Below are 184,055 nucleotides of genomic sequence, written 5' to 3' on the forward strand. Positions count from 1 at the left end.
TGCTGACCCGCGCAAACATCCAGATAGCCCGCTCCACCGGCGAATTCGCGATCAACGCCTCGAACCGGCGGTTCTGGGAACCGGCGGTGCAGCGTTACATCGACGAGTGCCTGGCAGGCCGAACGGGGCCGCGCGGCAGGGATTTCAATATGCGCTGGGTCGCGTCGCTGGTTGCGGAGACACATCGGATCCTCACCCGTGGCGGGGTGTTTCTCTACCCCCGGGATGCCAAGGACCCGGCCAAACCGGGCCGCCTGCGGTTACTGTACGAGGCCGGCCCGGTCGCCTTCCTCGTCGAGCAGGCCGGCGGCCGGGCCAGCACCGGCCGAAGCCGGCTGATGGATGTCGTCCCGGCCGACCTGCACCAGCGGGTGCCGCTGATCTTCGGGGCGGCCGACGAAGTCGAGCTGATCGAGGAGTACCACCGCCAGGACTACGTCCGGCCGTCCAGTTCGCCGCTGTACGGAGTCCGGGGGCTCTACCGGGTCGTGGCCGGCTGAGCGAAATCGAAAGAGGAACCATGTCACGCCTGCACCCGATCATCTCCGTCACCGGATCATCCGGGGCGGGAACCACTTCCGTGATGCGGACCTTCGACCAGATCTTCCGCAGGGAAGACGTCAGAGTGGCGTTCGTCGAGGGCGACAGCTTCCACCGGTATGATCGCGTGGCGATGAAGGCGGCGATCGCCGATGCCCACGCCCGCGGCGACCACTCGTTCAGCCACTTCGGACCGGAGGCCAACCTTTTCGAGGAGCTACAGGATCTCTTCGCCACGTACGGTGAAATCGGAACCGGCAAGGTCCGCCGATATCTCCACGACGAGAAGGAAGCCGAACCGTATGGACAACAACCCGGCACCTTCACGCCGTGGGAGGAAATCCCCCCAGACACCGACATGCTGTTCTACGAAGGCCTGCACGGCGCGATCGTCGCCGGTGCGGTCAATGTGGCCGCCCACGCGGACCTGCGGATCGGTGTGGTTCCGGTGATCAACCTGGAGTGGATTCAGAAGCTGCACCGCGACAAAGTGTCCCGCGGATACACCTCCGAGGCGGTGACCGACACCATCCTGCGACGGATGCCCGACTACGTGAATTACATGTGCACGCAGTTCTCACACACCGACGTCAACTTCCAGCGGGTGCCGGTGGTGGACACCTCCAACCCGTTCATCGCGAGGTCCATACCGACCGCCGACGAGTCGATGCTGATCATTCGCTTCCGCGACCCGCACGGCATCGACTTCCCCTATCTACTTGCCATGCTTCATGATTCGTTCATGTCACGGCCCAACACCATCGTGTGTCCCGGTGGCAAGATGGATTTGGCCATGCAATTGATCTTCACGCCGATGGTGCTGCGCCTGCTGGAGCGACGCAGGGCGAAATTGGCGGTTTGAGGAAATTCGGCGATGCCTTGCGGCACGGGTCGCATCTTCTGACTCGGCTTGGCTCAGTGTCGGGGGTTCGGCGGAGCTTGGCCACGACCCGTAGCGAGCCACTCGAGCGTTGCTTCATCGAGCTTCAGCGATAGTGCGGCCACATTTTCCGCGAACTTCTCGTACGTCCTGCAACCGACAACCGCAAACGGATGAAGCGGGTGGGACAGCACGTAAGCGAGAGCAATCTGCGCCACCTCGACCCGGTGCTCACGTGCCAACACCCTTGCTCGATCCAGCTTCCGGATGTTCTGTTCGCTCCCGAAGTATTTCGAACACCACCGGCTGATACGGTCGCCGCCCGGATTCTGCGGCTCGTAGTGATCCGAAAAGAAGCCGCGCGCCAGACTGGACCACGCGAAAACCGGCAGCCCGTGCGTCGAATACCATTCCCTGGCGGCACGCTGGCCGGAACCCCCAAGTGTGACTGCACCGGGCCACGGAGCGCGCGTCCAGTCGGCAAGACTGAATTGAACGCTGGACGCGCTGAACGGTTTCATGCTCCTGGCAGCAGCTATCGTGTTGGCGTCAGATATCCGCTCGTGCGCCCAGTTCGACGCGCCTATCGCACAGATCTTGCCTTCGTCGATGTGACGGTTGAGCCGTTCGATCAGAGGCTCGATGCGGGCGGTGGGGTGGTCGTAGTGCAGAAGATACAAGTCAATGAAATCGGTGCCGAGCGCGTTCAGGGAAGCGTGCAGGTCGCGAGTGACGTCAGAAGGTGAAAGCCGCGGGCGTCCCGACAGTAGTTCTGGATGACATCCCTTGCTGATCACCACGATCTTGTCTCGGTTCCGGCGTGCCCGGATCCATGCGCCCAGAGTCCGTTCACTGTCCCAATACAACCGCGCCGTGTCAAAAGAGTTGCATCCGATGTCAAAGCTACGATCCAAAAGCGAGAAAATCTGGTGTCCGCGGGCGCGATTTCGCGGAAGCGGCAGCAGCCGAGCCCGCAATCGATCGGCGCCAAAGACGACTCGGGAGACAGGTTTATCGATCCCGACAACCCTGCCGTACTCCATTTAGGCCACACGCTTCGCGTAGTCATCGAGAATGAATCGACACGCCCGAACGGTAAGAGCCATTATCGTGAGGGTGGGATTTTGGAATCCGGAGTGCACGAAGCAGGCGCCGTCGGTGACGAATACATTATCAGCATCCCAGCACTGACAGTAAGAGTTCACTACCGAGTTGTCCGGCTTGTCCCCCATGCGCGCGCCGCCGGTTTCGTGAATCGCCACTCCCGGACGGTAGGCCAAACCAGAGTGCAGAAAACGATTGAGAATCCTGTCAGTATGCAACCCGCCGGCCGCTGCAATCTCAGAAAGCGTCTGCCTCATGTGGGCAATCATATTCAGGTCGGCCTGAGAATAGCTGCACCCAATTCTGACCACGGGTATTCCCCACGCGTCTTTGACAGTAGAGTCAAGCGAAATATGATTTTCGTATCGGGGCCGCATTTCACCAAAGGCAGTCATCGACCACCTCGACCTGCCGCGACCGATCGATATCTGGATCCCGTAACCACCCGGAAAATTTCTCGATTCATTTTCGCAGAAGCTCGGAATGTAGACTCCGACATTTCCGAAGTCAAACCCATCCTCATTCAGACCTACTTCAATTTCTCCAGCAGGCACGTTGCCGACAAGCGTGGACACGACGTGGTCAGACAGATAGTGGCCGAGAACACCCGACGAGCCGCCGACACCTGCCGGATGCCTCGAGCACGCCGAGTTCTGGAGGATACGCACACTTTCGATCGTCGACGCGCAGAGCACGACAACCTTTCCATGAACGGCGTAGGTACGCCCCGATTGGCGCTCGACATATTCGACACCGGTCGCCCTACCCGACCGGTCGTCGATCAGTAAGCGGCTGACGATGGCGTCGGTGTGCACCTTCAGGCGGCCCGTTGCCAGCGCGAGCCTGACGGGCAGCGGAACCCTCTCTTTGTCATATCTGACTTTTCTGGCGTATGTCACACGAAGATCCGGCAGTTGTCTCTGGACTCTGGTCATGAAAATCTCTTCGACCGTCGTCGTCGGCGCGGGCCCGATGAATTTTCCGTCGGGACAATTTGGAATACCTGCAGGTTCTCCGTAGATGCCGAGCGCCTGTTCGACAATGTCATAGTAAGGCGCCACGTCTTCGTACGATAACGGCCAGTCGATGCCGTCTCCCCGGACGGTAGCTGCCTTGAACTCATAATTCGACATGCGCGGCGCGTGCCGGTACCAGGTGTGGAGGCGGCCACCAAGTTGTCGCCCCCTGAACCAGAGGAACGTATTGCCCGGCGTCGTCGTATAGGGGTTCTCCCGGTCGTTTACGTAAAACTGACTGGTCGTCTCGGAAAATGCTGCGGACCGCGCCTGAACGTGTTGACCCTGAATCGCCGATTTGAGGCGACACCCGATGCCCGCAAACTCCGGCTCTGCGCCGGCAGGAAAGTCACGCTCGATGTCCAGGGTTCTGCCGGCCTCGAGCAGGACCACCTGCAGGCCGCCTTCCGTCAACTCCTTGGCAGCCCACGAGCCAGCGGCGCCGGAGCCTACGACAATGGCGTCATACGTTGATTCACTTTGTCGCATGCGGGTGCCTCGCTCCGCCGCTGAGAGCGGCCGTTGCGCCAGTGACGATGAGACGCAGATTCCACCCGTTGGCGGCCCGAACTATGCGATGCCGGCGAGCAAAATTGAAACCTCCGAAACAACGATCGCTGATCCGGCCGCTGCCCGCCCCGCCGATCTGGTGGGGCGGCAGTTCGGCCCGGCAGCGCCAAGTCAGCTGTGGTTCGCCGATCGATCTGACGCATCTTCCGACCTGGTCGGGTTCGCCGACCCCCGGCGGATTCCGGGTTGGCGATTGGCCTCGTCGATGGCGACCACCATGGTGCCCGACGCCATCGAGCAAGGTGGAAGCCTCCGGGCTCACCGGGGCGATTCTTTCATTGCACGCGACTTTCTGTTGCGCAGAATGCACATAATGGACGCTCGACATTTCCGGCGACTTCGCCGATTCCAAGTTACACTGAGCGACCGCAGCTACCGGCGCGCTTACAACTTGCCATCCCGAGAAAGACGGAGCGAAGATGCTGATCGCACATGAAGCGTCTTTGACAGCGCTACTGCAGGACCGTGCGCACCGCCATCCCGACCGTGCCGCGTACACATTCATCGACTACGATGCCGACCCGAACGGCATCGCCGAAACTCTCACCTGGCGGAAAATTCATCAGTGTGCGCAGGTTATTGCCCAAGAACTGCTGGTGTGCGGCTCCCGCGGTGACCGGGCCGCGGTATTGGCGCCTCAAGGACTTGAATACATGATGGCTTTTCTGGGCGCACTTTATGCCGGGTTCATCGCCGTTCCACTGCCGTTTCCACAGTTCGGTGTGCACGAGGAAAGGGTGGATTCAGCGGTGCGCGATTGCGCTCCCTCGGTGATCCTCACGACCAGCTGGGGCGCTGCCGAAGCCGAAAGGTATGCGGCCACCTGCAACGACGGTTCTGCCGCTGCCGTTGTCGAGATTGATTCCCTGAACCTCGAAGCTCCGTGTGAACTGGAACCCGTACGGTGCGCTCCTTCTCAGCCCGCGTACCTGCAATACACGTCCGGATCGACCCGCCGGCCCGCTGGCGTCATGATCTCGCACCGCAATGTGGTCGCCAATTTTCAACAGTGGACTCGCGACTTGTTCGCCGGTCCTGCTGAGATGACCCTCGTCTCGTGGTTGCCGTTCTACCACGACTTGGGGTTGATGATGGGAATCTGCCAAGCGGTGCTGACCGGAGCCCACGCCAAGGTCATGAGTCCAGTGTCGTTCGTGCAACGACCGGCTCGGTGGATGCAACTGCTCGCCACGAATGGGACCACCTTCTCGTCGGCGCCCAACTTCGCGTTCGAATTGGCGGCGCGAAAGACTACAGACGAAGACATGGCCGGGCTTGATCTCGGCGGCGTGTTGTCCATCTGCAGCGGCGGCGAGCGAGTGCAGCCCGCGACCCTGGAGCGCTTCACCCGCCGGTTCGCGCCATTCAACCTGTCCGACACCGTGATCCGGCCCACGTATGGGCTCGCCGAGACAGTGGTTTACGTATCGACCAGCAGACGGGCTCAGCCGCCCAGAACAGTCTATTTCGATTCGAAGGAACTGTCGGCGGGGCGAGCCGAGCGCTGCCTCGGTGGCGGTACCGCGCTATTGAATTACACCTTGTCAGAATCACCGATTGTTCGGATCGTCGATCCTGCGACCCAGACCGAATGCCCTGCAGGCAGGACCGGCGAGATCTGGGTGTGCGGCGACAACGTGGCCATGGGGTATTGGCGCAAACAGAACGAGACCGAGCAGACTTTCCAGGCCTGGCTTCTCAATCCGTCGGTAGGCACGCCAGCGGGACCGTGGTTGAGAACGGGCGATCTGGGGGTCATTTCCGAGGACGAGTTGTTCGTCATCGGCCGCATCAAGGATCTGCTGATCGTGGACGGTTCCAATCACTATCCGGAGGACATCGAGGCAACCGTTCAGGAAATTACCGGCGGTCGAGTTGCCGCGGTGTCTGTTGCCAATGACGGGACCGAGCGGTTAGTAGCCATCGCCGAGGTGAAGAACCCGAGCGACTCCGATGAGCAACACAGGGAACGGCTTAGCTCGTTGAAGAGTCAAGTCAGCTCAGCGATTTCACGCTCGCACGGACTGCGCGTCGCAGATCTCGTGTTCGTGGCGCGCGGTTCGCTTCCGACCACAACCAGCGGCAAGATTCAGCGTTCAGCGTGTGCCGAGACGTACCGTCGGGGTGAGTTACAGAGCATCAAGGTCGGACGGTGACCCCGAGCTCCCCTGACGAGGCTGAACTTCGAAAGTGGCTAGTTGACTACCTAGTAACCAACATTGAGTGTGACCCCCACCAGATAGACCCAGACCTGTCGTTCAAAGACCTGGGTTTGGGCTCCCGGGATGCGATGGGGATGTCGGGAGAATTAGCCAAGCTGGTCGGTCGGCCCATCTCACCGGTGGATTTCTGGCAGCATCCGACGATAAATGCTCTGGTGGGATTTCTGAGCGTGCCGGAGCAGCAGTCGGAAACCGCAGCGGACACGAGGAACTCGAGCGATCGTTCGGTCCACGAACCAATCGCAGTGGTCGGCCTGGGATGCCGGTTCCCCGGTGGGATATCTGGCCCGGAAGCACTGTGGCGGTTTCTCATGGAAGGTCACTGCTCAGTCGGAGAAGTCCCCGCCGATCGCTGGGGGCTATTCGATGACGGTTCCCCTGAGGTAGCGGCGACGCTCGCCCAGACCACTCGATGGGGCTCGTTCCTGAGTGAAATCGATACCTTCGATGCCGAGTTCTTCGAGATCTCCCCTAGCGAAGCCGCCAAGATGGATCCCCAGCAGCGCCTGTTGCTGGAGGTTGCCTGGGAGGCCCTGGAACATGCTGGGATTCCGGCGACTTCATTGCGCCGCTCGCAGACCGGAGTGTTTGCCGGTGCTTGCGGCAGCGAGTATGGGTACTTGGGGTCCACCCACCTGCCAACGGTCGATGCGTGGAGCAACACCGGCGGCGCATTGAGCATCATCGCCAACCGGCTCTCGTATGTCCTCGACTTGCGCGGACCTTCGGTATCCGTCGATACGGCCTGTTCATCTTCATTGGTAGCGGTACACCTGGCCTGTCAAAGCCTGCGCAACGGCGACTCCGACCTGGCCATTGCCGCAGGGGTCAACCTGTTGTTATCGCCCGCGGTTTTTCGCGGCTTCGATCAAGCCGGTGTGTTGTCCCAGACCGGCCTGTGCCATGCCTTTGATGCCGCCGCCGACGGGTTTGTGCGCGGCGAGGGCTGTGGCGTGGTGGTGCTCAAGCGGCTGACCGACGCGCTGCATGACGGCGATCGGGTGCTGGCGGTAGTGCAGGGTTCGGCGGTCAATCAAGATGGCCGGTCCAACGGTTTGATGGCCCCCAATCCGGCTGCTCAGATGGCGGTGCTGCGAGCGGCCTATGCCAACGCCAACGTGCAGCAGCGCGAGGTGCAGTATATCGAGGCACATGGGACCGGAACTTTATTGGGCGACCCGATCGAGGCACGCGCGCTGGGCACGGTGTTGGGTCGCGGGCGCCCGAACGGCTCGCCGCTGTTGATCGGCTCCATCAAGACGAATCTCGGTCATTTGGAGGCAGCGGCAGGAATCGCGGGTTTTATCAAGACGGTGTTGGCGCTGGAGCGTGGCTGCATCCCGGCAACCCTGCACTTCCAGACCCCGAATCCCCATATTCCATTTGATCAGCTGCGGTTGAAAGTCGTCGCGGACCGACAACAGTGGCCGTCAGTGGGACGGACACGGCGCGCCGGGGTCTCGTCGTTCGGCTTCGGTGGCACGAATGCGCACGTGGTTTTGGAGCAGGCTCCCGAACCGGTTGTCAGTGCGCCGCAGCCGCATCCGGTGGTCAACACGTTGGTGGTCTCGGGGAAGACGTCGCAGCGGATCTCGTCGACGGCAGGAGTGTTGGCCGAGTGGATGGCCGGTGCCGGTGCCAGGGTTGGTGTGGCGGAGGTCGCCCATACGCTTGCTTTTCACCGGACGCGTTATCCGCAGTTTGCCTCGGTGTGTGCGCGTGATCGGGCCGCGGCAGTGGCCGGCCTGCAGGCGGTGGCCCACGGACGTCCAGCGCCCGGCGTGGTGCTCCCGCATGAGGGAACTTGCGGGCCCGGAACGGTATTCGTGTATTCCGGTCAGGGATCGCAGTGGCCGGGCATGGGTCGACAGCTGTTGGCCGATGAACCGGCATTCGCCGCCGCGGTGGCCGAACTGGAACCGCTATTCGTCGACCATGTTGGATTTTCGTTGCACCAAGTGCTGGCCGAGGGGCAGCCGGTGCTCGGTGATGCTCGGGTTCAACCGGTGCTGGTAGGCCTGCAGCTGGCGTTGACGGCGCTTTGGCGATCCTATGGGGTCGATCCTGATGCGGTGATCGGCCATTCGGTGGGCGAGGTATCCGCCGCGATGGTGGCTGGGGCGCTGACACCCGCCGAGGGATTGCGGCTGGTCGCGGTCCGATCCCGGTTGATGGCTCGACTGGCCGGCCAGGGCGCGGTGGCCCTGCTGGAACTCGACGCAGAGGCCACGACCGAGCTGCTGCACGCCTTTCCCGGGGTCAGCGTGGCGGGTTTGCTGTCGCCGCGCCAAACCGTGGTCGCCGGACGTCCCGGCCAGGTGGCCGGGGTGATCACCGCCGTACAGCAGCAAGACCGATTTGCCCGGCAGGTCAAAATGGAGGTGGCTTCGCACACCACTCTGATGGATCCGATTCTGCCCGAGTTGCGTTTGGCACTAGCGGATTTGACGCCCAGGACGCCGCGGATACCGTTGCTCTCTACCATCACCGAAACCGGCACACCACGGTTGGACGCCGACTATTGGGCGGACAGCCTGCGTCAGCCAGTGCTGCTGAGCCAGGCCATCACCACCGCCGCGCGAGCCCACACCACCTTTATCGAAATCAGCCCACACCCGGTGCTGACGTACGCCATCACCGAAACCCTGGGACCGGCGATCCACCATCACAGCATCGGCACGCTGTGGCGTGACGGTGATGACACGATCAGCTTCCACACCAGCCTTAACGCGGCCACCACAAGTCACCCGCCGCGCGTACCGCACCCGCCCGGACCGCATCCGGTATTGCCGACTACTCCTTGGCAGCATGGTCGACACTGGATTGCCACCAAGCCGTCGGCCGCGGGTGCCATGGATGGCCATCCGCTACTGGGGGCCGGTGTCACTGATCCCACGAACGGGATTCGGGTGTGGGAACGTACCTTGAGTCCCGACTTGTTGTGGCTTGCCGATCACCGCATTGATGGCGCGTGTGTGTTGCCGGGAACGGCGTACGTCGAGTTGGCATTGGCAGCGGCCGCGGAGGCATTCGGCGCCGATGGCGACAGGCCTTGGGCTGTTGCCGAGTTGCTCCTGCACCAATTGATGCCGATTCGCGAAGGCACCGTTGTCGTCACGAGACTGAGCGGAGCCGCATCTCGACCGAGCGTGGAAATCCGTTCGGGTAGTGCTGATTCGGGTTGGACGCTGCATGCCAGCGCGGTGTTGGAGCGCGCCACGGCCACGGTTGCTGTGCCGATCGACGTCGACGAGTCGTCGGTGCGGAAGCTGGAGGTCGCGGATCTGTATCGACGCTTGCGCAGTGCCGGTCAGCAGCACGGCCCTGCCTTCCAAGGGGTTGTTGGGCTCAACGTGTTCGGCTGCGGCGCGGCACGCGCCGAGGTTCGGTTGCCGGCGCCGGCCGGTCAGGGGGCGCGACGGTTCCATGCTCATCCAGTGATGGTGGATATTGCCTTACAGGCACTTGGTGCGACTCGGCTCGCCACAGAGTTGGCCGGAGCAGGAAACGCGGAAGCGGTGGTGGTTCCGGCGCGGTTCTCCGGTATCCGCGTCTACCGGGATGTGACCGAGGGTGCCGCAGCACTGGCGGTGTTACGACCCACGTCGAATCCGGATCGGTTCTTGGGCCAGGTGGTGCTGCGCGACGCCCAGGGACAGACCCTGATGGTCATTGACGAGATCGACATGGCGGTGGTTCGGCCGGGAACCGTTGCCGCGCTGGCCCGTCACGCGTTCGCCCTGCATTGGGAACCGGTCGATTCGGCTAACCCGGTCGCAGAAATGGGCCCGGTTTTGATCGTCGATGGACATGGTGGCGGCGACCACAGCTCGGACGGATTCTGGGATGCGTTATGCGCCGGGCTTGGGCGGCGGGCGTTGCGGTGTCAGGTGGTAATGGCCGGGGATCAAGCCGGGCTGCGCAAAGCGCTGGCTGATGAGGACGTGTGCTGGCAGGCAGTCGTTCTGGTGTGTCCACCGCGTTCGGCCGATGAGGCTCTGCCCGACGGCGAGCAGTTGGAGCTGGCCCGGTCGCGTACGTTGTTTGTCGCTGACATTGTGAAGGCATTGCCGCAGAACAGGTTGGATCGCAGGCCCCGGTTGTGGATCGTGACCCGCGGGGCTGCGCAGGTAACCGCCGATGAGTCGGTGACGCTGGCGCAGAGCACGCTTCGGGGAATCGCTCGGGTGTTGACGTTTGAGCATCCGGAGCTGGCGAGCACCATTGTTGATGTCGAGGCCGAGGGCGGCCGATCGGCCGACGCGCTTGTTGACGAGCTGTGTGCCGATCGCGGCCACGACGAGATGACTTTACGCGATCGACAAGCGTATGTCAATCGCCTTGTTGCGGTTCCTGTTTCGGCTAGTGGTGAATTCTCTGCCGAGCACCGTGAGGTGCTGGTCGATCTCGATGGTGGCGCCGCGCTGAGGTTGCAGGTCGACGAACCAGGCCGGCTTGACACTTTGGCGGTACATGCGATGAGCCGCGTGCCGCCGGCAGCGGATCAGGTCGAGGTTCGAGTGGTGGCCGCGGGGCTCAATGCCGGCGATGTGCTCAAGGCGAGGGGCTTGGCTTCGACGGGGCACGACGGCGCGCCGGCCCTGGGTGGCGAATGTGTGGGATACGTGACCAGGCTGGGCACGGCAGTCAACTCGGTGCGTATCGGGCAACGCGTCATAGCGTTCGGAACCGGCTCGTGCGCATCGCATCTGACTACGTCGGCCGATCTCGTCGTGCCGGCGCCGGAGGAGATCTCACACCTCGAAGCGGCCGCGGTGGGACGTGCCTACCTGACGGCATGGCATGGCGTGGCCGAGGTGGGGCGGCTGTCGGCTGGCGATCGGATACTGATTCATTCGGCCGCCGGTGACGTCGGGTTGGCCGCGGTTTCGATAGCCAGGGCGATCGGGGCTCACATCTACGCCACCGCAGGTTCGGCGACCCAGCGGGAGATGTTGGCGCAGCTGGGTGTTGAGTATGTCGGCGACTCTGGCACCCGGGAGTTCGCCGGCGAGATTGCTGCGGCCACCCACGGTCACGGTGTCGATGTCATTCTCAATTCTGTCGGCGGCGAGGCCATACGGTGCGGTCTGGAGATACTGGCTCCGGGTGGGCGGTTCGTGGACCTGGGCAGCAGCGACGTCTACGCCGATGCTCAGTTGGGGCCGGCGTTGCGAGCCAAGGGCGCGGCTTTTGCGGTAGTCGACCTTGATCTGAACCTGCAGCTGCAGCCACGACGTTACCGTGAGCTACTGCAAGACATTCTGCGACAACTAGTGGTGGGCCAGCTGCGGATGCTCCCGGTCACCGAGTTCAGCCTCGACCAGGCGATCGACGCCTTCCAGATGATGGCCACGGAGCGCCAACTCGGCAAAGTCGTCATCTCGATGCCGGACCAGGGCCGCATCGCAGCGCTCGCGCAGCCCCCGGCGCAACCGCTGATCCGGCGTGAAGCCGGCTACATCGTGGTGGGTGGCATGGGCGGGTTGGGCCTTGTCGTGGCACGCTGGTTGCTGGAGCAGGGCGCGGATCTTGTTGTCCTCAACGGGCGTTCAGATCCCGGCGGCGAGGTTGCCGCGGCAATCGCAGCACTGAACGCCTCGGGTGACCGGGTGCAGGTCATCACCGGCGATATCTCGCAACCGGAGACCGCGGTGCGGTTGGTGGCGGCTGTCGAGCAGGCCGGACTGCGACTGGCCGGTGTGGTGCACAGTGCGATGGTGTTGGCCGACGAGATTGTGTCGAACATGTCGGAGCCGGCGGCAGAGCGCGTGTTCGCCCCTAAGGTGGCCGGCCACTGGTGGTTGCACAAGGCGACCGCGCACCTCGATCTCGATTGGTGGCTGAGCTTTTCGTCGGCCGCTTCGATGCTGGGTTCCCCCGGACAAGGGGCCTACGCGGCCGCCAACTCCTGGGTCGACGGGCTGGTGGCCTACCGGCGCGCCCACGGCCTGCCCGCGATTGGCATCAACTGGGGCCCGTGGGCCGAGGTGGGTCGTGCACAGTTCCTGGCTGACCGGGGCTTCTCGATGCTGCACCCGGCACTGGGACTGGCCGCCATACAGCAGCTGCTCCTCGCCGATCGAGCCCGCACCGGAGTGTTCAACCTCGACGCCCACCAATGGTTCCGGTCCTTTCCCAGCGCGCAGAATTCTTCGCTGTTCGCCGGGCTGGCCGACACGAGCGTCCGTGAGATGAGCCTCATCGACACACTGCGCCGCGCGGATCGGCAGGAGCGCCAGCGGCTGCTCGAGTCTTACCTGTGCGAGTTGGCGGCCAGCAGACTGGGCGTGATGCCCTCGCAGCTGGACAGTCAGTCGGCCCTCGACCGCCTCGGGATCGACTCACTCACCGCGCTGACGCTGCGCAACCAAATTCAACACGACCTGGGCATCGCCGTCCCGGCCGTTCGGTTGCTCGATGGGGGCAGCATCGCGGGCCTCAGCGACTGGCTTGCCGACCAGCTGTCGGGCGCAGGACCCGATCAGCACGATCCGTCGGTTGACAGCGGCGCGACCCCACCTGACGTGACGCAGCCTGACGAGGCGGCCGACGCGGCCGGCTCACTCTGGATCGACCTGTTGAACCAGGTACCGCAGGTTCCCGACGACGACGTCGATGAACTACTCCGCCAGCTCATGACCGGCAAGGCAGATCAGGATGAAAGATAGTTCCAGGGACCCGTCGATTGACATCGGCGGGCTCTCCGCGCAGGAGAAGCGTGCGCTGTTGGCTAGATTGTTGATGGAGCGGGCGGCGGCTTCGGCGTCGGCGCATCCACTGTCCTACGGCCAGCGGTCCCTGTGGTTTCTCCATCAACTTGCGCCCGACAACCCTGCCTACACCCTCACCTATGCCGGTCGGGTCAGCGGTGACCTCGACGTGCCGGCCCTGGAACGCGCCGCCCAGGCACTTGTCGAACGGCATGCCATTCTGCGCACCACCTTCGCCGAGCGCGACGGGCAACCTGTCCAACTGGTGCACCCGCATTGGCCGGTGCACATAGCCCGACAGGACGTGGGCACGCACGATGTCGACGAATGGATTCGCCGGGAATCCGACCGCGCGTTCGACCTGCGAACTGGACCGGTTTTCCGCTTGACGCTGCTGCGCCAATCACCCCACGAACACGTCCTGGTGCTGGCGGTCCATCACATCGCCGCCGATTTCTGGTCCGTTGACGTCATCCTGGATGAACTCTGCAAACTGTATGCCGCACAGCATGGTTCGGACGAGCCACCGCTCTGCCCGGAGCGTTATGTCGGCTATGCGGATCAACAAATGCAGCTGATGTCGGGCGCGGAAGGGGACCGCCTTTGGCATTACTGGCGTGAACAGCTGGGCGGCGAGCTGCCCAAGCTTGGCCTGGCGACCGACCGGCCGCGATCGGCGTCGCCGACGTATCGCAGTGCGCTGCAACGGTTCACCCTCGACGGCCGACTGGCGTCGGGCCTTAGGGCGGTGGCCCGCAACGCGGGTGCGACACCGTACATGACCTTTCTCGCTGCATACGCCACGCTGCTGCACCGTTACACCGGCCAAGACGACCTTCTCATCGGCTCGCCGTTCGCATGCCGCGATCGGGTCGGGATGGAGGGCTTGGTCGGCTACGTCGCCAATACCGTAGTCCTGCGCACCGACCTGCACGGTGATCCGACGTTCTCGTCTCTGCTGGACAGGGTCAAGAAGACGGTTCTGGGTGCGCTCGCGCATCAGGATTACCCCTTTGCGTTGCTCGTCGAGCGGCTTCGTCCGATCCGCGACTTGAGCTACACACCGCTCGTTCAGGTTTCGTTTGCGTGGGAACAGGCGCGCCGATTCCAGGACGGTACCGCGGATCCGGAAGCGCTTGAGCTGCGGACGATTCACGTCGGCCAGGGCGGTGCGGCCTTCGACATGATGATTCAGGTTGCCGATGTGGACGGGAAGTTCAGCTGCGATCTGCACTACAACGCCGACCTCTTCGATGCCGCAACGATAGAGCGGATGGTCGGGAACTTCATCATGCTGCTCGACGGAATCGTCACCGATCCGGCCAGCCGCTTGTCGAAGCTGCCACTGCGCACCGAGGCTGAGCGCAGTCAAGAGGTTGAGTGGAACGACACCAGCGTCTGTTACGACGCTCCCGACACTATCCACGACATGGTGGCCGACGCCGCCCGGCGCACCCCCGACGTTGTCGCCCTCGCTTTCGGCAACCGCGAGATGACCTACGCCGAGCTCGATGGGCAAGCCGATGTGCTGGCCGCTCAGCTGCGGCAACTCGGGGTGGGCCCCGAGTGCATCATTCCGGTCCTCCTGGACCGTTCGCCAGACTTGGTTGTGGCACTGCTGGGCGCACTCAAGGCAGGCGGTGCCTTCATGCCGCTCGATCCCGCGCAACCCGCCAGCCGCATCGCGGCGATGATCGATAACGTGCCCGACGCTGTCGTGTGCGTCACGCACCAGCGGCATCTGGACAGACTGCAGGGGTTCACCGGCCACCGCCTCTGTCTCGACCTGCCGCCGACGCCCGCACCATCGGGCGGGTTTGCCCCGCCCTTTGCCACCAACAGCCGCAATCGGTCGGCCGAGCTTGCCTACGTGGTCCACACCTCCGGTTCCACCGGGACACCGAAGGGTGCGCTCAACACCCATGCCGGGATCCGCAACCGCCTGTTGTGGATGCAGGCGGCTTACCAGCTCACGGCAGCTGACCGGGTGCTGCACAAGACTCCGATAACGTTCGACCCGTCGATCTGGGAGATCTTCTGGCCGCTGATCGTCGGCGCGCGGCTTGTGATCGCCGAACCCGAGGCGCACAAGGACCCCGCCGGCCTGGTTCGCACCATCGCGGATCAGGCCGTAACGACCGTCCATTTCGTGCCGTCGATGTTGCGCGCCTTCCTCGCCGAGCCACGGGTGACCGACTGCGTCGGCTTACGCAGGGTGTTCTGCAGCGGCGAGGTGCTGCCGTACGACGTGCAGGAGCGCTTCCTGGCGACATTGGACGCCGAACTGTACAACCTGTACGGCCCCACCGAAGCGGCGATCGACGTCACCCATTTTCACTGCAGGCGTGGCGAGTTGCGCTCTCCGGTCCCGATCGGGCGACCCATCGCCAACATTCGCATTCACCTGCTCGATGCTCATCTCCAACCGGTGCCGGTCGGAGTGCCGGGCGAGCTGTTCATCGGCGGGGTGGGTGTGGCGCGCGGCTACCTCAACCAGCCCGAGGCGACATCGGCTGCCTTCCTTCCCGATCCGTTCGCCGCGGATCCGGATCAGCGCATGTATCGCACCGGTGACCTGGCGCGCTACTTGCCCGACGGCAACATCGAATACCTGGGACGCCGCGATGACCAGGTAAAGATCCGCGGCGTGCGGATCGAACCGGCCGAAGTGGAGGTCGCGCTGCAAAGACACCCCGGAATCGTGGAGAACGCGGTGGTGGCCGACCAGGATGACCGCGGCGCCACCCGGCTGGTCGCGCACATCGTGGCAGCGCGCGGAGCTGAGCCCAGTGTTGCCGAGCTGCGCCGCTTCCTGCTCCAACAACTTCCCGCTGCCATGGTGCCCGCTGTCTTCTCGGTTACCGAGTCGCTGCCGCACACGTCGAGCGGAAAAGTAGACCGCCGCGCGCTCCGGGCGCGTGGCGAGTCGGTGGTCAGCGGACCGGAGTTCGTCGCTCCGCGCACACCCGCCGAGCAGATCCTTGCCGAGATCTGGTGTGCAGTGCTCGAACTGGAAACCGTTGGGGTGCATGACGATTTCTTCGCCCTGGGCGGCTCCTCGAGCCACAGCCTGGAGGTGGCGGCGAAAGCCAATGCGGCCAAGCTGCCGCTGCGGCCGGAATCGGTGTTCGCGTTCGGCACGATCGCCGAGCTGGCCGCCGAGTACGGACAGGCCGCGCAGGCTGAACCGGAAACCGCAGATATTGCCGCACCAGCGAACGTTGAGACAGTCATCGACTCGGGCGAGTCCGCTAAGCGGCTCACCGCTTCGGCTACCGCGGCGCCGATTGGCGCGACGGGCGAGCGACGGCGAAACACGGTGATGGAAAGCATCGGTGTGTATTTGCCGCCGGGAGTGCTGACGACCGAGACCGTGCTCGCCGGGTGCGCCAACGAGGTCGGCATCCCGTTGGAGCGCCTGACCGGCATCAGCAGCAGGCGGGTGGTCGGACCCGACGAGTTCTCGATAGACCTGGCCCGAAACGCGGTGGTCGACTGCCTGGCCCGATCGAGCCATGCGCCCGACGACATCGATCTGGTCATCTGCTGCAACATCTCCCGCTACGACGCACCCGACAAGATCATGTACGAGCCCAGCACCGCGGCGCGGCTACGGGAGCAATGTGGCCTCAACAATGCGATTGCCTTCGACATCTCCAACGCATGTGCCGGGATGTTCACCGGCATTGTCGTGGGCGACGCGTTTCTCCAAACCGGGCTGGCGCAAAGGGTTCTGGTCGTCAGTGGCGAATACACCACCCATGTGACCGAGACCGCGCAGAAGGAAATCCAAGGGCCAATGGACCCGCGACTGGCCTGCCTGACCATCGGCGACGCCGGCGCCGCGGTGATTCTCGAGCGCGGTCCCGATGATCGCGTCGGCTTCCACGACATCGACCTGGCCACCCTGAGCCGGTACAGCACCCTATGTATAGCCAAGGCGAGCGGTGGTGCCCACGGCGGTGCGATCATGACCGTGGACTCGGTCAATTTGACCGCCACGGTGGTCAAGCGTTTGGTGCCCTACGCCGCCGCCGTGATGGACAGATACGGCTGGCGCGCCGAGCACTGCGACCACTTCGTCATACACCAGACCTCCAAATCGTCGCTGAACGATGCGATGGTGGCGATGAATCAGTTGTTCGGACCCGGCGCGGCCAACTCAACCAACGTCATCAACAACCTGACCGAACGGGGAAACACCGCGAGCACAACACATTTCGTTGCGCTCGCCGACCAAATTCAGGCGGACCGAATCAATCCCGGAGACAATGTGGTCTTCGGTATCAGCGGCACCGGACAGACGATCGGTGCCGCGCTCTATACGTTCGACGATCTGCCGGCCCGGATGCGTCGCGAGCCCGACCACCGGCGCGACCGTGTTCTTTCGACCCGCCGACGACCCCCGGAGCCGTCCACTACCCCCCGGGTGCGAATCGAATCGGTGGGCACCGCGCCTGCCGAACAGTCCGGACCCCGCAGTGTCGTCGACCTCGCCGCACAGGCCGGCAGACGGTGCCTGGATCAATGCGGCCGCGACCCGGCAGAGCTCGACTTGGTCATCTATGCCGGGGTGTACCGGGAAGATTTCATCGCCGAGCCCGCCATCGCAGCGCTCGTCGCCCAGCAAATCGGCGCGAACGAAGACATTGAAACTCCGCACGGGCCGAAAACTTTCGCCTTCGATGTGCTCAATGGCGCGGTCGGATTCCTCAACGCGTGCCACGTGGCCGTACAGATGATCTGCGCCGGTAAGGCCGGGCACGCAATGGTTGCGGCGGCCGAAATCGAGAACAACAGCGTAGCTGGCGAGCACGCGCTGTATGGCATCAGTGAAACGGGTGCTGCGGTGATTTTGGGCAGCGGCGACGGCGATACAGGCTTCGGCCGATTTGTCTTCCATCACCATCCCGAGTACGCCACCTCATTGGAAACATACTTGCAGCAACGAGACGGACAGAGCTGGTTGCAGATCGACCGCGATCCGAACCTGGCGGCCCACTACCTGGATTGCATCCCCGCCGCGGTCGAGGAGCTCCTAAAGCTCGAGGAGCTGGACCGCTCCGAGATTGCAGCCGTGTTCCCTCCGCACCTGTCGGTAGCGGACCAAGCCACACTTGCTGCGCGCCTCGAAATTCCGGCTTCACTATTTGTCGACCTGCCGACCGGAACCGACCTGTTCTCGTCATGTCTGCCATACGGTTTGGAGTATGCCTGGACGCACCAGCTGGTAGGTCCGGGTGACATCGCGTTGGTCGTGACAGTTGGCTCCGGCATCGAGGTCGGTTGCACCACCTACCGCTTCTGATGCCTATCCCATCGCCAATTGACATCTGCTGGTCCAGCTGTGCCGGCTTGTTGAACAAGCGACCGACCGCCGCCCCGGACTGCTACGCGAAAGGCGGTCAACCGTCATGAAATTTGTCATTGCCTGCTACGGAACCAGGGGCGATGTCGAGCCCTGCACCGCAATCGCGCAGGAACTGGTGCGACGCAGGCACGACGTGCGAATGGCCGCCCCGCCCAACATGCTTGGCTTTGTCGAGTCGTTCGGGCTTCCGGTGGTCCCCTACGGGCCGGACTCGCGCAAGCAACAGGATGACAATTTCGCCAGTGACTTCTGGAAGAAGCTTAGGAAGCCGAACACATTCGTAAGCAGCGGCAGAGACTTTATTTCCAAGGGCTGGGCGGAGATGAGCGCAACCTTGACATCTCTTGCAGCGGAAGCCGATCTCATTGTGTCGAGCTGGATGTACCCAGGGATCGCCGCCAATGTCGGTGAGCACTATGACATCCCGGTTGCCATGCTCAACTTTGTCCCGCTGCAGGTCAACAGCCGACTCCTCCCGTGGCTACCGGCTCCGCTGAGTCGCGGCGCGCTTTCGACGGCTTGGTGGATGTATTGGCGTATGACCAGCGAGGCCGAAGCCGCGCAACGCCGCGCATTGGGTTTGCCCGCGGCGGCCGGCTCCGGGTGGCGGCGACACGGCGATCGGGGATCACTCGAGATCCAGGCCTACGACGAGCTGCTATTTCCAGGTCTGGCAACCGAATGGGCTGGGCGATGGCCCTTCGTCGGTGCGCTCACGATGGAGCTGCCAACCGAAGTCGATGACGAGGTCGCGTCTTGGATTGCCTCCGGTTCGCCACCGATCTATTTCGGATTCGGCAGCAGACCCATCAAATCGCCGGCGGACACGGTTGCCATGATCAGCGCGGCCTGCGACCAGTTGGGTGAACGGGCGCTGATTTGCACCGCCGAAAATGATTCCGTCCGGATCCCACGTTGCGACCACGTCAAGGTGGTAAGCGCGGTCAACCACGCGGCAGTATTTCCGGCTTGCCGGGCGGTTGTGCACCACGGCGGGGCAGGTACCACTGCTGCGAGCTTGCGGGCCGGAGTGCCGACCTTGATCCTCTGGTTCACTTCTGATCAGCCGATCTTTGGAGCTGCGGTCAAGCGGCTCAAAGTCGGCTCTGCTCGCAGCTTTTCGTCCACCACGCAGCAATCGCTGGTCGCCGACTTGAGCGCGATCCTCACACCGGAGCATGAGAAGAGGGCCCGCGAAATCGCCACCCGGATGAGCAAACCCGCCGACAGCGTGGCCGGCACCGCCGACATATTGGAAAGTGCGCTTAGCACGAGTCGGTCCGGCTGATGGGCGGCAGTATCACGATGACCGACCTCCCCGATGATCGGCCACCCGGCGTCGCATCAGCCGTCTGCCGCGGGATGCCGACAGACAGCAACTTCCCATCCCACGAAAACACACCACAACGAGATCGGAGCAAGGCGGTCAGATGCTCAGAGACAGCCGGTTTGCAGAACCATTGACTTTGCTGGACTTGATGCGGCAAAGGGCCGAAAGCTATCAAGACAAAGTTGCGTTCGACTATTGTCGTTTTCACCCTGGTGGCGAGGAACATAGCCAGCTCACCTATCGCGACCTGGACCTCAAGGCTCGAGCTGTCGCCGGCGTACTGCAAAGACAGGGCGCTGCAGGTGAACGCGTATTGGTGCTGTGCCACACGAGTTTGGACTTCATCGTCGCGTTCTTCGGGTGTGTGTACGCCGGGGCCGTCGCGGTGCCGGTGCATCCACCGGTTCGCACCCGGGTGATCGGGCGGGTCGCGTCGATCGTGGCGGATGTGCGGGCACGCTTCGTGCTCACCACAGCGCGGCTGCAAGCCGAGGTCAAGCCAGTGGTGGATGGATTGGCGGAAGGGAGTTCACTGCAGTGGTATGCGGTGGACAGCATCCTCTCCGACGCCGCATCGGAGTGGGTCGCGCCCCAGATCGGCGCGACTGCGCTCGCTTTCTTGCAGTACACCTCAGGCTCGACGAAAGCGCCTAAAGGCGTGATGATTTCACATCGGAACGTGTTGGCTAACCTTGACCTCATCGGCGCCGCGTGGGGACGCGCAGACGACAACGCGGTTGGTGTGTTCTGGGTTCCACTGCATCACGACATGGGCCTCATCGGAAGCATCCTCGAAATGATCAACGTCGGCGCCACTTGCTTCCTCATGCCCCCGGAGGCGTTCATCGAGCGCCCGATGCGGTGGCTGGAAGCACTGTCACGTTACCGGGGTACGATCACCGCCGCTCCGAACTTCGCCTACGATCTCTGCGTCGAACGCAGCAGCCGGGAAGAGCGCGCGGCCCTCGACCTGTCGAATTGGTCGACGGCGATGTGCGGCGGGGAGCCGATTCGGGCCGCCACCATTGAGCGCTTCACTGAAGCTTTCGGCCCCGCCGGATTCCAAAGGGAAGTGTTCAAACCACAGTACGGGTTGGCGGAGTCGACAGTACTAGCGTCCGGCAGGCCGGAGTGGGCTGTGCCGGTAGTGCGATATGTGGACAGGGTCGCCCTGCGCGAGCACCGTGTGGCTGAAGTCCCGATGAAGGACCCGGCCGCCACCCAGTTGGTCGGCTGCGGCCACGCGCAACCCGGCCATGAGATCGTGATCGTCGACCCGACGACCCGGCGACCTTGCGCGACCGGCGAAGTCGGGGAGATCTGGCTTTCCGGCGGAAGCGTCGCCGAAGGTTACTGGGGCAAGCCGGTCGAGACGGCGGAGACTTTCTCGGCTTTCCTCGCCGACAGCGAACGGGGGCCGTACCTGCGTACGGGGGATCTGGGTTTCCAGATCGAAGGCCAGCTGTTCTGCACTGGGCGGCTCAAGGATCTCGTCATCATCCGGGGCCGAAACTATTGCGCCGAAGACATCGAGGCCACGGTGCAGGCGAGCCATTCGGCGCTGCTGCGTGGCCGCGGGGCGGCCTTCTCGGTCACGTCACCGTCGAATGACGCCGAACGACTCGTTGTGGTGCAGGAGATCGACCGCCAGCGGATTCATGAGGGCGGGGCCCACGCGGTCATCGACGCGATCAGCACCGCCGTTACCGAGCACCATGAGGTGCAAGCGTCGTCCGTCATTTTGGTTGAGCCGCTGCGGATCCCAACGACGTCGAGCGGAAAGATCCGGCGGAGTGAATGTAGAATGCGTTTCCTTGACGGCGCCCTCGAGGTGTTCGCCGAGTGGCACGCGCCGGCCCTGCACGACCCCGCTCCGGCGGCAGCGCCCGCCGCCGCCCCGTTGTGCGCCGGACAGACACCGAGGCCCGCGTCGCGTAACGCGGCCGAGATCGCGACCTGGTTCGTCTCCAATCTTTCTCGGGAGCTCGAACTATCAGGAGCCGAGGTCGACACATCCCTACCGTTTGCGCATTACGGGCTGGACTCGGTCCGTGCCATCCGGTTGATCTCGGCATTGGAAACTTGGCTGGGATGCGAACTTTCGCCCACGCTCACCCAGGAATACCCGACGATCGACGAGCTCGCCCAACATTTGGTCGAGACCGCGTTCGCCGATGCGGCGGAGCTGGATGGCGCAGCGCGCGAAAGCGGTGGCGCCGCAAGCACATCCTCCGCGGATGTTGCCGGCTCACCGTGGATCGGCATGCTGACGCAGGTGCCCGAGGTTTCTGACGACGACGTCGATTCGCTGCTGCGTCAGGTTATTGCCGGCAAGGCGAATCCGAACGACGGACGGGCAGGATAACGTCTGGTCCAAGACCGCGACCGAGTCCCGGCAACCACACCACCCGAATTGCAGACTCCGGTCGCCACGACCCGGCCCCTAGTGGCCGGCGACACCATGCGCGATCGCCGGGGCGATGACGTCCAGAGCGGGTTTGGGATACACCCCCAGCACGATGAGCATGGCCAACAGCGGCATGACGACGGTCAACTCCCGGGGCAACAGGTCGCGCAGGTCGCCCCGCCGGGGACCCGTCATCATTCGCTGATAGAGCCACAGCATGTAGATCGCCGACAAGACCACTCCCGTCACCGCCAGCACGGCGAACACCGGATATCGGTCGAAAGTGCCGACCAACACGAGCAGTTCGCTGACGAAGGGCGCCAGGCCCGGCAACGCCAGGGAGGCCATGCCGGCGACGAGGAAGGTCCCGGCCAGCACCGGTGCCATCTGCTGAACCCCGCCGTAGTCGGCGATGAGTCGAGTCCCGTTACGCGACACCAGGAATCCGGCGATCAGGAACAGCGCGGCAGTGGCCAGGCCGTGGGTGACCATGTACAGCGCCGCGCCGGATTGTCCCTGGCTGGTCATGGCGAAAACACCCAGCACTATGAACCCGAAGTGACTGATGGAGGTGTAGGCGATCACGCGCATGATGTCGCTCTGCGCGATCGCCACCAGCGCGCCGTAGATGATGCCGATCACGGCGAGCGCGATCACGAACGGCCGGAACAGGACCGCGCTGTCGGGGAAAAGCCGCAGGCAATAGCGCAGCATGCCGAAGGTGCCGATCTTGTCAACGACGGCCATCATCAGCACCGCGGTTACCGGTGTCGCCTCGGCCGCCACCCCGGGCAGCCATGTATGCAGCGGCCACAGGGGCGCCTTGACGGCGAAGGCGAACAGGAAACCGAGAAATAGCAGGTGCATCACGCCCGGGTGGGCCGCCATGTCGCCCGAGGACAGTCCGGTGGCGATGGCGCGTGAATCGAACGTTCCGGTGGCCAGATTCAGGCCGATCAGCGCGGCCAGCATCAGCAACCCACCGAAGAGGCTGAACAACAGGAACTTCACGGCCGCCCGGGGCGCGCCGGCTCCCCCGTACCGCCCGATGAGGAAGTACATGGGGATCAACATGGCCTCGAAGAACACGAAGAACAGCAACACGTCCAGCGCTACCAGGGCGACCAGCATCATCGACTCGGTGACCAGCATGAGTGCCAGGTAAACACCGGGCCGGCCGACGTCGTTCCACCCGGCGAGCAACAACAGCGGCATCAGAACCGCCGTCATTACCACGAGCACCATCGCGACGCCGTCGATGCCGACGATGTAGCCGGCTCCGAATGACCTTATCCACGAATGCCTTTCAACGAACTGATACTCCTGATCCGCCGGATTGAAGCGCGCCCCCAGCACGCCGGCGATCGCCAGAACCGCCGCCGAGCTGCCGAGTGCGGTGTACTTGGCCGCCGCCGGACGGGCGGCCGGCACCGCCGCCACCAGCATCGCCCCGGCCAGCGGCGCCAGCCACAATGCAGTCAGGATCACCACGAACTCCCCAGGACGACACTCAACAGCAAGGCGGTGGCGCCGCCGAAGACGGTCAGTGCATAAGACCGGGCGAAGCCGGTCTGCACCCGCCGAACACCCGCCGACGCCGTACCGATCACCCGGGCGATCCCTTCGACGACGCCGTCGATGCCCACCCGCTCCACGCCGACCATTGCCCGCGACAGACGCAGACCCGGCCGCATGAACGCCGCCTCGTTCATGCTGTCCCCGAACAGGTCATGGCGCGCGGCGATCACCGCACCCGAAGCCCACTCCGACGCGGTTGTCCGCACCGGGCGGGTGGCGTACTTGCCCACCGCCACGACGACGCCGATGGCGAGCACCGTCAGGGTGACCGCGGTGAGCGCCCACCCGGGTATGGCCTGATGTGACTCTGCGGCGTCGGCGGGGCCGGTCACCGGTTGCAGCCAGCGTTGCAGGGTCCCGCCGTAAGCGAGCGCCGCCCCGCCGCCCACCGAGCCGACGGCCAGGACCAGCATCGGCACGGTCATGACGGGTGGGGACTCGTACGGATGAGTGCCGGGGCACCAACGCTTTTCGCCGCAGAAGGTCATGATCATGACGCGCGTCATGTAGAAGGCGGTGATCCCGGCACCGAGGAGTGTCACGAGCCCCAGCGGCCGGTCGGCCTCGAACGCGGCTTCGATGATCGCGTCTTTGGAGAAGAATCCCGCCAACGGCGGCACCCCGATGATCGCCAGATAGCCGAGCCCGAAAGTGGCGAACGTGATCGGCATATGTTTTCGCAGACCCCCGTAACGGCGCATGTCGGTCTCGTCGTTCATGCCGTGCATGACCGATCCGGCCCCCAGGAACAGGCCGGCCTTGAAGAAACCGTGGGTGAGCAGGTGCATGATCGCCAGCGTGTAGCCCGGGGGCCCCAGGCCCGCGGCGAGCACCATGTAGCCGACCTGCGACATCGTCGAGGCGGCCAGGGCCTCCTTGATGTCGTCCTTCGCGCAGCCGATGACGGCGCCGGACAACAGGGTCACTGCGCCGACCGTCACCACTGCGGTCCGCGCCACGGGCGCCAGGTCGAACACCGGGCCCGAACGGACGATCAGGTACACCCCGGCGGTGACCATGGTTGCCGCGTGGATCAGCGCACTGACCGGCGTGGGGCCCTCCATCGCATCACCGAGCCAGGACTGCAGGGGGACTTGGGCGCTCTTGCCGCACGCGGCCAGCAACAGGGCCAGCCCGATCGCGGTCACAGTCGACTGGGCGGCGGTCGGCACCGCTGCGAAAACCCCTGCGTACGAAATGGTTCCGAACTGGGTGAACATCACCATCAGCGCCAGCGCCAGTCCGACGTCGCCGACCCGGTTGACGAGGAATGCCTTCTTGGCGGCGGTGGCGGCCGCCGGCTTGTGCGACCAGAAGCCGATCAGCAGATAGGACGCCAAACCGACTCCCTCCCAACCGAAGTACAGGCCGAGGTAATTGTCGGCCAGTACCAGCAGCAGCATGGCGGCCACGAAAAGGTTCAGGTAGCCGAAGAACCGACGGCGGTCCGGATCCTCGCGCAGATAGCCGATCGAGTAAAGGTGGATCAACGCAGCTACGCCCGTGATCAGCAGCACGAAGCACACGCTCAGCCCGTCCAGTTGCAGGCCGAAGTCCACCTTCAGCGACGGCACCCAGGTGAACAGCGTTTCACCGATGACGCGCCCGGACGCCGCGCGCCCGCAAAGGTCGGCGAAAAGTACCGCAGCCCAACAGAACGAAGCGGCAACGGTCGCGGTTCCGAGCACGTGCCCCCAGGTGTCGGAACGCCGGCCGCCCAGCAACAACACCGCCGCGCCGGTCAACGGCAGCGCGATGAGCAACCACACAGCCACGGCGCTAACGCCTCAGTACCGCAGCGTCGTCCGGTTCGGACTGGTTCTGCTTGGCCATGACGGTCATGGCCAAACCGACCACCGCCTCGAACGCGACGGCCCCCGCGACGGCCGCCAGAACCATGATCAGGATGGAGAAGTCCACGCCTGACAGCTTGCGCGTGTGACGCTCACCGGCTTAACCCCGAATCGGGGGATTCGCTTGGTGATTGAGAGTGCCAAGTCAGCCCGGGCCCACCAGACCGGGGTCGAACGTCGCCCTGGCCGTCACCGAAGTGGCGGCTGCAGCGATCACGACGCCGGCGTCGCCTTCGTGACCCTTGGGGAAGACGATCTCGGCGCTGTCGGGTCCGTCGCGGTGCGCCATCAGCCAGTCGTAGAGCAACCAGTCGACCGCGCAGGTGACGGCCATCGGATCGGCTTCCGCGCGCTGTGCCGCCGCGATGACCGATTGCAACGCCTCCAGATGCTCTTTGCGGGCGGCGTCCTTGTTCACCCCCGAACTGTCGAACATGAGCATCGACAGCGTCAGCGGAAAGCGTTGCCCCGCTTCGGTGCGCAGCACCCAACGGCCGCCCAGCCAGGGCCGCGCCGGATCCACCTGCTGCATTTCCCCGAAGCCGCCCACCACCCCGAGGGAGGGCTCGTCGAGTTGGTCGTCGAGTGGTGCCGGGCCCAACAGGCCGAGCGGCTGGCGCGCTCGGATCGAGAACAGCGCGGCGGTCCCGATGATCTTCCCGGCCCGCAGATCAGGCTTCACTCCGGCTGGTTCGGCGGCAGCCGCGTACTCGAAGCACAACCGGTCCAGGGCGCGGTGCAGATCGACCAGATCGTCGCGCTCGTCCGCGCCCGCAGGACCCCTTCCCCCGCCCAGTATTTCGCCGAACCGCTCCGCGGCGACGATCAACGCGTCATCGAGCGCCTCCAAATGGGTGGCGACCAGCCGGTCGGCCTCTTCGTCGGCGGACACCAGCGCCTGAAGGGAGGTGCGTTTTCCACCAGGAGTCGCCCAGAAGAACCCGATCTGCCCATCGGTCTGCACGATTCGCGGTCTCACCGCCGCCGCCAGAGCACAACCCGATTGTTGCCCGAGTCCGCGACGGCAAGTCGGTCACCGTGCAGCGACAGACCGTACGGCCAACACAAGGTGTCACGCTGCACCGATGTCCAGCGGTTCTCGCCGTTGGCGTCGAAGCCCGGTTGCGCCAGGACGTAATCTGCCGCACGGCCGTCGGTGGATACCCCGTCCCACAACAGGATTCGGTTGTTGGCGGTGTCGGCGACGGCCAGCCGATCATCGGTGAGGCTGATGGCGTAGGGGAACCGGAAGCGGTCGCCGGTGTGCGGCCCGTAGGGCCATTCCTCGGCGCTGGTGAAATTCGGCTGACCCAGCAGGATGTCGGCTGGACGGTCGGTGTCGGGGGCGGGCGACCAGCCCAGGATTCGGTGGTTTCCGGCATCTGCGATCAACAACAGATCCTCGCGGCCAGCGATGTCGTGGGGCCATCGGAAACTGGCCGGACCGGCCGCCTCTCCCCTGTTCTCCGCACGGTGCCAAGCGGTCGGTTGACCCAGGACCACATCAGCGGGTTGGCCTGGGTCCGGAATCCCGTTGCGCCAACCAAGCACTCGGCGGTTGCCGGTGTCGGCCACCCAGAACGTGTCGCCGATGACCGCGATGCCGAACGGCCAGTAGAACGACGAGGCACAACACTGTGCGTCGGCGTTCGGCTCCACCGCGGACCCGTCAGGCTGTCCAAGCACGACATCCGGTGCGACGTCGCTGGTTTCGGGGACAGTGTGCCAGATCAGGATTCGATGGTGCCAGGCGTCGGCGACGACAAGCCGCCCGTCGTGTACCAGCACCCCGGTAGGCAGGTTCATGCCGCGTTCGGGGCCGCGACCGCAGGCCGCGCGACCTTCGCTGTGGCCGTCCGGCTGGCCCAGCACCACGTCGGCCGGTTGCTCGTCCTGCGACGGGATGCCGTGCCACACCAGCACGCGATGGTTACCGGAGTCCGCGACCACCAGATGCTCGTCGCCCAGGAACACACCGCGCGGCGAATACATCCACGCCATCGTGGGTTTCGCCGCCGGCAGGCTCAGGCCCCCGGGGGCCGGGGCGCCCAACCAGACGTCCGGCGACCAGCCGCCGCTGAGGTCGGTGGTGGCGATCGGTTCGGCGCGCGGCGGAAACGCGGTGATATTGCGCCGGACCGTGTAGCGGCTCATCCGCGTACTCGGACCCAGACGTCTCCGTTGTCGACGCGCAGCGGCAGTTGTTCGAGTTGTGCGCCCGGCGCACTGAGGCATTCCCCGGACGAGGCGTCGTAACAGAAGCCGTGCCACGGGCAGGTGAGGGTGCCGTTCTCCAGGTCCAGGATGGCGTTGTCCAACGGCATGGCCTCATGGGCGCATTCGTTGCGGTACGCCGAGAGCCGGTGCTCGACGCTGACCACCAGCACCTCGGCTCCCTCCCCCGCATCGGTCACCAGGCTGCGGACGGTGACCTCGCCGTCGGGAACATCGGCGGCGGACCCGAGCTTGGCCCAGCCGTCCCGGGACGGGCCCAGGCGCAGGGCCTCCAGCGGGATCAAGGTCGGTGACGGCTCGTTGGGCAGCACCTCGACTTCGGTGATCGACGGGACGCCCCCGACCAGAGCCTCCTGCACCAGGTTGCGCAGCGTCACCGACGACATCGAGCAGCCGTTGCAGGCGCCTTCCAGCCGCACATAGGCGGTGCCGTCCTCGACCCGGACCAGGCTGACATCGCCTCCGTGGCTCTGCAATTGCGGCCGCACCGACACCAACACCCGGTTGGCGTGGGTGACCGGATCCGGTCGGATGATCTCGTGCAGCGACAGCAGCAGGTGCACCACCGGGTCGTCCACCAACTCGAACAACACCGCGCGTGCCGCGTCGTCTTCGCGCATGCGGCGCACCATGGTCACCAGACCGGCACGATGCACGGCTTCGAGCGCGGACTTGAGTTCCTCGGCCACGGCGCGGGCTTTGGGGTCGAGGTCGGCCAGCGCGGCGACCGCGTCGTCGACCCGCTTGGCCAGTTGCTCCAGACCGGGCTCGATCACGGTGGTCATCGGTCCGCCCCGGCACGCAGCAGCGTGAGCTGCCGGGCGATTTCGTCGAGCACGCCGCGAACGGCTCGCACCGAGTCGTGGTCCTGCTGCTCCTCGAACAGGAAACGCGCCTCGTACAGCTTGGCTTTCGCCTGGTCGAACATGCCGAGGTGCGCCAGGGCATTGCCCTGGTTGGCCAGCACCCTGGCCCGGCCCTGCGGATCGGTGTGGCGGTCGCGGGCCGCAAGGACACCTTCGTAGAGTTCCACCGCCTCCATCAGGTTGTCGGCCTGATGCTTGGACGGCGTATAGACGAGCGAGTTAGCCAAATTGAGCTGCACGCTGGCCCACTGCTCGGGATGCTGCTCCGGGGTGTAGACCTTCAGCGCCGACCGCAACGACTGCGCCGCGACACCCAGGCGCAGCTGGCCGGACGCCTCGACCATCGGCATTGTCAAATAGGCGGTCGCGAGGTTGGCGTGCGCGGACGCCCACAGCAGCGGCGCCTCGTCACGCAGCACCAGTTGCAGTGCGGAGTGGTAGTGCGGGATCGCCTGCGCCAGCAGTCCCGGATTGTCCTGCGCCCGTTCATGTATCAGCCCCGCGATGGTGAGGTGCAGTTCGGCGCGTGCGATGCGCAGGCCTTCGGCGCCGTCGAGCAGCCGCACCGCGCGCTCGAGACGTTGTTGGGCCGAAGGATCGTCGAGGTCACGGCAGATCGACCCGGCCGCCCCGACCATAACGCCCTCGAGACACCGCGACACCGGTGCCGCCGCCGCAGCGGCACGTTCCAGCAAGGCCAGCGCGGTCGCCGAATCGGCCTGCAGCAGCGCATGACTCGCTTGTGCCGACAGGACGACGGCGGCCAGTTCGCCGGTGACGCCGTCGGCATCGGGTGGGGTGTCGCGCCGGCCGACGGTGAACAGCACCAGGTCCACCAGCACACCGAATTGGCCCAGATCGGCGCGCAACGTGTCGGTGTCGACGCCTTCGGGCTGCAGCACGAACCGGTTGTAGCGGGTGACGGGATCCTCAGCGGTGAGGTGTGCCAGCGCCGCTTCGACGTCGCCGCCATGGGCAAATTCAAGCCCCCGAAGCTCTTCCGGCCACACGTCCGGCTCATTGCCGTCCAACAATGCCGTACGCACGTTCTCGGCACCCGCCGGAATCAGCAGATAGCCCAGCGGCAGGGGGAAGGCGCCGAGCGGTTGCGGCCTGGCCGCGATCGTCACCGCTCGGGCCAACTCAGGCGCTGTGGTCATGTCGTTCACCCATTGATCGGTCCTCGGATATTGCGCTCGGCGGCGCGCTTGATCAGGCTCGCCGATATCTCGGCGCGCCGCTTGGTGTGGTGGGTGTCGATGCGCCGGCGGACCACTCCGTCGGCGAACACTACGATGATCTCCACCGCCCACCGGCCGTGGTCTTCCACGACTACGGTCTGAACGTCCAGTGCCTCGTCGGCCGAGCTGTCGGCGCGAACCACCGTCGGCGGGCGCACCGGCTCCTCCTGTTGCCCCCCGTCGGTCGGACGCTCAGCCATCAGAATCACCCTGGCAGCTCCGGCACGTCCTGCAAGGGGATTCGCAGCGACTTCTGTGCATCGTCCCAATATGCACCAGTGACGCCGACACGTCCGTCGATCACCTCGCGGATCAGCAGCGAGCGGTCACCGGCGGGATTGCGTTGCTTCAACAACAGCCCGCCGCTGCGTGGGCCCCGCAACGGGATCAGCCACAGCTCCCCGTCGCGGAGCACCGCGACCACCGCATCGGACGGAAACCGGCTCGCCGCCAGCGACGCGTCCAGGCGCAGATAGCCGTCCGCGGTGAATTCGACGGTGACCTCGCTGTCCGCCACCGGCCGCAGGCCGGCGAAGTATTCGGTCTCGATCCGGTCGATGACGAGTTCCATGGCCGCCTCGACGGGTTCAGACAGGTCAGCGCCGAGTTCCACACCGGCGACCTCGATCAGGTAGACGGCGATATCGGTCGGGCAGTCGTCGCCGAGCGCCCAGCGCGCGAACGCGATGGCGTGGTCCCACCGGAACGAATGCGTGTGCAGGCCCTGCAGTGGCGGCAAGTCGGCCAACTCCTCACCCGGCACCTTGAAGATGGTGCCGGGGGCCGAACCGGTGGCCGCGGCGTCGATGATCACCACCCGTTGAGCGCCGCGCATCTGGAACGCCACGTCCATTCCCGCGGTGCCACCGTCGACCAAGCGACCCCCTTCGGGGACGCCCCGCTCCCACAGGTGCCGGACCAGGACCGGTCCGACTCCGTCGTCGCCGCGCAACAGGTTGCCGCAGCCGACGACCAGGACCTCGCATCCCGGCGGCTGAAAGTCGTGATCGCTGTCGGACCCGAGGCCGCAATCGAAGGCAGTCAGGATCACACCATCCCGTTGATGACGAACTTGGACAACTCGCGTCCTGTCTTCCCGTCGTAGGCGTGCACGGTGCACACCAGGCACGAGTCGAAACTCCGCGCCACGTGGCCCAATTCCACCGGGTCTTCCGGGTCCACGATCGGCGAGCCGACCAGAGCGCTTTCGATCGGGCCGAGCACCTGCGAGCTGTCCCGGGGGCCGATGTTCCAGGCGGTGGGCGTGACCACCTGGTAGTTCTTGATCTTGTTGTCCTCGAGCACAATCCAGTCCGACAACGAACCGCGCGCAGCCTCGGTGGAACCGAATCCCATCCCCTCGGCATGCTCGATCGGCTTGGAGTAGAAGCTCTCCTTGAGGTTCAACTGGTCGAGCCAATCGCGGGTCCACTTGAAGTACTTCGGCGCTTCGTGCATGCGGGCAAGCTGGCGGACCATGACGCTGGGCCCGATCTTGTTGTACATGTCGACGAACAGCGGGTCGTTGTCCTGGTGCGCGGCGGCGCCGGGACCACCGGCGGCCATCCGGCGGGCCAACGGACCGGCCTCCAGCGGGATGTTGCCCAGGTCGCCGACGGCGTAGCGCGGTGACTTGGCCCAGCTGTACTTGCCCTGTTTGCGGCCCTGTTCGGGGTCGATCGGGATGGTCTCGCCCTCGAACGGGTGCAGCGGCCGGCTGCCCTCGTAGAACGAGTGGGTGACGTCCTCGCGGACGTTGGCCTGGTCGAACTCGTACCACTGCCCCTTGGCGTACACGCCGGAGCGGCCGATGAGCGCGGCGTTGCGCCCGGCGATGGTGGGGTTCTCGTAGCGTGGCGGGTCGAAGTAGGTGCCGGTGGCGATGTAGTTGCCGACACCGGCGCCGTACTTGTCGAGGCCGACGTCCAGGCAGTAGCGGATGAAGAAGCCGCAGTCGCTGTTGTGCTGCGACTCGTTCTCGTCGACCCAGGCCAGCACGTCCTCCCAGGTCTTGTTCGCCAGCCAGCGGTCGACGCTGCAGCCCAGCCAGCGACCTTCCAGCCAGTTGTCCTTCCAGTGCTCGAGAATCGAGATGGACCGGGTGACGTCGGACAGTGTCGGCGCACACATCACCCCGCCGGGGACCATGAAACTGGAGTGCGGCCACTGGCCGCCGAAGATCGCGTACACCTCGACGGGCTTGTTCGAAAGTACTACTCCCGGTTGATAACTCGTTCCCACATAGGGAGCGAAGCGGCGCACCGCCTCGTCATACAGCTTGGACTTGGCGTAGTTCTTGTTGGTCAGGTCGATGGCGAACAGCGCATAGAAGTAGCGCGGAATCGACTGCATGGTCTCGCACGCCTGACAGATGTTGCGCACCAGGGTGGCGTTGTGCGGCATGTGTGTCCGCCAGGCGGTGTCCAGCGCGTACGCGGACTTGTACAGGTGGCTGCCGCCGCAGATGCCGCAGATGCGCGGACACACGATGAGCCCGGCCTGCGGGTCCTTGCCCCGCAGGATGATTTCGAAGCCGCGGAACATCGCCGCCTCGGTCCAGGCCGAGGTGACGACACCGTCTTCGACGGTGACGCGGACGTCGAGGTCACCCTCGACGCGGCCCAGCGGGCTGACATACAGGTCGAGCGCGGTCATGAATCCTCCAATAAGTTTCGAGCACTACCGGGGCGGTGGATGTGCTGGTCGTCAGACCACGAACATGTCTTCTTTGGACCATTGCGGAGCGGCGATCCGGGCCGCCGCCGCGTGTGCCATGTAGGTGAGGTGGTCCGAGCCCTCGGGCACTTCCTTGGGGATCATGCCGCTGACCTTCTGGGTCTTGAACACGGTTCCCGGCGCGAGGTCGAAGTGCGGGAACTCGGGTTCGGTACAACCCAGGCAGGGCATGCCGGCACGGGTCTTCGAGGACTGGCGGTTCCATAGGATGCGGTTGCACGGCGAGTGGGTCATCGGCCCGCGGCAGCCGAATTCGTAGAACAGGCAGCCGGTGCGGGTACCCTCGCCGAACGACATCGTCGACTGCTTGTATTCGAAGAACTGCACTCGCGTGCAACCGGTTTGGGTGAACGACTTGAAGAACGTCTCGGGCCGGTGCAGTTCGTCGAGGGTGATGTCGCCGGCGCGGCCGGTGGCCAGCGCGACGATGATCTGGGTGATCCAGTCCGGGTGGGCGGGGCAGCCCGGGATGTTGATCACCGGCAGGCCCATCTTGGACCGGAAGTCCGGCCCCAGGAACCCGCCCTTCTCCCGCTTGTGGAATTGCAGACCCGTCGACCCGGACGGGTTGGGCTCCATCGCCGGGATGCCCCCGAAGCAGGCACAGTCACCGATGGCCACCACGATCTGCGCCGCTGCGGCCAGGTCGGTGACCCAGTCCTTCATCGGACGGTCGGCGAACATGTCCATCCGCCCGGTCCCGTTGGGGGCTTCGATGACGGTGCCCTCGAACACGAAGATGTCCAGCGGTCGCTCGCCTTTGACGCAGTCCCAGAACACCTTCTGCGCATTCTTTCCGAGTTCCAGACCCAAGGACGGGTGCCACACCAGATCGAGCCCGAAATCGACAATCAAATCGACGACATTGGGCTCTTCGGCATTGAGGAACGACATGGTATTGCCGCTACAAGCGCCGCCCTGAAACCATAAAACGGAAGCCATTGAAACTCCTCTCGAATAGCCGCCGAGGGCGCGACCACATTAATGTTTGGGCTGGATGTCTCTTTGTTAATTCGGCAACTGCCGGCCGAAAGCGCGGGCTACCTGAATCAGGAATCCCACGCCGCGGTTGATGTCTTTGTCCTTGCTGACCCGCCACAGGCCGAACAGGCCCTTCGGCCCGCCCGGGTCGGCCGCCGCCGCCGCCTTGCCCTCGACCAGCGCCTGGCCCAGTTCGGCCAGGACGTCGGCGGCCTGCGGATCGACCAGCGGCGAATTGAGGATCTTCTGCAGCGCCGGCGCCGCGGCCACCAGCGCCGACGCCAGGGACACCAGGCTCGTCGCCAGCGCCTGGACGTCCACCGACCCCAGCTCCGACCGGACTCCCTTCAATCCCGTCAACGAGGCTCCCCGCAGCTCGTCGACGGCCGAGGCCACCGAATCACTGATCTGGTCACCGCGCCGCACCAGCCCGTCGAGGCCGGTCACCAGGATTGCCAGCAGGTCGGCGTGGTCGAGCAGGTTGTTGAGGGACGCGGCGACCGCGGGGTCGTCGAGCCGGTCGCGCAGCCGGTCGGCCGGTGACAGTGCGACAGCGTGACCGTTTGCCGACATGAAAACCCTCCAAACGAATCGGGGGGCTGGGTCCCGATTCCCAAAGACTGTGGTCTCGATCACAAAGCTAGCCGCCGGTTCGGACTCTGCCTATCGCTTTCGCGCAGCAGCTGTCAGGATTGCGAAGAGTTAGGCGCGTTGGTGCGCGCACGGTGAACGGGAGGCTTGCATGATCGCCACCGATTATTTAGTGCGCGATTCACGTTCGCGGTGGCCACTGCCTGGGGGTTTACCTGGTGGTTACCGGACCGGGAAGCGATGTCGCGGCTAACCCGGCTCGGGTACATCGATGTCCGCCGGACCGCGCACCCGGTGCGCCGCAAGGTGCGCTCGCGTGGCGTGCCACCGGCGCTGGCGGACAACGAGATCTTCTACACGGAGAACCCGACGGAGGCTGTGCGACTGATGGCCAAGGCGTTGGCACCGCTGTCGCTGCATGTCGGTCCGGAAGACGCCGAGGGGTTTGCTGCGACCATGCACGGGGTGCGGCTGCGTAACGTCAGCATGCTGTACCTGGACGTCCATGTGGCAGCCACCCTCGACATACCGGCGCTGGGCCAGTACTTCGGGGTGCACATGCCGATGAACGGGCGGGCGCTGGTGGATCACCGGGGCCACAGCTTCGAGGCAAACACCATTCGGGCGCTGGTGACAAGTCCGGGCGAGGCCCTGCGCGTCCAGTTCGACCTCGACTCGCCGCAACTGCTGATCCGGATCGAACAGCGGGCGATGGCGGCCCACCTCACCCGGTTGCTCGGCCGCAGTCTGACCAAGCCGCTGGCGTTCGACCCCGAGTTCGACCTGGCGACCGAAGCGGCGATGCGCTGGCACACCGTGGTGCAGCTGATTCACAGCGAGGTGTTCCATCCCGGTTCGCTGATCCAGCGTGGCCAGGGCATCGGCGCGATCGAGGAACTGGTGATGAGCACACTGCTGCAACTGCAGCCGTCCAACTATCACGAGGAGTTCCTGCAGCCGGCCCAGCCGGATCCGCGCCGCGCCGTGGTGCACGACGCGATGAACTACATCGACGACCACTTGGCCGAGCGGATCACGATGGACGGCCTGGCCAAGGCGGTGCACATGAGCGTCCGGTCGATCCAGCAGGGATTCCGCGAAGAACTCAACATGACGCCCATGACCTATGTCCGCGAGCGTCGGCTCGAGCGCGTGCACGAGGAGCTGATGGATGCGATTCCCTCCGACGGCGTCACGGTGACCGCGGTCGCCGAGCGCTGGGGTTTCAACCACTTGGGCAGTTTCGCGGTGGAGTACCGCAAGCGGTGGGGCGAAGCGCCCTCGGAAACGCTGCGGCGCTGAGGCCACGCCCGAGACTGCAACTACGCGCACCTGCCGCGGGCGTGTCGCGTGCGAGATTGCAGTGTCGGCGGAGATCAGGAGGCCCGACGCACCGCGCTGACCTGCCGCCAGCCGAGCTCCCGGTGGGACACCAAATGCTGGATCAGCAGCTCGGTCGCCATCGGCGGGGTCGGCTGGCTGACCACATGCCAGGGCCGCTTGATCGGCGTGCCCGGCACCGGCAACGGCACCAGCGCACCGGAGTCCAGTTCGCGCTGCACCGCCTGCCGCGGGACCAGGGTCACGCCCAGGCCGGCGACCGCGGCCGACACCACCGCGCCGTGCGATCCCAGCACCAGCTGCGGCGGTGCGACGTCGAGATCCTCGAGCAGCGTCATCAGCGTCGAGCGGGTGCCCGAACCCTGCTCACGCAGCAGCCAGGTGGCCCCGGCCGGGGTGAACCCGTCAGCAACCGACGGACAGCCCACCACGATCAGCGTGTTGGGGCTGATGGCCCGGACCCGCACCTTGTTGCGCAACTCCTCGGGCGGGCGTCCGGCGAACACCAGGTCGACTTCGTGCCGGGAGAGCATCGGCCACAGTGCGCTGCGCGCGGCCACCTCGACGTGCAGCACCACCCCCGGATGCTCGGCCCGGAACGACGCGAGCGCCGCCGGGATCAGCAGCTCCCCGGCCGACGTCACGGCGGCCAGCCGAATGGAACCGTGCTCCGGATCCGCCTCACCGCGCGCGGCCAGGATGGCCTCGTCGTGCAGGCCGAGGATGCGCCGCGCGTACTCGACGTAGCGCAAACCCGCCGGAGTCAGCCGCACTCCCCGGCCGTGCCGGTCTACCAGCGTGATGCCGATGTCCTGACTCAAAGCCCGCAGTGCCGACGAGATCGACGACTCGGTGACCACCAGGCGTTCGGCGGCCCCCCGCACCGAACCGGTATCGGCTACCTCGACGAGGGCCCGCAAACGCGCGTTCGTGGTCATGCACTCTCCCGTGTCTGGAACACCCGGCTGGCCAACAGATCTACCGCCTCGATCGTGGTCAGCTCCGGTAGGCCCACCGGTGTGTCCGCGTGCGCCAGCAGCCGCCGCGCATGCCGCAGCCGGGCCCGCTCCAACGCGTTGCGCACGCTGCGCGCGTTGGCGAACCACGGCTGGTCGCGGCGCCGGTGCAGATACTGGTGCAGCACGCCGCGGGCCTCGTCGGAGAACCGGTATCCCAGCCCGTCGATCATCAACCCGGCGATGTCCTCGAGTTCGCCAACGCTGTAGTCCGGGAACGTGATGTGGTGGGCGATGCGGCTCTGCATCCCGGGGTTGGCGGAGAAGAACTGGTCCATCTTGTCGGCGTAGCCGGCCAGGATCACCACCAGGTCGTCTCGGTGGTTCTCCATCATCTGCAGCAGGATCTCAATGGCTTCGCCGCCGTAGTCACGCTCGTTCTCGACCTTGTAGAGGTAGTACGCCTCGTCGATGAAGAGCACACCACCCATCGCCCGTTTGATGACGTCTTTGGTCTTCGGTGCGGTATGCCCGACGTACTCGCCGACCAGGTCGTCGCGCGTGACGCTGACCAGATGGCCGCGGCGCAGGTAGCCGAGACGGTGCAACAGGTCAGCCATCCGCGTGGCCACGGTGGTCTTCCCGGTGCCCGGATTACCGGTGAAACACATGTGCAGGGTGGGTTGGGCAGCCTGCACGCCGAAGCGTTCGCGCATGCGGTCGACCAGCAACAGCGCCGCGATCTCGGTGATGCGGGTCTTCACCGGCTCCAGGCCGACCAGCTCACGATCCAGCGCGGCCAGCACCTCGTCGACACCCGAGGTGGCCCGGGCCGCCGCGAGGTCGACGACGGCATCCGGGTTCAGGATCTCGGGCTCGGGTTCCGGTTCGGCGGGTGCCGGGCGGTAGCCGAAAGCGGTCATGACGACTCGTACCTCTGTCCGCTCGGCCGCTCGGTGGCGTAGGCGAACGTGGAGTAGCCGATCTGCCGGTCGGCCCGTTCGGCACGGTCGAGGCGGAAGCCCGGCTCCTCCGCCGGCCGGTTGACGATGAACGACAGCGCCGTTGTCTGCCTGCCGAGGCTGGCGTCGTAGGCGTTGAGGCGGATGTAGCTGTTCGGGTTGGCGGCCCGGCACGCGTTGACCTCGAGCAGCACGTCGGCGGCGTCTTTCAGGTCGAACATCGGCAGCCCCCACATCTCCCAGTAGATGTTGCGCGGGTGTGGGTCGTCGGTGAACTCCACCGACAGCGGCCAGCCGTGATCCAGCGCGTAGTTGATCTGGGCGGTGATCTCCTCCTCGGTGAAGTCGGGCAGGTAGGAGAAGGTTCCCTGGGTGATTCGCATGTCGCGAGCTCCTTTCAGTGCTGACGCTCCGCTTCGCCCGGCTTACGCCGCGCCCGCGATCGCCAGGTCAAACCCGGGTCGGCACCGCGACGACGTCCGGGGTGTCGGTGGATTCGTAGTTGAAGGTGATGTCGCCCCAGGTGGCCAGCGCCGTGTCGAGGGCGCGGTTGCGGGAGGCGGCCTTCTTCAGGATCTCGGGACCCTCGCGGTAGTAGTCGCGTCCCTCGTTGCGGGCCTTGATCATGGCTTCCAGGGCGACCCGGTTGGCCTCGGCGCCGGCGGCGATGCCCATCGGGTGGCCGATCGTGCCGCCGCCGAACTGCAGCACCACGTCCTCGCCCAGGTAGTGGATGAGCTGGTGCATCTGACCGGCGTGAATACCTCCGGAGGCGACCGGCATGACGCCGGGCATGGATGCCCACTCCTGGTCGAAGTACAGCCCCTTGACCGGGTCGGCTTTGACACTGTCCAGGCGCAACGTGTCGTAGAAGCCGGCGGTGGTGTTGGGGTCTCCTTCGAGCTTGCCGACGACGGTGCCGGCGTGGATGTGGTCGACGCCGGCCAGCCGCATCCATTTGGAGATGACCCGGAAGCTGACACCGTGGGTCTTCTGCCGGGTGTAGGTGCCGTGCCCGGCGCGGTGCAGGTGCAGGATGACGCCGTTGTCGCGGGCCCACTTGGCCATGGACTGGATCGCGGTGTAGCCGATGGTCAGGTCGATCATCACGATCACCGAGCCGAGCTCGGCAGCGAAGTTCGCCCGCTCGTACATCTGCTCCATGGTTCCGGCGGTGACGTTCAGGTAGTGCCCCTTGATCTCGCCGGTCGCGGCCTGCGCCCGGTTGACCGCTTCCATGCAGAACAGGAAGCGGTCGCGCCAGCGCATGAACGGCTGGGAGTTGATGTTCTCGTCGTCCTTGGTGAAGTCGAGACCGCCGCGCAGGGCTTCGTAGACCACCCGACCGTAGTTGCGCGCGGACAGTCCCAACTTGGGTTTCGTGGTGGCGCCCAGCAGCGGGCGGCCGAACTTGCCGAGGTGTTCGCGTTCCATCACGATGCCGTGTGCGGGGCCCTGGAAGGTCTTCACGTAGTGGGTGGGGATCCGCATGTCCTCCAGGCGCAGAGCCTTGAGCGGTTTGAATCCGAACACGTTGCCGATGATGGAGCTGGTCAGGTTGGCGATCGAGCCTTCCTCGAACAGGTCGAGGTCGTAGGCGATCCAGGCGATCCACTGTCCGGGCGCGTTGGGCACCGCGGCGACGCGGTAGCACTTGGCCTGGTAGTGATCGAAGGTGGTGAGCCGGTCCGTCCACACCACCGTCCAGGTCGCGGTGCTCGATTCGCCGGCGACGGCCGCGCCGGCCTCCTCGGGCGGAACCCCTTCTTGCGGCGTGATCCGGAACGCGCACAACACATCGGTGTCCTTCGGAACGTAGTCCGGCTGCCAGTAACCCATCTCCGCGTACGGGATGACTCCCGCGTTCCATCTCTGTGTCATGGCCCGAATCGTGGCACCGCGATACTGAAGCTGTCTATCGAGATTAGGCGCTGAATTCTGAAGTAAATAGTTAAGTATGAGCGGTCCCCCGGCTGTTCCACCGATCGGGTGAGGACCGGGTGCCCCCGTGGTTCTTACGGTGTGCGGCATGAACGCATGCAGGATGACAGCCCGGACCCTGACCGCACCCGGCAAAGGAATTCTGGCCGCCGACGAGAGCGTCGCGACGATGTCCAGCCGGCTGGAGCAGGCCGGGGTCACCGCGACCGCGGACAGCCGGCGCACCTACCGCGAGATCCTGACCAGCACACCGGGCCTGGCCGACGGAGTCTCCGGGATCATCTTCTGCGAGGAGACGCTCGGCCAGGTGTTTCGCGACGGACGTCCGTTTGCGCAGGCCGTACGCGACCTCGGCATGCTCCCCGGCATCAAGGTCGACACCGGCGCCAAGCCGTGTCCCGGTCTGACCGGTGAGACCGTGACCGAAGGCCTGGACGGCCTGCCGGCCCGGTTGGCTAGCTACGCCTCGATGGGCGCGGCGTTCGCCAAATGGCGCGCGGTGTTCACCATCAGCGACAACACCCCGAGCTGGGGTGCCATCGCCTGCAACGCCAACGCCCTGGCCCGCTACGCCGCCGCCTGCCAGGAAGCGGGCATCGTGCCGATCGTGGAACCCGAGGTGCTGATGACCGGGGACCACAGCATCGAGCGGTGTGCCGAGGTGACCGCCAGCGTCCACGCCGCAGTCCGTCAGCAACTGGGTTTGCTGCGGGTCGACTTGGCCGGCATTGTCCTCAAACCCAACATGGTGATCGAGGGCGAGGACCATCCGGTCAGAGCCACCGCGCAGCAGGTGGCCGAGGCGACGGTCTCGGTGCTGCGCGCCTGGCCCGGCGACCTGGCCGGCGTCGCGTTTCTGTCCGGCGGCCAGTCGCCGGAGCGTGCCACCGCAAACCTCACCGCGCTGCAGTCCCACCGCACGCCGTGGCCGCTGACGTTCTCGTTCGGCCGGGCCCTGGTCTCCCCCGCGCTGCGGGCGTGGCGTGGTGACGAGCTGAAGGTCGCCGCCGCACAGGACGCGTTGTCCAGCCACGTCGGCGCCAATGCCGCGGCGCTGCGCCTAAGGGGTGAGCTTCAGCCGGCCTGACCAGCCAGCGGCACGGTCACGGTCACCGTGGTCCCCGATCCGGGCGTGGACCGCACCGCCAGCCGGCCGCCCACCAGCTCGGCGCGCTCTGTCATCGACAGCATCCCGTAGCTGGTGGGCGCCCGACTGGGCGACGGCGTGAAACCCACGCCGTCGTCGGCGACTTCCAGCCGGGCCTCGCCGTCGGACACCGCGAAACGGACGCGGGCCGTCATCGCCCGGGAGTGTTTGACCACGTTCTGCAGGCACTCCTGAGCGATGCGGTACAGCGCCACCTCGACGTGCTCGGAGAGTCGCTCGTCGGCCAGTTCGAGGTCCAGGTCGACCTCGGGGATGGTCGAGGCCAGGCTGGCCAGCCCCCCGGCCAGACCGAGGTCGTCGAGCACCGGTGGCCGCAGCCCGCCGATCGCCGAGCGGGCTTCGGCCAGCGTGAGGTCGACCAGGACGCGGGCCTTTTCCAGCTGTTCGGTGGCCTCGGCGGAGTCGTTGGTCTCGACCGCGCGGGCGGCGGCGTCGAGCCGGTAGCTCAGGCTGACCAGTCGCTGGCTGATGCCGTCGTGGATGTCGCCGGCCAGTCGCCGGCGTTCGGATTCCTGCGCGGCGATCACCTGTTCGGCGAAGTTTCCGTGCACCCGTTCCCTGGCCGCCAGTTGCCGGTGCACCCGGGCCTGGTCGAGCGCGCCGGCAGTGAGTCGTCCGATGGCCAGTAGCAGCTGGATGTCGCGGCCGGTGAACTCGCGGCGCGCCACGGTGTGCACGTTGAGCACGCCGACGAGCCGGCCGGGCCCGGTCTCCATGGGGACCGACGCCATGGAGGTGAAGTCCGAGCCGCGCAACGCCGCGATCGGCACGTAGCGCGGATCCTCGTCCTTGCCGCTGGTGATCACGACGGGTTCACGGTGCTGGGCGACCCAGCCGGAGACGCCCTCACCGAGTCGCAGCTGCACCTGGCCGATGTGTTCGTCGAAGGGTGGCGTGGCACCGGCCAGCGTGAGCGAGCCGCCGAAGTCGTCGAGCACGTGCACGAAGCACACGTCGGAAGCGGTGGCCGTGGTGATGAGCCGGGCCACGGCGGCGGCCACCGGTTCGACCGCCGGCCCGCTGCCGGTGGCGGCCACGATGTCGAGCAGCAACGCCACCTCCCGGTCGGCGTCCACCAGACCGCGCACGTTCACTGGTAAATGCCCTCACGCAGTGCCACCGCCACCGCCGCCGTGCGGTCGTTGACGCCCAGCTTGCGGTAGATGGAACGCAGGTGGCTCTTGACCGTCTCGTCGCCGATGACCAGCTTGCCCGCGATGCCCCGATTCGACAGGCCGGACACCACGAACGAGAGGATTTCGCTTTCGCGCTGACTGAGGCCCTGCCGCGCGCCCGGCCAGAACTCGTCGCGTTGTAACCGCGCAGCGGTGTCGGCGGCGCGCGCCGCCAGGCCGGCGTCGATGGCCGTCGAACCGCCTTGCACGTATTCGAGCTGACGCACCAGCTCGTCGCTGCTGATGCCCTTGAGCAGGTAGCCGGACGCCCCCACCCGCAACGCCTGGAACAGGTACTGCTCGTCCTCGTAGACCGACAACAGGATCACCTTGGCGGCCGGGTTGCGCTCGCGGATGGCGCGGCACAGATCGAGCCCGCTGGCACCCTGCATGCGCACGTCGCACAGCACGATGTCGGGTTGCAGGCCCTCGATGACCTGAATCGCGTTCTCGGCGCCGACCGCCTGCCCGACGACCCGCACCCGATTCTTGAACGACGCGAGCATGGCTTTGAGACCCTCGATGACCATTTCATGGTCATCGACCAATACGACGCGAACGGGTGTCGCGGTTACCACCGTCATGCATTAACGATAAAGGCGAGCGCAACCTTTTATCGGGTCGAGCGTGAATTGCACGACGCGACACGCCGGTGCACCGTCGTGCATTTCACATTCGCCGCTTCAGTACCCCGAATTACCCCCGATTCGGGGGAGTTTTTGCGCACCCGGCCACCCTAGGTTGACCACTGGAAGGGAGGTGGTTGAGGTGGTGGACCCAGTGTTGGTGGCGTCGGTGCTGCCGGCCGACTTCGCCGAACTCGGACGCGACGTCGCCGAGATCGAGCACGCCGGCGTCGACCGCATCCAGTGGGATGTCATGGACGGCCGGTTCGTGCCCAATCTGACGTTCGGGCCCGACGTCATCGCCGCCTGCCGCGATCTGGTGACGATGGGGTTCGAGGCGCACCTGATGGTCGAGGACCCGGACCCGATGTTGCCGAGATGGGTCGAGGCGGGCTGCGGGATCGTCATCGTGCATGCCGAGGCGTGTCGGCACCTGCACCGCACCCTGTCCAGGATCCGCGAGCTCGGCGCCCGCGCCGGCGTGGCGCTCAACCCGGCCACTCCGCTGGCCGCGGTCGTCGATGTCCTCGACATCACCGACCTGCTGCTGATCATGACGGTGAACCCGGGATTCGGCGGGCAGCGGTACCTGGCCGGCATGGAACCCAAGATCGCGGCCGCGAGAGCCGAAATCGGCAGCCGCGGAATGGATATCGAACTCGAGGTGGACGGCGGCATCGGACCGTCCACCATCGCCCGCGCCGCCGCTGCCGGAGCCGACGTGTTCTGCGCCGGGTCCGCGCTGTTCGCCGGTCCCATGAGGGAGCGCGCCGAGGCGCTCCGTGCCGCCGCCCGCGAAACCAACGGAAGACTGGTGACCAGATGACCATCGCGCCTCTTGCCCACGAAACACCAACCCGCACCGACGAATTGGATCAACTGGCCATCAATACGCTGCGGCTCCTGGCCGCCGACGGGGTGCAGGCCGCGAACAGCGGGCACCCGGGACTTCCGTTGGGCGCCAGCGGCATTGCCTGGACGTTGTGGTCTCGGCACCTGCGACATGACCCCGCCGACCCGCGCTGGCCGGACCGGGACCGGTTCGTGCTGTCGGCCGGCCACGGCTCGATGCTGCTCTATGCCCTGCTGCACGTCTTCGGCTACGACCTGTCAGTGAGCCAGCTCCGCGGATTCCGCCGCCTCGGCTCGGCAACACCCGGCCACCCCGAGTACGGCCATACACCCGGCGTCGAGACCACGACAGGTCCACTGGGGCAGGGCATTGCGAACGCGGTCGGCATGGCGCTGGCCGAGCGGATGCTGGCCGCCCGGTGCAACACCGGGCAACACACCGTCGTCGACCACCGCACCTGGGTGCTCGCCGGTGACGGCGACTTGATGGAGGGGATCAGCCACGAGGCCGCCTCACTGGCCGGAAAGCTGCGGCTGGGCAGGCTGATCGTCATCTTCGACGACAACGACATCACCATCGACGGACCGGCCTCGCAGAGTTGCACCGACGACGTCGAGGGCCGGTTCGCCGCCTACGGCTGGCGGGTGCTGCGGGTGGCCGACGGCAACGACGTGCCTGCCCTCGACCGGGCATTCACCGAAGCCTGCGACGGTGACGGCCGACCCACCTTCATCCGGGTGCGCACCACGATCGGCTTCGGCGCCCCGGGAGTCGAGGGAACTCCGAAAGCCCATGGCAGCCCGTTGGGTTCGGATGTGCTCAACGCAATGCGCACCCGCCTGGACTGGCCCGACGAGCAGTTCCATGTGCCGCTCGCGGTGGGTGCGGCCGCCGCGGCGGTGGCGGCCCGTGGCGCCGCTGCGCGCGCCCGGTGGGCTCAGCGGCATGCAGCGTGGCAGGTCGACCATCCGCAACTGTCCGCGGATTTCCCGTTGGACTGCGTTCCGGTCGCCGACGATCTGTCGGTGCTGACTCCGCTCGCCGACGGGGCCGCTGCGGGTGGAAAGTCGGCCACCCGCAAGGCCTCCGGCAAGGCGCTGAATGCGTTGGCCGCGGTCTATCCGGGTCTGATCGGCGGGTCGGCGGACCTGGCCGCCTCGACCAACACCGCCATCCCCGGCGGGGACGTCACGCCGGACGACTTCGGTGGTCGCACCATCCACTTCGGCATTCGCGAGCACGCCATGGCGGCGGTGATGAACGGCATCGCCCTGCACGGTGGGCTGCGGCCGTTCGGCAGCACCTTCCTGGTGTTCGCCGACTATCTGCGGCCGGCGCTGCGGCTCTCGGCGCTGATGAGGCTACCGGTGGTGTATGTGTTCACCCACGACTCGGTGCATGTCGGTGAGGACGGCCCCACCCATCAGCCAGTCGAGCAGCTCGAGTCGCTGCGGCTCATCCCCGGCCTCACCGTGCTGCGGCCGGCCGATGCCGCCGAGACCGCACTGGCATGGCAGATCGCGGCCGAGAACACCGGAGGGCCAACGGCTTTGGTGTTGAGCCGGCAGGACCTGCCACAGCTCGGCGGTGCGGGGCTCGATGACGTCCGCCATTACGGCATGCGGGTGGTGCGGCCGGTGGCCGAGACGCCGCAGGTGATGTTGGCGGCCAGCGGTTCTGAGGTCGCGCTGGCCCTGCAGGCCGCCGAACTGTTGGGCGAGCGCGGGCTTGCCGCGATCGTGGTCTCGGTGATGTGGCGGGAGCGCATTGCCGCGCTGCCCGATCTGCCGGTGGTATGGATCGAGGCCGGGGTGCGGACGGGCTGGCAGGCACTGGCCCGACCGTGTGACACGGTGATCGGCATCGAACGGTTCGGTGCGAGCGGGCCGGGACCAGAGGTGGCCGCGCACCTGGGCCTGACCGCGGCCGCAGTCGCCGAGGCGGCGCTACACAGCATTGCACGGGCATCCGGGTGACGCGTAGCGCTGAAGGCGGCGGACGTGGGGGTTCGCGCCGGCCGCCCCGGGCTGTCCAAACTGATCACCGATCTGCACAGATCCGTTGTCCGCGCGATATTCATCACCGCTGGCAACGAGCGTGAACCACACGACGCCCCCCGGCGGGTCGCGTCGTAGTTCTCACACTCGGCGCGCCAGTCAGCAGATCCGCGGCAGTTGCTCGCCCAGTTGGCGTTCGATGACCTGGGTGGTGCCGAACGGCGTCTTGCCCACCACCATGCCCGGATGCTCGGCCACAACCCGACCGATGATTGCCGCATTGACGCCCTCCGGCCGTGTCCGCATGGCCTCCAACACCGCTTCACTACAGGAGGGGTCGACGAACGCCACCATCTTGCCCTCGTTGGCCACCTGCAGCGGATCCAGGCCCAGAAACGAACAGGCCGACGAAACCGTTTCGGGGACGGGTATTCTCGCCTGCTCCAGCTCTATGCCCACCGATGCCGCGCGCGCGATCTCGACGACCGAGGCGACCAGTCCGCCCCGGGTGGGATCGCGCAACGCGTGCACGGCGCCACCGCCGGCCTCGAGCATGGCGGCGACCAAGCGGTGCAGTGGAGCGCTGTCGGTGGTCACCACCGTGCCGAAGTCGATGCCTTCGCGCACGCTCATGATGGCCACGCCATGCTCACCGAGGTTGCCCGACACGATGATGTGATCGCCCGGCCGTGCCCGCTCCGGCCCGATGTGCACTCCCGGCGGGACCACACCGACTCCCGCGGTGTTGACGAACAGCTGGTCCGCGCCACCCTTGGCCACCACCTTGGTGTCGCCGGTGACAATGCGGACACCGGCGCCCGACGCGGCCTTGCCCATGGTTTCGGCGACGGCACCGAGCACGTCGAGCTCCAATCCCTCTTCCAGGATGAACCCTGCCGTCAATGCCACCGGTTGCGCTCCGCTGCAGGCCAAGTCGTTGACGGTGCCGTTGACCGCCAAGTCCCCGATGTTGCCACCCGGAAAGAAGAGCGGTTGCACCACATAGGAATCGGTGGTCAGTGCGATGCGTCCGCCGACGACGTCGAGTAACGCGGAGTCGCGCGACGTGCCGGGTGCACCGCCGAACGCCGGCAGGAACAGGTTCTCGATCAGTTCCTCGGACAGCACGCCACCGCCGCCGTGGCCCAACAAAATGCGTTTGGTCTCGCGCAGTGGCAGCGGGCACACCCAGTCCGCCGGATCGATTGCCACGGGCGGTTCAGGCATGCGCGCCCGCTTCCAGCCGCCGGAACTGGTAATAGGCCGCACAGGCGCCCTCGCTGGACACCATGGTGGCGCCCAGGGGGGTGCGGGGTGTGCAGGATTTGCCGAAAGCCGGGCACTCGTTGGGTTTCAGTAGTCCCTGCAACACTTCCCCACTGCGGCACTCGGCGGATTCGGACACCCGCAGGTGTCCCACACCGAACTTCAGTTCGGCGTCGAACTGGGCGTAGCGCGGCGACAGGGTCCACCCCGATCTGGGAATCAACCCGATCCCCCGCCATTGCCGATCGGTGACGACGAAGACATCCGAAAGGGTCTGCTGCGCAACCGTGTTGCCGGCGGCGGTCACCGCGCGCGGATAGGCGTTGCGTAGCCCCGGCGTCCCGGCCTCCAGCAGATCGACCACCTGCCGAACGCCTTCCAGCAGGTCCAGTGGCTCGAACCCGGTGACCACGATGGGGACCTGGAACTCGTCGACGAGCGGGCCGTACTCGCCGGTGCCCATCACCGTGCAGACGTGTCCGGCCGCCAAGAAGCCCTCGACGCGGTTCGTCGGCGAACTCAGGATCGCCCTCATGGCCGGCGGTACCAGGACGTGCGACACCAGCATCGAGAAGTTGGTGAGTCCGAGTCGCTGCGCATGGACCACCGCCATCGCGTTGGCGGGCGCGGTGGTCTCGAAACCGACGCCGAAGAACACCACCTGCTTGTCGGGGTTGTCCGCTGCCACCCGGGTGGCGTCCAGCGGCGAATAGACGATGCGGACATCGCCGCCGCGGGCCCGAACACTGAACAGGTCTTGGTGACTGCCGGGCACGCGCAGCATGTCACCGAAGGAACAGAAGATGACGTCGTCGCGCCCCGCGATCTCCAGCGCCCTGTCGATCATCTCCAGCGGCGTCACACAGACCGGGCAGCCCGGTCCGTGGATGAATTCGACTGCACCGTCCAGCAATTGGTCGATTCCATTGCGGATTATCGAATGCGTCTGCCCGCCGCACACTTCCATGATGGTCCAGGTCCTGCCGGCCCGCTTCTTGATGTGCTCGACCAGGGTGCGTGCGGCCGCCGGGTCGCGAAACTCGTCCAGGTATTTCATGCCGGCTCCCTCCTGTTGTGTCCCGCCACTTGCCCTTCTGAGCCGGACAGTTCCTCGTCGAGTACCCCGAGTTCGTCGAACATCCGCAGGGTTTCGTTCGCCGAGGCCTCGTCGAGTCGCGTGATCGCGAAGCCGGCGTGCACGATGGTGTACTCGCCGATCTCCATGTCGGGCAGGTACGCCAGGCACACCGTCTTGGTGGTCCCACCGAAGTCGACCGTGCACATCCTGGTCCCCGCCTCGTCCCAGGTCTTTACTACCTTGCCGGGAATTCCTAGACACATAAGCCTGTCCCCCTTTCTCGTTGGTGCGCCGCAATCACGGCCTGACCGAGCGCAAGACCACCGTCGTTGCATGGCAGCACCGCGTGCGTCAGCACTTCAAAACCATTGTCCATCAGCTTGGTTCGCAGACCTTCGCGCAACACCTGGTTGACGAAGACGCCGCCGGTCAGCCCGACGGTGCCGATGCCTGAAGCACTTTGGCGAACCGCCTGCGCCGTCGCGGCGATCACCGCGGCGTGGAATCCCGCGGCCAGATCGGCTGCCGGGATGCCGGCCCGCAGCCCGTGCACCAAGTCGGCGATCAACGGCACCGGGTCCACCACGGCCCCGGTCACACTGAGCTCCATCGGCACCGCCCGGCCGCCGCGGGCCAGGTGTTCGAGTTCGATGGCCGCCTGCCCCTCGTATGTCACTTCCTGGCAGACGCCCAGCAGGCTGGCCACCGCGTCGAACAGGCGTCCCATGCTGCTGGTCGGAACACACCCGATTCCCCGCGGTATCTGCTGGGCCAGCACGTGTCGCTCCCGGTCACTCAGACCTGCGACCGCCGGAATGTCTGGCGCCCAATCGATCCCGGCCCGATGCAGCAGGTCCAGCGCGATGCGGCCGGGCCGGCGCACCGCTGCGTCCCCGCCGGGCAATGCGAACTGCTTGAGATGTCCGATCCGGGTGAACGACGCCGGATCGGTGACCATCAGCATTTCACCACCCCAGATGGATCCGTCGGTGCCGTAGCCGGTGCCGTCGAACGCGACCGCGAGCATCGGCGTGCCGATCCGCCCGTGCTCGGCCAGCAGCGACACCGCGTGTGCGTGGTGGTGTTGCACCTGCACCATTGGTTGGCCGGCACGGCGGGCCCAATTGGTGGTCGCGTAGTCCGGATGCAGATCGCAGGCGATCAGGCCGGGACGACAGTCGGTCATGAACGCCAAATGGTCCAAAGCGGATTCGAAACAGGTCTGGGTGCGCGGGTCCGCCATGTCACCCAGGTGTGACGACAGGTGCGCGTGTCCTTCGGGCGACATCAGGCAGAACGTGGTCTTGAGGTCCCCGCCGGTGGCCAGAATTGCGCCGCGGGTCGTCGTGGGTGGTACCGAAACCGGCAAGGGTGCGTATCCGCGGGAACGGCGGATCGGCACCACGCCGCCGCCGGAGTCGACCGCCAGGACCGAGTCCTCGCACGGTACGTGGATCGGGCGGTCATGCGTGAGCACCGCATCGGCGAGCCCGTCGATCCAGCTCAGATCGGCATCACGGAAGACGATCGGAGACCCACCGTTGTTGGCCGACGTCATCACCAGCGGCACCGGCCCCAACCGGTCGAACAACAGGTGATGCACTGGGGAATAAGCCAGCACGACTCCGATTTCGGATAGACCCGGCGCCACCGCCGACAACACGGCGTCGTCTCGGGCCGGCAGCAACACGATGGGCGCGGCCGGCGCCCGCAACAGCTTCGCCGCATCTCCGCCGATGACGCAAATCGCCTGTGCTGCGCCAATATCGGGCACCATCACCGCAAAAGGCTTGGCCGGCCGGGCTTTACGCCGGCGCAACTCCGCCACTGCGGCGCTGTCGTCGGCGCGGCACGCCAGGTGAAATCCGCCGATGCCCTTCACCGCGACGATCAGGCCGGCACCGATCGCGACCGCGGCGGCCTGGACCGGATCGTCGCCGGCGCCGGGACCGTGCCAGGACAATTCGGGCCCACACTCGGGGCAGGCGATGGTCTGCGCGTGGAAGCGGCGGTCGAGTGGGTCGCGGTATTCGGCCGAGCACCGCGCGCACATCGGGAATTGGGCCATGGTGGTCGCGGGACGGTCGTAGGGCAGGTCTGTGATGACCGAGTAGCGCGGGCCGCAGTTGGTGCACGTGATGAACGCGTGGCCGTAACGACGGTCGTCAGGATCGCGCAGTTCGCGCAGGCAGTCGTCGCAGATCGCGATGTCGGGCGGCACCAGGGTGCGACGGTCGTCGCCGCTGCGGCTACCAATGATCCGGAAGCCGAAATCGCCGGTCGGCACCAGCGCGGTGGTCCGGATCGAATCGATGCGGGCCATCGGCGGGTGGTCGGTGCTGATCGCAACCGTCGCGGCGTCGACCGCATCGGGTGCACCCTCCAGCTCGCAATGCACCGCTCCGGAGTCGTTGTAGACACAGCCGGACAAGCCGTGACGCGCGGCAATGCGCGCGACAGCGGGGCGAAATCCGACGCCTTGGACCACGCCCGCAATGTCGAGTCGCAACCGCACGCTCGTCACCGTGCCACTCCGACTGCCCACGCGAACCTCCTGAGCAGCAATGGACCCCCGCGCGACAGGGCTGCGACACGGGCGGTCTCGCTCAGGCTAGACCTGCCCCTGTGTGCCGACAATCACAATTTCGCACACAAAGTCTGCGCTTTCTCGCGCTCAATCTTCGCGACAACGATAACTCCGAAAGGGCAGCATGGTGTAGTGCACGAGTTGTCGCTGTGCCATGCCATCGCTGGCGTGGTGAGGCCCCACGCGGCGGGACGTCATGTCGACGTAGTCCGGGTGCAGGTGGGGGCGCTGCGCCAGGTGGTGCCCGAGTCGCTGGAGTTCTGCTGGTCTCTGGTGTGCCAGCACCTCGACGACACCATGGTCAACACCGCGCTCGAGCTCGAACTCGTGGCCGCCGAGGTGGCGTGCCGCGGCTGCGGACTACGTTCGCAGATCGAGTCTCGGTGGTCGGTGTGCTGCCCGGAGTGTGCGAGCGCGGACGTCGAAGTGGTCCGCGGCAACGAGTTCCTGGTCACCTCAGTTCAGGTGTCATGAAAGGTCAGGCAGATGGGTAGATTTCACCGGCACGACGACGGCACCGTGCACAGCCACGATCACGACGGGCACGACCACGATCACGAGCATGACCACGACCACGGTGATCACAGCGGTTATGCGACCGGGCCACAGCGCATCGAGGTGTTGGAGTCGATCTTCGCCGAAAACGACTCCCGCGCCGATATCAATCGTGCCGCGTTCGAAAGCAACGGCATTCGGGCCTTGAACCTGATGAGCTCACCGGGCTCCGGCAAGACCACCGTGCTGGCCGCCACCCTCGATGAGCTCGCCGGCAACCTGGCCGTCGGGGTGATCGAGGGCGACATCGCCACCGACCTTGACGCGGCCAAGCTCGGCGGCCGCGGTGCCCAGGTGTCGCTGCTGAACACCAACAACGGCTTCGGTGGCGAATGCCACCTGGACGCGCCGATGGTCAACCGCGCCCTGCAGGGCCTCCACCTGCCGTCGCTGGATCTGGTGATCATCGAGAACGTCGGCAACCTGGTCTGTCCCGCCGAGTTCGACGTCGGCGAACACGCCAAGGCCATGGTGTACTCGGTCACCGAGGGTGAGGACAAGCCGCTGAAATACCCGGTGATGTTCCGGTCGGTGGACGTGGTGCTGCTGAACAAGATCGACCTGGTCCCGCACCTGGACGCGAATGTCGACACCTATATCGACCACGTTCGCCAGGTGAATTCGACGGCGACGATCCTCCCGGTGAGTGCACGTACCGGCGAGGGCATGGGGGCGTGGTTCGACTGGTTGCGGCAGTTCGCCGGACTGGGTGCGCGGCGGCGGTAACCGGGCGCGCTTGTGGTGTGAGATTACCGACGTCAGCCCGCACCGCAGCTGCAATCTCAACTCCGGCAGCTCCGCTTCCGCATTGCGAAAGCTGCTGTCCTGCAATCTATTTCATAGAACCGATGCAGACCCAGCGCGCTCTGCCGGCACGCGCAACGCATCGGGTGCTGCCGCTTGCGCCGATGGCCGGCGTGGCGAATTGCGGCCCACATGCGTAGATTGTCTATGAGGTTGAGTTACCAGCCTGACGTCGAAACCGCGCGGATTGAATTCTTGGATGCGGGCATCCGTCCGAATTGACCTCCGCAAATTGATGCGATGCCCCGTCTGGGGCCGCGGGAGAAATGTTTCGTGCTCGTACGTCGGCTCCCTGCCGATCAAGCGGTGATCGGATGACCAGCAGCCAACCGCCCCTGACGCTGACCGCTTGGGACGGTCAGCCGATTCCCGACCTGCTGCCGGTCGGCACCCCCATCGACCTGGACAACTGCGCCCGCGAGCCCATCCACATCCCGGGAAGCATCCAGCCCCGCGGGGTGCTCGCGGTGGTGCGCGAGCCCGGTTTCGAAGTGCGTCAGGTCAGCGCGAACGTCGCCGAGCTGCTCGGTCGCTCCGTCGACGAGGTCGTGGGCCGGCCCTTATCGGTGCTGATCGGCGCCGAACAGGCCGCCCGGGTCGAGCAGGCGGCCTCGAGGTTCGGTGATCTGAGCCAACGCAACCCGCTCGAGTGCGAGATCGAAGTCGCCGGCGAGTCGCGTGCCTTCGACGCCATTTTGCACCGCGCGCTCGGTGGCGTCCTGTTGGTAGAGATCGAGGCCGCCTATGGTGATCGGCCATTCTCGTTCCCGAACACCTACCAGGCGGTCCGCAGCTCGGTCGAGGAGCTGAACCGGGCCGAGACGCTGGCGCAGCTGTACGCCGCCACCGCTCGTGCCGTCCGCGAACTCACCGGCTTCGACCGGGTGATGGTGTATCGCTACGACCAGGACTACAACGGCGAGGTCGTCGCCGAGTGCAAGCGTGACGGCCTCAATTCCTTCCTCGGCCTGCACTACCCGTCCACCGACATCCCGGCGCAGGCCCGGGCCCTGTACGAGAAGAACTGGCTCCGGCTCATCGACGATGTCGACTACACGCCCGCACCGCTGGTGCCGGCCACCAACCCCGACACCGGCTCGCCGCTGGACCTCACCCACGCCACGTTGCGCAGCGTTTCGCCCATCCACATCGAGTATCTGCAGAACATGGGCGTTCACGCGTCCATGTCGATCTCGCTGCTGCGCCACGGGCGGCTGTGGGGCCTGATCGCCTGTCACCACTACGCGGGTCCGCATCTGCCGCCGTTCGGCACCCGGGCCGCGGCGGAGTTCCTCGGATCGACGTTGTCGCTACGGCTGGTGGACCGTTTCGAAGGCGACCAACTACACCAGCGGCTGGCCGCCCAGGCGGTGCTGGCCAAACTCTCCGCTGCCGCGCTGGACGACCGCGAACCGCTCTCGGCGGCGCTCCTCGGCGCCCCCGACCTGCTGGACCTGGTGCCCGCCGATGGTGTGATCGTCGACATCCAGGGCGATTACCGCACGCACGGTTCGGTTCCAGCGCCACAGGTCGTCGCGGCGGTCGCGGAGTGGGCCCGGGGTGCCGGCGACGATGTCGCCAGCACCGACTGCCTGTCGAATGAGTTGCCTGACCTGGACGTTGACGAACAGTTGGCGGCCGGCGCGCTGGCGGTCAACCTGCCCGACGGGCAGTGCGCCGTCTGGTTCCGGCGAGAGGTGCTGCGGTCGGTGGATTGGGGCGGCGACCCGCACAACAAGACCATCGTGGTAGGCGAGGGCGACCGGGTCCGGCTCAGCCCGCGCAAGTCGTTCGACCGATGGCGCGAGATCGTCCGGCAACGCAGCGAGCCGTGGAGCCGCAGCGAGGTGGAGTCCGCCGAGTCGCTGCGGCGCCACCTGGTGGAATCGCTCTACCGCCGAACGCGGGGTGCACTGCGGGTGGCCGAGCGAGTGCAGCGCAGCCTGCTGCCGGAGTCCATTCCGACGCTGGCGGACTGGCACCTGTCGGCGCATTACGAGCCGGCTGCGGGCGACAACGTCGGCGGCGACTGGTACGACGCGTTCGAGCTGCGCGACAACCGACTGGTCGTCTTGATCGGCGATGTCGCGGGACACGGCATCTCCGCGGCCGGCACCATGGCACAGCTACGCAACGCTCTGCGTGCGCAGTTGTTCGCCGGCGCCACGCCGGCCGAAGCGCTGCACCAGCTCAACGACTTCTGCCTGCATTTGATGCCCGGCGCCTTCGCCACCGTCGTCGCGGCCCGGGTCGACCTTGTCTCGGGGCACGTGGAGGCCGCCTGCGCCGGCCACTTGATGCCGTACCTGACGAACTCGCAGCCGAGCGCCACCCAGGCACCGATCCGGTTGTCGCCGCCCATCGGGGTCAAAGGCGTGACTTACGCGCCCAGCACGTTCACCGTCGAGCCGGGGCACGGACTGGTGCTGTACTCCGACGGATTGGTGGAGCGTCGCGGCGAGCCGATCGACCACGGCCTGGACCGGTTGGCTCGAACTCTCGGCCGCGCCAGCACTGTGCCGGCATCGTGGATCTGGACCGAGATGGCCGCGGACAACATCGACGACGACGTCACCGTGGTTGCCTTGCGCCGGCCCTGAGCGCGGCGGTTAACTCGCTTGTTCCCGCCCTTGCTCCACCAGTTGCAGGCACTGGGTCGCGGTCTCGTGGACGGGCAGGACTTCGCTGAGGCCGCACGTTGCAACGCTGCGTGCGACCCACGGCTGCCGGCCGACCAGGCACACGGCGACCCCCCCTTCCCGGCAGCGGTTGGCCTCGTCAGCCAGCGTCAGCAACGACGAACACGACATGAAGTCCACGGAGTTCACGTCGACCATGAACAGCTGCGGCGCGCTGGCGAACGCCGCGGCCTCGGCCAGCAGCAGGCGCCATGCGTCGTCGTTGAGCGCGTCGATCTCGCCGCCGACGTAAACGATCACCGCCGCACGGAAGCCCTGGACCGCCGCTCGCAACGTGCTGGTGTCAGCTCCCAGTTCGGAGATCAGGCGCGGACTCAGTCGCAACGGAGCGGCAAACACCTCGGCGGCGGCAAGACTCATGGGGTCCTCCTCAGTCTCGGGAACCTTTGGCTGGGCAATGTGCTGTGCAGCGGCTGGGCTGGAACCTGGTGAGGTTTAGCCGTATTCGCCGTGCTTGAAACCCGTTGGGTCAGCAGTTGCCCGAGCGGGGCATCAACTGGCCCGGCTGAGGACGAAATTCTTGGGCGGGCATCGGTTGAACCGCAGACGCACGGTGGTGCCTTCGCCACCGCCGTCGATGGTGCAGTCGTCGGCGAGTGCACACATCAGCGCGATGCCGCGGCCGCGCGCGCTGGATGCGTCGAAGTCAGGTTCCAGCCAGCGGCCGTGGTCGATCACGATCACCTTGAGTTCGGTGCTGACGGGGTGATACGCGATGTGCAGCGTCATGCTGCCCACCTGGTCGACGACCCGGTAGGCATGATCCGCACAGTTGGACATGGCTTCGTCGGTGGCCAACACGATGTCGGCGAACCGCTCTTCGTCCAGGCGCACGTGGCGGTTCAGCCACTCGCCGAAACGGTGGCGGAATGCCGCCACGGTGGGCCCGCTGGCAACGCCAGTGTGCGTGTAGCGAAACTCGTCGGCCTCATCTGTGCCGACGGGATCGCTTGATGGGGAACCACTCACGGTCCATCGGCTACCCGAAGGCCAGCACGGATACACCTGATGTGACACGTGCCCCATAGCTTTTGGGGTCTCGTCGCCGGATCGTGACCGCCGCGCTACGGCGCCACCCGGTCCTTTGTTCCAACGGTGATGAGATCGGAGATGAGCCGGGTCCAGATCGGACGACTGACGGGATGCTGGTCACACACGGTGAATCCAGCATCCTCGAACAGGGCACGCATCTCCTTCGGCGATGGATTGTGCTGCGGTTTCCAGCGACTGGGTAGCTGAACGACGTGCCGGCGCGCGCTCAGGGTCGCGACGGCCACCAGCCCACCCGGTGTCAGCACGCGATGAAACTCCCGCAGTGCCGCCGGCTGGTCGAAGAAGTGAAACGCCGAGGTCGTGACGACCGCGTCGAGTGCGCCGTCCTGGAACGGCAGCTGCTCGGCGGGGCTGCGCAACCAGCGCACCCGAGCCGATTTGGCGCGCGCCTGAGCGAGCATGCCGTCGGACATGTCGACGCCGTAGATCTGCTCGGGGTGCAGTTCGCGGTCGATCCGCTGGCTGAGAACCCCTGTCCCACAGGCGACATCGGCGATCTTGCGGCACCGGTGGGCGCGCAGCAGGGTGATCACTTCGTCGTGTGGTGGCCGATAGACCCAGTGCTGCAGAACCGGTAGGTCGTAGGCCTGTGAAAGCACGCTCCACAGGCCGGTCACCGCGGTGTTGAAGGTGCGGCGCGGTGCGGTCACCCGGCCAGGACTGAGGCGTAGTAGACGGTGTCGGCCATCGACACCGAGTCGTGCGATTGCGGGACGGCCTCGAGGCCGTTGTCAGACAGCAACTGGCTCATCGGTGTACCGACCGAGCGCCATCCCAGCTCATCCAGGTAGGTGGCGACATCCTTGCGCTCACCCTCGAAACCCAGCTCTTCCCAGTCCAGCTCGAAGCCGTGCGCACGCCACTTGGCGGTCGACCGACGCATCATCTCCCGCGCCTGTTCGAGGTCCCGCTCCGGCCGCGGCGGAATCGCCTCCACGGCAAGCCGGCTGCCGTCGGCGCTGAGCGCGGTGATGTTGTCCATCAGCAGGTCCTGCGCTTCGGGTGGCAGGTAGCCGAGCAGGCCCTCGGCGATCCAGGCGGTGGGTCGGCTCGGGTCCAGGCCCGCCGCACGCAACGCGGTGGGCCAGTCCTGCCGCAGATCGATGGCGACCGTGCGCAGGTCAGCCGCCGGGGACGCGCCCAGTTCGGTCAGGGTGGTCGTCTTGAACGCGATGACCTCAGGCTGGTCGATCTCGAAAACCGTCGTGCCGGCGGGCCAGCTCAGCCGGTACGCGCGGGCGTCGAGGCCAGAGGCCAGGATGACGGCCTGGCGGATGCCCGCCCGCGTCGCCTCGCGAAAGAACGAATCGAAGAACCGGGTACGAGCGGCCATCGCGGCCGGCATGTGCGCCAGCTGCCAGCTCGACTCCTCGTCGTCGACGTCGGCGGCGGCGAGGTCACCGGTGACCCAACGGGTGAAGAAGTCGACGCCCACGGCCCGAACCAGCGGTTCGGCGAACTGGTCGTCGATGACGGGGTTGTCAGCGTTGGTCGCGATCGCGCGGGCGGCGGCCACCATGGTCGCCGTCGCGCCCACGCTGGTAGCCAGGTCCCAGGTGTCGTTTTCTGTGCGTGGCACGCCTGTCCTCCAATGCCGGACCGAAAGATACTTAGCCAGTTTAACACTTAGCCAGTATTAATAACCGCTCCGCCGGAGAGCGGAGAAACGGGTCACTCTGCGGCAACCTAGCGGCCGGGCCGGCCGGGACCACCGGGCCCGCCCGGACCACCTGGGCCACCTGGGCCACCTGGGCCACCTGGGCCACCAGGCCCGCCCGGTCCGCCGGGCCCGTTGGCGGCGGGAAGTACGAACACGCACTCGTTCAGGTCCGGACTCCACGCCCAGCCGGGTGCACAGTCGTCGGCTCTACCGACCGCCGGCGCCACGAAGGCCGGTGCCGCCGAGAACGCCAGGATGACCGCACCGATCGCGCTTCGCCGCAGAAAGCTGCCCATGCCCGCCTCCCCTCGGTCTTCGTCCGGCGATCACCGGACGTCGCCCTCGATTGTCCCCTCGCAGCCAGGCCTTTGGTAAGGCGTTTGCCGAACTAACCGAACCGCAATCCCCTCTTGCGCACCCACAGCACGGCCACGACAGTCCCGATGAACCACACCACCAGCGCCATGCCGAGATGCAGAAAGCTCTTGGTGTCGCGGCCGAACACCGGCCCGATAGCCGCGGGGATCTGGGTCCACATCACGCGGTGCTCGATACCACCCATTGGGTCGGCAACGTAGTAAACGGCATAGGGCAGGGTGATCGCCAGCAGCCAACCGGCTGTGCGGCGCCGATCGTGGCGCTGCCGCCAGCGCCGCAGCAGCGGCTCCACGCCCACCGGGTGCATCACCGAGATGACATTCCCGACGCCGAGCCAGGACACGATAGGCACCGCGACGTTGGGGATCGTCATGGCCAGCTGCGGCACCCCTTCCTTCCACACGGTCAGCACCGCTGCCGCCACAAAGGTCGGCACCCCCACGATCACGATCAGCGCCAGGTTCTTGATCAGCAGCACCCGCCACAGCGGCACACCGCCGGACAAGCCTGCCGCGACGCGATAGTGGTCGCCGCCAAGCAGATTGGTGGTGGTCACGTCGGCCAGGACGAAAGACGAGAAGTACGTGCTGACCAGCACCACCCAGTCAAGTTGATGGTGATGGAAGTGGCGGGAGGCGTGGTTGCCGTGCACAGCGCTCAACGGCTGGACCAACAACCAGACGGCCGCCAGCACGAGGTTGGCCATGACACCCGACAACCAGGTACGCGGCGGGTGGAAAGCCCAGCGGATCTCCGCGCACACCGCCGGCAGCAGCGGTTTCCAGAAGTCTTCGGCGGCCCGGCGGGCCGCGGCCGGACGAGGAGACGACGCCCGCGCCAACGCCCGCAACGCATTGCGCAGCGATTGGCGCAGCGGCGCCTCGGTCTCCGACATGTACTCCCCACCAAAACGGCTGTGCGTGCACGGTACCCGGCCAACACGGTGATGCCGGGTCAGATCTCCCAATTGACCGTGAAGTCATGCCGCAGCACCAGGTCGACGAGGACGTCGGTGCGCTCGCCGAGCTGCCAGGACTCCGCGGTGAATGCACTGTGCGCGAAGAAGGCGTAATTGGCCGAGGTTTCGGGTGTGGTTCGCGACCGGTACACGATGGCGTCGAGATCCGGCCACCAGCGCCGGGCGGCCTCGGCAAGGTGGTGGCATTGCTGCCACACCCGGGGCCGCTGGCCGGTGCTGATCTGGTCGTCGACATCGAGGGCATCCAGGTTGCGCTGGGTCCTGAGGTCCAAGATCCGCAGCGGCCGGGTCGAGACGAGCCGGATCAGGTATTGCGCCGCGTGGTCGGCGGGAATCGTCCGGCCGCTGTCCCGATAGCGCTCACGAAAGGCGCCCTCCGTGGCTGTTGCGGCATAGCGGGTCCGAAATCCCCCCGACACCGGGTCGAAGCGGAAACGGGGCTGCGGGAATCCGTTCCAGGTCCAGTCGGCGGGCTCGGCGGCTTCCACTCGCCACAATTCGATACCGGGGGCCACCGTCCGACTGGCCAGGCCGACCGGACGTTGCCACGGCAACGACCGCCGGTACCCGCCGGCCAGACTAGGCACCGACGGCGTTGAGCAGCTGCCACGCGGTGCTTGCGGTCTTCTTGCGGCGCAGCGCCTCCGAAATGGACGCGCCCGCCAGCTCGTCGCGCTTGATCCGCATGACCCGATCGGCCACCACCGGGTCGGACGTGAACCGCGTCAGCAACACCAGGATTTCCGCCAGGTCCGGCCGCAACCGGCCGTCTTCGAACTGCCAGGCCGGAAACCACGTGTTGTTGCCGACGGTGACGCCGAGCACCTTGCCGCGCCGGCGCAGCTCGTGGACCGCCTGAGGCGTCTCGTAACCCAGCTTCGACTGGACCTCGCGCGTCGGCAGGGCGCCGGCCCGGAAGTCGCTCAGCACACCGTCCCGGCGCTCCTTGTTGAGCTTGCGTGCCGCGACCCGCTCCAGTTCCTCCATAGGCACGGTCGGCGCGTCCAGCAGCGCGTCGAGCAGCTTGGCGAAATCCGGATCGCGCCGGAGGCGTTCTTCGACCTGACTGACCAGCGCACTGACGGGAGACATGGAACGATTCTATCCCCAGCCCAGGCAATTGAAACAATTGAAACATCTCCAAGGGTGTGCTTCAGTGCTCACCGCCGGCCGGTGCGTCCGCACGCGGTCCCGGTGCGACACCGGCCACCCGAGGAGCGGACAGCCGCCGCATCACCAGCACCAGACCCAACACCGGCAGAGCCAACAGCGCCAGCCACGGCAGCAGGAATCCGACGGTCAGCAGGCTTCGATTCGCCGCTACGGTCAGCGAGAGCCACCCGCGCTGCAGTGCCCCGAGAAATCCGGGGTGGGCCACGGTGGGTACCGCTGAGACATTGATACTGATTGTGGCGTAATCGATTTCGTCATGTAGCGTGCTGCGCTGCGCCTTGAGCGAGTCCAGCTCGGCCTGCCGCTGAGTCAGCGAGGATTCGGCGGCGAGCAGGTCGGCGGTGTTACCCGCCTTGCTCATCAGTTCCAGCAGGCGCTTGACCGAAGTCTGCAACGCGTCGATGCGGGCGTCGAGGTCGACGCGTTGTGTGGTGACGTCGGTATGGGTGATCGACATCGACTCGACCGTCCCGAGTTTCTTCGCATCGGCCAGCACCCCGTCGAGCTTGTCGGCGGGTATGCGCAGCACGAGCCCGACCACCGGTGAGGACGACCCGGAGCGCTCCGATCGCGAATCCACCCGTCCGCCCGCATCGTTCACCGAGGCGACGAGCCGGTCGGCCACCGCGCCCGGATCGGCGACGACCAACTGCAGTGATCCGTTGGTGACGACGTCGCGTTTGAAATTGTTGTCGGTCGGCGGCGCCAGGGGTGCCGGACTGACCGTCGTCTGGTCGGCAATGCCGCCCCCCATGGTGGCGGGGAGCTGACCCCGCGACTCGGAACGGTCCTGTCCCGGTGTCTCCGTCAACTTGCCGGACACCACACCATCGCGAGTGGACGGCGGCAGGACACCCGGTTGCAGCGACCAGAACCAGCCCCCGCCGATGAGCAGCAGGCTCACCACCGATAAGGCAATTACATTGCGCAGCTTGACCATTCGCGCGACCGCCGACTTCACGCCGGCCTGTCCGACAGGTGCGCCGGGAGCGGGCGCCTCGACCGGACTTTGCCGCTCCCAGCCGGCCGGGACCTCGACGGGCTGCACGACACGGTGTGGCTGTTCACCTGTGGCGACGATTCGCTTGTCCACCACCACGTATGCGGTGAACCTGCACAGCACACCGAACCGCACCGACGTGTCGATTATGCGCTTCGCCAATTCCGGCGAGTCGGTGCGCTGCGGTGCCGAGACGTAGCGGTCCTCGAGGTCGCGCAAGAACATTCGCGCCCACGCAGCGGTTACCGCCGGTGCCTCTCGGTGGTGTCCGGTCACCGCAACCGACCACTTCGCACCTGCGCGATCCGTCCCGCGCACCACGATCGAACCCGCCGCGCTTCCCCGATACCGTCCGCGCACCACCAGCGGGACCCCTGGCAACAGATCAGGCAGTCGGGCCGGGCTCATGGTGCCCTCGATGGTGGTCAGTCCTTCGGGGTGCATCGTCAACGAATGGGCGACGGGTGCACCGACCTGACGGTGGATGGTTTGCATGGCCTGGTCCAGACGATCCTCGCTTTCCACCAGCTCACAACTGCCGCCGCCGAGGCGGGCCAGCCGGCCCAGCAAGCCGGTGTTCACCGCCTGGTCGATGCCGACCGCATACATCCGTACCCGGCGCAGGTCGCCGGCCAGTCCGTGCAGCAGCTGGTCCTCGTTTCCCACTTGACCGTCGGTGACCAAGACGAGGATCGCGTCCCGCCCGTCGCGACGGTCGTCCGCAGGCAGCAAGGCCAAGGCTTTCCGCATGGGCGCGAAAAGCTCAGAGCCGCCGCCGGCATCGAGGGCGGCAAGGTGTTCGATCGCGCGGAACCGGTTGCGGTCGGTAGCTTCCACCAACGCATCGGGCAAACCCGCAGGGCGCTGCACCCCGTCGTTGAAAGTCAACACCGCGAAGCGGTCGGCCTCGGTGAGCGTGTCGATGATGCGCGCCGCGACCCGGCGCGCGGCCGCGATCTTCCAGCCACCCATGCTCGCCGAGCAGTCCAGCAGCAGTGCGAGATCGCGGGGGCGCGCAGGCGCACTGGACTTCGGTGGCAGGACCGTGAGCTGATAGGTCCCCTCGTCGCCGACGGCGTCGGGAACCAACACCAGCGAGTCGGTGAGGTCATCGGTCGCGTAGCGCAAGCGCAACACGAAATCCCGGTCGGCCCGCCCCCCCGGCAGAACTCGGATGCGGCCGTTGTCGGTGATTTCGGTGGGCAGGCTGGACTGGATCTCCGAGAGAGTCATACCGGCTGGGTCGACGCCGACGTCGATGGTCAGGGGAATCGGGCGGGGGAACCCGCGCAGCAGCACGGGCGGGGTGATCCGCGAAGCGTCCGGGACCGCATCGGTGTCGTCGGCGTAACCGTCGCCGACCGCGGCATCGGCCAGTGGCTCGCCCGGAATGTAGCGCGGCGCAACAACAAGGGGCAGGCGGAATGTCGCCTCGCCGTCCGCATACGACAGTGGGCTGACGAGTGTTATTGCGACGCTTATTCTTTCGCCGGGCGCGAGGTTGCCGAGCCGCATGGTGAACATGTCAGGCCGCTCCTCCTCGACGATGGATGCCCGCCGGCCTGCCATCAGGGCCCGGTCATAGGTCGTCCGGGCATCGTCGCGTTCAGCCAGTTCCGCCGCCACGGCACGCCCGTTCGCCGTCAGCGCCATTCCGATCACCGCGGCCCGGTCCGGCAACGGGAACACGTAACTGGCTTCCAGGGGTACGTCGAAGGAATTGACGAAATGTTGCATCACCTCGACCTGACTGGTGAGGCCGGTGATATCGGCACGGATGTCGATGTGTTCCAGCGGCAGACCGCCGCGTTCGGTGCGCACAACGCCCGGGCCGGCGGTCTCCGCAACGGACTGCGCACCGGCGTCAGTCATCGAGGTGATGCGGACGGTCATGAGGGGCTCCGATCATCGAGGGTTAGCAGGCCGCGATCGGCCAGCAGTTCCAGCAACGGCGTGGCAGCGGCGCGAATCGCATTGATGTCACCGTGAATGTCGCTGGTGGCGGTTCCGGGGGGCAGCAGCAGCATCGCGCCACCGGGCAGTGTCACCGCCGTCAGCGCCTGAACGCTGTCAGTGCGGCCGCCGTTGGGTACCGGTGCGGCCGGAGGCGGTTCGGCCCAGAACCGGCCGCGATCCGTGCGCGCCGGGGTCGACGGCTGTGCCGCCGGTTCAGCCAGTTCCTCAGGCACATCGGCGAGCCGGCGCAGTAACTCGTCGGTGGCGCCGGAGAGTTTGGCCTGCACCTCAGCGAGCGAAAGGCCCTGCGCTTGTAGCCTTTTGACCGCGACGACCTGTAGCAGGTGCCGGCTGCCGTAGCTGGCGCTGCGCCCCTGCATCAGCGGCCGGTCGACGAGTCCGGTGGTCGTGTACCACCGCACCGCACGCCGATCGGGCAGCTCGCGGACACGCCCGTTGGGCGATCCCGGGTAGCCGCTGGAACCCAGGGCAGCGGAAACCCGCTCCACCAACTCGTCCAGCGTCCAGGACGCCCGTTCCGGCATGGAAACGATACTGACACTGTTACTATGACACTGTCAACATTGCGGTCACGCCCCCTGGCCGCGCGCCCGGCCCGGTGTTCGGCCATGCTTGAACCGTGCGTGAAGCCGGCCGTGGTTCCGCTCCGTCGCGCCGGTCTGCGGGCGCGGTTCGGTGGCTGCTGCTCGTGTGCTGCGTGGCGCTCTGCGGTTGTACCAGTGTGGTCGACGGCAACCCCAAGGCGGCGACGGGAGGAGCGGGCTCCAGCGGGCCCATACGACCGTCACAGCTCGAGGATCTGCTGACGCCGTCCGGGGCACTCTCGGTGGTAGCCAACAGCCCACTCACCGAGGACGACATGCAGGCGGCGCTGTTCATCGGCGCCGACCCGGCCGAGTGCCATGGCGTCGTCGCGTTCGGCCGCTATCCTCTGTTCCCGACGAACTACACCGGCCGCGAGGCCCGCACCCAACAGGACCATCGAATAGACCAGCATCAGCTGCTGGAGGTCTCGGCCACTTATCCCGCCAGCTTCGACGCCGCCGGCTTTCTCGATTCGATTCGCAAGACGGTGCCGGGATGCCAGCGTCCGGTCACCGCCTGGGGCGACGACGGGCGCAAGATGACGGTGAACCCGGCACCACTGGCCGAGAGCCCGCCCGAGGCTGTCCGGTGGTCGACGAATCTGGCCGGGCAGAAATGGATTTGCGAATTCGCCGTACTCGCCAAGGCCAATGTGGTTTCCGAGATCGTCACCTGCTCGCCGGACCGCTCGGTGGATATCGCGGCCCTGGTAGTCAAGCGTCTCAAGAAGATCAACGAATTGCTGAACTCCAGGTCGTGAGCCGCCGACCCCTGGCCCGCGCAGGCCACTGCTGGCGCGCTCGGGCCGCCCGCAGGGCTGCCGCGACGGCGATACTGGATCGCACCAGCGGAGCCGGGAGGTACCTATGCACGTCACTGTCGACTATGACCTGTGCGAGGGCCATGGCCAGTGCCTGCTGGCGGCACCGGAGGTCTTCGACCTACCGGAGGGTGCCGATCGGGTGCTGGTGCTCCAGCCTGACCCACCGGAAACCCAGCGGCAGTTGGTGATTCAAGCGGCCGCGATGTGTCCGGCGCAGGCGATCCGAATCCTCAACTGAGGCAATCGGCTTCGGTACCTTCATCGAGGATCCCGAAACGTCCGGCCAGCGCGGCGGCCGCGATGCGGTTGCCGACTCCCAACTTGTGCAGCAGCGCGGCGACCATGCGTTTGGCGGTGCGCTCCGACACCAGCATCCGGTGGGCGATATCGCCGGTCTCCATACCTGTAGCCAGTAGCGCCCACAGCCGCAGGTCCTGGGCGCTGAGGCTGTTCAGCAGCGCGGACGGCGGCTTGCGGGTGTTGCTCAGCAGGGCATTGAGCAGTGCGCCGTCGATCACGCGCAGTCCTTCGGCGACGGTCCACAGCGGCCCGGCCAGCGCCTCGGGCCGGGCGGTCTTGGGCAGAAAGCCGTCGGCGCCGACGCGCAACGCTTCTTCGGCGAGCCCGAGGTCGTCGGTGCCGGAGAGGGCCAGGATCCTTGTGCTCGGATGGCGGGCTTTGATATGCCGGATCGCCGCCACGCCGCCCAGTGGCGGCATGGACAGATCGACGATCGCGACGTCGGCCTTGCAGCGGGCCACCAGGTCCGCAGCCTCTTCGACATACGTCGTCTGGCCGCCGACGGTGAACAGTTCGCCCCATTCGCGGGTGAGCAACAGAGCCAGGCCCTGGGCGAACAGTTCGTGGTCATCGACGATGACCACGACGTACGGCGAGCGGGTCATTGCCGTGATGCTAGACCAAACCCTATGGTCAGCCGGGTGACACCGCTCGATCAACTCCGAACCGAGATGGACTTCGACGGTGCGGACTACGGACTGGCCCGCACGGTGGTGGCGGTACGGGTCGCCGTGGTGAGCTCGATCGCTGTGCTGCTGGCGATCGGACCGCAGTGGGTCCGCGAACACACCGCGGCCACGGTGGTGGTGCTCGCCGGAGCGATGGCCTATGCGGCCGCCCTGATGGCCTATCCGCAACTGGAGGTGCGCCGCACCCGGTATGCGGGGCTGATCACCGCGTTCGACTCGGCATTCACCCTCGCGCTCATCGCGCTGAGCGGAGGCGTGTACAGCCCCGTGGTGTCGGTGCTGGCGTTGGCCGTCATCGCCTCCGCGGCCCGGCTATCGCTGGCCGAAACCTTGTCAGTTGCAGTGCTTTTGGGGATAGCCTACATTTCGGTGGCACTGAGTGCGTCGCCGCCGCAACCCGTCACCGCGGCGCCGGCGCTGCTGGCCGCCTGGTCGGCGCTGTACCTGGTGTTCGTCGCGATCATCACCGCGGCGCTGTCAGCACTCGCCGAACGGGAACACCGCTCCCGGGTGACGGCGCTGGTGGAAGCCGAAGCCGAACACGCCGCCGCCGAAGAGGAACGCGACCTGCGTGCGCGCCTGCTGCGTTCCTATCAGTCGCAACAAGACGGACTGCAGGTGCTGGTACACGAATTCCGCACGCCGGTCGCCTCACTGGAGGCGCTGACCGAGGCCATGACGTCAGCGCAGCCGATGTCACAGGCCGATCAGCACACCAGCCTGCAGCTGGTCGCCCGGCACGCGCGTCACATCGGCGACATGCTCGACGCCCTGTCCGACGTCGCACTGAGCCGCCGCCCGACCTTCTCGACGGGCCGGGTGCGCCGCGTCGACGTCGTCGATCTGGTTCTGGCCGCCGCCGACGCGGTGGGGCTGGCACCGCCGCGGTTGCAGTTGAGCGTCGACGTCGGGACCGTGGCGGTGGACGAGCAGGCGCTGCGGCGGGTGCTGACCAATCTGCTCGAGAACGCCGCCCGGCACGGCCGGGGTGAACCGGTCGACGTGACGTGCGTGCGCGACGGCGGGGACTTGGTGGTGTCGGTCGCTGACCGCGGTCCGGGGATCCCGGCCGACAGCCTGGGCGAGCTGACCACCAAATACGTCAGCCTCGGCGGCCAGCGCGGCACCGCCGGGTTGGGGCTGTGGATCGTCCAGCAGATCGTCGAGGCGATGGGTGGCCGGGTCGACTTCGCTGCGCGCGACGGCGGCGGGCTCCTCGCCACCTTCCGCGCCCCGGTGAGCTGACTCGTTTGGCCCGCAAAGGCCAGTGATTGGCACGCGTGCCGGTGCCGCAATGCCGTGGCGCTGGCCACCATGAGTGCCATGCCACGGCGACGTGCACTTCAGCACGGATCCGCCAGGCGAGAAAGGGCACCCCGCTATGACCGCACCCACCACCGCTGCCACGTACAAAGACATCGACCTGAGCGCGCGCGCCTTCTGGGCCAAACCGCCCGAAGAGCGTGACGCGGCCTTCGCGGTACTGCGTGCCGAGAACCCGGTGCCGTGGAGCCGGCCGGCAGAATCGGACCTGCTGCCGCCCGAACTCAACAACCGGGGCTTCTGGTCGCTGACCAAGCAAGACGACATCCGGATGGCCAGCCGCCACCCCGAGATCTTCTCGTCGGCCCAAGGCATCACCATGGAAGACTTCGCTCCGGAAGCGGTCGAGATCGCGCAGTCCTTCATCGCGATGGATGCCCCGCGGCACACCCAATTGCGCGGTATCACGACCGAGGCGTTCAAACCCAAGAACGTGCGACGGCTGGAAGGGTGGATCCGCGGCCACGCCCACGACCTGGTCAGCGAGATGGCGCACCTCGGCGAGGGAGATTTCGTTCAGCTGGTGTCGGTGAAACTGCCCGGCCGGATCTTCGGCAGCTTCTTCGGCCTGCCCGAAGGCGAGCTGCGCGACAAGGCCGTCACCGCCGCCCAGCGGCTGGTGGGCTGGACCGACCCGAACATCCGCGGCGAACAAAGTGAGCTGGAGCTGTTCATGGGCGCCGTGCTCGACCTGCACGCGGTGGCATCGGAACTGATCCCGCAGCGGCGGGCCAACCCCGGTGACGATCTGATGACCTGGATGGTGCAGGCCGAATTCGACGGCAAGAAGATGACCGACGACGAACTGAGGGCCTTCTTCGTCCTGATGGGTGTGGCGGCCAACGACACCACCCGACATGCCTCGGCGCACGCCATCGCGGCCCTGTCGAAGTTTCCCGACCAGCGCGCGCTGTTGGTGCAGGACGTCGAGGGCCGGGTCGGCACTGCGGTGGAGGAGGTGCTGCGCTGGGGATCACCGTTGCTCCACATGCGCCGCACCGCCACCCGGGACGTCACCGTGCGAGACGCGCAGATCAAGGCCGGGGACAAGGTGGTGCTGTGGTACTACTCCGGCAACCGCGACGAGGACGTCTTCGACGATCCGCACACCTTCAACATTCTGCGAAACCCGAACCCGCACATTGCTTTCGGAGGCGGTGGCCCGCACTTCTGCCTCGGCGCCGCGCTGGCCCGCACCATGCTCAAGGCGCTGCTGACCGACGTATACACCCGCATCCCGGACATCTCGGCACCCGAACCCCAATACGCGCTGGCCAATTTCATCAACGGCATCAACAGCCTGCCCGCCACCTGGACGCCGGAACGATGAAGACCAAGGCCGCGGTGTTGTGGGGCCTGCACCAGAAGTGGGAGGTCGAAGAGGTCGACCTCGACGGCCCCAAGGAGAACGAGGTCCTGGTCAAGCTGACCGCCAGCGGCTTGTGCCATTCCGACGATCATCTGATCACCGGCGACATGCCCATGCAGCTGCCGGTGGTCGGCGGGCACGAAGGCGCGGGGGTGGTGGTCGAGACCGGCCCAGGAGTCACCGAGGTCGCCGAAGGCGATTCGGTGGTGTTGAGTTTCATCCCGGCCTGTGGCTGCTGTGAACCGTGCGCGCGCGGCATGAGCAACCTCTGCGTGCTCGGCGCGGCGATCATCGCCGGGCCGCAACTCGACGGCACCTTCCGGTTCCACGCCAAAGGTCAAGGGCTGGGCCAAATGTGCGTGCTGGGAACGTTTTCCGAGTACACGGTGGTCCCGATGGCCTCGGTCATCAAGGTCGATCCGGGCACGGCGCTGGACACCGCGGCACTCGTCGGCTGTGGGGTCACCACCGGTTACGGCAGCATGGTGCGCACCGGCGAAGCGCGTGACGGCGACACGGTGGTGGTCATGGGTGTCGGCGGTATCGGCATGAACGCGATCCAGGGCGCACGCATCGCCGGTGCCCGCGTCATCGTCGCGCTCGATCCCGTCGAGTACAAGCGCAGCCGTTCCCTCGAATTCGGCGCCACCCACACCGCGGCGACCGTCGACGAAGCATTGTCCCTCGTTACCGACCTCACCCGGGGTCAGCTGGCCGACGTCTGCGTTGTCAGCACCGACTCGGCCGAGGGAGAGTATGTGGCGCAGGCGTTGAGCCTGGTCGGCAAGCGCGGCCGAGTGGTGATGACCGCAATCCCCCACCCTGCCGATACCAGTGTCGCAATGTCGCTGTTCGATCTGACGCTGTACGAAAAGCAGGTTCGGGGATCACTTTTCGGGTCGTCCAATCCGCGCCGCGACATTCCGCGGATGCTCGATCTATACCGGGCCGGGCGGCTGAAGCTCGACGAACTGGTCACCCGCGAGTACACGCTCGAGGAGATCAACGACGGCTACGCCGACATGCACGCCGGGCTGAATCTGCGCGGACTGATCCGCTTCTGACCGACACTCCGATAGCGCAAGTCCTGCTTGACCGCAACTCATGCCATATGCAATAGTTTCATGAGGATCGATTACGACAGGCGGTTTCAAGCCTGAGCAGCTACGATGCCGAACGTTGGCGCCGTGGCGGCGACGCTAACTCGTCTGAAACGCCAGATGGCCCGTCAACTATCAAGGAGTGGTAGATGTTCGAGGAAAAGTCAGCACCTGCGCAGTCACAGCCTCGCCGCGCGCGCCGGCCGATCCGGTTGATCGGGGTTGCCGCGGTAATCGGGGGCGTGGCAATCAGTTTCGGCGCAGCGGAGGCCCAGACGCTCGGCGACCACGGACCGACTTCTGTCACGGCGACGCCCATAGACCCCTGCCTGCTGAACAACACCTGCGGGCTGGAGAACCAGATCGCTGAAGACGAGGCGGCAGGCCGGAACTTTCAGGCGTACTGCGACGAGCTGAAGCTGAAGAACATCACGATCCCCGAATGCGAGCCGCCGGCCTGATCCCCGGATTCGTCAGCGCCTAGCGGGCACTGCGCTGGTTCCCGCCGGGCCGCCTGCGACGCCGCTGCCCGCCCGACCGTCCGGCAGCTTGGCCAGGTTGGGGCGCAGTGACTTTGGCGACTGGGGCGCGGTGTGGCGCGACCTCGCCCACCAACGCCTGCACCGCGGCAGAGTCGGCGGTCACCTGCTGCGGCTCGACGCGGATACCTGCCTTGCGTAGCAACGCCCGGGTGTCCGTGCGCTGCTCTGGCAGCACCACCGTCACCACGTCGCCCGCGTTTCCGGCCCGCGCGGTGCGGCCGGACCGATGCAGGTAAGCCTTGTGCTCGCTGGGCGGGTCGATGTGCACCACCAACTCGACCTCGTCCACGTGTACGCCACGCGCGGCGATGTCGGTTGCCACCATCACCCTGGCTGCCCCCGTCGTGAACGCGGCGAGATTGCGGTCACGCGCCGGCTGAGAAAGGTTGCCGTGCAGGTCGACTGACGGGATACCGGCATCGGTGAGTTGCTTGGCAAGCTTGCGGGCGTGATGTTTGGTGCGCATGAACAGGATTCGGCGGCCACTGCCTGAGGCCAGCCGGTGCACCAGTTCCTTCTTGGCTTCCGCCCCGGCCACATGGAACACGTGGTGGGTCATCGCCGCCACCGGTGCATTCAACTCATCGACCGAGTGCAGCACCTGATTGCGCAGGAACCGATTGACGAGTTTGTCGACGCCGTTGTCCAGGGTCGCCGAGAAAAGCAGTCGCTGGCCCCCGGCCGGGGTGCTTGCCAGGATGCGGGTGACGCCGGGCAGAAACCCGAGATCGGCCATGTGATCGGCTTCGTCGATCACCGTGATCTCCACGGCGTCGAGGCTGACCAATCGTTGTTTCATGAGGTCTTCGAGCCGACCCGGGCAGGCCACCACGATGTCGACGCCGGATTGCAGCGCTGCCACCTGACGGTTCTGCGACACACCGCCGAAGATGGTGGTGACTCGCAGATTGCAGGCCGCGGCCAACGGCTGCAGCGCCGCACTGATCTGGGTCGCCAGCTCACGCGTGGGAGCCAGCACCAAGCCCGACGGTCGGGACGGACGCCGCCTGCTCGACGAGAGCCGGCTGACCAACGGAATCGAGAAGGCGAGCGTCTTTCCGCTACCGGTCTTGCCGCGGCCGAGTACATCTCGGCCGGCGAGGGTATCCGGCAGGGTCTGGGCCTGGATCGGAAATGGGGTGGTAATGCCGGCGTCGGCGAGTACCCGGGTCAGCGGTGCGCTAACGCCGAGGTCGGCAAATGTGTTGGGAGTAGTCACTTTTCGGTGCCTTTCGGGGGCATCGTATGTGCCAGATGGTCGCGACGGTGCGCTCCGGACTGGCACAAAGCTGGCGAGATTGCCGGTGGGCAAAATCGATCGCCGCGAGACCGTAGTGCTTGCTGCACGGGTCATCTGAACGCGACGCTGAGCCGCGAATTGCGGGGCCGGCGCCGGTGGGATGAGGAACGTTCCACGACGTGTTGGCGGTGGTGATGGAAGGCCAACGTTGTCGACAGTCTATCCCACCGACGCGCGCGGCCCTAATAGGGCGCTAATTCGCGTGCTCAGAGCCCTGCGGTGCTAGTTTCTGCTGGCGATAACCGCAGAGTCGGCCTGGAGGAAACGTGTCGGTCAAAGTGAGCACAATGCTGGCGGGTCTGGCGATGTCGGCCGTAGCGATGGCCCCGACCGCCGCCGCAGAGCCAGGGCCCGGAAGTGGCGAGACCTTCTTCGTCGACTACATGACGCGGGTGTTCACGCCCCCGACCTCCGAAGCCGCGGCCCGGGCGGTAATCCCGTTGGCTCAACAGGTTTGCCAAGCGAGAACGCAGGGTCAAACGGATCTGCAGGCCGCCAACATCGTCTTGACCGGTAACGGCCTCGCCACGTTGGGTTTGGCCAGCGGCTCAGAGGTCGGAGACGAGAAGACTGCGTTGGACATCGTCAACGCCGCGACTCTGGCGTACTGCCCGCAGTACAACGCCTCTGTCGGTGAGCCGGTCGCACCCAGCCTGCCGGTGGAGTGACGCCGCGCACCCTGCGCACTCTCGAGTAGAAATGTGCCACAGCGGAATTGGACGAGGCCCAGATCCGCTCAGCTGCCCGCGATGCCGACGGCGAGCAGCACCCCGCCGACGACGAGCAGCAAACCGATGAGTTCGACGCGGCGACGGGCCGCCACCCAGGTGTTCAGTGCGGCCAGGGATCGGCGCGTCGTATCGGGAGCCAGCACGTAGGCAAGGAGCGAAATCTCCACCAGCGCAAGGGCAACGACGTTGTATAACAACAGTGCCCCGATTTGCTTGGTCGCTGCCGCGCCGGAAGCCAGAATGACGGCCAGCGCGGCCAGGTAGTCCACCGACGGCAGCGCGACCCCCAGGCCCGCCACCGCCGCCACCCACAGTTGTCGTCCTGCCAGCAGCTCCCGAAGCCGCGCCTGCAGCCGCTGCGCCCGGGTTTCGCGCTCGACGACGTCAACCGGGTTCGGCCGTCGGCGGCGACAGCGGCTCACGGCCACCCGTGCCGCCAGCAACGCAGCGACCAGCACCGCCAGCCCGCCGATCAGCATCTGGACAGTGGGCAAGGTCAGATGGGCCGAAGCGGACAGCCTGCGCCGCAAGACGAAGATCACCACCAGGCCTACCGTGATGCCCATGGTGAACGCTCCACCCAGGAAAGCGAACAGCTGAAGGATCGGCTTGGGCCTGGTGAGCATGAGCACCGTCAGACCGATCCGGAACGGCTCGAGGCTCACAGCGAGAGCCATCACCAGGATGGGGATCCACATGACAGGTCGTGTGCAGCGCCTCGACGCGGGTTGCTCGCGGGTGGTTTCAGTGGCCAGCCGGCGCCGGTTCGGTGGTGATCAGTTCGGTGAGGCCACACATGGAAAGGATGGACATCAGCAGCGGATGCGCGATGAGGTGGATGTGGTCGGCGTGGTTGAACAGGGCGTTGATGGCGGCGCTGTCCAGGTACTCCACCCTACTGAGATCCACAGTCAGTTTGCTGTCGCCGCTCGCCGCTTCGTCGGCGTTGACGGCCAGCGCCCGTTCGAATAGGTCGATGTTGCTCAGGTCGATCTCCCCCACCGCCAACAGCGCCAGTTTTCCATCGTTGTCACGAGCGGTGTCCAGGGTGAGCGACGTGGGCATCAGCTGATCCTCGCGGATAGTTGGACGGTGGTGCCGTCCGTGTGGGACTCGATGGTGACGTCGTGCATGAGCGCTCGCATGAGGGTGATACCTCGCCCCCGCCGGGGGTAGGAGTCGGGTTGCGGTGTCTTCCAGGAGCCGGTGTCGGTAATAGTCAGCTGGACCCTGTCATCGACTGCGGTGGCACCGAGGGTGACGGTGCCCCCAGGGCTGTGCCGGTGGCCGTGCTCGATGGCGTTGGCCACTGCTTCCCCGGCGGCGAGCAGCACCTTCGCCGCTTGATCCTGGCCCAGGCGGGCGCGGGACAACCAATTGCGCAAGGCATTGCGTGACGACGCGAGGTTGGCCGGGTCGGCGGGGAAGGACAGTTCCAGTGGCGCAGGGTGGCGGTAGAGCATCAGGACGACGTCGTCCTGGTATCCACCGCTCGGCGCGAGCAGCGACATCATCTGGTTCGCCAAGCCGTCGAGTTCGCTGGCCCGGCCGTCGCTGATGAAGGAAGCGGCGCGGGAGATCCCCCGCTCGATGGGTTCGCGACGGCGCTCGACCAGGCCGTCGGTATAGAGCGCAAGGGTCGCCCGCGCCGGCATCGTCGCGCGGGCCTCGGGGCGGGGCCAGCCGGGACGCATCCCCAGGGCGATGGTGCGGCCCGCGTCGAGCCGCTGGATCGTGCCGTCGGAGTCGACCAGAACGGGTGGCGGGTGCCCGGCGCTGGAATACACCAATTCGCCGGAATCGGGATCGAGCACCACGCAGACGGCGGTGGTGCAGGGAGCTCCGGGCAGACGCGCGGCGAAGCGGTCCATCCCGGCAAGTACCGCGCTCGGACTGGAGTTGTCCAGCAGCAGCGCCCGGCACGCGCTGCGCACCTGCCCCATCACCGTCGCGGCGGCCAGGCCGTGGCCGACGCAGTCCCCGACTATCAACGCGATCCGGCCGTCGTCCAGGTTGACGATGTCATACCAGTCGCCACCCACCTGCAGGGGCGGGCTGGCGGCCTGATACCGGACCGCAAAACCGTGCGGCAACTCGGCCGGTCCCAGAATCGCGTGTTGCAGCGCAAGCGCTGTCTCACGCTGCTGGTCTACCTGGTGCACCCGCTGCAAACCCTGACCGAGGCGGCCGGCGAGCACGGTGAGCAAGGTCTGGTCCTCGAGGGTGAACGGCCGTTGCTCCGACAGATCGATCGAGACGACGAGCACACCCTCGGGATGCCGCAAGGCTATTCCCGCTGTCCCCGGCTTGGTGATATTGGGAGTGAGCAGTTCACCGTCGCGCAACGACCTGAGCAGCTGGCGCACATCCGGCGCCAGGCCCGCCCATTGCGCCGGCTCTCCGACCGACACCACCAGCGGGGCACCGTAGGCCACCGACTTCGTGGCGTCACTGCGGGCCGGGAACGTGACCGCCAGTACGCGACGGGCCCGCCACAACCGGCGCAACTCCTCGGCCGCGGCGTGCACCGCCTCGTCGACCGTGTCCGCTTTCGCCAGTTCCTGGTTCAGCGCATGTTCGCGCCCGGCCGCCAGTGCCAGGGCGATGGCCGCATGCCGGGCGAAGTCGCTGACCAGTTCCAGGTAATCGTTGCCGAACGGCGCTTGCTGGGGATGGCGCGCCACCGCGATGACCCCCAGCACCGCCTCGTCGGCGATCAGCGGGATGACGATCGCCGAGCGTTCCCCCACATCGGTGAACCCCTCGATCGGATACTGGAAGGAATCGGTGATGAGCGGCGATCCGCGGCGCGCGACACCACCCGTGGTGGAGGCGTCCATCGGCACCTGCTGACCCACCACCTGCGCGGCGTATCGGCCCGCGGTGGCCGCGACGACCAGCGTGTTGACTTCGATGCCGGGAACGTCGGGCTCGCCCGGCACCAGCAGAATGGCCTGCTCGGCATCGGCCAGCTCGAGCGCCCGGTTGACGATCAGCTGCAGCGGCCCCATCTGCGGGTCACCGGACAGCAGCGCGGTCGTGATCTCGCGGCTGGCGTTGGTCCATCTCGCGGATTCACGCTCGCGCTTGAAAAGTCGGGCGTTGTCGATAGCGGCGGCCGCGGCCGTCGCCAGCGCCCGCACGGCGCCCTCCTGGGAGTCGGAGAACACTCGGCCGGGCCGGTCATCGGCCAGATACAGATTGCCGAAGTCGGCGGCGCGAACGGTGATCGGTATCGCCAACAGCGCCCGGATCGGCGGGCCGTCTGGCTCAAGGCCGGTGGACTGGGAATATGCGCCCAGATCATCGACGCGCAGACCTTCGCCCACCTGCAGGTCACCGAGGCGCTGCGAGGTGATGTCGTTCAGCCCCTCGTAAATGAAGGAAGTCAATGAACCGTCGTCCGCCCGGAGTCCCAGCGACCCGTACCGGGCGCCGGTCAGGTCCATTGCCCCGTTGACTATTCGCTGCAGCGTCATGTCCAGATCGAGATCGGATCCGATTTCGACAATGACCCGCACGAGTTGCTGCAGTTGGTCGCGAGCGGCCACCAACTCCTCGAGCTGTTCGTGGATCCCGCTCACCACTTCGCACCTGCCCAATCAGGTGACTGGCGTTCGCCCCGGTCGTTGTTCATGGTTTCCGTGCCTAGAGGTCGGATTCTCATTCTGTGACTTGTCGCACGGTCAATAACAGCACCTGTGTCCGTTCCCCCGAACACCGGTCCGCAAACCGACCACCTTCACCCGCCAGCAGACGCAAAATCGCACGGCCGCCCGGGGCGGCTGCGCGATTTTGCGTCTGCTCGCGCCGTGGAAGTGGTGCCTAGCCGCGATATTGCGCCACTCGCGCCGCGTAGTCGTCGAGGAGCCGCAGCGACTCGTCCCGCGGTTTGGTGGGCAGGAGCAGTGCGACCTGGCCGAAACCCAGCTCTTCGGTGGCTTGCCAGTAGTCGGGATTGTTCGGGGTGCCGAACATCGCCAGCGGAACATCCCGGCCCGCGGCGCTACGCAACTGGTCAACGCGTCGCGTGATGTCCTGGATCGGCAGCGGGTTGGAAATCCAGCCGGCCTCGTGGCGCACTATCCGCTTCACCGTGGCATCTGAGTTGCCGCCGATGAAAATCGGCGGATGGGGCAGCCGTACCGGCTTCGGTCGGATGTACGACGGAGGGAAGTCCACATACTTGCCGTGGTATTCGGCGGGTTCGTCGGTCCACAGCGCCTTGATCGCCTCGATCCGCTCATCCAGCAGCGGGCCGCGTGTCTTCGGGTCCGTACCGTGATCGCGCATCTCCTCGAGATTCCAGCCGGCGCCCACACCGAACACGAACCGGCCCGCCGAAATCAGATCGACGCTGGCCGCTTCCTTGGCCGTGATGATGGGGTCGCGCTGAATCAGCAATGCGATGCCGGTGAAGAGTTCGATCGTGGACGTCACGGCTGCGGCGGCGGCCAGCGTGACGAACGGGTCCAGAGTCCGGTAGTAGATCTTGGGCAGTTCGCCACCGAGCGGATAGGGCGATTCGCGGCTGGCGGGAATGTGCGTGTGCTCGGCGACCACCAACGACTCGAACCCGCGCTCTTCGATCGCCCGCGCCAGCGAGACCGTGTCGATACCGTCGTCGTTGACGAACGTGGAGATCCCGAATTTCATCTCGTCATCCCTGTCGGTCGGCTTCGCAACACGTGACAACCCGCACCGGCCGATTATTCCGCCGTCGACGGCTGCTGAAGTAGGTGCAGACTATGTTGACTCGAACGGAGGTACGACGATGACTCGCCAGCCACGCACGTCTGCAGCTTTCGCCGTCGCCGGCCGCATCCTCAGCCGGCCGGCGATGCGGCCGGTGACTCGCACTTTCAGCAACCTGCACGCGGCAATGTATCGATGGACCCGCGGACTGGCCCAGAACCGCAAATACCCCACCATGTTGCTCACGGTCACCGGCCGCAAGAGCGGCAAGCCGCACACCGTCCCACTGATCTACATCGAGGACGGGGAGCGGCTCGTGATCGCGGCCGCCTATGCCGGTAGCGATACCGACCCGGCCTGGTGGCGCAATCTGCGGTCGAATCCCCACGCCGTGGCGCAGGTGGACAACGCGAGGTTCGACGTCACCGCGGAACTCGCACCGCCGCATCAGCGTCCGGAGTTGTGGCGGAGGCTGGTCGAAATGTATCCCTACTTCACGGAATACCAGCAGCGCACGACCCGCGAAATCCCGGTGGTGATCCTGACACCTGCGACGCCCGGACAATCCCCAGCCGGCCCTGCGTAGCGGACGCCATCGCAGGTAGAGCCGAACACCGTCGCGGCGGGGGCGGTCAACCGCGACTCAACAGCTCGTCGAGCATCCGAGCGGTTCGGTCCAGCGGGTCGGTGGATCGAGCGGCGAGGCAGAGGACGACTGCACCCTCGACTGCGGCCACGATCGTGGTGGCCAGCGACTCCGGCTCGCCGATACCCACCGCCCTCAGCCGTTCGGCAATCGCCGTCTGCCACACCGTGAACACCTCACCGGCGGCATCTGCGGCCGCGGGCGCTTCGCTACGTCCGAGCGCGGCGGCTACCACCGGGCATCCGGCGGTGTAGTCGGTGGAGCGCAACGTCTCCTTCCAGGTTTCGACGAACGCCACCAATGACTCGCGCACGTCGCCTTGGGGCGCCGGGTCGAGGAGCCGGCCCGCGGTTCGGGTCGCTTCGGTGATGAGTTCCGACTTCCCCCCCGGGAAATTCAGGTATACCGACCGGCGCGCCGTGCCGCTGTGCTCGAGCAGTTCGGCCAGACCGGTACCGGCCACACCGTGACGACGCACCAGTTCGATGGCGCTTTCGATCAAGCGCTCGCGCGCGGTCATCGGCTACTCCCTTGCTCGGCGTTCCACCTTGCAGTATACCGATTGGTCTAATATCCTCGGGGTAGACCGATCGGTATAACACCTTCACGATTCGACAGTAGCGGAGATCACCATGACGAAGACGCACGACAAGACCCTGCAGAAGTTCCGCCGGGAACGTGCTCTCGGCCGCTACCTGCTCAACCCCACGGTAAAGGGATTGAGCAGGCTGGGGCTGCGAACCGCACTGGCCACCGAGCTCGAGACCATCGGGCGCAAGACCGGCCAGGTGCGCCGCGTTCCGGTTTCCGTGCAGTTCGACACCACGGGCGCGTGGCTCATCTGTCAACACGGCACCCGCTCGGGGTGGGGCCGCAACATTCTCGACAATCCGAATGTTCGGGTACGGCAAGGCAATCGGTGGCGTGCCGGTATCGCGACACTGCGGCCTGATGACGACGTGGTGGCCCGGGGGCGTCAGTTCGGCCGGTTCGGGGCCCGGGTTGTGAAGGCGCTGGAAACGACGCCGGTGTCGGTGCGGATCGACTTCACCGATTAGGCCGCAACCGACGGAAACTGACGGCACCGCGGGCCCCGGTGCCGCGGTCAGTTGGGGGGAGCGGCCCCCTGGTCGGGCGGGATCGCTCCGCCGCAGCCGCCGGGGGGCGGCGGGCCCGGCATGGGTTCGTCGCCGCTGACGCAGTCGTAGTAGAACTGCGGTCCGACCATCCACGTTTTCATCCACTGATGCCAATACGAGCCGTCGGGATACTTCTCTCCATCGCACACGGCCAAATTTCCCCACCCCCATCGACCGCCCGGACAGAAGCCTTTCGTCATGTCCGGTTGGTGCGGGTCAGGCGGATCAGCGCTGGCAACCGCCGTAGGAAATGCCACCGCCGCAGCACAGCCCAATATCGCGGCACCACGACGAGCGAGCGTGAATTTCATTTCGACTCCCTTGAAGCGGTGAATCAGCACGGTCGTCTTTTCAAATCGTCATAACGCGCTTGTCGCTAGTTTACGACGCTTCGGATTGGCGATGTCAACTTCGTTCGCCCCGGTCGGAGGCGCTGTCGACCGCCGTGTGCGGTCCGATCACGCGGTGAACGGGAACGGCCGGCCCGTCAGCACGGACCCGGCGGCCAGCACGCCGATACCAACCCCGAAGACGCCGAACATGGCGTTGGTCGCCGGGATAAGTTGCAGGTATTGGCTGAAGCCGGCGAGGTCCCCCGCCGCCAGGTTGTCGACCGCGACGGCGAAGTAATGAAGATCGGTCGTCACGAAATAGCCGGGTCCCGCGACCAGGATCGGTAGTATCCGCTGGCCGACCACGACGGCATTGATCACCCCGGCCGGAGCATTGTTTGCGACTGCCGCAGCCAAGAGCGAGTCGCCCAATTCGTAGCTGGTCGAGGTGATGACGGGGTCGATTCTGTCGTTGATGACAGTGCTGACCAGCCGGTCGAGGTGGTCCAGCGGGTCGAGGGCAGCGCCGATCTGCGGCGGAACCGCAATGCTGGGCATGGTTTGCGGTGGAATCGGTACCGGCGGCAAAGAGGCGTGTGCCGGGAACGGCAGATCGACACGTTGCGGCAGTCCGAAACCGGTCAGCGCGTCATTGATCCCCCGCTCGGTACCCAGTCCGAGATCGTTCAGCACCGTCACCGGATCGATATGGGTGGGGAATATGCCGGCCGGGGTGTGCACATCGGCGTATCCGGTACGGTCGTAACCCAATTCAACGATCACGCGCAAGTTCGGCTCAACGAGGTCAAGAAGCGGCTCGGGCACCACACCGCGCAGTGGTTGCAGCAACGGCAGGTTTTCGGTCGGAATCATGATGTAGGTGAGGTCGGTAGCCGTCGGGGACACCGGCTGGACTATGCCGGTGTCGAGTTGCGCGGGTGTCAGCTCCTGGTAGGTGCCATGCGAATAGAAAATGCCCAGCATCGCATTGAGATCGGCCACGACATTGAGCGGGTATTGCGGGAAGTCCGCCCACCCGTCATATTGCCGGGTATAGACGGTGGTCGGATAAATGCTGTCGGGAGTGGCGCCCGAGAACGTTAAGCCCAGAGGCTGCAGGTACACATCGGGAAATCGAGCGAGTATGCCGCCGTTGGGGTTATTGGGATTACCCAACAGCACGAACGACAGCTGGTCCGGATCTGGTCGCAGGCCGGGCGGCAGGCCGGCCAGGTGGCGCATTTCCATGGTGGCCACCGAGGCGCTCTGGGAAAAGCCGAGCACAACGGCGTCTCGTCCCGCCGTGTATTCGGCCATGATCGCCTCATGAAGGATGGTTGCCCCCCGGGCCACCGATTCGTCGAAGGTCAGGCTGGGGATGCCGCTGAACGGTTGAAATTGCTCGGGCGTGGTCAAGCCGGACGCTACCGCGCCCGGGAAGAAGGGGCGGATGTAGAGGTTGAAAACCTGGCGAAGGTACTGCCCCGAAGGACGTGGGTTTCCGGTGGGACCCATGATCAGTGCCGTTGGCCCGTAGAGCGTCAGGGCCGGCTTCATCGCCGCGTCGGCCGCCGCGGCTGAGCTGCCGCCGGCCTGCAGCAGTGCCGCACCGGCGGCCTCGGTATCCGCGTACGCGTGCGCCCCCGAACCGAGGACCCGCACGATCTGGCCATGAAAGGCCGCCAGCTGCGCGCTGAGCGCCCGATAGTCCTGGCCGAATGCCTCGAACAGAGCGGCGATGCCCTGCGAAACCTCGTCAGCCGCCGCGCTGGCTATCCGCGTCGTCGGCAGCAGGGCCGCTTGATTGGCCGAACTGATCGTTGCCCCGATACGGCCCAGATCCGAAGCCGCCGTGGCGATCGCGTCCAGCTCCGCGACCACAACCGTCATTGCCGGCACTCCTACCATCCCGTGTGCGCCTCAGGTGCGCTGCCCAGCGGTGGATGGTAGCGCTAGTTCTGGTCCGACCAACGGAATACCGCAAGACACGCGATCAAACCGCCGGCACTCCACGCCATCAGCACGAAGAATATATGCCAGTGCTCCCAGCTGCCCGCCGGCTCGAAGACGACCATGTTCGACGGCAGCAGCACCGACCGGAATCCCTGAGCCATCCATTTGACGGGAAAGATCGAGCCAACCGTCAACATCCAGGGCGGCAACGCCATCAGCGGCACGTAGGTTCCGGAGAGGAACTGCAAGCCCACCGCCGGACCATTGGTGAGGACGGCCGCCGAGACCGCGTTGCTGGCGAAGTTGCTGATGAAGATGCCCAGCAGCGAACAACTGATAATGCCCAGCAGGAACACCCACGTCAGGGTGAACCAGCCGAAGACGGTCGTCGGCAGGCGCAGCTTGAAGATCAACACCCCTACCGACAGCAGAACCACGGCCTCGGCGAGACTGGCGAGGGCAACGAGCAGGATTTTGCCGATGAAGTACGACGATGCGGTCGTTGGTGTGCCCCGGAGTCGTCTCAGCGCACCGGTGTCGCGGTCGGAGGCGATGCTGATACCCAGGTTGATGAACGAGGTGGAGAGGATCCCGTAGGCCAGCATGCTCGCCGCGATCACCGCGCCGGTGCTGGTCTCGCTGTCGGGCAGTTTCGCGGAGAAGATCGAGCCCAGCAAAATGCAGATGACGGCCGGCATCGAGAACGTCAGAGCCACCTGCTCGGGCCGGCGGTAGAACATCTTCAACTCGGGGACTACTCGGGAAAACCCGATGCGTACTGGGGACGGCAGCCCCGACGGCGGCTCACTCGCCCGGTGTCGCGTCGGAGCCGCACTGTGGTCAACAGACATCACGCACGGCCGATCAACTGCAAATAGGCGTCTTCCAGCGACGGTCGGGTAACCGTCAGCTGACTCAGTTCCCCCCCGTCCTGCGACCGCTTCCTGATCAAGTCGGTCGGGTGATCCGTCTGCTCGACGTGGACCTCGTCTCCCTCCATCCACCGGACCGTAGCCGCTGAGTTCACATGCTCGGTCAACCGCGCCGGTGAGTCGATGGCGACTACCCTGCCCTCGGCGATGACTGCCACCCGGTCGGCCAGCGTGGCGGCTTCTTCCAGGTAGTGAGTGGTGAGCAGAATGGTCGTGCCGTCGATTGCCAGGAGTCTGATCAGATCCCAGAACTGTCGCCGGGCTTCTGGATCGAATCCGGTGGTCGGCTCGTCCAAGAACAGCACTTGCGGCATGGCGATGATCCCCAGGGCGACATCGAGTCGACGTCGTTGCCCACCGGACAACGTTCGAACTTTCGAACCGGAAACCGCGCCGAGCCCGACGAGTTCGAGCACTTCCTGCGGAATTCGTGCCTTCGCATAGCACTTCGCGAACATGTGCATGGTCTCCGAAACGGTCAGCATGCCGAAGTCGCTGGCCTCCTGCAGCACGATGCCGATCTTTGCGCGCCAGGATCTGCCCGCCTTGCCGGGATCTTCGCCGAGCACGCGTACGTCTCCGGCATCGCGCCGGCGGTGACCCTCGAGGACTTCGATGGTCGTCGACTTGCCGGCGCCGTTCGGCCCGAGGATCGCGAAGATCTCGCCGTAGCCGACGTCGAGATCCAGATCTTGCACCGCCTGAATCTGGCCGTAGGCCTTGGACAGACCGCGGACGTGGACCACCGACGCCTGGTCCACCGAGGTCATGAGGACGCGCCTGGGGTTTCTTCGGTGGGCCCAGTTTCGAGTTCGGCCAACATCTCCAGCAGTTCGGCCTCGGACAGCTGTTCGAGTAGCCGCTCGACGTCGTTGTCGACTACGTCGGGTCCAGCGGGCGGATCGGTGGCCGCGGCCGCTTCGGTACCCGGTAGCCGGAGCTCACCGAGGATGCGCGCGGCGAGTGAGTTGACGCTGACCCCTCTGAGCAGTTCGAGCACCGGAAGATCGATCACGAACATCGTGTTGAGCCGCACTCTGAAATCCATCGCCATCATGGAGTCCAGGCCGATGTCATTCAGGGTGTCGTCCACGCCGATATCGCTGGCGGCGAGATCGAAGACGGCGGAAGCGATCTGGCGAACATGCTGCACGACCACGTCGAACCTGCCGGCTTCCGCGATACCCGAGAGCAGTTCACGGATAGACGTTTCGGAATCGGCGCCCTCCAGCGACGTTTCGGCGGTCCCCAGTTCCGAGAACATCGGCGGCAGCTTTCCACCGAGCCCCACACTGCGGGCTCGCCGCCAATCGGCGCTGATAGCAATGACATTGGCCGCCTTCTGGTTGATCAGCCGGTCCAGAATGCGGGCCCCCGCCGCGGGCGTGATCAGCTCGATTCCCCGCTGCGCGTAGAGCTTTTCCAGCTTGAGTTCTTCGACCATGCCCACCGACCATGGCCCCCAACCGATGGCAAGAGCGGGCAGTCCGTGGGCTTGCCGGTGGTGGGCGAACGCGTCGAGAAACGCGTTGGCGGCGGCATAGTTGCCCTGACCCGGGGAGGCGATGACCGAACCGGCGGACCCGAACAGGACGAAGAACTCCAGATCGCTACCATCGAATGCCTCGTGCAGCGCGCGAGTACCGATGACCTTGGGCGCCATCACCTTTGCGAAATCGGCCTCGCTCATGTTCACCAAGAGCTGGTCGTCGACGCAGCCCGCGGCATGGACGATGCCGCGGACCGGCCGGCCGGTTTCGCTCACGTGATTGTCCAGCCACGACTTCACCTGCTCGACGTCGGTGACATCGACGCTGGCGGTGATGACTTCAGCGCCGAGTCGTTCGATCTCTCGTATCGTCTTCACGGTGGCATAGTGCGCGCTGTCCTTGGTGACCGACGACCAACGGCTTCTCGGCGGAACCTCGGTTCGGCTCCACAGCGCGATGTGTCGCGCCCCTCGTTGTGCAAGGTAACCGGCCACAGTGCGGCCGAGCGCACCCGCTCCCCCGGTGACGACATAGGTTGCGCCAGGGGTGAGCTTGGTGGGAAAGGGCCTGGTCAGTCTGCTACACAAGCGAAGACGCGGGACATAGGTGGTACGGCCGCGGATGGCGATCTGGTCCTCGGTCTGCTCGTCGAGGATGTACTCGCAGATTCGCGCTACCGTCTGTTCCCGATCGTCCGCGGGGTCGATGTCGACAAGACCGCCCCATTGGTTGGCGAACTCCTGGTGCCCGATCACCCGGCCGAGACCCCAGACTGCGGCCTGGTCGACAGCGAGCGTTCCGGTGCCCGGTGCCGGTTGCGCGTTGCCCGTTACCAAGTAGAGGCGTGATGGGGCACCGTCTTGATCCGCCAGGGCCTTGGCCAGCTGGAGGATCGCGAAAACGCCAACTCGGTAATCGGTGGCGCGGGCGCCTGTGACGTCCAGCGGCCAGCAGTCGATGACGCCGGTGAGGTCACCTTCCTGTTCCACGTGTGCAGCGAACAGTCGGCGGAGCTGCTCTGGCTGCCCTGGGTCGACTGCGTACCCATCGTCGACTTCGGTTACTGCAGACACGGATTGGTGGGTCACCGTCTTGACACGCTGCCCGCGCTCGCGGAGCCGTTCGGCGACAGCGGTGCCGACACCGGAGCCGTCGACCAGGACGAGCCAGGACCGGTGCTCGGTTGACGGCGAGTCCACATGCTGATCCGGCTCGACGTCTTCACTTGCCACCCATTGAATCTCGTAGAGCCCCTTGTCGATCCGCTCGGGCGACAGGCGAGATGATGCGCTGAGGGATTGCACCGTGAAGCCGTTGAATACGGCCAGTGGCTCGCCAACACCGTCGGTGATGGTGATGTCGCACTCGATCTGTTCCCTGGTGGCCGACACGACCCGCACCTGCGCCGTCATATTCGCCTGGGGCGCACCGTAGATGGAGCTGCGGCCGATCCTGGTCGGAAGATACGGGCTGTCGTCTGCGTCCTGCCCGGCGACGCTTGCGCCGAACAATGTCTGGAATGCGCCGTCTATCAGCGCCGGATGAAATCGGTATAGGTCCAACTCGGCGGCGATCGGGGCCGGAACGGTCAGTTGACCCACCGCCCAACCGTCCCCCGATGTCAGCTTGCCGACGGACTGGAACGCCTCGCCGTAAGCGAACCCGATGGCTTGGGTGCGGGCATAGAAATCGTCCCCGCTGAGGGTGGTGACCAGCTCGGCATCTTGGTGGGTCTCGCGGCAGTCGGTTTCGGGCGACCGTGGCCGCGTGTTGAGTTCCGCGGTGGCGGTGATGGTCCACTTGAGGTCGCCGTCGGCCGTTGCCGTAAAGGTGGAGAACTCCAGGGTGCCCGTGTCCTGGTTAAGCGTGGTCCGCAGGACGGGATCACAGGTTTCGTCGAGGATGACGGCCCGTTTCAATATCAGGTTGTCAACGCAGTGGTCGGCTGATCCGTAGGTTTCCCTCGCTGCCGCCAGGGCCACCTCGATGAAAACCGCACCGGGCACGATTGTGCTGCCCTGCACCCGGTGATCGGCGAGAAAAGGCGCGACGACGGTGCTCAACTCGACTTCCCACGTGGGGTGCACCGCTGTTACCGGTTGTCCCAACAACGGATGCACCGGGTTGTAATGCAAGTCCTCGACCGCTTCCTGGGTTTCGTTCCAGAAGCGCTTGGACTGCCATGGGTAGGTGGGAAGCTGCACCATCCGCGCCTGCCCGCGGGGGTAGAACGCCTCCCACGCGATGCCGTAACCGTGACAGTACAGTGCGCCAACGCAATTCATCAGCGTACGACTATCGTCGTCATCGCGTCGTTGGGCCGCCAGGACTACGGCCTCGGCCTTGTGGTCCGCCGGCTGGGTTGCGGCGATCTCGGCGATCGCGGACGCGAGCACAGGGTGCGGGCCCAGCTCGACGAAGTGGGTGTATCCGTCTTCGAGCATGCGTCGCGCGGCGGGTTCGAAAAGGACTGTAGCGCGGGTGTTTTGCCACCAGTAGGCAGCCCCGGCCGTGTATCCCTGCAAGCGCTCACCGGTGACCGTGGAGTACAGCTGGATGCTCGCCGCGCTCGACGACAGTCCCTGCAGGGCGTCGCCGAGGTCTTCTTTCACCGCGTCCATGTAATGGGTGTGGTACGGAACCTGCACACTGAGGAACCGGTTGAAGATCTGGGCTTCGTCCAGCTGGCCCGCAATGTCTTCCAGGACGTCGGTGTCGCCGGCGATCGTCACCGCTGAGGGACTGTTGATCGCCGCGATGGAAACCCGCCGGCCGATTTCATCGCGTGCTTTGTCGTCGAGGTTCTGCATCAGCGAGTCGGCGCCAAGCCCGACCGCGAGCATTCGGCCCATTCCGCTGGTGCGTTGTTGCAGCCGACTCCGGTGGTAGATCACCTGAACGGCTTGTTCGAAAGTCAGCAGACCGGCGAGGTAATGCGCGGCCACCTCACCGGCGCTGTGCCCGATCACCGCGTCCGGTCTGATGCCCCATTGCTCGAACTGCTCCGCCAGTGCTATCTGGATGGCGAAGTTGGCGGGTTGCGCAATTGCAGTCTCGGCCATCCGGGAGCGGGTCTCGTCGGCTCGAAGTTCCTCGAGCAAAGACCAGTCGGTGTAGTGGGATAGCTCGCGATCGGTTCGCCGGATGCTGTCGGTGAAAGCCGGGTAGACGTCGAGCAGCCCCCGGCACATCTTCCACCACTGGGGACCCATGCCGGTGCAGACGAAGGCCAGCTTCGGCGCGGTGGAGTGGGTGCGACTGGCCGCAATCTGCCCGCCATCGGCAAGGGCCTGCAGTTGGTCGCGTGCGTCGGCGACGCTGCTCGCGATCAGGGCACGGCGATAGTTGAGATGCGAGCGCCGGCGGCCCAGCGTGTAACCGAGATCCGCCAGCGTGAGATCTGGATGGGCGCTGAGGTGTCGCGCGAGGTTGGATGCACTGTCCAACAAGGCATCTTCGTTGCGCGCCGAGATCGGTAGGACGGCCAACGGCACGGGCGGAGCATGCTGGCGGCCGGGCGCGGCGACGGGAGCGGGAGGCTCGGCGAGGACGACGTGGGCGTTGGTGCCGCCGAAGCCGAACGAGTTGACCCCTGCCAGTCGTCGTTCGCTTGCGGGGAACTCGCGGCCAGCCCGCGGAATGTCGATGTTCATCTCTGCCAACGAGATTCGGCCACTGGGGTTCGTAAGATGCAGGTTCGCCGGGATATGCCCGTTCTTGAGCACCAATGCCGCCTTGATGAGCCCGGCAACTCCGGCGCCGGCCTCGAGGTGACCGATGTTGGTCTTGACCGATCCGATCAAAAGCGGGTTTGCCGTCGGCCGGTCCGCAGCGAGCGCATTGGCGAGCGCCCGCATTTCGACCGGGTCACCCACCGGGGTTCCGGTGCCGTGCGCCTCGACGTAACCGATCTCGTGCGGATGGACGCCCGCCCGCTGCAGGGCTGTCGTGATCGCCACCTGTTGGGCTTCTTCGCGGGGCACGGTGATGCTGTCGGTGTGGCCGTCCTGGGATACGGCAGTGCCGAGGATCTGGGCATAGATTTCGTCGCCGTCGCACAGCGCCTTCTCGAGAGGCTTGATGACGACGACAGCGCCGCCCTCTCCACGCGCGTAGCCGTCGGCGGACTCGTCGAAGGCCTTGCACCGGCCGTCGGGACTGAGAAATCCGCTCTTTGATTCCGCGATGGCGGTGTTGGGCCCCACCATGATGTTGACCCCGCCGGCCAGCGCGAGACCGCATTCACCGTTCCAAATGCTCTGCGCTGCAAGGTGTACCGCGACGAGAGAGCTGGAACATGCGGTGTCCACTGTCATGCTCGGCCCGCGGAAGTCGAAGGTGAACGAGATCCGGTTGGCCAGCATCGTCATCATCATCCCGGTGGCGGAATGCGTCTTGAACCGGTAACGACTGGTGCGGCCCTGATTTTGGAGCAGCTGGTAGTCGAGAGTGAAGCCGCCGATGAATACGCCGGTATCGGTACCGGCCAACTCGTCCGCGGGTATCCCGCCATCCTCCAGCGCCTCCCACGTCGTCTGCAACATCAGTCGTTGCTGCGGGTCGAGCAGGTTCGCCTCGCGAGGCGAGATGCCGAAGAACTGTGGGTCGAACTTGTCGATCTCGCTGAGAAACCCGCCGCGGCGAGTGACCATCTTGCCGACCTTGGCCGGATTCGGATCGTAGTATTTCGCCGCGTTCCAGCGCGTATCGGGAACTACCCGGGTGGCGTCGGTTCCACTGCACAGCAACTTCCAAAAGTCTTGCGGACTGTTGGCGTCGCCGGGGAATCGGCAGCCGATTCCCACGATGGCCAAGGGCGTTCGAGTGCCTTGCTCGGCGCTCATCCTCATCCTTTCCGGTTGACGACCCGTTGTGAGTGCCGCCGAATCGCCGGTAGGAGCGCTGTTGGTGACCTACCATTGCACATTTCGGCGGTGAAGGCGTAACCGCCGCAACGCCGCAGGGTAGGGCCGTACCCCATCTTCGGTGAATCCTTCTTCAGCTCAGATGAATTCGAGTGCGGGCGCGGGGCTGACGATCCACTCTGAGCTGATCGGGTTGGTCGTCTGCTCGTGGCGGTAGATGGACCGGAGTTCTTGCAGCAAGCCGTCCCGTTGCCAGGCTTGCACCTGCCGCATCACGTCGTCCTCGGCGAACCGCTCACACTTGGCCGCAATGACCGCCTCGACCAACTGGCCTGCTACCTGACGAAGCAGCCGGGTGTTCGCATCGAACTGAGCGGCGAAATCGGGGGCTTGTCCCATCATCGCCTTGTGCAGCGTCACCATGAAGTTCAGCGGCGCGTACAAATCCACAAATCCCGCCGCCGGATGAGCGCCCTCGACAGCGGCCCATTCCCGGAAGAACAATTGCATGCGGTTGCTGAGCGCGATGAGCCCCTCCAGATGGGGGACCACGCCGGGATCGTCAGCCACGGAGACGAATCGGTCATTGCTGTAGAGCAGTCCCAGAAAACCCCAGTAGAACGCGATATCCCAGATGACTTTGGCTGACATGACAGCCGGCGAGCCCATCAGCACGTACTGGTTGCAGTAAATCGCGAGCCACATATCGGTGAGCGACCGGAATAGCGAATCACTGATGCCGGCCCGCGCGACGACGTTCTCGCCCTCGAGTTCGCGGGCGATCATGTCGGTGATCAGGCCATTACCGATGGCGACCAGGTCCAGGCCGGACGAATACAGCGGATCCAAAAAGATTCCGGCGTCCCCGGTGATACACCAGCGGTCGCGGCCGTCATAAACCTTGCTGGCACCGTGGCTGTAGTTCTTCATCACTCTGAAGTCTTTGATCAGATGGTCGAGCTCGGCCAGGACCGCGGCGCATTGCGGCTCGTACTTGCGTAGCCAGGATTTGGCTTTGTCGAGAGTGTTGAAGTCGTCGAATTTGTGGAATGCGGGATCGGCGACAATACCGACGCTGGTGGCACCGGAGGCGAGTCGAATAAGCCAGACCCAATATCCTTCGCCCATCAAATGGTTCGTCGACAGCGCCCGATCGCCTTCGACCAGGCGCGCCTGCCAACTCGGGTCATCGCTCCATTGACCGATGTCGATTTCTGCCGCGACCCGGAGCCACACGGCATTACAATTGTGCTCGTTGGGCTGCCTCAGCTCTAATTGCCGAGGCAACGCCCGATTTCGCCCCGACGCATCGACAACCCAACGAGCGGTCTGGTGAATGGTGTTATTGTCTTTTTGAATGGAAATGGTGTGCGCGTGATTATCGCGACCCAATTGAACAGATCGGACACGGCCGGAGACAATCTCGGCACCGGCTGACAGACAACGACGGTACAGTTCGTTTTCCAGCCTGCCGCGGTCGATTTGGTAGGTCACCTGAGCGGTGAATGAGGAGCTGCCCAGTTCCAGGCGTTGCGCGATGTCGGTATTTCCCTCGCGCGAGAAGAACATCCGCAGGCCCATCTTGCGGATCTGTGCGTCATTGAGATGGTCGGACAGTCCAAGGCGGTCTCGCAGGTACTGCGCCGAGATCTCCACTGTCGACTCGCCGACCGTGTGGGTGATCTCCGGGACCGGGTGCGGGTTCGGTTCGATGACCAGGACCCTCGTCTGCGGCCGCGTCGATCGGATCTCCAAGGCCAAAGTGAGGGCCGCTGCACCGCCCCCGATGATCGCGACGTCGTGGTCAGCCTCGGTGGAGTGTGCTCCGGCCAGCTGCGTCTTTATTTTCTGCGCCAGCGCTACTCGCGCCTCCGGGCTGAGCTGCGACAGCTGGTCTCGCACGTCCACTCGTCCCCCTCCGCAAGTGCGTTCGACGAATATGGTCAATAGTTAAGCAGGTTACACGAAATCGGGCTCCGGCATGGGTGCGAGCTGTGCTGACGACGCACAATCGGGGTGGCGGCCGGCCGGCTTGTGCCCACGCAAACGCGCTCAGGCGGTCAGTTCGGAAGGGCCTGGCGAACGGGTGGGCGACTGCTCGGGACCGGCGGCAGGCTCGTCGGTCCGGTGCCGCCCGTAGACGAATTCAAAAATCGGCGTGGCCATCAGGGTGGTGATGACGGCGACCAGGACCAAGATCGTGAACAGTGTCGGGGTGATGATTCCGGCTTCGAGCCCGATGTTGAGCAGAATGAGCTCAATCAGGCCGCGGGCATTCATCAGTGATCCAAGCGCCACGGATTCGCGCATGGGAACCTTGTTGAGCCGCGCAGCCAGCGTGCACGCGACCCCTTTACCCGCGATCGACACGATGAGAATTCCCAGTGTGACCGCCCAGAGTGACGGCGTGTTCAACAGGCCGATTTGGGTGTTGAGCCCCGAATAGACGAAGAACAGCGGCAGCAAGAATGTGGTGACGAGTGGCTCTAGTTTGTCGGTGAGTTGCTCGGCAAAAAAGCCGGATGGCATAGCTACACCGAGGATGAAGGCACCGAATATCGCGTAAATGCCGATAGTATCCGTGAACCACGCACACGCCATGAGCAGAATGAGAACGGTGCTCAGCACCGGGGCGGTGATCGTGTTCCGCCGCTCGGCGACCGTGCCGAGCGCATTGAGGGTCCTTCGACCGATGGTGAGTAGCAGCACGCTGTACAGAATCCCGCCGATTATCGCCGTGGCCGCCACGGCGGGATTACCGCGGTGGATGGCGAGCACAATTGCGAGAATGCACCAGGAGAGCGCATCGTCGGCCGCGCCGCATGCCAGGGCGAGGGTACCCAACGGCGTTCCGGAGAGCCGCTGCTCGAAAATGATGCGGGCCAGCATCGGAAATGCGGTCGTTGCGATCGATGCGCCCAGGAACATCATGGCCATCACCAGTGTGACGCTCTTGTCGAAATACACCCCTGCCGACAGCAGAGGCATGGCGATGAGGGCACCGAGTGCGAGCGGCGTGATGATTCCTGCCGCCGAGACCGCGACGGCGGTGCCGGCGCGATGTTTGATCAGGTTGACGTCGAAATTCAGGCCGATGAGAAACATGTACAGCACCAAGCCGATCTGTGCCGCGGTGTACAGCACCGTGTTCGCCTGCCCCGGGGGGAATAACTGGTGCTGAATTTCCGGTGCGAACCGGCCCAGCAGGGAAGGACCGAGCAGAACTCCGGCGATCATTTCACCGACGACCTGGGGTTGTCCCACGCGCTTGGCCAGAAAGCCCACCAGACGGCACGCTCCGAGAATGACGGCCAGTTCGAGGAAGAAATGCACGGCTGTTGCGGCGGCCATGAGTCAGGTCCTCAGCTTCGTTCCGCGCTTGACACGGCACGATTGGTATTCGGCCGGGCCTGTCGGCGTCTTGCCGTGACCGGTAGCGAGCTCCGGTTTGGGGGTGACGATCCGCAGGCCGCGGCCCGGATCGACGTGCCATGATGCCGCGAACGGTCAACTCGTTGACGTGTAACCATCTCGGTCGAGGCTACGGGAAGCGATCGCAGACCGACCCGGGCGTCGGCCAAAGCGGCGCCGAGTGGCCGCGTCGTTCTCCCCTCGACCAACCGGACCATCCTGCAAAATGCTTTTGCAACAGTGGATTTGACGGCTCGCGAGCCAGGGGTCAACCGGCCGGTCAGCGCGTGGATGCGGAGCGACGCGGCCCTGGTGTGTGCGCTGCCCGCACGTCGGCGTTCGCCGTCTCCTGCGCCTGAGCGGCCAGCGTCGACGCCCTGTTGGCATAGGCGATCGCTTCCCGCTCGTTGGTTGTCTGCCTGCCGTGCGCCGCCGCCAGATGTCGCTTCGCGTCTTCCAGTAGCGCCTGAGCCTGGGCGCCGACGTGCTGACGATGCTTGCCGGCGTAGTCGGAGATCTGGCGCACCCGTGCCTCAGCGGCGGACAACGCCCCGGGCAATGACGGACCGCCCCCGCCGATGTTATCCCGGCTCTGACTACCGACGCGCCGACGGCGCCGGCGACGGTATAGCACCACGACGAGCACAAGTACCCCCAGCGCGACCGCTACGCCGATCGCGACCGGCGCCCAGTTCCGCTTGGACGAGGTTGCCGGTTTGTTCAGCCCTTCGGCCGCAGCGACCGCAGCACCGCTCCAATCTCTGGCACCGACCGCCGGTTCGATTTGCTTGCGCTGCAGAGTATTCAACTCCTCTGCCGTGATTCCCGCCGCGTTCGGCGGCACGGCGAATGCGTAAAGCTTGGTATTCGTGGCCACGGCCAGCAGCGCGTCACCCTCGCCCATCCCGGTCGCGCCCCGCGTTCGTTCGGCCCAGTTCTCCGGCTTGAACCTGGAGAAGTTGTCGACATACACCACCCACAGTTGCAGGTGCCTGTCGTGGTAGAGCCGGTCGATTGCCGAGTTGACCGCCGCCCGAGCGGAATCGGTCAGCACCCCGGTGTTGTCGGTGACGTGATCGGTGAGCTTGGCGGGTGGTTGAGCCGCGACGGGAGATGCCAGCAGCAACACCGCGGTGAGGATGGTCAGAACGACGCCGAACAGGCGAGCAATGCGCATGCGGGTAATTTAGCCCCGCGATCACCGCGGTGGTTCAAGCTGATCCTGCTCCGGGTGGGCGAACTCGGCGACGATCAGTGGCACTCACCGGGCCCCGCGGCATCCCGTGCGACGCGCCAGGCAGACTCGGCGGATCCGGCACGACACACGCCCCGGAGCCCGTCGGCGTACCCGCCGAACCGACCCGCTCCCGGCGCGGCCCAGAACAGGGGCTTACGGGTCCCGCTAATGTGCGGTAATGCTCCATCTGCGGGTTATCGCGCCGGCCAAGTCGAGCGATGCGGTACTGGATGTTCTTCGCCGCGAGGTGGGGGTGACCCATATCGTCGTGCACCGCGATGCCGCGCTCGATCCGCGCGGCGACGAGATCACCGCCGACATCGCGCGAGAAAGCGCTAACGTCGTCATCGACGAGCTCAAAGCGCTCGGGCTCAAACGGGATGGAGCGATCACGCTCGACCTGATCGACACGGTGGTGTCCATCGCGGCATATCGCGCCGAGAACGAGGCCGAGGGCGATCCCGCCGACGCGGTCATCTGGGACGAACTTGCCGAGAGATCCCGAGAAGAGTCCGCGCTCAACGCCACCTATCTGACGTTCCTGACGTTGGCCTGCCTGATCGCGGCGGTCGGCGTGGTGACCGATTCGCCGGTCACGGTTGTCGGCGCGATGGTCGTCGGCCCCGAGTTCGGGCCACTTGCCGGCCTCGCGGTGGCGATTGTGCGGCGCCGCGCCTACCTCGCGCGGCGGGGGGCCCTGGCCTTGGTGGTCGGTTTCCCTTTGGCCATGGTCGTCACGGCGATAGCCGTGTTGGCCGGTGAGTCCGTGGGCTGGATCAAGCTGGGGACCATCCGCCAACTCGAACAGGTGGACTTCATCTTCCAAGTGGGCCCGCTGTCGTTCGTGGTCGCGCTGTTCGCCGGCGCGGCCGGCATGTTGTCGTTGGTCTCGGCGAAATCGGCTGCACTGGTGGGTGTGTTCATCTCGGTGACCACCGTCCCGGCCGCCGGGTTTGCGGTGGTCGCCGCCACGGTGGGCGACTGGCAGGTGGCCGAACAGTCCGCGGCGCAACTGGGGATCAATTTGGTGGGGATCGTACTGGCCGGCGTGCTCGTGCTCTGGGTCCATCTTCGGACCAGCCCGCGCCATCGACCGGGGCATCATTGACCCGAAGTCGATAGCAGAGGAAAACGGCTGCGCGGCAATGAATCTGCAACACCAATGTGCATCGGTGGATGGTTATGGGCCGGCCGCGCTGCGGCGAATTCTGCGGATGCGGCAAGGCTGTGCGAAGCCTCGACGACGGGAAGCAGTGTTAGCGTCGTGGGCGTGACCCTCAAAGACATCGCCCTGACCACCCTCGACGGCAGACCGGCTACGCTGGCCGAATTGTCCGCCGGGGCAACGCTGATCGTGAACGTCGCCTCCAAGTGTGGTCTCACTCCGCAGTACGCGGCGCTGGAGAAGCTGGCCGAGGATTATGGCGACCGGGGTCTGACGGTGGTCGGCGTCCCGTGCAATCAGTTCATGGGCCAGGAACCTGGCACGGCCGCGGAGATTCAGACGTTCTGCTCGACGAACTACGGGATCACGTTCCCGTTGCTGGAGAAGACCGACGTCAACGGCGACGACCGTCATCCGCTCTACGCCGAATTGACCAAGGCCGCCGACGCCGATGGAAAGGCGGGCGACATCCAGTGGAACTTCGAGAAATTCCTGGTGTCCCCCGGCGGCGAAGTAGTCAATCGGTTCAGGCCGCGGACCGAGCCGGACTCGCCCGAGGTGATCAGCGCCATAGAGGCGGTGCTAGCCGAATAGCCCGGATTTGCCGGCTCTCGATCGGCGCGTGCCCGGCCGCCGGGTTCGCGTGGTCGCCCCCGCCGTGAGTGACTGGCAGGTCGCCAAGCAAGTCCGTGGTACAGCTCGGGGTGAACCTGACGGAGCACGTCCTGGCCGGGTGCTTGTGCTGTTGGTCCAACTTCGGACTGGTTCGCCGTCGAGCCATCCGCCACTGACGGTCCGCTTCGGTGTCCCTATCCCGCTGATTGATCGGCGATACAGGACCGATAGGCCTCCATGCACTGCGCGACCGCGTCGGGCGGCACATACCTCTGGCCGTAGATGCCTACCTGCACACTGGCCGACATGCAGGCCTGCTTTTGGCTGTCGCAACTGATTGTCGGCGCCCCCGGCGGCCCAATGACGTCGGTCGGGTCTTCCCCTGTGCTGACGCAGGGTGCCGTCTGCGGTTCGGCCGCCGCGGGGCCGGCTACTACGCCGACGATCGGGCAGAGCAGGACTGTTGCGAGCACCAACCGGGCTACACCTATGGGAAACATCAGCTGCTCCTGAAGGAAGAGGGTCAGAGGCTCAAAAGTAAGCCGGTGCTCTCGCCTCGCGTAGGGCATAAAGGCGCAGCCGTCAGGGCAGAAAGTCCCTGGCGTCAACACCGTCACCGGTCGAACATGAGCTCCATGCTTCGCGCGTTGTCTTTTGCTGTGACCGTAGTGGTCGCTGCCCTCGGTGCGGCCCCACGAGCCGGCGCAGATCCCTCGGCAGATCTGATGAGAATGCTGCCGGCCGGCTACAGCAGCGAGTCCTGCACGGCGACCAAGGCACCGGGTGCGCTGGCCGCGGTGGACTGTCGGGACAACTCTCTGCCCGGAGGGCCGACCTACGCGACCTACTCACTCTTCCGCGATTACACCGGGATGTATGACGCCTTCACCGCCAGCCTGAAGACTTCCACATGGGCGCCCGCGACATGCCCGGGAAAGCAATCATCAGACCCGACTGCGGTGATCGGATCCAACGGAAAGCAGTACGGCTTCATCGCATGCGGGCGCGGAACCGGCTCCGACTGGCAAGTCAGAGACGGGGCAGTGGCGTGGACGCGTAACGCCGACCACTTCCTCGGTGTCGCCTATGTCGGATATCAGGGCCAGATGTATCCGGCCAGCCTGTTCAACTGGGTCAGAGCGCCGCAGATCGAAAGCGACTGCGCAGCCTCGGCCGGCACGTACACCGCTTGGCACGGCGACGCCGAAATCTATTATTCGAAATGCTGCTTCAAAGACCACTGCGATGAGTACGTCGATGGGGACTATCAAGGGCGCTCGCAACCTTGACCGTGCATCGCGGGCGCGTACGTGCCACCGCAACTTGGATTCTGCTGCAGCTCGCGGTCCTCTCCGTCGCCAGTTGCACTCATCACCCGGCTCCGCCTGCGACGTCGCCAAAACCGTTGTCGCCGAGTACCTCTGCCGGACCGCGGAGCGTTCTCTTCTATACCAAGGCCGGTTCGCTCTACGTCAGCGACCCCGCCGGTACACCGGGCCGCAAGCTCACCGACGGACCATCCGATACGGAGCCGGCGCCGTCCCCCGACCTCGCACACGTGGCCTTCATCCACAAGGCGGATAGCGCCGACTACGGCGGGGAGCTATGGGTTCTCGATCTCTCGCCAACGCTTGCACCCGTAGGCGCGCCGCGACGGCTCGTCGACCCGTCCGCCCTTCCACCGAAGTTCAGCGACCCGGAATTCGGCTACGGGCCCAGGCAGGTCGTACGCCCGCACTGGTCCCCCACCGGGAACCGGATCGCCTTCCTCGAGGCCGGCGAAGGCGGCGGCCTGCTTATGGTCGCGGACGCTCAGAGCGGTGAGCCCATCCCGCACAAGCAGCAGATGTTCGCCGGCGACAACTACGCGTGGGCGCCCGACGGCCAACACATCGCCTGGACGGGCGGACGCAGCGACGTGTCCCCCGTCGACGTCAATGTCCTCATGGTCGCTGCCACCTCGACGCCTGTGGTGAAAGGCACCAACGCCTTCTCTGTGACGTATGACGTTGCCGGCCAGTCGATCTGGTTCACCAATGGCAACGCATCCGGTGAGATGTTCGACGGTATCCCGTTCACGCTCCGCGACGGCGGCATCTACTTCCTCGCGAGCCCCGGCGGTGCCCCCGTCAATCCTCCGGCGGCCCCAACGGCGCTCATCAGGGGGCAATCGTTTTACGGAGACATCGCGGCGCTCGGCTCCGGCGCGGTTGCGTTCACCGAAACGAGTGCGGACGGATCATCCAAAACCATTCAGTTTCTGGACGCGCACTCGTCGGTGGCCCGCAGGGTGGTCACCAACGTTGCGGCGGATCTCCCTGGACCGGTGTGGGGGCCGGGTGACATCGTCGCCTTCGTCGACTCGACCAAACACCTGATGGTGACCGATGCGGATAACCGCTCACCCAAGCAGATCGACACGGGCGTCGACGCATTTGCGTGGCCGCCTCGGTGAATGGGCCGATTCCGTGCGCGGGTAGAAGATGTGCGGCGGCGGTGTTGTAGCAGCTCTATCCGACTGGCGTGAGTTGCAGATCCTGGGTCACCCGCCCCGGCCTGCCTCCGGACCCGCAAATCGGCATGAGTATGCCCGATTCGTCCTTGCCTGCAAGTGAATTCGCATCCCAGGAAGCATAGCTCGCATAGGCCCCGGGAACCCGTGTACCGGACGGACAGAAGGCGTCAGAGTGCCAAACCAGTGTCCAGTGCCCGTCTGCCAGCCGCGCATGGCCGAAGACCGGTCCACCGGGTGAACCGGCCACCGAAGCGCAGGCCTCACCACATGGTGTGAAGTACCAGTCGCTGCTAGTGGTCTCACCGGCTTCCGAGGTCACCGTGGCGATGTAGTGGCCGCTCAGCGCCGGAGCGGCCGACGCGATGCCGGGTGACCCGACTACTATCCACCCCGCGAGCACGGCAACGGACACAAGGTGTCTTGCGATGATCATGATCTGGCGTCCTCCCTGCGAGCCGGAATCGTTACGTCATAGCTTTGCTATAGCACAAAAGCGGGGTATCCGGGCCTTTCATGGAGACCATCCGCAGCGGCCCGTGAGCCGTTCAGCGCAATTCGAGGCCATGAAGCGAAACATGATCGGCGGCGCGGGGCATCAAACCCGTGACGAACGATCTGCGCAGGTGCTCAACCTGACTCGCGTCGGCTCGCATGAATTTCTACCCGTAGACCGACATTATCCGTATGTCATTACGGCGCAATCGGTTACCTCACCTCTGTGTCCGACGAAGATGAGTGCGGCAAGCCCGGTCGAACCACAGAAAACCGTGTGTTCAAACGACTTCCGGTGCGGCGGGTCGCGTCAAAAATATCGCCGACGCGAGTACGGTGTTGCCGTGCCGTTTTCGTGCGGGTGCTCAGCAACACCCGCTGTTTCACGCCGTGATGTGTTCAAATACATTGCGGCGGCGCCAGTTGTGCTGGGTTTGGGCACCGCCGCCCCAGCCCTGGTCCGACCTCCGATCGCGAGTGCGGATCCGGTCCTGGTTGCGGCGGTCGAAGTCCCTGGCCAGGCACCCAGCATCATCAGCCGTGCGCAGTGGGGCGCCAACGAGTCGCTTCGCAGCCGAGCACCGGTGTATGACAGCGGGATACAAGCCGGCGTCGTGCACCACACGGCCACCGTCAACGACTACGCGCCGCAGGATTCGGCGGCAATCGTGCGGTCGATCTATGCCTACCACACCCGGACCCTGAACTGGCCGGACATCGCCTACAACGCCTTGGTCGACAAGTACGGCCAAGTTTTCGAGGGCCGGTTCGGCGGGATGACCAGACCGGTTCAAGGCACTCACACCGGCGGATTCAACCGCAAGACGTGGGCGGTGTGCATGATCGGCGAGTTCGACGCGATGTCCCCCACTCCGGTCCAAGTGCGCACCGTCGGGCGCTTGCTCGGATGGCGGCTGGCCATGGATGGCATTGACCCCAAGGGCAGTACGGCGTTGACCTCCGACGGGGGGCTTTACACCCGCGTCCCGCGCGGCGCCGTCGTGAACCTGCCCTCCATTTTTGCCCACCGCGACGTCAGCGACACCGACTGCCCAGGCAAGATCGGATATGCGTTGATGGCCCAGATTCGCGACGTCGCCGCGCAATTCACCAACCGCCCCAGTCCCTCGGATCTGGCGCTGTCGTTGGGAGGTACCGCCATCTACGAGCGGTGGCAGGCGATGGGCGGCATGAATAGCGCACTCGGCGCGCCGAAGTCACCGGAATCGCAAGGGGCGGGCAGGGCGCGCTATGTCATTTTCGACAAGGGAGCGATGTACTGGTCCCCGGCCAGTGGAGCACAGCCCGTCACCGGCTCCCTCTACGCGGCGTGGGGCGCCCTGGGTTACGAACACAGTGCGCTCGGCCTGCCGACCAGCGCCGAAATTCAGGAGCCTGAGTGGATCGCGCAGAATTTCCAACACGGCACCCTGAACCTTGACCGTCGCAGCCGGACGGTCACCAGCGTGATCGACGGTATCGCCGCACTGGTGCCGCCGCCGTCAGCAGAGGGGCCGCCAACACAGCTCGAGCGATTCTCGCCGGCGCGCAATCGAGTTTGACGCACGGGCTATGCGATCGGCACGGTGACCGGCGACGTGTTGTGTCCGGTGACTCGTACCCAGTTCGCCGACGAACCCTGCCCCGCGGTAGTTCCGCGGATCTCGATGGTCTCTCCGGGAAACACGGTCACGTAGTTGTCGTCGTACTCGATCGGAAGGATCTCGTCACCGTCGCGGGCGGACAAGACCTCGGCACGCTCGAAGAACGCGACGTTCGGCGTGGGGTTGTGAAGCCGTATCACCACTCCCCCGTGGGTCGACCGCGCCGTGACGTCCAGCGGCACGCGCGGCAGGTAATTCACGGCGGTCATGTCCGCCCAACTCGCCTGCATCGAGTCGAACGCGCGGTCATTGTCCGGGTCCCCCACGTCATCGGGCTGCTGGGACTGCCAGTACACGTTCTCCGCGACGACCTCGCCGGACCGGCGAATCAATTGACAACGAACGAAGAAGACGGGCGAGTTGGTGACCCCGCGGGGTATCGACAGCGCTTCCACAGCGTCGCCCGCGGATACCTTCAGGCGCTGTGAGATTCGGTCGGTCTGCAACATCCCCTGCAGGTCGTAGACGCGGGCGCGGACAAGTAGCTCGTCCTCGTCGTGCTGAGTCTGATTGACGACACTGATGCGCCCGGGGCTGCCGTTGCCCCCGGCGTACGAATCAAATACCACGGAAAGCGGCCGCAGCCCCTTCTTCGCTCCGAAATAGGCGCCCCCCGGTCGCAGGTAGTAATCGAAAAGCTGCCCGAAGAACGAGGGCCAGTGGCTGTTGAGCATCCAGTAGATGGTCATCTTGTGGCTGTCCCATCCCGCGGCGGCGAAGGCCTCGAACTGCGCACGCGCGGACTCGTATTGAGCCAATTGCGCTTTCGCGGCGAACATCTCGGCGCTGTCGGACGCACCGTAGCGCATGCCGATCGATCGCTGGGCGCTGAGCAACGCCGCGTTCTTCGGCTGCGCACCGGCGTGGAAGTACCAGGTTTCGTTGATGGGCCACAACTTGTCTGGCGGAATGAACTTCCGCAGGCTGGCGAACGGGGGAATCTGTTCATTGCTGCCCTGTTCGGCGGATGCACCCCAGGTGGCGCCATATCGGCGGCTGAACCAGTAGGTCGGCGGTCGCCACGTGTACGGTCCCGCCATATCGATTCCGTCCCATTGCGCCACGCCGTCGCCATCTCGGGCCTGCAGCGAGGCGGTATCGACAGTGGCGTTCTGCCAATGCAATTCGCCGAGGATGGACCGGTATCTGGCGCGGATGTCGGGCGGCGGAAGGCCGTCGCTGCCATTTGCCCAGATGAACGCCGACGGGTGCGATCGGAGCGACTGAATCTGGGAACGCAGGCTGGCCATCGCCACTCGGTCATCTTCGGGGTCCCACTGCTCCCATTTCTCCCACTGGTTGCAGCACATCCATCCGGCCATGAGCGGAATGCCGAGCTCGTCGGCCTCGGCCACAAGATGGTCGCTGGCGAGTTTGCCCTCAAGCCTTAGCATGTTGAGGCCCATGTCTTTTGCGTAGTGCAGGATCGCAGATTCCCGCCCCGGGTCGTACCTGAAGAGCAGGTCGGGCGTGTAGGCCGCTCCGCGGATCGGAAAGTTCTTTCCGTTGACTGACAGATAGAAGTCTCCGCCGTCGCCGGAGAACCCTTCGTCGCGATGCTGGGCAACGGTCCGGATGCCGAAGCGAAGTTCGCTGGCGTCGCTCAGTCGATTGTCGACCCGTAGCTCCAACCGGAGGTCGTGCAGAGTCGGCCGGCCCATAGTGTACGGCCACCACAACTCCGGGTTCTGAAAGGTCAATTGCGGGAACAAATCTGGCGTGAGGGTGAGCTGCCGCTGCTCGCCAGGCGCGAGGGCGACCGCCTGCTCGGCGTGAATCGTGGAATTGTCCGGACGGGTGATCGTGGCGCGCAGAACACCTCGTGCACGCTGGGAGGAGTAGTTGTGAACGTCGGCGCGGATGGTCAAGCGCGCGCTGTCGGTGCGCGGTAGCGGGAGTTCTGAATTGACGGTGGCCGAACCGATTCCGACGGCTCCCAGCGATTTCAGGTAGACCGGCTTCCAGATGCCGGCGTTGCGGTCGGGAACGAACGAGGTACCTCGCCGGTCCGGATCGTGATCGGGCGACGGAAGGCCCAGGTAGTCCCAGTTGATCCAGTCGTTCCAACTGTCGGCCAGCTCGACGCCGTCCACATCCTGCAGCGCACGCTCCGGCGTTACCTTCACGGCCAGAACATTGGACTGCCCGGGCCGAATCAACGGCGTCACGTCGAACTCATGAGCGACGTACATACCGACGACTTGTGTGCGGTCGGCTACCAGCTGGCCGTTCAACCAGATTTCGCCGCGGTAGTTGATGCCGGGGAATCCCAGCAAGTAGGTCGTCCGGCCAGCCGGAGCGGTGAACCGAGTGCGGTACCACCAATCGTGCCGATACAGATCCTGCGGGACCTCATCGCGAAGATTGGCACCTACATACAGATCCGGGTAGACACCGTTCTCCCGAAGTATCTCCAAGACCGTGGCCGGCATGCGGCCGACTTTGTACGATGTGGCGGCGTCATCGTCCGAAAGAGACAGAGCGTCGCCATTTTCCGGAATCTTCTCTGCCGGCGACAGCGTCCAATCGTTCGATAGCTCCACGCGCTCGGGCGGTGCGGAACGAATGTGAGTGGCAACCGGTGAGTACGCCGCGGCACACAGCGAGAGCGACGACAGCGCCAACATGATGAAGATCTTGACGGCGATCTTCCGCATGCGTTCTCGGCTCCTCGAAATCGGGCGTTCGCTCATCATGCCCGTCGCCCGGCGGCTGACGCCAACGGGTCAGCCGCCGGGTGGGTGGACGCTGGCTACAGTCGACCCATCGCGACTGCTGCCGAACTCGGGGCTGCGGCCGTCTCGGAACTCGGCCGGGGACGAGCCGCTATCACAGCACGGTCGGTCAACTCTTGGCCGCAGCGCCCTGGATTATATGCGGTTTACGGCTCCGCCGACGTGTGGCGGACGCTGACACTCGGCGACCCTCCGAACGACCGACCGCTGTATGTCGGCAAGGCCGAGCGCTCACTATCCAGCCGAGATGTCGCTACCCACTTCGGGTTTGCCCCGGGAGGCGGCAACAGCATCACCGGCTCGTCGACCTTACGGCGCTCACTCTCGGCACTGCTGCGAACGCCACTCGGCCTGCGGGGGCGCTACCGCAACCCGATTCACCCACAGAAGTCGGCCAGCTTCGGCTTGTCGGCGGACCAGGACGCGGTACTGAGCAACTGGATGCGGGCAAACCTGCTCGCGACGTACTGGGAGATGCCGGCGGCGGGGATTGCGCTGGGGGATGTGGAGAAGGTCGTGCTTGCCCGGTTGCAGCCCCCACTCAACATCCAGCACGTACAGCACCGATGGAAGTCTCTGGTCAAACAGGCACGGGCGGTGATGGCTGCCGACTGCGCGCTTGGCGGGTAGTGGTGTTGCTGCCCGTCGCTCCAAGTCGAATCTGGACGGCGTCGCGGGGACGCCGTCCAGATCGGCTGAATCTCGGCCAGGCGTGGCTCGGCCGCAACAGTGCCGGCTACGCCTTCCCGTTGTTTCCGTTGTTGCCGAGCAGCAGCCCGCCGGTGCCGCCGGTTCCGGCCGTGCCGCCGGCCTTGCCGGCGTTGCCCCCGTTGCCGCCGTCGCCGATCAGCACGGCGTTGCCGCCGTTTCCACCCTTGCCCGCGGTGGTGGCGCCGAACCCGCCGGCGCCGCCGTCGCCGCCGCTGCCGGTGGCCCCGGCCTTGCCACCGTTGCCGCCTGCGCCGCCGGTCCCGTTGCCATTGGCGTTGGCGCCGGATCCGCCGGCCCCGCCCGCGCCGCCCGAGCCGGCGAGCAGGCCGGAGTTGCCGCCGGCACCTCCGGCGCCGCCTTGCTGGGTGCCGCTGCCGCCGGCACCGCCATGACCGCCCGCGCCGCCCGCGCCGCCAGAGCCGAACAGCAGGCTGGCGTTTCCTCCGGCCCCGCCGGCCCCGCCGGTCAGCGTGCCGGCTCCACCGGAGCCGCCCGCACCTCCGGCGCCGAAGGACAGTGCACCGGCGCTGCCACCGGCCCCGCCGGCTCCGCCGTTATTGCCGCCGGACCCGCCCGCGCCTCCGGTGCCGCCGGCGCCGAACAGCCCGCCGGTCCCGCCGTTCCCGCCGTTGCCGGCAAGCCCCCCGGCCCCGCCGGTACCACCGTCGCCGAATGCCAGCCCGTTACCGCCGGCCCCACCGGCTGCTCCGGGTCCACCGGCCCCGCCGACGCCACCGTTGGCGAACAGTCCGCCGGTCCCGCCGGCCCCGCCCACACCGGTGGCCCCGGGTCCGGCACCGTGCCCGCCGGTGCCGGCTGCGCCGGCGAGGAAGCCGGCGTTGCCGCCGCGCCCGCCCGCTCCGCCTTTGCCGGCGTTGATGGCCTGCCCGCCCGCGCCGCCGGTACCGCCGGCGCCGTTGATCAGGGCTGACCCGCCGGCACCGCCGGTGCCGCCAATGCCGCCGGCTCCGTTGGCAATGCCGCCGGCCCCACCGGCGCCGCCGTTCCCGAACAAGACGCCCCCGGCCCCACCGGCGCCGCCCGCCCCGCCGGCCCCACCGGCGGCGGTGTTGGTCGCGCCGTGCGCGCCGTTGCCGCCATTGCCGAACAACCAGCCGCCGTCCCCGCCGGCAGCTCCGGTTCCAGGAGTTCCGTTGGCGCCGTTGCCGATCAGGGGACGCCCGGTCAGTGCCTGGACGGGCTGATTGACGATGTTCAGAGCGTCTTGCTGCAGGATGTGCAACGGGTTGCCGCTCAGGGGTGCGTTGAAGCCGTCGGCGCCCAGCAGCAGCCCGCTTATGCCACCGACGCCGGCCTTACCCGCGACCACGCCCGTTCCGCCGCTGCCGGCGTTGCCGCCGTTGCCGATCAGCACCCCGTTGCCGCCGGCGCCGCCGGTCCCACCGGTCGTCACACCGGCCCCGCCGTTGCCGCCGTTGCCGCCGTTGCCGAACAGCCCGGACTTGCCGCCGGCGCCGCCGGTCCCGCCGGTGGTCACAGCAGCGCCGCCGCTGCCGCCGGTACCGCCGGAGCCGAGCAGCTGGCCGGCGTTGCCGCCGGCACCGCCGGTGCCGCCGGTGGTGCGGCCCAGTCCGCCGGCACCGCCCGCGCCGCCGTTGCCGGTGAGCAGGCCGGCGTTCCCGCCGGCACCGCCCGCGCCGCCCGCGGTCTGGCCGTTGTTGAGTCCTTCCCCGCCGGCGCCACCGGCGCCGCCATCGCCGAGGGCGAACATGCCGGCGTTGCCACCGGTGCCACCGGCCCCGCCTGCGCTGCCCAGGCTGCCACCACCACTGCCGCCGGTGCCGCCGGCCCCGAATGTGCCGCCGGCACCGCCGGCTCCGCCGGCCCCACCGGCGGTGCCGGCCGTGGTGGAGGTGCCCTGTCCGCCGGCGCCTCCCGTTCCGCCGGTGCCGAACGTCCCCCCGTCGCCACCGACGCCACCGGCCCCGCCCGAGGCGCCGGCCCCGCCGGCCCCACCGACCCCGCCGTCGGTGAACAACCCACCGGTTCCACCGGCCCCACCTGCCCCGCCGGCGGCGGTACCGAAGGTGAACCCGCCCGCGCCACCTGTCCCGGCAGCCCCGAAGAGCAGGCCGGCGTTGCCGCCGCGCCCGCCCGCGCCACCTGCCGCGCCGCCGCCGTCTGTCGACGCGCCCCCGACACCACCGGCGCCACCCGAACCGACCAGCATGGCGTTGCCGCCCGCCCCGCCGACCCCACCGGCCTTGCCGGCCGTTGTCGCGGTGCCGCCGGCCCCACCGGCCCCGCCGCTACCGAACAGCCCGCCGGCCCCGCCGGCACCGCCCGCCCCGCCGTCGGCGCCCGCGGTCGAGGTACCGGACCCGCCGGCCCCGCCGTTGCCGATCAACCAGCCGCCGGCCCCACCGTTTTGTCCCGTCCCCGGAGCGCCGTTGGCGCCGTTGCCCACCAGCGGGCGCCCGGTCTGTGCCACGAATTGTGCGTTGACCACGTCGAGCAGGCTCTGCAGGGGCTGCGCGGCGGCGGATTCGGCCATCGCATACGAGCCCGCACTCCCGGACAGGGCCTGCACGAACTGCTGATGGAACGCCGCCGCCTGCGCGCTCAGGCTCTGATACCCCTGACCGAATGTCCCGAACAGCTCGGAAATGGCGATCGAAACCTCATCCTGAGCGGCGGCCAACACGCTTGTAGTGTGGACCGCCGCGGCGGCGTTGGCCTCGTGCAGCGCAGCACCGATTCCCGCTAAATCTGTTGCGGCCGTGCTCATTACCTCCGGCAGCGCGGTGACAAAGGACATTTCGGGACCTCCCTATGCGTCGTGACCCGGAAGTCGTGACGGTTGGTTTGATTGCCAGACCGCGATCGGTCTGGTGAGCTTTGGAAACTAAGCGCTACAGCCCGGCCGGCAGTGCACTGCCACGGACTGCCGCAACCTCGTTAAGTTGATGCGGCTCAGGTGATTTCGTTGTGTGTCGTCGCTATCGCGGTGGCGCCGATAGCGACCGACTAAGCAGGCCGAATGTTCTGGTTGATGTGAAAGACGTTGCGCGGATCGTATTCCGCCTTGATCTCGCTGAGCCGGCGGTAGTTCGGGCCGTAGGTGGCGCGAACTCGCTCCTGTCCCTCGTCCATCATGAAGTTCACGTAGGCACCGCCCGCCGAATACGGGTGGGTCGCGTCCCAGTAGTCGCCGGTCCAGCGCTTCAACATCTCCGCGTTGGCCGGGTCCGGATCGACCCCGGCGATGACCTGCGAGAAGTTGGCGTCCCGGTAGGCCCACGCCGTGTCGGTCTGGCCGACCCGATGAACCGCACCGTTGATCGGATACAGGTGCATGGTGGAGTGCATGGTCGGCAACTCCGCACCGAACCGGGCATGGGCCTCCACCGCGCCGTCGGCGATGGTCCGGAAGAAGTCGCCCCGCCAATACCATTGCAGCCCTTTGGGATACAGCGCATCAAAGGTGGACTGCAGCGCGGGATAAGGGGCCTCGCCGAGGCCGTCGAAGGCCGGCTTCAGCTGCCGCACCGGCGCGAACGCTTCATCGGCGCGTGCGGGATCTCCGGTGTAGCACCAGACGATTGCGCACGCCTTGTGCAGGTGGAAGGCCTCGGGGAAAGGCGGCGCCGGCGGGACGGTCATGGTTGCGAAGAACCCGTACAGATCCTCGTCTTGCGTGGGCAGGTAGTCCCGGAACCAGCCGAGTATGTCCGCGGTTTCCGAAACCGGCCACGCCGTGGGTCCACAGATCACGCTGTGCACGGGATGCAGGCGGAACGTGAACGAGGTGACCACACCGAAGTTGCCGCCGCCGCCGCGCAGCGCCCAGAACAAGTCAGGATGCTCGGATTCGGACGCAGTCACCTCGCGGCCGTCGGCCAACACGACCTCCGCCGACAACAGATTGTCGATGGTCAGGCCGTGCTTGCGGGACAGGTACCCGTGGCCACCGCCCAGGGTGAGGCCGCCGACGCCGGTGCTGGAGATGATGCCGCTGGGTGTCGCCAGACCGTGTGCGTGGGTCGCGGCGTCCACCTGCCCCCAGGTCGCACCGCCCTGAACGCGCACCGTGCGGCGGTCGGGGTCCACCTCGATCCGGTTCATCCGCGACAGATCGATGACCAGGCCACCCTCGACGCTTCCGAAGCCGGGACCGTTGTGGCCGCCCCCGCGCACGGCGACCGCCAGGTTGGACTTCCGGGCGAATTCCAGAGCGCCTGCGACGTCGGCGGCGGATCCGCAGCGCACGATCACTGCCGGCCGCTTGTCGATCATCGCGTTGTGCAGCGCTCTGGCGTCGTCGTATCCCGGGTCGCTGGGCAGGATCACCTCGGCGCCCAGCCGGTTGCGCAGTTCGTCGGTCGGGTGGCTTGCATCCCGGCCCTGTGTTGCCATGCTGGTCATCATGCCTCGACGCTATGGGGCGAGGTAGTGGCCCGTCATGACCACAACTAGGCATCTTCGGCCGCACCTGGTCATAGTCAGATCTGACTATCGACCGGCCGGTCGCCCCGCGGCTACGTTATGGACATGGCGCAGTGGATGCCGCCGCCCCTCCCCGCAGAGCTGATCGCTCGTCGCGGCGGTCCGCTGGTCGGCCGTGCCGCCGAGCTCGCGGCGTTCGAGCAGGCCTGGGAGCGGGTCGAGGGCGGCAAGCGTCAGGCGGTGTTCATCGGCGGCGAGCCAGGAGCCGGTAAGACGCGCCTGGCCGCCGAGGTCGCCGGGAAGCTCGCCGATCACGGCGTCGCGGTGCTCGTCGGGAGCTCGACGGCCGATGCTGACGTCCCGTACGCGCCGTTCGCCGAGGCGCTGGATCGTCTGCTGATCGCCAGTCCGCCGGGTTCGCTCGCAGACGCGCTGGCGGGCGCGGGACCACAGCTGCGCCGGCTGACAACCCAGGTGGGCCGGCATCTGCCCGACATCGGGCCGGCCGACGATGTCGACGCGCTGCGGCGTGCCCTCTTCGACGCGGTGACGGGCTTCCTGCGCCGGCTGGCCTTCGATCGCCCCATTGCGTTGGTCCTGGAGGACATGCACTGGGCGCAAGTGCCCACGCTGGCGATGCTCGAACACGTGCTCATCGGCTGCACGGACGTGCGCATGCTGGTGGTGGTCACCTTCCGCACCACCCAACCGGACCGCTCCGAAGAGCTCGCGACGCGGCTGGCCGAACTGCACCGGTTCGATGGTGTTCGGCGTATCGATCTCGGGGGCCTGGACACCGAGGCGATCGCCGAGTTCGTCGGCCAAACCCAGCGGCTGGGCCCGCCTTCGGTGCGCACGGCCGCGGCGTTGCTGCGAGACAAGACCGGCGGCAATCCGTTCTTCCTGACCGAACTCTGCAACCACCTGGAAATCCGGGGCGGTTGGGATGGGTTAGGCACGCTGAGTTCACACCAGACCGTCCCGGCATCAATTGGGGATGTCATTGCCCGCCGGCTCCGCGGACTAGGGACCTGCGTCCGGAACGTGATCGAACAAGCGGCCGTGTTGGGCGAAGTGTTTGACCTGCCGGCGCTGATCGCCACCAGCGAGTCCGATCTCGCGGCGACGCTGGCGGCGGTCGATTCGGCCCAAGCCGTTGGGCTGATCCGGGCAGTCCCTGGCTCTGACGGCGAGTTCGCGTTCGTGCATGCGTTGACCCGTGAGGCCGCGCTCGACGGGATGACGGCGTCGCGACAACGGATCATGCACGCTCGGGCCGCCGAAGCATTGGAGGGGCGCGCCGACCCAACGGTTGTTCCCCGCGTGGCCAACCATTACCTGCTTGCGCACGTGCTGGGCTACCACGATCAGGCGTTGCATTACGCGCGGAAAGCGGCCGAAGGAGCCGAGCGGAGCCTGGCGTATGAGGACGCGGCGAAATGGTTCGAGCGGGCAGCGTCGCTTCCCGAACTCAGTTCCGAAGATCGGGCTCGACTTCATTTCGGAGCGGCGACAAATCACGTGCGCTCCGGCGATTTCGCGCATGCCCGGGCCATCTATGAGCGCCTCAGTGCGATGGACGATCCGCTCACCCGGCTGGAGGCCGCCGTAGGGTACGAGAACGCAAGTTGGCGTCCGGGCCTGGCCGGCTCGAAAGCCGCCGATCTGCTGGCCTCGGCATTGGAGACGTGCGGCTTGGACACCGACGACTCCCGCTATGTACAGGCACTCGCCAGTTTCGGACGGGCGTTGCCGTTTGCCGGTGAGGCGACACGTGCCCGCGAAGTCGGGACTCGCGCCATCGATCTGGCTCGGGACTTCGGCGATCCGGCGGTCCTCGTGCATGCGCTGCACGCCAGCCTGTGGCAAAGCCTCAGTCCGGAGTTGTGTGACATCCAGCTGGAGCGGACCGCCGAGCTTCTGCGTGGGGCGCAATCAATTCGCGACTACGACACCCTCGGCTCGGTGTCGCATTTCCGCGCTGTGGTCTGCTACGTAGTCGGTCGCCCGGACGACCTGGCCGCCGCGGCCGCCGAGCTACAGCGAGCGGTGCAAGCCTGCGGGCAGCCTTTCTTCAGCTTCATCAACGCGTGCGGCGTGCAGGCGCTGACGTATCTGCGGGGCGACTTCGCCGGCGCCGAACGGTGGGTGGACATCGCGTTGCACACGGGCTACCAATTTGCCGCAGACGAGACAGAAGGCTCGTACGGGGCTCAAATGTTCATGATTCGCCGCGAAACCGGGGACCTGAAGAGATTCGCTGGATTCGTGGACGGCACCGAGACATTCGCCGGCCGATGGGTGCCCGGGTTGCTTGCGCTTTACACCGAGCTCAGCTGCGAACGTGGCATGACCCGCGCGCTCAATCACCTCCTCAACCGCAATCTCGCCGATCATGTCGAGGAGGCGCAGTGGCCGATGGAGCTGGTATTCATGCTGGAGGCAGCCTTAGAGCTGGGCAATCGGGCAGCTGTGAACGTGCTGCGGCCGTTCGTCGCCCGCTATGCCGGCAAGAACCTGGCGGCCGGACAATTCGTCGCGCTGTTCGGGAGCGCCGACCGATATCTCGCGCGGGTCGCGGCACTTGCCGGTGACACCGACGCCGCCGAGCGTCAGTTCGCCGCGGCGCTCGAGATGGACCAGCGGATGGGCGCGACGGTACATGTCGCGGAGACGCTGGCCCGACACGCGCTCTTTGCCGCGTCTGTAGGTCGCAGTGACCAGGCCCGGCGCCTTGCCGACCAGGCACGCGCGATTGCCGCGCCGATCGGCCAAACCCGCGTTCTTGACTTGGTGGATCCACTGCTGGCCTCGCACCCAGGGGGTCCGATGGGCCTCGACGGCCTGAGCGACCGGGAGATTGAAGTGCTGCGGCTACTGGCCGAGGGGCTGAGCAATCGCGCGATCGGCGAGCGGCTCTACATCAGCACCAACACCGCCGCCAATCATGTGCGCAGCATTCTGCTCAAGACCGGTGCCGCGAATCGGACGCAAGCGGCAATGTACGCCACCGAGCACGAGCTGCTCTGAGCATCAGATGTTGGTGAATGCGCCGTCCGGCAGGATGCGGTCGGTGACCTGGACGACTACGTCGGCGGGAAGACCGGCGCGCGCGGCCGCGGTCCGGATGGCCTCCGGCGAGGGAGCCTCGTAGAGGCAGTAGGTCTTTCGCTTGTCCGCCGACAGAAACGAGTACAGCCAGCGGACGCCCTCTTCCGCATTGATGCGATTGATCCCATCCACGGCGTCGAGCGTGGGCTCCAGGGCCTCCGCGTAGTTGCGCTCGATCATGAATATCGGCACGGTGAACTCCTACTGGGCATCTCGGCTTGCCGTCTGAAATCCGATGCTGCTCAGGTTAGTGTCCACGCCGTCGGCTAGAAACCCAAGTTCGCTTTGGTCGGGGTCACCGGGCTGCTTCCGGCGTGGCCGGTGTCTGCCGCGCTTGGACCGCTGCGGTGAGACCGTAGGGATAGCTCGATTGGGTGCCAATTCGGCTGTCCCGCTGGATCATTCGGTCGAATGATGGAGTTGTCGTACCCCGCTGTGATGATGGGGTTATGTCTTCGATCGGCTCGGTGGGCTCTGCGGTGACGCTTCCGAAGGAGCGTTTGGAGGTGTTGTTCGAGGAGTTGGCGCAGTTGGCCGGGCAGCGTAACGCCCTGGACGGGCGGATTGTGGAGATCGCGGCTGAGATTGAGCGTGACGGGTTGTGCGGGATGACCGGGGCACGTTCGGTGGCGGCGTTGGTGGCCTGGAAGCTGGGGTCCTGCGCGAGCACAGCCACGTGTCGATGACGCAGGGCCGTTAGATGAGTCGCGGGCGCATTCACTCTCAGTAGCCCACCTTCTGGACCGAACGGTCCGCATAGGCGGTGACAACCGCGGCAATCGAATTCGAATATGCATTATATAGGTTTTTAGCCTATGATCCGCGTACTGAAGGAGTCATTGTGGCCCGAACGCACAGCACAGCGGTCCCCACTCGCTTGGCCGCGCATCCGCTCGGTACCTTCCGTCCGGCGCAGGCGAAACACACCTACGCACATCCTGCTGCCGAGGTGGCGCGCCTCCACAAACGCGGACGGATACACCGGCTGGCCGATGGTTATTACGTCGTCGTCCCCCAGGCCATGGTGGGTCGCGACTGGATGCCCGGCTTGGAAGCCGCTGCGGCAGGCATCGCTTCGGCGATCTACGGACCGGACGAAATCGTCATCATGGGCATCAGCGCCGCACGGCTTTACGGCGCGATTCCACGTGCGCTCGCCACCGGCATCGTGGCCGTTCCTGCCCAACACCGCCCTATCGAGTTATCCGACCGCACAGCCGTCGTCCGATTCGTCAAACGCAACACCCACGCATTGGACGCCGAGCGCTACCAGACTGAGCTCGGACCGACGCTGGTGACCACACCCGAGCAGACGGTTCTCGACCTTGCCCACCGCCCCGAACTGGGCGACGCCGAAATCGATGTCGCGGCTGCCGTCGTTGCGCTGTACGAGCGCAGCGACCCGGACCGCCTGCGCACCCTGGCGACTGAACAACGCCGTGGCGCATCGCTTAAACGAGCCAGAGCCTGGGCGCAGCAGTGAACAGCGACGAAAAGGCTGCCGTGGCCGAACAATTCGGCGTCGCGACCGAACAGGTCGAACGTGATCACCTCATCTCTCACCTCCTGGCCTTCCTGTCCCGGGATTTCGGCGACAGAATTCACTTCATCGGCGGCACAGCGCTCGCCCGCACTCACCTCCCGGACGGGCGGCTGAGCGAGGACATCGACCTCATCGCAATCGGCGACCGCAAGTCCGTCGCTGCCGATATGGACGCCACCCTGCCCCGCGCACTCGCACGCACTCACGGGCGACTCACCCTCGACGCTGAACTCAGCAACGACCCCGACACCCGCCCGGCAATCTGTCGTACCTCCGACGGACTGACGGTGCGACTCCAACTGCTGTCGTCACGGGGCCGAATGGTGTGGCCCACCGAGCGGCGATCCCTTGTTCAGCGTTATGCCGATGCTCCCGCCGCCGAGTTGTCGGTGCCCACACTTGCCGCCTTCGCCGCGTCCAAGACCTCGACGTGGGTCCACCGCCACGCCGCCCGCGACCTGTGGGACCTCTGGGCACTCAGCGGCCTTGGTGCCATCGACGCCTCGGTAGAGGAGCTCTACCGGCGCTACGGCCCGACCAACCAGCCGCCAGCCCCGCACGACTTCACGAAAGCGCCAACAGAGGCCGAATGGCAAAACCAGCTCGCCGGCCAAACCCGTCTCACGGTGACGGCGAGGGACGCCCTACGCGCCGTCCGTGACGCCTGGGCACAGGTCAGCGGGTCCCGATAAACGATGAGAAGAAAATCTGATCTTGAAAAATCGCCATTGAAGTGGGGCGGGCGGGGCTCGAACCCGCGACCAACGGATTATGAAATGGCTAATCTCGCTTTCTCCGGAAAATGCGCAACTGTTCTGTGCCGCATTGGATTAGCTGCCTCGATGATCCCACCGAAACCCAGCGGATTGGGTCATTTCTCAGTCATTCGCGATGAATAAACGATGACAGCTTGGCGCTTTCAAGGCCCTACAGTGCCCCCGCTGAGCGCTGGGGCCAGGCCGATTCGGGCCACTTTGTGAGGCTGACTTTGGGCTCCGGATCAGGTCACGGTATGCCAACCTGCGATCTGAGTCAGCTTCTGCACGTGCCCATTCGGGCTATTGCGGATGCCGTGTGAAGCCTCATGTGGAAATGCCTCGAACCGTCACTACAACAAGGGTGTCGGGTTGAATTCTGAGGAGCCTGCTCCGGAACTACCTGCACTTTTCGGCCGCACCAACAAGGGGCAAGAAACAATTGGGTCGAGAGGGTTCGTCCTTCGAGACCGGGAATTGAGTGCCGAATAGCGCTCGCCCCCGCCGTCGCGGGATCCGACGCATTAGGGACGCAGCGAACCGTTGGCGTTCGCGTGCGGGCCGCGATGTCCATTCGAGCTCAATCGATCGGAACTGGGTCGGGGTGGGAATCATCCCAGGGCTCACCCACAGTTGGCAGAATCCGGATAAGTACGTGCCGAGTGCGGGCCTCACCGACGTATTCTTCAGCCAATTGTCTGACGGCGGTGCGAGTCTTGGTCCCCATCGTGCCAACGACGCCGTCTTTCGACTTGATCGTCACCTCGGTGGTCTCGTCAATCTCGGCGAGACCGACGTAATCGTAGAGGAAGCCGCGCAGGAATATGTTCGTGAAGTCCTCGCGTACGACCCTGATGATCTCGTCCCAGAACGCGTTGCGGTCGGCTGCAAGGATGGCTTCGCTTGTCAAATGAGGGTCACTGACCCGATGCGCGGCGATCATCGTAATGGGATGTGCGAGCGTGACCCACACCGATGGGAACACCGGTGCTACGGCCCGAAGGGATCGCTCGTCGTCTTCAGGAAGAAGGAACCCGGCTTGGCGTTCTGGGAGCGTATCAATGAGTCGCTGTACATAGGGGTCGTGATGACAGCCGACCATGAACCCGAGGTGCTTCACTGCAACGCGGTTCTCAAACAGGCTGGTGAACAGCCTCGCGATGCTGGTTGCGTCGAGTTCTATGGCCGGAACTAAATTAATGCGGCTGCCTTCGGTTCGAACGTAAGGTTCCTCAATCAGCGACACGAATACTTCCTTTTTGTCATCAGCGGGGTCATCGAGGGTGATTACGTCACCTTGTAGCAAGCGGTTTATGAGGTCTGCCTTGATGCTGTGACGTGCTTCCGCCCGCGCTTGGGCATCATCTGCAGCGAGCAAAATTCCGCTGATGGATCCGGCGAGCGCTTCACGAAGACTCTCAACCTTCTTGGCGGGCAAGCGATTACCGTGAGCGTCAACTACTGAGTACTCCTCATCATTCCACCAGACAACCCAGAAGTAGCCGCCGCCGTAATACGCGGCCTCCACCCGCGAAGTACTACTACGGAACTCGTTCTCGACGGCTAGGCGAACTGTGTCTTCAGTTGCGGTCTCACCGGCCTCGCACGCCCTCCCCAGGAGTTGCCTCCCGTCAAAGATGAAGACGCGCTCGTCAGTTTTCTCAAGCGAAGCGAAGCTGCCGCGTACGTTGCCGTTCACGCCATTTAAGGCGACGAGCATACCGACCGTTGCGGGCTTCTCTGCTCGCTCGAGAAAGAGCTTCCCAAGAAATTTCTGCCAGGTGGGCATGTCAACCGGGTCTGCATACGCTTTTGCTTCGCATAGAAGCGGTATCACGTGGGATGCCCCCATTACGCCGACCTCGCGTGCGCCGACGACGTCGAGCTCGTTACCGCCGGATCCAACGACGTTGGAGTACACGTTTCCGTAGCCCTGGCTCTCGAGCTCGGTATGAAGGAGTGCCTCCAGCTGCGCCCCCTTGTCTTTGGCGCTGACTCCCAAAACCAGCATGACGGCACCTCCGACGGCTACGGCAAAACAACGAGACAACAGGCCCCGTAACAGGCATCACCCGAGCTGCTTACGGACCCTAGCCGACCGCGGGCGGTGTTTCGATCGCCTGATCAGCAAACCCACCGCTCGCGGGAGGTCTTCGGGTTCAGCGGGTGTATTTTCGGCGGGAGTCCCCGTTTGTTCGTCGCCGGCTGGTATCCGTCGGAGTCAAGCCCGCGAAACCAAACCGTCGGCGTGGTCGCATGGGGAGGAAGCTCGACGGCGCTACGATAACTCTCGTGAACTGGTAGCGGCTCGCGTCTGCCTCGGCTGGCTGGCGTTAAGAGTCGGTCGAAAGGGCAACCCGTGGCAAGGTCGGGGGCAGAGCGGGCACGCGGCACCGCATGGCGCATCTGGGATCTGCACGTTCATACGCCGGCATCGATTGTTCAGGAGTATGGCGGCAACACCGATGAAATCTGGTCAAGGTACCTCACCGAACTGGCGAACCTGCCCGAAGACATCGGTGTCATAGGGATTAATGATTACTGGTTCCTGGATGGGTATCGGCGTGTTTTTGAAGCTTGGCGCAGCGGCAGGTTCCCAAACTTGGACGCGATATTTCCGGTGGTCGAGATGCGCCTGGACCAGTTCGGCGGTACGGAAGGCAAACTGTCACGTGTCAATCTTCACGTCGTCTTCGATCCAGAACTCGACCCGGATGTCATCCAAGCTCAGTTCTTGAATGCGCTCCAACCCAGGCTGAGACTCTCCCCTGAGCACGAGTCTTTGGGGTGGCAGGGTGTCATCACCCAAGATTCGCTCGCTGACCTCGGGAGCAAGGTCAAGGAATCTGTGCCCGAAGACCAACTCAGCAAGTACGGTTCTGACCTTCGCGAAGGCTTCAACAACCTCAACGTCTCACTTGGGGATGTTCAAAATGTGCTCTCTGGCCCGTATTTTAAAGGGAGGGCCCTGCTGGGAGTGGGTAAGACTGAGTGGGCGGATATCAAGTGGACGGATCAATCGATCGGCGCGAAGAAGAATGTCATCAATTCCGCAGACCTCATCTTTACCGCATTTCAAGACGCCAACAGGTGGAAGGCGAATGTCGAGTCTCTACGCGCAAGCAAGGTGAATGATCGTCTTCTGGACTGCAGCGACGCCCACTACTTCGCAGATTCGGACCAGCACATGCGCCTGGGCGCCTGTCAAACATGGATGAACACCGCTCCGACACTCGCCGGACTCGCATACGCACTTGGAGAGTTCGAGCGCCGAGTTTACGTAGGGCTTGAACCGCTCGCTCTCGCTCGAATCCGTAAGAACCCGGAACGATTCATATCGAAAGTCACTGTGAAGTCTGATAGTGAAGACCACCAACTCTTCGATTATGAGGTCCCGCTCAACACCGGATTCATAGCGGTCGTGGGCAACAAAGGCCAAGGCAAATCTGCCCTCCTCGACTGCATAGCCCTTGCCGGCAACTCCTCACGCAATAGGGAATTTGCATTCCTCACATCGACGCGCTTCCTCAGCACCACAAGTGTGAAGGTCGCCAGAGAGTATTACTCAGAGCTCGAGTGGGCTACTGGAACGACGCGTCGTGCTCAGCTTCCTGACGAACACGATCGGGCTGCCCCCGTCTACGTCGAATACCTGCCGCAGGCTTTCGTCGAACGTGTCTGCAATATCGACCCTGCCACCGGCGACGCCGACGAGTTCGAGCGCGAGCTGCGCGTCGTGTTGTTCACGCACATTCGAGAAGAAGAGAGGTCAGGACAGAAGACGTTCGACGCGCTCCTCGCTCAAAAGACGCGCGCATCGCAGGACACTATCAATCGCCTACGTGACGACCTCCGAGCAGCCATCAATTCCTACGTGTCGATCGCCGCGTTCCGCGCGGAAAATCGGCTGCCTGAAGTCGAAGGACGGCTTTCGTTGAAGGAAAGCGAGGTAGCAGCCGCCGAATCGTCATTGGAATCTGCAAGGGCCGCGCTCGCCGAGATCGACTTGGCTAGTCGCGATGATGGTGAACTCGAAGCCCTTAAGCAAAGATCCGAGGAAATCGAATCTGCGCGAACCGAAATGCTTAGCAAGCGGACTGAGAACGAACAGCGTCAGGCACGGATTCGACAGGCTATCAGCACGATGGAGACGATTGGTCAAGAAGCAGAGGTTCTCCGCACGGACGCCGCCGAGCTCAACGCCCGGGCAGCGGACTTTTTCACTACTGCTGGCGATCCGTACGTATCCGTGACGATCAACCTCATTCGCTATGACGCCTGGCGCGCGACCGTCGAGGCAGATCTTGGTGCGGCAAGAGTCGAGCATGACGCGCTGGTTCGGGACCTTGAAATGCAGGAGGAGGCACGACGCCAAAATGCAGAGTCGCTCGCTGCCGCTGATAGCGCGCGCGAGCGTGCGCGTCAGCGAGTCCTCCAATCAGAGGAACGCGTAGCGGCCTTGGTTGGGGACGAGAACGACGAAGAATCGCTCAGCGGCCTTCGGGCGCTACGCACTCGTATCACCGAAGCTCCCACCGAGATGGAGAACCTGCGCCAGCAGATCAACAAGCACGCCGGCCGCATACACGGCGCACTCCGCGCCCAACTCGAGGCCGTAGAAAGCCTTTATGCACCTGCGTCTGACTTCATTGCACAAGCCGAGGTCGTTCGGAATGCAGGCCTTGAGTTCAACGCAGAGCTTCGTATGCTGCCAAATTGGCGGAGTATTCCAAGGAGCCTGGACGGTCGGCGCAACGGCGATTTCACCGACTGGCTCGCCGAGCTGCCCCGGCGGATCGAGGACACGAGTTGGGACCAGCTCTCACCGCAACTGTTGGAAGCCCTCGTCCGCTTAGAACACGAACGAGGGGAGCCTGACGATCCGTTCAGGAACCCCGCTCACGCCTTGCGAGGGACTACGGAGTTGGACGAGTTCTTGATGAGCATCTTCGACCTGTCGTGGCTAGAAGTTCGCTTCGGTCTGACTGGCGACGGTTTACCGCTATCGCAGCTGTCTCCTGGCCAACGCGGGCTCGTGCTCGCGCTGTTTTACCTCGTGGTTGACCGTCGTACCACACCACTGCTTCTCGACCAGCCGGAGGAGAACCTCGACAACGAAACCATCGCATCGAAGCTTGTTCCCGCGATTCACGAGGCTGCCGGGCGGCGTCAGACCATCGTAGTCACGCACAACGCAAACCTCGCCATCGTCGGCGATGCTGATCAGATCATCCACTGCCAATTGCGAGATCTGCGATTTTCCGTCAGCAGCGGAAGCATCGCTGAGCTCGACGTCGCACAATTCGCTTTGAACGTCTTGGAGGGGACCAAGCCTGCGTTCGACAACCGCCGTCATAAGTACGAAGCGTTCCCTGAACTCACATGAGCCTCGCTTTCGTGTCGCCGTGAGCCTCATGTTCAGTGGCTACGCGGCCAGGTCTTTAGTCATTCCCGCCGCATGTTTCCTTCGACAGCTTGTGTGGCTGCGTAGTCGATGGAACTTGTCGGCGATTGTTGTGGCCATCTAGTGGCCGCGGCGCCATGCCGATAACTGTGCGCTGTATCGCCTTGGCCGGCAACACGTTTCGCGTGTCAGTCGCGCCGATAACACCCGGTCATGCCGCGGCAACCGCGACGCTTAGCAGAAACTCCACCGTGAGGGTCTTCGTTGTGGCAACGACGATGTCGGGGCGTGGTCACTCCCGGGAGGGCTTCCGTCTTTTCTGCACTGTCTTCATCAGTAACAGCTTCGATCCACGGGCGTCGGGCGCTATTGCTCGACGTCTTCGGCCAGACTCGCCCATCGTGGATAACCGCTGTTATCCATGATCGACTGCCCAGTCTCCGGGCAGTGCACGATGTAGCCAACCAAGCTATGGATCGGGTCTGGTGTAGTTAGCGTTTTAGGTGACGCATTTGCGCGAAGGGGAGATCGGATTTTGAGCAAGCTGGGCAATTTCGTGTGGGGGATCGCGGATCAGCTCCGGGGCGTATACAAGCCGCACCAGTACGGCGGGGTAATCCTGCCGTTCACGATCCTGCGACGCCTAGACTGCGTCCTCGAACCCAGTCGCGACGAGGTCCGGACGCTGGCCGCCAAGTGCACCGGCGGAGCACTGGATGTCCAGGTAAAACGCACGATGGGGCTCGGGTTCTACAACACCAGCGCCTTCGACTTCGCCCGCCTGCTGGAGGATCCCGAGGGACTGCGGGCCAACCTGATTGACTACATCACCGGGTTCTCGGCCAACATCGACGTGTTCGAGCGGTTCAAGTTTGAAAACGAGCTGGCAACCCTTGACGAGAAGAACCGGCTCTACCTGGTGACCTCGAAGTTCGCCGAAGTCGACCTGCACCCGGACACGGTGCCCAACGCCGAGATGGGCGACCTCTTTGAGTACCTGATCTACAAATTCGCCGAAGCATCCAACGAGGAAGCAGGCGAGCACTACACGCCGCGTGATGCGATCCGGCTCATGGTCGACCTGCTATTCGCCGAGGACAACAAGGCCCTCCTCGAGCCCGGCACCGTCCGCACCATCTACGACCCCACCGCTGGCACCGGCGGCATGCTGTCGGTCGCCGAGGAGCGCCTGCTGGAACGCAATCCCGATGCCCGGCTGCGGTTGTATGGGCAGGAGATCAACGACCAGTCGTACGCGATCTGCAAGTCCGACATGATCGCCAAAGGGCAGGACGCCGGAAACATTCGGCTGGGCGACACCCTGGCCGGCGACCAGTTCTGGGACCGCACCTTCGACTTCTGCATGTCCAACCCGCCCTACGGTTTCGACTGGAAGGCGTCCCACGCGGCCGTCGAGAAGGAAGCGCTTGCCGCAGGTTCCCGCTTTTCGCACGGTCTTCCGTCCATCGGCGACGGGCAGATGCTGTTTCTGTGCCACCTTGCGCACAAGATGCGGCCCACGCACGAGGGTGGCGGCCGCGCCGGGATCGTCCTGAACGGGTCGCCGCTGTTCAACGGCGCCGCCGAGTCCGGCCCGTCAAGGATCCGCCAGTGGCTGCTGGAATCGGATCTGGTTGAGGCGATCGTCGCGCTGCCGACGAACATGTTCTTCAACACCGGCATCGCCACCTACATCTGGATCCTAGATAACACGAAACGCCCTGAGCGCGTGGGCAAGATCCAATTGATCGACGCGACCTCGTTCTGGACGAAGATCCGCAAGAACCTCGGCGCGAAGAACCGCGAAGTCGACGCCAAGGCACGCGACCGCATCTTGGGCCTCTACGACGCCTTCGACGAGGCCGACCCTGACTACTCGAAGGTGTTCACCGCCAATGACTTCGCCTACTGGACGATCACCGTCGAACGGCAGCTGCTGGAGGAGGACGGCAATCCGGTCACGGACCGCAAAGGGAACCCGAAGCCGGATGCGAAGAAGCGGGACACCGAGAACGTTCCGTTCACCTACGGCGGCAACAGAGACGGCGACGCGGGCCGGGCCGCGACGATCAAGGCATACTTCGAAGCCGAGGTGCGCCCGCACGTCCCGGACGCTTGGGTCGACACTGCGAAAACCAAAGTCGGGTACGAAATCCCATTTACCCGACACTTCTACAAGTACGTGCCGCCGCGGCCGCTCGCGGAGATCGATGCCGACCTGGAGAAGCAGGTCGCTAAGATCTTGGACTTGCTGCGGGAGGTGGAAGGGTGACCAAGTCGGTACGTCTTAAGTGGCTGCTCGAGGAGGTCGATGATCGTGCAGGCGAGCGGGCCACGACGCTGCCTCTTCTGTCGGTATCGATCACGAAGGGCGTCCAACGCCGCGATCAAACTGACGCCCCCACGCGCGCAGCGGCCGAGGACCTCTCCAATTACAAGGTCTGTTGCGCAGGAAACCTCGCCGTCAACCGCATGCGCGCGTTTCAAGGAGCGCTTGGTGTCGCACCCGAAACCGGTATGGTCAGCCCCGACTACGCGGTTCTCCGGATCTCCCCGTTGATCGAGCGTCGCTGGCTCAACTATTTTCTGACCAGTAGTTCCATGGTTGCCGAGATGGCCAGTCTTGTGCGCGGCATCGGAGGCACCGAGACGGGGAATGTCCGGACCCCGCGGCTCAACATCAGCGATCTTCATTCGATCCGCATCGATCTCGAATCGTTGGAGGCACAGCGCGCCATCGCCGACTACCTCGACCGCGAGACGTCCCGTATTGACACGCTTATCGACGAGCAGCAGTGCCTAATCTACATGCTTGGCGAGCGGCGGAACGCCCTCGTATCCGGCGTCTTCATGGATAGAACCCCCAACAGCAGGGTCCATTATGCGTGCCTTGACATTGTCGACTGCTTGCACTCGACGCCTGACGTTTGCGATGAAGGTGAGTATGAAGCGGTACGGACGGCCTCGGTTCGAGCCGGAAAATACCGACCTGGCAATGGTTTACGTGTTGATCGTGAGACTTGGTCGGCGCGCAACTCGGGCGGTTCGCCAAGGATAGGAGACATCCTCTTCACCAGGGAAGCGCCCGCAGGTGAAGCATGCATGGTTCCCTCGCACAAAATCTGTCTGGGGCAAAGGATGGTGCTACTCAGGATCGATGATCGTACTTGCGTCGGCGAGTTCCTGATGTGGCAGATCTACTCGGATCGTGTGCAGGATCGCTTCCGGCTTGCTGCGAACGGGTCCACGGTTGGCAACGTGCGGTTGCCTGTACTTCGCTCGACACCTATCTGGCTCCCATCGCTGGACGAGCAGCGGCGCATAGCTTCGTACCTCGACGAGCAGACCGCAAAAATCGACACCCTAATCACCGAGACCGAGCGGTTCATCGAACTCGCTCGCGAGCGCCGGTCGGCACTCATCACGGCTGCTGTCACGGGCCAGATTGACGCGCCAGAATCCGCCGCCCAGAACTCACACTTCTGCAGACTTGAGCCACGACCTTCAGCGCGCCGGGCTGTCGGTCAGGCAGAATATGACGACGGAGGTGACAGCGGTGCATGAGGTGGTCGAGTCGAAGCGGCACCAGATACAGGATTTATGCCGTGAGCTCTCGGTGCGTCGCTTGGACGTGTTCGGCTCCGCTGTCAGCGACTCATTCAACGTCGATACCAGCGATGTCGACGTCCTCGCGGAGTTCGAGGCGGGACCAGACTTCGACCACTACTTCGCGCTCAAAGAAGGGCTCGAAAAAATCATCGGCCGACCGGTTGATGTGGTGACACCGTCCGGCTTGGCCAACCCGTACTTCAAACAGCGCGTCATGCAGACGCGAGAACCGATCTATGCAGCCTGATCCTCGAAAGTATCTCTGGGACGCGCTGCGCGCCGCGGGATTCCTGCGCCAATTTGCCGCCGGAAAAACATTCAGGGAATACCAGGATGATGTGCTGCTGCGCTCGGCCGTTGAACGGCAATTCGAGATAGTCGGGGAGGCGCTGAGTCAGCTGGCGAAGAGTCACGCCGACATGGCGGCGCAAGTTCCCGAACTACCGCGGATCGTGGCCTTCCGGAACATCCTGATCCACGGGTACGCGAACGTCGACGACGCCCTTGTGTGGCAGGTCCTGACAGACAAACTTCCGCAGTTAGAAACGGCGGTGCGGACATTGCTGGCCGAGTCGGCAGGCGATCCCGAGTCCATCGATTCGCAGGCAACTCACGAGGAGACCGGGAGTTGAGTCGGCAAACCGAGAGCTTTCTCGAACTCGCTCAGGACCGCCGCTCGGCCCCGATCGTCCGCGCCGGCACAAGCCAAATCGCCGTGCGGGAGGGGTCCTGAAACATGGCTCTGCACAACGAAATCGAGTTCGAAAAGGAGTTCGCCGAGCACCTGGCGGCCCACGGCTGGCTCTACTCACCCAATGACGCCGACTACGACCGCGAACGCGCCCTGTTCCCCGAAGACGTCCTCGGCTGGCTAGCCGACACTCAGCGCGAGCAGCTGGACAAAGTCGTCAAGCCGGGCTCCGGCTACATCGCCAAGCAGCAGGCCCAACTGCTGGACCGGATCGTGAAAGTCCTTGATACACCGCTGGGCAATGGCGGCGGCACCCTCAACCTGCTCCGCAAGGGATTCTCACACCTGGCGGCGAAGTTCCAGATGTGCGTATTCAAGCCCGAATCGACACTCAACGAGAAACGCAACTCCGACTACGCAGCCGTGCGGGTGCGAGTCATGCGGCAGGTGCACTTCTCCACCGCCGATCAACGCTCGGTGGACCTGGTGTTCTTCGTCAACGGGCTGCCAGTGGCCACCGCGGAACTGAAGACCGATTTCACCCAGACCGTCGCCGATGCGATCACCCAGTACAAGACGTCCCGGCTACCCAAGGACGCCAAAACCGGCGCGCTCCAGCCGCTGTTCGTCTCCGGTGCCCGCGCGCTGGTGCACTTCGCGGTGTCCGACGACGAGGTCTGGATGGCCACCAATCTCTCTGGTGACACAACGCATTTCCTGCCGTTCAACCGTGGCGCCGAAGACGGCGGCGCCGGGAACCCACTCAACCCGACCGGTTCGAAATCCGCCTATTTGTGGGAGCGGGTTCTGCAGCGCGACGCCTGGCTCAACATCCTCGGCCGACTGATGTACATCAAGCACGAGTCGAGCACCGACCCGATCAGCGGCAAGACCACCAAGTCGTCGTCGCTACGATTCCCGCGGTTTCACCAGTGGGAGGCTGTCACCAGACTCACCGCCGCGGTCACGGCCGAAGGCGTCGGAAAGCGTTACCTGATCCAGCATTCAGCGGGTTCGGGCAAGACTGACTCGATTGCCTGGACCGCGCACCGGATGGCGCGGCTGCAGGTCGACAACCAGAAGGTGTTCGACTCGGTCATCGTCGTGACCGACCGCAACGTGCTCGACGCCCAGCTGCAGGACGCGATCAAGCAGATCGACAACGACCAGGGCATCGTCGTGGCCATCGACCGCGACGAAGCCGCGAAAGCTGGCGGCGAGGCGAAGTCGAAATCCGGCCTGCTCGCCACCGCGCTGCTTGGCGGCAAGCTGATCATCGTCGTCACCATTCAGACTTTCCCGTTCGCGATGAACGAGATCCGAAAGAACAAGGGGCTCAGAGGCAAGACGTTTGCCGTCATCGCCGACGAAGCCCATTCGTCGCAGTCCGGACAGATCGCGAGCAAGTTGAAGTCCGTGCTGACCGCCGACGAACTCGAAGAGATCGAGGAGGGCGGTGAGATCGATATCGAGGCAGTGCTGGCTGCCGAAGCCAGCGAGCGTGCCGAGTCGGCCAACATCTCCTACTTCGCGTTCACCGCCACACCCAAAGCCAAGACACTGGAACTGTTTGGCCGCAGGCCAACTCCCGACGAGAAACCGGTCCCGTTCCACGTCTACACGATGAAACAGGCCATCGAGGAGGGCTACATCCTCGACGTGCTGACCGGGTACCACTCGTTCAAGTTGGCGTTCCAGGTGGCGCAGAACGTCGCACACGGCAACGAGGTGGACCAGGCCCAAGCCACCAAGGAGGTCATGCGCTGGGTCAAGCTCAACCCGCAGACGATCGCGCAGAAGGCCGCAATCATCGTCGAGCATTTTCACGAGAACGTAGCGGGGCTGCTCGAAGGGCACGCCAAGGCGATGGTCGTCACCGACTCCCGCAAAGCGGCGGTGCGCTACAAGCTCGCGATCGACTCGTTCATCGCCCAAAAGGGCTACGGCTACGGCACCCTCGTCGCGTTCTCGGGCACGGTGCAAGACCCGGAGTCCGGGCCAGAGCCGTTCACCGAAGCCAGCATGAACCCCGGCGTGCATGACCTGCGTACCTCATTTCGCGGTGACCAGTACAAGGTGATGATCGTCGCCAACAAGTTCCAGACCGGATTCGACCAGCCGCTGTTGTGCGCGATGTATGTCGACCGAATCCTGTCCGGCGTCACTGCGGTGCAGACCCTCTCGCGGCTCAACCGCACCTACCGCACCCCGTCGGGCATCCAGAAGACCGCGTCGATGACGCAGGTTGTGGATTTCGTCAACGAGCCCGAGGAGATCCGCAAGGCGTTCGAGCCGTACTTCACCGACGCGTTCCTGGAAACCGAAACCGACCCGAACCTGGTCCACGACCTGGCGGCGAAACTCGACACCGCCGGCATCTACACCGAAGCCGAGATCGACCAGTGCGCAGAGGTTTTCGTGACTGGCAAAGGTCACAACGCGCTCAAGGCGGCGGTCGACCCCGGCAAGAAGCGGTTCGCCGAGCGCTACCAGGCCGCCCTGATTCACAACGGCGGCGAGGGTGACAAGGCGGCACTGGCCGAGCTGGACATGTTCCGCAAGGACGTCGGGTCCTTCGTGCGTCTCTATGACTTCATGTCGCAGATCATCGACTACGGTGACCCCGGTCTGGAGAAGAAACAGATCTACCTGCGCGAGCTTGAACGGGTGATCCGGCCGGACAACTACACCGCTCCGATCGACCTGTCTGACGTAGTGCTCAAGCACGTCAAACAGATCGACCGGGGCAGGATCGATATCGGCCTCGGTGTGCGGGTCGGGCTATCCGGAATCACTGCCGCGGGGTCCGGTGAGAAGCGCGACCCGAAGATGGTTGCCTTCCAGCAGGTGCTCGACCGACTCAATGACCTGTTCGGATCCGAAGACTTCACCGAATCGCAGAAGGTGTCGTTCCTGGAAGCACTGTTGCAGACGCTGCTCGAGGATGCTGCGCTGGTGCAGCAGGCGAAGGTCAACTCCGCCAAGCAGTTCGTGGAGTCCCCGGACTTCGATGACGCCGTTACCGGCGCAGTCGCCGACAATCAGGGCGCGCACGAGAAGATGAGCGACTATTTCTTTACCAATGCACCAGGCCGGTCACATTTGATTTCCGACATCGCCAAATGGTTCTACCAGGTCGTCACGGATGAGAGTCTGCAAGATGCTCAGCGGTGAGGCTGCGGGGCGCTGCACGACCGTGAACGGTGGCAGCTTCAACGCCCGTGCTGGCAGGTACGTCACTGCGAAACCGGCGCAGGAACCGGTTTTGACAGCCACAGCTACCTATCTGGAACGGGTATGAGCAGCTTGATCGCGCGCGCATCTGGATCGGGTGGGGCTTCATTGGCACGCAAGATGTGCATAAGGACAGAAAGCTTGTGCATCCGAGACAATCCCGCGTGTTCGTTGGGGCGCGGGAGGCCCGTGTCGTTGCAGTGACTAGCGTTGATTCCGACAAGAAATGACCGGCGATAGCCTTCCATTATGATTTTCCCCTGAGACACAATTGCGCCGTCGTCCATAGGAATACGCAAATCAATCGGGGCCATACCGCGCTGTGCGACGTACACGGGTCCGCCTGAATTGCCGTTGGTAGAAAATGCATCGAACAACACCTGATGATTGCCGTCTTTTGTAGTCGGTTCACCTTCGCAGTAGCGGTGATTCTGTTGCGGGTCGCTGGCGATCACACCTGACCGTAGAACGGGCCTAGTTTGAAGCCGGTCATACCAAATCGGATAGCCAGGAAAAGTCACAAACTCTCCAGGTTCTAATTCCGGCCAGAGTCTTTCGCATTCCAACAGATAAGCCCAACTGTGTGCGTGGTTGAACATGATCCCGTCGGGGCTAGTCTCAGCCATGAATTTTTCTACATCTCCGTGTAAGGTACCGATTATCTCCACGGGTGCCCCAGTTTTTGCGGCGATGGGAATGACCGCAACATCAACCAGAGGGTCGGAATCATAGTAGAGGGGCTGGGGGTCAGCGACTGTATGTTCTAGCAGTAAATATTTACTTTGCCACCATTGCACCTTGATTGACTTTAGCGTTGCACCTCCATTTTCGATCTCATTCGCGAATGTAGCATCGGTTAAGTGTCGGTTGGTGACCAGACCTATGCGACTGTCAGGACTTGGGAACTCAACAAGAAAACCTGTTCCTTCAATCGGCTTGCATTCGAGTCCACTATCTGCAAAGTGATGCGTGACAGTAAGCCTGCACGCTGAGTAGAGCTGATTCGTACCAAATCCCGTGTCCATCACCGTTCCTTGCCCATCCGTTGCGGGTCGGGATGCATTGTCACACGGGGCGTACGACAGAGCCTGCAATCGCGTTCGCCCCGGTTAGCTCGACGCTGTGCCAGGGCGCGCCCTGGCACAGCCAAGACCACCGACGCCAGCGGGTCACATCGGCAGGTTGACATAACTCAGGTTGGACTCATAGACCTAGCGAGTAACCCACATCATTGTCTCGGCTGCGGTCGATGTGCTGGTCGATTATGCGGTGATCGGGGATGTTGATTCCTGCGCCGCCCGCGCACCATTGCTGAAAAGCGGCCCGCCGCTGTCGAACGTCTTTGTCGCGCCGCCATAGCAGGCCACGCACCGGCACGGGCAATGGGGAACCATCAGCTTCGTGTGCGACCTGATGGGCGGTGCGGGCTCGCTCGTCGCGGTGGCCGATCAGCGTCCGAGCCAGCTGTGCGGCGTCGCGGCTGGTGCCGCGTCGCGGGATATGAAAGCCGTCGGGCTGGTGGTGTTCGTGGACGCCGGCGATCCGCTCGTGGAGGTAGGCGGTGTTGGCATCGCGGCCGCGGGTCATGGCGACGTAGAACAGTGCGCGGGTGGTGTTTTCGCCCAGCACGGCATGCGCGGTGTCGACGGTGACGCCTTGCGCGGAATGCACGGTAAGGGCGTAGCCGTAGGTGATGTGCTCACGCAGATAGCGGCCGCTGAAGGCGGCACACGCGCCATCACTCAGGCGTCGGGCGGCGATGCGATCGTTGTCGGGGTCCACCACATAGACACGCCAGCGGTTGCCGTTGCGCACCGGGTCGGCGGGCTTCTTGATGTCGGCGTCGAAGACCGGCATGTTCGGGTCGTTGCGACGGCTGACGATCAGGTCACCGACCGCGACGCGGTGCCCCCGCGCGGCCAACTTGGTGGGCTGCTCAGCGCAGATGGTGTCGCGGTGGATGCGCCAATTGAGGGCATCGGCCATCTCGGTGGTGCCGCATATCAGCAGCGCGTCCTTCCCGGCCGCAATATCGCGGCGGTAGCCGGCCAGGGCGTCGGCGGCCATCGCGACCCGGTCACCGGTGTGCAGCCGGCCCTGGGCGCGGTACCACTCCACGGCGCGGCGCACCGAGGCGGGCCCGCCGTCGCGCAGCGCCAGCGACGCCGTCCGCTCGCCCGCGTCACGCATCCGCCAGACCTCCGAGAGCCGCTGCGCCCAGGGAAGATCCGTGCACAGTTGGGCGAACATGCCGCCGCGGGCCTTGACCGGGCCCAGCTGGTGGGCATCGCCGACGAGCACGACCTTGGTGTGGGCGGCCGTGGTCGCTTTCAGGAGCCGAAACAGATCGTCGGTGCCGACCATGGCGGCCTCATCGACGACGACCACGTCCAAATGCCCCAACGCCAGGGCGCCGCTGTCCAACTCGTGCAGAGCTTTGGCGATCGTGTAGCCGACATCGCCGGCGCCTTCCCGGATCGCGACATCGACCGCGGTCCCGGTCGGGGCCAACACGAACACCCGGGCGGTGAGGCTGTGGCGGGCCACGGCCGCCAACGCCCGCAGCGAGGTGGTCTTGCCCGCCCCCGCCGGCGCGCTGAGCGGCTGCACCAACCACGGGGAGATTGCGATGTTGTACACCGCGCGTTGCTGCTCGGGGGACAGCCCGTCCAGGTCGCCGTCGCGCACCCACATTTCCGCCCGGCAATCCTGGGCGTCCACCAGCTGCAACAGCCAGGCCTCTTCGCGCAAAATATGGTCCACGGTGAACCGTTCGTGGCCCTCACGCTGATGAGGCTGCCGCGGCCCGGACAGCCGGATCCCGATGTTGTCGACGGCCTTCTCGATGAGCTGGCGTGGGCTGCTCGCGGTGTCCACGGGCAGCTGCGCGCCGATGATCTCGACCAGGTCCGCGCGGGTGAACGCGGCCTTGTCGCTCTGCGCGGCCACCTCCGCCAGCCGGAGCCGATCCACCTCCTGCCCTCGCGCCTCGCAACGGGCACGGTAGGCCTGGCGGCGGGCGGCGTCCTCGACGGGCAGGCCGCGGGCATCGGCGCGCCACGCGGCCCGCAACTGCGCGAAGGACAGCTGTTCCGGTTTGCTCGGCCGAGTCGCCTTCTGCGCCGCACTCAGCTGCGCCGCCGACAACTCATGCCCCTCCGCGAGGGTGAGGTTTCCCGCCGCCCACTCCCGCAACTGCGACGAGCGCTGCGACCAGGCGGTGATGCTCTCCGCGGAGATACCGGCGGCCTCGGCGATGCCCGTGGCGGGGTCCACCGGCAGCCACTCAAAGCCGCACGACCGTGTCAGTTCGCGGCGCAGCGTGGCCTGATAGATCACCCCGGCGGCCTTGGCTTCGTGATACAGCGACGTGCCGTCCAGCGACACCATTTTTCCGCCGGCGCGGGCCTGGCGGTTGGGGACGATGACGTGGGTGTGCAGGTGCGGATCACCCGCGCGGGAGGTCTCGTGCTGGTAGGCGATCGCCACCAGTCCGGGTAAGTGCACCAGGTCCTTGTGCCCCGTGACCGGGTTGTGCACGCGGGTGTAGCCGGCATGCTCCGCGAGGTATTCGAGGGCCTCCGAGATCGCGGTTGTGTGCGCGTCAGAGATGGCTTTGTGGGCCACCTCGCCGGCCCGGATCGCCCGGGCCAACGACACACTTTTGGGGGCGCAGAACGTCAGATCGAAACCGTGCACACCGCGGTTCCCCAACGCCCGTCCGGACGCCCCGTTGGGTGCGGTGCCGTCATCGAGCCAGCGCCCCGCCACGTCGGGATCAGCTGTCCCACCCGCCCGTTGAAGATCGGTGAGACCCACGAGTTTGGCCGCGGTGTGGGCGTCTCCGGCGCACAACCAGACCGGCGTACGGGTGTCGTGTTCGGCGTAGTACTCCCCCAGCCCGCCACCAGTACGACGCACCTCGGCGCCGGCCGCTGCCGCGGCGCGGGCGGTGTCGTTGTAGTAGCTGATCGACCACCGCGAAAGCTTGGCAATCGTCAACACCCGACACCACCCGAGACCTCAAACCGCCTGGCGCACAACCCCGGCGGGAGCACACGCGATGTGTGCTACCGCCAATCTCGCACACCAATGTGCAAATGTGCCATAGCGATTGACAGGTTTCTGAATTCTTCTGCTGCGTAGCGAAAGTCGACCGGTATCAGTGAGAGTCGACGAGAATTGTTGGGAAAAACGTTGATTCGCAGTATGACTGACGCAACACCGGCGATCAACGAGCAAGAGCTGAGCCAGCTATGGTGTCGCAGCGCGCCCCCCTCGCAAGCAGAGACCGCGCCAGCCGCCCTCCCGCTCCAGCCCGCACAGTCGAAGTACAAGCTGATTCGCCGCGGTTGTAGCGGGGAGCGGTAACCGGAGCAGATGATATGTACATGGGCCAGCCGTCCGGCAGCCGCTGACAGAAAGAGTCGCCATGGAGGACACCGCCGACGACAGGTGGATCACCCGACAGGAGCTGGCCGACCGCTACGGCGTGCCCGTCAAGACACCCGCCGAATGGGCATCAAAGGGAACAGGGCCACCGTATGCGAAATTCGGCCGGCACGTCCGGTATCGGATCAGCGATGTGGTCGCCTGGGAGACAACGCAACTGAACCGACCGAAGCGGAACTCCGCTTAGCAGCCCGCGTGTCGGTGGCGCGCGATACAGTGCCCGGAAATGGGTCGTTCGCAACGTCGGGGCACGCACCGACCTGCCACGTCCGGGAGTGAGAAAGTTCTCCCATCCCGCCTTTGCGAACACCCCAGCTGAAGAATTCGTCGGCTCCGGATCGGCAGCCTCGCGGAAGTAGGAACCATGGCAGGACGGCCGCAATTGCGGATCGGTACACACGGGCAGATCAAACGCATCAACAAAGGCGGTGGCGTTTGGCTTGCGCGTTGCCGCTACCGCGACACTGACGGCGTGACCCGTATCGTCCAAAGGCTCGGTCCCGCCGATGAATACGACCAGCACGGCAAGCTGGCAGAGGACGCGTTGGTCGTGGCGCTCGCGGAACGCAAACGCTCGGCCAACCACGGCGAGATTGGCCCAGCCACCAAAGTGGTTGACCTTGTGGAGCAACACCTTGTACGCCTGGCCGAGGACGGCCGCTCCCCGGTCACCATGTCGACGTACCGCTTCACCACGAAAGATCTCAAGAAGTTCATCGGCGGCCTGCGGGTAAGCGAGGCGACGCCGGCCCGCATGGACGCCACCCTCCGGTCCATGCGGAGCGCGCACGGCACGACGAAGGCCCGCCAATCGAAGTCGATCCTGCGGGGCGCACTGCAGCTCGCGGTGATGGCCAGTGTGCTGAGCGCCAACCCGGTGCGCGACGTGCAACCGCTGCGGTCCAAGACCCAGCCCAAAGGCGCGGTCGCACTCACCGCCGACCAACTCCGCCAACTGCTCACCAAACTCCATGCGTCCGCCTTCTGCGAGAAGCACGACCTGGTCGACCCGATCACCTTGCTCATCGCCACCGGCCTGCGGCGCTCGGAACTCCTCGGCCTGCGCTGGACGGACTTCGATGAGAAGACGAGCATGCTCGCCGTCACCGGCAAAGTCATCCGCGTGCCCGGCGAGGGTCTGCTGCGCGTCGACGAGACCAAGTCGACCGCCGGTCGACGAAGCATCCCGCTGCCGAAGTTCGCCGTCGAGATGCTGCTGAAGCGCCGGCAGCGGCCCTACCTCGGCGAGCAAGCAGTCATCTTCCCTTCGACGGCCGGGACGCTTCGCGACCCAAACAACTTCGGCAAGGAGTGGCGCACGGCGCGGCAAGAGTTGGGCGTGGCCGAAGTGACCACCCACAGCTTCCGCAAGACCGTCGCGACCCTCATCGACGACGAAGGGCTCTCGGCCCGGATCGGCGCCGACCATCTCGGGCACACCCACGTCAGCATGACCCAGGACCGCTACATGACCCGAGGGCGGATCCACACGCAGGTAGCGGACCTGCTGGACCGCACGGTCCGCATAAACGATGAATAAACGATGACTTCGGCGCGGCCAGCCGCAAAAATAGCCTCTGAAGTGGGGCGGGCGGGGCTCGAACCCGCGACCAACGGATTATGAGTCCGCGGCTCTAACCAACTGAGCTACCGCCCCCGGGCGTCACACGACCATAGACACTAGCGCGCCATCCAGCGACGCGAACCGCACGCCGGGAAAACAGCTCACTCGACCGGCCGCAGCCGGAAAACCCTGATCTCCCGCGGCGCGCACTTGACCCGATACGCCTCGTAGCCCGCGTAGAAGTCGACCGCCTTGGCCCACGCCGCGGCGCGGGCATCGCCGGTCAACAGCTCGGCCCGGTACTGCCGGGGAGGACCCTTGTACTCGACCGTGCATTCGGGATGGGCCAGCAGGTTGGCACTCCACCCCGGGTGCGAGGGGCGACCGTAGTTGGACCCGATCGCCAGCAGCCCGTCGGAATCCTCGATCAACGTCAGCGGATTCGTGCGCGGTCTGCCGGACTTGGCCCCCGTCGACGTCACGAGACCGGTCCGGTTCAGGCCCGCGGAACTCAGGCGCCCGTTGGTACGCGGAATCAGCACTTTGTCGACCCGCGGCGCTATGTGGACTGCAACTTGAGAACCGAGGCGGCTCATCGCGAAGCGTTCGAACAGGACTTCGTGGACGCGCAGCCGCCGCCCGCGCAGCGAGCTTTCTCGACGAAATGACACATCTGAACCGTAGCCCCCGGACAATGCGCCCACGGCCCCGCGCCTACGAACCTTCTTTCCTGGCGCGCCGCCGACTCTCCCAGGTGTATTGCTTGTACTCGTCCTGGACGTGAGTATCGCGGTGGTTACCCGGACACAACCACTGACGGTCCATTCGATCGCCGTTGCCCGTCATGTCGATGATGTGATACTCCGCGTCGACGCGGCAGTTGAGGCAATAGCTCGTGCCGACCTCCAAGACTTCTCCCGGCTCCATGTTTCCTCGATTCGTTGACCCGTTGTGCGACAACAACTAATACACGTAGACGACCGCGCCGTTGCCGCCGTTGCACACCACCATCGAACCGTTGGCCGCGCACGTCATCGTGTAGTGCTGGCCGGTCACCGGACTCACGGCCTCGACCTGCCGCTGCGTCACGCTGGCCGGACCCCCGGCGCCGTAGGCGAGCCGAACCTGCTCGGCAAACGGGCACGAGGTGTCCGCGGACCCGACCGCGGAGTGGGCGAAGCCGCCGGACGGCCCGGACGTCGGAGGACAGGCCTGAGCCCCCGCCGGGAGGGCGACCGAAGTCGTCGTCGGAGCAGGCTCGGTCACCAGCGTCCACGGCGCACAACCTTGCGACCTGAACCCGGCGTCCGTCGGCGCGATCGTCACCGATTGAGGCAGGATGCCCGCCCCATTGGCGATGATGTCGGCGGTTTGCCCGCCGAACCCCCGCAGCCGTTCCCAATAGCAGGAGGCGCCGCCTTGCGACCGATAGGTGCCTGGCACCAGGTCAACACCCGTGCGGAACGTCCCGTCACCCGGGATGCTGCGCGCGGGCGCAACCGAGGAAGTAGAAGAGGTGGTGGTCGGCGCGGCGGAGCTGGACGGCGGAATCGACACCGTGGTTCCGGGGTAGATCGGCGGCAGCCGGGAGGGGTTGTCGTGACCGGTCGGAGTTTGTCGTGACGGTTTGACCCCGGAATCCGAACAACCGGTCACCGCCAACATCGCGATCGACACGATGGCGAAGACCGTTCTTGCCGCCATGACCCCTCGATGCTGCTCAGATGCAGACTCGTTTGCTGTCCTTACGCTACCCCGAGCGGGCCGGCCGGCAACTGCGCGTGGGTGAGAACATGGCCGGTGTGACGGCACCAGGGTTGACCGGCTCGGAGGCTGCCGAGCGGCGGGCACGCGACGGGGCCAACACGTTGCCGGCGTCGAAGCGGCCTTCGGTCGTGCGCCGCATGCTCGGGGAGCTGACGCACTTCTTCGCCCTGCTGCTGTGGGCGGCCGCCGCCCTCGCCTTCTTCGCCGAGCTTCCGCAACTCAGCGTCGCCATCATCGCCGTGATCGTGCTGAACGGCTTCTTCGCCTTGATCCAGCAAGCTCGGGCCGATCGCGCCGCCGACCGGCTGCAGGAAATGCTGCCAACCCGTGTCACGGTGTGGCGCGACGGCCGCCGGCAGCTGGTCGAGGCAGAGGACGTGGTGGTCGACGACATCCTGCTGCTGGAAAGCGGCGACCGGGTGCCGGCCGACGCGGTGGTGCTGGCCGAGAATCAGTTGCTCGTCGACTCCTCCATGCTCACCGGCGAGAGTCAGGCCGGCTCCGTGGCTCAGGGCGAAGCGCTGTTTGCCGGCACCTTCGTCGTCGAGGGCGACTCGCGCGCCCAGGTCACCGCGATCGGACAACACACCAGGCTGGCGGGCATCGCCCGCTTGTCGACGTCGACGACCAAGCCCGACACCCCCCTGACCCGGGGCCTCAATGGCGTCGTCCGTCTCACCGCCGCCATCTCGGTCAGCGTAGGCGTACTGTTCCTGCTGCTTTCCCTGCTGATCGGCAACCCGGTCCAGCAGGCCTTCGTGTTCGCGATCGGTGTCACTGTTGCCTTGGTCCCGGAGGCCCTGTTGCCCACGGTGACGCTGTCGCTCGCCTGGGGTTCAGAGCAGATGGCCAAGCGTCAGATCCTGGTGCGGAACCTCGAGGCAGTGGAAACGCTCGGTTCCACAACCTTCATCTGCACCGACAAGACCGGCACGCTCACCCGCAATGAGATGACCGTGGTGGAAGCCTGGACACCTGCCGGCACGCTGATCGTCGAAGGCCTCGGCTACGGCCCGACGGCGAGATTGACGTCATCCTCGGCCGCCGCCGAGACCGCCGCCCGCGAACTCGCCCTGGCCGCCGAACGCTGCTCGACCGGATACGCCGAAGAGGCCGGCGGGCAGTGGCGGGCCCATGGCGACCCCATGGAGGCGGCCTTGGACGCCCTCGCCAGGCGGATGGGTATCGACACCGCCGAGGATCGTCGCTCCGGCCCGGCCGAGCTGCGGTTTCCGTTCGATCCGCGGCTGCGCCGGATGGCGGTGGTGCTGGCCGACGAGATTGTGGTGAAGGGCGCACCGGATGCCGTGCTCCCGCTCTGCGGTGACGACCCGGCGGTCCATCAGGTCCTGGACACCCTTACCGCCCGCGGGCTGCGGGTGCTCGCCGTCGCCGCGGCACCGAGGAACGGCCGCACACCCCGCAATCAACAGGAATGCGACCAGGAATTGCGCCTGCTCGGCCTGGTGGCGTTGCAGGATCCGCCGCGCGACGACGTCTGCGAGTCACTTCGCGCCTGCCGCAGCGCCGGTGTCAAGGTGGCGATGGTGACCGGCGACCATCCGGCCACCGCGGCAGCCATCGCCGACGAGGTGGGTCTGCGTTTCCACGACTCACCCGTGTTGTCGGGAAGCGATCTGCCCGGGGACGAGCAGCGGCTGGCGACTCTGCTGGACCACGACGGCGTCGTGGTGGCGCGCGTGTCCCCGGAGGACAAACTCCGGATCGCCCGCGCCCTTCGCTCGCGCGGCCACGTCGTGGCGATGACCGGAGACGGGGTCAACGACGCGCCGGCGCTGCACGAGGCCGACATCGGCGTGGCGATGGGCCTGGGCGGAACCGATGTCGCCCGCGAGGCAGCCGACCTGGTCCTGCTCGACGACTCCTTCGCCGGCATTGTGGCGGGCATCGAGCAGGGCCGCGCAACCTTCGTCAACATCCGCCGCTTCCTGACCTACCACCTCACCGACAATGTCGCCGAGCTGGCGCCGTTTCTCGTCTGGGCGCTCTCCGGCGGGTACTTTCCGCTCGCGCTCGGCGTCCTGCAGATCATCGCGCTGGACCTCGGCACCGACACCCTGTCCGCGGTCGCACTGGGCGCCGAGCCACCGGCCAAGCATTTGCTCGAGGGGCCGCCGGTAGGCGGCCGCCTGATGAACCGCACCGTACTTCGCCGCGCCTTCGGGGTGCTGGGGCCGCTCGAAGCAGCCCTCTCCCTCGGCGCCTTCGTCGTGTCCCTGCTGGCGCTGGGCTGGCGTCCGGGCAATCCGTTCCCCGTCGGACACGACCTGGCAGCGGCATCCGGGGCGACGTTCATCACCGTCGTGTTCGCCCAGACGGCGAACGTCTTCGCCTGCCGCTCCTCCTCACGCTGGCCCGGAGCGCTGGGCTGGTTCACCAACCGGCTGCTGGCGCCCGCGGCACTGATCGGGCTGACGATCTCGCTGGTCGAACTGTGGGTGCCGCCGGTCGCGGAGCTGCTAGACCAGTGGAACCCGCCGTTAGCGGGATGGGTCGTGGCGCTGGCCTCGGCGCCGGCGCTGCTCGCCGTCGACGCGCTGGATAAACGACTGCGGGCCCATCGGAGTCAGCTGAACACCGTTTGACCATCGAGGTCGATCAGATACCGCTCGGTTCCCGACTCCACCCGAGCGGCGTCGGCACCCAACGCCACAGCGATCTTGTTGCTGGCGTTGCGCATGATGTCGAAGGTCAACTCGACGGCCTCGTCAGTCGAAAACCGGGAGCGCACCTCGACGGCATCGTCGACGGCGAGGTGCGCAGGGGTCCAAATTAACGCATCGGCATACCGCAGCGCTGACTTCGCGCGATCATCCAACAAAATCGACGTCTCAAAGCGTGAAATCTCCCCGTACAGAGTCTCCGTGCCGCCCGCGTCCAGCGCATGTCCTTCCCGCAGCGACTTGCACAGCCGGCAGTTGTGCGCGGACGCCCCGCGCAGGCGCACGAGTTCGGAGGTCAGCGGGTCGATGGCGCGCTCCCTGGCCACCCGGGGCAAAAACCGGCTGAACAACTCGTCGGACGGATCGCGCGCGTCGTCCCACGCGATCGGCCCGTCGACCCAACCGAGGTACTCCGAACCGACGCCGAGGGCTTCGAATCCGGCCCGCACCCGCGGCACGAAGTCGGCGATGAACATCGCGACGACAACCCGAAACGAGCTGTCCCCCAAGCATTTCAACAGTCGAGACCGTTGCTCGACGGTGATCGCGGAGACATCTGCACTGAACTGCTCGGCGAACTCGGCGACGACGGTCTCGGATTCCGACTCGGGTTCACCCACGGCAACGGGGTTGGGCAGGGGCGGCAGCGAGATGGTCTGGGCGCATATGCGGCGCACCAGCCCCGAGAGGCGCCCGTCGGAGTACGCGACCAACTTCGTCAACTGGTCGGCGGGAAGTGCCATCTTCGTACGCTACTGCGCCTGGCTCACCGAGGACATGTGGAAATCGGGTATCCGCAGCGACGGCATCGCCGCCCGGGTGGCCCAGTCACCCCACTCGCGCGGCAGCGTCTTCTCGCTGATACCGGCTTCGGTGGCGCGCCGCAGCAGGTCCAGCGGGCTCTCGTTGAACCGGAAGTTGTTGACCGCTCCCGTCACCTCGCCGTCTTCGATCAGATACACCCCGTCGCGGGTCAGACCCGTCAGCAGCAACGTCGTCGGGTCGACCTCGCGGATGTACCACAGGGTGGTCAGCAGCAGTCCCCGCTCGGTCGCGGCGATCATGTCGGCGAGTTCGACCGATCCGCCGGTCATCAGGAGGTTGTCACAGGCCACCGCCACCGGGGCGTCGAACCGGGCCGCGGTGGCCCGCGGGTAGGCCAGCGAGTTGATCACCCCGTTGCGGATCCAGTCGACCTGGTTGATCTCCATGCCGTTGTCGAACACCGACGTGGTCTCCGTGGAATTGCTCACCGCGACGAACGGCGTGCACGCCAGGCCCGGAGCCATCGGGTCGGAGTACAGGCTGAGCGGCAGATCCGTGAGCCGCTCCCCCACCCGAGTCCCGCCGCCGGGCGCCGACAACGCGGTGCGGCCCTCCTGCGCGCCGCGGCCGGACATCGTCCAGCCCAGATAGATCATCATGTCGGCCACCGTCGACGGCGGCATGATCGTCTCGTAACGTCCGGCCGGCAGTTCCACCGACCGCGACGCCCAGCCCAGCCGCGTCGAGAGGTCTGACAGCAGCGAATCGATCGGCACGTCAACGAAATCCGCGGTGCCGATGCCCGCCCAAGCGCTCGCCTCCCCGCGTTTGGCGTTCACTTCGATCGCACCGGAAGGCTGGGTGTAACGCCGGCGCAACCCGGTCGAGGACGCCAGGAATGTCGTCGAAAGACTATGGTGCGCATAGCCGTACAGCCGATCGCTGCGCCGGAACCCCTGGGACAGCGGACCGGCGATCCCGCTGAACACCCCGGCACCGGTGCCGGGCACCGGCGCATCCCAGTCGGCGGGCTCCCCCGAGCCACCGAGCAGTGGGGCGGCGTCCCCGGCCTCCGGCGCGGAACGGGCCGCATCCTGAGAAGACGCCACCAGCCCGGGCAGCATCGTCGGATCCGCCTCACCGGAGACCACAGATCCGACGTATGCGCTATCGCCTTGCCGCACAACCGAAATAACGGTCACACTGCGGGTGACCGTGACACCGTTGGTGGTCATCGTGCTGTTCGCCCAGCGCAGGGTCGCCTCGACCTTGTCGGTGACCAGCACCATGGTCTCGTCAGCGCGCCCGATCTTGGCTGCCTCGCTCAGGACGATGTTGACGACGTGCTGGGGTGTGATCATCGGCCGCCCTCGGTACGGGTGTTGAGCACATTGATGCCACGGAACAATGCCGACGGGCAGCCGTGGCTGACGGCGGCGACCTGGCCGGGTTGGGCTTTGCCGCAGTTGAGCGCGCCACCTAGTCGCCACGTCGACCGACCGCCGACGGCCTCCATCGCATTCCAGAAATCGGTGGTGGTCGCCTGATAGGCCACATCGCGCAACTGACCGTAGAGGCGGCCGTCCCGGATGCGGTAGAACCGCTGCCCGGTGAACTGAAAGTTGTAGCGCTGCATGTCGATCGACCACGACTTGTCGCCTACGATGTAGATCCCGTCGTCGATCCGGCTGATCAGGTCCTCGGTGGTCAGATCCTCCGGTCCCGGCTGCAGCGACACGTTGGCCATCCGCTGGATCGGCACGTGATGGGCCGAGTCGGCATACGAGCACCCGTTGGAGCGCGGCTCGCCCAGCCGCGGGGCGAACACCCGGTCGAGCTGATAGCCGACGAACACCCCGTCCCGCACCAGGTCCCAGCTCTGTGCGGCCACTCCCTCGTCGTCATAACCGACGGTGGCCAAACCGAATTCGACGGTGCGGTCGGCGGTCACGTTCATCACCGGCGAGCCGTACTGCATGGTGCCCAGTTTGTCGGGAGTGGCGAACGACGTGCCGGCGTAGGCGGCCTCGTAGCCGATGGCACGGTCGTATTCGGTTGCGTGACCGATGGATTCATGAATGGTGAGCCACAGGTTGGTGGGGTCTATCACCAGGTCCGTGGGCCCCGGCACCACCGATGGAGCGCGTACCTTCTCGTACAGCAGGTCCGGCAGTTCCGCGAGTTCTGCGGTCCAGTTCCAGACGTCGTCGCCGGCCACCACTTCCCAACCACGTGCGGTGGGCGGCGCCAGCGTGCGCATGGAGTCGAAGGTTCCCTCGCCGGCGTTGACGGTCACCGCCTCGAGTTGCGGTTGCAGCCGCACCCGCTGCTGGGTGATCGACGACCCGAAGGTGTCGGCGTAGAAGGTCTGCTCCTTGGCGGCGTTCAGTGTGGCCGACACGTGGTCAACGCCGTCGGCGCCCAGGAGGCGCCGGGAATAGTCCTGCAGGACGCCGATCTTCTCGGAGGCGGGAACGCCGAACGGATCGATCTGATAGTCCGAAGCCCACATCACGTCGGCGTACACCGGCTCGGGTGCCAGCCTGACCTGTTCGGTGTTCAGCGCCGCCAGGACGGTGGCCACCTGTACCGCATGCCGCGCGGTCCGGGCCGCCACCTCCGGCGACAGCTCGGCATGGGAGGCGAAACCCCACGTGCCCGCGACGATCACCCGCACCGCGAGGCCGATGTCGCGGCTGAGCACGGCGGTCTCGAGTTCCCCGTCGCGCAGCTGGACGATCTCGGTGGTGATGCGGTGAATCCGCAGGTCGGCATAACTGGCCCCGGCCGCTCTCGCCGCAGCCAAGGCGGCGTCCGCCAACTGGTGGCGCGGCAGGTCAAGGAAGTCGGCGTCGATTCCCCGGTTCGCTGTCACGGCTCCACCGTAACGACCGGCTTTAATACATTCATGTCCGACGCGCCACGCCGCTCCACCGCGCTGGCCTATGCGCTGCTGGCACCCAGCTTGTTCGGCGTGGTGGCGTTCCTGTTGCTGCCGATCCTGGTGGTGATCTGGCTGAGCCTGTATCGCTGGGACCTGCTCGGCCCGCTGCATTACGTCGGGTTCGCCAACTGGCGCTCGGTGCTGCACGACGATGACTTCGGTGATTCGCTGGTGGTGACCGCGATCTTCGTCGCGCTTGTGGTGCCCGCACAGACAGCGCTGGGACTGCTGGCCGCCTTGCTGCTGGCCCCCCGGCTCCCGGGCAGCGGGTTGTTCCGCACGCTCTACGTGCTGCCGTGGATCTGCGCGCCGCTGGCGATCGCGGTGCTGTGGCGTTGGATCCTGGCGCCTACCGACGGCGCGGTCAGCACCCTGCTGGGACGGCGAATCGAATGGCTGACCAACCCGGACCTGGCGCTGCCCGTGGTCTCGGCGGTCGTCATCTGGACCAATGTCGGCTACGTGTCGCTGTCCTTCCTGGCGGGGCTGTTGGCCATTCCGGAGGATGTGCACAACGCCGCGCGCACCGACGGCGCCGGTGTCTGGCAGCGGTTCTGGCGCATCACCCTGCCGATGCTGCGGCCGACCACGTTCTTCGTTCTGGTTACCGGGATCGTCAGCACCGCACAGGTTTTCGATACCGTCTACGCGCTGACCGGTGGCGGCCCGGAGGGCAGCACCGACCTGGTGGCCCACCAGATCTACGCCGAGGCATTCGGTGCGGCGTCGATCGGCCGCGCCGCGGTGATGGCCGTCGTGCTGTTCGTCATCCTGGTCGGCGTCACATTCGTTCAGCACCTGTACTTCCGCACGCGGATCAGCTATGACCTGGTCTAGTCAGAGGTCTGGGCGGACATCCCTGAGCCTGATCTACGGGGGCCTGATCGCGGGCGCGCTGATCACCCTGGCACCCTTCGCACTCGGATTACTCACCTCGTTCACCTCCGAGCACCAGTTCGCCACCGGTTCCCCGCTGCAGTGGCCGCATCCGCCCACCCTGAGCAATTACACCGACCTGGTCGGCACCGGCTTCGGCCGGGCCGCAGCGGTGACCGCACTGATGACCGCGGTGATCCTGCTGGGTCAGATGACCTTCTCGATATTGGCCGGCTACGCGTTCGCACGCTTGCACTTTCCCGGACGCGACGCGCTGTTCTGGGTCTACGTGGCGACGCTGATGGTACCGGGCACGGTGACCGTGGTGCCGCTGTATCTGATGATGGCCCAGTTGGGTCTGCGTAACACGTTCTGGGCGTTGGTGATTCCCTTCATGTTCGGCTCGCCGTATGCAATCTTTCTGTTACGCGAGCACTTTCGGCTCATTCCGGATGACCTGATCAACGCCGCACACCTCGATGGCGCCAATACCCTGGACGTGCTGGTGCATGTGATCCTGCCGTCGAGCAAGCCGGTGCTGGCCGCGTTGACGATGATCACGGTGGTCTCGCAGTGGAACAACTTCATGTGGCCGTTGGTGATCACCAGCGGCCGCAAGTGGCGGGTGTTGACGGTGGCCACCGCGGATCTGCAGTCCCGGTACAACTCTCAGTGGACGCTGGTGATGGCGGCCACGACCGTCGCGATCGTGCCGCTGGTGGTGCTGTTCCTGGCATTCCAGCGCCACATCGTGTCCTCGATCCTGGTCTCGGGTCTCAAGTGATGAGCGGGCGCGGATGAACCGACCCCGCTTCTCGACGCTGTCCGCAGTCGCGCTCGCCCTGGTCGCGGCGCTGCTGATGACGACGGCGATCATGATGGGCCGCTCCGATACCAGCGGCAAGGTCGTGCTGACCGTGCGACTGTGGGCCGAACCGATCGCTCGGGTCTATCAGGAGTCGTTTCAGGCATTCACGCGCACGCATCCCGATATCGAGGTGCGCACCAATATGGTGGCGTTCTCGAACTACTTCGACACCCTGCGCACCGATGTGGCCGGCGGCAGTGCCGACGACATCTTCTGGCTGTCCAACGCCTACCTGGACGCCTACGCCGACAGCGGCCGGCTGATGAGGATCGAGACCCCCGATCAGGGCTGGGACCCGGCAGTCACCGAACAGTTCACCCACAACGGCGCCCTGTGGGCGGTCCCCCAACTCACCGACGCCGGCATCGCGCTGTTCTACAACGCCGACCTGCTGGCCGCGGCCGGCGTCGACCCCGCGGTGCTGGACACCCTGCGCTGGAGCCCGGACAGCGACGACACGCTGCGGCCGCTGCTGGCCCGCCTCACCGTCGACGCCGACGGACACCCCGCCGGGACAACGGGTTTCGAGCCCCGCCGGGTGCGTCAGTGGGGATACAACGCCGCCAACGACCCCCAGGCCATCTACCTGAACTACATCGGGTCGGCCGGCGGGGTGTTCCAGCAAGACGACAAGTTCGCCTTCGACAACCCGCAGGCCCGGCAAGCCTTTCGGTACCTCGTCGAACTGATCAACGACGACCATGTCGCGCCGCCGGCCTCCGACACCAACGACAACGGCGACTTCTCCCGCAACCAGTTCCTGGCCGGCAAGATGGCACTGTTCCAGTCCGGAACCTACAGCCTGGCCGCAGTGGCTCGCGACGCCACCTTCCGCTGGGGAGTGGCGATGATGCCGACCGGGCCGACGGGTCGGGTCAGCGTAACCAACGGCATTGCCGCGGCCGGTAACTCGGCCTCCAAGCATCCCGAGGCCGTACGCCAGCTGCTGTCCTGGATGGGCGGCAGCGAAGGGAACGCCTACCTGGGCCGCGAAGGTGCGGCGATCCCCGCGGTGCGCTCGGCCCAGCCGGGCTACTTCGCGTACTGGAAAGCCAGGGGCGTGGACGTCGGCCCCTTCTTCTCGGTGCTGAGCGGGCCGCGGATCCCCGCCCCCGGCGGGGCGGGATTCGCCGCCGGCAACGAGGCCCTGCAGCCCTATTTCGACGAGATGTTCTTGGGCCGAGGCGATATCGCGGCCATCCTGAAGCAGGCCCAGGCGGCGGCCAACGCCGCCGCTCAACGCTAGCCGGGCCTCCGGTGGCGCTAGTCCGTCCGGATCGCGTTGATGAACGGCGCCAAGACGTGCGCGATGGTCGTCGCGGAGTCGTCGGCACCGACCGGTGGGAGGGCGAGAAAACTCAGCGCGGCGCGTGCGATCGTCTGGCCGAGCACGTTGGCGTCGTCGAAACTGGCACGCACCCAACTGTGCTCGAAAACCTGCGCCAAGTGTTCCGCGGCATAGTCGACGATGAACTGACTCTCGACTGTGATCATCCGGAGCAGATCGTTGGGTGCGTCTTCGGTTCGGAGCGCCCGCACCAGTGGATCGCTGTCGGCGCGGCCGAAGAATTCACTGAAACCCGATCGCAGGGTGCCGTAGCCGTCGTCGGGGTGGGCGTGCACCGCGGCCTCCATGCCACTGATGATGCTGTCGGTGAGCCGCAGGGCATAACTGCGTGCCAGCCCGCGACGCGTACCGAACTCGTTGTAGAGAGTCCCGCGACTGATTCCCGCCGCCTTGGCAACGTCGGCCATAGTGATCGTCGACCACTTGCGTTCGACCAGCAGACGTTGCATCGCGTCGAGCACTCCGCTGCGCATCAACGCAAGAGCATTGTTCTGATACGGGCTGCGATTCCGTGCAGGTGTCGGGTCGACCATCCAGCCGAGATTAGTTCGCATCGCGCTTGGTTCCGGTCATCGAGCGGGGACGTTTCGCATTGAAGTCCGCCATCATCGCTCTCCGTAGCGGGCGAGCACCTTCTTGCGCTTGCGAGGATCGACGTTGACCTTGGTGATGTCGCCGCCGTAGTGCTCCAGGACGCGGTGGTCCATCAGCTTGCGCCAGACCGGCGGGAAGTACGTCAGGCCGACCAGCGTGGCGTACCCGCTCGGCAGGTTCGGCGCGCCGTCCATGCTGCGCAGGGTCTGGTAGCGCCGGACCGGGTTCGCGTGGTGGTCGCTGTGCCGCTGCAGGTGATAGAGGAAGACGTTGGTGACGATGTGGTCGGAATTCCAGCTGTGCACGGGCGCGCACCGCTCGTAACGCCCCGCCGCTGTCTTCTGCCGCAACAAACCGTAGTGCTCGAGGTAGTTCACCGACTCCAGCAACGACGCACCGTAGGCCGCCTGCAGAACCAAGAACGGCAACACCTGCCAACCGAAGACGGCGGTCAGCGCGCCGAACAGGACGACCGACATCAGCCAGGCGTTGAGTACGTCGTTGTGAACGCTCCACACCGGCTTGCCGATTCGCTCCATCCGCGTCTTCTCCAATTCCCACGCCGACTTCAGCGAGCCGAATACGCTGCGCGGCAGGAACATCCAGAAGCTCTCACCGAACCGCGCGCTGGCCGGATCCTCCGGTGTGGAGACGCGCACGTGGTGGCCGCGGTTGTGTTCGATGTAGAAGTGCCCGTAGAGGGTCTGGGCGAGAGTCACTTTGGATAGCCAGCGCTCCAGACTCTCGCGCTTGTGCCCCATTTCATGGGCGGTGTTGATGCCCACGCCGCCGATGACGCCCATCGTTGCCATGACACCGATCTTCGAGATCAGGCCCAGGCCGCCGTTGATCCCGAGCCAGCTCAGGTCATCGGCCGACCACAGGTAACACGCCACCACCAAGCTGGCCATCTGGAAGGGAATGAAAGCGTAGGTGCAGTACCGGTAGTACTTGTCGTTCTCCAGGTAGGTGATCACCTCGTCCGGCGGGTTCTGATCGTCGGCGCCGAAGAACGTGTCGAGGATCGGCAACAACACGTAGAGCAGAATCGGCCCGACCCACCACAGCACCGGCGTGGCAGCAGTCCAGCCGAGCCTGCCGAACACCCAGGCCAGGCCGACGGCCGCCAACAGGGACGTCGGAAGGATCAGGCCCAAGGGCCACAGGTAACGCTTACGGTCGCGCCACCGAGCGCCGCCGACTCCGGATTTCGTCTCTGCGATGGTCGCCATCGCCTACCTCCTCGCCTGTTCACCGCATGCTTCAGCGATGTCGTCGACTGTGAACATATCAGCTGATTTGTTCAACTGATAGATGTATTGCAGATTTTGTTCATAACGCACGGCGCGGAGATGTCCTCGCCGGGCCGAGTGCGTGGCCGGCCAGAGACCGGCCGAGAGGAAGTCAGCCGGGTAGCACCAGCACCGGCACCGGGCTGTGGCGAATGATCTTGCCGCTGCGCATCCCGAGGAACACCCTGCGGATGTCGCCGCCCGGCGACGTGCCCAGCGTCAGGATTTCACCGTCGATCCAATGCGCCCGGTGCAGCGCCTCCAGCCAACTGGAGCCGTTAATCACCTGCAGCGCAACATCTTTACCGACCACCCCGTCGAGCTTCAACGACTCGAGGATGTCTCGTGCCTGACCCGACCATGCCTCCAGGATGGAATCCTCCACGTCCAGCCCCACGTCGGGCGGATACATGGTTCGCCCGCGGACGGCGAATGTCATCACCCGCAGCGGTATCCGCATCCGTTCGGCATACTCCGCGCAGCGGCGCACCACATTGACCGACTGTGGGATGGCGGAGTACGCACACGTGAGTCGGGTCAATCTGCCCGTGGGCGAATGGTACCCGGGAGAGCTGATCGCCACCGGGACCGAGGAGGAGTGCAGCAGCGAGTCGGCGGTGCTGCCGACCACCATGTGTGCCCGCCCGCTGCTGGGTAGCGAACCCAGCACCAACATCTCGGCGCCGACCTCCTGGGCCACTTCAGCCAGCCCGCTCGACACCGACCGATGCGCGCGGTGACAGTAGTTGACCTGGAGGCCCTCGGCGAGCGGTAGCAGGTAGTTGCGGGCCTCGTTGGCCGAGTTCTCCGCCAAATGCTCAGCCCAGTGCGCGTACTCGGCATCTACCCGCGCCAGCGACGGTGTGGGCCAGCCCTTGGGCACGACGGTCGCCACCGTCACGGAGGTCTCGAGTGTCCGGGCCAGACACACTGCCAGGTACAACCCCGAGAGCCCGATCTTGTCGGCCCGGTATCCGACGACGACGGTCATGGAGCTTTCCCGTTCAGGGCGCTGTGGTGCCGGCCCCACCCGAAGTAGTAGATCAGCGCCAACGTGATCCAGCCGCTGAACGCCAACCAGGTGTACCAGTGCAGGCTCGCCAGGATGTAGCCGCAGGCCAGCACCGAGAGCGCCGGGGTGACGGGGTATCCGGGCACCCGGAAGCCGCGCGGCAAGTCCGGCTCGCGCACCCGCAGGATGATCACCCCGAGCGAGACGACGATGAATGCGGTGAGGGTGCCGATGGACACCATGTCCGCCAGCTTGTCCAGCGGTACCAGTGCGGCCAACAGGCCCGCGGCAATCGCGACGATGACGGTGTTGTTGACCGGCGTCATGGTGGTCGGGTTCACCGTGGCGAACCGGGTGGGCAGCAGCCCGTCGCGGCCCATCGCGAACAGGATGCGCGTCTGGCCGTACATGGTGACCAGCGTGACGGTGAAGATCGAGATAACCGCCCCCGCGGCCAGAACCGTTCCCGCCCATCTGCTGTGGGTGACGTTGTCGAGGATGGTGGCGAGCCCGGCGTTCTCCTGGGCGCCGAAGTCCCGCCACGGCTGGGTGCCGAGCGCGGACAGCGCGACGAGCAGGTAAACGCCGGTGACCACGACCAACGCCGACACCAACGCACGGGGCATGGTCTTCTGCGGATCCTTCACCTCGTCGCCGGCGGTCGAGACCGCATCCAGACCGATGTAGGAGAAGAAGATGGTGCCGGCCGCCGTACCGATGCCGGCGACGCCGAACGGCGCGAATTCTTTGAGGTGGTCCTCCCTGAACGCCGTGAAGGCGATGACGGTGAACATGCCCAGTACGCCGAGCTTGATCAGCACCATGACGGTGTTGACCTTGGCCGATTCGCTGGCACCGCGGATCAGCAGCAGCGCGCACATGACGATCAGGACGACCGCCGGCAGGTTCACCCAACCGTGCGAGACACCCGCGGGCGTCTTGTCCCACGGGGCCGCCGACACCGCGTGTGGGAGTTCGACTCCGAACAGATTGTGCAACAGCTTGTTGAGGTAACCACTCCACCCGACCGCGACCGCGGCAGTGGCCACCCCATACTCGAGCAGCAGGCACGCCGCGACCACCATGGCAACCGCCTCGCCGAGGGTGGTGTAGGCATACGAGTACGCCGAACCCGAAACCGGTACGGCCGAGGCCAATTCGGCATAGCAAACAGCGGCCAGCCCGGCCGCGATGCCAGCCACCAGAAATGAGACGAGCACACCTGGCCCAGCCTCGGGCACAGCCTGGGACAGCACGAAGAAGATGCCGGTGCCGACAGTGGACCCCACCCCGAACAGAGTGAGCGCAAACGTGCCGAAGCTACGCTTGAGGTTGGCAGCGGCTCCCTGCGCGACGGGTGCGCCGCCTACCGGGCGGCGGCGCAGCATCTGCTCCTTGAGGCTGATCGAAGTGGCCGGCAACTGCTGCTCCCATCGCTGTGTCAGCTAAGTATGGGCCTCCCGCAGCGCGCTGGCGAACCGTTCCAGCAGCCAGTCGATCTCGGCGGCGGTGATCACCAACGGCGGTGCGAACCGCAGCGTCCAATCGTGAGTGTCCTTCACGAGCACACCGCGATCGGCCAGCCGGAGGCTGATCTGCTTACCGGTGCCGAGTGCGGGATCGATATCGACACCGGCCCACAAGCCGAAGCCGCGCACGGCCGTCACCCCGTTGCCCAGCAAGGCATTTAAGCCCTCGTGCAGCTGCGCGCCCAATTCAGCCGAACGGGACTGGAAGTCACCGCGTGCCAGCATGCCCACCACGGTGGTGCCGATCGCGGCGGCCAACGGGTTGCCGCCGAACGTGGAGCCGTGTTCGCCCGGTCTCAGCACACCCAGAATCTCCCGGTCGGCGACCACCGCTGACAGCGGAACCACCCCGCCGCCCAGCGCCTTGCCCAGCAGATAGACATCGGGCACCACGCCCCAATGGTCACAGGCGAACGTGTAACCCGTGCGGGCCAGCCCCGACTGGATCTCGTCGGCGATCATCAGCACGTGGTGTTCGTCGCAGAGTGCACGCACCGCCGGCAGGTAGTCGTCCGGGGGCACGATGATGCCCGCCTCCCCCTGGATGGGCTCCAAGAGCACCGCGACGGTGTTCTCGTCGATCGCCTCGAGCAGGGCGGCGGCGGCACCGAACGGCACCGAACGGAACCCGGGAGTGAATGGACCGAACCCTTTGCGCGCCAATGGGTCTGACGAGAAACTGACGATACTGATCGTGCGGCCGTGAAAGTTGTTGTGCGCGACGATGATGTTGGCTCGGTCGGCCGGGACGCCCTTCACTTCGGCGCCCCACTTGCGAGCGACCTTCAGACCGCTTTCGACGGCCTCGGCACCGGAGTTCATCGGCAACACCATGTCCTTGCCGCAGAGCCCGGCCAGTGCCGCGCAGAACGGGCCGAGGCGATCGGAATGGAAGGCGCGGCTCACCAGCGTCACCGTGTCGAGCTGAGCGTGAGCCGTGGCGGTGATCTCGGGGTGCCGATGACCGAAGTTCACTGCCGAGTAGGCAGCCAGGCAGTCCAGGTAGCGGCGGCCGTCCACATCGGTGATCCACGCGCCCTCGGCGCTGGCCGCCACCACCGGCAGCGGTGAATAGTTCTGCGCGGCATGGCGTTCCATCAGCCCAATCGCCGTGTCGGTGAGATCGGCCAGCAATGTCATCAGTGCACCTCCAACGTGCAGCACTTCACCGAACCGCCGCCCTTGAGTAGCTCGGACAGGTCGACGCCGATCGGCTCGAAGCCGGCAGCCCGCAACTGTCGCGCGAAACCTGTTGCGCCGGAAGGCAATACCACGTGACGACCATCGGAGACGGCATTGAGGCCGAACAGGTAGGCGTCGGCGGTACCGACGACGATGGCGTCGGCGAACAACGCCCGCAACTGGGTCTGGGCCGCTTGGCTGAACGCCGGCGGGTAATAGGCGATGGTGTGCTCGTCCAGCACGGCCAGCGCCGTGTCCAGGTGGTAGAAGCGCGGATCGACCAGCTCGAGTGACACCACCGGCATGCGCAGGGCGGCCGCGATCTCGGCATGGGAGCGTCGATCGGTGCGAAACCCATAGCCGGCCAACACCATGTCGCCGACCATCAATAGGTCGCCCTGCCCCTCGTTGACGTGGCGGGTGGACACGGGCCGGTATCCGAGCGACGACATCCAGTCCGCATATGCCCTCGACTCGCCGGCGCGTTCGGGGAACCGGAATCTGGCGACCACGGCGATGTCGTCAGCAATGAACCCGCCGTTGGCGGCGTACACCATGTCGGGTAGGCCCGCCACCGGCTCCACCAGATCCACGTGGTGGCCCAGTCGAAGGTACGTTGCGCGCAGCCGCTCCCACTGCGCCGCCGCGCGGCCGGCGTCTACCGCGATGTCGGTGTCCATCCAGGGATTGATGGCGTACTCGACCGAAAAGAAGGTGGGTGGTGTCATCGCGTAGTGCCGAATCGTCGGCGTGCGTCTGGTCGGCGCTCCCCGCCGTGCCTGCGGCACGCAAGAAGCGTCAACATAGTGATCCGTCATAGATATCAACGTTATGGGGCGCCTGTTACGCAATCAAACGATGAATATTGCGCATTTGACGCCGAATCATTGCGTTAGGATGCGTTGTGCAACGATTTGTTGCGTGACCGATGAGGGAGCGCCGGATGGACCGCCTGGACGACACGGACGAGCGCATCCTGGTCGAACTGGCCGAGCATGCCCGGGCCACCTTCGCTGAGATCGGCCTCAAGGTGAACCTGTCCGCACCGGCGGTGAAGCGTCGCGTCGACCGCATGCTGGACAGCGGTGTGATCCGGGGCTTCACCACCGTCGTCGATCACAATGCTCTCGGCTGGAACACCGAGGCCTACGTACAGGTGTTCTGCCACGGGCGGATTGCCCCGGAGAAACTGCGCGAGGCGTGGGTGGACATCCCGGAGGTGGTCAGCGCCGCCACGGTGACCGGCACCTCCGACGCGATCCTGCACGTGCTGGCCCGCGACATGCGACACCTCGAAGCCGCCCTGGAACGCATCCGATCCAGCGCCGACATCGAGCGCAGTGAGAGCATCGTGGTGCTGTCGAACCTGATCGACCGGATGCGGCCCTAGTGCCCAGCCGGGCAATCAGCGGGTGGTGAGGATCGTCTGCAGTGCCACACCCGCACCGCAGACCAGCAGGGAGATCGTCATCGTCACCCAATCGGACAGCCGGGGCCGTCGCGGATTGGCCGACAACTGACCGGTGCCACCGCGGGCGGTGATCGCATCGCCCATCTCGTCGGCACGGCGCAGCGTCACGGTGATGGTGGCCGCCAGCAGGTCGATCACCTCCAACCGACGCTGCTGACGCTTTTCTTTGCGGCTCCGGGGCACCGGTTTCGGCCGCAGGCGACGCGCCGCGTACAGCACCTGGAACTCGTCGATCAGCATCGGGAAGGCACGCAGCGCCAAGGCCAGCGCCACCGCCCACTCGTCGATCGGCAGCCGCAGCCACCGCAACGGCCGACCCAACGTGGCTACCGCAGGCCCGATCTCGGCAACGTTGGTGGTGTATGACACCAGCCCGCCCAACCCCAGCAGCACCAATGTCAGCGCGGTGATCCGCAGAAAGTTCAGGAAGCCGCCGAGTCCCACCTCGAGGCCGGCCACCGAGACCAGCGGATCCCCGCCGGCCAGTGCGGCGGTGAAACCACCGATGGACACGACGATCCACAACCAGCGGGGTATCGACGGCAGTGCGCCCCGGGGAATATGCGCCGTCCAGATCGCCGCCAGCACCAATGCCGCGGCGCACCCGATCGTCAGCCACCCCGGGTAGAAGGCCAGCATCACCGAGATGCCAAAGACCACAAGCAGTTTCGTGCCAGCCCACAGGTCGTGGATGGGCGATCGGCCCGGTATCGGGACCAGCAGCACGACGGGACGCCCGGGCCTTCGGTTATCCCGCTGTCGAGGGGACGATGTGACGGTCACGAGACACCCCCGGGTCGCGAGGCGGAAGTGGAGGCGGACTGCAGGGCACCGTCACGCAAGTGCAGGGTGCGAGGGCAGAGGCTTTCCATGCCGACGAGGTCGTGCGAAATGACCACCACCGTCAGCCCCCGATCCCGGCGCAGGTCCTCGAGCAGTCGCAGCAGCCCGCTCTGGCTCTCCGCGTCCAGTCCGGCCAGCGGCTCGTCGAGGATCAGCGCCTTGGGTGAGCAGGCGAGCAGCCCGGCCAGGACCACCCGGCGCATCTGGCCGCCGCTGAGTTTGTCGATGCTGCGGGTGGCCAGCGCCGGATCGAGGCCGACGACGCCGAGTGCCGAGATGACGCGGTCTGCGTCTTTGTGCGAAAAGCCGGCCGCCGAGGCGACTTCCAGGTCAACACGGCTGCGCATCAGCTGCAGGCGGGCCGCCTGGAACGACAGCGCGACGGCGCCGACCTGCTCGTCGGTCGGGCGGCCGTCCAGCAGGCACACTCCGCTCGTCGGTGTCGTCAACCCGGCCATGATCCAGGCCAGCGTCGACTTACCCGAACCGTTGCCACCATGGATCAGCACGCCGTCGCCCTGTTCCACGACGAAGTTGATGTCGCGCAGTGCCGTTTTCGCCCAGGGGGTCCCGACACCGTATTCGTGGCCGACGCCCACGAGCTCGAGTGTCGAGCCACTGCGGGTACCGCCCACTCCGACGGTCGGCATCTGGTGCTCCCCGGTGGCCGCGACCATGCCGGAGTTGTCCGGGGAATCACTGAGTTTGATTGTGCGGTCAGCCGATTCGGCTTCGTTGCTGTAATGCGTGATATGCACCAGCGCGGTGCGGTGTCGTTTCGTCAGGCCGGACAGCACGCCGAGCAAAGCCTCGCGACCCTCCTGGTCCACCATGGTGGTGACTTCGTCCGCGATGAGCATCGCGGGCTCGCGGGCCAGTGCCGCCGCAAGTGCCAGCCGCTGCAACTCGCCACCGGACAGGCTGCCGGTGTCGCGTTCGGCGAGATCTTCCAGACCGACCTCCCGCAGCAGCGTGTCGACGTCGGTCTTGGTGCCCGGCGGTAGACCCCACACCACGTCGTCGCCGACCCGGGTACCCAGCACCTGGCTTTCCGGATGCTGCAGCACAACCGCGGTGCCGCCGAGCTTGCCCAGCCCCACCGCCCCTGGCCGGTGCACCGTTCCCGCGGTCGGCTCGCGCCCGGCCAGGATCAGCATCAGCGTTGTCTTGCCGGAACCGTTGGCGCCGGTGATTGCTACGTGCTCCCCTTCCCCGATCTGCACACTGATCTCGCGCAGCGCATCCTGACCGGCGTTGGGGTACCGGAATCGCACGTTGTCCAATCGCACCGGAACCGGCCCCACGTCAGCGTCGGCAACGTCGCCGGCGGGAGCGTCCAGCTTGTGCACGTCCGGTATCCCCCGCATCCGTTCCAACAGCCGCGACAACGCCCACCAGCCGACCAGCGAGACGAAGATCACGCCCATAGTGACGCTGCCGAGCAGCACCAGTTGCCAGTAGTGCAGCGCGACGCCGTACACGCCCTTGAGCCACGACCCGACACCGGGCAAACCCACCCGGCCCAGGAATGATGCCAATCCGTCGATGTTCGCGGTGATGGCGTCGCGCATCAGGTGCCGCAGTCGGGTCAGCACCATCAACGCCCCGACATTGCCAGCGCCGAACACCAGTCCGGCGATCACCGACGAGAAGACCACCGTCGGCGTGCCGCGACCACGACGTTTGATGATTCCGGTGAGGCCGCCGATATAGGCGCTGTGGATGACGCCCATCAATCCGCCGCCCCCGGAGATGAGGAAAGCGATGATGCCGGCGGCGACCGTCGCGGTGATCAGCACCCGCAGGCGGTAACGGTAGGCCAGCAATCCGGTGGGGACGGTGCCCAGCAGGGCCAGACCTGCGGCGAACGGCACCACGACGGAGACGATGGCCGTCACAGCGCACAGCGCAGCCATCACCGACGCTTGCGCCAATTCACTCGGTCGCAGCGGTCCACCCCGAGTGCGCGACAGGGGTGGCCCGATCTCGCTCACCCGAACGATTCTGCCAGGTCTACCGACCGTGAGTGACCAGCACACAGCCCCTCGGGCATTTGACGTGGCGGCCCTCACGATTAGTGTCGTATAGCAAAGCTATGCAACGATATATGCATGACTTCGTCCGCCTCGGCAAACGACGCCGACGTCGCGCACGGTCTGGGAGCCGACCTGCTGGCTGTGGTTGCGCGATTGAATCGGCTGGCCACCCAGCGCATCCAGATGCCGCTGCCCTCGGCGCAGGCCCGGCTGCTGGCCACCATCGAAGCCCAGGGCGAGGCCCGCATCGGCGACCTGGCCGCCGTCGACCACTGTTCACAGCCGACGATGACCACCCAGGTGCGCCGTCTCGAGGACGCCGGACTGGTATCGCGAACCGTCGACCCCGGCGACGCCCGCGCGGTCCGCATCAAGATCACCCCCAAGGGCGTGCACACGCTCAACGCGGTCCGCAAAGACCGGGCAGCTGCCATCGAGCCGCAGCTGGCCCGGCTGGAGGCCGCCGACCGTCAGGTGCTGACGGACGCGGTCGAGGTGTTGCGGCGGCTGCTGGCAAACGCCGCGGCCGCGCCGGGCCGGCACACGCTCTGATCAGAGCATCGCGAGCGCGCAGACCGCTTCAGCGGGTAGACAATCAAGTAAGTTCCTCTGGTTCGTCTGAGATCCGTAGTGAAAGGTGGCGGCCATCCCTGACGTCTCCCCGTTGACCGTATGGGTCGGATCGATGCGGTACGTCTTCGCCCCGGGCCGCGACGTGATCGTGGGACACGGCGGACACTGCGACGTCCGCCTGGATCCCGACGGCCCAGGTCCCCAGAGTCATCCCGGCCCCGACGTGGTGCTGCGGTTCGCCGGTACCCATTGGCTTGCCGTCGATCAAAGCCAGCAGGGCCTGTTTCTCGATGGGGTGCGGATGTCGACGATCGACATCCGGGACGGGCAGACGATCGCGATCGGCGATCCGCAGCACGGGCCGCGGTTGAGGTTTCAGGTGACAGCTCCCGACGACGCTCCCCCGCCGGCCACCGACCCGTTGGGGGTCAAAACGCCGGTCCCCGCATCCGACCCGGAGCCCACGACCAGCCGAATCCCGGCCGCGCAACCCGACGTCGCGGCGGAGCCGGAAACCAGCCGGATGCCGGCCGCGAATCCGGACGCCCCGGACCCGCCGCCGGACGCCCCGCCCGCGCCGCCGGAGGTAGCGGCAGAGCCGAAGACCACGCGCATCCCGGCGCAACAACCCGCCGTGGCGTCACCGATCGAACCTTCCCCACTGGAACGACCCACCAGGCCCTTCCGGCACATCCCGATCGCCACCGCTGCCGGTGATCCGCAACCCGACGGCGCAGCCGGAGGTCCGGGTCTGGCCGAGCGGATGGCCGAGGCGGGCCGGAAGCTGCTGCCCGTCCGCACCGATTCCGGAGCCGACGAGCCACCGCCGCAGACCAGCCGGTTGCCGCTGCTGCCGGGAGCGCGCACGATCGGCGTCGCCGCCTACGAACTTGGACTCGATGTCGACGGCCTCCAAGTGCTGTCCAACGTGACGTTCACCGCGCCACCCGGGTCCCTGGTGTCCGTTGTCGGGCCGTCGGTGGCACGCAACATCGCCTTGACCGGCCTGCTCGCCGGAGCCCGACCGCTCAGTGCCGGCCTGCTGACCGTCGACGGCCATGACGTGCACGCCGAACCTGACGTATTGCGGCAGCGCGTCGGGGTGGTGTCGCGCGACAACCGGGTGCACGGCCGCCTCACCGTCGACCGTGTCCTGCAGTACGCGGCCGAGCTCCGACTACCGCCGAGCACCTCACCGGAGAACCGCACCCGGGTCATCGACCAGGTCCTCGACGAGCTCGAGCTGACCGCGCACCGCACGACGCGGGTGGCGAAGCTGCCGCCCGAGGCGCGCAGGTGCGTGTCGCTGGCGGTCGAGCTGCTCACCCGGCCGTCGATGCTGGTGGTCGAGGGACTGGGGGCCGGGCTGGATCCGGCGCAGCAGAACCACGTCATGGCCCTGCTGCGCCGGCAGGCCGACCTCGGCTGTGTGGTCGTGGTAGCCGGCACTTCGCCGGCCTACGTCAACATGTGCGACCAGGTGCTGCTACTTACTCCCGCCGGCCGGTTGGCCTTCGCCGGGCCGCCCTCGCACATCGACTCGGCACTGGGTACGACCGACTGGGCCGAGATCTTTGCGCGGATCAGCGCCGACCCGCACGGCGCCCACCACGCATTCCTGATGCGCCGGCAGGCATCGGTGTCGACGACGCCGCCGTCGGTCACCAGGCCGCAGCCATCGGCGCCCGCTCCCGGCTTCGGCCGGCAGGTCCGGCTGCTGGTCCGGCGTCAGTTGCGGCTTTTGGCGGCCGGCGCCGGCTACGCACTTTTCCTGCTGGCGCTACCCGTCGCGCTGGGAGCACTGACGCTGATGATTCCCGGCGACTCGGGGTTGAGCCGGCCCGGCCCGGCATCCGCAAACACCCATGAAGCCGTCGAGATCCTGGCCGCGCTCAACTTTGCCGCGGTGGTCATGGGCACTGCGGCCGCCATTGCAAGCCTGGTGTCCGAGCGCAGAATCTTCCGGCGTGAGCAGGCCATCGGACTGTCCGCATCGGCCTACCTGCTCGCCAAGCTCGCCTTCTTCGGGCTCGTCACCGCGGCACAGGCCGCCATCCTGACCACCATCGTCATCGCCGGCAAAGGCAGCCCCAGGCACGGCGCGGCACTGCTCGGCGCATCCCCACTGGCGGCGGGCATCGAGCTCTACGTCAGTGTGGCGGCGACGGCGTTCGTCTCGGCGATCGTGGGCCTGGCGTTGTCATCCCTCGGCAGGTCGATGGCCGAGGTGTTGCCGCTGTTGATTCCGGCGTTGTTGGCATCGCTGCTGTTTGCCGGCGGCCTGGTTTCACTGGTCGGAACCTGGGGCTACGACCAGGTCTCCTGGTTCATTCCGGCCCAATGGGGTTTCGCGGCCGCGGCCGCCACCGTGGATCTGCGCCGAGTCGACAAGCTGGCCGATCACAACGCGCTGTGGACTCACTACTCGGGCTGGTGGGTGTTCGACATGTTGATGCTGGGGCTGCTCGGCGCGTTGTGGCTCGGGTTCGTCCGCTACCGGTTACGTCTGCCGGCGGCGATGGCGCAACCTGCCGAAAAGCAGCGTGACCTGAACGGCTAGGGGCGGCGCGAAGATCGCGGTGCGCAAACCGTCTACCAGGCATTTCCTGCGCGCCCATATGTGCCTGCGCAAAGAAAGCAGGGCCGTCATGAAACCGGCTCGCACAACGGCCGCTCCCACTGGACGCAAGAATTCCGCAATCCACCGAAACTAATCTCGTCGCGACAGAGAAAGGAACCATTGATGAACACTCCTCATAAGTTGAAGAGGATCATTGGCGGGGCGTTGCTATCAGGTGGTGTCGCGATAGCCGGCCTGGGTCTGGCCGCAGGTGTCGCCCAGGCCCATCCCGGTCCTGGCCCGCTCACCATGGACGACAACGGTTGGGGCCCACCTAAGCAATGGTGCCCAGGGGAACCCCTGCCGCAGACCGGCAATCACGTCACCGACCCATTTCGTGGCTGGGACATGTCGGTATGTCACACCTACTACTACCTGTGGCCAGGCATGGGCAATGTGTCCAACATGATCTGGGACGGGGACAATCCGCCACCGAAGCCGCCGGGCTCGGGGTATCAGCCTCCGCCGCCCCTTCCGCCGGGATTGTGCTGGCCCAACGGCAGCTTCATTCCCGTACCGATTGCCTGCCCGTAGGTCTGTGTCCGCAGCGGCCATGGTGAGCACACCGAACCGCTGCGTCGAGGCCGGACGCTGGTGCCGGCACCACTTGCGAGTAGGCCGACGCCGCCCCGGGTCCGACCCCGGGGCGGCGTTGGCCGGACCGATGCCCATGCCGTCGCGAGGTTCGCGAATCGCACGAATCGTGTTGCAGCCCCACGGAAGTCTCGCGACGTCCAGTGCGACGAACGGCGCAGCACGACAACGGATGCTCGACGGACGGCGACGACCCGAAGATTTCCGCGACACACTGTGTTCATAGGGCAGAGCTGTTCCGACGGGACAAACGACGGGCTACGGTCGTGGGATGGCGTCAGACAACAAGAGCACTGCCGACTACATCCGCGACGCGCTCGACGGGCGGTGGCGCGAGGTGAAGAACGAGACGCGGGCCAAGCTCTCCCACGAGGCGTTCCGTCCGCATTACACCCCTAACACCGTCATCGCCCGCGCCAAGGTCGCCGAGCAGATGCAGATGATGGCGGCCGCCGGCATTTCCGACGAAGGCTTCCGCAAAGAACACGGCGGCACCGGTGATGTCGGTGCGGCGGTGACGATGATCGAGATGCTGGCGATGTCGGATCTGTCCCTGATGGTCAAGGCCGGAGTGCAGTGGGGCCTGTTCGGCGGTGCGGTCGAAAACCTGGGCACGGAGCGTCATGCCGCGTATGTGAAGGACATCATCACCCTCGATCTGCTCGGTTGTTTTGCGATGACCGAGACCGGACACGGCAGCGACGTCCAGTCGCTGGAGACGACGGCCACCTATGACGTCGAAACCGAAGAGTTCGTGGTCAACTCCCCCACGCCGACATCCCGCAAGGACTACATCGGCGGTGCGGCCGAAACCGCAACCATCGCAGCGGTTTTCGCACAACTGATCACCCATCAGGACGGCAAGCCGGTCAACCACGGGGTGCACTGCGTGCTGGTGCCCATCCGGGACGCCGACGGCAATGACCTGCCGGGAGTGACCACCTCGGACTGCCACTACAAGGGCGGTCTGCCCGGGGTCGACAACGGACGCATCATGTTCGACAACGTCCGGGTGCCACGGGTCAACCTGCTGAACAAGTACGGGGAAGTCGAACCGGACGGCACCTACCGCTCGCCGATCGACAATGCCAACCGCCGCTTCTTCACCATGATCGGCACGTTGATCCGGGGCCGGGTCACCGTCGGCGGCAGCGCCGGCAGTGCGACGCACGTCGCGTTGGACATCGCTACCCGTTATGCGTTGCAGCGCAGGCAATTCAGCGCCCCCGGCGATGACGACAGCGAAGTGCTGATCATGGACTACCTGGCGCACCAGCGGCGGCTGTTCCCGTTGATCGCGAAGTCATACGCGCTGCAGTTCGCCCAGAACGAGCTGGTGTCCAAATGCCACGACCTGCAGACCTCCGATGTGGTGGACGCCGAGGAGCAGCGTGAGCTCGAAGCCCGCGCCGCGGGGTTGAAGGCGGCGAACACCTGGCACGCTTCGCGGGCTATTCAGGAGGCCCGGGAAGCCTGCGGCGGCGCCGGGTACATGGCCGAGAACCGACTTATCGCATTGCGCGCCGACACCGACGTCTTCACCACGTTCGAGGGCGACAACCACGTATTGACCCAACTGGTCGCCAAGGAGCTGCTCACCGCCTACGCCGACGACATCAAGAGCATGAGCCCGGTGGAATGGGTGCGGTTCGCGGCCACCACAGTGAGTGACCGCGTCAAGAAACGCACTGCCGCCGAAGCGATCATTCAAACCATCGTCGACACCAGACAGGACAACGAGGAGGAAGGCAGCCTCTTCAACCGCGGCACGCAGGTTCAGATGTTCGAAGACCGGGAGGATTACCTGCTGTCATCGGTGGCGCGCCGCCTGCAGGGCAAGTCCAAGGAGATGTCGGCCTTCGACGCGTTCAACGCCGTGCAGGACCACGTGCTGCATGCCGCGCAGGCGCACATCGACCGGGTTGTGCTCGAAGCCTTCGTCGCCGGCATCGAGTCATGCCCGGACCGCGAGGCACGCGACCTGCTGGGCGTGGTGTGCGACCTGTACGCGTTGTCGGTGATCGAAGAGGACAAAGCCTGGTACATCGAGCATCGGTACCTGTCCACCGAGCGGGCCAAGGCGGTTACCCGGGGCATCAACGACCGGTGCCGGGTCCTGCGCCCGCACGCCCGAACGCTGGTCGACGGATTCGGCATCCCGGAGCCGCTGCGCTACGCCGAGATGCTGCACCCGGAGAACCTGCCCGACTAAGCCCTGCTGACGGCCAGCTCGGCGGTCTGCACCACCGGCTCGGGCGCGACCGACCGGCGGACGTAGGCCTTCCAGGTCAGTGCCGCCGCGGCCGCGTAGCAGGCCATGAAGCCCCAGAACGCTTCCGTCGCGGTGCCGGTGCTCAGGTACGACGCGCGCAGCGCGAAGTTTATGCCGACCCCGCCCAGGGTGCCCACCGAGGCGACAAACCCGATGACCGCACCCGAGATGATGCGGGACCATTCGCGGCGCTCTCCTTCGCTGAGGTCGAGCGAGCGGCTGCAGGCCTCGAAGATTGTCGGAATCATCTTGTAGACCGATCCGTTACCCAAGCCGGACAAGATGAACAGTGCGATGAAGCAGGCGAAATAGCCCGCCATGGCGGCCGCACTGCCGTGGTGGCGGTGCTGATCCATGCTTGCGCTGATCAGTAGTCCTGCGGTGAGCGCCATGCCGATGAAGACCATCAGCGTCAGGCGGCTGCCGCCGATCCGGTCGGCCAGCCGGCCTCCGTATACCCGCGCCACGGCAGCCAACAACGGACCCAGGAACGCGAGTTCGGCGGCGTGCAGGCTTGCCTGTGCGACGGTTTGCCCGCTGCACACGAAGTTGGCCTGCAGCACCTGGCCGAACGCGAAGGAGAACCCGATGAACGACCCGAAGGTGCCGAGATAGAGCAGCGAAAGCAGCCAGGTGTCGCGGGTGGTGAAAACGGCTTTGATGATCGGTCGCAGTCGCTCCGGCTTAACCCGGTGCTGCTCAACGTTATTCATGAACAGGGTGACTCCGAGGGCCGCGACCGCCAACGAGACCGCATACAGTCCGCAGATCAGGTAGGGCTTGCGGTCACCGAGCGTGGCGATGACCAGCAGGCCGACCAATTGCACCGCGGGTACACCCAGATTGCCTATGCCGCCGGCTAGTCCGAGGGCGGAGCCCTTCAGCCGGTGGGGATAGAACGCGTTGGCGTTGGTCATCGAGGCGGCGAAGTTGCCACCACCCAGTCCGGTGAGTCCCGCGCAGATCAGATACGGCCAAAGGGGCAGACCGGGATGCATCAACAACACCATGGCGCCGATCACTGGGACGAGTAACGCCAGAGACGAGAAGATCGCCCAGTTGCGCCCACCGAAGACGTTGGTGGCCAACGAGTACGGCATCCGCAAGCCAGCCCCGACCAGGGTGGCAGTGATACCGAGCAACAACTTGTCACTGGTGGAGAACCCGTAGACGTTCTGCGGCATGAACAGTTCCATTACCGGCCACAGCGTCCATACGGAGTAGCCCAGGTGCACGGTGACCACCGACCACAGCAGATTGCGTCGCGCGATGGCCTTGTTACCGGCTTCCCACGCCACCACATCCTCGGCGTCCCAGTGTGAGATGTGACGCGGGCCACGGCGACCGCCGGCGTCGCCGCCGCACGACTCCCCCTGGTGGGGCAGCGTCTGCTGGTACATAACCCTCCCTGTCATTCTGCTTGCCTGTGTCTCGCAAGGAATCTCAAGGGTGCCAGGCCAACCGGCGTCTAGCACGCCAGAAGCAGCCTGAACCTGCTGTAGGTGTGCTGTAAATGCGCTGAATGCGGCAGAAAGCCCGCGTCTAGCCCGAGCGCTGCTGATGCGGAATCGGATTGAGCGCCTTGAGTTTGCCGTCCGGGCCGATCTCGAACTTCACCGTGCCCCGGCCGCTGGGACAGCACTCCTCGTCGTTGCCGACCCGCCACTGGTACTGCACCGTGACGGTGTCGTCAGAGGGCGGCAGCACGGTGATGTAAGGCTTCGGATTCGGCGTGGGTGAGCCCAGCGGTGTGTTGCGATCAAAGAACAGCAACTGTTGCGGCGTCGACTCCGAGGCGATGGTGGGAATGATCTGCACCCAGTTCAGCCGGCACTTTCGAGTGTGGCCGCGCCCGATTTCCACCCATGCAGACCCGGGTACCTCGACCGGGACCGCGGCGATGGCCCGGCGCACCGTAGCGGCGGTGGGGCTGTCGGATTCCTTGCAGGAATCCGCCTTCACCTGGGGCTTGGGCGCCGATTGGCCGCCGCAACCTGCAACCGCCAAACCCCCGACGAGGAGGACAGCGCCGAGCCGAGAACGCATCTGGCGAGCTTAGCGAAGGGCGCCGGACGACGGCGCCCCAGCTGGACAAGCACTGTGAGTGTGTTTCGGATTGGGTTAAAACCGCAGGTGCAGGGCTTGGAGCAGGTGCCGCGGGGGTAATCTCGGCTGAGATCACTGGTCGAGGAGGACCGGGATTGCCGGTCCGACCGGCGCTCGGTGCCACCGGATTTTCGTGCCGGTTTCGGACACCGCACACCGTGTCGCACCGCGCTGCGAGAAGTCCGTAAAGCCGCTGAAACCTCCGCAGTGCCGTACCGAAACATCACTGCCAGACGATCGAAGACACATCCCTGCGCGTGAATGGAAGACCGAAAATCACCATGGATTCCGCCGACCACGCCGTGCGCACCGCCTGCGCCTACTGCGGCGTCGGCTGTGGGATGGTGTTGCAGATCACAACCGATCCGCAAAGCGGCCGGCGTCACATCGCCAAAACCATTGGGCAGGAAAATCATCCGGCCAACTTCGGCCGCTTGTGCACCAAGGGCAGCACCACCGCTGATTTTCTCGCCGCAGGCGGACGCACCGATTCGGCATACTCCCGGACCGACCGCGGCCAACCGTTCGAACCCCTCGACGTGGACACGGCGATCGACCGTTCCGCGAAGCGGTTACGGGCCATCATCGACAAACACGGCCCCGACGCGGTCGCCCTCTACGTCTCGGGGCAGATGTCCCTGGAGGCCCAGTACCTGGCGAACAAACTGGCCAAGGGTTTCATCGGCACCAATCAGATCGAATCGAACTCGCGGCTGTGCATGGCCGGTGCCAGTTCGGGTTACAAGCTGTCCCTAGGGGCCGACGGGCCGCCCGGGTCGTATCAGGACTTCGACCACGCCGACCTGTTCTTGGTGATCGGCGCCAACATGGCCGACTGCCATCCGGTTCTGTTCCTGCGCATGATGGAACGGGTCAAGGCCGGCGCCAAACTGATCGTCGTCGACCCGCGCCGCACCGCCACCGCCGCGAAGGCCGACCTGTTCCTGCAGATCGCCGCGGGTTCGGATCTCGCACTGCTCAACGGATTGCTGCACCTGATCGTGCAGAACGGACACACCGACCCCGATTTCATCGCTGAATTCACCACCGGCTGGGAGATGATGCCGGGCTTCCTGGAACAGTTCACTCCGGACCGGGTCAGTGCAATCACCGGTCTGCCCGCCGAAGACATCCGCACCGCGGCACGATGGATCGGTGAGGCCGCCAACTGGATGAGCTGCTGGACGATGGGCCTCAACCAGAGCACCCACGGCACCTGGAACACCAACGCACTGTGCAATCTGCATCTGGCTACCGGCGCCATCTGCAGGCCGGGTAGCGGACCGTTCTCGCTCACCGGACAGCCCAACGCCATGGGCGGGCGTGAAATGGGTTACATGGGACCGGGTCTGCCTGGCCAGCGGGCGGTAACCTGCAGCGACGACCGAGCGTTCACCGAGGACCAGTGGGGCATTCCGCGCGGTTCGCTGCGTACCGACGTCAGTGACGGCGTGATCGACATGTTCACCCGCATGGCCGAAGGCGAGATCAAGGCGTGCTGGATCATCTGCACCAATCCCGTTGCCACCGTTGCCAATCGCAAGACGGTGCTGGCCGGCCTGGAGAAGGCCGACCTGGTGATCACCCAGGACGCGTATCTGGAGACCGAGACCAACGAGTACGCCGACGTGGTGCTGCCGGCGGCCCTGTGGACGGAGTCCGACGGGGTGATGGTCAACTCCGAGCGCAACCTGACCCTGTTTCAGCAGGCGGTCGATGCGCCCGGACAGGCGCTGCCCGACTGGCAGATCATCGCCCGAATCGCCTGTGCGATGGGGTTTTCCGAGGCGTTCAGCTACACCTGCGCCGAAGAGGTGTTCGAAGAGATCAAGCGGTTCTGGAATCCGAAGACAGGCTACGACATTCGCGGTGTGAGTTACGAGCGGTTACGCGAGATGCCGGTCCAGTGGCCCTGCCCGCCCGACAGCCCAGCCGACCGCAACCCGATTCGCTACCTCAACGACGGTGTCAGCCAGACCCTGCTGGTCCGCGAGGACGGGCAGATACCGCGGCTGGCGTTCCCGACTCCACACGGCCGGGCCGTCTTCTTCGCCCGTCCACACCTGTCGCCCGAGGAGATGCCGGACTCGGATTACCCGTTCCTGCTCAACACCGGTCGCCTGCCGCACCAGTGGCACACGATGACCAAGACCGGCAAGGTCGCCAGGCTGAACAAGCTCAATCCCGGCCCCTTCGTCGAGATTCACCCGGAAGATGCGGCGCGGCACCAGATTTGCGACGGCGACCGGGTCGAGATCGCCTCTCGGCGTGGCCGCGCGGTACTTCCCGCCGTCGTCACCGACCGGGTGCGGCCGGGCAACTGCTTCGCCCCGTTCCACTGGAATGACACCTTCGGTGAATACCTGTCGATCAACGCGGTCACCAATGACGCCGTCGACCCGGTGTCGCGCCAACCGGAATACAAAGCCTGCGCGGTGACCCTGACCAAGGTGGCCGGCCGGGCCGTAGCGCAACCACACCACGCCGAGGCACCGAGTGCCGAACCGCTTCACCAGGCCCCGCACCTCGGCCTGGCCCAGATCGATGCGATCGCCGAATTCCTCGGAGTGGCAGCCGAACCCGCGCCACAGTTGGACGCGCACGGCCGCGCCTACCTGGCGGGGTTACTGGCCGGACTGCGCAGCCAAGCCGGCCGGCCGATGACCGGGTTGCCCACCCTGCCGGTCAGCGCGCCGTTCGACGTTCGTACCCGGATGTGGGTGGACGGTGCGATCGCCGGGATGTTCTCGCACACGCCGGCACCGCCCCCCGATCCCGACACCACTCGGCGACCCGAGACCACCGACGACCGGGCACCGATCGTGCTGTTGTGGGCCTCTCAGACCGGCAACGCCGAAGAGCTCGCCGCCCAGGTGGCGGCGCGCCTGGCCGATGCGGCGCTCCCGGTGGCCCTGCATGCCATGGACGCCTTCGAAGTCAGCGAGTTGTCGGGCACCCGCGAGTTGTTGCTGATCACCAGCACCACCGGCGACGGCGATCCCCCCGACAATGGCGCCGGTCTGTGGCGAGCCCTGGCCGCCGACGGCGCGCCACGACTGACCGGGACCCGATACGCCGTCCTCGCCCTGGGTGACTCCAACTACAACGACTTCTGCGGTCACGGACGCAGGCTCGACGAACGCCTCGCCGAGCTGGGTGCGGCCCGCATCACCGGCCGCGTCGACTGTGAACCCGACTACGACGCCGCCGCCGCCCGTTGGCTCGACGACGTTCTGGCCGCCCTGACCAGGGCGCCCGTACGCAAGGTGGCAACGTCCACCGCGGCACCGCAGCGGTACTCGAGGAAGCGCCCGCTGGTCACCGACCTGGTTCGCAACATCACACTCAGCCGGCCCCGGTCGGCGAAAGACGTGCGCCAGTTGGTCTTTGAGGTGCCCGAGGCAACCGTGAACTACCAGGCCGGCGACGCGTTGGGGGTTTGGCCGCACAACAACAAGCAGTTTGTCGAGGAGTGGCTGACCGTCACCGGTCTGGACGGTCGCACCGAGGTGGAGGTGCCCGACCACGGGGCGATGTCGTTGCGCACGGCCCTGACCGACCGGTTCGAGATCGCGCACATCAGCCCCGATCTGCTGCGCTTCGTGCAACAACGCACCGTCGACGCCGACGCGGCCGCCCGGCTGAGTGAGTTGATGAGGCCGGAAAACAAGACGGCGCTGGCGGATTGGTCCTGGGGGCGCCAGTCGGTGGACCTGTTGGGGCAGGCGCCGGTGCACGCCTCCGTGGACGAGTGGCTGGCCGTGCTCAAACCGCTCCAGCCGCGGCTGTATTCCATTTCGTCGAGCCCCAAGGTTCACCCCGACGAGATCCACCTCACCGTTTCACCGGTGCGATACAACTTCCGCGGCGTCCCGCGACGCGGGGTCTGCTCGACCTATCTCGCCGATCGCTCTCCCCGGGACCGGATCGCGGTCTACGTGCGGACGTCGAAGAACTTCCGGCCCCCGACCGATCCGCAAACCCCGATGATCATGGTCGGACCCGGAACCGGGATCGCCCCGTTCCGCGGATTCCTGCAGGAGCGGCGCGCGCTGGGCCACACCGGACCCAATTGGCTGTTCTTCGGCGAACAACACGCCGCGACCGACTTCTACTACCGCGACGAGATCCAGGCGATGCACGCCGACGGCCTGCTCACCGAACTCGACCTGGCGTTCTCCCGCGACCAGCGGGAGAAGGTGTACGTCCAACACCTGATGCGCAATCGGGGCGCAGCGTTGTGGCGCTGGTTGCAGGACGGCGCCCAGCTATACGTGTGCGGCAGTGCCGACCCGATGGCCAAGGACGTTGATCAGGCTATCTGCGATATCGCGGCCGAACACGGCAAACTCGATCCCGAGGCGGCCCGAGCCTTCGTGCGCTCCCTGAGCGCGGACAAGCGCTACCACCGCGACGTGTACTGACACCGGCGGCTGGGTAGGTCCGTAATTTGACGGAAACGTCATACGCCTTTCGCTGAAACATGGGCGTCGCACCATTCACCCAAGAGATTGTGGACTCAAGGGAGGGTCGTACGCGTGGCTCGGGAGTCTGAGGGTCCGTCCGGGACCGGTGCACCCACTGTCTGCCCCCTGCACTGCCCGGCGCGGCAAGGCACGGCGAACGGCAGCGCACCCGCTGACCAGGTCGAATGGGCCGGGTTGCCGGTCAACCTGGACTTGGCGTTCTCCCAGAACCAGCGCGACAAGGTCTTCGCCCAACACATGAAGTTCAGGGGCACGCGCCGCCTGCGTCGGCGCGCCCAGGACGTCTGTATCTGCGAGACCGCCGATCTTCCCGAGCTCAACCAGGACACGCGCAAGTCCGCCTCCGGCTGGTAATCGTCGGACGCTGATTCAGCGATACCGTGGCGTGACACGCCCAGTCACGGACGGAGCTGTCGATGAGCGATGCCTGCGTGCCCCGGTTCCCCGAAGCGCTGTCCACGCCGAGCCTCAACCGTGGGGTGGGCTTCACCCATGAGCAGCGCCGCCGGCTCGGTCTCACCGGCCGGCTGCCCTCCGCGGTGCTCACCCTGGACCAGCAGGCCGACCGGGTTTGGCACCAATTGCAAAGCATGGCAACTGATCTGGGCCGCAACCTGCTGCTCGAACAACTGCACTACCGCCACGAACTGCTGTACTACAGGGTGCTCACCGATCACCTGCCCGAGTTGATGCCGGTGGTGTACACGCCGACGGTCGGCGAGGCGATTCAGCGCTTCTCCGACGAGTACCGCGGTCAGCGGGGACTGTTCCTGAGCATCGACGGGCCCGACGAAATCGCCGACGCGTTCGCCACGCTCGGCCAGGGCCCGGACGACATCGATCTGATCGTCTGCACGGATGCCGAGGCGATCCTGGGCATCGGCGACTGGGGTGTGGGCGGGATCCAGATCACCGTCGGCAAGCTGGCGCTCTACACCGCCGGCGGCGGCATCGATCCCCGGCGTTGCCTCGCGGTGTCGCTGGATGTCGGCACCGACAACGAGCAGTTGCTGCAGGACCCCTTCTACCTGGGCAACCGGCACGCCCGGCGGCGGGGCGACCAATACGACGACTTCATCAGACGCTACGTCGAGACCGCCCACCGACTGTTCCCCCACGCGATCCTGCACTTCGAAGACTTCGGTCCGGCCAACGCACGCAAAGTCCTGCAGACCTACGGCAACGACTACCTCGTCTTCAACGACGACATGCAGGGCACCGGCGCGGTGGTGCTGGCGGCGGTCTACGGCGGATGCGCAGTCACCGGCCTGCCGTTGCGGGACCAGCGCGTCGTCGTCTTCGGCGCCGGCACCGCTGGCCTCGGCGTCGCCGACCAGATCCGCGATGCCATGATCGCCGACGGCGCCACTGCCGAGCAGGCCACCGCACAGATCTGGCCGATCGACCGGCAGGGCCTGTTGTTCGACGACATGGACGATCTGCGTGACTTCCAGGTGCCCTACGCCAAGAACCGCGACCGCCTCGGCGTGGCCGCCGGACAACGGGTCGCTCTGGTCGATGCCATCAGGCTCGCCGCACCGACCGTGCTGCTGGGCTGCTCGGCGGTGCACGGCGCGTTCAGCCGGGAGGCGGTCGAGGAGATGGCGGCGAGATGCGAGCGACCGATGATCTTTCCACTGTCCAACCCGACCTCGCGAATGGAGGCCATGCCGGCCGATCTGCTGCAGTGGTCGGACGGCCGGGCGCTGGTGGCCACCGGCAGCCCGATGCCGCCGGTCGCCTACGAGGGCACCACCTACACCATCGGCCAAGCCAACAACGTGCTGGTGTTTCCCGGAATCGGGCTTGGCATCATCGTCGCCGGAGCGCGGCGGCTCACCCAATCGATGCTGCATGCATCGGCGAAGGCCGTTGCGGGACAAGCTGATCCGGTTACCGCCGGAGATTCGCTGCTGCCGGATGTGCAGCGTCTGCGAGATATCTCGGCACAGGTGGCCGAGGCCGTGTATCGCGCCGCCGTCGATGACGGGGTCGCCACCAAGACCTACGACGACGTCCGGCAGGCCGTGCTCGACAGCATGTGGTCGCCGGTTTACGACTGAAGTTCAGCGAACCCGGCCCGCTCCTCAGCGGAGTCACCCGGATTTACCTATGCCTTATAGTGGACTGCATGCAACAGGCCGTCCAGCTGCGCTTTGTCCGCACGCGCTGTACCGCCATGGACTGTTGTTGTTGCTGCTGATTCTGACGCAACTAACCGTTCAGTAATCGTCGCGAGAGCCTCAGGGGCACCGCGTAACGCGCTAGCTGTCATCAGGAAGAGCAACCATCCATGACTGTCCTGTCGGACCGCATTTCGTCACCGGTGGCGAACCGCAAACGCGGCCGGGTGCCCCAGTTGACACGTCAAACAGATCGTGTTCACTCCCGTTTCACGCCAGGTCCCTCGGGAATAACAGTGACCGGTCCCGTGTCCGTTCATCTCAGCGGACGAGTATTCACCTGGGATGCCGACCAGCCCTGCCCCGACGTCGTTGGAGGATGTGGATGACCATCGCGGAGAACGTCACACAACTGATCGGCAACACGCCGCTGGTCCGGCTGCGCCGGGTCACCGACGGCGCGGTGGCCGACGTAGTCGCCAAGCTCGAGTCGTTCAATCCCGGCGGCAGTGTGAAGGACCGCATCGGGGTGGCGATGATCGACGCCGCCGAGCAGGCGGGTCTGATCAAGCCGGACACCGTCATTGTCGAGCCCACCAGCGGCAACACCGGCATCGCACTGGCCATGGTGGCCGCCGCCCGCGGCTACAAGTGCGTGCTGACCATGCCGGAGACGATGAGCGTTGAGCGGCGGATACTGCTGCGCGCCTATGGCGCCGAACTCGTCCTTACTCCCGGCTCCGAAGGGATGGCCGGCGCCATCGCCAAGGCGGAGGAACTGGCCAAGAGCGACGAGCGGTACTTCATGCCGCAGCAGTTCGAGAACCCGGCCAACCCGGCCGTGCACGCCGTGACCACCGCCGAAGAGATCTGGAAGGACACCGACGGCAAGATCGACATCTTCGTTTCCGGGGTCGGTACCGGCGGCACTGTCACCGGTGTCGCGCAGACGATCAAGGAACGCAAGCCCGAGGTGCAATTCGTCGCCGTCGAACCGTCCGCATCGCCGGTTCTCTCGGGCGGTCAAAAGGGACCGCACCCGATCCAGGGCATCGGCGCCGGGTTCGTACCGCCGGTGCTGGATCTCGGACTCATCGACGAAGTCGTCACCGTCGACAACGACGATGCGCTGACCCTGGCCCGGCGACTGGCCAGGGAAGAGGGACTGCTGGTCGGCATCTCGTCGGGCGCGGCCGTGGCAGCGGCCCTGGAGGTGGCCCGGCGGCCCGAGAACGCCGGCAAGCTCGTCGTCGTCATCCTGCCCTCGTCCGGCGAGCGCTATCTGAGCACCGTCCTGTTCTCCGATCTGAGCGACTAGCCATGCTGGAGGAGATACGGCGCGACATACGAGTGGCCAGGGAGCGCGATCCGGCCGAACCCACCACGCTGGAGGTGATTCTCACCTACCCGGGTGTGCACGCGGTGTGGGGCTACCGGATCAGCCACTGGCTGTGGCGGCGCGGCGCGCGGCTGGCCGCAAGGGCATTAGGTGAGCTGACCCGGATCCTGACCGGCGTCGACATTCACCCGGGCGCCAGAATCGGTCCTGGCCTGTTCATCGACCACGCAACCGGTGTGGTGATCGGTGAAACCGCGGAGGTCGGCGAAGACGTCACGATCTTCCACGGCGTCACCCTCGGTGGGACGGGCCGCGACAAAGGTAAACGCCACCCGACCATCGGCGACCGGGTGACACTGGGGGCCGGGGCCAAGATCCTCGGTGCCATCAAGATCGGTGAGGACAGCAGAATCGGCGCAAACTCCGTTGTGGTCAAGGAAGTCCCGGCCAGCGCCGTGGTCGTCGGCGTACCCGGGCAGATCGTCAGCCGGCCCGAACCCTCCAGCGACGACGAAGCGAAGCTGCCGGACCTGGTCGGCGTAAGCCTGAAATCGCTGCTGACCCGGGTGGCCAGGCTGGAAGGCGAAGGCGCCGGCACCCAGAACGGCCGGCAGGGCGCACCGACCGACCGTGTCGTCCGCCCGCCCGAGGCTGGCGTCTGGTACGGCGAAGACTTCTCCATCTAGGGAATATCGGGGTGGAAAAGGTGTTGGTGCGCTCTTGAGTTCCGTTGTCATCGCCGTATTGGCCATCGCCGCGGCCCTGGTTACCGCCTGCCTGATCGGCTGTGTGATCAACGGGCGATCTGGTGTGCTGCGCGACGCGAAACCCTCGTCGGGCCATGAGCAGGCCAATTCCGACCTGGGCCTGTCTGAGACGGGCCCGACCGTGCTGCATTTCAGTGCGGAGTGGTGCGGACCGTGCGCGGCGGTGCGCCGCGTGGTCGATCAGGTGTGTGCCGATCTTGCCGACGTGGCCCACGTCGAGCTGGACATCGATGCGAACCCGTCAGCCGCCAAACGGCTCTCGGTGCTGTCGCTGCCCACCACATTCATCTTCGACGCCCAGGGCCGGCAGCGTTATCGCACGACGGGCGTCCCCAAGGCCGCTGACCTGCAGGCGGCACTGCAACCACTCAGGGCCGAAGTCGAGCAAAGAGGAGCAAACGATGTCTTCTGATGTCAACCAAGTAGACGTGCGGGGTCCGCGCTTCGCGGCGTGGATCACCAGCACGGTTCTGCTGCTGACGTTGGTGGTGTCGGTGTTCAGCCATCCCGCCGCGACGGTGCTGCTCAGCGCCCAGGCCATCGTCTTCGCGGTCAGCGCGGCGCGCGGCCCGCGCAACAGCCCGTACGGGTTGGTATACGCCAAGCTGGTGGCGCCCCGATTGAGTCCGGTCAGTGAGCGTGAGCCGGTGGCGCCGCTGAAGTTCGCGCAGATGCTCGGGCTGTTCTTCGCTGTCATCGGGGTGATTGGTTTCGCGGCCGGGTTGCCGCTCGTCGGTGTGGTCGCGACGGCGTTCGCCCTGTTCGCCTCTTTCCTCAACGCCGCCTTCGGCATCTGCCTGGGCTGCCAGATGTACCCGCTGGTCGCCCGGTTTCGGCGGGCTCCCGCTGCCTGATCGCGCAAATGGCCAAGGGGCAGAACATCGGGTCAGCACACCCGAATACGCTGCCGCGCAACGTAATCGGTGAATCGATCGTTCCGTGAACTTAGCGCCAGCGAGCTACAGCAGGTGCTTTTCGCCATCGCCCCGGGGCAGTGGCCAACCTGGCATGTCCGCCTGCCAACCCCAGGCCGCCGGCGCGAGTGGGGCACGGAACTGGCGGGAGCCGACGCCGGTGGCCCGCGGGGCACGATGGACAGGTGGCCCTGAGGGTGGTGCCCAAGGCTGATCAGACGACCGTCGGCTCCCCCGGAAGGACTCGAACCTTCAACCCTTCGGTTAACAGCCGAATGCTCTGCCAGTTGAGCTACAGGGGACTATCAGTCCAGCGAACGCTGGTGCTGACCGCGGGACGACTCTAGCGTACTGGCACAGCCGGTACCCAACCGGCACCGGCTGACCCCGTCGTGGACGGACCCGCGATCGGGCGAGCCCCCCTCGGGCGGATAAGGCAGGATGGACCCAACGCACTTTTCTCGGAGGGATCGCTTTGATCGGGTATGTCGCGGTATTGGGCGTGGGTTACGTGCTGGGCACGAAGGCCGGGCGCCGCCGCTATGAGCAGATCGTCGGCACCTATCGCGCGCTCACCGGCAGTCCCGTCGCCAGATCGGTGATCGAAGGGGGGCGTCGCAAGATCGCCAACCGGATCTCCCCCGACACGGGCTTCGTGACCTTGACCGAGATCGACAGCCAGACCGCCGTCATCCAGCGCGATGACCACAGTGCGGCAGCCGGACGCGACGTCGATGTGGTCCAGCCACCGGTGAACGCCGCGCGCTGAGCCGCCTCAGGCGGTGAGATCGTCGCCGCTGGCCTGTTCGAGCAGGCTGCGCCGGTAGGCCTCCATCGCGACCAGGTCGCCGAACAGCGCGTGGTACTCGTCGCCCTGCTCGATCGGCGACATCCGCTGCAACTTGGACTTCACCTCGGCGATCTGACGTCCCATCCAGACTTCCTGCAGCCGGGCCAGCACCCCGCAGATGTAGCGGGGCAGCTGTTCGTCGTCGGCGCGGATCGCCTCGACGCCCAGTTCGCTGACCAGTCCGGCAGTGAGCGCCGAATTGGTCTGCTGGCGCACCATGTCCAGCCATTGCGCCCCACTGACGCCGGCCGATGTGCCGCCGGCAGCCTCGATGGCCGCGCGCACCGCGGCGTAACCGGGGTGAGTGAAGCTTTCGACCGTCAGCGTGTCGAACACAGGACCGGCCAGGGCCGGAAACTGCAATGCCGATTTGAGGGCCTCACGCTGCGGCCACAGCGTCGGGTCGCGCGGGTCGGGGCGCGCACCCGCGGCAGCCCCGCCGACAGTGTCTCCGGCGGACTGAGCGGGCTGCTGCGCACCGCGGCGCGACGTCCTGCCACCCGCCCCGCCCTGGCTCGCGCCCGGCACCATCCTGGCTTGGCTGCGTACCCGGTCGAGGACCTGCGCGACGTCGTCCCAACCGACCCAGCCGGCCAGTTGGCGGGCATACTCGTCACGCAGAGTCGAGTCTTTGATCTGGCTGACCATCGGCACACACCGGCGCAACGCGGCCACCCGGCCCTCGGCGCTGTCCAGGTCCAGTTCACCGAGCGCGGTGCGAATCGCGAACTCGAACAACGGTGTTCGCCGGGCCACCAGGTCGCGAAGGGCCCCGTCGCCGGATTTCAGCCGCAGGTCGCATGGGTCCATGCCGTCGGGCGCCACCGCGACGAACGACTGACCGGCCAGGTTCTGCTCACCGTCGAAAGCCTTGAGCGCGGCCGCCTTTCCCGCTTCGTCCCCGTCGAACACGTAGATCAACTCGCCGCGGAAGAAACTGTCGTCCATCATCAGCCTGCGCAGCATCGCCAGGTGGTCGTCGCCGAACGCGGTGCCACAGGATGCGACGGCGGTGGTGACCCCGGCCAGGTGCATCGCCATCACGTCGGTGTAACCCTCGACGACCACCGCCTGGTGCCCCTTGGCGATGTCGCGTTTGGCCAGGTCGATCCCGAACATCACCTGCGACTTCTTGTACAGCAGCGTCTCGGGTGTGTTGACGTACTTGGCCTCCATCGGGTCGTCGTCGAACAATCGCCGGGCCCCGAAGCCGATGACCTCTCCCGAGGCGGTGCGAATGGGCCACAGCAGCCGGCGATGGAAGCGGTCCATCGGGCCCCGCCGACCCTGCCGGGAAAGCCCGGCCGCTTCCAGTTCTTTGAACTCAAACCCTTTGCGCTGCAGATGCTTTGTCAGCGTTTCCCAGCCTGACGGCGCGAAACCGCAGCCGAACCGGCGGGCGGCCTCGGCGTCGAAACTGCGGTCGGTCAGGTACTTTCGGGCCGGAGCCGCCTCGTCGGACTGCAGTGCCTGCGCATAGAACTCGGCGGCGGCGGCATTGGCCGCGACCAGCCTGCTGCGGCTGCCGCGGTCGCGCTGCACGCTGGTGGCCGGACCGGTGTAGGTGATGGTGTAGCCGACCCGGTCGGCGAGCAGTTCGACGGCCTCGACGAAGCTCGCGTGTTCGATCTTCTGGATGAAGGCGTACACGTCGCCGCCCTCTCCGCAACCGAAACAGTGGAACTGATGGTTCAAGGGCCGCACGTGGAACGACGGTGACTTCTCGTTGTGGAAGGGGCACAGGCCCTTGAGCGAGTTCGCACCGGCATTGCGCAGCTGAACATAGTCGCCGACGACGTCCTCGATACGGGCCAGTTCGCGGATGGCGGCGATGTCGCGATCTGGGATCCGGCCGGCCACGGGCTCAGTCTAGGCCGTCGTCCCGCCGAGTTGGCCGGCGTCGATCCGTTCCAGCCGCCCTTCGGTGTAGGAAGCGATCTGGTCCACGATCACCCGCAGACGCGCTCCGTCGTCGGCGGCGGTGTTGAAGGCCGCGGCGAACATCGGATCGAGCGTCTGCGGTGCGCCGGCCTGCAGCCACTGCGCCACCCGATGGATGCGTTCGCGCTGACGGGCCTGGGTTTCCAGGTGCCGCGGATCGGACATGATGAACTGCAGGGCCAGGATCTTGAGCAGCGCAACCTCGGCCCGCACCATGTCCGGCACCTGCAAGTCGGCCTGGTAGCGCAGCAGGGGCCCCGGGCCGGAGGCGGCACGGGTGGTCGCGACTGCGGCCGTGGCGAACCGCCCGACCAGCTCGCTGGTCAACCGCTTGAGCGCAACGGCAGCAGCCAGCGTGGCGTCGAACTTGCCGACCGAGGCCACCACCGGCAGCCCCGACAGCCGGCCCGCGGCCTGCATCAACTCGTCGGCACCGATCCGCGGGAACTCGCCCTCCCCCAGCTCGGCCAGCGCGGCCACCTCGTTCTCGTCGGCGAGCACGCGCAAATCGATGCGTTCGGAGACGACGCCGTCTTCGACGTCGTGCACCGAGTACGCGACGTCGTCGGCCCAGTCCATCACCTGGGCTTCCAGACATGTCCGTCCCGCCGGGGCACCCTGGCGCACCCAGGCGAAGGCGGCACGGTCGTCGTCGTAGAAGCCGAACTTGCGGGTGCCGTCGGTCCGCGGCCAGGGATACTTGGTAACCGCGTCCAGGGCGGCGCGGGTCAGGTTCAGACCGGCGCTGCGCCCCTGTGCGTCAAGCACTTTGGGCTCAAGGCTGGTGAGGATGCGAAAGTTCTGGGCGTTGCCCTCGAAGCCGCCGTAGCCGGCGGCGACCTCGTTGAGTGCCCGCTCGCCGTTGTGTCCGTACGGTGGGTGGCCGATGTCGTGGGCCAGACCCGCCAACTCGACGAGGTCCAGGTCGCAACCCAGCGGGATGGCCATGCCGCGCCCGATCTGGGCCACTTCCAGCGAGTGGGTCAGCCGGGTTCGCGGCGTGTCGCCTTCGCGGGGTCCGACCACCTGCGTCTTGTCGGCCAACCGCCGCAGCGCCGCGCTGTGCAGTACCCGCGCCCGGTCACGCGCGAAATCGGTGCGGAGCTGAGCTTCCGTACCCGGCAGACCCGCGGTTTTCGGCGCTTCGACCACCCGCCGTGCGCGGTCGAAGTCGTCGTAGGGGTCGTGCTGATCGGTACTCACCGATCCACAGTCTGCCAGGACGAACCCGGCGACCGCGGGTTAGTGCCGGTCGCGTGCCCGGCGATTAGACCGCCCAGTTACGGGTACCAATCGGATCACCGGGTCGGATCCAGGTGAGGCGGAAAGCGGCAGAGAACGGGCGAGCAGCACTGCGCGCCCGCGATCCGGTGGCCACCGGCAGCCACGGCAGGCCTGCAGGAGAACGTCCTCCAATCAACAGGAGTCATTGATGTACGAGCCCAAGAGACGTTGGATGCGTCGACTGACCACCGCGGCCGTGGCGGCCGCGGCGTTACCTGGTTTGCTCGGTGTAGCCGGCGTTGAACCGGCGGCCCGAGCCACAGCGCCGGAATTCCTCCAAGTTCCCTCGGCGGCCATGGGCCGGAACATCACCGTGGAGTTCCAGCAGGGTGGGGCGGCGGCGGTCTATCTGCTCGACGGCCTGCGGGCCCGTGATGACCGCAACGGCTGGGACATCGAGACCAACGCCTTCGACGAGTACCAAGGCTCGGGCATGTCGGTGGTCATGCCGGTGGGCGGGCGCTCGAGCTTCTACGCCAACTGGTACGGGTCGGCCAACGGCGCCACCTACAAGTGGGAGACTTTCCTGACCAGTGAGCTGCCCGGCTACCTGGCCGGCAAAGGCGTCCGGTCGACTCGCAACGCCGTGGTCGGCGTGTCGATGTCGGGCTCGTCGGCGTTGATTCTGGCGGCTTATCATCCCGGCCAGTTCGCCTACGCCAGCGCCCTGTCGGCCTATCTCACTCCCTCGAGCGGCAATGGGCCCACCCTGATCAAGCTGGCGATGAACGACGAAGGCGGGTACAACCCCGAAGACATGTGGGGACCATCCGGCGGACCGGGCTGGCAGCGCCACGACCCCACCGTGCAGGCCGGCAGGCTGGCCGGTAACAACACCCGCCTGTGGGTCTACAGCGGCAACGGCACGCCATCGGAGTTGGGCGGTGGCGGCAGCCTGCCGGGCCAGATCATCGAGCAGGTGGTGCTGCAGAGCAACGTCGACTTCCGCAACGCCTATACCGCCGCCGGCGGCCGCAACGCCACGTTCAACATCGACGGCAGCGGTCAGCACGGCTGGGGTTACTGGAATGCGCAGCTGGTCGCGATGAAGGGTGACATGCAGCGCACGCTCGGCGCAGGCGGAGGCGGACCGGCCTGACATCCCGCAGGGCCATGCCGGTCGCTGAAGCAAAGGTCACCAACGTTTAATTAGCGCTATGCGCATCGCTCGCCTACTCGGCGTGTTCCTGACAATGGTGGCGGTAGGGCTGAGCGGGGGGCTGTTACTGGCGCCCCCCGCCGGTGCGCAGCCCCCGTTCCGGTTGGCCGAGTACCTCACCGACAAGGCGAACGTCCTCAACGATGCGGATCGCGCCGCGGTCACCGCCGCGGTCGACAAGCTCTACGCCGACCGGCACATTCGGCTGTGGGTGGTCTACGTCGACAACTTCTCGGGTCAAACCGCCGAGAACTGGGGTCAGCGCACCTTCCGCGCGAGCGAGCTGGGCAACTACGACGCACTGTTGGCGGTGTCCACCACCGGGCGGGCCTACTCCTTCCTGGTACCCAACGGCATGCAGGGCGTCACCCCGAGTCAGGTAGACAATCTGCGGCACAACCAGATCGAACCCGCACTGAGGAACGCTCAATGGGGTGCGGCGGCGATGGCGGCGGCACAGGGACTCAACCAGACGACCAGCTCGACGAGTCGTTACGTGCTGCTGGGCGCCCTCGGCGTCATCGTTCTTGCGGTGCTGATCCTGATTCTGGTGATGCGCCGTCGCGCCCGCCGACGACGCGCCAACGCGGTGGCCGCGGCCCGGCAGGTCGATCCCACCGACGCGACGGCGCTGGCCGCGATTCCATTGGACATCCTCGACGACTTGTCCCGGGCGAAAGTGGTGGAGGTCGACAACGCGGTACGCACCAGCTCCAACGAACTCGCCCTGGCGGCCGAAGAGTTCGGCGAAGAGCGCACGGCACCCTTCACCCAGGCCGTGAACAACGCCAAAGCCGCACTCGCCCAGGCTTTCACGGTGCGTCAACAACTCGACGACAGCATGCCTGAGACGCCCGCGCAACGTCGTGACCTGCTTACCCGGGTCATCGTCTCGGCCGCCAATGCCGACCGCGAACTGGAGTCTCAGACCGCGGCGTTCGAGCAGTTGCGCGATCTGGTGATCAACGCGCCCTCCCGGCTCGATGCGCTGACCCAGCAATACGTCGAACTCACCGCCCGGATCGATCCGGCGCAGCGACGCCTGGCCGAGTTGAACGACGAGTTCGGTACCACCGCGCTGAGTTCGGTCTCGGGCAATGTGGCCACCGCCAAGGAGCGCCTGGCGTTCGCCGACCGCAATATCGGGGTGGCCCGCCAGCAGGCCGACCAGGTCGTGAGCGGGGCGCAGAGCCGTCTGGTGGACTCGGTGCGCGCCGCGGAAGCCGCACTGGGACAAGCGCGCTCGCTCCTCGACGCGGTGGACAGTGCGGCCGACGATATCCGGCGCGCAGTGCAGAACCTGCCGTCGGTACTGGCCGACATTCAAGCGGCCATTCAGCGCGCCAACGAGCAGCTGCAGAAGACTCAGGGCAACCAGACTGCGCACACCGGCGACTTGATCGCCGCGCGTGACGCCGCGGCGCGGGCGCTGGACGGCGTCGGCGGCTCCGCCGACCCACTCGGGACGTTCGCCCGGCTGACCAAGGCTGACGCGGAACTCAACCAGACGCTGACCACGGTGGCACAGGAGCAGGCAAACGCCGAACGACTCGTGCGATCGTTCGAGCAGGCGCAGTTCACCGCGCAGGCGCGGGTACACGCGGTGTCGGAGTACATCGACACCCGCCGCGGCAGTATCGGGCCCGATGCCCGTACTCGGCTGGCCGAGGCCAGACGCCAGCTGGAGGCCGCGCACACCCGCAAGTCGTCCAACCTGCCCGAGGCCATTGCCTATGCCAACGGCGCTGCGACGCTCGCGGCGCAGGCTCAGTCGCTGGCCAACGCCGACGTGCAGGCGGCGCAGCGCGCCGCCTATGCCCGGCGCAACGACGGGGACACCGGCGCGATGCTGGGCGGCATCATCATCGGCGACCTGCTCAGTAGGGGCATGCGGGGGGGCTTCGGCGGTTGGAGCCCGACATCTTTCGGCGGGTCGTCGTCAGGCTCCTCCGGCTCCTCAGGTGGTGGATTCATGGGAGGCGGCGGGCGGTTCTGAGCCCGCGGGCCCGTTCTGAGCCCGCGGGCCCGTTCTGAGCCCGCGGGCGCGCCCAAAAAAAACTGCGCACACCCACGTGGGTGTGCGCAGTTTTGTTCCGTTCAGAAGGCCCGCGACGGGCGCACCGGGCCGCTGCCCGATGCGCCGCCGCGAACCTGAACTTCGATCAGGCCCAGCTGGACCCGACGGCGCTGTCGGTCTGCGCCATGTTGTTGCCGGCGCTCTGGACCTTCTGGCCGTGAGCGTTGGCCTGCTCGTAGATCACCTGGAAGTTGCGACCCAACTGGGCGATGAACTCCTGGCAAGCCACCGAACCGGCGCCGCCCCAGAAGTCACCGGCAGCCAGCACATCGCGAACGATGGCCTGGTGCTCGGCCTCCAAGTTGGCGGCCTGGGCGCGGATCAGCGCGCCGTGCGCGTCGACGTCACCGAACTGGTAGTTAATGGTCATTGAACTGGTCTCCTTAGTTTGTGAAAGTTTTAAGCTGCAGCGGCTTTCGCCGCATTGGGCTAGCTGCTGAGGATCTGCTGCGAAGCCTGCTCTTGCTGCTCGTAGTTGTTCGCGTCGCGGATCAGTCCGTCACGCACTCCGTGCAGCATGTTCACAATGTTGCGGAAGGCCTGGTTCATCTGGCCCATGGTGTCCAGCGAGGTCGCCTGAGCCATACCGCTCCAGCCGGCGCCGGCGATGTTCTGCGAGGACGCCCACATGCGACGGGCCTCGTCCTCAACAGTCTGGGCGTGCACTTCGAAGCGGCCCGCCATGTCCCGCATCGCGTGCGGGTCAGTCATAAAGCGTGTTGCCATCTCGGCTTTCTCCTTTGGGTTAGTGGAAGTGTTGCTTGGAATTCTCAACCAGTTTGATTGATGTGATCACCGGGCCCGGACTTTCCGGAACCGCTAATCACCCGTAGACATCGACAGTCATTCCCTTTCTCTCATCCGGCTGCCGGCGAATGCGGGACCACGCTGTTGCCGCGTGGCATCTCGAAACGAGGTTCGGCGTTCTCCGCTTCCCACTGTTTCCACTCCGCCCACTCATCCCACTCGCCGTTGCCCGGTTCGATCGGTTCCGGATCGACCGCACCTGGCACCACGGCGACGTCATCGACACCTGGTTCAGACTCCTTCGCCCAATGGTCGTAGTCGTCTGGGGGCACAGCTGTACCCCAGCTGAGCGGAACGGATAGTCCGCCGAGCATCCCCGACTCACCCCGTTTCGCCGCCACAGAATCGGGCGGCAAGGGCGGACCAAGAGGCAAAAGCACGCCTGTCCCCTTTCAGTGCCGATCTCCATACTCCTGCTCCATGGTAAGTACACACCACCGAGCACCAGAATCGTAAGACAATCCGGCGAACAATGTGGGCTAATTCCGGGATTCCTTGCCGCTACCACCCCCGACCGCCCTGCCACCCGGTCCGCTGCCGGCACGACCCTTCACATCTGCCCGAGCCGAACGTGGCGGTCACCCGGTTCGCCGTGGTCCAGCCGCCGCTGACAATCCGCACACTTCGACCGCCGCGAGCCCGGATCCGCGCTTTTTCTGCCTGGATTCAGCAGGGTCCGCTGGGCAGACCGCGGACCGGCTGGGTTTCCTGGGTGGGCATCATCTGGGGGAAGGGCACCCGGTAGGGAATGGACGTCTTGGTCGTCGTGCCCAATATCGCGTTCGGGACGCACTGGGGCAACTTGGGCAGTGCCTTGAGCCGCGGGTGATCCAGGTTGGGCTTCGACGCGTTGGGCGGCTGGGCGAAGTTGAACGTGGAGGTCATATCGCCCACGGTCGCGTTGCGCCACGCGCTGAGGTTGGGCACCGGCACGTTGAAGCGGGTACTGATCAGCTTCAGCGTCGAGGTGTGGTCGAAGGTGTCGTGGTTCATCAACGGCCCGCGACTGTAGGGGGATATGACGATGCAGGGCACCCGGAAGCCCAGCCCGATCGGCCCCCGAATCCCGCCGGAACCCGGAACGGAGTTGATGTCGGGCACCGTGAGGTACTCGCCCGGGGTGCCGGGCGGCGCTGTCGGTGGGACCACGTGGTCGAAGAAGCCGCCGTTCTCGTCGTAGTTGACGATCAGCGCGGTCCGTTCCCAAACCGCCGGATTGGACAACAGGATCCGCAGCGCGTCGACGATGCCCACCGCGCCGATCGAGACGGGGAATGCCGGGTGTTCGGACAACAGGAAACCCGGAAGCACCCAGGACACCTTGGGCAGCCTGTTGTTCCGGACGTCGGAGGCGAAGTCCAGGGGGTACGTCGGGGCGACACCGTAGCGCGCCAGATTGGACCGCGGATTGGCCGCTTGCTTGAAGTCGTTGACCAGGCCGTTGTAACCGACGACGGTGTTGTTGAGCGGTCCGAGCAGCTTGTTCTGATACACCTTCCAACTCACCCCGGCGGCTTCGAGGTTGTCGGGCATGATGGGCCAGCTGTAATGCTGCAGCGGTTGAATGTTCGGCTCCAGGATGACCGGGCCACCCTGCGTCCCGTCCGGGTCGATCCAGGCGCTCATCCAGTACAGGCGGTTGGGTGTGGTTCCGCCGAGCAACGAGCTGTGGTAGTTGTCGCAGACGGTGAACGTGTCGGCGAGCAGGTAGTGAATGGGTATGTCTGCGCGCGTGTAGTGGCCCATCGTCACCGGTACGTTGCCCTGAACCGCGCTGATCTGCGCCTGGGCGGGCAGCCAGCCGTCCATCGCGCCGCCGTTCCATGACTGGTGCTGGGATATCCAGCCGTGGTCCGGGTCGTTGACGCATTCCCCTGCGACCAGCGGGCCGCGGGTGGTGTCGAAGCGGAAGGGCATGGTGATCGCGGCGGGGTCGTTCGCCTGGGTGGCCGGGTTCCAGCCCTTCTGTTGGAACACCCCCGGTAGGGCATTGGGGTCCTGAAAGCCGGCGGTGCCGGACATGGTGCCGAAGTAGTGGTCGAACGACCTGTTCTCCTGCATCAGCAACACGATGTGTTCGATGTCGGTCAGGTGACCGCTGCAGGGTCCCGCGCCATAGGCTTTTTCGATAATCGGTCCGGCCAGGTCCATGAACGCGCCGGCGGTGGTGGCGGCAGCGGCTTTCGCCAAGAATTGCCGACGGGTCATTCCGTCGACTGGGTGTTCGGTCCCCACATGCCCTCCTTGCAGGCGTCTTGCACCGCTTCCCGATCACGGTATAGTTGCGCGGTCGATCGGCCCTTATACACCGACCGGCGTGTCGTACCAACGGTGTTTGCCGAATGGCGAAAATGGTTCTAGTTTCGATTGGCTCGCTTAACGCCGTTTCGGCTCAGGCATTTCGGCCCTAGCAGAGGCCGCTGGCGGTCCCGCGGACCGGCTGACTTTCTTGAGTAGGCATACTCTGCGGGAACGGGACCCGGTAGGGAATGGCCGGCAGGACTCCGTCCGTCGTTCCCAATACCACATTCGGAATGCACTGGGGCAACTTCGGCACCGCGGCCAACAACGGGTGGCTCAGGTTCGGTTTCGACGGATTCGGCGGGCTCGCGAAATTGAATGCCGACGTCATATCGCCGACGACACCGTCGCGCCAGGCAGTCAGATTCGGGACGGGAACACCGAACCGGGCGCGAATTAGTTTGAGCTGGGAGGTGTGGTCGAACACGTCGTGCGCCATCAGCCCGCCCCGACTGAACGGCGAAACGACCATGCACGGAACTCGGAAGCCGAGACCGAGTGGTCCGCGAATACCCCCGGAGCCTGCGACGGCGTTGATGTCCGGCACGGTGACCCACTCGCCGGGTGTGCCGGGCGGCGCGGTCGGGGGCGTCACATGGTCGAAGAACCCACCGTTTTCGTCATAACTGATGATCAGGGCGGTCTTCTCCCACACCGCCGGGTTGGACAACAGGATGCGCAACGCCGTCACCATGGCCACGGCGCCCAGCGCGACCGGCAGGGCGGGATGTTCGGACTGGATGAAGTTCGGGACCAGCCAGGAAACCCGCGGGAGCCTGTTCGCCTTCACATCGGCGGCGAAGTCGACGGGATAGCCGGGCGCTATTCCGTACCGTGACAGATTCGACCGTGGATCACCGGACTGTTTGAAAGCCTGAACCAGGCCGTTGTTGCTGATCGGGGTGTTGATGAAACGGCCGGCGTCCTTGTTCTGGTAGACCTTCCAGCTCACACCGGCCTGTTCCAGGTGCTCTGGCATGATGGTCCAGCTGTATTGGTGCAGTGGCAGAAAGCCCGGTTCGACGAGTTGCGGTCCGCCGGCAATACCGGCCGGGTCATTCCATGCGCTGAGCCAGAACAGTCGGTTGGGCAGGGTGCCGGTCAACAGCGAGCAATGATAGTTGTCGCACATCGTGAAGGTGTCGGCCAGCAGATAATGGATCGGAATATCTTTGCGCGTGTAGTAACCCATCGTCATGGGGACGTAAGGTCCGGTACGGGTTTCCGATTGCGCGGGCAGCCAGTTGTCATTGGCGCCGCCATTCCAGGAATGGTGCATCGCGGCCCACTGGTGCTCAGGGTCGTTGACGCACTCACCGTCGAGGAGTGGCCCGCGGGTGGTATCGAGCCGGAACGGCATCGTGATTCCCGCGGGGTCCAGCGCCTGAGTGGCGGGATTCCAGCCTTTCTGTTGAAAAGCGGGCGACGGATCGTTGAATCCTCTTGTGCTGGATAACGTTCCGAAGTAGTGGTCAAACGACCGGTTCTCCTGCATCAACAACACGATGTGTTCGATGTCGGTCAAATGTCCGGAGCAAGGGCCGGCACCGTACGCCTTTTCAATCACCGGGGCGGCGATGTCGGTCATCAACGCCGCCGCGCCCGCGCCCGAGAGTTTCGCCATAAACTCCCGGCGCGACATCCCCCGCAGCGGATTCTCGATCACTGATTTCGCCCTTCTGCCCAATTCGAACATCACGGTATAGTTACGAGACTGGGCAACTGCGAAACGGGAACCGGCGTGTCGCGTGCGATTTCCCGGTTGCCGGCAAACGCGCCGACACCGCCCTTTCGCCGCCCACCGGCCCGCCATTTCCGCAAGAGCGTCGGCTTCCCCGCACCGGGTTGAAATACGCTGCCCGCCAATGCATCTCGGTTCCCGTTGCCCGTACTGTCCGGTGCCGGCAGCGGTCGAAGTGGCCGGTCGGATTTCTAGAGCAGCAAAAACCCGCGCGGCCGCACCGATCGACGACGCCGCCCGTGGCCCCGCACCAGTGCTGTGGTGGCGCCCGATCACCTGGCGGAATGACCGCGGAAATTCGACCCATAACGGTTATCGAAGGAAAAATTTATCTAACCTCACATTCCTAACCGATCCCTCATAGAGCCATTCTGCCGACGTTGCCGCCGGCCAGGGACGATCGGATTATGCGAGGTCAGTGGCCCTCCCGCAGGCTGTTTGAATGCCAGATCCGCTACCGGTTTCCTTACTGCAGCGCCAGAAAAGATTGGCGACGGGGGTTATTGCCCGGTGATCGCAAAATCGGTGTCCGCTGCCGGGTTCCGCGACAGTTATCGACGTTGTAGCGTCCGTTTCCATGTGGCTCACGGTGCTGGTGTTAGCTCTTGTGGCGACTGCGGATCCACTACGGATCGGCGTAAGCGTTGCCCTGTCGTCGCGGTCGCGGGCCCTGGGACCACTTGCCGCATTCTGGCTGGGCGGCGTGGCAGTAAGTGCGCTGATGGCCGCCGGAGTGTTCTTCGTGCTGCGCGACTTCGTCCTCACCACGATGCATCGGGTGCAACTGGCCACCGCCACTCCCACCGCCGGCCACGTCCAGATCGCGATGGGGGTGGTGGCCTTACTCGTCGCGGCGGCGGCCATTGGGCTCTTGCCCAGGCGACGCATCGGGCCGGGCGGGCCTGAAGCCCATGCATCCCAGCTGCAGCTGCGGACGTCGGCGACCCTGTCGCGGGTGTCGGCGCGCGCCCAAGATGCGTTGCAGGCCAGGCCAGTCGGAGTGGCGTTCGCCCTGGGCGTGGGAATGTTGGTGGACTTCCGGTTCCTGGCAGCGCTGACCGCCATCCTGGCTTCCGGCGTCACCCTGGGAACTCAGATCAGCGCCGCCGGCCTGTACACCCTGATTGCCCTGAGCTTCGTGGAGCTTCCGCTCGTCAGCCGACTCACGGCACCGGCCGCGACCGACCGGGTGATGTCCGCGGTGAACAATTGGGCCACGGCACGCCGCCAACAGGTTTTCGCGTTCGTCATCGGCCTGCTCGGCATCTTGCTGATGACTCGCGGAATCGGCCACGCGTAGGCAGTCGGTCACGTTGTAGCGCAACACAACTCAGTGGCCGTGGACCCTACAGACGAAAAAGCGCGGGCGACGCATCCCCCATGCGTCACCCGCGCCGTGACTATCCGGCCTATCCGACGCCGGTCCGCGGGATCACGCTCGGGCGGTTCTGCACCACGTGCGGGCTCGCACCGCCGCGGCCCATCATGCCGCCGGGCATGCCCGCTCCGGCACCGCCACCGCCCATCGGCATCGGCATCATCGGCATGCCGCCGCCCATGCCGCCGGCGGCTCCCGCCGCCTGAGCCATCTCCGCGGCATTGACACCCAGACCCGACATCGCGCCGCTGGCCATTCCCTTGGGCACCGAACCCTGCCAAGTGGGCGGCACCGACATCGAACCCACCAAACGGGCGTTGCCCAGACCTGCCGACATCCCGGCACCGAGACCTGCGCCGCCACCGCCCAGGCCCTTCATCGGGTTGACGTCACCGACGAACTTCGGCGCGTCGACAAGTCCGGCAGACGTTGCCCCGGCCAGTCCGGCCGTGCTCGCACTCGCCGATTGCCCGGCCTGCATCAGCGGGCCGATCAGCATGCTGGCCGGCATCGCGCCCGCCTGGAACATCGCCATACCTGTCTCCAGGGGCACCGCTGCCGCCGCTGACTGCACGCCCGCGACCAGTCCCGGAGCAGCCGCCATCACGCCCTGCATTGCCGGGCTCACCGCCGCGGAGGCCGTGGTCGCCAGCCCGGTGAACTGAGCACCGATGTTCGCGGCCATTCCCGCGAGATCAACCGGCGGCAACGCGAACGGCGTCAGGCTCTCGGCGACCGCCGTCGCACCGCCGTAATAGCCCACCATCGCGGCCACATCCTGGGCCCACATCTCCACGTAATCGAACTCATTGGCCGCGATCGCCGGAGTGTTGAACCCCAAGAAGTTCGTCGCGATCAACGTCAACAACGACACCCGGTTGGCCTCCACCACCGCCGGAGGCACCGTCCCCGTCAACGCT

General features: G+C 65.7%; 140 protein-coding genes, 2 tRNA genes and 4 pseudogenes (1 of these 146 only partly in view). 62 read left to right on the forward strand and 84 right to left on the reverse strand.

Features of this window, described 5'->3' with window-relative positions; translation table 11 throughout:
- Window positions 1-500 carry the end of a class 1 fructose-bisphosphatase gene (locus AC5Y7D_RS01315; RefSeq protein ID WP_499920753.1) on the forward strand. It extends 574 nt beyond the left edge of the window, so the window shows 500 of its 1,074 coding nt (coding positions 575-1,074); the start codon falls outside the window, past its left edge; the stop codon is at window positions 498-500.
- A 20-nt stretch (window positions 501-520) separates the two neighbouring features.
- Window positions 521-1,402, forward strand: coding sequence for a phosphoribulokinase (locus AC5Y7D_RS01320; RefSeq protein WP_499920755.1), 882 nt, complete (start codon window positions 521-523; stop codon window positions 1,400-1,402).
- A gap of 53 nt (window positions 1,403-1,455) precedes the next feature.
- Here the strand turns inward: AC5Y7D_RS01320 and AC5Y7D_RS01325 are convergent, their stop codons facing one another.
- Both AC5Y7D_RS01325 and AC5Y7D_RS01330 read right to left on the reverse strand, forming a co-directional pair.
- Entirely contained in the window at window positions 1,456-2,463 is a 1,008-nt protein-coding gene (locus AC5Y7D_RS01325; protein WP_499920757.1) for an aldo/keto reductase, read from the reverse strand.
- A complete protein-coding gene (locus AC5Y7D_RS01330; RefSeq protein WP_499920759.1) occupies window positions 2,464-4,029 on the reverse strand; it encodes a GMC oxidoreductase in 1,566 nt (521 codons plus the stop codon).
- A 118-nt stretch (window positions 4,030-4,147) separates the two neighbouring features.
- Between AC5Y7D_RS01330 and AC5Y7D_RS01335 the strand changes: the two are divergent.
- From AC5Y7D_RS01335 to AC5Y7D_RS01360, 6 genes and pseudogenes are all read left to right on the forward strand, one after another.
- Window positions 4,148-4,378, forward strand: a pseudogene (locus AC5Y7D_RS01335) (IS3-like element IS987 family transposase); the annotation flags it as partial.
- A 151-nt stretch (window positions 4,379-4,529) separates the two neighbouring features.
- Window positions 4,530-6,266 carry an AMP-binding protein gene (locus AC5Y7D_RS01340; RefSeq protein ID WP_499920761.1) on the forward strand — a complete coding sequence of 579 codons (1,737 nt, stop codon included), beginning with the start codon at window positions 4,530-4,532 and terminating at the stop codon, window positions 6,264-6,266.
- Window positions 6,263-13,003 (forward strand): SDR family NAD(P)-dependent oxidoreductase, encoded by a 6,741-nt coding sequence (locus AC5Y7D_RS01345; protein WP_499920763.1) that lies wholly within the window; start codon window positions 6,263-6,265, stop codon window positions 13,001-13,003. The genes AC5Y7D_RS01340 and AC5Y7D_RS01345 overlap by 4 nt, the downstream gene beginning before the upstream one ends.
- Window positions 12,993-18,353, forward strand: a complete 5,361-nt coding sequence (locus AC5Y7D_RS01350; RefSeq protein WP_499920765.1) for an amino acid adenylation domain-containing protein — start codon at window positions 12,993-12,995, stop codon at window positions 18,351-18,353. Before AC5Y7D_RS01345 ends, AC5Y7D_RS01350 begins: the two co-directional genes overlap by 11 nt.
- 106 nt (window positions 18,354-18,459) lie before the next feature.
- Entirely contained in the window at window positions 18,460-19,704 is a 1,245-nt protein-coding gene (locus AC5Y7D_RS01355) for a glycosyltransferase (protein WP_499920767.1), read from the forward strand.
- Between the two features lie 190 nt (window positions 19,705-19,894).
- Window positions 19,895-22,111, forward strand: a complete 2,217-nt coding sequence (locus tag AC5Y7D_RS01360) for an AMP-binding protein (protein ID WP_499920769.1) — start codon at window positions 19,895-19,897, stop codon at window positions 22,109-22,111.
- Between the two features lie 78 nt (window positions 22,112-22,189).
- Here AC5Y7D_RS01360 and AC5Y7D_RS01365 read toward each other — a convergent pair whose 3' ends face one another.
- The 12 genes from AC5Y7D_RS01365 to AC5Y7D_RS01420 all read right to left on the reverse strand — a co-directional run bounded on the left by AC5Y7D_RS01365 (window position 22,190) and on the right by AC5Y7D_RS01420 (window position 34,216).
- Entirely contained in the window at window positions 22,190-23,644 is a 1,455-nt protein-coding gene (locus AC5Y7D_RS01365; RefSeq protein WP_499920771.1) for an NADH-quinone oxidoreductase subunit M, read from the reverse strand.
- Window positions 23,638-25,500, reverse strand: a complete 1,863-nt coding sequence (gene nuoL / locus AC5Y7D_RS01370) for an NADH-quinone oxidoreductase subunit L (protein WP_499920959.1) — start codon at window positions 25,498-25,500, stop codon at window positions 23,638-23,640. The genes AC5Y7D_RS01365 and nuoL overlap by 7 nt, the downstream gene beginning before the upstream one ends.
- A 10-nt stretch (window positions 25,501-25,510) precedes the next feature.
- On the reverse strand, window positions 25,511-25,651 hold the full coding sequence (locus AC5Y7D_RS01375) for a hypothetical protein (protein WP_499920773.1): 141 nt from the start codon (window positions 25,649-25,651) through the stop codon (window positions 25,511-25,513).
- 78 nt (window positions 25,652-25,729) lie between these two features.
- Window positions 25,730-26,563 carry a hypothetical protein gene (locus AC5Y7D_RS01380; RefSeq protein WP_499920775.1) on the reverse strand — a complete coding sequence of 278 codons (834 nt, stop codon included), beginning with the start codon at window positions 26,561-26,563 and terminating at the stop codon, window positions 25,730-25,732.
- On the reverse strand, window positions 26,560-27,738 hold the full coding sequence (locus AC5Y7D_RS01385) for an NHL repeat-containing protein (RefSeq protein WP_499920777.1): 1,179 nt from the start codon (window positions 27,736-27,738) through the stop codon (window positions 26,560-26,562). The genes AC5Y7D_RS01380 and AC5Y7D_RS01385 overlap by 4 nt, the downstream gene beginning before the upstream one ends.
- The gene (locus AC5Y7D_RS01390) at window positions 27,735-28,604 is read right to left on the reverse strand and encodes a NifU family protein (RefSeq protein WP_499920779.1); all 870 of its coding nucleotides are present in this window, start codon (window positions 28,602-28,604) and stop codon (window positions 27,735-27,737) included. Before AC5Y7D_RS01390 ends, AC5Y7D_RS01385 begins: the two co-directional genes overlap by 4 nt.
- Entirely contained in the window at window positions 28,601-29,845 is a 1,245-nt protein-coding gene (locus AC5Y7D_RS01395; protein WP_499920781.1) for a hypothetical protein, read from the reverse strand. Before AC5Y7D_RS01395 ends, AC5Y7D_RS01390 begins: the two co-directional genes overlap by 4 nt.
- Window positions 29,846-29,850: 5 nt before the next feature.
- Window positions 29,851-30,126 (reverse strand): hypothetical protein, encoded by a 276-nt coding sequence (locus AC5Y7D_RS01400; protein ID WP_499920783.1) that lies wholly within the window; start codon window positions 30,124-30,126, stop codon window positions 29,851-29,853.
- A gap of 5 nt (window positions 30,127-30,131) precedes the next feature.
- Window positions 30,132-30,902 (reverse strand): hydrogenase maturation protease, encoded by a 771-nt coding sequence (locus tag AC5Y7D_RS01405; protein WP_499920961.1) that lies wholly within the window; start codon window positions 30,900-30,902, stop codon window positions 30,132-30,134.
- Between the two features lie 71 nt (window positions 30,903-30,973).
- Complete coding sequence (locus AC5Y7D_RS01410) at window positions 30,974-32,581, reverse strand: nickel-dependent hydrogenase large subunit (protein ID WP_499920785.1); 1,608 nt, start codon at window positions 32,579-32,581, stop codon at window positions 30,974-30,976.
- 51 nt (window positions 32,582-32,632) lie between these two features.
- Window positions 32,633-33,604 (reverse strand): NADH-quinone oxidoreductase subunit B family protein, encoded by a 972-nt coding sequence (locus tag AC5Y7D_RS01415; RefSeq protein ID WP_499920787.1) that lies wholly within the window; start codon window positions 33,602-33,604, stop codon window positions 32,633-32,635.
- Window positions 33,605-33,670: 66 nt separating this feature from the next.
- Window positions 33,671-34,216, reverse strand: a complete 546-nt coding sequence (locus tag AC5Y7D_RS01420; protein ID WP_499920789.1) for a DUF1641 domain-containing protein — start codon at window positions 34,214-34,216, stop codon at window positions 33,671-33,673.
- A gap of 210 nt (window positions 34,217-34,426) precedes the next feature.
- Between AC5Y7D_RS01420 and AC5Y7D_RS01425 the strand changes: the two genes are divergently transcribed.
- Window positions 34,427-35,536 (forward strand): AraC family transcriptional regulator, encoded by a 1,110-nt coding sequence (locus AC5Y7D_RS01425; RefSeq protein WP_499920790.1) that lies wholly within the window; start codon window positions 34,427-34,429, stop codon window positions 35,534-35,536.
- A gap of 74 nt (window positions 35,537-35,610) precedes the next feature.
- On the opposite strand, the gene AC5Y7D_RS01430 is transcribed toward AC5Y7D_RS01425, so the two are convergent.
- From AC5Y7D_RS01430 to AC5Y7D_RS01445, 4 genes are all read right to left on the reverse strand, one after another.
- Window positions 35,611-36,513 (reverse strand): LysR family transcriptional regulator, encoded by a 903-nt coding sequence (locus AC5Y7D_RS01430; protein WP_499920791.1) that lies wholly within the window; start codon window positions 36,511-36,513, stop codon window positions 35,611-35,613.
- Complete coding sequence (gene cbbX / locus AC5Y7D_RS01435; protein ID WP_499920792.1) at window positions 36,510-37,454, reverse strand: CbbX protein; 945 nt, start codon at window positions 37,452-37,454, stop codon at window positions 36,510-36,512. The genes AC5Y7D_RS01430 and cbbX overlap by 4 nt, the downstream gene beginning before the upstream one ends.
- Window positions 37,451-37,876, reverse strand: a complete 426-nt coding sequence (locus AC5Y7D_RS01440; RefSeq protein ID WP_499920793.1) for a ribulose bisphosphate carboxylase small subunit — start codon at window positions 37,874-37,876, stop codon at window positions 37,451-37,453. Before AC5Y7D_RS01440 ends, cbbX begins: the two co-directional genes overlap by 4 nt.
- Before the next feature lie 67 nt (window positions 37,877-37,943).
- Window positions 37,944-39,374: a form I ribulose bisphosphate carboxylase large subunit gene (locus AC5Y7D_RS01445; RefSeq protein ID WP_499920795.1), complete on the reverse strand. Its 1,431-nt coding sequence runs from the start codon at window positions 39,372-39,374 to the stop codon at window positions 37,944-37,946.
- Window positions 39,375-39,537: 163 nt separating this feature from the next.
- On the opposite strand from AC5Y7D_RS01445, the gene AC5Y7D_RS01450 reads away from it, so the two are divergent.
- Window positions 39,538-40,521 (forward strand): class I fructose-bisphosphate aldolase, encoded by a 984-nt coding sequence (locus tag AC5Y7D_RS01450; RefSeq protein WP_499920796.1) that lies wholly within the window; start codon window positions 39,538-39,540, stop codon window positions 40,519-40,521.
- Here the strand turns inward: AC5Y7D_RS01450 and AC5Y7D_RS01455 are convergent.
- Together AC5Y7D_RS01455 and AC5Y7D_RS01460 are read right to left on the reverse strand one after the other, a co-directional pair.
- Window positions 40,509-41,690 (reverse strand): GAF domain-containing sensor histidine kinase, encoded by a 1,182-nt coding sequence (locus tag AC5Y7D_RS01455; RefSeq protein WP_499920964.1) that lies wholly within the window; start codon window positions 41,688-41,690, stop codon window positions 40,509-40,511. The genes AC5Y7D_RS01450 and AC5Y7D_RS01455 overlap by 13 nt on opposite strands.
- A gap of 2 nt (window positions 41,691-41,692) precedes the next feature.
- Window positions 41,693-42,361, reverse strand: a complete 669-nt coding sequence (locus AC5Y7D_RS01460; protein WP_499920797.1) for a response regulator — start codon at window positions 42,359-42,361, stop codon at window positions 41,693-41,695.
- A gap of 184 nt (window positions 42,362-42,545) precedes the next feature.
- Here AC5Y7D_RS01460 and rpe point away from each other — a divergent pair, with 184 nt between their 5' ends.
- Window positions 42,546-43,229 carry a ribulose-phosphate 3-epimerase gene (rpe, locus tag AC5Y7D_RS01465; RefSeq protein ID WP_499920798.1) on the forward strand — a complete coding sequence of 228 codons (684 nt, stop codon included), beginning with the start codon at window positions 42,546-42,548 and terminating at the stop codon, window positions 43,227-43,229.
- The gene (tkt, locus tag AC5Y7D_RS01470; protein WP_499920799.1) at window positions 43,226-45,232 is read left to right on the forward strand and encodes a transketolase; all 2,007 of its coding nucleotides are present in this window, start codon (window positions 43,226-43,228) and stop codon (window positions 45,230-45,232) included. The genes rpe and tkt overlap by 4 nt, the downstream gene beginning before the upstream one ends.
- A 180-nt stretch (window positions 45,233-45,412) precedes the next feature.
- Here tkt and hypE read toward each other — a convergent pair whose 3' ends face one another.
- From hypE to hypF, 4 genes are read right to left on the reverse strand one after another with little or no spacing between them, the layout of a single operon-like run.
- Window positions 45,413-46,480 (reverse strand): hydrogenase expression/formation protein HypE, encoded by a 1,068-nt coding sequence (gene hypE, locus AC5Y7D_RS01475; RefSeq protein WP_499920800.1) that lies wholly within the window; start codon window positions 46,478-46,480, stop codon window positions 45,413-45,415.
- Window positions 46,473-47,576, reverse strand: a complete 1,104-nt coding sequence (gene hypD, locus AC5Y7D_RS01480; protein WP_499920801.1) for a hydrogenase formation protein HypD — start codon at window positions 47,574-47,576, stop codon at window positions 46,473-46,475. The genes hypE and hypD overlap by 8 nt, the downstream gene beginning before the upstream one ends.
- Complete coding sequence (locus AC5Y7D_RS01485; protein WP_499920802.1) at window positions 47,573-47,860, reverse strand: HypC/HybG/HupF family hydrogenase formation chaperone; 288 nt, start codon at window positions 47,858-47,860, stop codon at window positions 47,573-47,575. Before AC5Y7D_RS01485 ends, hypD begins: the two co-directional genes overlap by 4 nt.
- Window positions 47,851-50,142 carry a carbamoyltransferase HypF gene (gene hypF, locus AC5Y7D_RS01490; protein WP_499920803.1) on the reverse strand — a complete coding sequence of 764 codons (2,292 nt, stop codon included), beginning with the start codon at window positions 50,140-50,142 and terminating at the stop codon, window positions 47,851-47,853. Before hypF ends, AC5Y7D_RS01485 begins: the two co-directional genes overlap by 10 nt.
- A 174-nt stretch (window positions 50,143-50,316) precedes the next feature.
- On the opposite strand from hypF, the gene AC5Y7D_RS01495 reads away from it, so the two are divergent.
- From AC5Y7D_RS01495 to AC5Y7D_RS01505, 3 genes are all read left to right on the forward strand, one after another.
- Window positions 50,317-50,658: a hydrogenase maturation nickel metallochaperone HypA gene (locus AC5Y7D_RS01495; protein WP_499920804.1), complete on the forward strand. Its 342-nt coding sequence runs from the start codon at window positions 50,317-50,319 to the stop codon at window positions 50,656-50,658.
- A gap of 12 nt (window positions 50,659-50,670) precedes the next feature.
- The gene (gene hypB, locus AC5Y7D_RS01500; protein ID WP_499920805.1) at window positions 50,671-51,465 is read left to right on the forward strand and encodes a hydrogenase nickel incorporation protein HypB; all 795 of its coding nucleotides are present in this window, start codon (window positions 50,671-50,673) and stop codon (window positions 51,463-51,465) included.
- 392 nt (window positions 51,466-51,857) lie between these two features.
- The gene (locus AC5Y7D_RS01505) at window positions 51,858-54,143 is read left to right on the forward strand and encodes a SpoIIE family protein phosphatase (RefSeq protein WP_499920806.1); all 2,286 of its coding nucleotides are present in this window, start codon (window positions 51,858-51,860) and stop codon (window positions 54,141-54,143) included.
- 9 nt (window positions 54,144-54,152) lie between these two features.
- Here AC5Y7D_RS01505 and AC5Y7D_RS01510 read toward each other — a convergent pair whose 3' ends face one another.
- From AC5Y7D_RS01510 to AC5Y7D_RS01555, 10 genes are all read right to left on the reverse strand, one after another.
- Entirely contained in the window at window positions 54,153-54,602 is a 450-nt protein-coding gene (locus AC5Y7D_RS01510; protein ID WP_499920807.1) for an anti-sigma factor antagonist, read from the reverse strand.
- A gap of 132 nt (window positions 54,603-54,734) precedes the next feature.
- The gene (locus AC5Y7D_RS01515) at window positions 54,735-55,211 is read right to left on the reverse strand and encodes an ATP-binding protein (protein WP_499920808.1); all 477 of its coding nucleotides are present in this window, start codon (window positions 55,209-55,211) and stop codon (window positions 54,735-54,737) included.
- A 95-nt stretch (window positions 55,212-55,306) separates the two neighbouring features.
- Entirely contained in the window at window positions 55,307-55,945 is a 639-nt protein-coding gene (locus tag AC5Y7D_RS01520) for a class I SAM-dependent methyltransferase (RefSeq protein ID WP_499920809.1), read from the reverse strand.
- Entirely contained in the window at window positions 55,942-56,874 is a 933-nt protein-coding gene (locus AC5Y7D_RS01525) for an SAM-dependent methyltransferase (RefSeq protein WP_499920810.1), read from the reverse strand. The genes AC5Y7D_RS01520 and AC5Y7D_RS01525 overlap by 4 nt, the downstream gene beginning before the upstream one ends.
- A 107-nt stretch (window positions 56,875-56,981) precedes the next feature.
- Window positions 56,982-57,251, reverse strand: a complete 270-nt coding sequence (locus AC5Y7D_RS01530) for a hypothetical protein (protein ID WP_499920811.1) — start codon at window positions 57,249-57,251, stop codon at window positions 56,982-56,984.
- 92 nt (window positions 57,252-57,343) lie between these two features.
- Window positions 57,344-58,228: a hypothetical protein gene (locus AC5Y7D_RS01535; RefSeq protein ID WP_499920812.1), complete on the reverse strand. Its 885-nt coding sequence runs from the start codon at window positions 58,226-58,228 to the stop codon at window positions 57,344-57,346.
- A gap of 59 nt (window positions 58,229-58,287) precedes the next feature.
- A complete protein-coding gene (locus tag AC5Y7D_RS01540) occupies window positions 58,288-58,899 on the reverse strand; it encodes an RES family NAD+ phosphorylase (RefSeq protein WP_499920813.1) in 612 nt (203 codons plus the stop codon).
- Window positions 58,892-59,404 (reverse strand): hypothetical protein, encoded by a 513-nt coding sequence (locus AC5Y7D_RS01545; RefSeq protein ID WP_499920814.1) that lies wholly within the window; start codon window positions 59,402-59,404, stop codon window positions 58,892-58,894. The genes AC5Y7D_RS01540 and AC5Y7D_RS01545 overlap by 8 nt, the downstream gene beginning before the upstream one ends.
- Window positions 59,405-59,465: 61 nt before the next feature.
- Window positions 59,466-62,378: a DUF4349 domain-containing protein gene (locus AC5Y7D_RS01550; protein ID WP_499920815.1), complete on the reverse strand. Its 2,913-nt coding sequence runs from the start codon at window positions 62,376-62,378 to the stop codon at window positions 59,466-59,468.
- Window positions 62,375-62,986, reverse strand: a complete 612-nt coding sequence (locus AC5Y7D_RS01555; RefSeq protein ID WP_499920816.1) for a MerR family transcriptional regulator — start codon at window positions 62,984-62,986, stop codon at window positions 62,375-62,377. Before AC5Y7D_RS01555 ends, AC5Y7D_RS01550 begins: the two co-directional genes overlap by 4 nt.
- Before the next feature lie 197 nt (window positions 62,987-63,183).
- On the opposite strand from AC5Y7D_RS01555, the gene AC5Y7D_RS01560 reads away from it, so the two are divergent.
- Both AC5Y7D_RS01560 and AC5Y7D_RS01565 read left to right on the forward strand, forming a co-directional pair.
- Entirely contained in the window at window positions 63,184-63,807 is a 624-nt protein-coding gene (locus tag AC5Y7D_RS01560) for a sensor domain-containing protein (RefSeq protein WP_499920965.1), read from the forward strand.
- Window positions 63,808-63,913: 106 nt separating this feature from the next.
- Window positions 63,914-64,108 (forward strand): ferredoxin, encoded by a 195-nt coding sequence (locus AC5Y7D_RS01565; RefSeq protein WP_499920817.1) that lies wholly within the window; start codon window positions 63,914-63,916, stop codon window positions 64,106-64,108.
- Here AC5Y7D_RS01565 and AC5Y7D_RS01570 read toward each other — a convergent pair.
- Complete coding sequence (locus AC5Y7D_RS01570; protein ID WP_499920818.1) at window positions 64,101-64,775, reverse strand: response regulator; 675 nt, start codon at window positions 64,773-64,775, stop codon at window positions 64,101-64,103. The two genes, AC5Y7D_RS01565 and AC5Y7D_RS01570, sit on opposite strands and share 8 nt — an antisense overlap.
- A 36-nt stretch (window positions 64,776-64,811) precedes the next feature.
- Between AC5Y7D_RS01570 and AC5Y7D_RS01575 the strand changes: the two genes are divergently transcribed.
- The 4 genes from AC5Y7D_RS01575 (at window position 64,812) to AC5Y7D_RS01590 (ending at window position 69,112) form a co-directional block, all read left to right on the forward strand.
- A complete protein-coding gene (locus AC5Y7D_RS01575; protein ID WP_499920819.1) occupies window positions 64,812-66,104 on the forward strand; it encodes a sensor histidine kinase in 1,293 nt (430 codons plus the stop codon).
- Between the two features lie 136 nt (window positions 66,105-66,240).
- Complete coding sequence (locus AC5Y7D_RS01580) at window positions 66,241-67,512, forward strand: cytochrome P450 (protein WP_499920820.1); 1,272 nt, start codon at window positions 66,241-66,243, stop codon at window positions 67,510-67,512.
- Window positions 67,509-68,615 carry an NDMA-dependent alcohol dehydrogenase gene (locus tag AC5Y7D_RS01585; protein ID WP_499920822.1) on the forward strand — a complete coding sequence of 369 codons (1,107 nt, stop codon included), beginning with the start codon at window positions 67,509-67,511 and terminating at the stop codon, window positions 68,613-68,615. The genes AC5Y7D_RS01580 and AC5Y7D_RS01585 overlap by 4 nt, the downstream gene beginning before the upstream one ends.
- 185 nt (window positions 68,616-68,800) lie before the next feature.
- Entirely contained in the window at window positions 68,801-69,112 is a 312-nt protein-coding gene (locus tag AC5Y7D_RS01590; RefSeq protein WP_499920823.1) for a hypothetical protein, read from the forward strand.
- Between the two features lie 19 nt (window positions 69,113-69,131).
- Here AC5Y7D_RS01590 and AC5Y7D_RS01595 read toward each other — a convergent pair whose 3' ends face one another.
- Window positions 69,132-70,412 (reverse strand): DEAD/DEAH box helicase, encoded by a 1,281-nt coding sequence (locus AC5Y7D_RS01595; RefSeq protein ID WP_499920825.1) that lies wholly within the window; start codon window positions 70,410-70,412, stop codon window positions 69,132-69,134.
- A gap of 347 nt (window positions 70,413-70,759) precedes the next feature.
- Between AC5Y7D_RS01595 and AC5Y7D_RS01600 the strand changes: the two genes are divergently transcribed.
- On the forward strand, window positions 70,760-71,161 hold the full coding sequence (locus AC5Y7D_RS01600) for a DUF732 domain-containing protein (RefSeq protein ID WP_499920826.1): 402 nt from the start codon (window positions 70,760-70,762) through the stop codon (window positions 71,159-71,161).
- A gap of 68 nt (window positions 71,162-71,229) precedes the next feature.
- On the opposite strand, the gene AC5Y7D_RS01605 is transcribed toward AC5Y7D_RS01600, so the two are convergent.
- The 4 genes from AC5Y7D_RS01605 to AC5Y7D_RS01620 all read right to left on the reverse strand — a co-directional run bounded on the left by AC5Y7D_RS01605 (window position 71,230) and on the right by AC5Y7D_RS01620 (window position 75,880).
- Window positions 71,230-71,922, reverse strand: a complete 693-nt coding sequence (locus tag AC5Y7D_RS01605; protein ID WP_499920827.1) for a GAP family protein — start codon at window positions 71,920-71,922, stop codon at window positions 71,230-71,232.
- Window positions 71,923-71,968: 46 nt separating this feature from the next.
- On the reverse strand, window positions 71,969-72,289 hold the full coding sequence (locus AC5Y7D_RS01610; protein ID WP_499920828.1) for an STAS domain-containing protein: 321 nt from the start codon (window positions 72,287-72,289) through the stop codon (window positions 71,969-71,971).
- On the reverse strand, window positions 72,289-74,811 hold the full coding sequence (locus AC5Y7D_RS01615; RefSeq protein WP_499920829.1) for a SpoIIE family protein phosphatase: 2,523 nt from the start codon (window positions 74,809-74,811) through the stop codon (window positions 72,289-72,291). The genes AC5Y7D_RS01610 and AC5Y7D_RS01615 overlap by 1 nt, the downstream gene beginning before the upstream one ends.
- 238 nt (window positions 74,812-75,049) lie before the next feature.
- Window positions 75,050-75,880: an LLM class F420-dependent oxidoreductase gene (locus AC5Y7D_RS01620; RefSeq protein ID WP_499920830.1), complete on the reverse strand. Its 831-nt coding sequence runs from the start codon at window positions 75,878-75,880 to the stop codon at window positions 75,050-75,052.
- Window positions 75,881-75,998: 118 nt separating this feature from the next.
- Here AC5Y7D_RS01620 and AC5Y7D_RS01625 point away from each other — a divergent pair, with 118 nt between their 5' ends.
- Window positions 75,999-76,505, forward strand: coding sequence for a nitroreductase/quinone reductase family protein (locus AC5Y7D_RS01625; protein WP_499920831.1), 507 nt, complete (start codon window positions 75,999-76,001; stop codon window positions 76,503-76,505).
- A gap of 46 nt (window positions 76,506-76,551) precedes the next feature.
- On the opposite strand, the gene AC5Y7D_RS01630 is transcribed toward AC5Y7D_RS01625, so the two are convergent.
- The gene (locus tag AC5Y7D_RS01630; protein WP_499920832.1) at window positions 76,552-77,085 is read right to left on the reverse strand and encodes a TetR/AcrR family transcriptional regulator; all 534 of its coding nucleotides are present in this window, start codon (window positions 77,083-77,085) and stop codon (window positions 76,552-76,554) included.
- Between the two features lie 112 nt (window positions 77,086-77,197).
- Here AC5Y7D_RS01630 and AC5Y7D_RS01635 point away from each other — a divergent pair, with 112 nt between their 5' ends.
- Complete coding sequence (locus tag AC5Y7D_RS01635; RefSeq protein WP_499920833.1) at window positions 77,198-77,623, forward strand: nitroreductase family deazaflavin-dependent oxidoreductase; 426 nt, start codon at window positions 77,198-77,200, stop codon at window positions 77,621-77,623.
- Window positions 77,624-77,670: 47 nt separating this feature from the next.
- On the opposite strand, the gene AC5Y7D_RS01640 is transcribed toward AC5Y7D_RS01635, so the two are convergent.
- From AC5Y7D_RS01640 to AC5Y7D_RS01675, 8 genes are all read right to left on the reverse strand, one after another.
- Window positions 77,671-78,015 carry a hypothetical protein gene (locus AC5Y7D_RS01640; RefSeq protein ID WP_499920834.1) on the reverse strand — a complete coding sequence of 115 codons (345 nt, stop codon included), beginning with the start codon at window positions 78,013-78,015 and terminating at the stop codon, window positions 77,671-77,673.
- Between the two features lie 147 nt (window positions 78,016-78,162).
- On the reverse strand, window positions 78,163-79,926 hold the full coding sequence (locus AC5Y7D_RS01645) for a PE family protein (protein WP_499920835.1): 1,764 nt from the start codon (window positions 79,924-79,926) through the stop codon (window positions 78,163-78,165).
- A gap of 62 nt (window positions 79,927-79,988) precedes the next feature.
- On the reverse strand, window positions 79,989-80,729 hold the full coding sequence (locus AC5Y7D_RS01650) for an ABC transporter permease (RefSeq protein ID WP_499920966.1): 741 nt from the start codon (window positions 80,727-80,729) through the stop codon (window positions 79,989-79,991).
- 110 nt (window positions 80,730-80,839) lie between these two features.
- Window positions 80,840-81,691, reverse strand: a complete 852-nt coding sequence (locus tag AC5Y7D_RS01655; RefSeq protein ID WP_499920836.1) for an ABC transporter ATP-binding protein — start codon at window positions 81,689-81,691, stop codon at window positions 80,840-80,842.
- Window positions 81,688-87,255, reverse strand: coding sequence for a type I polyketide synthase (locus AC5Y7D_RS01660; RefSeq protein WP_499920837.1), 5,568 nt, complete (start codon window positions 87,253-87,255; stop codon window positions 81,688-81,690). The genes AC5Y7D_RS01655 and AC5Y7D_RS01660 overlap by 4 nt, the downstream gene beginning before the upstream one ends.
- A gap of 159 nt (window positions 87,256-87,414) precedes the next feature.
- The gene (locus AC5Y7D_RS01665; RefSeq protein WP_499920968.1) at window positions 87,415-89,184 is read right to left on the reverse strand and encodes an NAD(P)/FAD-dependent oxidoreductase; all 1,770 of its coding nucleotides are present in this window, start codon (window positions 89,182-89,184) and stop codon (window positions 87,415-87,417) included.
- 144 nt (window positions 89,185-89,328) lie between these two features.
- Window positions 89,329-90,627: a cation:proton antiporter gene (locus tag AC5Y7D_RS01670; RefSeq protein ID WP_499920838.1), complete on the reverse strand. Its 1,299-nt coding sequence runs from the start codon at window positions 90,625-90,627 to the stop codon at window positions 89,329-89,331.
- 340 nt (window positions 90,628-90,967) lie between these two features.
- Complete coding sequence (locus tag AC5Y7D_RS01675) at window positions 90,968-91,864, reverse strand: TPM domain-containing protein (RefSeq protein WP_499920839.1); 897 nt, start codon at window positions 91,862-91,864, stop codon at window positions 90,968-90,970.
- Between the two features lie 238 nt (window positions 91,865-92,102).
- Here AC5Y7D_RS01675 and AC5Y7D_RS01680 point away from each other — a divergent pair, with 238 nt between their 5' ends.
- Both AC5Y7D_RS01680 and AC5Y7D_RS01685 read left to right on the forward strand, forming a co-directional pair.
- Window positions 92,103-93,032, forward strand: a complete 930-nt coding sequence (locus AC5Y7D_RS01680; RefSeq protein WP_499920840.1) for a DUF389 domain-containing protein — start codon at window positions 92,103-92,105, stop codon at window positions 93,030-93,032.
- A gap of 162 nt (window positions 93,033-93,194) precedes the next feature.
- A complete protein-coding gene (locus tag AC5Y7D_RS01685) occupies window positions 93,195-93,683 on the forward strand; it encodes a glutathione peroxidase (protein ID WP_499920841.1) in 489 nt (162 codons plus the stop codon).
- Between the two features lie 215 nt (window positions 93,684-93,898).
- Here the strand turns inward: AC5Y7D_RS01685 and AC5Y7D_RS01690 are convergent, their stop codons facing one another.
- Window positions 93,899-94,204, reverse strand: coding sequence for a hypothetical protein (locus AC5Y7D_RS01690; RefSeq protein WP_499920842.1), 306 nt, complete (start codon window positions 94,202-94,204; stop codon window positions 93,899-93,901).
- A 231-nt stretch (window positions 94,205-94,435) separates the two neighbouring features.
- Here AC5Y7D_RS01690 and AC5Y7D_RS01695 point away from each other — a divergent pair, with 231 nt between their 5' ends.
- The 3 genes from AC5Y7D_RS01695 (at window position 94,436) to AC5Y7D_RS01705 (ending at window position 98,273) form a co-directional block, all read left to right on the forward strand.
- Window positions 94,436-94,993, forward strand: a complete 558-nt coding sequence (locus AC5Y7D_RS01695; RefSeq protein WP_499920843.1) for a hypothetical protein — start codon at window positions 94,436-94,438, stop codon at window positions 94,991-94,993.
- A gap of 116 nt (window positions 94,994-95,109) precedes the next feature.
- Window positions 95,110-96,159: a TolB family protein gene (locus AC5Y7D_RS01700; protein WP_499920844.1), complete on the forward strand. Its 1,050-nt coding sequence runs from the start codon at window positions 95,110-95,112 to the stop codon at window positions 96,157-96,159.
- A gap of 485 nt (window positions 96,160-96,644) precedes the next feature.
- Complete coding sequence (locus AC5Y7D_RS01705) at window positions 96,645-98,273, forward strand: N-acetylmuramoyl-L-alanine amidase (protein ID WP_499920845.1); 1,629 nt, start codon at window positions 96,645-96,647, stop codon at window positions 98,271-98,273.
- A gap of 8 nt (window positions 98,274-98,281) precedes the next feature.
- Here the strand turns inward: AC5Y7D_RS01705 and AC5Y7D_RS01710 are convergent, their stop codons facing one another.
- Window positions 98,282-101,032: a glycoside hydrolase family 2 protein gene (locus AC5Y7D_RS01710; RefSeq protein ID WP_499920846.1), complete on the reverse strand. Its 2,751-nt coding sequence runs from the start codon at window positions 101,030-101,032 to the stop codon at window positions 98,282-98,284.
- Between the two features lie 240 nt (window positions 101,033-101,272).
- Here AC5Y7D_RS01710 and AC5Y7D_RS01715 point away from each other — a divergent pair, with 240 nt between their 5' ends.
- Complete coding sequence (locus AC5Y7D_RS01715; protein ID WP_499920847.1) at window positions 101,273-101,740, forward strand: GIY-YIG nuclease family protein; 468 nt, start codon at window positions 101,273-101,275, stop codon at window positions 101,738-101,740.
- Window positions 101,741-102,935: 1,195 nt separating this feature from the next.
- On the opposite strand, the pseudogene AC5Y7D_RS01720 reads toward AC5Y7D_RS01715, so the two are convergent.
- The 3 genes and pseudogenes from AC5Y7D_RS01720 to AC5Y7D_RS01730 form a co-directional block, all read right to left on the reverse strand.
- Window positions 102,936-103,028, reverse strand: a pseudogene (locus AC5Y7D_RS01720) (PE family protein); the annotation flags it as partial.
- A 1,353-nt stretch (window positions 103,029-104,381) separates the two neighbouring features.
- Window positions 104,382-104,600: pseudogene (locus AC5Y7D_RS01725) on the reverse strand (PE family protein); the annotation flags it as partial.
- 209 nt (window positions 104,601-104,809) lie between these two features.
- Complete coding sequence (locus AC5Y7D_RS01730; RefSeq protein ID WP_499920969.1) at window positions 104,810-106,207, reverse strand: FAD-binding oxidoreductase; 1,398 nt, start codon at window positions 106,205-106,207, stop codon at window positions 104,810-104,812.
- 126 nt (window positions 106,208-106,333) lie between these two features.
- Between AC5Y7D_RS01730 and AC5Y7D_RS01735 the strand changes: the two genes are divergently transcribed.
- Window positions 106,334-109,258, forward strand: coding sequence for a helix-turn-helix transcriptional regulator (locus AC5Y7D_RS01735; protein ID WP_499920848.1), 2,925 nt, complete (start codon window positions 106,334-106,336; stop codon window positions 109,256-109,258).
- 3 nt (window positions 109,259-109,261) lie between these two features.
- Here the strand turns inward: AC5Y7D_RS01735 and AC5Y7D_RS01740 are convergent, their stop codons facing one another.
- The gene (locus tag AC5Y7D_RS01740; protein ID WP_499920849.1) at window positions 109,262-109,531 is read right to left on the reverse strand and encodes a DUF4242 domain-containing protein; all 270 of its coding nucleotides are present in this window, start codon (window positions 109,529-109,531) and stop codon (window positions 109,262-109,264) included.
- 257 nt (window positions 109,532-109,788) lie between these two features.
- Between AC5Y7D_RS01740 and AC5Y7D_RS01745 the strand changes: the two are divergent.
- The 3 genes and pseudogenes from AC5Y7D_RS01745 to AC5Y7D_RS01755 form a co-directional block, all read left to right on the forward strand.
- Window positions 109,789-110,013, forward strand: a pseudogene (locus AC5Y7D_RS01745) (DUF222 domain-containing protein); the annotation flags it as partial.
- A 167-nt stretch (window positions 110,014-110,180) separates the two neighbouring features.
- Window positions 110,181-110,822, forward strand: coding sequence for a type IV toxin-antitoxin system AbiEi family antitoxin domain-containing protein (locus AC5Y7D_RS01750; RefSeq protein WP_499920971.1), 642 nt, complete (start codon window positions 110,181-110,183; stop codon window positions 110,820-110,822).
- Window positions 110,819-111,574, forward strand: coding sequence for a nucleotidyl transferase AbiEii/AbiGii toxin family protein (locus AC5Y7D_RS01755; RefSeq protein ID WP_499920850.1), 756 nt, complete (start codon window positions 110,819-110,821; stop codon window positions 111,572-111,574). The genes AC5Y7D_RS01750 and AC5Y7D_RS01755 overlap by 4 nt, the downstream gene beginning before the upstream one ends.
- Before the next feature lie 643 nt (window positions 111,575-112,217).
- Here AC5Y7D_RS01755 and AC5Y7D_RS01760 read toward each other — a convergent pair.
- Window positions 112,218-113,648, reverse strand: a complete 1,431-nt coding sequence (locus AC5Y7D_RS01760) for a hypothetical protein (RefSeq protein ID WP_499920851.1) — start codon at window positions 113,646-113,648, stop codon at window positions 112,218-112,220.
- Window positions 113,649-113,996: 348 nt separating this feature from the next.
- Between AC5Y7D_RS01760 and AC5Y7D_RS01765 the strand changes: the two genes are divergently transcribed.
- The 6 genes from AC5Y7D_RS01765 to AC5Y7D_RS01790 all read left to right on the forward strand — a co-directional run bounded on the left by AC5Y7D_RS01765 (window position 113,997) and on the right by AC5Y7D_RS01790 (window position 124,515).
- Window positions 113,997-117,023, forward strand: a complete 3,027-nt coding sequence (locus AC5Y7D_RS01765) for a TrlF family AAA-like ATPase (protein WP_499920852.1) — start codon at window positions 113,997-113,999, stop codon at window positions 117,021-117,023.
- Between the two features lie 553 nt (window positions 117,024-117,576).
- Window positions 117,577-119,313, forward strand: a complete 1,737-nt coding sequence (locus AC5Y7D_RS01770) for a type I restriction-modification system subunit M (RefSeq protein ID WP_463842659.1) — start codon at window positions 117,577-117,579, stop codon at window positions 119,311-119,313.
- The gene (locus tag AC5Y7D_RS01775) at window positions 119,310-120,605 is read left to right on the forward strand and encodes a restriction endonuclease subunit S (RefSeq protein WP_463842660.1); all 1,296 of its coding nucleotides are present in this window, start codon (window positions 119,310-119,312) and stop codon (window positions 120,603-120,605) included. The genes AC5Y7D_RS01770 and AC5Y7D_RS01775 overlap by 4 nt, the downstream gene beginning before the upstream one ends.
- A complete protein-coding gene (locus tag AC5Y7D_RS01780; RefSeq protein WP_463842661.1) occupies window positions 120,598-120,897 on the forward strand; it encodes a nucleotidyltransferase family protein in 300 nt (99 codons plus the stop codon). The genes AC5Y7D_RS01775 and AC5Y7D_RS01780 overlap by 8 nt, the downstream gene beginning before the upstream one ends.
- Window positions 120,887-121,282 carry a HepT-like ribonuclease domain-containing protein gene (locus tag AC5Y7D_RS01785; RefSeq protein WP_499920853.1) on the forward strand — a complete coding sequence of 132 codons (396 nt, stop codon included), beginning with the start codon at window positions 120,887-120,889 and terminating at the stop codon, window positions 121,280-121,282. The genes AC5Y7D_RS01780 and AC5Y7D_RS01785 overlap by 11 nt, the downstream gene beginning before the upstream one ends.
- A gap of 104 nt (window positions 121,283-121,386) precedes the next feature.
- The gene (locus AC5Y7D_RS01790; protein WP_499920854.1) at window positions 121,387-124,515 is read left to right on the forward strand and encodes a type I restriction endonuclease subunit R; all 3,129 of its coding nucleotides are present in this window, start codon (window positions 121,387-121,389) and stop codon (window positions 124,513-124,515) included.
- A 104-nt stretch (window positions 124,516-124,619) separates the two neighbouring features.
- Here the strand turns inward: AC5Y7D_RS01790 and AC5Y7D_RS01795 are convergent, their stop codons facing one another.
- Both AC5Y7D_RS01795 and mobF read right to left on the reverse strand, forming a co-directional pair.
- Window positions 124,620-125,600: a hypothetical protein gene (locus tag AC5Y7D_RS01795; protein ID WP_499920855.1), complete on the reverse strand. Its 981-nt coding sequence runs from the start codon at window positions 125,598-125,600 to the stop codon at window positions 124,620-124,622.
- 178 nt (window positions 125,601-125,778) lie between these two features.
- A complete protein-coding gene (gene mobF, locus AC5Y7D_RS01800) occupies window positions 125,779-128,580 on the reverse strand; it encodes a MobF family relaxase (RefSeq protein WP_499920856.1) in 2,802 nt (933 codons plus the stop codon).
- Between the two features lie 427 nt (window positions 128,581-129,007).
- Between mobF and AC5Y7D_RS01805 the strand changes: the two genes are divergently transcribed.
- Window positions 129,008-129,214 carry a helix-turn-helix transcriptional regulator gene (locus AC5Y7D_RS01805; protein ID WP_122498782.1) on the forward strand — a complete coding sequence of 69 codons (207 nt, stop codon included), beginning with the start codon at window positions 129,008-129,010 and terminating at the stop codon, window positions 129,212-129,214.
- 177 nt (window positions 129,215-129,391) lie between these two features.
- Window positions 129,392-130,567 carry a site-specific integrase gene (locus AC5Y7D_RS01810; protein WP_499920857.1) on the forward strand — a complete coding sequence of 392 codons (1,176 nt, stop codon included), beginning with the start codon at window positions 129,392-129,394 and terminating at the stop codon, window positions 130,565-130,567.
- Between the two features lie 43 nt (window positions 130,568-130,610).
- Here AC5Y7D_RS01810 and AC5Y7D_RS01815 read toward each other — a convergent pair.
- From AC5Y7D_RS01815 to AC5Y7D_RS01830, 4 genes are all read right to left on the reverse strand, one after another.
- A tRNA-Ile gene (locus tag AC5Y7D_RS01815) sits at window positions 130,611-130,684 on the reverse strand.
- A gap of 68 nt (window positions 130,685-130,752) precedes the next feature.
- Window positions 130,753-131,262 (reverse strand): nitroreductase family deazaflavin-dependent oxidoreductase, encoded by a 510-nt coding sequence (locus AC5Y7D_RS01820; RefSeq protein ID WP_499920858.1) that lies wholly within the window; start codon window positions 131,260-131,262, stop codon window positions 130,753-130,755.
- Window positions 131,263-131,305: 43 nt separating this feature from the next.
- Complete coding sequence (locus tag AC5Y7D_RS01825; RefSeq protein WP_499920859.1) at window positions 131,306-131,518, reverse strand: hypothetical protein; 213 nt, start codon at window positions 131,516-131,518, stop codon at window positions 131,306-131,308.
- 36 nt (window positions 131,519-131,554) lie between these two features.
- Window positions 131,555-132,295: an Rv1352/Rv1906c domain-containing protein gene (locus AC5Y7D_RS01830; RefSeq protein WP_499920860.1), complete on the reverse strand. Its 741-nt coding sequence runs from the start codon at window positions 132,293-132,295 to the stop codon at window positions 131,555-131,557.
- A gap of 89 nt (window positions 132,296-132,384) precedes the next feature.
- Here AC5Y7D_RS01830 and AC5Y7D_RS01835 point away from each other — a divergent pair, with 89 nt between their 5' ends.
- Complete coding sequence (locus AC5Y7D_RS01835) at window positions 132,385-134,964, forward strand: cation-translocating P-type ATPase (RefSeq protein WP_499920973.1); 2,580 nt, start codon at window positions 132,385-132,387, stop codon at window positions 134,962-134,964.
- Here AC5Y7D_RS01835 and AC5Y7D_RS01840 read toward each other — a convergent pair.
- Genes AC5Y7D_RS01840 through AC5Y7D_RS01850 form a run of 3 tightly spaced genes read right to left on the reverse strand, consistent with a single transcriptional unit; the run spans window position 134,946 to window position 138,682 of the window.
- Window positions 134,946-135,785: a carboxymuconolactone decarboxylase family protein gene (locus AC5Y7D_RS01840; RefSeq protein WP_499920861.1), complete on the reverse strand. Its 840-nt coding sequence runs from the start codon at window positions 135,783-135,785 to the stop codon at window positions 134,946-134,948. The two genes, AC5Y7D_RS01835 and AC5Y7D_RS01840, sit on opposite strands and share 19 nt — an antisense overlap.
- A gap of 9 nt (window positions 135,786-135,794) precedes the next feature.
- Complete coding sequence (locus AC5Y7D_RS01845; RefSeq protein WP_499920862.1) at window positions 135,795-137,168, reverse strand: metallopeptidase TldD-related protein; 1,374 nt, start codon at window positions 137,166-137,168, stop codon at window positions 135,795-135,797.
- Window positions 137,165-138,682 carry a TldD/PmbA family protein gene (locus AC5Y7D_RS01850; protein WP_499920863.1) on the reverse strand — a complete coding sequence of 506 codons (1,518 nt, stop codon included), beginning with the start codon at window positions 138,680-138,682 and terminating at the stop codon, window positions 137,165-137,167. Before AC5Y7D_RS01850 ends, AC5Y7D_RS01845 begins: the two co-directional genes overlap by 4 nt.
- Window positions 138,683-138,715: 33 nt before the next feature.
- Between AC5Y7D_RS01850 and AC5Y7D_RS01855 the strand changes: the two genes are divergently transcribed.
- The 3 genes from AC5Y7D_RS01855 to AC5Y7D_RS01865 are packed head-to-tail and all read left to right on the forward strand — an operon-like array spanning window position 138,716 to window position 141,741.
- The gene (locus tag AC5Y7D_RS01855; protein WP_499920864.1) at window positions 138,716-139,588 is read left to right on the forward strand and encodes a carbohydrate ABC transporter permease; all 873 of its coding nucleotides are present in this window, start codon (window positions 138,716-138,718) and stop codon (window positions 139,586-139,588) included.
- Window positions 139,575-140,411 carry a carbohydrate ABC transporter permease gene (locus AC5Y7D_RS01860; protein WP_499920865.1) on the forward strand — a complete coding sequence of 279 codons (837 nt, stop codon included), beginning with the start codon at window positions 139,575-139,577 and terminating at the stop codon, window positions 140,409-140,411. Before AC5Y7D_RS01855 ends, AC5Y7D_RS01860 begins: the two co-directional genes overlap by 14 nt.
- Before the next feature lie 13 nt (window positions 140,412-140,424).
- Window positions 140,425-141,741 carry an ABC transporter substrate-binding protein gene (locus AC5Y7D_RS01865; RefSeq protein ID WP_499920866.1) on the forward strand — a complete coding sequence of 439 codons (1,317 nt, stop codon included), beginning with the start codon at window positions 140,425-140,427 and terminating at the stop codon, window positions 141,739-141,741.
- Between the two features lie 17 nt (window positions 141,742-141,758).
- Here the strand turns inward: AC5Y7D_RS01865 and AC5Y7D_RS01870 are convergent, their stop codons facing one another.
- The 6 genes from AC5Y7D_RS01870 to ddaH form a co-directional block, all read right to left on the reverse strand.
- Window positions 141,759-142,376 carry a TetR/AcrR family transcriptional regulator gene (locus AC5Y7D_RS01870; RefSeq protein ID WP_499920867.1) on the reverse strand — a complete coding sequence of 206 codons (618 nt, stop codon included), beginning with the start codon at window positions 142,374-142,376 and terminating at the stop codon, window positions 141,759-141,761.
- 72 nt (window positions 142,377-142,448) lie between these two features.
- Window positions 142,449-143,669, reverse strand: a complete 1,221-nt coding sequence (locus AC5Y7D_RS01875) for an alkane 1-monooxygenase (protein WP_499920868.1) — start codon at window positions 143,667-143,669, stop codon at window positions 142,449-142,451.
- Window positions 143,670-143,841: 172 nt separating this feature from the next.
- Window positions 143,842-144,720, reverse strand: a complete 879-nt coding sequence (locus tag AC5Y7D_RS01880) for a universal stress protein (protein ID WP_499920869.1) — start codon at window positions 144,718-144,720, stop codon at window positions 143,842-143,844.
- On the reverse strand, window positions 144,717-146,162 hold the full coding sequence (locus tag AC5Y7D_RS01885) for an amino acid permease (RefSeq protein WP_499920870.1): 1,446 nt from the start codon (window positions 146,160-146,162) through the stop codon (window positions 144,717-144,719). The genes AC5Y7D_RS01880 and AC5Y7D_RS01885 overlap by 4 nt, the downstream gene beginning before the upstream one ends.
- Window positions 146,163-146,186: 24 nt before the next feature.
- Entirely contained in the window at window positions 146,187-147,410 is a 1,224-nt protein-coding gene (gene rocD, locus AC5Y7D_RS01890; RefSeq protein WP_499920871.1) for an ornithine--oxo-acid transaminase, read from the reverse strand.
- On the reverse strand, window positions 147,410-148,270 hold the full coding sequence (ddaH, locus tag AC5Y7D_RS01895; RefSeq protein ID WP_499920872.1) for a dimethylargininase: 861 nt from the start codon (window positions 148,268-148,270) through the stop codon (window positions 147,410-147,412). Before ddaH ends, rocD begins: the two co-directional genes overlap by 1 nt.
- A gap of 125 nt (window positions 148,271-148,395) precedes the next feature.
- Here ddaH and AC5Y7D_RS01900 point away from each other — a divergent pair, with 125 nt between their 5' ends.
- Entirely contained in the window at window positions 148,396-148,842 is a 447-nt protein-coding gene (locus AC5Y7D_RS01900; RefSeq protein ID WP_499920873.1) for an Rv2324 family transcriptional regulator, read from the forward strand.
- Window positions 148,843-148,857: 15 nt separating this feature from the next.
- Here AC5Y7D_RS01900 and AC5Y7D_RS01905 read toward each other — a convergent pair whose 3' ends face one another.
- Window positions 148,858-149,706 (reverse strand): CbiQ family ECF transporter T component, encoded by an 849-nt coding sequence (locus tag AC5Y7D_RS01905; protein ID WP_499920874.1) that lies wholly within the window; start codon window positions 149,704-149,706, stop codon window positions 148,858-148,860.
- Complete coding sequence (locus tag AC5Y7D_RS01910) at window positions 149,703-151,760, reverse strand: ATP-binding cassette domain-containing protein (RefSeq protein WP_499920875.1); 2,058 nt, start codon at window positions 151,758-151,760, stop codon at window positions 149,703-149,705. Before AC5Y7D_RS01910 ends, AC5Y7D_RS01905 begins: the two co-directional genes overlap by 4 nt.
- Window positions 151,761-151,877: 117 nt before the next feature.
- Between AC5Y7D_RS01910 and AC5Y7D_RS01915 the strand changes: the two genes are divergently transcribed.
- From AC5Y7D_RS01915 to AC5Y7D_RS01930, 4 genes are all read left to right on the forward strand, one after another.
- Window positions 151,878-152,354 carry a MarR family winged helix-turn-helix transcriptional regulator gene (locus AC5Y7D_RS01915; protein ID WP_499920876.1) on the forward strand — a complete coding sequence of 159 codons (477 nt, stop codon included), beginning with the start codon at window positions 151,878-151,880 and terminating at the stop codon, window positions 152,352-152,354.
- A gap of 112 nt (window positions 152,355-152,466) precedes the next feature.
- Window positions 152,467-154,935 (forward strand): ABC transporter permease, encoded by a 2,469-nt coding sequence (locus AC5Y7D_RS01920; protein ID WP_499920877.1) that lies wholly within the window; start codon window positions 152,467-152,469, stop codon window positions 154,933-154,935.
- Between the two features lie 183 nt (window positions 154,936-155,118).
- Window positions 155,119-155,529, forward strand: a complete 411-nt coding sequence (locus tag AC5Y7D_RS01925; protein WP_499920878.1) for a hypothetical protein — start codon at window positions 155,119-155,121, stop codon at window positions 155,527-155,529.
- Between the two features lie 331 nt (window positions 155,530-155,860).
- Window positions 155,861-157,801 (forward strand): acyl-CoA dehydrogenase family protein, encoded by a 1,941-nt coding sequence (locus AC5Y7D_RS01930; protein ID WP_499920879.1) that lies wholly within the window; start codon window positions 155,861-155,863, stop codon window positions 157,799-157,801.
- Here the strand turns inward: AC5Y7D_RS01930 and AC5Y7D_RS01935 are convergent.
- Together AC5Y7D_RS01935 and AC5Y7D_RS01940 are read right to left on the reverse strand one after the other, a co-directional pair.
- Window positions 157,798-159,261: a nitrate/nitrite transporter gene (locus AC5Y7D_RS01935; RefSeq protein WP_499920975.1), complete on the reverse strand. Its 1,464-nt coding sequence runs from the start codon at window positions 159,259-159,261 to the stop codon at window positions 157,798-157,800. The genes AC5Y7D_RS01930 and AC5Y7D_RS01935 overlap by 4 nt on opposite strands.
- A 142-nt stretch (window positions 159,262-159,403) precedes the next feature.
- Window positions 159,404-159,907, reverse strand: a complete 504-nt coding sequence (locus tag AC5Y7D_RS01940; protein WP_499920880.1) for an LppP/LprE family lipoprotein — start codon at window positions 159,905-159,907, stop codon at window positions 159,404-159,406.
- A 341-nt stretch (window positions 159,908-160,248) separates the two neighbouring features.
- On the opposite strand from AC5Y7D_RS01940, the gene AC5Y7D_RS01945 reads away from it, so the two are divergent.
- From AC5Y7D_RS01945 to AC5Y7D_RS01975, 7 genes are all read left to right on the forward strand, one after another.
- Window positions 160,249-164,391 (forward strand): bifunctional nitrate reductase/sulfite reductase flavoprotein subunit alpha, encoded by a 4,143-nt coding sequence (locus AC5Y7D_RS01945; RefSeq protein ID WP_499920881.1) that lies wholly within the window; start codon window positions 160,249-160,251, stop codon window positions 164,389-164,391.
- Window positions 164,392-164,505: 114 nt separating this feature from the next.
- Entirely contained in the window at window positions 164,506-164,808 is a 303-nt protein-coding gene (locus AC5Y7D_RS01950) for a hypothetical protein (protein WP_499920882.1), read from the forward strand.
- A 62-nt stretch (window positions 164,809-164,870) separates the two neighbouring features.
- Window positions 164,871-166,517 carry an NAD-dependent malic enzyme gene (locus tag AC5Y7D_RS01955; RefSeq protein WP_499920883.1) on the forward strand — a complete coding sequence of 549 codons (1,647 nt, stop codon included), beginning with the start codon at window positions 164,871-164,873 and terminating at the stop codon, window positions 166,515-166,517.
- A gap of 445 nt (window positions 166,518-166,962) precedes the next feature.
- Entirely contained in the window at window positions 166,963-167,895 is a 933-nt protein-coding gene (cysK, locus tag AC5Y7D_RS01960) for a cysteine synthase A (protein ID WP_499920884.1), read from the forward strand.
- Window positions 167,896-167,897: 2 nt separating this feature from the next.
- On the forward strand, window positions 167,898-168,602 hold the full coding sequence (cysE, locus tag AC5Y7D_RS01965; protein WP_499920886.1) for a serine O-acetyltransferase: 705 nt from the start codon (window positions 167,898-167,900) through the stop codon (window positions 168,600-168,602).
- 34 nt (window positions 168,603-168,636) lie between these two features.
- Complete coding sequence (locus AC5Y7D_RS01970; RefSeq protein ID WP_499920888.1) at window positions 168,637-169,095, forward strand: thioredoxin family protein; 459 nt, start codon at window positions 168,637-168,639, stop codon at window positions 169,093-169,095.
- The gene (locus tag AC5Y7D_RS01975) at window positions 169,085-169,537 is read left to right on the forward strand and encodes a DUF4395 domain-containing protein (RefSeq protein ID WP_499920890.1); all 453 of its coding nucleotides are present in this window, start codon (window positions 169,085-169,087) and stop codon (window positions 169,535-169,537) included. The genes AC5Y7D_RS01970 and AC5Y7D_RS01975 overlap by 11 nt, the downstream gene beginning before the upstream one ends.
- A 289-nt stretch (window positions 169,538-169,826) precedes the next feature.
- On the opposite strand, the gene AC5Y7D_RS01980 is transcribed toward AC5Y7D_RS01975, so the two are convergent.
- Window positions 169,827-169,899: transfer RNA gene (locus tag AC5Y7D_RS01980), tRNA-Asn, on the reverse strand.
- Between the two features lie 173 nt (window positions 169,900-170,072).
- On the opposite strand from AC5Y7D_RS01980, the gene AC5Y7D_RS01985 reads away from it, so the two are divergent.
- The gene (locus AC5Y7D_RS01985; protein WP_499920892.1) at window positions 170,073-170,366 is read left to right on the forward strand and encodes a hypothetical protein; all 294 of its coding nucleotides are present in this window, start codon (window positions 170,073-170,075) and stop codon (window positions 170,364-170,366) included.
- A gap of 6 nt (window positions 170,367-170,372) precedes the next feature.
- Here the strand turns inward: AC5Y7D_RS01985 and dnaG are convergent, their stop codons facing one another.
- Window positions 170,373-172,307 (reverse strand): DNA primase, encoded by a 1,935-nt coding sequence (dnaG, locus tag AC5Y7D_RS01990; protein ID WP_499920894.1) that lies wholly within the window; start codon window positions 172,305-172,307, stop codon window positions 170,373-170,375.
- A gap of 9 nt (window positions 172,308-172,316) precedes the next feature.
- Complete coding sequence (locus tag AC5Y7D_RS01995) at window positions 172,317-173,591, reverse strand: deoxyguanosinetriphosphate triphosphohydrolase (RefSeq protein ID WP_499920896.1); 1,275 nt, start codon at window positions 173,589-173,591, stop codon at window positions 172,317-172,319.
- A gap of 253 nt (window positions 173,592-173,844) precedes the next feature.
- Between AC5Y7D_RS01995 and AC5Y7D_RS02000 the strand changes: the two genes are divergently transcribed.
- Together AC5Y7D_RS02000 and AC5Y7D_RS02005 are read left to right on the forward strand one after the other, a co-directional pair.
- On the forward strand, window positions 173,845-174,771 hold the full coding sequence (locus AC5Y7D_RS02000) for an esterase family protein (RefSeq protein ID WP_499920898.1): 927 nt from the start codon (window positions 173,845-173,847) through the stop codon (window positions 174,769-174,771).
- A 58-nt stretch (window positions 174,772-174,829) separates the two neighbouring features.
- Window positions 174,830-176,827, forward strand: coding sequence for a TPM domain-containing protein (locus tag AC5Y7D_RS02005; RefSeq protein WP_499920900.1), 1,998 nt, complete (start codon window positions 174,830-174,832; stop codon window positions 176,825-176,827).
- Between the two features lie 166 nt (window positions 176,828-176,993).
- Here AC5Y7D_RS02005 and AC5Y7D_RS02010 read toward each other — a convergent pair whose 3' ends face one another.
- The 5 genes from AC5Y7D_RS02010 to AC5Y7D_RS02030 form a co-directional block, all read right to left on the reverse strand.
- A complete protein-coding gene (locus tag AC5Y7D_RS02010; protein ID WP_065142966.1) occupies window positions 176,994-177,278 on the reverse strand; it encodes a WXG100 family type VII secretion target in 285 nt (94 codons plus the stop codon).
- Between the two features lie 59 nt (window positions 177,279-177,337).
- Window positions 177,338-177,634: a WXG100 family type VII secretion target gene (locus AC5Y7D_RS02015; protein ID WP_065036524.1), complete on the reverse strand. Its 297-nt coding sequence runs from the start codon at window positions 177,632-177,634 to the stop codon at window positions 177,338-177,340.
- Between the two features lie 131 nt (window positions 177,635-177,765).
- Entirely contained in the window at window positions 177,766-178,095 is a 330-nt protein-coding gene (locus tag AC5Y7D_RS02020; RefSeq protein ID WP_499920903.1) for a hypothetical protein, read from the reverse strand.
- 286 nt (window positions 178,096-178,381) lie between these two features.
- Window positions 178,382-179,923 carry a phospholipase C gene (locus tag AC5Y7D_RS02025; RefSeq protein ID WP_499920977.1) on the reverse strand — a complete coding sequence of 514 codons (1,542 nt, stop codon included), beginning with the start codon at window positions 179,921-179,923 and terminating at the stop codon, window positions 178,382-178,384.
- A gap of 199 nt (window positions 179,924-180,122) precedes the next feature.
- A complete protein-coding gene (locus tag AC5Y7D_RS02030) occupies window positions 180,123-181,712 on the reverse strand; it encodes a phospholipase C (RefSeq protein ID WP_499920905.1) in 1,590 nt (529 codons plus the stop codon).
- Window positions 181,713-182,334: 622 nt separating this feature from the next.
- Between AC5Y7D_RS02030 and AC5Y7D_RS02035 the strand changes: the two genes are divergently transcribed.
- Window positions 182,335-183,057 (forward strand): GAP family protein, encoded by a 723-nt coding sequence (locus tag AC5Y7D_RS02035; RefSeq protein WP_499920907.1) that lies wholly within the window; start codon window positions 182,335-182,337, stop codon window positions 183,055-183,057.
- 109 nt (window positions 183,058-183,166) lie between these two features.
- Here AC5Y7D_RS02035 and AC5Y7D_RS02040 read toward each other — a convergent pair.
- Window positions 183,167-184,055, reverse strand: an 889-nt coding sequence (locus tag AC5Y7D_RS02040) for a PPE family protein, SVP subgroup (RefSeq protein ID WP_499920909.1), incomplete at its 5' end; no start/stop codon positions are given.

The organism is Mycobacterium sp. NGS49 (assembly GCF_059812565.1).

Bases quoted from the DNA above. Each gene is read 5' to 3' on its own strand.
- AC5Y7D_RS01320 (WP_499920755.1), top strand. From the start codon at position 521: ATGTCACGCCTGCACCCGATCATCTCCGTCACCGGATCATCCGGGGCG.
- AC5Y7D_RS01325 (WP_499920757.1), bottom strand. From the start codon at position 2,463: ATGGAGTACGGCAGGGTTGTCGGGATCGATAAACCTGTCTCCCGAGTC.
- AC5Y7D_RS01330 (WP_499920759.1), bottom strand. From the start codon at position 4,029: ATGCGACAAAGTGAATCAACGTATGACGCCATTGTCGTAGGCTCCGGC.
- AC5Y7D_RS01340 (WP_499920761.1), top strand. From the start codon at position 4,530: ATGCTGATCGCACATGAAGCGTCTTTGACAGCGCTACTGCAGGACCGT.
- AC5Y7D_RS01350 (WP_499920765.1), top strand. From the start codon at position 12,993: ATGAAAGATAGTTCCAGGGACCCGTCGATTGACATCGGCGGGCTCTCC.
- AC5Y7D_RS01355 (WP_499920767.1), top strand. From the start codon at position 18,460: ATGAAATTTGTCATTGCCTGCTACGGAACCAGGGGCGATGTCGAGCCC.
- AC5Y7D_RS01360 (WP_499920769.1), top strand. From the start codon at position 19,895: ATGCGGCAAAGGGCCGAAAGCTATCAAGACAAAGTTGCGTTCGACTAT.
- AC5Y7D_RS01385 (WP_499920777.1), bottom strand. From the start codon at position 27,738: ATGAGCCGCTACACGGTCCGGCGCAATATCACCGCGTTTCCGCCGCGC.
- AC5Y7D_RS01390 (WP_499920779.1), bottom strand. From the start codon at position 28,604: ATGACCACCGTGATCGAGCCCGGTCTGGAGCAACTGGCCAAGCGGGTC.
- AC5Y7D_RS01395 (WP_499920781.1), bottom strand. From the start codon at position 29,845: ATGACCACAGCGCCTGAGTTGGCCCGAGCGGTGACGATCGCGGCCAGG.
- AC5Y7D_RS01400 (WP_499920783.1), bottom strand. From the start codon at position 30,126: ATGGCTGAGCGTCCGACCGACGGGGGGCAACAGGAGGAGCCGGTGCGC.
- AC5Y7D_RS01410 (WP_499920785.1), bottom strand. From the start codon at position 32,581: ATGACCGCGCTCGACCTGTATGTCAGCCCGCTGGGCCGCGTCGAGGGT.
- AC5Y7D_RS01415 (WP_499920787.1), bottom strand. From the start codon at position 33,604: ATGGCTTCCGTTTTATGGTTTCAGGGCGGCGCTTGTAGCGGCAATACC.
- AC5Y7D_RS01420 (WP_499920789.1), bottom strand. From the start codon at position 34,216: ATGTCGGCAAACGGTCACGCTGTCGCACTGTCACCGGCCGACCGGCTG.
- AC5Y7D_RS01430 (WP_499920791.1), bottom strand. From the start codon at position 36,513: ATGACCACGAACGCGCGTTTGCGGGCCCTCGTCGAGGTAGCCGATACC.
- cbbX (WP_499920792.1), bottom strand. From the start codon at position 37,454: ATGACCGCTTTCGGCTACCGCCCGGCACCCGCCGAACCGGAACCCGAG.
- AC5Y7D_RS01440 (WP_499920793.1), bottom strand. From the start codon at position 37,876: ATGCGAATCACCCAGGGAACCTTCTCCTACCTGCCCGACTTCACCGAG.
- AC5Y7D_RS01445 (WP_499920795.1), bottom strand. From the start codon at position 39,374: ATGACACAGAGATGGAACGCGGGAGTCATCCCGTACGCGGAGATGGGT.
- AC5Y7D_RS01450 (WP_499920796.1), top strand. From the start codon at position 39,538: ATGACAGCCCGGACCCTGACCGCACCCGGCAAAGGAATTCTGGCCGCC.
- AC5Y7D_RS01460 (WP_499920797.1), bottom strand. From the start codon at position 42,361: ATGACGGTGGTAACCGCGACACCCGTTCGCGTCGTATTGGTCGATGAC.
- tkt (WP_499920799.1), top strand. From the start codon at position 43,226: ATGACCATCGCGCCTCTTGCCCACGAAACACCAACCCGCACCGACGAA.
- hypE (WP_499920800.1), bottom strand. From the start codon at position 46,480: ATGCCTGAACCGCCCGTGGCAATCGATCCGGCGGACTGGGTGTGCCCG.
- hypD (WP_499920801.1), bottom strand. From the start codon at position 47,576: ATGAAATACCTGGACGAGTTTCGCGACCCGGCGGCCGCACGCACCCTG.
- AC5Y7D_RS01485 (WP_499920802.1), bottom strand. From the start codon at position 47,860: ATGTGTCTAGGAATTCCCGGCAAGGTAGTAAAGACCTGGGACGAGGCG.
- hypB (WP_499920805.1), top strand. From the start codon at position 50,671: ATGGGTAGATTTCACCGGCACGACGACGGCACCGTGCACAGCCACGAT.
- AC5Y7D_RS01505 (WP_499920806.1), top strand. From the start codon at position 51,858: ATGACCAGCAGCCAACCGCCCCTGACGCTGACCGCTTGGGACGGTCAG.
- AC5Y7D_RS01510 (WP_499920807.1), bottom strand. From the start codon at position 54,602: ATGAGTCTTGCCGCCGCCGAGGTGTTTGCCGCTCCGTTGCGACTGAGT.
- AC5Y7D_RS01530 (WP_499920811.1), bottom strand. From the start codon at position 57,251: ATGGGCAGCTTTCTGCGGCGAAGCGCGATCGGTGCGGTCATCCTGGCG.
- AC5Y7D_RS01535 (WP_499920812.1), bottom strand. From the start codon at position 58,228: ATGTCGGAGACCGAGGCGCCGCTGCGCCAATCGCTGCGCAATGCGTTG.
- AC5Y7D_RS01545 (WP_499920814.1), bottom strand. From the start codon at position 59,404: ATGTCTCCCGTCAGTGCGCTGGTCAGTCAGGTCGAAGAACGCCTCCGG.
- AC5Y7D_RS01550 (WP_499920815.1), bottom strand. From the start codon at position 62,378: ATGACCGTCCGCATCACCTCGATGACTGACGCCGGTGCGCAGTCCGTT.
- AC5Y7D_RS01555 (WP_499920816.1), bottom strand. From the start codon at position 62,986: ATGCCGGAACGGGCGTCCTGGACGCTGGACGAGTTGGTGGAGCGGGTT.
- AC5Y7D_RS01565 (WP_499920817.1), top strand. From the start codon at position 63,914: ATGCACGTCACTGTCGACTATGACCTGTGCGAGGGCCATGGCCAGTGC.
- AC5Y7D_RS01570 (WP_499920818.1), bottom strand. From the start codon at position 64,775: ATGACCCGCTCGCCGTACGTCGTGGTCATCGTCGATGACCACGAACTG.
- AC5Y7D_RS01580 (WP_499920820.1), top strand. From the start codon at position 66,241: ATGACCGCACCCACCACCGCTGCCACGTACAAAGACATCGACCTGAGC.
- AC5Y7D_RS01585 (WP_499920822.1), top strand. From the start codon at position 67,509: ATGAAGACCAAGGCCGCGGTGTTGTGGGGCCTGCACCAGAAGTGGGAG.
- AC5Y7D_RS01590 (WP_499920823.1), top strand. From the start codon at position 68,801: ATGTTCGAGGAAAAGTCAGCACCTGCGCAGTCACAGCCTCGCCGCGCG.
- AC5Y7D_RS01605 (WP_499920827.1), bottom strand. From the start codon at position 71,922: ATGTGGATCCCCATCCTGGTGATGGCTCTCGCTGTGAGCCTCGAGCCG.
- AC5Y7D_RS01610 (WP_499920828.1), bottom strand. From the start codon at position 72,289: ATGCCCACGTCGCTCACCCTGGACACCGCTCGTGACAACGATGGAAAA.
- AC5Y7D_RS01620 (WP_499920830.1), bottom strand. From the start codon at position 75,880: ATGAAATTCGGGATCTCCACGTTCGTCAACGACGACGGTATCGACACG.
- AC5Y7D_RS01625 (WP_499920831.1), top strand. From the start codon at position 75,999: ATGACTCGCCAGCCACGCACGTCTGCAGCTTTCGCCGTCGCCGGCCGC.
- AC5Y7D_RS01630 (WP_499920832.1), bottom strand. From the start codon at position 77,085: ATGACCGCGCGCGAGCGCTTGATCGAAAGCGCCATCGAACTGGTGCGT.
- AC5Y7D_RS01635 (WP_499920833.1), top strand. From the start codon at position 77,198: ATGACGAAGACGCACGACAAGACCCTGCAGAAGTTCCGCCGGGAACGT.
- AC5Y7D_RS01640 (WP_499920834.1), bottom strand. From the start codon at position 78,015: ATGAAATTCACGCTCGCTCGTCGTGGTGCCGCGATATTGGGCTGTGCT.
- AC5Y7D_RS01645 (WP_499920835.1), bottom strand. From the start codon at position 79,926: ATGACGGTTGTGGTCGCGGAGCTGGACGCGATCGCCACGGCGGCTTCG.
- AC5Y7D_RS01650 (WP_499920966.1), bottom strand. From the start codon at position 80,729: ATGTTCTACCGCCGGCCCGAGCAGGTGGCTCTGACGTTCTCGATGCCG.
- AC5Y7D_RS01655 (WP_499920836.1), bottom strand. From the start codon at position 81,691: ATGACCTCGGTGGACCAGGCGTCGGTGGTCCACGTCCGCGGTCTGTCC.
- AC5Y7D_RS01660 (WP_499920837.1), bottom strand. From the start codon at position 87,255: ATGAGCGCCGAGCAAGGCACTCGAACGCCCTTGGCCATCGTGGGAATC.
- AC5Y7D_RS01670 (WP_499920838.1), bottom strand. From the start codon at position 90,627: ATGGCCGCCGCAACAGCCGTGCATTTCTTCCTCGAACTGGCCGTCATT.
- AC5Y7D_RS01675 (WP_499920839.1), bottom strand. From the start codon at position 91,864: ATGCGCATTGCTCGCCTGTTCGGCGTCGTTCTGACCATCCTCACCGCG.
- AC5Y7D_RS01680 (WP_499920840.1), top strand. From the start codon at position 92,103: ATGCTCCATCTGCGGGTTATCGCGCCGGCCAAGTCGAGCGATGCGGTA.
- AC5Y7D_RS01690 (WP_499920842.1), bottom strand. From the start codon at position 94,204: ATGTTTCCCATAGGTGTAGCCCGGTTGGTGCTCGCAACAGTCCTGCTC.
- AC5Y7D_RS01695 (WP_499920843.1), top strand. From the start codon at position 94,436: ATGCTGCCGGCCGGCTACAGCAGCGAGTCCTGCACGGCGACCAAGGCA.
- AC5Y7D_RS01705 (WP_499920845.1), top strand. From the start codon at position 96,645: ATGATCATGATCTGGCGTCCTCCCTGCGAGCCGGAATCGTTACGTCAT.
- AC5Y7D_RS01710 (WP_499920846.1), bottom strand. From the start codon at position 101,032: ATGCGGAAGATCGCCGTCAAGATCTTCATCATGTTGGCGCTGTCGTCG.
- AC5Y7D_RS01730 (WP_499920969.1), bottom strand. From the start codon at position 106,207: ATGACCAGCATGGCAACACAGGGCCGGGATGCAAGCCACCCGACCGAC.
- AC5Y7D_RS01735 (WP_499920848.1), top strand. From the start codon at position 106,334: ATGGCGCAGTGGATGCCGCCGCCCCTCCCCGCAGAGCTGATCGCTCGT.
- AC5Y7D_RS01760 (WP_499920851.1), bottom strand. From the start codon at position 113,648: ATGCTGGTTTTGGGAGTCAGCGCCAAAGACAAGGGGGCGCAGCTGGAG.
- AC5Y7D_RS01785 (WP_499920853.1), top strand. From the start codon at position 120,887: ATGCAGCCTGATCCTCGAAAGTATCTCTGGGACGCGCTGCGCGCCGCG.
- AC5Y7D_RS01790 (WP_499920854.1), top strand. From the start codon at position 121,387: ATGGCTCTGCACAACGAAATCGAGTTCGAAAAGGAGTTCGCCGAGCAC.
- AC5Y7D_RS01795 (WP_499920855.1), bottom strand. From the start codon at position 125,600: ATGGACACGGGATTTGGTACGAATCAGCTCTACTCAGCGTGCAGGCTT.
- AC5Y7D_RS01805 (WP_122498782.1), top strand. From the start codon at position 129,008: ATGGAGGACACCGCCGACGACAGGTGGATCACCCGACAGGAGCTGGCC.
- AC5Y7D_RS01810 (WP_499920857.1), top strand. From the start codon at position 129,392: ATGGCAGGACGGCCGCAATTGCGGATCGGTACACACGGGCAGATCAAA.
- AC5Y7D_RS01825 (WP_499920859.1), bottom strand. From the start codon at position 131,518: ATGGAGCCGGGAGAAGTCTTGGAGGTCGGCACGAGCTATTGCCTCAAC.
- AC5Y7D_RS01830 (WP_499920860.1), bottom strand. From the start codon at position 132,295: ATGGCGGCAAGAACGGTCTTCGCCATCGTGTCGATCGCGATGTTGGCG.
- AC5Y7D_RS01835 (WP_499920973.1), top strand. From the start codon at position 132,385: ATGGCCGGTGTGACGGCACCAGGGTTGACCGGCTCGGAGGCTGCCGAG.
- AC5Y7D_RS01840 (WP_499920861.1), bottom strand. From the start codon at position 135,785: ATGGCACTTCCCGCCGACCAGTTGACGAAGTTGGTCGCGTACTCCGAC.
- AC5Y7D_RS01845 (WP_499920862.1), bottom strand. From the start codon at position 137,168: ATGATCACACCCCAGCACGTCGTCAACATCGTCCTGAGCGAGGCAGCC.
- AC5Y7D_RS01855 (WP_499920864.1), top strand. From the start codon at position 138,716: ATGTCCGACGCGCCACGCCGCTCCACCGCGCTGGCCTATGCGCTGCTG.
- AC5Y7D_RS01860 (WP_499920865.1), top strand. From the start codon at position 139,575: ATGACCTGGTCTAGTCAGAGGTCTGGGCGGACATCCCTGAGCCTGATC.
- AC5Y7D_RS01865 (WP_499920866.1), top strand. From the start codon at position 140,425: ATGAACCGACCCCGCTTCTCGACGCTGTCCGCAGTCGCGCTCGCCCTG.
- AC5Y7D_RS01870 (WP_499920867.1), bottom strand. From the start codon at position 142,376: ATGGTCGACCCGACACCTGCACGGAATCGCAGCCCGTATCAGAACAAT.
- AC5Y7D_RS01875 (WP_499920868.1), bottom strand. From the start codon at position 143,669: ATGGCGACCATCGCAGAGACGAAATCCGGAGTCGGCGGCGCTCGGTGG.
- AC5Y7D_RS01880 (WP_499920869.1), bottom strand. From the start codon at position 144,720: ATGACCGTCGTCGTCGGATACCGGGCCGACAAGATCGGGCTCTCGGGG.
- rocD (WP_499920871.1), bottom strand. From the start codon at position 147,410: ATGACATTGCTGGCCGATCTCACCGACACGGCGATTGGGCTGATGGAA.
- ddaH (WP_499920872.1), bottom strand. From the start codon at position 148,270: ATGACGGATCACTATGTTGACGCTTCTTGCGTGCCGCAGGCACGGCGG.
- AC5Y7D_RS01900 (WP_499920873.1), top strand. From the start codon at position 148,396: ATGGACCGCCTGGACGACACGGACGAGCGCATCCTGGTCGAACTGGCC.
- AC5Y7D_RS01915 (WP_499920876.1), top strand. From the start codon at position 151,878: ATGACTTCGTCCGCCTCGGCAAACGACGCCGACGTCGCGCACGGTCTG.
- AC5Y7D_RS01925 (WP_499920878.1), top strand. From the start codon at position 155,119: ATGAACACTCCTCATAAGTTGAAGAGGATCATTGGCGGGGCGTTGCTA.
- AC5Y7D_RS01930 (WP_499920879.1), top strand. From the start codon at position 155,861: ATGGCGTCAGACAACAAGAGCACTGCCGACTACATCCGCGACGCGCTC.
- AC5Y7D_RS01935 (WP_499920975.1), bottom strand. From the start codon at position 159,261: ATGTACCAGCAGACGCTGCCCCACCAGGGGGAGTCGTGCGGCGGCGAC.
- AC5Y7D_RS01940 (WP_499920880.1), bottom strand. From the start codon at position 159,907: ATGCGTTCTCGGCTCGGCGCTGTCCTCCTCGTCGGGGGTTTGGCGGTT.
- AC5Y7D_RS01945 (WP_499920881.1), top strand. From the start codon at position 160,249: ATGGATTCCGCCGACCACGCCGTGCGCACCGCCTGCGCCTACTGCGGC.
- AC5Y7D_RS01955 (WP_499920883.1), top strand. From the start codon at position 164,871: ATGAGCGATGCCTGCGTGCCCCGGTTCCCCGAAGCGCTGTCCACGCCG.
- cysK (WP_499920884.1), top strand. From the start codon at position 166,963: ATGACCATCGCGGAGAACGTCACACAACTGATCGGCAACACGCCGCTG.
- cysE (WP_499920886.1), top strand. From the start codon at position 167,898: ATGCTGGAGGAGATACGGCGCGACATACGAGTGGCCAGGGAGCGCGAT.
- AC5Y7D_RS01975 (WP_499920890.1), top strand. From the start codon at position 169,085: ATGTCTTCTGATGTCAACCAAGTAGACGTGCGGGGTCCGCGCTTCGCG.
- AC5Y7D_RS02000 (WP_499920898.1), top strand. From the start codon at position 173,845: ATGCGTCGACTGACCACCGCGGCCGTGGCGGCCGCGGCGTTACCTGGT.
- AC5Y7D_RS02005 (WP_499920900.1), top strand. From the start codon at position 174,830: ATGCGCATCGCTCGCCTACTCGGCGTGTTCCTGACAATGGTGGCGGTA.
- AC5Y7D_RS02010 (WP_065142966.1), bottom strand. From the start codon at position 177,278: ATGACCATTAACTACCAGTTCGGTGACGTCGACGCGCACGGCGCGCTG.
- AC5Y7D_RS02015 (WP_065036524.1), bottom strand. From the start codon at position 177,634: ATGGCAACACGCTTTATGACTGACCCGCACGCGATGCGGGACATGGCG.
- AC5Y7D_RS02025 (WP_499920977.1), bottom strand. From the start codon at position 179,923: ATGACCCGTCGGCAATTCTTGGCGAAAGCCGCTGCCGCCACCACCGCC.
- AC5Y7D_RS02030 (WP_499920905.1), bottom strand. From the start codon at position 181,712: ATGTTCGAATTGGGCAGAAGGGCGAAATCAGTGATCGAGAATCCGCTG.
- AC5Y7D_RS02035 (WP_499920907.1), top strand. From the start codon at position 182,335: ATGTGGCTCACGGTGCTGGTGTTAGCTCTTGTGGCGACTGCGGATCCA.